Origin of the sequence: Streptomyces sp. S.PB5 (assembly GCF_030403745.1) — a bacterium.
Taxonomy (GTDB): Bacteria; Actinomycetota; Actinomycetes; order Streptomycetales; family Streptomycetaceae; genus Streptomyces.
The window spans coordinates 1-227724 of record NZ_JAQMWP010000011.1; the positions used below are offsets into that span (position 1 = coordinate 1).

The window sequence follows — 227724 nt, forward strand, 5'->3', positions numbered from 1 at the left end:
TCGCGGAACTCCGCGTTGTAGATGCGTTTCCTGGATCCCACGACCCTCAACTATCCCTCCGGTCACGGTCTCCACGCTACGAGGGGAGGCTCAGCAGAAGAGCTTGTCTGGCTGGTTGCTCGCTTCCTGGATGAACTCCCGCCACTGGGCAATGCCCTCAGCGGTGGTCGTGGAGCCCCGATGGTCTCTGATCCACGCCTCGTCGATCCCGGCCTCTTTGTTGGGGTATGTCTGGAGCCAGGCCTTCAGCTGGATCTGGCTGATCGCGGCGGCGTCACCGGTGTGGGGTGATTCGATCAGGTGAGTCATGGACCTCTGCCTCTCTTCGGACGGGACCAGGAGTGGGCCCTTCGAGCATCCAGCAGCCGTGAAAGATCGATTGGAGGGGGGAGCTGACAACCTAGGCTCGTCGGTTGTTGTCAGCGAACGTCTTCCGATCAGAGCTTCCAGTCGCGCCGGGTTGCCAGCCAGCGCATAGTGACCTCGCCGCACCACGTCTGGTGCTGGCGAATGTGGGGCGACCAGTCCGCCGGGGGCTGTGCGCCGGAGACGATGAAGAAGCCCGCGAGGGCGGCCAGAGCCGCGTCGAGCTGCTCGCCGTCGACTCCGTGGGCGGTGGGGTGCTCTGCGAAGAGAGTGGTGGCGTCGTGGCCGTCGGCGTGTGCGGTGGCCAGGAGTAGTACGAGGTCAAACCAACTCGCGGCGAGGCAGGGCCAGTTCCAGTCACAGATCCAGGCAGCGCCTCCCGTGTCGATCAGGACGTTGTCCTGACGTAGGTCATGGTGGAGGACTGCATTGCCGGCTACGGCCTGTCGCCAGTGGGATTCCAGTTCGGCCAGGGCGTCGAGCCTGTCGGTCGGCACCCATTCCGGCAGGATGCTCGGGCTGGTGGCGCCGCCGGCGAGGTTACGCCAGTCCGCGAAGTCAGTGCCGTCACCAATTGCCTTGAGCCCGACCTTCTGGAGTGCCGCCGAGGGGGCGGAGAGCACCTCGGCCTTGATCGTGCAGGCGTCGAGGGTCGAGGCAAGCTCGTCGGGCTTCCAGGGAGCGGCGGGCATGCGTCCGCCATCGACCGCGTCGAAGCCAAGGACGATCCATCCGTCTTCCGTCTCCTCGGTCCACCGCAGGCGGGGGGCCGGAACCTGGATCGGCAGGGCCTGGTTGATCAATGCCTCGCGCTGGTAGCAGTCGGCGATCACCGCGTTGTCGTTGGCGTTGACCGCCTTGACGAACTCGGGCTCGCCAGCTCCACGGAGCACGGCGGCGAAGCCGCTGGTGAACCCGCTTCCGGCGCTCGGCCCTGCGTCCACCACACCACCCAGGCGTCGCGAGATAAGCCTGCGGATGTGCTGCGGAAGATCGTCCCAGCGTGGGCGCACGGCCGTGGCGCTGTACTGAAGGCGCGGGGTGATGATGTTCGGCATTCGGCCAGGGTGAGGGAAGTACGTGGGTCTGCGCGACGGATTTCTGACGCGCATCTGGCAAGGTCCACCCGGTGGTGGCTGGTGCGCGTCGCCCAAGTCCTGGCTCCGCATTCTGAGGTGCCGGGTCAGGAGACTGCCTGGAGAGGTAGGGTCGGCGCGGCCTGAGGAAGAAGCATCGGCCCTGCGAGGTCGGCGGGTGCGTCCAGGCCGTCCAGGAGCACGATGATCCGGTCGATGTTGGTGAGGCGCCGCTGCCCGGACTCCAGCATCGACAGGAAGGGCTGGCTCAGCCTCGTCATGAGGGCCATGTCCTCCTGACGGAGGTGGCCGCGTTCTCGTACCAGTTGGCAGAGCCTGCCGAAGTTCCGCTGAAGTAGGGCGTCTTTAACGTCTTGGTGGGTCCAAACCTCGGCGGGGACAGAGGGGTGCGCTGGCAGAGCCGCTGTCCTGCTGCGGTTGCAGCCGGAACAGACGGTGTCGCTGTTGTACCGGCTCAGGCGGCACCGGCATGTCGTGCACCGGCGATGACCCCACGTTGTTGCAGTTACCTCGGTGGTTCGCGGCCCCGACACTGTGATCGTCTCCCTTGCCGAGTGTTCAACTTTGGCTCCGGCCAGTGCACTGCCGGTGTGGGTCCCATCACATCTGCGATCGGTGTCGCGGAGTATCACTGGTGCTTGGTGAAGGTGCTCATCATCGGGCGACGTGACTTTTCAACATCCGCTTACACATGGGTTCGCTCGGGGCAGACTTAGAGTCCCGATCATGGCGAGTAGTGGGCAGGCGGTAGGCGTGGCGAAGAGGCGTGCGGGGTGGCGTCCGGACCAGCTTCGCGCCATGCGCGAAGCACATGGCCTGACGCTTGAGGGTGCCGGTGAGCGGCTACGTGAAGTGGCGCGCGCTGCCGGGCTCACGGTGCCGGCGGCGAATTTTCAGACGCTGTGGCAGCACGAGCAGGGCGAGGTCTACCCAGGCCCTCACTACCGCCGGGCCTACTGCCTTCTCTACCGGTCCACCGAGCCCGAGTTGGGGTTCCGGAAGGCGCTGCCGGGTGAGCAGACGCAGCTGAAGCTCACGCCGGCAGAGGTGGAGCCACTCGGTGACCATGTCCTGGCCGTCGAGCGCGCGGTGCTGCAGATCGCTCCGGGGGACGGCGCCAACAGCAACGGTCAGGAAGTTCAGCAGCGGATCATTGATGCGTGGAAGCGTCGTCACACTGGCGGCGACCCGAATCGGCCCACGCTTTTGATGGTGGGGGGATTCGCCGGAAGCGGGAAGTCGGAGTTCTCGCGGTTCATTTCACGGCTCACCGGGTGGCCGGTCCTCGACAAAGACCCCATCACCCGTCCGCTCGTTGAGCGTCTGCTGGTCGAGATGGGAAGCGACCCGAATGACCGCCACTCCGCGGTGTATCGGGAGAAGGTGCGGCCCCTGGAGTACCAGTGCTTGCTGGAGACCGCCTACGCCAACGTCGACTGTTCGATCAGCACGGTGCTCACCGCGCCGTTTGTCGCTGAAGTGAGCGACGAACGGTGGATGCGCCGGCTGATGAACCGCTGCGAGGCGCGGGGCGTGACCGTGGCGGTCATCTGGATCCAGTGCGACCTGGAGACCATGCACGAGTACATCAGCTTCCGCTCAGCAGCCCGCGACAGCTGGAAATTGCAGAACTGGGACGAATACGCCTCGACAGTGGATCCGAAACTACGGCCAGCAGTACCGCACTTGGTGGTCGACAATCGCCTCGGCGCGGCAATATCCCTGACCGATCAGGTTCGGCAAATCTTCGGGACGGTGTTCGCATGAACCAGGGAATCCTGCTGTACGGTCCACCCGCGTCCGGGAAGGACACGATCACCGCGGCACTGCGCGAACTCAACCACGCCTATGGCGCATTCGAGCGTTTGAAGATCGGTAGTGGCCGTACCCGTGGCTATCGGATGGGCTCCGTCGATCAGCTCACCGAGCTTGAGGAGCGCGGGGACGTCGTCTACCGCAATGACAGGTACGGCAACATCTACCTCGTGGATCGTCCGGGCCTTGCCCTGGCTATGCAGGACGGGTCCATTCCCATCCTGCATCTCGGGCAGGTTGCGGGCCTTGAGGCGGTGGTGGACGGATTCCCTGCCTCGTGGACCAGTGTGTTGCTGTGGTGTTCGCGGGAGAGCACCGAGGTCCGTTCCAAAGGGCGTGGTGACAGCGACACTGAGGCCCGTCTGGCCGCCTGGGACGCTACGGTCAAGGACATCGAGGCCAGGCTGGGGTTCACTTGGGACCTGCGGCTCGACACCGACTCCGTTTCCCCCGCAGAGGCGGCGCAAGAGATTGATCTTCTGATTCGCCGAGGCATTTGACCGCGGGCGAACTACGGGAGCCCCTACGGTTCCTCGCGCTCCCCACACGCGTGGTCGGCGTGCAGGAGCGAGAGTGCCTCGGCGATGGTGAGCTCGCGCTCTCGCGCCTCCGACCACCGGCTGAGGACTTGGCTGGCTGCGCGCATCAGGTCATCCGGCAGCCCGGCCTCCCGCAACAGGGCTGCTGCATCGTCGAGTTCCGGGCCCCAGCGCCAGGCGCGGGATGCTGTCTTGGGAATGTAGGCGGTCTCCGTCAGGTAGCTGCCGCCCCGTTTCCCGGCGATCTCGAGGAGTTCGTCGGCAACGCCGCTGGCATCGGCGACGCCGTAAGCGAGCGCCGCCAGGACGCGGGAGGCCTTCTGGTAGCTCGAGTACGCCAGCTTCAGAGCGGAGGCCGTTCCCACCTCGGCGCCCAACACTTTGGTCCTCACGTCAGTCCCGCTGAACAGTTCCGTTGCTTGCGCGCAACCGTGGGGGTCTCCGGACAGATACAACGTGGGCTGCTTGCCGCTCACCGGCGGGGAGCCGACCACCGCACCGTCGACGACAACAGCGCCGGGAAGCAGTTCTGCGATGGTCCTGACACGGCGTGGCGTGATCGCATTCGCTTCGATGTACATCTGGCCGTCGAACCCGCAGGCAGCCACCTGCTGTGCGACATCCACCGCGGCAGCAGGCGGGCACAGGGACAGCAGCACATCGGCGCGCTCCACCAGCTGCCCGAGGTTCTGTACGCCTTCGAGGCCGGCGTTCTCGGCCCGGGCCCGGGACCCGTTGCTGCGACCGTCCGTGCACCACAGCACCCGCACGTTGTGCCTGCGTAGTTGGGTACCAAAGGCGGCGCCCATGCTGCCGGGGTGCAGGAGCCCAACCGTGATCACTGGCGATCCCATCACGATGTCCTCAGCGTGCCGTGGTGAGCAGGAGCTCGATTGCTTGGCGTACATCATCGGTGACGTGATCCGGCGCTTTGTCTCCTCCGGGCCAGGGCCTGCTTCCGCTGATCCAGATGGTGCGCAGTCCTGCCGCTTCGCCGCCACGGATATCGGTATCCACACCGTCGCCCACCATCCAGCCGCCGAGCGTGAGATCGGCTCCGCAAGCGGCAGCTGCCTTCTCGAAGATCGCGATCCCCGGCTTCCGTTCGCCTACTTCCTCAGAGGTGCACACCGCATCAACGTGGTCAGCGATCCCCGACATGGTCGCTTTGGCAGTCTGGATCTCGGTCCCGCCGTTCGTGGCAACGACGACCTTCCAGCCGACGCGTCGGAGCATGGACAGGCTCTCGAGCACATGAGCGGGGCAGGTGACCGAGCGAGCCATGTACGCGGAATAGTCGTGCCAGAGCTTCTGGGGGGCGGGCTCAAGGTCATGTTCTGAGCGGATCGTCTTGAAGGTGTCGGGGCAAGCGCGCTCGCGCAGCAGCTGGAGCAGGCGGTCCTGAGCATGCTCATCCAGGGCGTACTGCGCGCAGAAGGTGGTGATCCAATCCGTCAAGGGACCTTGCCGATCAAGGAGTGTGTTGTCGAGATCGAAGATGACCAGCCGCTGCATGGAAGCAGACCCTACGGGACCCATGGGAAGTCGAGACAGGCAAGCGTGCCGCACGGTCTCCGGAGTATCGGCCCTTGTTCACCAAGCCTCGCCCAGCGAGGGCAGCCCGTCAGCCAGGAAATGGTGAGGACACAGCCAGTCTCAGCGCGTGCGCACCCTGCCGAGCCACTCGGGGCGACACGCTCGACACGGCTACTGGGCGTGTCCTGATTGGTGGAGCATACGGCCGATGCGTCAGGCTTTGATGCCATGACGCTCTTCTATGTGGTGCAGCATGCGGAGAAGGTGCAGCAGCCCGGTGATCAACGGCTCACCGCGCTCGGCCGATCTCAGGCTGCTCGGACTGCTCAATGGCTCAGCTCGCTTGGTCTGCGTGCGGTAGTGAGCAGCCCCTTGCGGCGCGCTCGGGAAACAGCGGAAGCAGTTGTCGCTGAGACTGGGCTCGAACTCCAGGTAGATCCCCGACTGCGGGAACGAGCGAATTGGGAGGAGGGCCAGTCCTTCGAGGAGTTCATGGCCGACTGGGCCAAGTCCGTGCGGGACCGCGACTACGTGCCGCGGAACGGCGTCTCCTCACGCGAGGCTGGCGGCCAGTTCCGTGCGTTTCTCCTCGACTACGCCTCCAAGCCGGGGCCGATCGCGGTGACCACGCATGGTGGCGTCACTGTGGACCTGCTGCGGACGCTGCTCGGCGATGAGGCAGTGACGTCAGAGTTGCTGGACGAGGGAGTTCCCTCCTGCGCGGTCACCACGTTGGAGGACCTGGAGGTCATCGACATCGCGTCGACGAAGCATCTGGAATAGGGACGCTCGCTGGGCACGGGATGCGGCTCGGGAAGTCGCTCAGGCACCCAGGTCTGCCGCCTCCCGTGCCGGCTGCCTGACTTTGCGCTACGCCCAGCCCCGTTCCCCAGGACAGCTGGTGGTGCGCTTGGGAAGTTTGAGGATGGCCGTCGTTTCGCTCAGCGCCGCAGCTTGGCGCCTTCACCGCCCGGCCACGTAGCCAGGAGCACAAGCACTGCTCGGCAATCCTCGAGGAGAACATAGCGGTCGCGATCTACCCAGGCGACGGAATGACGCACAGATGCGCACGGACGACGATCCGACCAGCGAAGCCCTGTCGACTCGAAGGGTCGCCACCGACGACAGGCCCCGCACGACGGCAGTTCGCAGCGCGGCCAGCCAGCGGACCTCTGCCACCAAGCACCGCTTCCTGGAGCGATGTTTACGCCGTGACAGCAGCAGGCACGGGCGGGGCATGGACATATCACAGCGGTGATGTGCTCAATCTTCGCCCGTGGGTCACGCTTGGCATCCGATCGGTGACAGCTCATAGGTATCCCGTCGTCGTGACAAGGGTGGGCTCATGCAGACAGCAGTCGGGGCGATCCAGCGGCTTGTAGCGAAGTGGACCGCGACCATCGAGGCACACCGCCATCTCAACAAAGAACCGATTCCTCCTCTCTCGCTGGAGTGGTCCTGTGAGCCCGCCTGGGAGCCTTGGACCGCGGCGCGACAGATTGAGACTGTTCCTTTTGCGCGCAGGCCAATCCGCGACGTAGCTCAGGGCCCTATCTCGACGACCAGTTACCCGCTGACATGAGTAGGGCCATGAATGTACTCGGAGTATCTGCATACTTCCACGACAGCGCCGCCTGCCTGATCCGCGATGGCGAAATCGTCGCAGCTGCCCAGGAGGAGGCCTTCACACGGCGCAAGCACGACCAGTCTTTCCCTGCACAAGCTGCGCAGTGGTGCCTGCAGTCCGCCGGCATCGATTGGTCAGATATCGACTGGTTCGCCTACTACGAGTTGCCGTTGCTCAAGATGCGCAGGGTATTGGCATCAGCAGCAGCAACCGGACAGCAGGATCTGATTCGCGGAACGGACCTCTGGGCACAACTCAACGTCAGCAGCAGGCGCGATGTCGGGGCGATGTTCCCTCCAGGCCGGCGCTCTGGACGTGTGCTCGCGGTGGAACATCATCTGTCTCATGCAGCCTCTGCGTTCTTCCCGAGCCCTTTCGATGAGGCCGCGGTCGTGACCATTGATGGCGTCGGTGAGTACACGACGACATCGGTGAGTCTTGGACGGGATCACACGCTCACGCCCCTGCGACGGCAGGCGTTTCCTCACTCCCTGGGTCTGTTCTACTCAGCTTTCACTCACTATTGCGGTTTTCGCGTGAACAGCGGCGAGTACAAGCTGATGGGCCTCGCCCCATACGGCACGCCGCGCTACAGCGCACTGATCGAAGACCGCATCATCCGGATAGGCCAGGATGGCGCATTCCGGCTGAATATGGACTACTTCGACTTCTTGAGCCCTTCCTCCCAGCGGTTGTCAGCGAATCGGCTTGAAGACCTGCTGGGCCGTCCCCGCCGCTCTGAAGAGACCGATCTCGACGAGTTCTATGCCGATGTTGCAGCGTCGGCGCAGGCCACCTTCGAGAAGGCGGTCGTTCGAATCACTCGCTACGCGCGATCTACGACAGGAGCAAAGAACCTGTGCCTGGCTGGCGGTGGTGCGCTCAACTGCGTTGCGAACGGCAAGATTCAGGCCGAGAGCGGCTTTGAAGGGATCTGGGTTCAGCCAGCGGCAAGCGATGCAGGCGGATCTCTCGGCGCTGCTTCGTACGTTTGGCACCAGCGGCTGGCGAACCGACGTCGCCCCGCGGGGAAGGACGCCATGCAAGGTTCGCTCCTCGGCCCGTCATTCGACAACGGGACCATCCGCAGCTACCTCGACAGCATTGGTGCCGAGTACAGCCAGGTCGATGAAGATGATCTGGTCCGCACTGCAGCCGAGCTGCTTGCCGAGGGGAAGATCATCGCTTGGTTCCAGGGAAGGCAGGAGTTTGGCCCGCGGGCGCTCGGTAGTCGTTCCATCCTCGGAGATCCGAGATCGCCGAATCTGCAGCGGCATCTCAATCTGGCAGTGAAGAACCGGGAATCGTTCCGGCCGTTCGCACCCGCAGTACCTGTTGAGGATGCGAAGGACTACTTCGACACTCCGGCCGACTCGCCGTACATGCTGTTCGTAGCACCCGTCAGGAAGGACCTTCGGTTGCCGGTGTCCAGCGCAGGCGAGAATGTCAGGCCCGAGGAGCGTGTTGGACAGATTCGCAGCACTCTGCCGGCCATCACTCATGTTGACCATTCGGCGCGCCTTCAGACAGTCGACCGCGCCACCCATCCATTGTTTTGGGACCTGCTTCGCGCCTTCGGAGACATAACAGGAACCCCAGTGCTAGTGAACACATCGTTCAACGTTAGGGGCGAACCCATAGTTTGCACCCCCGAAGATGCCATGAAGACGTTTCTACGCACAGAGATTGACTATCTGTGCATGGGAAACAACATTCTGGATCGCCAGAAGCAGTCGGCCGTCAACATCACCATCTCCCCTGTCTCGGACCTGGACTGAGTGACGCAGCATGAGGCCTCTCGACATGTACTATCAGGCGCTCTCACTCATAGCACCCCGCACACCCATGGTGCGCTCAAGGGCCCTGAATAACGCACTGCACGGGATTCCTTACACGCGTCTCAGAAAGCCGCGTCTGGGAATGTTCCAGCCGGACTCCATACTTGGCTGGTCGCACGTTGAGGGAGCTGAGGCGATCCACCCCTCCTTCGAGTTTCGCGCACGATACAAAATCGACGGGGCCGGCAGGCGTGAAACTGGCTACCGCGGTGAATCGGCAGATCTTGCGGTCCTGGGCTGCTCTTGGACTTTCGGGCACGGGGTCAACGACAATGACACTTTCGCCGCTCGAATGTTCAGACAACGGGGTATACCTGTTCACAATTACGCATGCATGGGCTATGGGCCCACTCAAGCCTATCTCCAGCTACTCCATCGAGTGGACCTGATGCGGGTCCTGGCGAACGATGGCGTCGTTGCATACTTTTGGGTCCCGGACCAACTCATGCGAGCTTGGCGCCGATCGGAGTGGATCGCCCTGAATTCATGGGTAAACCCACACGGGCCCAGCCACCCTGTGTTTGATCTAGACGGTCAAGGGCTCCGCCATGTTGGACTCGTTGGGCAAGAAGGAGCCAGAGTCGACCCGCCACTTCTGCCGGGGGTTGTCGAGCGGACAGAGTGGCAAGTAACCGTCCTCCTCATTAGGGCAATGCATGAACTAGTCACAGCGACTGGGCGCCATTTCATAGTGGTGGTACCACCTCTTCCTGACCGGAAGTACGACCGGGCCACTGGACAGAAGCTGGCCGCACTGTTGGCGGCGAGCAGAGTTCCCTGCATAGATATGAGCCGCGAGGGAAATCCCAGGCGTAGCGACAGCAATACAATGTTCTACCGGTTCGACGAGCACCCAACTGCTACTTGGCATGCGATTGTCGCCGATTCCCTGGCGAAGGTAATCCTCAAAGACCCCGCTGTACGAGAGAGCTGAGGCAAGGACCCATGATGAACTCATCGACTGTCATCAATCTTGAGCCGGCACGTCGCCTGGTGGACCGGCACTTGGCCCACGAGGCTCCGTTCGAAGTCGCCATCGACTCTCTGAACCTCACCATCTTCCCTGGAGTGTTCTGCCCTGCGTACACCAAGACCAGCGCGTTCCTCGCGAAGCACGTTCGGGTTGCCCCGGGTGAGACTGTCCTCGATGTCTTCAGCGGATCCGGCTACCAGGGGTTGCTGACCGCGGGAGCCGCCGCCAAGGTGGTTTGCGTCGACACTTCCCCCGAGGCGGTCCGCTGCGTGATGGCCAACGCCGAGAGCCAGCAGGTGTCTGACAGGGTTACTGCCCTGGTGGGCGACCTCTTTGACCCGGTGACCGAGCGGTATGACGTCGTCATCGCGAACCCCCCACTTCTACCTGGCGTTCCGGCCAACGCAATTGAAGCCGCGATCTTTGACCCCGATCTCATTCACTCCAAGCGGTTCCTTGAGCAGGTCGGTGACCACCTGACTGCCCAAGGACGGGCCTACCTGATCGCCACCGATGCTCACAAGGACATGGGGATCCTCGACGTCATCGCCTACAGCGAGGCGTGCGGTCTCAACGCATCGGCCATCGCCCACCTGCCGCTTCCGTACGAGACCTACACCGTCTATCGGATCAACTCGCCGAGGTCTCACTGATGGCGCGCATCGTTGCCACAGCCGAGAACTTCGCCTTCGGTCCCGCCGGCAAGCTCGTCACCGTTGCGGAGAGGCTTTCACAGCAGGGCCACCAGCTCACATTCGTCGGGTATGGCACAGCCTTCCAACTTGCCAGGCGTTCGAGCTTTTGGGAGGACGTCGTGGAGCGAGATACCGACGGGGAGAACTTCAGCCGGTACTGCGAAGGTTCTCTTCGTGACTACGACCTCTTACTCTCGTGCGTAGATCGCTCGAGCGCCATAGAAGGCAAGAGACTGGACGTGCCCGTCGTCTGGCTCGATCCCCTCTCCTGGTGGTGGGATGAGCTGCCGGACTGGGTCTCCGATCTCGACCTGCGGATCACGCAGCGGAGCATTGGTTCAGAGCCGGCAGGCTACGCGTCTCAACAGCGCAGCAACCACGTCGTTGTGGGGCCAATCGTCGAGTCGATTCCTCGCCTGGAAACCGCGCCGAGCACCACTGATCTGCTCGTCAACTTTGGCGGCGGAGAAGCAGCAGGCTGGTACGAGTTGGGCAAGGACAGCAACTATCCCCTCGTCGTAGTTGAAGCCCTGCATTCACACGTCGATATGACGAGATTCAGCTCGGTCACCATCGCTGGTGGCGAACGGTTTGTGTCCGAATGTAGGCGACGGTGGCCTGACGGCCCGTACTCATTCGAGTGTCTAGGGCATCAGGAGTTCCTGGAACGACTTTCATCTTCCTGCGCCTTCCTCACCGTGCCAGGGCTTGAAGCTCCCTTGGAGGCATGGTCTGCCGACATCCCCACGCTCTTTCTGCCCCCTTCCAATAGCAGTCAGTACGTCCAACTCGACGAGTACCGAAGGCTGGGGATTGCTGCCGCGAGCATCCACCTGCGGGATCACCTTCCTGGGATGGACCTGATGCGACTCCCGCTACGGGATCGCACAGCACGCTTCCTGGAGCAGCTGAGTCGTTTTGAAGGCGACTCGGACCTCCGGCAGTCGTGGGGCAAGCAACTCCAGGCATTGCTGAACGACACAACAATATGGCCTCAGTTGGTAAGGGATGGCCACGCATTCATCGACATGCTCGGCCGGACTGGACTTCATGACTGCGTCGCGGCCATCGAAGCTCTACTACGCCGGAAGGGGGCCTGAGCCATGCGTGTATTCCTAGCAGGCATCATCCAGGGTGCTCGTACGGATGACGGGATACATCACCAGGGGTACCGCAAGGAGATCCGTGATGCTGTATCGGCTGCCTACCCAGAGGCCCAGTTCGTCGATCCTCACGAGGAGAACCTCGGCCGACTGGAGTGGTCGCGAGATCTCCAACGAGAGATGTTCCTCCGCTACGTGAGGGAGGCAGGACGCTGCGATGTTCTCGTCGCCTGGCTCCCCGAGCCCAGCATGGGGACATCGGTCGAGATGTACGAGGCCTATCGCATGGGGGTACCGGTAATCACGATCAGCCCCATGGCGGGAACATGGGCAGTCTTCTCGCTCGCCACTCGGACCCTTCCGGATCTCGAGGCGTTCTCGACATTTGTTCGCAGTTCTGAATTCGCTGGGTTGATTCTCTCTCCCGAAGCAATTGAAAGCTCAGAGGCGGGTGGCGCGCATGAATGAAATCATTAACGACCGAGCGGACTGGCAGTGGAATGTCAACTCCTGGTCGAAGCAGGACAGCCCCGCTGCTGCGATCAATCACTTCCTGGCGCGTCAACACACACGAGCAACTGAACACTCTGACCGCCCCTTCGCATGGCTGTGCTACGGGCAGCGGGGTGATGCGACCGCGGTGGCCGCCTACCGTGCATGCCGTGACTCGATGGGGGACGACGGGCTGTTCGAAGCAGTACTCAAAGCTCACGGCCGCCGAAGGGCAGACCTTGAGGAAGCCGCGGTGCATCTGGAGTGGCAGGCGCACAACCACCCCCTCTCCCTGACGACAGCCTGGGAGGCCTGGCAGGCCGGCACTGGGGACGCCGTCGAGGCCATGTTCCACATACTGCATGGCCAGAGCCACAATGGGAGTGCATGTCAGCTATACCGGGCGTGCTTCGACGAGAACCTTGCTGCGTTCTTCGAAGCGGTCCACTTCCACGTGGCGCAGCTCGAGGTGGGTGGACACGACCATCCCTATCTCCACGGAGCGACACCGGACGCTTCGGTCCTGCGCGATCAGGTACCGACAGCCTTGGACAATCACACGAGTCAAGGGGGCCGTTGAGTGCGGAACTCACCGCGGGTAGATGTCATCGTCCCGTACGGGCACTCACCGAACCAGCCCGAGCGGCAGGCGAATCTCCAACAGGTCCTTGAGAGCCTGCAGAACGACCTTGAATACGAGAACTTCCGTGTAATCCTGGCCGAGTTGGGGCCCAGGGAGACTCAACGAGCTCTGGCTCGCAGCCTTGGGGCCGACTACGTCTTCACTAACTCGGATGAGGAGTTCTCCCCAGGCCGGGCGATGAATGCGGGCTTCCTCAGCCGGCAGCAGCCAGCTGATCTGGTGTACTTCCACCAGGCTGACTTCCTCGTTGCCCGGGACGTGCTTGACCGTGCGGTGCAGGTGAAGCTGCGGCTGGAGTGTCCGTTCGTCTACCCCTACTGGGGAGAAGTGCATCTCTCTCGGATTGTGAGTGAGGCGGTGCGCCGCGCCGTGGTGCAGCCAGGACAACTCTTCGACGTCCTTCAGCGGTGCGTCGCAGATCGACGCGCCGCTGAAGGATCTGAACAGGCGGCTTCTGACGCGTACGACGAGGTCACCCTCAGCAATGACGAGTTGGAATCCCTCGTCGCCGTACTCCCGGCTGGGCTCCGACGAGAGATCACCGAGGCCGACCAACTCCGGTTGTGGGGGGCGGATGACCGCTCGTACGCGCCCTACCGCTGGCGCCCAGAAGAGACTCTCGCCGCCCGGCTCTGTCGGATCAGCGGGGGGCCGCGTGCCAGTGCCGCCTATCTCTGCTCCGATGCCGCGTTCCGCCAAGCCGGCGGGGTGCCGGAACTTCCTGGATGGGGATACGAGGATCTCATCTTCTGGCACACGGTCCAGGCCTTCCACCCCTATTCGGGCGATCGAAGGGGAATCTCATTCAAAGAGAGTGCCGTCACGATAGATTACCCGCTTATTCATCTATGGCACCCCGTCAGTGGACGCCCCGACTATTACGCCGCAACAGCGAAAAACGAGCGAATATTCCACGAGTTCCGCTCCCTCGCCGCTCACGAACAACGCGCCGGCGTGAGAGCGTTGCCGCCTCGCGACTAGAAGCCGAGTGCACGCCAAGCAACGGAGCCGGGGATGGGCATGGAGAACGTACTAGGAATAGACCTGAACACCCTCACACCTATCGGCCGATCCGCTTACCTCGGGTTGCTGACACCCACAGGACGTCAGGTCAAGATAGTCCTCGTCAAAGGCGCAGAAGTGCTGCCTCTTCAAGAAGCAGCTACGCTCCGCCGAAAGCTCGTTGAGGAATTAACTGTCACGGCTGGCTTGCCAGTTCCATTTGCCGACGAGATCGCCTCCGTGCCGTGCACATTCGAAGGCTCTGACGCATGGGCCTTCGTAAACTCGTACGTTCCCGGGGCGGACCTCACCAGGATCGCCAGAAGCCTCGCACCTGGCCAGGACTCTGGACTCGCGGACGAGATCGGACAGGCCGTGGGAGTATCCCTCGCAGCCGTACATAGCGCGTCCCAGCCTCTGGCAGGAGCTCTGCGACACAAGGAAGACGCGGAAGTCGTTGATCAAGATATGACCTGGCGAGAGGTCACGCTCACCAGGCAAGAGGGCGTAGCGCGCCGAGTACATGAGGCTAGCAAGATCACGGCGCTGGATGACCGGCAGTTGCGACGGGCTCATTCACTGGCCGCCGCGTTCACTGGCCGCTTCAGAACCACACTCCACCCCACCGCCGGCCCGGCAATGGCCTGTCTGATCCACAAGGATCTTCACGGTGGAAACATCATTCTTGATACCAGCGCACCGCCTGACACCTGGATAGCTTCATTCATCGATGACCAGCTATCTGTCGGCGACAGCGGATACGACATCGCCAGTATTCACACCTGGGCGTTCGAAGTTATGGATAGGCCATCCTTCATGGCCTTCAGTCATGGGCTCGAACGCGGATACAAGAGCCTCATTCCAGACTGCACTCTACGGAGTTGCGACCTCCTTCTCTATCTCGCCGACCGCTCCCTCGGACGGCTGGCCTACTATGCGCGATCCGCTCCAAAGTGGATCGAACCATACGGGTCAGAGCGACTGATCCGGCATCTCGACCTTCTCGACTGCATCGCCAGCACGGCGGGCTCCCCCGACAGCATCATCGACCCCTTCGCAACGGTTAGGAGACTGGCTACATGAATGAGATCGCCCTCGACGCGGCCATTAAGGCATCCACTCGTACACCCATAACTCAAGCCCAGGTGGAGCAGTTCCAAGAGGAGGGATACTGCGTGCTGCCCGCCATCGTGCCTGAATCGTTGATGAATCTGCTCAGCGAGGAATGCGGGCAAGCCATTGTCAACGTACATGACGAAATGGACGCCAAAGGCGTGGACGTCCTGGGTGGTAGCCGGCGAGGGTTGCAGTACACGCCCGGTGGCTGCCGGAACACGCAGCCACGGCTCCGCGAGTTCCTGTTCGGTGATCTACTTCAGGGGATCTGCGCGCAACTACTCGGACCCGAGACCTATCTGATATGGGAGCAATTCTCTGTGAAGATGGGCGCAAAAGGCTCCGGCGAGAAGCGTGCTCGCTTCGAGAACGATGGGAGTCCTCAGTCGCTCGGCTATTTTTCCTGGCACCAGGATTCGGGCTACGTTCCCGTGGACCATGCCCCGTACCTCTCCTGCTGGGTCGCGCTGGATGACATCACATCCGAGAACGGACCCCTTCGGGTCATCCCCTTCACAGACCTCGGCATCCGCACACGAGTCACACACACCGCAGACCCCCTGAACGGCGACTTGGTGGGGTACTTCGGAGCCCACCAGGGTGTAGCAATCGAGATCCCAAAGGGCACCGTGATCTGCTTCAGCAGCACCCTGTTCCACTCGAGCTCGACGAACGGCACCAGCTCGCCCAGGCGCGCCTACCTGGCCCAATACTCTTCAACTACCAGTGCAGCCAGTGGGAACGTTCTCTGGCGGGATGCCGAACGTGTCCCCTCCGGGCCCGACGTCCCCGCGGAAGAAGGAACCGCATGAATCAGTCGCCTGCAGAGTCCGTGGACGAGGGATCGCTCGATGCTGCCGTGATCAGCAAGGTATGGCCTTACTTCCACGATGTTCAGCTCGCCGGCACCCGGAGACTCAAGGGACGCAGCCACCGGGTCTACGAGTGCACCGACGCACGTGGAGGCGCTGTTGTGGTGCGTCTCTCCGCTCCACACCGTGCACGCTTCGGCATCGAGGCTTCTCTCGTTCAGCGATGCCGCGATGCCGGCGTCCCTGTCCCTGCGATCAGATACGTCGGCAACCAGGAGTCAGCGTACGGCCCCGTCTCCATCATGGTGCAGGACAAGGTGGCGGGCGAGACACTCCGAGAGCATGCGACGCGCGTCGGGCCAGAGAGAGCCCGCGATGTGGTGCGACAAGCAGGCGAGATTTTGGCCGAGATCCACCAGGTGAACACCACGGAGTTCGGTTCCGTGGATGCCAACCTTCATGGAACCGACAGCAAGTTCGGCGACTGGTTTATTGACCGCCTGGAGGCAAAACTCAACGAGGCCAGACGTATTGAGCCGACCTCTGGCCGACTCCTGGACAGGGCAATGGCTCTAATGCGCATCCATCGGGCCATGCTCGATGACTGTTCACCCAAGCTGCTGCATGGCGATTACAGTCCTGACAACCTCATTGTGGAGGATGGATGCATTGCCGCCGTGATTGACTGGGAGGCAGCCAAGAGTGGCCCACCCGAAATGGATATCGGCTGGTGGGATTGCTTCTTTGAGTCTCCTCTGACTCAGGCAAGCGAGCTGATCTCTGGTTACGAGCGGCGGATCAAGTTCGAACCCGAGCGACTGCTGACGCTGAGGCATCTCGCCGTACTCCGGATCATGATTGGTCACTTCTCCTGGACGCTGTCGGTAGGAGATCCAGAAGGGATCAAGCACGCTGCCGAACGCATCGAGCTAGAAGTTGACACAGCAGACTCCTGGGCCCACGCATGACCTGCTGTCAGACTTCGCCGCCCTCTGTCCGATAGGCAGAAGATACAGCGAAGATTGGTGGATACGACCACGTGCGCGTCTGCGCCAGTTCGGCAGACGCGCACGTCAGTAGCATCAAAGACCAAGCGTAGGCAGGAATTCCGCCCTCACCGCGCCGTCCTCAAGCTCGTCTCGGATTCACACGACCCTCTGATAGTCGCTGCTTGCGGCGCGAGTTACCAGCTTCAGGTCGACAAGGAGCCGACGCAAGGCCGCATAGTCAGAGTGAACTTGGCCCAGCAAGTCGTTCACTTCGGACTCCGGCAGTTGCCTATCGGGGGGCAAGAGCCGAACAAGGAGCTGCGCAACACGCCACCGGAAGTCGGGATTCTCCGGAAGCTTTACGAGCCTCCCGTGTTTGAAGAACCTCTCGAGATCAGGGTCCTCCGAAAGCAAGCCGGTCATTGGCAAGACTGCGTCGACTGCATCAGCAGCCGCGCTGAGTACGGAAAGATCCGCTGACAGAGTGTGCCCTTCAATCGACACCAGTCCGACTTCCTTGAGTCGCACTGCGTCCTTCACCATCGACTTCGGATCCCGGCCGACTGCAGCCGCGACTGCGCCCAAGGAACAGTCGTCACCTCTGCTCTGCCGCTCGGCTACATTCGCGAGCAGAGTCAGCCGGCTGGATACAGAGAGAGCGCCAAGCAACTCTGCCGCGCTGCTGAGTTCAGACATGCGAACTTCCTAGGGGTCGGTCCGCCTGGCGTCAAGACGGTTTCTAGCGACCCCATCGACCCATGGCGACAGGTCGCAGCGCCCGCAGGTCCGCCGGGTCAGACAGTGGAGTGGTCGTCGTCGCCGCATCACGCCAGGGAAACCGTCGACGCTCGCATGCACGAACCGACAGCGGTCCCCCGTCGTCTGACACACAAGCGTATGGGCAAGTTCCACTAGAGGGACATCACGCCAGTGATATGGCCCGACCTCGACAGCACGTTCTGGTGGTCGAACGCGAGGCCCCACCGGGACCTAAGCGGGCAGAAGTTGGGGCGGTGCATGCTGCACACAACGGACCTCGGCCAAGTTGCGAAGCATGGGGCCGGTGAGCTCGACGGGCACATCGAGGCCGTCGAGGAGCATGACCACCTTGTCGATGTTGGTCAGCTTGCGATCGCCGGACTCAAGCATTGACAGGAATGACTGACTCAGCCCAGTCAGCGTGGCCATGTCATCCTGACGGAGGTTGCTGATCTCCCGCACGAGGGTGCACAAGGCGCCGAATTCCAGGGTGACGAGCGCCTCCCGAACGCGTGCGTCCGCCCATACTTCCGGTCGTACGCACGGGGACACTAACCCCGCCGGAGTTCGAAGGCATCCACTACAGCGATCTTCTGGGTTGTAGCGGCTGAGACGACACTTGCACTGCGAGCATCGACGGTCGTGTTTAGCAGTCACGACTCCCCTAGTGTTGCGCTCTCTCCGCACGATCATCCCCTCGTCACTGTCAACCGGCGGCCCATGCGTTGAGGCCTGCAGCCTCGTTCCGGTCTCGGACCCGCACCTGAGGCCAGCCCTCTTCGCGATCGACACTCTGTATGCGTACGGTTACCCTCGACAGAGGGGACATGGGGGGCCCTTCAAATGACCCGCGCTCTGTCCCCACTGTCCGCTCGCGAACTGCAACCCACATGCAAGACTCGTCAGGAAGGCAGGCCCGACGGCTTCGTGGAGGGCACGACATGATCGACGACCGTCCCCGCTGGGCGCAACGCATGGAGTCCGAGCGCGCTGCTCGCGGTTGGAGCCCTCTCGACGCCGCCCGCGCCATGCGTGCCCATTCATCCCACGAGCTGCCTGATGAACGGACGCTCACCCGGTCGTGGCGCCGCTGGGAATCCGGCGCGGTCGAGCCCCGGGACCACAGAGCTCTGATCGCGACGGTTTTCGGCACGACCACCCACGCGTTCTTCCCCGTGGAACACCGCCGGGACGGAAACGCCGAGGTGCAGGACGTTTCAGGTATGGACACCGTCGAGATCGTGGCCCGGCTGCGGGCTTCAGATGTCGATGAGGCCACCTTGGACGCATTGCGCATCACAGTCGACAGACTCTGCACGGAGTACGCCTACATGCCAGGCGACCAACTTCTGGTCGAGGGCAGGGCATGGCTCAATCGCGTCGTCACCATGCAGCATCAGCGACTCACGCTCGGGCAGCACCGTGACATTCTCGCCCTCGCGGGAATGCTGACCTTGCTCGTCGGCTGCGTGGAGTACGACAGTGGCGGCCCGACACGCACTCATGCGGAGGCCACCCGGCAGGCTGCACTGTCGATTGGGCGCGAGGTCGGGCACGCGGGCATTCAGGGGTGGGCGCATGAGATGCGAGCATGGTTCGCGCTCACGACCGGCGATATGCGCGGCGTCATCTCCGCAGCCGACGCCGGCCTCTCTGTTGCCCCCAAGGAGTCCGTAGCTGTCCAGTTGCTCGCTCAGAGGGCCAAGGCATGGGCCAGGCTCGGAGACAGACGCCAGACGGAGGTGGCGCTCGACGCTGGCCGCACTCTGCTTGAATCCATGCCTTATCCAGAGAACGTACAGAACCATTTCGTAGTCGATCCGGGCAAGTGGGACTTCTACTCCATGGACTGCTATCGCAAGGTCGGTGACAACCAGATTTCTGAGACCTTGGCTCGCGAAGTCCTTCGAGCGGGGGTGGACTATGACGGGCGGGAGCGTTCCCCGATGCGCAACGCCGAAGCCCGGATCACCCTGGGCGTCGTTGCAGCCCGGGAGGGAGATCTCGCAGCCGCCATCTCGTACGGCGAGCAGGCATTGCGGGGCGACCGGAAGTCGCTGCCCTCGCTGAGTATGGTCGCCGGTGACCTGGACGCAGTCCTCACCCAGCGATACGACGGTGATCCTCAGGCGCGGGAGTTCGTTCAGCACATGCGCGCTCTGGGCTCGCGCTGACACTGCTTGAGCATGTACCGGACGACGAGCCCCTCTGCGTCTCGGCGGCGGATCCGCTAGAAGTCGTGCAGCACGAAGTCCGTCACGGACCGATAACCGATCCGCCGATAAAGGCCGTTGCTCGTGAGGTTGGACAAGTCCGCGAACAACAGCACTTCGGCCGGGCACGCCACCAGCGCCGCTCGCCTCGCCACCACGGTCGCGGCACCCGCGTACCCGCGGCCGCGAAAGGGGGCTGGAGTGATGACGGGAGCCACTCTGATCTGGCCAGCCACCATCGGTGTCACGCCTGCCATGGAGACAGGAGTGCCCTCTGTGGTCTCCCAGAAAACCTCATTGTGCCTGTGACCAGTCGACATGCATTCCCCGGTGGCGGCCAGTTCGGCTCCCCGCCGTGGCCACTTCGATTGGGTCTCGCAAGATTTTCGTGACGAGGTGACAGTCCGTCACGGCGGTGCCATTGTCCGTACTGTGTGCGGACATGCTCGGGATGCTGCTCCCGCACCTGGAGAAGGTGCTGGTGGAGCAAGTGGTCGTGGAGAGCGGGGTGTTGCGCATCACGGCGCGTACCCGGGATGAGGTCCTCTTGCCGTGTCCGGACTGCGGAACCGAGTCGCGCCGGGTGCACAGCCGGTACCAGCGGCGCCTCGCGGACGCGGCGGTCGGTGGCAGACCGGTGGTGATCGTGCTGAGCGTGCGGCGGCTGTTCTGCGGCACTCCGGACTGCTCGCGCTGTACGTTCGCTGAGCAGGTCGAGGGGCTGACCATCCGGTACGGCCGCTACACCCCGCTGCTGCTGGAGATGCTGCGAGCGGTGGGCCTGGCGCTGGCCGGCAGTGCTGGAGCCCGGCTGTTGGCCGTGCTCAACGTCATGGTCAGCCGGGTGACGCTGCTGTCCATCGTGCTCGCGCTGCCGGAGCCGGTGGTGGAGTGTCCGCGGATCCTGGGAGTCGACGAGTTCGCCCTCAAGCGGTCCCGCCGTTACGGCACGGTGCTGGTCGATGTCGAGACCCACCGGGTCATCGACATCCTTGCCGACTACTCGGGCGATACGTTCGCCGACTGGCTCGCGACCCACCCAGGAGCCCAGGTGATCTGCCGGGACCGGGCCAACTCCTTCAGCGATGGGGCCCGACGGGGTGCTCCGCAGGCTCAACAATGCGCTGACCGCTTCCACTTGTGGCAGAACCTGGGCACTGCGGTCGAGCGGGCCACTGGCCGACTCCGCTACACCTGGCTGCCGCCGGAGCGCGAGCCTTCTGCCACCGCGGAGGTTTTGCCAGACAAGGACGAGGGCCCGCTCACCCAGCGCAACCGGCAACGCCATGCCGCCGTGCATGCCCTGATGGAACGGGGCGTGGGCCTGACCGGGATCATGCGGGAGCTGCGACTGGACCCCAAGACCGTCCGCAGGTTCATGCGCGCGGCCACGGTCGAGGAGATCCTCACCCACGGGCCGTCGGGCCGCACTGGAATGCTCGACGCGCACGCCGACTACCTTGCCCGGCGCTGGGACGAGGGCTGCACCGGCGCCCACATCCTGCACGCCGAACTCACCGCCCAGGGCATCCACGTCAGCAAACGCACCGTCCGCCGCTTCGTTCACCGGATGCGCGAGCGCGGCGCGCCCACGCCCCGGTCGCTGGCGCCAAAGGCGCGAGAGGTCAGCGCACTGATCCTCACCCATCCCGACGCCTTGGCCGAGCCGGACCGGGCCCTGCTCAAGGAGTTCAGCGCCCGCTGCCCCGACCTCGCCACTATCCGCACGCTGGTCGAGGAGTTCGCCGAGATGCTCGTCAACCGCCGGGGCGACCAGAGCCTCGACGGCTGGCTCAACTCCGCCAGGACCAGCGGCGTTCCGGAGCTGCACGGATTCGCCAACAGCCTGGCCCGCGACCTCGACGCGGTCCGCGCCGGGCTGACCCTGCCCTGGAGTTCGGGTGTTGTCGAAGGACACGTCAACCGGATCAAGATGTTGAAACGCCAGATGTTCGGAAGGGCCGGACACCACCTCCTCCGCCACCGCATCCTGCTGGCTCACTGAAAACGCGGCGAACCAGATAGATTGCCGAAGGCTACGAAGGGAGACGCTCATGAACCCGCGGCTCCCACGCCTCCACGACAAACTGGTGAAGATCACCGCCAACCTGCATCGCAGCCGTTCCTTCGGCGAGGACAAGCACAAGTTCCGCCTCGGGCCGCCGCTTTCGGAGGAACGGGTGCAATCCTTCGAAGCTGATCTCGGAATCGCGCTTCCCAGCGCCTTCCGAGCATTCCTGACCCAACTGGGCGCCACCGGTGCGGCCCCGTTCTACGGTCTGCTACCGCTGGAGCAGTACGAACTGTTCACCATGGACCCGGAATCGGCGACGAACACTTCACGTGGCTTCACGCCGCTGGAACAGCGCCAGCACCACGGCGACCTCTTCCTCCACATCATCGAGGCAGGCTGCAGCGACCTGGTCCTGCTCGGCATCACGGGCCCGCTCCGCGGACGGATCCTCACCGGCAACTCCGACGGATTCTGGGGCCCAGAGCTCTCACCGGCCGCAGACTTCATCGCCTGGTACGAACTCTGGCTCGACGACATGGCAGCCGGACGGGACAACCGAGCCCTGGAACTCTCCGCGCCTCCCTCGCACACCCCGTGATCCAGCACGCTCGGTTACTACTTCACGAAAATCTTGCGAGACCCATCGTTGATGTCCGCGCAACCGTGCTCAGACATGAGCATGTCGGCCTGGGCGTGGCCCATCTTTTCAGTGCGCCCCGGCCACCGCGTCGTGTGCTCTGACTCTTTGCGGTCGTCCAGGACTCTCAGAAGTCATTGCGCGGGCCTGGGGAGATGGCGATACCCGGCTGAGCGAATGGGGGTCGCTTGCTTCCTGACTTGCCTGCGGCCGCAGTATCGGTCCAGTGAGTTCGAGGGGGACTTTCAAGCCGGCGAGAAGTTGGACGATTCTGTCTATGTTTGTGAGACGACGCGCGCCTGTTTCAAGCATTGACAGGAATGACTGACTCAAGCCAGTCAGCGTGACCATGTCATCCTGTCGTAGCCGCCCGAGGGTTCGCACCAACGTGCAGAGTCTCCCGAAGTCTCGCTCTGCGAGGGCTAACCGGACTTCTGGCACTTCCCAGACATGATCGGGTATGCGAAGGGTTGTCGGTGGCGCTGTCTGTTGTCCCCGGAGACAGGCGCTGCAGTAGTCCTCCTTGTTGTATCGGCTCAGTTGGCAGTCGCACTCGTTGCAGCGACGCGTGCGTACGGCAGTCACGGGTCCTCCCGCGGTGCGCAGTCCTGACACAGGCATCCACTCCTCGGTGCGGCTGGATTCGTGACGTACGCCGTAACGACCGCAGGAGGGCAGCCGCGTGACCGTCTCCCGCGTCGTGGCCGCCCGCTTCCTCACCAGCGCAGTCGGTAGTGCACCCAGGCTGCCTCCAATCAAAGCGAGTGACCCGGACAATCTGTCCGGGTCCGATTACGCATGCTGTGACGGTTCTTGATTGAGTGTCAGGAAAGAGCCCGATCTACCTCGGCTAGTACGGCTTCCCACGGGTACCGGCGGCCTGGCATCCCAGCCCGCGGCTCGGCGAGCGGCCACATCTCGTCCCCGTAGATCAGCCGAACACCCACGTCGTGCAGGGCTTTGATGTGCCCCTCCCACGCAGGGTGACGGGCGTGCGCGGCGTTCACTCGCGGCCATACGACAATCGGCAAATCGAGGGTCCCGATCGCCTCGTTCACCTGAGTCAACGCTTGGTTGTCCGAAATGCCCAAGGCGAGCTTGGCAACGGTATTGGCGCTCGCAGGGGCAACGGTGTAGCAGTCCACCGGAGGGTGCGGGCGGGAGTCCCCAGGTAGACGCGACTCGGTTCGTACGGGCAGGCCCGTCAGCTCCTCAATCTTGGCGGCCTCTCCGCTGGAGCGGAGCCACTCACCTGCTGTCGGCGTGAGCGTGACCGCGACGGTCCACCCGCGTTCGAGGGCGGGCACCACGAGTCCCGTCCGCAGCTCCTCGACTCCGCCGGCGCCCGAACCGACGACGCCCAGCACCTTGCCCTGCATCAACCTCATTGCACCGCCCTGCACCGTTGGGCCATGGCCAGCAGCTCGGACGAGTGTCTGCCGCCAGTGACCGGAGACTGCTTCCTCAGATCACGAAGAGTCTCCCGCACCCGCGGATTGTTCCGCACGAGCTGCGGCGACGTGCGCTCAGCCTCACGTAGCTCGTTGAACGCGTCGTCGACGCGTCCGCTGAGGCACAGGGCGCGGGCGTAGTCGATGCGGTGGGACACCGCGCGTTCCGGCGGCATGTGGTCGACGTCAATGCTCCCGTTGTCGATGACGTATGGGATGTTCTCCAGGTCCAGTTCGATGGAGACTCGGTGCAGTGCGACATTCGTCGGGCCGAAGCACGTCTGCCAGTAGTTCTCGTCGGAGCCGAGCCGATCAGCCAGCCCCGTTGCTCGCTCAAGCAAGGCGGTGGCCGTAGACCTGTCCTGGTGCCGCGCCGCGGCCACCGCCGCGCGCAGGTGGATCATCCCGAGCAGGCTCAGGGCGGCGGGATCGTTCTCATCGACCTGACGCGCAAGCCAGGCCGCCGCGGTGTCTCCCAATTCGAGGGCGTCTTCGTAACGGCCGTTGGCCAGGAGCGCATGCGTACCAGAGCGTGCGGCAGAGGCGAGCGACAGTGGATCTTCGGACTCATCGGCAGCCCGCATGGCACGTTCGGCCGCGAGCCACGACAGGTCCGACTCGCCGATCTTGGCGAGTGCAGTAGCTGCCAGATGGTGCGTACGCGCGGAGACCATGAGACCGCGCCGACGTTGATCGCCGTGGGGAAGGTCTTCGAGCTCCTGGGCGGTTCGGAGCAGACCGGGGAGCGCGGTGATGACGTCCCCGAGAACGCCTGCTTGATAGTGGCCCCAGCTGCGTTCCACGAGTATCTGGGCTTGCTCCGGTCTGGGAACTTGGCTCTGTGCCGTCGGCTCGAACAGCAGCTTCGAGAGTCGACGGGGGCTCATCAACGCATCACGGACAGCGGGCACGTCGTCCATGTGCTTCTGATCGTCCTCCATGAGGAGGGGCTGCCCCATAAGGTCACCGAGAGGGACGCGTAGCACGCGTGCGAGCTCGGCGAGCTTGTCGATCCTCGGAGCCTTCCGCACACCTCGTTCGATCTTCGACAGCCAGTCGGTGCTACGCCCGACGAGCCCTGCGAGCACAGGCTGTGTGTAGCCACGACGCTCGCGGTAGAACGCAATTCGCTCCCCTACGCTGAGGTGATCCCCGAGACCCCGCATGTGGGCTGCCTCCCCGACTCTAGGTCTGCAATTCACGGTAGCGGCCGACCAGATCCCGGGATCAGGCAGTGATTCGGGTAGGTGGTGCCAGCCTCAGCTTCCGCTCCCAGGGCCAGCGTGGGCCGGACACTCTGTCCGGCTACGAAAGGCTCGGTGGAAACGTGGCTGCACTGGATACCCGCGCGCCGCGACAATCCCCCGCGACCGCTATGCAGCTGCCGCGGATGGGAGAAGCCGGGAGCCGCCTCTCTAATCCCCTTGAACCGTCACGTCCTTAATGGACGCACACAGTTTGGGCACATCTTCAAGGCTGTCGAGGACGATGTCGGCACCGGCGGCAGCAAGCTCGTCTCCCGTGGTCTTGCCCGAGGTCACCCCGATCACCGAAGCACCACCCTCAAGACCGGTGCGAACGTCCTCAAGGGAGTCTCCGATGATCACGGTGTTGGCACGGGTGAAGACCGTCCCGTGTTTGACCTGCGCGCGCTTCTGCGCGATACGGACGAGCGCAGGCCGATGGTCGTCGTCGGAGGCAAACCCGCCGATTTCGGTATCGAGGTAGCCGTCGAGGTTGAAGGCCGCGAGCTTCAGCAGAGCGTTCGGCTTGAGGTTGCCAGTGACGGCTGTCGGCACCCAGTGCTCGTGCCCCTGCACGGCTTCGAGGGCCGCGACGGCTCCGGGCATGAGGACACCTTGCCCGCGGAGATCTTCTGTGTGGGCTGCCAGCCGCTTAGGCAGCAGCTCCATCATCCGTCCCAGTAGGTCTGGGACCAATGATTCCGGTACGCCGTTGTCCAAGAGCAGGGAGGAGATGGCGAGGGGCATGGTCACGCCGGTACCACGTGCTGGCAGCCGCTCGGCGGGGCGGCCTACCACTTCAGCGAACGTCTCGCGGTACACCTGCCGGTCAATATCCCCGACGTAGAGCAGGGTGCGGTCGATGTCCCAGAGGATGAGGGTCTGCCGTTCTGCCATGTCCTTCAGTTCCTTGCTCCCGTCTACTGGCAGCCTCGCTGTTCGCGGCGAGGCGACGAGTACGGAGACCCCACTGCCGCGCTGCTGAGCACGGCCTGGTGAGCCTCAACTGCCCCGGCATCAGACATCATCACCGAAGAGTTCGGCGGCGCCTGACCGCCACCTCACTGCGCAGGATCGGAGCCGATCGCGTACCGAGGTCTTGTCGTCAGCGCAGGGGCAGTACGGCGAGGGTGCGCCATCGGTAGGCACGATCTTCGCGCCGTAGTTCCACCAGATCGACCTGTCCGATCGGCAGTGTGACGGCGGGTAGATCGCGCAGCGGCCGGATCGCCTCCCGTACTTTGTGCGCGTCCAGAGTGCGGTTGCAGTAGGCAATGCCGATGTGCGGGCGCAGCACGGAGGTCGGCTTCTTCAGCGGCAGCCCGCACTGATCGCTCGTAAGCGACAGGTCACTGTGGAGGTTGATGAGTGGGGTCCACGGGGCGACGCTGTAGCGGATGGCTCCGCGAGAGGCAGCCATCGGGACTGCACTGATGGTGAAGGCATCGGGAAGGCGCGCTGCTGCTCGGGCGCGGAGCGTGTGAAGCTGGGCTTCGCTGACCTCGTTGGCTCGACCGATCCTCCCCAGGGTCAGGTGTAGCCCGTCCTCGTCGATGAGGTCGAAGTCGAGCGAAGCGAGCCGCTGCTGGCAGGACCGCATCTGCTCGGTAAGGGCGGCGGCATCGGCGAAGGTGAGCATCCAGTAGTAGGCGCGCGTGGATGCGTGCCAGCCTGGCCGGTCCCAGTGGTTTTTCATCTGATCGACGGTGGCGAAGGCCGCCCAGTCGTGCGCGGTGATGATGTGGGGGTCATCAGTGCTGGGCGGAGGGGCGGTGGGAAACGCGGTAGGGCTGGCGGTCAAGAGCACTGGCGGCGCCTCTCGCTCGCGGCTGTCCGTCTGGGCGTGTCATCTTGGCAGATTCGGCCACGGCGCGGGTCAGCGGGGAGGAGCGCCACACGCGCAGGGCTTCCGTGTAGTTGCGTACGGCCGGCAGGTCGCGCCACTGGGTGGCGCGGTCAGCGAGTTCTCCGGCGCGCTGCACCACGGACCGGATCGGTGGCCCACCGCCGGCGTCGAGTACCTGCCGCCCGAGAACCATGGCGTGCTCAACGTCAGGCCGCGCCCCGGTCAGCAGGGCGGTGGCGACATCGAGACTGACCAAGGCTTGGCTCCAGGCGGAGTCGGACTGCGCTACGAGCCCGTCGATCTGCTCGGCGTATGCGATGACTTTGGGGGTGTCAGCGAGCGCAACGTGGGCGGTGGCGGCGTTGGCCAGGGTCCGGGCCAAGCTGTAGGGGGCGAAGGAGATGCACGAAGTGAGCCCCTCGGGCAGCGCATGCTGCCCGCTGAGCTCCTCTGCCTGGGCGAGGGCGCGCTCGGCGCCGGTGGCGTCCCCAAGCTTTCCCAGGGCACGGGCGCTTCCGTTGGCCAGGAGGCGAATTGCTTGGGGATTACGAGGATCGATATCTATGCCCGCCCTGGCCCAGGTGAGGGCATCGGCGAAGCGCCCAGCGTAGTAGGCGCTCAATGATCGAGTGCCCAGAGCCCACATCATCAGATCTTGGTCGTCGATCTCGGCCGCGAGCGCGTGGGCCTCCGTGCAGTATGCCTCCGCTAAGACCTCGCGGCCGGCGTTGACGGCCATGTAGCCAAGAAGTCCGGAGGCCTGCGCGGCCAGCCGGAATAAGGCTTCACGCTGCCTGGGTGGCTGCTGCTCCTCCAACAACGGCTGTACATAGGTGCGTAGTTCGGTGGTGACCGACACGAGCTGGTGTGGGCCTTCTTGTTCATAGCGGTCCACGATGTCCGTGATCTGCTGCTCCAGTAGGCGCAGCGTCGCCGGATCCGTATGGGACGAGGTGAGGGTGTTCAGACGCTTGGCGATCTCGAGCGGGCTCTCCCACTCAGCTGCGACGACTGGAGCGTGTTGAACCCCGGGGCGCGGGAAGGGAGCGAGCTCTGGTGGGACATCGAGTCCGGTAAGGAACTCGACGATCTTGTCGATGTTGGTGAGGCGCCGACGGCCCGCTTCGAGCATGGAGAGGAATGCTTGGCTGAGCCCGGTGAGCTGAGCGACGTCATCTTGGCGGAGTGATCCACGCTGACGGATCAGGCGCGTCGCTTCACCGAAGTTCCAGGTAGATAAAGCCCGTTGAACATCAGCGTTCCGCCACACGTGTTCGGGCACGGAGGGAGCGGGTGGGGTCAGACTGTGCGAGCGATGGCAAGCCGAGCAGAGGATTCCCGAGTTGTACTGGCTCAGTTGGCAGCCGCACCGTTCGCAGCGTCGCGGCGACTGCGCAAGCACTTCTGCCTCCCCGATTGAACGCGGACCTGCTGGCTCAACTGCCCCGGCTGAACCCGCAATCACTCCAGTGATATCACCTGAGAAATGTGCGCACCGCGCGTTTTCCCACCACTCTGGGGTCTCCAGCAGTGCGTAGCACCGACAAACCATCCGGGAACGGATCTTTCCGGCCCAGCACGCGACGCTCGCGCTGTGGACTCAGCTATCCCTGATCTCGGCGACCGGAGTCCAAGGTGCTTTCGGCCTTACACGTACGGATGGATCAGCCCTTGACGCGGATGCCCCAGCGGCATCTGGTGGTGCAGCAATCGTGCCGCGGCAGGCGCCACCACTTGGAGGCCCGTTGTGGTCGTTAGCTTCTCTGCCGTCGTGCTCCTGGGTGTGATCGTTTTCCTCCTCATGAAGAAGGCGGGCCTGAACGTCGCGCACGGCATCGTGTGCATCCTGTTCGGCTTCTTCCTGGCCAGCAGCTCTGCGGCACCGAGCATCAAAGAGGGCGTGCAGGGCGCGGTCGAGCTGATCGCAAAGATCGACTTCTAAGCCGACCGTCGGGGCATGGGCGAGGTTGTTGGCTCCCCTCCCTTCACCCCCATGCCCTGGCGGTCTTTCCACCACCGGACGTGCCCCGAGGACTTTCGATGATGCCGATACCCGATGTGCCTGCGCGCCTGGCGGTGAGCCTGGCCACCGCTGCGCCGCCGCTGGGGGCCCAACGCCTCTCGCCGCCCGCGCCGGAGGGCAAGAGCGCAGTTCAAGCACGAGGGGAAGCCTCGCCCGTCGGGACTCAGCAGCTCGCCCCATCTGAGGCGCACGCGAGGCAGGAGGGCCATGGGTAGGCACAGACCTGCCCTCGACCGGCATCCGGCCCGGGACGACGCCGCCCTTCGTAGGGTGATCGAGGATGCTGCGATGGGTCGCTGGGAAGGTGCTCGAGAGCTCCTTGCCTCGACGGGGGCCGACTGGGACAGGCGGATCTTCCGTCTGCAGGTCCTCGCCCGCATCGGAGTACGACTGACGTTCGCTGACACATGGGCGCAGGCGGAGCCACGCTCTCCGCACGCCCTGGCGCTGCTGGCCAACGTGCAGGCACTGAGGTCGATGGCTGCCGGCCGGGGACGGGGCGTCAGCGAGGCGATGCGACAGGCGTGGGATACCTGCGATGCCGCCGCTGACGCCTTGCCGAATGATCCATCCCCTTACGTTGTCATGCTCGCGTTGACGCGCTTCCATTCGCCTCCACGCGACCGCGAATGGCGCGCGACGGTAAATCAGCTGTGGCAGCAGGCAATTGAATGCGATCCCTGGAACCGGGAAGCGCACCACGAACTACTCACCTACCTTTTCCCCTCCTGGCATGGCACAGGCGGAGAGGTATTCCACTGGGCACAGGAGCGGTGTGCCCACACCCCGCGAGGGCTGCCGCTGCACGTGCTGCCGCTGGTGGCCCTTGCCGAAACCCACCGCCTGCGCATGGAAGTGGACGGAGACCGTTACGGACTGACCGTTCACCCGTGGACGGACAATCCCTCGACCAACCAGGCGTGGACGAACTGGTGGGACTGCCGGGCCCCCAAGCGGCCTCACGCCGCCTTCCACGAGGACGCCAACTACCTAGCGCACGCCATGTCCTTCGCAGGCCGGCACCTGGAGGCCGCAGATGTCTTCGACGCCATCGGCCCGTACGCCACCGATGTGCCGTGGGGCTACTGCGGCGACGCCACGACCTTGTTCCGCCGCCATCGCGGCTGGGCGATGAAACTCGCCGAGCCGTGAGCACAAGGTCCTGCCGCTGAGTTCAAACCCCTGACACAGCCCAATGAGCTGGACGCATTCACAACGGAGGAAGTACCCCCATGCCCCTAGACACTCCGAGCACCACACAGTCGGAAGAGGAGCGCCTCGCTGAACTGGGCATTACCCAGACACTCGACCGCAGCATGAGCGGCAGGCAGAACTTCGCGGTCAGCTTCACGATCATCAGCATCCTCAGCGGCTGCTTGACCATGTACGCGTACGGCATGAACACCGGCGGCCCCGCGCTGATCATGTGGGGCTGGGTACTCGTCGGCCTGATGACCCTGCTCGTCGGCCTGGCCATGGCGGAGGTCTGCTCCTCCTACCCCACGTCGGCTGGCCTCTACTTCTGGGCCCACAAGCTGGCCCCACGACAGTCCGCGCCTGCGTGGGCCTGGTTTACCGGATGGTTTAACACCTTGGGTCAGGTGGCGGTCACCGCGGGGATCGATTTCGGTGCCGCTTCGTTCCTGAACGCCTACATGGACTTGCAGTTCGGCTACGCGGCCACTCCCGGGCACACGATCGTTCTGTTCGGCGTCATCCTCGTCCTGCACGCTCTCGTGAACACGTTCCGCGTCCGGATCGTGGGCTTCTTCAACACGGTCAGTGTCTGGTGGCACCTGATCGGCGTGGTGGTGATCGTCGGCGCGCTCCTCCTGGTCCCCGATCACCACCAGTCCCCGCAGTTCGTCTTCACCGAGTTCGTCAACAACACGGGCTGGGGCTCGGCGATCTACGTCAGCTTGATCGGCCTGCTGATGGCCCAGTACACCTTCACCGGATACGACGCCTCCGCCCACATGACCGAGGAAACCAAGAACGCCTCCGTCGAGGGACCCCGCGGGATCATCCGGTCCATCCTGGTCTCCTGGGCCGCCGGGTTCGTACTCCTCTTCGGACTGACCTTCGCCATCCAGTCCTACAGCGGCTCCCTCGACTCCAAGACCGGAGTCCCGCCTGCGCAGATCTTCCTGGATGCCCTCGGCGAGAGCACCGGCAAGATGATGCTGCTCATCGTCATCGGAGCCCAACTCTTCTGCGGCATGGCCAGCGTGACCGCCAACTCGCGCATGATCTACGCCTTCTCCCGTGACGGGGCCCTGCCCTTCTCCAAGACGTGGCACAAGCTGCACCCGGGAACCCGCACGCCGACCAATGCGGTCTGGCTTGCCGCCGGCGGTGCCTTCGTCCTCGGCCTTCCCTACCTGGTCAACTCGACCGCGTACGCGGCCGTCACGTCGATCGCGACGATCGGTCTGTACATCGCGTACGTCATCCCGACGCTGCTGCGGCTGCGTCAAGGCGACTCCTTCCGGCGCGGCCCGTGGCATCTCGGCCGCTGGTCCACCCCGATCGGCGTGATCGCCGTGACCTGGGTTGCCGTGATCACCGTGCTCTTCATGCTGCCCCAGGCGTCCCCAGTGACCTTGGAGACCTTCAACTACGCACCCGTCGCCGTCGGCGTAGTGGTGATCTTCGCTGGGGGATGGTGGCTCGCCTCCGCCCGTCACTGGTTCCTCAACCCCCAACACCCGAAGCACGCCGCACAGACCAGCCCCGTCCCGCAGAACGCAGCACGGTGACAGGCCGGGGACGGGACGCAGTCCATTCAGCCCGATAGCTACCCAGTGGGCTCGCTGCCTGCCGCCGCCATGCCAGCGAGAAGGCAGCGAGCCCACGAACCTTCAAGCACCTGCCTCCTCCGCCGCCAGTTCTTGATCTGCAAAGGCACGCCTTCGCCGTGCCCCCGTTCACCGCCTAGTACAGAAAGGGAAATCCGTGAGCCGCATGGACGACGACGCCTGGATGGACGAACTCACGGCAGACGTCCTCGCCGAGCGGTATGGAATCTCGGTCGATTCAGTGGAGTGGACGTCGGCAGACAGCGAGTCCGTGAATCGACGTGTCCTGACCGCTGATGGCCGGCGGCTGCGGGTCGCGGAGTACGCCACATCGGTCGACGTGAACCTGGCGCGGGCGGCATGGGACATGTCGGAGTTCTGCAGGGCCGCCGATCTTCCCGTGCCACGGGTCTGGCCCGACCGTGACGGTGACCTCGTCGCCGTATCGGAGGGCAGCGCGTGGGCTGTGGCCGACGATGTTCTGGGCCGCGCGGACACGAGATCCATGACCATGGCGCGCGCCGAGAGCATGGGCACCGTGCTGGGGCGGATGCACCGGGTCTTGGCTGCGTACCCCTTTCCCGAGTTAACGGTGCGCCCAGACTGGCGCACCATGTCCCCTGATGAAGGGGTGGCCGAGTGCGCGGTCGCGTTGGAGACGATCCGGCAGCGGGACCCTCGCGACCTGGCGCAGGTCCGTGGCCGGCTGCTCGGCCGTCAGCTGGACCTCGTCGCACATACTGATCGACTTCGGGCCGGGCTGCCTGCGGAGTTGACGGACCAGGCGGTGCACGGGGACTTCGCCTGCGCTCACGTGTTCATGGTTGCCGACTCAGTTACCGGCGTCCTCAACTTCCGTAGCGTAAAAGGATCTCCCGTGTGGGAGTTGGGTCGCGCCGCCTTCGATCCCTTCACCGTGGCTCACAGAAACGGCTGGCAGCAGTTCGCAGTACGGATGATCGAGGCGTACCGGTCACAGAATCCCACCCTCCCGCATACCGAAGCCTGTGCTCGAGTCGCATTGCTGGACATGCTCTACGGCTTCCACAGTGCTACCCCAAGCGACGACGAGCCGTCTGAGCAATCGCACGTCGGCCTTGAGCAGTACTGGGGAGATCGGCAGGTGGCGATACGGCGTCTGCTCGCCAGCCTCGACGAGATCGAGGCTGCCCTGACGGATGTCAATCAGGGCCGGTGATCCATGTCCACCACGACGATGCTCAGTCCCTTCGCCTCCAGCTGCAGCGAGGCGGCAAGCGGTGCTGCTGATCCTGTTCACGTTGATCAATTCAGGACGAACGGCCGGGGGCGTTGTCAGTGGCTCATGACATTCTTCACCACCACCCCGCGACTCTGGGTGCGGATGAGATCACTCAGGGTTCGTGACGTTGCCGCGAAGAGAGGCGCCCCCGCAGTGAAGACCTTGCCCGCCATGTTCCACAGCCTGCTCTCCACAGTGACCGACACCCACGAGGTCATCGCCGAGCGCCCCCGTTCCGACTCGCTCCGCACCTCGGTCTGGGAGCTCGAAGCCCCCGACGGCACAAGGTGGTACGCCAAGCAGAACGCGGGCCCCAAACTGCACCGTCGCGAGGTCGACGCCTACACAAAGTGGACTGCCGCCCTCGGGCCGGACCGGACTCCGACGCTGGTCGCCTCTGATGCGGAGACCCGGACGGTGCTGGTCACTGCCGTACCCGGCCAGAGCTTGGACAAGCTGCGGCTGCCGGCCGAGCAGGAGCGGGAGGCGTATCGACAGGCTGGCGCGCTGCTGGCCCGGCTGCACGCTGCCGACCCCCGGCCCAGTTCCTCCACCGAGGCGGGGTCCGAGTGGGAAGCCGACTTGGAGAAGCTGCTGGCAGCCGCCGAGGCTTACCTCACCATCGACGACCTGAAGTTCCTTGGCGCTCTCGCTTCGAAGGCCCCGTCCTGTCTGAATGCCGTGGTGGCGCACGGGGACTACAGGCCCAGGAACTGGATGTGGGACGACCGCGAGCAGTACCTCCGCGTCATCGACTTCGAGCGGACCCAGCACGAGCCCGCCGTACGCAGGGACTTGAGCCGCCTCTACTACCGGGACCTCTACCAGCGGCCTGACCTCGCTGCCGCTTTCGCCAGCGGCTACGCCCACCCTCTCACTCCCGAAGAACAGCAGGCACGCATCGCGTACGGCGTGCTGGACGCGCTGGACTCCGTACGGTTCGGCACCCAGCACCACGACCTGGAGCTCGTCGACGAAGCCCACGCCATGATCATGAATCTTCGCGCCGAGCACACCCGAAGCACGGTCGGGCGGTGACGCCCATGCGCCGGGAGAATCCGCGGCTCGCCAGCGACCCCGCATTCCAAGAGACCCACTTCATCACGATCGACTTCGAGGGCACGACGCCGAAGGGGGCCTCCCCGGAGCCGATCGAGGTCGCAGCCCTGGGAATTCAGCACGCGCCAGGCCAGGGGCCGGTACGCAGCGGGTTCGAGTTCCAGTCGCTGATCCGCCCGCCCCTCCATGCGCCCGTCACCGCGCTCGACACGAAGCAGACCGGCATCACGGCTAGCGACGTCGCCGAGGCCCCCGGCGCCGCCACCGTGCTGCACACCCTGGACGTGGCTCTGCCGGCCCGCCCCAAGATGCTGGTGGCACATCATGCTCCGGTCGAGGCCGGGTTCATCTACCGCTACCGCGACCACTGCCCGCGCCTGGCGGACACGCGATTGATCTGCACCCGACTTCTGGCTCGTCGCGTGTGGCCCGGCCTGCCCTCCTACAGCCTCGACGCGCTGCTGGCGCACTGCGGGATCCCCCAGCCTGCACACCGGCATCGGGCGATGGACGACGTCACCGTCACCGCCGCCCTGTTCCGGGCGCTGCTCACCGACGCCACCCGCCACCACACCCTCCACACCCTCCACACCCTCCACACCCTCGGTGATCTCGTCCGCGCGGCCGGCATCACGCCCCGCACCGCCCGCCCCACACAGCTCGAACTGCTTTGACACACCGTGTTGTTAAGGAGAGGCCTGTGCCCGACCGCCCCGACAACCGCTCACCCCTTGCCCTATCCACCGCCCCACCGGCACAGCGGCACAACCACGACGGCGAGACGGTGCCGTTCATGGTCACCGAATGCCAGCAGTGGCCATGGCATCCCGCTCCCGTCCCATCCGCCCTGCCGATCCGCCAGGTGTGGGGGTGGCTGTTCGTACCGGACGGCCGCTGTGCAGTCCTGCTCGACACCACCTACTGGCTACCGCTGCTGCCCGGCGGGAAGATCGAACAGGCCGACGGCGGCGATCCGACCCGTTGCCTGATCCGCGAGACTCGGGAAGAGGCCCAGGCTGCCCTGGCCGACCCCTGCTACCTGGGCTACGTATACGACGCCGAGGGCACAGTGTTCGGCGGCGGCGGACCTTACGCGCGGGTCCGCTATGCCGCCCGCGTCACGCACATCGCAGCCGCTGCCCCGGATCCGGCCGGGCGGAGCCTGCTGAGGCTGCTCGCCCCGCCGCGACAGGCGGTCGAGCTGTTCGGCTGGGGTGAGCAGGCCCATCTCCAGGCGGAGGCCGCCGAACGTATCGCCTGCGACCGGTGGGGGCTGCGTCTCACACCGGGCGCCAAGGTCGAGGAGATCCCGAGGCAGGGGATGGCTTGGTGAACACACTGGGGGGAGCAAGCGAATCCAGTACCAGCACGGCCAAGGACGAGGGGCCGGAGCCGGTTGTCTCCGAGTCCGAGAAGCTGCTGTTCGGCGGTCCGCTGCGCTATGACCAGGGCTGGTCACGGCATGAAGACGCCCGGCTGAACATCACCTTCACCGGCATGGTCAGGCAGCTGCCGGCGCAGCTGGTGACCGTGGTCCGGTTGGCCTGGGCGGCCGACCGCAGTGCGACCTGGCAGTTGATCGGTGCCGAGCTGGGCCAGGGCCTGACCCGTATCGTCACCCTGCTCGCGGTCAACGCGGCCCTGGCACATGTGATGGCCGATGGCTCCCTACAGGAGCAGGCGCAGGCGGCCGCTCCGGCGCTCGTGGTCGTTGCAGTGGCCATGATGGTGGCGTCGCTGTGCCGGTCGCGCTCGATCTATGCGACGGGCCGGCTCGAGCCGAAGGTCGAGCGGAAGGCGACCGAGACCTACCTGGAGCGGGCCTGCCAGGTCGAACTCGCGGCGATCGAGGACGACGACTTCCACCGGCTGCTGGACTCCGCGCAGCACGGAGCGATGGCCGCCCGGTTCTCCGTCCGCATGGGCACCCAGGTCATCAACGCGCTCCTCGGGTTCATCGCCGCGATCGGTGTACTGACCGTGCTCCACTGGGCGTTGATGCCCATGCTCGTGCTGATGGCGCTGCCCAGTGGCTGGTCGGCTCTGGCGACGGCCCGGCGCCGGTACCGGTTGTGGCAGACGTGGGTCCAGCACTCGAGGGCGTGCTCGAAGATCTCATCGATGATCATTGATCCGAAGACGGCACCGGAGATCCGGGTGCACCAGGTTGGCCCGTTCTTGCTGGAGCACTATCGCGGCATGTCGGAGGCCGCCGAGGCGGAGAAGGAGCGGGTGGCTCGCCAGGAGGGGCGCACCGTGTTGATTGCCTCGGCATGGACCGGTCTGGCCACCGCCGCCACCTACAGTGCCCTGTTCGCCCTGCTGTGGTTCGGGTTCATGGACCTTGCGGTAGCGGGCACCGCCATCATCGGCATCCGCACCGGGGCATCCAGCCTGACCACGCTGGTCAACCAGCTCAACTCCCTGAACAGCGAGATCCTTTACGTCGCCGACCTGCAGCGGCTGATCGCCGAGGCGGACCAGCGGGCCATCCCGTCCGGCGGCGTGGACCTGCCGGAGCAGGTGGATGAGATCCGCTTCGAGCAGGTGTCGTTCGCCTACCCCGGGCAGGACGGCGAGGCCTTGAAGGACGTGTCGCTGTCCATCCCCACCGGGAAGATCGTGGCACTCGTCGGCGTCAACGGCGCCGGCAAGTCGACGCTGGTCAAGCTGCTGGCCGGGCTGTATCAGCCGAGTCGTGGCCGGATCCTGTGGAATGACGTGGACGCTGCACGGGCCTCGCGGGAGCAACTGGCCTCGCGGATCGCGATGGTGGCGCAGGACTTCACCCGATGGGTGTTCACCGCCCGGGTGAACGTGGCGATCGGCCGTCCCGAACTGCCCATGGACGATGCCGGGCTGAGGCCAGCCATCGACCACGCCGGCGCCCAGGAGGTCATCGCGAAGCTGCCCCGGGGGCTCGACACTCTGCTCGGCCGAGGCTTTCGCGGTGGCGTGGAACTGTCCGGCGGACAGTGGCAGCGCCTCGGGATCGCTCGGGCAGCCCACCGGGCCGGCGAAGTCTTGATCGTGGATGAGCCCACCGCGGCCCTGGACGCCCGGGCCGAGTTGGAGGTATTCGACCGGATTCGGGCGCTCGCCGATGCTGGGCAGACCATCGTGCTGATCACCCACCGGCTGGCCTCGGTACGGCACGCCGACCTCGTGCACGTCCTCGACGACGGCCGCCTCGTCGAGTCCGGCAGCCCAGACGAGCTCCTCGCCCAGGACGGTTCCCTGTATGCCGAGCTCTACAACCTGCAGGCCAGCCAGTTCACCACCGAACCAAATGGCAGCGCATACGGGATCCCGGCACAGAACGGGCATGCAGCAAAGCGGAGTTCGGCGCAGGATGGTGCACGGTGACGGCGACCGGGTCCGCCGGGAGTTTATGGCGGCACGCGGACTTCCGGTGGTACTGGGCGGGCCAGAGCGGCAACGTGATCGGCAGCGGTGTCACCTCGATCGGCACGTCGGTCCTCGCCGTGGTGGTCCTGCACGCCACCACAATGCACGTCGCGTTGATCGCATTCGCCGGGAAGCTGCCGCAGCTGCTGCTGTCCCTGCATGCCGGGGTGCTGGCCGACCGCTACCGCAAGAAGCCGATCATCATCAGCTGCAACGCGCTGTGCGCCGCGACCCTGGCGAGCATCCCGATCGCCCAGTGGCTCGCCAGCGTCACTCTGGGCCAGCTGTTTCTGGTCGCCTTCCTCGTCTCGGCGTTCAACGTGATCGGCAGCAACGCCGCGATCAGCTACCTGCCCAGCCTGCTGTCCGGCGAGCAGCTCAAGGAGGGCAACTCCAAGCTCGGGGCGTCCAACTCGCTCGCTGACCTGGCTGGCAACAACCTCGGCGGCCTCCTGGTCACCGCGCTCGGCGCGGCCCGCGCGATCGCCCTGGACGCCCTCTCCTATCTGCTCTCCGCCTGGTGCCTACTGCGCGTCCGCCACCGCGAGCCCGCCCCCGAGCCGCGCCGCGCCGGCGTAAGCCACTGGGCGGAGATCAGGGAGGGCCTCGACTACACCCTCACCCAGCCGGTCGTGCGCGCCATCGTGCTGGCCAACTCCGCCACCTCGTTCGTCCTCGCCGCCAGCTCGGCGCTCTGGTCGCTGTATCTGCTGCGGAACCTCGCCTGGAGTCCGACCGCCCTCGGCCTCGTCATGGGCGCCGGCGGCGTGGGCGGGTTTATAGGCGCCCTCGTCTGGCGGCCGCTCGAACGGCGCTGGGGTCCGGGACGGGTCATGCTCACCGCTCTCGCCCTCAACCCGCTCGCCCAGCTGCCACTCGTCCTGGCCGGACCGGGTCTCGCCGGGCAGCTCGCGATCGGAACGGGCATGGCCCTCCAGACCTGCGCCGCGGTTGCCCACGGCGGTCTGCAGCGCAGCGTCCGCCAGGAACTGTGCCCCGCCCACCTGCAGGGCCGCGCCCAGTCCACGGGCGCGTTCCTTGCCTTCGGCCTGCGGCCCTTCGCAGCACTCCTAGCCGGCGGGCTCGGCACCTGGATCGGGCTGCGCCCGACCCTGACGGTGATCACGTGCGCGCTGCTCGTGCCGTTCGGGGTGCTGTGGCAGTCCCCGGTTCGTGCCCTGCGCTCCATCCCGCTGCAGGCCCCTGCTAGCGCGGAGTCCAGGAGCCTGTCATGAGCAGTGCATCAGGCGTGCAGCGCACCGTCCGCAGACACACCGTCAAGCCCAACTGGGCCGGTGCACACCGGACATCGCCGTACCTGGAGGCGGGCTGGAGTGGGCGGATCACGCCGAGGAAATCCAGAGAACTCACTTCGTCGGCATCGATCCGCTCGGTGCCCGCCGCGTCATCGAGATCGACAACATAACCGGCCGGGCCGACGGCCAGATCGCCGAACTGTGGGAGGTCGAGCTCAAGACGCTTCTCCACGACCCGTCCCCTGTGCGGTATGTGGCGCTCAACGAACTCGAGGCACGGGCCCTCGTCTCCCAGACGTACGGAATCGATGTGACGGCGTCGTGCGATCTGAGCCGGGTTGATCGCCAGCGCCGTTGGAACTGGAGCTGTCCGAAGCGCGAGTTTCCCACAGGGTGGTCTCGTCGAACCCGGCGCGCAGCAGCTGGCCGGCTTCACCTCCGCGGCCTTACGTTCCACGGGATGATCTCGACATGGAGTAGGTGGCCGAGTACGGGGAGATGGGTGTCGTAGGTGGTTGCGTTGTTTCCGGGGGCCATGGTGCCCGCCGCGCGAGTCGATACGCATCCGGTCATGGGAGCGGACGGCGTTCTGCAGATCTACCTCACCCGGTACATCGCCGACATGCCGGATGACATAGCCCCGGAGCCGGAGACCCTGGACCTGCATTTGATGGCGATCGACCCGCCGGTGTGGGCCGAGCACCGGGAGAAGATGCACCCGCGGTACGGGGTTGAGCGGAACGCCGTCCACGGACGTTCGCCCGGGTCCGAGGAGAACGACGTGGGCCGGGCGAATGTCATCGTCACCGCGGCCAAGGACAAGCCGCCGCTGCTGGTGCTCGACGAGACGATGCACCGGTTCCCCCATGTGTCGGCGATCGGAGTGATCACGAGGCGGGTGGAGGGCAGGGCTAGCTGTCTGGTGGGGCTGCGGACGCGGTTCTCTCACTACATGCTCCCCGGGGCGACCAAGCCCTGTGACGCCAAGGGCTATGTCGTCACCATGACGGCGGCCAGCACGAAGGCTGGTCCGTTGTTGCTGTATCCGTCGGCACTGCTGGGGTGGGCGCGCTGGTGGACGCGGAATGCCACCGTTTTGTCCGACCGGGAGAGGTACATGGAGGAACTGCCTCCGCCTCCCCTGTCTTTGGACATCACAGAGGCGTGGCGAACCTTCCGTATCGATCTGTCCGAACCTGAGCTCACCCGGTGGCCGGCCCCGCCGCCTCCGCCCATGCTGTATGGCGCGCCCGACCATTAGCTTCCGGACGGGATTGGAGCGGTCAACCGGATTCCGAGGCGCTCCAGACGGACGACGTGCTGTGGCCCCAGCGAGACAACGCGGACCTCGTACGGGACGCGAGTGCTTGGTGTCGATACCCGACAACGGGCACAGGGGGTTATGGGCAACTCTGTCCGCTACCGAGACGCCGGTTGCGAGGATCAAGTACGCGGCGTGCGAGCGGTTGAACGCGATGGTCATGCGTGTGTCCACGTCGTAGCCGACGACTCGATGGCCCACCTCGGCTGCGCGTCCGGCGCGCGGCAGTCCCACGTAGCCTGGGCCGGCGACACAAACTCCATGACGACTCCGATCTGGGTAAGGAGCGGCTGTGCCCCTGGTTTCTGTGGTGATGCCGGTACACAACTCGGCAGCCACGCTCCGGCCCGCGGTCCGGTCGGTCCTGGCGCAGACCCACACCGATCTCGAACTGCTGATCACCGACGATGCGTCCTCGGACGACTCGATGGATCTGCTGCGGGACTTCGCCCGCCAAGATGAACGTGTCCTGGTGAAGGCGGCGCCGGAGCAGTGCGGCGCAGGCCGCGCCCGCAACCTCGCCATGGAGCGGGCCAGGGGGAGCTACGTTGCCTTTCTCGACTCCGATGACCTGTGGCTGCCCGCGAAGTTGGAGCGGCAGCTCGACTTCGCGAAGGCGGGCGATGCGCCGCTGACGTACACGTCCTACTTCAAGATGGATGCCGACTACGCCGGTGAGGCCGTCGACTTCGTGCCCAATGGGCGGGTGGTGCAGGCGCGGTCGCGTGTGGACTATTCGGCGATGCTGCGCCGGGACTACATCGGCGCTCTGACGGCCATGTACGACCGTGCGGTGCTCGGCACGCGGCTCATGCCGGAAATGCCGAAGCGTCAGGACTACGGCCTGTGGTTGAGCATCCTGCGGGATGGCATCGATGCCCGGGGATTGACCGAGCCGCTGGCGGTGTACAGGGCCAACCGGGCAGGGTCGCTGTCGTCCAACAAACTCGGCCTCATCCCCTACAACTGGGCGTTGTATCGCGAACACGAGCATCTGTCGGTCCCTCGGTCGACGCGGGCACTGGCCGGAGCCGTATGGCAGTCGCTGTGCAACTCGCGGATCTAGAGCGCCCAGCGCGGTCGGGTCGCGTGTCCCCGCCTAGCGGCAGAGCGTGACATCTGTGGTGATGTTGTTCGCCCGGGTCGGGGGTGGTGTGAGGGCCCATTGCGGGTGCGTGGGCTGGTTGTTAGCCTCACTTCGATCTTCACTTGTTGTAGGCGTGCCGCTACGAATCGGGGGTTGGTTATGGGGCGACCGTGGGAAGCGGATCCGAGCGCCGGTTTTGTTCGCCGACTGGGCAAGTCTCCAGCCGAGTTGGGGCTGACGAGTGAGTCGGAGACGTGCCCGGACATCTGGGAGCTGTCCAACGGCGATCTCGCGGTAATAGGCCGGGACGTGACCGAGAAGGTCTCTGATCGGCTGCCCGAGGGAGTCTCGATAGGCCCTGATGAGCGTCTTGTGATCATTCCGCGGAGTCTGGCTGCCGCAGCGAAGACGGACATGCCCGATGCCTGATGTAACGGGGTCTGCTGTTCCGGACTTTGAGGCGCCAGGTATCTGCACGGTTATCGATGCGGCCCCAGAGGTACGTGGTGAGTTCCTCCCGGTCGAGGAGTACCTTGCGGCGTTCCGCGAGGACTATGCCCGCCCGGAGGTGAAGACGTTCGACAAGCTGGAGTGCGGGCAGGTTTTCAAGGAGCCTGGGTCCGCATCGTGGGGCGCATTTTCCCGGGGCGATTGGCCTGAGGCTGTACGCCTTCTACAGGATGCGGTGCCGGCGATGGGGCAGCAGTTCACGAAAGCGGAGGAGCGTGGCCTGACGCTGCGCCGGGTCCGGTATGTGGAGGTTCCGCCGTCGGACTACCTTGTGTGGGAGATGGCCGTGTTGCGTGAACGGGTGCGCTTGGGCGAGCAGGTTCGGGTCTTTGTCAGCCAGGGCCGACCCGGCTTTTCAGCACCCCCCCCCCGCTGGTTTTCCGAGCTTGTCATCATCGGGACCGTTCGCCTGTATGAGCTGCGGTACAAGCCAGATGGTGTGATCGCTGGGGCTTTTCGCTTCAGTGCACCCGAGTTGATCGATGCGTGCCGGGCGGACTTCGACCGGCTGTACGGGGCGGCGGAGGACCTCCCGTCATTCCATGATCGGGTGACCGGTCCGCTGTTGCGTGATCGCTGCGCGGGGGCGTCGGCATGACGTCTCCTCCAGCAGATAGTTCCCCGAGTACCGTGCAAGTTCCGCGTCTTCGTCCTCGCCCGTGGTATCGGTCGCGGGCCGCGACGCTGGCGTTGGCCGTGGTGGCTATCGTCGGCGCAATGGGGCTGGTCGTCGTATCACCGCTTGCCCTACCTGCCTTGGACGGTGGTGGGGAGGACTGGGAGCGGATCGGCAACATCGCGCAGGCCTACGGCGCTGTTTCGGCGCTGCTGAGTGGGTTGGCGGTCGTCGGTGTCGCCGCCTCGCTCGTCCTGCAGGCTCGTGAAGCGAAGGCTGCCAGGGCGCAGAATGGGCGTGCTCTGCACATGGAGCTCATGAAGCTGGCCATGGAGAACCCCGAGTATCTCGACTGCTGGGGTGGCCCCGATTCGTCGCGGACGGTACTGCTTCGACGGCAGCATTTGTACGTCAACCTGGTGTTGTCGCACTGGGAGGTTTCGTACGAGCTGGGGAACATCACGGATCACTGGGTCGCGGCGACGGCGGACGAGCTGTTCGCTGGGGAGGTCGGCCGCTCGTTTTGGGCCCGGGCACGCGCGAGCCGTATAGCGACGGCGAAGACTCGGCGGTCGCGTCATCTTCAGCAGATCATCGACTCACGCTACGAGCACGCGCTGCTCACTCCGCCGCGTACGGCTCCGGCTTTGCCTGATCTCGGGGTTTCTGGCGTCACGCCGCCGCGTGTGGGTGATTCGGAGAGCTCTGCCCGCACGGACACCTGACAGGCGCGGGCCCGGTCTGGAGGAGCCAGCATGCTCTGCCCCGGCCTCACAGGGGGGCGGGGGCAGAGCATGGTCCAAGCAGCAGCCAGCTTGCATTGAATAGGACGTGCTTCACGCTACGGCAGTCAAGGAGACGCTCTGGGGTACGGAGCTTCCACGGTCGTCGTGCAGGCCAGGCGGCTGGCCAAGGCGTGTCTTCGGCCACGGGCCGCGGATTCGAGTCCGGGCCCGCCCGGTGAGGCGCAGGTAGCGTAGGCCCGGCCACGTTCGTGCCGCTGTGCCCCGCACAGAACTCCCCGCTTCCCCAGGGAGCGGCTGAGCTTCGCGCACCTAGGGTCGGCTTCATGAGCACGTACCTGGAGCCCCGCCGCGTTCGGATTGCTGCCCGCCCCGAGGAGTCCGCGGTCATCGAGATCGACGGCCACGATGTCGCCTCGGCCATAGAGGCGTACCGGATCACCCAGACCGTCGACGAGGGCCCCGAGGTCACCCTGTACGTACAACAGGGCTGGAAGGGCGTGGAGTTCGACGGCCTGGCCGAGGTGGTCGTGGAGCCGGCGGATTTTCGGCATGTGGTGATCGGCTTCCTTGATGCGGTGGACTGGCAGAAGCTCGACGAGGCCGTTCTCGACCGGGACGATCTGGACGGGCGTCCCGGTGAGCTGACCCGCGGGACACTGGCGCAGCTGAGGGAATGGGCTGCGGGTGCTTGATCAGTCCGGGCTCGTCCGCTTCGCGGAGCGCCATCTGATGCCGGACAAGGTGCAGGTCAGCCGGGGCAGCGGCGAGGACATCCTTGACCCGGGAACGGGTGACCTTGTGCCGGCCCCGCCGGTGGTCGTGTACGAAGGCAAGGCCGGTCTGTACGCGCACCAGGAGCGGATCCGCAGCAAGGGTTCAGGGCAGGACGGCGCGTACGTCCAGGAGGTGCGTGCCGGGTACCGGATGCTGCTGCCTCTTGGCGCTCCGGAGGTGTGGGAGAACGACACCGTGTTGATCGTTGAGGCCCGTGACGAGCAGGCCCTTGGCCGTACGTACCGGGTGTCGGCGCTGGGTGAAGTGTCGTCGTTCCCCGTGCTGCGCACGGTGTGGCTGGAGGAGCACAACCGGAAGCCTGTGGCGCGGTGAGCGGCGGCACGTTTCAGAGTCCAGCCCAGTTGGCGGCAGCGTTGAACCGTGGCGGCAAGGAAGCGGTGTCCGCGGCTGAGATCGCCATGCGGCATGGGGCGAAGGCGCTGGTGGTGCAGGTGCAGCGCAATGCGTCCGGTCGGCCGGGCCCGCGGGTGATCACCGGCAAGTACCGGGCGTCGTGGCAGTCCGATGTGCACAGGGCAGGTCCTGTGATCATTGCTGAAGTCGGCACAAGTGCCCCGCAGGGCAGGCGGCTGGAGTTCGGGTTCGTCGGCGTCGACAGCCTCGGCCGCCACTACAACCAGCCGCCGTTCCCCCACCTGGGGCCGGCCGTCAACGCCTTCGGCCCGCTCCTTGTCCGGGAGATGCACGGCGCGGTGTCGAGGACGCTGTGAGCGACATGGCCAACAGTCTCGAGGACGCTCTGGCTGGCGTGCTCGCAGACCACGAGCGGGGACTACTCGCCCGCGCGGTCGTGGTCGCGGAGGTCCTCGACGAAGACGGCGAGCGGAGCCTGTCGATCTTGACCACACCCGGGGTGATGGAGTGGGATGCGCTCGGCCTGTGCCGGTACGGGGTGCTCAGCGTCGAGGGGCCCGCGGCCGCGTACTTCGCTGGGGGTGACCTGTGATCTCTAGGGCCGCGGTCACCGAGGCGGTGCGGGTGATGTTGACTGCGGCGACGGGAAAGCCGTGTGGTCGTGGCCGTCTGCCGCTCGTTGGCGGAAACCCGGCGCCGCTGCCGTACACAGTGCTGTACGCACAAGGGGGTCCTGTCGATGGTGCTCCGCTCGCGGACAGGTCGGAGGACGGGCGGCTCGTTTACCAGGTGACGGTCGTCGCGGCGCGTGCAGATCAGTGTGAGTGGCTCTCGGATCGTGTCCGTGAGGCGTTCTTGGGGCGTACCGCCGAAGGTGAGTGGCAGCACTCCGTGCAGATTCCGGACGTGGACGTGTGGGCGCGAGAGCTGCTGGTCGACGAGGGCACCGACCCGTCCGAGGCGAACGATGGGGTGGTCACGGCGGTCCAGCGATACGAGTTGTCCGTGACGGCCTACTGAGCATCGCCGCTGTCGTTGCAGTGCTCTATCACTGCAGGAGATGGCGTATCTCTATGCGAGACGAATAGTGTTGATCATGTTTTCGTGCCCAGGGGGGAGCATGTCAGTTCAGCGCGCGGTTGGCCCGGAGCCATCCCAAGGACCGGACGAGGAACGCGCCGCGTTCAAGCGCGCGGCCTGGAAGCAGGGTTGTTGCGGAGTCGTCCTTATCGCCATCGCCGTCTGGCTGGTGATCAAGGCCCTTCCCGAGTGGAGCACGCCCGACGGCGAGTACTCCCTGTGGGCGGCAGGGCCCCTCCTCGCGCTGCCTCTTGCGTCGCTCGGCTGGGGGTTCCTGCGTGACCTCGTGATCGTTGCCGAAGCACGGCGGGTTCATGCAACTCGGAAGGTCGCCCCAACGATCACACCGCTCGTGCTACGGACATGGCGCGACGCGGAATTCTTGGCCGTCCACCACATGCAGCAGATCGGCTATTCGGACGCCCGGGATACGGGTGGCGGAAGCGATGGCGGGATCGACGCGAAGGCCACGGGCGCCGTCGCGCAGGTCAAGATGAAGAGCAGGCCTGTGGGGCGTCCGGACGTGCAGCGCCTCGTGGGCGCAGCAGGTCGTGGCGAACCGCAAGACCTCCTCTTCTACAGTCTGCAGGGGTACACGAGCCAAGCCTTGGAGTACGCGAACAGCCAGGGGGTGATGCTCTTCCAGTTCGACGAGACGGGCGCGATCTGGGCTGTCAACTCGGCCGCCCGCAAAGGGAAACGGCCATCGAGTTGACCCCTGCACCGATCAAGTTGTCGTCCACTGCCTATCGGCGATGGCCATCCGCCGGTCTCTGGCTGTCCGCTTCCTTGCGCCTCGGAGCAGCGACGCCGAGGACAGTATGGTGATCCATATGCAGTCGCCACAGCTCGCTGGTTCCAGCTGAGCTGAATTCTGCGCCCTCACCGCGGAGGCCCCTCGCGGACGCCCACCCGATACCGGGATGGGCCGGTTCCCCGACACGTCGTCGAGGGACGGGGCCACCCCAACTCGCGTGATCTGGCTGCCGTCCCGGAATCGGACAGCAGACCTTGCAGGTAAAGAAGTTCTCCCGGCGCGGAGTGACCCGCGTCCTGTGGCTCAAGACCGTCGCCGACACCGGACATGTCCCTACCCGCGCCGAGCTCACGGCCGGCACCGATCTGACGGATGCGATCGCGGCGATCGACGGCTGGACGCTGTCGAACCAGGCCATCGAAACACCTGACCTCGGCTCGACGTTCGAGTCGAAGATCCCTGGCACCGACCAGGCCGACGACTCCTCCCTCGGCTTCTACGAGGACAAGGTGTCCGACGAGATCGAGCAACTGCTGAAGAAGGACGACACCGGCTGGGTCGTCTTCCTCCGCAAGGGCGACGTCGCCGGCTCCCGCTCGATGGACGTGTTCCCGGTCCGTATCGGTTCGCGGTCGCCGAACTATTCGACGGACAACGAGGCCGCCAAGTTCACCGTGAACTTCTCGATCACGGAGAAGCCGACCCAGGACGCTGCTGTCCCGGCCGCCACGGCGACGAAGGTCGAGAAGTGATGCCGGTGGCCACCGAACCCAAGACCGCGCCTGCCCCGCCGGCCACGGCTGTTGCACGAGATGCGCACTGGGCGGCCAAGCTGGCCCGGCTGCGTGCCCGACAGCTGCCCGAGTACAGGCTGGTGATCTGTGACGACCAGGACGCCAAGCAGCACCTGGACGAGACGCTGCGGGATCTTGCCCGTTGCCGTATGGCGGATGCGGACAACGGCCGCGAGTACAGCGATGCGACGGCGAAGGCCGAGGCTGAGGTCGAGACCGCACAGGAGATGTTCGACTGCGTCGCGGTGGAGTTGACGTTCAGGGCGCTGCCGCGGCCGATCCTGGACGGGCTGATCAAAAGGTTCCCTCCGACCGAGGCGCAGGCTGAGGACGGGGACGCGTGGAATCCGGAGACGTTCCCCGCGGCTCTGATCGCTGCCGCGCACATTGAGCGGGACGACGAGCACAACGCCGTGGAGGGGATGAGCGAGGAGGATGCGCAGGATCTCCTCGACTCGTGGCCGGTTGCCGAGTCGAACGCACTGTTCGCGGCGGCGTGGCGGGCCCAGCAGATCGTGCGCACCAGCACCGTGGAGCTGGGAAAAGGCTGATCACGGACGTACAGCTCCGTACTGAGCTGGAGCTGTGCGACCGCTGGGGCATTCCGCACTCGCAGTTCCTTGGTGCGGGTGATGGCCGCTGGACGGAGCTGGACCGTGCGAAGGCGCTGGCGTTCGTGGCGTATCAGCGGACGGTGTGCGATCAGTGCGGGACCCGGGCCGAGGAGTGGGACGAGCAGCAGGGTGGTGACCGGTTCGCGTACGTCACGACGAGCGTGCGCTGCACCGGCTGTGAGCTGATCGCGCACGAGCAGGACCAGGTGCCCGACGGCCCGGACGGGTACGGGGTGCGGATCGGCCTGGTGCCCCGCGACGTGCCGTAGCGGGTGGTTGAGGGTGATGGGGGGGCTAGGAGGCAGGGGCGCGGGGAGGTAGGGGCACCGGCAGGTGTCGTCGTACACGCTCAGCGTTCAGGCGCGAGCGGACTTCTCCCATCTCCTGTCGGAGATCCGGCAGGCCTCCCGCGCCATGCGCGGCCTTGGCCGCGACACCGCCACCCTCAACCGGCACCTCACTCAGATCGGGACCGGCGCCCGCGGATCGTCTACCGGTCTGCGCGCGCTGACCCGTGACTCCGATCGTGCCCGCGCCGGGCTGCGCCGCGTTGGCGCGGACGGGCACGCATCGATGCGGCAGCTCCGCCACGGGCTGCTCGGCGCCCGCCAGGAAGCCCACCACCTTCGCAGTCTTCTGGTCGGCGGTGGCATCGTCGCCGGGCTCGCGGAGATCGCGAAGGAAGGCAACGAGTACCAGCGGGCCATCAACAAGTGGGGCGCGGTCACAGGCGCGTCCGGCCTGGAGATGGTGCAGGCCGCGGCGAAGGCCCGCGAGCTCGGCGCCGACCTCAAGATCCCCGGCACGTCTGCGGCGAAGGCCGCGGACTCGATGCTGGAGCTGGCCAAGGCCGGCCAGACCTCCACGTCGTCCATCGCGAACGCGCGGGCTGCGATGCAGCTCGCCGCGGCCGACAACCTTTCGGCCGCGGACGCCGCCCGGTATCTGGGCGACGTCATGGACCAGTTCGGGCTCAGCTCGAACAACGCCGGTCGTGCCGCAGACGTGCTCGCGGCGTCGGCGAACGCCGCCTCGGGCGGGCTGCAGGACATCTACTACGCGATGTCCTACACCGGGCCGGTCGCCGCCCAGCTCGGCATCTCGATTGAGGACACGTCGGCGGCGGTGGCGATGCTGGCCCGCTCCGGCATCCTCGGCTCCAAAGCAGGAACGTCCCTGCGCGGGATGCTCACCAACCTGTCCCGTCCGACCGCCCGGATGAAGCGGGGTCTGGCGGAGCTGGGCATCGAGGCGTGGGACGCGCAGGGCAATTTCAAGGGCCTGCGCACGGTCATCGAGGGCTTCGAGCAGGCCCAGCACCGCATGTCCCAGAAGGACTTCCTGGGATCTCTCGCTGACGTGGTCGGCAAGCCTGCGCTCGCGGGTGCGTCGGCTCTGGCACATCAGGGTGTCGAGTCTTTCGACCAGATGCACACGGCGATCGCCCGTACCGGCGCGGCCGGGGAGATCGCCGCTTCGCAGACCAAGGGCCTTGCGGGTGCGGTCACCCAGCTCAAGACCCAAGCCTCGAACACGGGGCAGGTCTTGTACACGGCGGCTGCGCCCGGGCTGGAGAAGGTCACGCGGCTGATGACCTCCGGGATGGCTGCGGCCACGCCCGGCATGGCGGCAGCCATCGACTACGTGCACGACCTGTACACGTTGGCCCGCCCGTCCGTGTCCAAGGCCGTCTCGGCGGGCTTTGACGAGGTCGGTGATTCGCTCGGCGGCTTGGGCGGGCCACTGAAGGACCTCGCCTTCGATACCGCGGCCGCGGGGTTCAACGTCCTCATCAACGGCGGCCGCGCCCTCATCGACATCCTGCGCAACGTCGGCTCCGCCGTCTCGCCCGTCGTTGACGCCATCGGCGACGTCGCGGAAGAGGCTGATGCGGGCGGTACCGCACTCGACATCATCGTCACCGCACTGAACCTGGTCTCCGCCGCCGCGGGCACCGTATCGGGCGCGTTGGTCCCGATCGGGCATGTTGTGGCCGGTCTGGTGCGCGGGTTCGGGGCGCTGCCGGGGCCTGTGCAGACGGCGATCATCGCGATGCTCATGGCACGTCGTGTCGCTCCCATGATGTCGCGGCTCGGGCAGACGGTGTCCGGGCCGGTCGTGGGCGCGTACCGGTCCCTCGGTGACCAGATGCGTCTCCAGCAGCACCTTGCGGCTGCGGAAGGGCAGTCGATTGGTCGGATCGGTCAGGCCCTCGCGGTGGTGCAGACCCGCATTCCGGTGGTGGGGCAGATGGCGTCCGCGTTCCGCAACGCGAACGGGCCGATCACCGGAGTAGCGCGTGCGATCGGTACCGGAGTCGGTGGCGCGGCCCGCGGCCTGATGGGCGCCCTTGGCGGCCCGTGGGGTGTGGCCTTGGCGGCTGCTGGTGTCGGCCTGTCGATGCTCGCCTCCCACCAGCAGAAGGCCGCCCAGGCGGCGGCTGAGCACCAGTCGCGGATCAGCAGTCTCACCCAGGCGCTGCGCGAGTCGAACGGTGCCGTGACGGAGAGCGTCCGTACCGCAGCAGCCCAGCAGTTGATGGACACCAAGGTCCTCGACGGCAAAGAGCGCCTGATCGACGTCATGAAGAACGCCGGCGTGCCCATCAAGCAGCTCACCGACGCCTACCTCAGCCAGGACGACGGGCTCGGGAAGCTCCAGAAACGTATGGAGGACGTTGCCGCGATCAACCTGGAGCCGGTGCGTGGCGGCGGCGTCATGTACAACGACGTGGGCCAGAAGGCTCACGACGCCGCGGAGGCCCTCGGCTCCGTGAAGGGCGAGATGTCCCAGGCGGTGCAGGATGCCCGCGATCTCGCCGGCGTGAACGGTGCCGCAGGCCGCTCCGCAGCCGATGCGGTGGGGCCGTTCGGCAAGTTCTCCGACGCGATGCGCCGCCTGTCGGACACGACGGCAGACGCCGACTCCCGTGCCCGCGCCCTGCATGACGCTCTGAACATCCTGGCCGGCGGCTCGGTGAACCTGTCCGCGGCCGAAGCACGGTTGAACCGATCGGTGTCCGATGCGGCCGAAGCGTTGAAGGGCGGCGTCGATAACGCCCAGGGATACGGAAAGTCCCTGCTGAACATGGATGGCTCGCTGTCCACGGTCACCCGCAACGGGCAGAAGCTGTACGACCTGCTGCAGGGCCTGTCGACGAACTCCGCGGACGCCGCGCTCGCCGCCTACCAGTACGCGGAGGCGAGCGGGAAGTCCGTTCCCGAGGCGCTGCAGGCCGCGCAGAAGCAGATGGAGACGGCCCGGGATTCGGCGATCTCCACGGCCGAGGGCTTCGGCCTGTCCGCCGAGCAGGCGGCGAAGCTCGCCGACAATGCCGGTCTGGTCCCCTCGCAGGTGTCGATCCTGCTGCAGACGGCCGGCATGGATGAGGCGATGGCTGAACTCATCGCGGTTCAGCAGGCGTTGAAGGCTCAGCCGGACAAGAAGACCATCACGATCTCCACTCTGTCGAACGATGCTCGCGAGGATCTGGAGAAGCTCGGCTTCAAGATCAAGGACTTGAAGGACCGCCGTGTGGAGGTCACTGCCCCGACTGATCTGGCGCGCACGGATCTGGATGCGCTGATCTCGAAGATCGCTCAGACTCCGGGCGGTAAGCACGTCAACGTCACTGCTTCGACGCAGGCGACGATCGACAGCCTGGAGGCGGTCAAGCAGAAGATCGCCGGGGTACCTGGCGGCAAGACCGTGACGGTCAGCGCGCCCACTAGCGAGGCTCGGCAGCAGCTCGAAGCTCTGGGCATCAAGGTCGCCGACATTCCGGGCAGCAAGAACGTCACCGTCACGGTGCCTACCAGCGGGCCCGTCTCGGCGGCGGGGAGTATTCAGAGCGCGATCAACGGGATCACGGGCCGGACCATCGGCGTCGGCGTGTCCCTCAGAGCCACGAGCTGGGATCGGGACGGCAACGGTGTCCCGGACGCGATCCAGGCCCCACAGGCGCGCGGGTCGGTGATCGACTACTACGCGAACGGTGGCGTCCGCGAGAACCACATCGCGCAAATCGCACCGGCCGGATCATGGCGTGTGTGGGGTGAGCCCGAGACGCACGGCGAGGGCTATGTGCCTCTTCGCAGGTCGAAGCGGCCCCGGTCGAGGGCGATCACCGAGGAGATCGTGCGGCGGCTGGGCGGTGACCCGTCCGGCATCGAGTGGTACGCGGATGGCGGTCTGTCGAACTGGTCGTACCAGCCACTCGGCGGCTCCGGGTTCTCCGTGTCCGACGTCGTCTCCAAGTCGCAGCGCAAGGGCAAGGGCGGCAAGGAGCACTTCGACCTCGGCATGTTCGAACGAAACCTGCGTAAGTCCGTCCGCACCGCCTCGGCCTGGCGCAACGACTTGGCGACCGTGTCGCGGCGGGCTGGCACCGATGTCGCCAAGGCATTGGAGGAGATGGGCGAAGACGGTGTCGCGCTCACCCGCAAGATGGCCCGCGGCTCCAACAAGTACGTGAAGTCGATGGCCGCGCAGCTCACCAAGCTCGCCGGCACCGCGAAGGCCACACTGGCCGACTACACAGGCCAGTTGAAGAACGCGGTCAAGGACTCCACGACGTTCCAGAACAACCTCGCCAAGCTGGCCTCCAGCGGGTACGGGGCTTTGGCCACGCGGCTGGCGGAGCAGGGCGATGAGAACGCTGAGGTGCTCGCCGCCCAGGCCGTGCGCGACAAGAAGAAGGCGAAGCAGGCCAACAGCGCGGCCCAGGCAGCGGGCAAAACCCTCGACTCGGATCAGCTCGGCGACTTCGTGAAGCTCATCGGCGCCCTGGCCAAGGGGCGCGGCATCCACGCGGTGGCCGAGAAGGCGGGGCTCGACGAGGACCGGATCATCGAGATCGCCAACCGCGGCAAGGGCCAGATCAAGGCCACGGGCAGCAAGGCAGACCGGTTCCTCGCCGACCTCGTGAAGGCGAATGCCGGGAAGGCGTACGCGAACGGCGGCATCTGGGAGCCGGGGGTGTACTCCTCGAGGAACGGGCTGATCAAGTTCGCCGAGCCGGAGACTCGCGCCGAGTCGTACATCCCGCACGCGGTCGCGAAACGCGGTCGGGCAACCGCGGTGCTGTCCGAGACCGCGGACCGTTTCGGATACGGGCTCGCCCCCAAGCGTCTGGTGGATGCCGGGGCGGGTCGGTCGCAGGTCGTGGTGGTGCATCAGGCGCCAGCGATCGGCCAGCAGACGATCCACGTCACCCGCGCCGGGGCGACCGCGAACGATATCGCCTCCGCTGTGTCGTATCAGATGCGCCGGGCCCGCCGCGGAGGTGTTCTGCGATGAGCACGGAACTCAATGACTTTCAGCTGGAGTTCGCCGGAATCCGTCTCGGGCACGGCACCAGCATCCCCATCGCCCGGATCGAAGGGCTGGCCCGCCCCGGTGTGCGTGGGGAAGTCGTCGAGCGACCGGCCGCGGATGGCGTGTGGCTGAGCCCGGACTGGTACGAGGCCCGCACCCTGCGCATCGACTGCGGCGTGAAGATGCCCGGCGATCCGGCTGCGGCGGCCCGCATCGTGGCCCAGATCGAGGAAGCCGCGGACGATCCTCGGGTGCGCACGGTCGGCGGGGCCGTGACGTCGCTGCGGATCAAGTGGCCTGGCGCACCGGTCCGTGTCCTGTACGGGCGGCTCCGGAAGGCCGAGGCGTCGTGGGAGGAGGCGGTCTTCGGGTGGGTGCCGCTCGACGTCGAGTTCACTGCACCTGACGCGCGCTACTACGCGGACGTCGAGCAGAGCATGGAGCTGAGGTTGGGGTGGCTGTCCGGTGGCGGCTTCACCGCCCCGGTGCAGGCGCCCATCCATGTGAGTGACGGCAGCCTGTCCGGTCAGAACCGGCCGGGCTGGGTCACCAACGGCGGGAACGTCGACGCCTACCCGGTGCTCACCATCTACGGTCCGTGCGCGAACCCGGTGATCACGCATGTGGAGACCGGCCGGCAGATCAACCTCGGCATCACCATCCCCGCCGGCGAGCACGTCACGGTCGACACCCGCCCCGGCCAGCGGACCGTGACCCGGAAGAACGGCGGCACCTTCGCCACCACGTCCCCGCTGGGCGACTTCCGCCTGCCCCCAGGACGTTCGGAAATCCGCTGGACCGCTTCCGACCCGACCGCATCCGCCCGCCTGAAGGTGACGTGGCGTGACGCGTTCAAGACCCTGGTTGACCCGAAGGAGACCCCCGTCCGATGACGCTTGCCCAGGCCCCGCTGCTCGTGAACGGTGCCACCCACTCAGCCCAGACCTTCCGGCAGATGATCAAGGATCTGTCGCATGGTTCCGAAGGAGTCACCGAAGCCACGGACCTGAAGGTGACACCTCTGCCGGTGCCCGGCGGCGGTGTACAGGTCGCTGACGGGTCCGCTGTGATCCGAGGCAAGGCATCAACATGGCAGGGTTCGTATACGGCATACAACATCGGCGCCGCGACCGTCCCGATCGCTCCCACCGGTGCGACGCCGCGATCCGATCTGATCGTGCTGCGGGTGCAGGACCCCGAGTTCGAGGGCGGACTGGATCCGGCGACGGATGCGATCAACTTCTTCGACGTCATCCCCAACGTGTCCTCCACCATGTCGTCGGCGCCCAAAGGTGTTACGGGAGTGGCGTTGGCACGCGTCGACCTGCCGGCGAGCACCGGCACGGTGACGGCCGGGATGATCCGCGACGTGCGGCGGGTGGCGAACCCTCGCCGTGAGCGCACCCTGTACACGGCGTATCCGTCGAAGTTGACGAAGGCGTGGAAGGACGACGACAAGTGGCACGACTGGCCGCCTGAGGCGCGCTGGCAGATACCGGTGCCCGACTGGGCCACGAAGCTGATCCTCACGATCACGCTCGCCGGTCTGCGGATGGACTTCGATTCGCTGTACGGCAGGCTGCAGCCGGTGTTCGGCACGATCGAGGGCCAGGACACGATCGTTGACGACAACCAGGGCAAGGTGGTGCGCCGCTCGACTGCTGTGGTCGCCGACACCATCACGCTGCCGGCCTCGTACCGGGGCACGACGCAGACGCTGTACATGCAGGCGAAGATGTCGAAGGACTGGAAGGGCGACCTCGGCGTCGACGGCGGTACGTCGATCATCGCGGACATCGAGTTCACCGAAGGCCCGGTGTGACCTGCTGTGGCGTACCGATACCTGATCCAGCACGCCCTCACCGGGCAGTGGCTGTCACACGATCTCCCGTTGAAGAACGTCGAGTTCGGACCCGAACTGAACGGGCCCGGAGAGCTGCGCGGCACACTGTCGCCCCGGCTCGCATCATCGTTGCCCGAGCTCACCCAGAACCCGGGCAACACCCTGCTGTACGTGGAGCGAGACGGGCTACTGCGGTGGGGCGGGCTCATCTGGCAGGCCGAACCCGAGGGCAACAAGCTGCCCGTGGAGGCCGCGGGTTGGACCTCGTACCTGCACAAGCGCCACGACCTGGACGGTGAGCTCGGCGGCCGCGGCCCGTACGTGAACACCGACCCGTGCCGGGTGATGCGGGACATCGTGTCGTACGCGCAGTCCATCCCCGACGGCAACCTCGGCATCACCGTGGACGCCACCACGTCGAAGGCGACGGTGGGCACCCCCGCGGAACCGTGGCACTCGCACTGGTGGGAAACCCCGGTCCTCGGCGACCTCCTCGATGATCTGGTGAAGGCCCCGGACTCCCCCGACTACACCTGCACCACCTGGTGGGATACGAACCAGCAGCCTGTGCTCCGCATCCGGATCGGCTATCCCCGCCTCGGCGCACGCCGTACGGACATCGCGTTCTCCACCGACACCAACATCACCGAATCCACTCCCGTCACGTACAGCGCCGACGAGTACGCGCAGGTCGTCATCGCCACCGGAGCCGGCGAAGGCCGAGCCCAGCAGCGCGCCATCGACGCCGTACGCAACAAGAGGCTCCGCCTGGAGCACGTTCTCGAGCTTCCCGACGTACGGGCCCGTGACGTTCTCGCACAGCGGGCGCGCGCCGAGCGGGCGTGGCGACAGAACCTCGGCCACGTCGAAGAGATCACCGTCCGCAATCATCCGGCCGCACCGATCGGGTCGTGGCAGATCGGCGACGACGTCCACGTCCTCGTCCGCGATGAGTGGGGCACGTGGTCCGGCTGGTGCCGCATCACCGGCTACACCATCCGCCCCGACACCGACGCCGGTGAGACCGCCACCCTCCGACTCGAACCGTCCGGCGCCCACCAGTACGCCACCGCCGCCTGAACAAGGACCCATCTCTTGCCCACCGACATAGGCACTCGTCTCGCCCGCCTGGAGAAGCTGCTCCGCACCGCGATCCGCGCCCCGAAGCTGGCGAACGCCAGCTTGGAGAACGGCTCCGTCGACGTGTACGACGAGAGCGGCTCCCTGCGCGCGGTCATCGGCCAGCAGCCAGACGGGACCAGCGGCGTCATCGCGGTGAACGGCCCTCGTCCACCTGCCCCATCCGTACCGGAAGTGGAACCGGTGCTCGGAGGGCTCAGAGTCACCTGGGACGGCGCCTTTACTGATGCCGAGGCGGCGCCCTTGGATCTGTCGCGCGTGCAGGTGCATGTGCTGATGTCGGCGAGCATGCAGGCGGATCCGCGGTGGCCGACCGCGACGATCGAGGCCGCCTCTGGCGCGTCGGTCACCATCTCGGTGAACCACTACGGGCCGCTGTGGGTGCGGCTGGTCGCGGTGAACACCTCCGGCATCCCCAGCGTCGCCTCGGATGCCGTGCGCACGTCGGCCCGGCGCGCGGTGTCGGGGGATCTCGGTCAGCAGGTCATTCAGCAGGGTCACATCGCGGTCGGCGCCATCGCGACCCCGCACCTGGCCGTCGGCTCCGTCACCCCCGACCACATTGCGGTCGGCCAGGGCACGAACTTGGTGCCGGATCCCGGGTTCGAGGGCGCGGCCACGGCGAACACTGTCGCAGCAGGCGGCACGGCGTGGTCGTTCGCTCCCGGTAACCGGACCGGTGTCGGAATCCGACTCGACTGCACCGCCTCCACGGAGACGTACTGGACACTGCCGTTGGCGACGGTTCCGGTGCTGGCCGCCTCTCAACTGTTCCTCGGCATCGATGTGCTGGTGTCCGACGATCTTGCCGCGAAGGCCGTGAAGATCCTCGCCCGCTGGGAGAACAGCACCGGCGAGATCCTCGGCTACGGAGTCGCCGAAGCCACCAGCTACGTGCCCGGGGTGTGGCAGCGCATCACCGGTCAGGTGGCCGCGCCGCAGGGCACGACCCGCGCAGTGCTGTGCCTGGAGGCATCCGCCGCGACCGCGGGGTGGGTGGTGTTCGACAACGCCCAGGCCCACACAATCTTCGGGGATGTCACCGGCGGAGCCCGGGCTGAACTCGGGCCGCAGGGACTGAGGCTGTACGACGAGGACGGGGAAGAGGTCGTTTCGCTCGTCTCCGGGCAGGCCAACTACCTGACCCTGCGGGACGGCACCACCAGGGTCGCGGCGATCGGCTCGACCGGAGATGCCTCATTCCAGGACCTGAACGTCGCGGGGAAGATCACTATCGGCGGCGACGACCTCACCGACCTGTATGACGGGCCGCGCGGCATCGTCGCCATGGACTGGATGGCCACCGGCGTGAAGACCACCACCGGTACCGAAATGGGCTACGTCGAGTTGGCCTTCGACGCCGAAGAGGGCCGCATGTACCGCGTGGTCTACAACGGCACCGCGGAATGCTCCCAGACCGGCGGCTCCCTGGTGCTTCGGCTACGCAGCGGCTACGCCTCCGCACCGTTGATCAGTTCCACGCAACTGCAAGAGGCCCGCCATCCGCTCACGTCGACGCGCCGCGAAGCACGGCTGGAGTTGATCGGTCCGTGCGCACCGAATGATCTGATCCGGCCCGGGCGGAATCGGCTGCTGCTCACGTTCACCAGCGACAGCGGCGCTCCCGCAGGCCAGCAGGTCACCCTCACAGGCGCGAAGGGCCGCATGGGGCACTTGAGTGTGGAGGACATCGGCGAGCAGGCACCGGACACCGGCGTCTACAACACCGGCGGCGCCGTCGTCCCTGACCCTCCGGTGAAGGTGAAGCGGGAGTACAACGCGTCCTGGTCGGGGAGTTACGCGAACCGGTCCGGATACAACTCGTACTACGGCAACCGCATGGTGGCCGGCTACTTCTCGGCGAACAACGGCACCCAGGCCGCGCTCGTGGGGTTCGGCGGGAGCCTCGCCAAGGATCTCGCCGGCGCGAAGCTCGTCAAGGTCGAGGTGTATCTGTACGCCAACCACTGGTACTACGCCTCCGGTGGCACCGCCGTCCTCAAGGTCCACGGCCACGCTTCGCGTCCGAGCAAGTTCTCGGCGGACCAGACCGGCTCGAAGACCGTCACCAAGTGGGCGCGCGCCAGCGGTCAGTGGGTGGACATCACCTCGATCTTCGATTCGTCGAAGTTCCGGGGCATTGCGATCGACCCGAACACCACCAACAAGACCTCGTACGGCATGTTCGACGGCATCGGCCAAGGCCATCCGCCGCGACTGCGCGTCACCTACATCAAGTAACCCAAGGAGCACAGCTACTCGTGGCCGCACTGTACGGAGACCTCGTCATCAACGGCACCTTCACCGACGGCACCACCGGCTGGTGGTCCGGCGACCCGGCCATGGTCACCCTGGCCGCGCCCGGCGACGGCCTGGAGGCCACCGCCACCACCGATGCCGCCAATCTCTGGGATGCCCCCTTCGGGCAGGACAACATCACCCTGCGGTCCGGCTGTACGTACACGCTCAGTTTCACCGCCCGCGCCAGCCAGTCCGGAACCACCCTCCGGGCCCAGGTTGGGCTCGGCACAGACCCGTGGACTGCTGCCCTGGACAAGACGGTGACGCTGCCAGCGGTCGACACCCATGTCGTGTTCTCCTTCACCTCGAGAATCGACACCACGGCCGGGCAGGTGAGTTTCCAATTCGGCCAGGGCACAGCGGTCACCGTGCACCTCAGCGACGTGCGGCTCACCTCCTCCACGGCCCGTGAGGGCTTCTACGTTGATCCGGACTCCAACGCCGCGAAGTGGGTGGCCGCCAACCCGAACGATCCGCGGGCCGCGAAGATCACCCAGGCCCTGGTGCGACGTCCCGCCGCGAAGTGGTTCGGCGACTGGAACAAGGATGTCCATGGCGATGTCGACGCATATGTGACTGCGGCCGCCGCTGTGGGGCGGCTGCCCATCCTGACGGCGTACAACATGTTCAACCGGGACAACGGTGGCCACTCCAGCGGCGGCGCCAAGTCTCCGGAGGAGTACCGGGCTTGGGTTGACGGCTTCGTTGCCGGCATCGGCGACCGGCCTGCTCTCGTGATCGTGGAACCTGACTCGCTCAGCCAGATCGGCAGCCTCCCAACGGAGGCGATGCGCGCCGAGCGCACGCAGCTGGTCGCCTACGCGGCGGACGCCCTGGCCTCGCGCCCACTGGTGCGCTCCTATCTCGATGGCGGTAACGCCACTTGGATCCGGGCCGACGAGATGGCGGCCCGGCTCACCGCAGCAGGGGTAGCCCGTACGGCAGGCTTCGCAATCGGGGTGGCGAACTACGACTCCACGGACGTCTCGTGCACGTACGGGCACCAGGTTGCCCAGGAGCTGGCATCACGCGGCGCTCCGGGCGTCCGCTTCGTCATCGACACCTCACGCAACGGCAACGGCGCCATGGACGAGAACGGACAGCACGTCGACTACTGCAACCCGGCAGGCCGCCGCCTCGGCGTCCCCTCCTCGATCGGCGTCGGCGGCGCCGAATACCTGCTGTGGATCAAAATCCCCGGCGACTCCGACGGCATGTGCGGCGTGGCCCTCGACGTTCCTGCCGGCACGTTCTCCCCTTTCCTCGCCGAGTGCCTCATCGACAGCCAGTAGAACCCAGTAAGAGGGCGGCTCCGTGTCAATTCCTGCTATAGGCACGCCCGTGTCCACCGAGCTCTGCGATGCATTTGTGGGCGGGTTCATCCCATCCAGTCATTGCTCAGGAGATGGCGGCCAGCGCGGAAATCCGCGCGAATCCTAGTAACCCACTGCTCCAGTTCGGCAACGCATTCCTGCCGGTCACGGTCGGTGGTGTCGAGGATGTGGGTCTGCCACCGCGGGTCGTTGGCCGTCCACGACGTCCACCGATGCCAAGCCATATTGGGTGCGCCCTTGTCGATGATGACCTCGGGGCGGTGCTCGGGATCTTGTGCGTGCCCCCGATGCCAGGCGGCCCAGTTGATGTACGCATCGATGGCGGCTTCCGACCAGCGTCCCGGATCACGGTCGTCCAGGCGCCTACGTCGTTCAGCATCGGCCACGTCGACCAGGCACATCGCGATCCCGTCCAGCAAGGGCGCGGACGGCGAGGCCAGGATCTCGCCGAGTGGAGTCTGGGCAGTCAGCAAGAGGTCAATGCCGTCTGCCTGGTACTCGAGCGCGCGCTGAATCCACTCCTCGGTGATGTGGTTTCGCCAGTACCGGGGCGGGTTCTGGGGGACGCCGCTCTCGTCCATCTCGTGGACAGCGAGCCGGTCAAACCGTTCCCCGGCGGGGAAGGCGAGCGTGGACTTGCCCGAGCAGCTCGATCCCGTGAGTATCAGCAGCATCCAGACAAGCTGGCAGGAAGACGGCGCGCGCTGCCACCGGATTTCTTCGCTGGCGATCACGTCGGCGTAAGAACCGCAGGCCTTCTTGGGCCCCGTAGGATCGAAACAGGGCACGGGGTCGCAAGGAGTGATTGCGGTGTCCGTGCCGCCGAGCGCCGAGCCCACATTGTGGGAGCTGCACCGTGCTGTCTCGCAGCTGCGCGAGGATCTCCGCGGCGACCTCGCCCAGCTCGCCGGGCGCCTCGATCAGGTCGTCACGCAGGACGTATACCGGGCTGATCAGCGGACGGTTGATCAGCGCATCAGCCAAGTCGAGGCTGGGCTCTCCGGGCTGCGCGGTGAGCACGACCAGAGTCTGGAGCGGGCCGAGCAGCAGCGCCGGGAGGACCAGACGCAGGCTGCGGCGACGAGGCGTCTGGTGATCTCTTCTTTCGTGGCCCCGCTGCTCCTCATGGCGTTGCAGCTGTGGATCGTCTCGCGCGGGGCATCGCCGTAGGCCGAGGGCGGGCAGGTTCATCATCAAGTTCGGGCGCGGGGAGATTTCGAGCGCCGAGTTGGCAACACCTCTTACTCCTGACCGGCTGGTGGCGGCACTGCACGCTGAAGGCGTGCGGGTCGTCGAGCGTTCTGGCTGGCGGTCCCACAATCGAAACCACAAGGGTCCTTGGGGGCCTGTCCGTGGCGTGATGATCCACCACACGGTGACGTCCGGCACGAGCAACACCGTCAGCATCTGCGAGCGCGGCTACTCGGGGCTGCCGGGCCCGCTCTGTCATGGCGTGATCGCGAAGGACGGCACGGTTCATCTGGTCGGGAACGGCCGCGCCAACCATGCCGGCCGTGGTGACGGGGACGTGCTCCGTGCGGTCACCGCGGAGCGTTCTCTTCCTTCGCCGAACCAGGCCGACACCGACGGCAACACTTCGTTCTACGGCTTCGAGTGCGAGAACCTCGGCGACGGCCATGACCCCTGGCCCGCAGCCCAGTTGCAGGCAATCGAGCGAGTCTCGGCCGCACTGTGCCGCGCGCATGGCTGGGGCTCGGCGAGCGTAATCGGGCACAAGGAATGGCAGCCCGGGAAGGTCGACCCCAAGGGCTTCACCATGGGCTGGCTCCGCGGTCGGGTCGCCGCGCGCCTGAAGTCGAAGCCTTCCGACGGCAGTTCAGGTACGGGATCGAAGGATGGCGGAGCAGCAATGTACGCCGTCAAGAGCGGCGACACGCTCTCCAGCGTCGGGCGGCAGCTCGGTGTCAGCTGGGAGCACCTTGCCCAGGTCAACAAGATCACGGCCCCGTACGTCATCAAGGCTGGGCAGAAGCTCACGATCCCCGGGAAGCCCGCCGGCGGGACGTACACGCCGCCTCAGTTTCCGAACGGTCTTACTCCGGGCCGCTCGTCACCGTCTGCGAAGGGCCTTCAGCAGGCACTGAAGGACACCGGCTGGCTCGACCGCTCGGTGCCGCTCTCCGACAACTACGGGCCGCAGACCCAGAAGGCCGTGGCCAGCTTCAACCACAAGCACAACCTCTTCACCACCGGCCGCCCCAACGATCCTTCGATCGGCCGCCGCGGCTGGGACCTCCTGCACCGACTCGCCTACGGGAACTGATCACCTTGATCGACTTCATTCACGCCCACAGCACCCGCCTCTACGCCATCGCCGCCGCGGCACTGTCTCTGATCGCCTACTACGTTCAGGATCTGCCGACCGGACTGATCCTCGCCCTGGTCGCCGCAGTCCTTGGCACGGGTGAAGCCATCCAACGCGTCGAAGATCGCAAGACCCATCGAGCTCTGCTGCTCGATCCTCCGTATACCAACAAGGATTGAATCCTGAGCAGTTCGAGTCTTCGTGACAGTCCGGGGAGATAACAGTCCCGGAGCCCCTCCTCTCACGATTGCTGGATGTGCCGGAACGTGCCCTACGATCCCCCTCATGGCCCAGAAGGTAGTCACAACATATGTCGACGATTTGACTGGCGAGGAATCGTCGGACATCGCCACGCACAGCATCCTCATCGACGGGGCTGGGGTCGAGATCGACCTCACGGATGAGAACTACGAAAAGCTCCTGGAGATCTTGAACCCCTATCTCCAAGCTGGCGGTGCTCGAAGGATTCGCGGCGCAGCGAGGGCAAAGGGGAAGGCCAAGGCATCGCCTGGCGCCGGAGCCGACTCGTCGGCGATCCGGGCTTGGGCGAAGGAGAACAACATCGAGGTAAACGACCGCGGTCGCGTGTCGGCCGCCGTCCGCGAGGCTTACGACAAGGCTCGCTGATACTTGCCGAATAGTTGGTGACCCCCGCTGTTGCGGGGGTCACCGTGCATTCCACCGTCATTGCACAGCCGCACGCTCAGTTCGGCAAGCAACGTCCGGCGGCGGCGCTGGGGGCATGGCTTACATGCGCGTGATCATGCATGACCGGGCAGCCCTAACCCGGAGTGGATCACGGGAGTGATATCACCGGCGAAATGGTGCGGCCTCTCCCGGGCTGCCAAATTGAGGTCCCGCCATCGGCTGACCGCACTCGGCCGGTCACGGAGCCCGTGCGGCCTGACTCCAAGGGAGGCCGCGGCCACTCCGAGGAGGTCTCATGACGCTGCGCCTCACCCCCCGCAAGCTGCCCTACGCGTTCAAGGTCGCTGCCGACGCTCAGGCCGTGGGGCCAGCGCGTCGCCTCGTACGCGAAATAGTGGAGAGCCTGGACCTGGGGAAGCAGGCCCCGTCACTGGACGACCTTGAGCTGCTCACTGCCGAACTGATCACCAACGCTGTGGTGCACACGAGGGCGCCGTGCGTGGTGTGCATACGGTGGACGGGCCGACGGATTCGTGTCGAGGTAACGGACACCGACACACGAGACGTGGAGGCCACGGTCCCGCCGCCGGGCGACGAACACGGGCGCGGCCTGTTCCTCGTGGACGTCCTCGCGGCGGCTTGGGGCAGCCACCGGGAGCCGGCAGGCAAGACGACCTGGTTCGAGTTGGCTGCGGATTCGGAAGATCCTTTGCCATCCGGTGCCGCACTTCCGTCCGCTGGTTGCCACGACCGGCAGATGACCAGAGGTGCGGTGAAGGTCAGAACGCACGGCGGCCCATGAGCACGTGAGTGCTTGCCCAGCGTCGCTCCCTCGCGTGCGGGATTGGCCACTATAGCGGCTATTCTGCTATGCCCAGGCTGTGGATAGAAGATAGGAGGCCGTCATGGCGAAGCCGCTCATCGTGGGCCGCAAGGAGTTCGCGAAGATCTATAACGTTGCGCCGACGGCGGTCAGCGACCGGTGGATCCCGGACGGGATCGTCTCCTATGAGGATGCCGTGATCGTCTCGGGTAAGCCGTACTGGCCCGGCGGTCTGGCGGTGGACTTCGCGCTGCCGCCGGGCAGTCGCGGCCGGCAGTTGGACGAGTCGCTCCTTGCCCAGTTGGAGGAGGAGCAGCAGGCGACGGTCCGCCCGATGAAGAAGGGCGAGCTGCCGCCGCTGGTGGGGCTGCAGGAGTACGCGACACTGTTCGGCATCAGCCAGCATCAGGCAGCGAACGCCCGCAACCGTGGCAACGGAATGCTGCCGGCGGAGGACTACCTTCTGGGCGGCTCCCCTGTGTGGCTGTTGTCGACCGTCCTTGAGGGCGCGGAGCACACGATGGCGCAGAGCCGTGGTGGCGTATGGCAGCTGCAGGAGGATGTCGCTGCCGCTTTGCGGGAGGGCCGCTATGACGGGCCCGGGTCGGCGATCGCCGCGCGGGGCAAAGCCGCAGCGGGGTCGTAGCGTCATCGCGTCCGCCGGATTCGCTGTCTTGGAGCGGTTCGGCGGAGTTGCCCACCCCTCGATTCATAGTAGAATTAACCTTACCCACTAAGGGTGCATGCACGAGCCGTGGCGACCGCATGCAAAATAGGCTGCGATACATCGAACGAGGAGGGGCAAGTGACCGTGCAGCTAGAACTGCCCATCGCGGCCATACAGCAACCCGAGAATCCAGGCGGCAAGCTGACGATCCAGGAACGGTTCGAGGCATTCGACCAGCTCAACCCCTGGATCCTCAAGCACCTGGAGAGCCTCACCGCCGACTGCATCGAGCGCGGACTCACGCGCATCGGCATCGGGATGCTGTTCGAGGTCCTGCGCTGGCAGTACGGACTCGCCACCCGCGGCGAGCCCTGGAAGCTCAACAACGACTTCCGGAGCCGCTACGTGAGGCGCCTCATCGACCTGCACCCCGAGTGGTCCCCCCTGTTCGAGATCAGGAAGATCCACACGGCCTAGAAATAGGCCAGTGTCTAACCTCCTGTAAGTCCCTTGGAGATGTTTCTGTGTCCAGCACGACCGTCCCGCGCCTGCGCACCCGCAAGCCCACCGGCGTCATTCCCTGGCCGATCGTTCTGATCGAGGGCGAAGAGAAGAGCGGCAAGAGCCATCAGGCTGCGGCATTCACCGGCTCCGAGCAGACCGGCCAGGCGTACTGGCTGGAGCTCGGCGAAGACACGGCCGATGAGTACGCGAACGTGCCGGGTGCGGACTACCTGCTCATCGAGCACAACGGCAGCTACCGCGACATCCTCGGCCAGATCGAGGCCGTGCACGCCGAGGCTCGGCGCGCTGCCGCGGCGAAGGAGAAGCCTGTCGTCCTGGTGATCGACTCGGTGTCGATGCTGTGGCGGATGCTCGTGAACTGGACCAACGAGCGCGCCCACCGCACACCGAAGAACGAGGCGAAGCTGCGCCAGGACCCGGATGCCGAGATCAGGCCCTCCATGAACCTGTGGAACGACGCGTCCGAACGGTGGCAGCGGGTCATGTATCTCGTGCGCACCATGCCGGGCATCGTGATCCTGCTCGCCCGCGGCAAGGAAGTGGCCGCCGTGGACGGCAACGGCGATCCGATCCCGAAGACGAAGGACTGGCGGGTGGAGGGGCACAAGTCCCTCGCCTATGACGCGACGGTGTGGGTGCGGCTGCAGCGCGACAGCGATCCGCAGGTCATCGGCGCCCGGTCGCTGAAGTTCGAGGTGCCGCGCAGCGGCAAGCCCAAGACGCTGCCGGGCTTCTCCATCGAGAGGCTGGTGTTCGGTCTGATGGGCTGCTCGATCCACAACCAGCCCAAGGTCGCCCCGGAGCTGACCGGTGATCTGGCGCAGCAGTGGATGCCGAAGGTCCACAAGGCGGCCGAGCAGGGCGTTGACGGCTTGAAGAAGTTGTGGCGTCAGGTCGAATCGGACGAGGACCTCACCCGCAACGAGGTCCTCGTGGTGCGCGCCGCCATCGAGCGGACGGCCGCCGAGGTCAAGAACCCGAAGAAGTTCAGCGACCCCACGAGTGATGACGCGGCGCGGCTGCGGGCGGCTGCGGCTGAGCAGCAGGACCAGGCCGCCGAGGCACCGGGCGACTTCGAGGAGTTGCCGCCCGACGAGTTCGCCGCCGCCTGACCTTCGCACCCTGCCGGGGCCCGCTGTGCCGGGTCGGGCCCCGGCGTGCCCTCTTGGAGAATCGCTGTGACCGCCACCACCTTCAGTGCGCCTGCTTCTCTGTCGATCTGGGATGCCGCGCACTCCGCTGATGCCCGCCGACCCCGTTCTGTGCAGACACAGTTGGGGGCGTCGGACACGATCTGCTCACGTCGCGCCGGATACATCCTGGCCGGCGCGGAGCGCACGAACTCCGGGGACAAGCGGGCCGCGATCCTCGGCACGTACATCCACCAGGGGCTGCTCGAAGATGCCCGCCGCGAGTACGGGTGGCTCATCGAGCGCACCGTCGCGGACGGGACCCTGCGCGGGCACATCGACGTCGTACAGCTCGATGCCGCCACGGCAGCGCGGCTACCCAAGCGGCATCGTCCTGCCGAGCCTGCCGCGCACCTGACGGTGGAGGACGTGAAGACGAAGTCGAGCCGTGTCTGGGACCGGGTCGTGAGGTTCGGGCCGACAGCAGCAGAGATGCGGCAAGTCCTCCTGTACGCGGACCTGTTGCGCACGGTCGGGTTCGCGGACATCCCTGGTCAGCGGTACCTGCACAGGCTCGGCCCGATCGACGTGCAGCGCATCCGGTTCCGCTTCGTATGCCGGGATACGGGCGAGGAGCACATCGAGGAGTTCGTCTTCGATGAGTGGCTGGCTGCTCAGGCTCGTTGGTGGGTGGACCGTGTCGTGGAGGCGGACTCTCCGGAGGAGCTGCGGCGCGACCATGACGGTCCGGGCCTGTCGGTGATCTGCGACAACTGCCCGTTTGTTCATTCCTGCTGGCCGGGTGTGCCGCCGGGGCGGCCCGCGCAGACGATTCTCGTCCACGACGACGAGGACCGCGCGAAGGCGCTCGCCGACTACGTGCGCGCTCATGAGCGATTCCGGGAGGCCAAGCGGGTCAAGGAGATGGCTCGGGCGATGCTCGACGACTCCCCGGAGGGCAACTACGGGGACAACCACCTGGGGTGGGGCGGCGGCAACGACAAGGAGGAGTCGGATGTCGCTGCGATGGTCGAGCTGTTCGAGGACGCCGACTTGGTCGTGCCGATGGTCCCGGACGAGAAGGCCATGATCCAGATTCTGCGCCGGGCCGGCATGGTCGTGCCCCGGCGTAGGGCGGCCGGTCAGAAGACTGCCCGCACCATCAAGGTCAGCCGGGCCCGCAAGACCTCCTGACGGCCTCTGTGGCGGCCCCGCACGGACGGTGTGGGGTTCGCCTTCTCTTTTGATCTTTCGAAGTCCTACTGCCGCCTTGGAGGCATGTTCCGTGTCGATTCTGCGCCGCCACCTCAGCACCGGGTTCACCGTGCTGCCGACGGCCACCCTTGAGGATTCCCGTCTTTCGTTTCGGGCCCGGGGCGTGCTGGCGTTCCTGATCTCGAAGCCGGATGCGTGGAGGGTGCGTGCCGAGTCGATCGCGAGCGCGGGCAAGGAGGGTAAGGAGGCGATCAAGACGGCGCTGCGCGAGCTGAAGGACTTCGGCTACTACCGGGTGGTGACCGAGCGGCTGGCGGACGGGACGCTGAGCCGGATCACCGAGGTGTACGACACGGCGCAGGAGTGGGCGGCCGAGGAGTACCGCAAGTTGGAGGCGCGGCGGGTGGCGCGCAGGCTCAAGAAGCAGCTCGATCAGGGCAATGCGCCCGCCGACAAGGAGTTGCCCGAGGGCGGACGAGGCAGTGATGGGGAGGAGGCCGGTGGCACCGAAGGCGGGTTTTCGGGCGCCGGTTTTCCGGACGCCGGTTCACCGGACGCCGGATCTTCGGGCGTTCTAGTTAGTAACCAGAGCCAATATCCAGAGAAGAACCCCCCTACCCCCACAGCTGACGCTGCAGGGGAGCCGGGTGACGCTCCGCTCGACGAGACAGAGGAGGGTTCGTGCCCTACGCATCCGGATAAGCCGGGCCGTTCGTGCCGGGGCTGTGGCACGAGTCCGAGGCAGAAGCGGGCGTCGCGGCAACGGGCAGAGAAGGAGCGGTTCAAGGCCCGTGAGCGGGAGGCGAATGAGCGGGTGTTGGCGCAGGTGCGGCGTAAGCCGGGGGTGGAGGGGTTGTCGGAGGTGGCGCGGCAGCAGCTTGCTGCCATGCGGAGCAGCAGGCGGGAGGCGGCGGCTGGTGGCGGGGAGGTAGAGTCACCGCGAGAAATAGGCTGATGTATAAATGTTCAGCGGCTCACGCTCGGACGATTTGCCACCCCTGCAACACATAGTAGAATTAATCATATGAGCAGGAAGGGCCAGCTCACTTTGGGAGGCACACATGAAGTACGGCTCCATCTGCCGCGGGATCGCTTACATGCCCGACGACCAACTCCTTGACGCTTTCACCAGGGCAAGGATGTTCCAGGTGGCTTGCCGAGGCGACGAGGTCCGCGTGATCGCCTATCACGGACAGAGCTCCGTTGAGGCTCAGTGCCGGCCGGGAGGCAAGGGGTGGGAGGCGTTGGCGCTCACGCAGCACCCCAAAGGCGATCTGCCGTTGACAGGGGTGCTCTTCATGGACATCCCGCAGAGCGCATGGAGCACGCTTGACCTGGCGGTCAGTGTGCTGCGGAGCCGGTTTGGCGACCACTTCACCAAGCGCGTGGCACTGAAGGTCAAGTAATTGCAGCGGGTTGTGCACTGGAAGAAATAGGCCAGTGCACAACCGGCGTGGAGGATAGAGAGACATGCTTGATGTGACTGCCGAGGTGGCCGCGATCCGCGCCGACTACGGACCGGACGAGCACCGCGCACTCGCCGTGTACAGCGACGTGCACGCCGCTCTCGAAGCGGCCGGACTGCACCCGTACGTAGAGACCCGCGGCGGCCTGGCCGTCTGCGCCTTCGCCGACGACGGCACGCTGTTCGTGGTCGCCTGCGAAGACGCCCTGCCGTTCAACCGCTGGACCCCCGGATCGCTCGCGGGCTGGCACCTGAGCCACGTGCCCGAGGACGGGCCGTCGCCTGCCTGGCGGTGCGTGGTCTACGACAGCCTGCCCCCTCATCCGTGCCAGTACGAAGTAGGGGACCTGGGCCTGGGGCCTCTCGTCGCGGCCGCGATGGCTCACCTCGCCGCCTGCCCGCACCTCCGCGACCCGGCCGGGGCAAGGGCGTGAACCTGAACGAGGACGACATGCAGATGGCGGTGCGTGACTTCTTCTCGCCCGCGTTGCTGCTGGAGTTCATCGACCTGCCGGATCTTCGCGCCCGCATTCGGTGGGGCGAGAAGCAGTTCGATGAGGGGCGGCACGACCGCAGCGTCCGGCGGCTCGAAGGAGAACCGGATGCCGGATGCCTGACGCGCTGGTCGGCCATGCCCAGCGGGTGCGGGTTTCGCTACGACGTCGACGCCCGTGGAGGTGCGCGGTTCGGATTCGTGTACTGGCATGACGTACATCGGACGGTGAACTCCCGTCTGACGCCCGTCCGTTACGGGTTCCTGCGCGCGGCGGTCGAGGCCGTAGCGGCGCACGATGCCACGTACATTCCGGGCCCGGTTCCCTTTCGTACGCCCGAGTTGTGGACGTCCCTGTTCTACCGCCCGTGGGCGCGCCGGGCCAGTGGCCTGGAGCTGAAGGCGTCGGCCGCCCTGGATGCCATCTGCCCGCCCGCCAAGGCGCAGCCCGCCTTGTTCTGAATCCACGCGACAACGAGAAAGCCCTTCCCCGTGATCACCTCCACCACTTCCGCAGCCTGGACTGCCGCCGCGCCGTGCGCCGGCCTCGACGGGTACGTGCCCAGCGAGGAGTTGGTCCGCAGACACCCCAGTGATGTCATGAAGACCTGCGCACCGCTCATGGAGGACTGCGCGGAGCTGTGCCCGTTCGTGCTGGAGTGCTACGAGCGGGTGCGGCCGGAGGCGAGCCGGTTCGACGGGGTGTGCGCGGCGCGTACGTGGGTCAACGGTCGGCCGGTCGCTGTGGCCGAGGGTGCGCCCGCCCTGTCGAAGCTCGCCTCGCAGGCGGGTACGTGCGGGACGAGCAGCGGGGTGAAGGCGCACCAGCGGCTCGGGGAGCCGCTGTGCGGGCTGTGCCGGGTGACGTCACAGCGGTCGGAGGTACGGCGCGCGGGCGCGGCGAGCATCCGCAAGCGGGCTTCTCGTACCGGCCGCGAGGCGCGGGCGGCAGCGTAGAGGCACATACAACGAGGCACCTTCCGGGGCTCTGACCTGGGAAAACGCAATTGACACCCCTTCTTGGCATAGTAGAATTAACCTCGGTTGGGAAGGGGAAATACGCCCAACTCCCCCTTGGAATACGAGAAAAGGACGCACCCCTGATGCGCACGATGACGCCGGACCCGCTCGCAGTTCTGCAGGTCGCCACCCTGCACAACATCACCGAGGAGCAGGCCGCAACCGCCATCACCTGGGCCGCACACATGACCGTGCACGCCTGGGAGGCATACGCGGACACGCTGGGCCTGGTGAAGAAGGACGGCGCCGCAATGGAGGCATGGTTCGGCACGCTCGGCCCGGACCAGCGCAGCTCCGTACTCGAGGACGCGGTCACCGCAGTGGTCGGCGCCGACCGTGTGCTCGCCGAGATCTACAGCAAGCAGGACGGCCATCAGCCTGCCCGCGCACGAGTCATGCGCACCAACCGGCCCCGCGTTCACATCCACTGACGCTCCGCGACTTCGGCCCGCCTCGTACCGGGGCGGGCCGCGCCATGCCGCCATCCCCAACTCAACGGAAGGAGCCGCCTCATGGGCGCTCTCGACTTCTACACCATCGCCACCGGCACCGACGTGCAGACGGCCTTCACTGCCGCTCGCGAGCAGGCCAGATGGGAGTACGGGAACTCCAGCTTCACCGGCACCATCGCCGAGAAGCACGAGGTGACGCTGCTCGACGAACCGAAGCGCAGCGAGCAGGACGCCGTGGGGCGCGCGAAGGAGCTGCTCGACGGCGACGATCCGCGGGTCAGCGGCAAGTACGGGCCCGCCGGCGCACTGCCGATCACGGCGGCAGACGGCTCAGGCGCCTGGTTGTTCTTCGGCGTGGCCGCCCACTGATGCCCGCCGCGGGGCTGCGCCGCAGCACAGCCCGGCCAGCGCCACCTATCCAGACCCCGAAAGACGATGACCACCGTGCTCGACAAGCACCTGCCGCTTGATGCGGCCGCCGAGATCATCAGCAGCCTCGGCCTGAACAGCACCCAGACCCGCCGGGCCAATCGCACGATGCAGCGCATCGTCTACCGCGCCTGGACCCGACGCGGCCGGGCCGAACAGGCCGTGACATTCGAGGAGTTCGCCGATGAGGTTCCCGCCTGCCACTGGCCGTTGATGTTCGAAGTGTGCGGGCTGGTCCTGCTCGGCCGCGACACGGATGCCTGCGTGCTGATCACCGCAGCCCGACGTCGACAGGCAGCACGCGAATCCCGGGCGAGCGACAGCACCACTGATCGACGCCCATCCGACGAGAAAGAACTCCTGTGATTCTCAGCCCTCGCGAGATCGCCCGTGTCGGGCTTCGCGACCGGTACCCCGAAGACGACTTCCCCAACCGGCAGATAGCCCTGCGCGTCCGGCGTGCTCTGAAGCGCCGAGACCGCCAGCGCACGCGGACCGACATCGCTGCCTTCTTCGCGCGCTCACCTGTCGCCGACGAGGCCGACCACTCATGACCCGCCACCCCCTGCCGATCGGCACGCGGGTCTCGCACATCAACCAGCAATGGGCCCGCAGTCTTCCCGACGGCACCGCCACGGTCATCGACCGCAAGGGCCCCTGGCCGGACGGCTCGTGGGAGTACCAAGTGCGCGCGGCCTCCGACCTCTCGCGCCAGCCCAGCCCCGAAAATCCCGAATCCCGCACCACGTGGTGGCCGTCCTGGGCCACCACACCGTCACTCACGAAAGAGAAGCCCGTGAACAACACCACCAGCAACAGCGAGAGCAAGGACGGCGAGGAGGAGATCGTCTCGCTCCACCGCCTCCTCGCCCGGGCCATCGCTGCTGTGGACAACAACGTGAAGGAGGCGTTCGTCGTCTTCGGCCTGCCCAGCCTGTGGTCTCTGACCAGCCCGGAAGTGCGACGGCAGGTACTTCTCCTCGCCGCCTGGGAAGCCCGCTCCGCCACAGCGGCCGAGCTCGAATCCCCGACGTCCGCAGGCCAGTACGCGTGGGCGTTCACCCAGTACGCGTCTTCGTGGGCCGAGCAGCACTCGGACGGTGACGCGCAAGGGTTCTGCGCCGGGCCGCACGCGGCACGCCATGCCGCGTCGTCCCTCGCCTTCGACCGCGACGACCTCCTGGTGTCCCTGGAGACGGCGCTGCTCCTGTGCTCCCGCGCGGACACGCCGGAGGAGTCGTGAAGGTCGGCGGCTACGTGTGGCTGCGCGGCCACGGCGACAAGCCGTTGCGCGACACGCACGGTGAGGCGATCGCGTTCCACGTCACTGCGGCCAAAGCCCTAGCTGACCACGGCACTTGGTATCAGCTGCGCACCGCTCACCGCGCGGCGCAGGACATCTTCGGCGGCTGGCACACCGGCCTGGCCCTCATCCCCATCCCCCTGTCCGAACTCGCGGAAGGACCCCGACAGTGACCATCGAGATCATCCATACACGCAGCGACGGAACCCTCATCGAGGGCAGCGCGAAGGGTGATGGCGTCTACGAAATCGTCCGCCGCCACGGCTTCCGCTACATGCCCTCCATCGGTCAGCTCGGCATCCGGCAGTCCCGCGACCGTGCCGCGAAGACCTGGTACATCAACGCGGCCGCGGCCGCCCTGCGCGAGGCCGGCTTCGAGGTCAACGTGCAGATCGACGAGAGCAACCGGCGTAGCTTCGCCGAAGCCGAGGCCGACCGCGTCGAGCGCGCCGAGGGGCGGGCCGAGCGATACAGCGGCTACGCCGACAATGCCGCCGGCCGCTCCGAGTCCGCGTACCAGCACGGCCATCGGTTCGCCGACGGCATCCCCATGGGTCAGCCGATTCTGATCGGGCACCATTCCGAGCGCCGAGCGCGGCGTGACGCCGAGCGCATCGACCACGCGATGCGGACCAGCATCAGCGAACAAGGCAAGGCTTCGTACTGGTCCGGACGTCAGAGGGCGGCTGAAGGGTACGAGCAGTTCCGTAAGGCGCCCCGGCGGACTCTGCGCCGTATCGAAAGGCTCCAGGCCGATCTGCGGCGCGTTGAGAAGTGGCAGCGCGGGGAGTCGGCCGGGGGCTCTGGCCGGGACATCAGCAATCCCGACACCGTGCAGGAGCTCGCGATCCGGCACGAGGAGCTCACCGAGGAGATCACCTACTGGGAGGCGGTCATCGCCGAGGCCGAGAAGAACGGCTTCAAGGTGTGGTCCAAGGCCGACTTCAAGAAGGGTGACTTCGTCCGCCGGGGCAAGACCTGGTTCGAAGTCCTGCGCGTGAACGCGAAGTCGGTGACCATCCCGCACATCCACAACGGCATCGGCGGGGGTGTCGTACGCGCCTCGGACAACAAGCTCGACGGCTGGACGTGGCTGCTCACCTACGACGAGGTGTTCGGACGCCGTAGCGCCGAGGAGATGGAAGCCGCGCTCGCCGCCTCCACTACCGAGTAACCCCCCTCCTGGCCTGGTCTTTCGCAGTTGACCCCACCCCAAACCATAGTAGAATAGTTAGTAACGAGGAGGTGCTGGACAGGGCTTCACCAGCACCCCCTTCACCATGCCCACAGCCGTCCGCTCACCGCAATCACCGGATACGGAACGGCACTTACAAAGAAGGCACTCCATGCCCTACGACACTCAGCTCGTCGCTCCAGATCTGCTCACACTCACCCAGCGGACTGCCGCCGCACTCGGGCCGGAATGGGCCGTGACCGGGCTGCTCGGCACGGCGATCGTGACCCACCCCCTCGGCCTGCGCTGCAGCCTCCAGTCCCGTGACGGCCTGCTCAGCGTCAGCGCCTTCGTCTCCCAGGACAGCGAGCCGCACCAGCCCGCCAAGCCGTTCACCGCGACCACTGCGATGGAGAACGCGAACGGCGGGAAGGTCGCCGAGCTGATCCACAGCCGCGTCCTGCCGCACTTCGGGCGCAGCGATGCCCTGGCGGCATTGCGGCTGTTGAGCCTGCCGTTGCGTGATGCCCGGCTGCCCGCTGTCGCGGAAGGAACAGCCGCCCGCTCAGAGCTCGTACTGGAGGGCGGGGACAGCGCCAACCCGGCCCTCCGCATCTATGTCCGCTCGCCGCGTCCCGGCGCCGTGAGCGTGAACGTCCGGATGAACTGGCTCACCGCCGAGCAGGCAATCCGATGCGGGCGCACTGCGCTGACCAGGCCCGCGTCCCACCTCGAAGGCGAAGCCGATCCCTTCCCGCCCGAGGTACGGGCAGTCCTCGACGCCCTCCCCGAAATCAACGGTGCACCGCCGCGGGACGGATTCACGAACCTCTACCCGGCACACGGGCCGCTCGAGATCCTCCACGATGCGAACGCCGCCGAGCCGAGCACGCCGTTCGCGCTGCGCACCAGCGACACCTCGATCGCCGCCGCGTACGCCGTCCTGCGCACCTACACCACCGCATGATCCGGCCGGAGGACACCGCGACCGTGATCAGCAAGACACCCCTGACGGGCACCATCGACGCAGCCGCAGGCGATGAGCTCGGCGCCTATCTTTCCGGGCTGGGGCCCACGCTCCGCAACGTCACCTCCGCCGCCCTCGCTGTCGCCCGCATCGACGAACTCGGCTGGGCGCCGCTCGGAGGATATCCGGGCAGCGACGTGCTGTGGCCCGTCGCCTGCCTGATGTGCGGCACGCCCGTCCTGCGCTTCTACAGCCATCTGCGCCGTGCGCGCCCCGCGATGCGCCATCGCGGCTGCGTCCCGCAGGACCAGCACGCGTATCTGCTCACGGCGCTGTCCGCGTCCATGGCTGATACCTGCCCATGCCGGCGGGGACACGCCACGACCGTGGACGAGGTGGCGCAGGCCTGCGAGAGCCTGCAGCGCGCCGTGCGCCAGGACGACCACGGCCAGGTCGTCGCCCACGTGAGGGCTCTCACCGCCCCCTGCCCGGCCACGGCGGCCCGCGCCAACGCCATCCGCGCCCTAAAGCGCGCATCGAAGTAACCGCTACAGAACAGGAGTTGCCTCACATGAGTGAGTACGAGCGCGGTGATCGCGTCGCCGTCCTCTACCTGTCGAAGGCGAACGGAACGTGCCTGGCCTACAACCGCACCGTCATCGACGTCGAACCGCATGCTGAGCACGGCCAGCGCGTCTGGGTGAACATGCCGCACGACGCCGCGGTCGGCAGTCCGCACGACTTCTTCGCCGACGACGGCGAGGGCATCTGGCCCATGGAGGACGAGCCGGTCGAAGACCAGCTGCCCGTGCGGCTGGCCGCGAACCTCGACTGGTACATCGCGGCTGCCGCACCCGACTCCAGCCGCCTGACGTGGCCGTCGGGCCGGGGGCACCTGCCGGTGCGGGTTCCGTTCACCGACAAGGCCCGCGCCCTGCACGCCCGCATGGCCTGCCACTACCTCCACCAACTGCGCGCCGTCGACCCGTGCGCTTTCGAGACCTGGGTGGCCCAGCACAAGGCCACGCCGGTGCCCCAGTGAACGTGCCGTCCGAACACCGGCACCAGCCAGAACAGCGCGACCAGCAAGGAGAAAGAACGCACATGCGGGGCCTATGGAAGGTGACGTACACGCACCCGGAGCACACCCGGACGACGTGGAACTACCTGATTCCCGTGTGGGACGCCCGGACCGAGAACTCGGCACGGGAGCGCGCCCAGGCGAAGCACAATGCGAACGCGGCCCACTTCGGGGCTCGGATGCGGTCGGACGACACCTCAGAACTTGAGGTGCTGAACGTGATGTTCAAGCCCGCGGTGCTCTCGCGTGAGCGGGCGGCGGCCTGGATCGCGCTGCAGCAGAACGGGGCGATCACCGAGCGGGGGTGGCCGCTGTCGTACGAGCGCGGGGAGCGCCGTCATGACGAGGCATGGCGCACCGAAGTTGGGGAGCTGCACGAGAGTCTGCGTGAACGCGTCCACGGGTTCGGTGAGTCGGTCGCCGAGATCCTGCAGGTGCCGGAGGCGGCAGCGTCGGCCGCCTGGGCCGTCGAGGCACACACCGACCGCTTCGGGCGGGTGTGGTGGGACAGGGTCCGGGCGGAGATCCATAAGGCGGGCCTGTCCTGGTTGTGGCAGACCCCGTACGGCATGACCTGGATCGATCAGGCCTAACCCCCCTCCTGAGCTGGGCTTTCGTAGTTGACCCCACCCCTTACCGTAGTAGAATTAACTATCGAAGGGTGAGGGAAAGCCCGGACTCCCCGCTCAAAGCACCCTCAGCGCCGCGGCCCGCCCCACCCGGGGCGGGTCGCCTTATGCCCAACTCCACCCACGGAAGGCGGCTCCGCCGTGACCCAGCAACTCGATCTGTTCGCAGAGATCACCGCCGACCCCGAGCCGATACCCGCCACCTTCACCGCGGCGCCGAAGCTGGCACCGCCGGCCGCACCTTCCACTCCGCACGCCCGGCGGGCGCCTCGCCCGTACCCTGTGCGCGATCCGCACCGGCGCGCGTTGGAGATCGGCGAAGCGGTGGCCGAGCGGTGGCACAACCGGCACGGCGGCTCGGCTATCGAGGTGCCGATCGGCGTCGTTGCAGCCCTCGCGCTCATCCGCGAGAGGGACCCGAACGGCCCGGACCTCAAGACGCAGATCCTCGCCCAGGACGGCCCGCAGCTGATCGAGATGCTGCGAGAGATCTGGTCGATGCACTGGATGCACCGCCCTGACCTGATCGAACGTGCGCGGGTCCTCCATGAGTGGCTGAACAACGAGGTCGACGAGTACCGGATGCAGGCGGTGCGAGCCGTTGCCGAAACGGCCCTGAAGCGCGGCTTGTTCGACCTGACCGCGCACGAGGACCCGTTTCTGCGCTCGGCGACGGACGTCTTGTCGCCCGTGATGATGTGCCTGCGCTCCCACGGTGCCCGGCAGGGGCTCGGCGAGTATCACACCCCGGCACCGGTGGCCGACGCCATGGCCGACATGCTTGCCGCGGGGCAGGTCATGGACATCAGCCTCGCGATCAACGCGCCGCACGGCGGCGAGCACATCCACGATCCGTGCGCCGGCAGCGGAGGGCTGCTGCGCTCGGCCGCCCAGCACCTTCGCGAGCACGGGCACGACCCTGCGGACTTCCAGTGGTCGATGGTCGACATCGACCCGATCGCCGCCGCGTGCTGCGCGGTGAACGCGATGATCTGGAGGCTCGGCCCGCGGGTGACCGTGGCGTGCGCGGACACGCTGGCCAACCCGAATGCCGTCGCGGATGCGATGAAGGAGGCGCGCGCCGTCTTCGAGCACCGCGACGAGGTGGTGAGCAAGGCTCGGATCATCGCCGCCCTGCGCCAGGCCGAGCATCTGATGGAGCAGGCCCTCTCGCCTGCGGCGTAACCCCCATCCGACCTGCACAGACGCAGTTGACCCACCCCCTATGAATAGTAGAATTAACTTAAGAGTTGAGGGGGTCACCTCACCGACTACACGCCAGAAAGGCCGCCATGCCCGACACCGTTCACGCCCTGCTCGTCGCCACCGATGGCACGATCACCGACCTGCACCTGAACGCCACCGAGGCCGCCCAGCTCGCGCAGATCCGACAGGCGCTCGGCGACTACGCCGAGGCCCTGCGCTACGTACGCCGACCGGACGGCTCGCACACCGTCGCCCTCGCCGCAGAAACCCGCGACGGTCAGCCCCCGAACCTGTACGCGGCCATCGCCTTGTACTTCCATCTCGACGAGAGCCTGATCGCCGACATTCAAGGCCCCGTGATCTTCGCGGGCTTCAACCGGCAAGGCGCACTGACCAGCCTGACCGAGGACGCCGTGCACACCATCCGCACCGCCTCCGTCATCCCCACCGCCCGCTGAATCCCGGCACGGCAGTCCTCAACTCCCTTTACCTGAACACTTCTTGGAGCAGGAGCACTCTCTTGAGCAGCACAACCATCGCCGAGCCCGATGCCGCAGACCTCACCAAAGCGGAGTCGGCGGACTCCGAGGCACCGGAGCCGGCCGTGCTCAGCGAGGCCGACCTCTACCTGATGGGCAAGCCCATCGCCGAGGCCCTCGCCGACGGGTGGCACGAGGACCATGAGGACCACCCGGCAGGCTTCGCGGACAGGTCGATCCGCCTCGTCCACCCCGACGGCCGGTCCATCGGCATCCGTCACCTGTGGCAGGGCCGGGCCGTGCAGACCTTCGCCGTCGGCGGCCCCGCCCCCGAGCAGACGGCAGGCTCCGACGGTGCGGCCAGTGAGAACACCCGGCTGCCCAAGGGGGTGCGGTACAGCACCGGGGTCCGCTTCACCACGGCCTCGCCGCTGGAGGAGATCCTCACCGCGATCCGCACAGTGCTGCTGCCCGCCTTCGACGGGACTCGGCTGCGCCTGCGCGCCGACGGCATGCCGATCCCTCCCGCCGTCCAGCCTCCGGCCGAGGGCGCCGCCGACTCCACGGACGCGCCCGCCGCGAAGGCGAAGGCCAAGCCGAAGGGCACGGCACGCCGCTCTACTTCGGCCAAGCGCACGACCAGGCGCCGCACTCCGGCAGCTGCCTGAGCCCGACCCCGCACCACTCCAGGCGGGCGCACTTGATCTCGCGCCCGCCCCATCACTTGAAGGACCGCCACCATGAGCACCACCACCGACGTACGCCCGGAAGCCGTCGAGGGATTCGCCGGCCGCTTCGTCTGGGTCGATCCCCACGACCTTGTTGTCGACCCGTACAACCACCGCAAGGACCGCGCCGACACGGACGGCGAGGACACCACCCAGCCCGACCCTGAACTCCAGGCCAGCGTCGATGAACTCGGTGTCCTCACCCCGCTCGTGCTGCGCCCGCAGGAAGGCGAGAACGAAGGGAAACTCGGGATCATCTTCGGCCAGCGCCGCAACAACGCCGCCCTGGCTGCCGCGAAGAAGACCCGGGCGAAGAAGAAGCCCTACCGGCTCGTTCCCGCGATCGTCCGAGACGACCTTGCAGGGGTCGATGACGCGGCACTGACGGTGTCGTTCATCGAGAACAAGCACCGCCGCCAGGCCACCGTCCGCGACGACATCGAAGCCGCCCGGCAGCTCTCCCTCATGAACATCCCCAAGGCCCGCAAGATGCGCAACGCGCGCGCCATAGGCTTCAAGCCCGCCGAGATCGGGGCTGCCAGCAAGGCCGCCCAACTCTCCGACACGTCGCTGGCCGAGGCGATCGAGGAAGACTTCAACCTCATCGAACTGGCCGAGTTCCAGGAAGTCGAGAGCGTCCACGACGCCCTGTGGACCCTGACGCGGGCCAAGGTGCGTGACCAGCGGGAGAACAACACCAAGCGCGGCCACTGGAAGCACGCCCTGGCCGGCCTGCGCGCCGAGAAGGAACTCACCGACAAGTGCGCCCAGCAGGCCGCCGAGCTGACCGCCGCGGAGGTCACGGTCGTCGACTGGCGCTGGAGCTGGTCCGCTACCAGCACGAGGCCGCTCACCGACCTCCTCACCGATGACGGCGCCCCGCAGACCTCGCAGACCCACCACGCCTGCCCCGGTCACGCGGCGTGCGTCTCCCCGAACGACGCCGAGGTCATCTGGCTGTGCACCGCCTGGCACCGCCACGGCCACCCGCTCACCGCCGAGGCCGCCCAGAAGGACACCGCCCAGGCAGGCCCGGACAAGGAAGCGGCCACAGCGGAGCGGCGTCTGGTCATCGCGAACAACAAGGCGTGGAGGCAGGCCCGCGAAGTCCGCGCGGACTTCATCAAGGACCTGTGCCAGCAGCCCGAGGCGAGCCCGCGCGTGTGGCCGCTGATCCTCTCGATGATCACCGGCACCAGCTACGCGTACGAGAACTACGTCGGCCGCAAGAGGACCGACCTGACCGCACGCTTCCTCGGCGTCGAGGACCCCAACGAGGGCAACAGTCAGTGGACTCGGGTGGGCGACCCGTTCGGTGCCGTCATCGCACGCACCAGCCCGGCACGCTCCTGGAGGGTCCTGCTCGCCCATGTCGCTGGCGCCTACGAGGTGGAGCGCATGTACGACGCCGCCTGGCGCAACCGCATCAACGAGGAGACCGTCGCGTGGCTGACGTTCCTGCAAGCGGAGGGCTACGCGCTGAGCACCGTCGAAGCGGAGACCTTGGCCAAGGGCCTGGCCCAGCAGGAGGAAGAGAAGGCGGGCGCTCGGGGAGACGACGAGCCGGAGCAGAACGAGGGCACCGAGGACCTTGAGGACAGCCAGGAGCACGAGCCGGTTGCGGCCGCAGCCTGACCTCCTCCGGCGGGAGGCCCGCTCCCCTTCGGGCCTCCCGCCTGCCTCCAATCCACCGCTTCGAAGGAACCGCTCAATGCGCACTGCTCGCTCCGCGCTCGACTACGCCCGCATCCTTGCTGCACTGCTGGGACCCGACTGGACAGCAGACAGCTGCGGGCACAGCGACCTCGCCCTCCTCAACAGCCCTGCCATGTCACTGGAAGTCGCCACCGCGCCGCCCGTACGCGCGTCCGGCGCCGTCAAGGTCTCCCTGTCTCATACGCACGCCTTCGTCTGGCCACGCCGCAGCGACCACCGCCACGACGTGACCGGCACGATCAAAGATCCGCAGGCCGTCGCCGACGCCATCCTCACCACGGGCCTGCCCGCGTGGACCAGGCTCCTCGCCGACCTCAGCGTGCGCACCGACCGTACGCGCAACGCACTCAAGGCGTTCATGACCATGGCCGAGCAACTGGCCGGCCCCGAAGCGCAGGTGGCCTACGGGTCCGTGCCCGGCGTCGCAGATCTGCGCTGGCCCGGCGGCAGGTCCACCATCCGCGCCGACGACGAAGGCGGCATCCGCATCGCCCACCTCGACCTGTCCGACCTGACGGCCAGCACCTTCGTGAACGTGCTCCGCACCGTGACCGGCACCGAAGTCCTCGTCCCCTCTGCCAACTCCACCGCTTCCTGATCGGCGCAAGACACCCATGAAGATCAACCGCCGCAAGGCCACCTGGTACCCGAAAGTCTCCAAGCACCTGTCGCAGGCCGTCACGACCAGCGGCGCCTGGACCGTACGTGCCGAAGGGGACGATCTGATCCCCACCGAGTTCGCCCAGCGCAACCCGCACATCGTCGCCCCCCTGCCCGACGAGCAGGATTACGTACGCTTCCTGCGTCTGCACACCGTCCACGACGGCCGCGAACTGATCACCGAGATGACGCCCGGCTACGCCGAGGACCTCGGATACGTGCTCATCGACAAGGGTGCGCGGACCAGGGTGGCCAACTATGAACAGCAGGACGGCTTCACCACCGACCGAGAGTCATGGGAGGCGGCGGTCGCCTCGCACAAGAGGGCACAGACCGCTGCCGTCGACCGGGCAGTGGAACTGATCCAGATGGTGTGGCCCGCACTGCAGGTCCGCTACGGCAAGATCCTCAGCTTCGACAGCGAGGTGCTCGGCCACTGGTACATCGTGGTCGACGACCAGGGGACGACCGCGAGGGTCGAAGCCGCACGGGTGCCGGGCCGCGCGTGGGGCACGTTCGTCGAGGCGGCTATGGACCGCAACTGGTTTCAGAAGGGGCGCTTCCACGGCGCCGAGGACTGGGCACGGGCCAGGCCGGGGCACTACGAGGCGAAGTCGCTGGGGGCCCAGTACAGCGACCGCCTTCATGTCGGCGCTGACGGGCAGGCCGTCGAGCTCGTTCTGTACAGCAGCGAGGTCCGCAAGGTCGCCCGAGGGCTCGCTCTGATGCTCGCCATCATCGAGCGGTACGCGCGTAGTACAGAGACCTGAGGGAAGCTGCACCCACCCCCTGTGACCTGCACAAACAGACTTGACCCTCTCCTCATCAATAGTAGAATTAACTCTACGAGGAGAGGGGAGCAGCACCCTGACCCCAGCAACACCACGCCCAACAACGGCGCCTACGACCACCCACCCTGCACATGCACCACCAAGGACACTTCGTGCAACCCGTCACCTGGCTCAGGCCTGAATTCCAAGGCCGCGAAGATGAGTTGATAACGCTCTCCGCCGCAGCCAACCTCGTCGGCATTTCCCGCTCCGCTGTCAGCAACTGGGCCAAACGACACGAGAACTTCCCTCCCCTCGCCCTCCTGACCGGCCCACCAACCAAGCAGATCAAGTGGGTTGTGCGTGAAGAGTTCCTCGACTTCGCCCGCACCCAACTCAGCAAGCCGCGCGGCGGCCGCAGGACCCCCACGGTCCAGCGACCCACCATCACCCTCCGCGCGAACGAAGTCAGCCACTACACACAGCAAGTCAAGCGCCTCGCCGACCTCATCGCCCGATACAAGCAGGCCCTGGCCGGTACCGAAGCGCGCCTTCGCACCGCCCGACAACGGCTCAAAAAGGCAGAGGCACAACTGAACGCCGAACTCGCCGCAGCAAAACAGCACTCCACCGACCACTCACAGAAATAGCCCGGCCATATCCGCAGGCAGCTAAGAGAGGAGCCGTCATCACCACCACGCCCCAGCCGCTGCCCCTGCTCGACCCCCCTGCCCACCACCGCAACCTCCATGCCGTACTCCGCGAACTCCTCCCCGAGATACGCGACTTGTACCTGGCCGACCAGGTTCCCTGGGTGATCGGTTACAGCGGCGGCAAGGACTCCACCCTCACCACAGCCCTCGTGTGGATGGCCCTCGCCGGCCTCACTCCCAAGCAGCGCACCACCGTGCACGTCATCTCGACCGACACCCTGGTCGAGAACCCCGTCATCGCCGGCTGGGTGCAACGCTCCTTGACCTCCATGCGCACCGCCGCGGCCGAACAGGCCCTGCCCATCGAAGTCCACCGCCTCACCCCGAAAGTCGCCGACACCTTCTGGGTCAACCTGATCGGCAACGGCTACGCCGCACCCAGGCCCCGGTTCAGGTGGTGCACGGAGCGGCCCAAGATCCGGCCCTCCAACGACTTCATCCACTCCGTCGTCGACGAGCACGGTCAAGCAATCCTAGTTCTGGGCACCCGCAAACCCGAGAGCACCGCCCGCGCGCTGACCATGGCCAAGCACGAGAAGGGCCGCGTACGCGATCGACTCAGCCCCAACGGCTCACTGCCCAACTCCCTCGTCTACACGCCGATTGAAGACCTGAGCACCGACGAGGTGTGGACGCTGCTCATGCAGTACCCCAACCCGTGGGGGCACTCCCACAAAGAGCTGCTTGCCCTGTACCGCGGCGCGTCCGAGGACAACGAATGCCCCCTCGTCGTCGACACCACCACCCCGTCCTGCGGCACCAGCCGCTTCGGCTGCTGGACCTGCACCATGGTCCAGCAGGACAAGAGCATGCAGGCCATGATCCTCAATGAGGCCGAATACGACTGGATGCAGCCCCTGCTCGACCTGCGCAACGCCCTCGACGTCCAGGACGACAGGCACCTGCGCGACTTCCGCCGCATGAACGGCAGCCTCCTCATCCACCGCGATCGTCTCGTCCACGGCCCCTACACCCAGCAGGCACGCGAGGACTGGCTTCGCAGGCTCCTCCGTGCCCAAACCTGGGTCCGCGCCAACGGCCCAGACCACGTCCGGGACTTGACGCTCATCACCGTCGATGAGCTGCACGAGATACGCCGCATCTGGGTCTTCACGAAGCACGAGGTCGAGGACACCCTCCCCTCCATCTACCAGGACGCGACCGGTGAGCCATTCCCCGGCAAGCAGTTCGACGACATGGTCACCATCAACCGCGACATGATCGGCGTCCTCCGCGACGTCTGCGGCGACGATGAGCAGCAGTTTCTGACCCTGCGCGCCCTGCTTGCCACCGAACGCACCTACCGCACGGCGGGCCGCCGCGCAGGCCTCTTCGACGCGCTCACCAAAGTCCTCGGCCACCACTTCGACAACGAGGACGAAGCCCTCAACTACGCCCTGTGGCAGCGCGAGATGAACGGCCAGGACCCCGACCAGCGCGCCCTCTTCTGATCTTCACCATCCATCACCTGCCCGCCCAGCAGCCCACACCGAAACGAACCTTCGTGAACACCACCGTGCCGAACGGCTTCATCGTCACCGTCGAACAGACCCCGACCATCCCCGCCACCGCCCTGAAGGAAGGCGACACCTTCGCCCTCGTCGGCAACGACAGCCCGCTGACCATCCGCGCGAAGCAGCGTCACCTACAGCCTCTGTGGCTCCTCGACCTCGAAGGCCACGACTCGCCGATCACCCTTCGCGACGACGAGCCGATACGCCCACTGCGCATGCTGCGCGCCTTCGACCTCGCCTGCCAGCTCTGCACCCGCACCCGCCGACACGTGCTCGACCTCCCCGTCCACGGCATCCCGCAGACCTGGGTCTGCGACCAGCACTAGCCGTACCGGACCCCCCGTCAGCCTGCCAAGCCTGCACGTCTCAAGGACCCACGACCATGCCCACCAGCGACCGCACCATACGCGTCGGCACCATCGACGTCACCGTTCGCACCAGCAACAGAACCACGCTGACCGTCGCCGTCACCCGCAGCGGCAACATCATCGTCCGAGGCCCGCACTCCACCACCGACACCGAGGCCACCGCCCTCGTCACACGACGCCGTTCATGGATCTACCGCCAACTCGCGCACCTCGCCGAGACCGCACCCGACAACCCCCTCAAGGAACTGGTCGCCGGCGCGGGATTCGATGTTCTCGGACGACCGCACCGCCTGCGAATCGTCCCCGACGACACCCAGGGTGAGCCGCTCATCCAGCAGTCGAGCACTCCATCCGGCAGTTGGCTCCACCTACGACGCAGCACAATGCTCAAGATGGACGAAGCACGTCAAAGCATCATCTATCTGTACGCCAAAACTGGTCGCGAATGGCTGAAAAACGATCAGCCGCAAACCGTCACATACAGATCGAATTGCCGCCTACCGGTCACCTTCTCCACCCGCATGCGCTCCAACTGGACCCTCAACCACCCAACCCGCGGACTCACCCTGCACTGGGCCACAGCACAACTCCCGCCCACACTCCTCCGCGAACTCATCCACCGCGCCCTGAACCTCCACACCATCGCCCCCAGCCGCGACCTCAACAACGCCCTCCGCACCCTCTGGCTCGGTCGACTCTCCACCCCCACCAGCACCGTCGACCCGCGAATCCACCTCAACCCGGCACCCACAGACCGCTGCCCAGATTGCTCCGCCCCACCGGGCACCCTGCACGCCGACCGATGCGACATCGCACGCTGCGCCATCACCGGCTTCCAACGCGCCCACTGCCACCCCGGCAACACCTGCAACACCGTCTGGACCGGCGAACTCCCCGGCGAGCCCGAATGCACCGAGTACGGCTACTACTGCCGCCCCACCCCAGACGGCTACGAGCCCTGCAACGCCGACGACCCCGACGCCATGCACGACTTCAACCGGCTCTACCGCGAATGCCGCTGGAACCCCTCAACCCAGCGCATGACCCTGCCCTGACCACCCCCACGACAAGGACGAACTCTCCCCATGACAGCAACGCCCGCGCGCACAACGGCAATGCGACCAGGCCTGTCGGACGACATGCTCGCGGTATGGCGGGTCACCTACTACGAGGCAGCCGAGGACGGCATCGGACGCAAGCCGAAGGGCCGCTGCTGGATAACCGAGGCCGAAGCCCACCCACTGACCTCGAACCGCACGGTCGGCCATCAGGTGTGGCTCTTCATCAACCAACAGCGCCCGGACATACCCGAGATAGACATGGCCAGCGGACACGTCCAGCTCCAGGGCTACGCCGCCGGCGAGCCCGCCCCCAACGGAAGGCTGCCCCGCGTACACGGAGTCCACTGCACCGAATGCGGCTCAGACCAGGTGACGTTCACAGCGCGAGCGTGGGCGAACTGCCGGACCTGCGGCAAAGGCCAGGCACAAGGCGATGCGATGCTGTGCTCCGAGCACTGCGAGGGCTGCAGCGCGAAGGCGCTGAACGCATGACCGACGCGATCAGCACGGCCGTCATTACGGAGATGTTCCCTCCACCGCCCGACGGCCGCACGTCAGAAGAACTGCGGGCCGAGGCCGAGTCCCTGGTCCCCACCGACACCGACGAGTTCGACGAGACGTACTCCACCCCCTACGGCGTCCACAACTCCGAAGGCCCATGGCCCAGGTGGCTGGCCGTTGCGCTCACCGTCCGCGGCCTCACCAAGAACGCGACGGTCACCGTCGAATACGGCGAGCTCGTCATCCGACACACAGACGGCTCCTCCTCCACCCTGCGCGCCCTCGGCACCGACCCGATACTCCCGGACGCCGACCCGATGGGCTGCCGCTACTGTGGCCTGTCCCGCAAGCACGGCAACCAGTCCTCCGCATGGGGACAGCACGCGTACACCGCGCCGACACAATTCCAGATCAAGGCGCGAATGCTGGAGCGCCGCAGGAAGAGGGCAGGAAAGTGAACGACCAGGACACCGTCACCAACGAGTCCGTGGCCTCGTCACTCCGCCCGCCGGCGCCGCGCCCATGTGGCAGCTGCCCGTACCGGCGCGACGTGCCCTCCGGAATCTGGGCGCACGAAGAGTACGAGAAGCTGCGGCGCTACGACGCCCCTACCGCCCACCAGCCCACCGCACTGTTCCAATGCCACCAGACCGACGCCGCCAGCGACACCCGACGCATCTGCGCTGGCTGGGCAGGGTGCCACGACGGCGCACACCTCTTCTCACTGCGCATCGCTGTCCTCGACGGTCGCATCGAACCGTCAACCCACCAGGCCGTGGTCGAGTACATATCCCCCGTCCCGCTCTTCGCCTCCGGCAACGAAGCCGCCGACCACGGCCAAGCCGACATTGAACAGCCCACCGACGAAGCCGAGCGACTGATCAACAAGATCTCGCGGACGCGAACGGAACTGCTAGGTCGGACGGCGTTGGAGCCCGAGCACCGCTGAGAGCTACCCGGCGACATGGCGGCGTCTGGACCGGATCGCACCAAGATCGCTGAATGCAGGAGCGCACGGCCAAGCACACGGTCGCTGTAGGCAGGCACAGCAGACCGCGAACCCTGAGCCGTTGTCACAGGAATCGGGATGGGGCCCGACCTGGAGCGACGATGCTTCGTACCTCGTGATGAGCCTTGCGCGGGGGCCAGGGCGGCCACCGGGGGACAAGCGGGGGACAGAAGGAATCAGACGGCCGGGGAACGGTAGGGCAAGACAAGGTAAGAACAGGTACCCCCTTCGGGCTTCGCCCCACGGTTCCCGAACATGCTCTGACCTGGGGAAACGGGAACCTTGCCGGGTGGAGGCCAGTATCCGCTAGGCTAGACGCCGGATCTTCCCGATCCCCCCGCCCTCGTAGCTCAGGGGATAGAGCGCGGCTCTCCTAAAGCGGGTGTCGCAGGTTCGAATCCTGCCGATGACGCCGCCCTGCTCGCCGACCGGGAAGCCATGCCCGAGGACCTGCGGGTTGCGGCGTTGAACCCTCCAGGACAGGGACTCCACCCGTTTGCCTGCGGCCTGAGCTCGCAACTGGTACTCGTCCCGGATGGAGCGCGCAGCCTCCTCGGCCCGTGCCTTGTCCCTGAACGCCCGGGAGTTGGCCAGCTTGACGTATCTCCGCTCGGCCTTACTGGTGCGCTTCTCCATACCGGCGAGAAGGTCTGCCACCTCATCGGCAACCGAGTAACTGAGCAGGCCAGACCCGATCGCTGTGGTCGCAGCCAGCAGCCCGAACGCCAGCCCCGAGGCGGTGCCCTCGCGCCGCAGCCGGGACGGGTGACTCAGGTGATTCCCCCCAGCGCGGCATCCCTCCGCGAGCGCGCGGCACGATCCTTCGCCGTCGACCCGCAGAAGATCAGCGTGACCCAGTCGTCGGCCAGCGGTGAGCGATCCCTGAGCACCGCGGCGCAGTCCGAGACGACGCGGACCGTCACGTCCCGGCGGATGACAGCGGGGCCGGGGCGCGAGAAGCACCGGAGTTACCGCGGCTTCACCGCCGTCTACTCCGCCCGGACCGGCCAGCTCCTCGAAGCGTGCTGGGGCGCGATGTGCCGCCCCTGACCGAAGGCCGTCGGCAACTCGCCTTCCGCCAGGACCGCCACGGGCCTTCCCGGTCAACGCCTGTTCCAGACCACCGCACTTCGCGTCGCTTCCCAGGGAGCACATCCGTATGCAGCACCTGAACCCTCGAATACGACTGGTCCGCTGGGCCCGCCTGGCGGCAGCCGCCTGCGCCATGACCCTCTTGACCACGACCGCGGCTACCGCGGCCACCGACCGGGCGGACACCTCACGACGGACCAGCACCGCGAGGTTCGTCAGCGCTTCGTCCGTCCCCAAGTCCGAACTCCAGAAGCTGAACCGCCCCGTTCGGCTTGCCACCTACCAGCGCCGACACGGTGTACACGTACCGATCGACCGCACGCTCCGACGCGCACCCGCCGACGACCCGACCGACCTGCGCCAGCAGTGCGCGAACCACGCGGCAGCCGCGAAGACCCAGACCGGCTGGATCAAGAGCCGCTTCGAGAGCTGCCAGAAGAAACCGTACGACCTGGTCCTTCGCGACAAGAACGGCACCGAGGCCATCGGCCGTCTCTGGTTCGACATGTGGACCCTGGGCTTCGCCTACGACGGCAGCCGCCGGGTCGACTACATCGCCAGCGTCGAGAACATCCGCGTGCAGACCGTCGGCACCGAGGACGCCACCAAGTGGAGCGCGGGCCAGTTCTTTCGGCACAGCGTCAACGCCAGCTCCAGCGACCCCAACCCGCAGGTGACCGCCCCGAACACGGTCTCGCGGGACGAACTCCTCGGCGTCTGGGATACGAACCCCACCTGGACGCTCACGTACACCTCCCCCGACCTGGGCGCCCAGTACAACAACGGCAACCAGCAGAAGGTCGCGGCGACGGTCTTCCTCGACCTCACCGTCTCCTCGCCCACGGTCTCCCCGTACAAGGAGGTCGACGCCTACCACTCCGCCGTCCGCTTCGACTACGCCGGCCCCGTGGCAGGCAAGTTCCTGGGTACCGTCTTCACCGGGGCCCGCGTGCAGCTGGTGATGAGCCGCAAGGACTCCGCCGTCAAGGAGAGTGCCCTGCACATCTACGACGCCCTGAAGCGCCCGGAGCGCACCTTCCCGTCCTTCCAGGGCAAGACCGTCCCCGGCGGGAAGGACCCCCTTCACCGGCTGATCGACAAGGACAAACAGCAGGCGAACCGCACCAAGTCCATCAAGGAGTGTAAGAAGGTGTGGGGCGACTACTCGGGCAGCGGCCTGGAGTGCGACGAGTACCCCTTCGCCAGCACGAAGGACGGGTCGAACAAGGGTGACAACCGCTACTCCGTCCGCCTGATCAGCGGCACGGACAACCGCAACGGCGGCAACCGGCTCGACGAGATGTACACCACCAACCGTGTCCTGGACGGCGACGCCTTCTACGTGAAGATCACCGATTGACGGACGATCCGGCAGATCTGATCGGATCTGCCGGATCCGGCAGAGAGGCATCCCATGGCGCTCCTCGCCGAATTCAGCGTCACCGCAAGCCCCGACCGCCGACTCGTCGAGGTCTACGACGCCGACGCCTACCTCGGTGACGAGGAGGCCATGGACGCCGCGGAGGTACAGGTGGTGGCGGGCAACGGCTACCACCTGTACCTCCTCAGTCTCCAGCCCGACATCGACGTACGGATCACCGCCCGCGTCTGGGACACGCCCCCCAAGCCGCCCGCTGACGCCGAGGGCCACGTCCCGGTCAGCATCGAGTCCGCGACCGGCACTCTGGTCTTCGGCCAGCTGCCCCTGGGCCCGGCCGGCGAGATGCCCCTGCCCCGCCCGGGCGTGTACGAGGGATACGCGTGGTGGGCCGGGCGCGCAGCGGCCTCCGCCTACTACGACGAAACCCTCGGTGAGATCGCCGACGACTGGTCCCCCGAACAGATCCGGGAAGCCTGGAGCCGGTGCCCGGCCGACGAACGCTACGTCCTCGATCTGTCCTTCGTACGGGAACCCGCCCCGGACGAGGAGGACGACGAGGACGACTGACAGACCGCGTTCGAACACGACAGCGCCCCGGGCAGAGTGCGAGTCAGATCCCGGGGCGCCGTTCCACAAAGGAAACGGTCGTGTTCCTCAGTACCCTCCGGCAATGGTGTCTCCGCCGGCACCAACCACGGGCCCCGAGCTCTCCCCCGCTCATCGGCGCCGGTGGCTGGTGACTGCGCCCGGGCGACAGCCGACAGCCCCGGGCCGCCCCACGGCTGTACCAGGGCCTCGGGTCCGGGCCGCAGGGTCTCGGCAGTCGCCTCGGCACGGACCGGCTCGCGGCATACGGCCGACCACGGGGAGATCGCGGGGCCGGAACACGGGCGACTCTGTGTGAAGGCCTGGCCACGATTGCCCGGGCAGGGGGTGCGTCGGGGAGAATGCCCGAACGATGACGTCGACGCCTTCCGGACCGGCACGGACCGAGTACGCGCCCTTCGCCCACCTCACCGTGCCCAACGCCGCTCTCTACCGCCAGGTGATGGGTACCTTCCTGACCGCCAAGGAACGCTTCGCGGTCCATCTGCGGCCCGAGGACGTGCACGCGGCACTGCCGCCGGAGCACCGGCCCGCAGACCTGGACGCGGTGGTCAAGGCGCTGGACAGTCTCGTCGACTGGGGCAATCTGCGGGCGGATCCGGACACCTCCCGGGTCACGGCGGTCGAGGACTTCTACCGCAAACGCTTCATCTACCAGCTCACGCAGGCCGGCGAGGCCGCCGAGCAGGCGTTGTCCGTCTACGACGAGGCACTGGGACGGCGCGGCGCGCTGCAAGCGGTGGCTCTGCACGACATCGTCACCCAGCTGCGGGCCTTGTTGATCATCACCGCCGAGCAGGAGGAAGGCAGGGCGGACGCGGCAAAGGCACACCTGGCGCTGTCCACGCTGACGAGCCGGTTCGAGGCGCTGGCGGAGAACGCGCGGGCGTTCATGGGCTCCCTGCAGCGCACCATCGACCTGCACGATGTGGACGTCGAGCTCTTCCTCGCCTACAAGGACCGGCTGATCCAGTACCTGGAGCGCTTCATCCAGGACCTGATCACCCTGGGTGGACGGATCGCCCTGCTCATCGGCGAGTTGGAGGACCAGGGCCGGGTCGGTGTGCTGCTCAGGCTGGCGGCGTCCCGGGAGGCGGCCGACGGCGCCCCGGACGAGGCCGAGAGCGCCGAGGCTCGGGCGTACGAGCGGTGGGTTGCCCGGTGGTCGGGGCTCGCCGCCTGGTTCGTGTCCGCGGACGGCCGCGACTCGCAGGCCCGCCTGCTGCGTGGCCGCGCCCTTGGGGCGATCCCGCAACTCCTGGCAGTCGTACGACAGTTGAACGAGCGACGGGCCGGACGCTCGGATCGCTCGGCGGACTTCCGCACCCTGGCCCGCTGGTTCGCCGAGGCCCCCGACGACGCGGCGCGGCACCGGCTGTGGCGCGTCGCGTTCGGGCTGTATCCGGCACGGCACCTCACCGTCGACGCCGATACCCTCGACCGGCGCACGGCCCGCCCGGTGGCGGCCGCCACCCCGTGGGCCGAGGCCGAGCCGCTGCGCATCAGCCCGCAGCTGCGCCGCACCGGCAGCTACGAGCGGCGCGGAAAGGCCCGCAGGGTGCAGGACCGGTCCGAGCAGCGCCGACGCCTGGCCGAGATCGCCACGAAGCAGGCGGAGGAGATCACGACCGCCCGTGCCCGCCTCGCGACGGACGGCACCACGCGGCTGTCCGCGCTCGGCGAGCTCGACCCGCTCGCCTTCGGCCTCTTCCTGCAGTTGCTCGGTGACGCCCTGGCCACCTGGCGGCCCGGCATGACGACCACTGTGGCGACCAGTAACGACGGCACGATGGAGATCCGGCTCACCGCCCTGGCGGACGGCACGACGGCCGAGATCCGCACCCCCGGCGGCACCTTCCGCGGCCCCGACCACACGGTCGAGATCACCGACCTCACCCGGACCGGGTGGATACGCGTGGCCGACAGTCCTACGGCGGAGGAAGGATGACCACACCCCTGGGCGAGGTGCTGGACGACCGGCGCGCCGCCGAGTTCCACAAGGCCGCCCGCGCCCTGCTGAAGGAGCCGCTGTTGCTCGCGCACGGCCCGTACGCCGACGAGTTCCGTCTGGTGCGGCAGCACGCTGCCGAACTGCGCGAGTGGTTCGACCGCAACACCGGCTGGCCGCTCAGGGTGGACGCGGAGTCCGCCCGGCTGGGCAGGGCCCCCGGCTCCCTGGCCGACCCCACCCATCCTGCACGCGAGGCCTCCCGCGCCCGCGCGCCCTTCACCCGCCGCCGCTATGTGCTGCTGTGCCTGGCGCTGGCCGCGCTGGAGCGGGGCGAGGCACAGATCGCGCTCGGCCGGCTCGCCGAGCAGGTGGTCCTGGACGCCGCCGATCCTCAACTGGCCGCCGCGGGAATCGAGTTCACACTGGAGCGGCGCGACGAGCGGCTCGATCTGGCGGCGGCGGTACGACTGCTCATGCGGTACGGGGTGCTGCGGCGGGTGGCCGGGGACGAGGACGCCTATGTCAGCGGGGCGGGCGATGTGCTCTACGACGTCCAGCGCCGTGTCCTGGCCGGGTTGCTCGCCACCCGCCGCGGCCCTTCGATGATCGCCGCCGACTGTTTCGAGGACCGATTGGCCGAGCTGACCGCTGAGAGCGCCCTGGACAGCGATGAACTGCGGTTCCGTGCCATCCGTCAGCGTCTGACCCGGCGTCTGCTGGACGACCCGGTGCTGTACTACGCCGAGTTGACCGACGAGGAGCTCGCCTACCTGACCCGCCAGCGCGCCTTCATCGCCGCACGCATCACCGAACTGACCGGCCTGGTCGCGGAGGTGCGGGCCGAGGGCATCGCCATGGTCGATCCTCTGGACGATCTGACCGATGTGCGGATGCCCGAACAGGGCACCCACGGGCACGTCACCCTGCTGCTGGCCGAGCACCTCGCGGCCGTGGACGGCACAGTGAGCCGCGGCGAGCTGGAGCGCCAAGTGCGGGAACTCACCGCCGAGCACGGTGGGTTCTGGTCCAAGAGCGCCAAACAGCCGGGGGCAGAAGGGGAATTGGTCGAGCAGGCGTTGGCCAAGCTGACCGCGCTCGGCCTGGTCACCGCCGTACCCGGCGGCGTCATACCGCTGCCGGCGCTGGCCCGGTACGCGGTCGGCGAGACCGTCGTGAGGGAACCGGGAGCCCGAACCCCCCACACCTCTCCTCAGCGAAAGGCCTGACCGCCGTGACCTCCCTGCCCACCCCCGCGCCCGGCCGGTGGCGGCCGCTGCGCATCGGCCTGGTCGACCTCTTCTACTACGACGTCGAGGAGTTCTGGTTCCGCGACGGCCGCCTGCTGCTGCGCGGCAACAACGGCACCGGCAAGTCCAAGGTCCTCGCGCTGACCCTGCCCTTCCTCCTGGACGGCGACCTGTCCGCGCGGCGCGTGGAGCCCGACGCCGACCCGGGCAAGCGCATGGAGTGGAACCTGCTGCTGGGCGGTCAGCATCCGCATTCCGAGCGGCTCGGCTACACCTGGATCGAGTTCGGCCGCCGCGACGAGGCCACAGGACAGGTCCGCTTCCTGACCCTCGCCTGCGGGCTGAAGGCGGTGGCCGGGCGGGGCATCGCCCGCCACTGGTACGCCGTCACCGACCAGCGGATCGGCCCGGAGCTCAGCCTGCTCGACGCCACCGGCACCGCGCTGTCGCGGGACCGGCTCGCGGAGGCGCTCGCAGGGCACGGCATGGTGTACGACACGGCCACGGCGTACCGCAGAGCGGTGGACGAGGCGCTGTTCGGGCTGGGTGAGCGACGGTACGCGGCCCTGGTGGACCTGCTCATCCAGCTGCGCCAGCCACAGCTGTCCAAGCGGCCCAACGAGACGGCGCTGTCGCGGGCACTGACCGAGGCACTGCCGCCCATGGACCAGGCGGTGATCGCCGACGTCGCCGAGGCGTTCCGCTCCCTGGACGAGGAGAAGGAGGAGCTGCGGGCGGCCACCGAGGCCGAGCGGGCCTCCTCCGCCTTCCTCGATCACTACCGCCGTTACTCCCGCGTCGCCGCCCGCCGCCGCGCCCGGCTCCCCCGCCACGAACACGCCCGCTACGAACAACTGGGCCGTGACCTCGCCCAAGCCCAGGCAGAGCGGTCCCAGGCCGAGGAGGACCGGGAGCGGGCCGCCGGGCGGATGGCAGAGCTGGAGGGGACCACCACACGGTTGAAAGCGCAGGACGCCGCCCTGCGCGAGGGCCCCGAGATGCGCAGCGCCCGCGAGCTGGAGCAGGCGGCGGCCGACGCCCGCCGCACCGCCGGCGACCTGAGCCGCGCCGAAACGGACCGGGAGCAGGCCGCCCAGGCGCACACCCGCGCCCTGGGCCGCCTAGAAACCGCCGACAGGCGGCTGACGGCGGCGGAGCAGCAGGTGGCGGACATACTTGCCCACGCGCGGGAGACGGCCTCGACCGCCCGGCTCGACGGTGAGCTGCGCACCGAGGGTGTGCCGGAGGCCGAACTGCGCCGTGCCGCCGAGGAGTCGGTGGCCCGCAGGCGGCGCACCCTCGACCACGTGGAGGAGCTGGCGGCGCGTGCCGAGCAGGCCGCAGCCGAGCGCCGCGCCGCCGCCCGCCGCCTGGACGAGGCGCAGACCGAGGCCGGGCACACCGCCGAGCGGCAGGCCCAGGCGGAGGCCGCCGCGGCCGAGGCGGGCCGGGAACTGGTCGTTGCCGTACGCGAACACCTCGACGTCTGCGAGGAGTTGTCGCCCCAGGACCCGGCGGGGCTGCTGGACGGCCTGCAGGACTGGGTCATGCACCTCCAGGGCCCCTCCCCCGCGCGCGTGCACGCCGCCGACGCCCATCGCGCCCGGGCCGCATACCTGGCCGACCTGACGGCCGCCCTCGGTCAGCGGTTGACCGAACTGGACGCCCGCCGCGCCGAGACCGAGCGGGAGTTGGCCGGCCTGGAGGCGGGCGGCCAGCGCGGCCCCGCGGCGCCCCACACCCGTACGCCCGATGTACGCGAGCAGAGGGCCGGAGCTCCCCTGTGGCGTCTGGTCGACTTCCACGATCACGTCCCGGCCGGTGAACGCGCGGGCCTGGAGGCGGCGTTGGAGGCCTCCGGCCTGCTGGACGCCTGGGTCTGCCCGGACGGGACCGTCCTCCACTCGGACGGGCACGACGTGCTGTTGTCACCGGGTGCCCCGCTCCCCGGAAGCACGCTCGCCGAGATGCTGCGCCCGGCCTTGGACCACGGTGACGCTCGCGCCGTGGCAGTGGACGAGCAGACGGTCGCCCACCTCCTGGCCTCCGTGGGTCTCGGTACCGGTCAGGCCTCCGACGGATCCGGCACTGTGTCTTCCCGGGGTACAACCCCCGGACCCCCGGCAGTAGAGCAGGTCGGCGGGGATGACCAGCACGAACATCGCTCGACAGTCCTGAGTGACACCTGGGTGGCGGCGGACGGCCGCTTCCGCGTCGGAGCCCTGACCGGCAGCTGGTCGAAGGAGGCCGCCGCATACGTGGGCGAGGGCGCCCGCGAGGAGGCACGCCGGGCCCGGATCACCGTACTGCGACACGAACTCGACTCCCTGACAGGCGACATGGCCCGCCTGGAGACCGAACGGTCCGGTGTGGCCCGGCGCCGCCGCACGCTGGATGCCGAACTGGCAGCCGTCCCCGACGACGACGCCCTGCGCCAGGCGCATGCGCTGGCCGCAGCCGCCACGGACGCCGGCCAGCGGGCCCGTGCTCGCCAGGACGAACGCTCCGCCGAACTGGCCGCGGCGGCCCGGCAGGAAGCCGAGGCCGGCACCGAACTGACCGACACCGCCGCCGCCGTGAACCTGCCCGCCGACCGGCCTGGGATGGCCTCCGTCCGCCAGGCGCTGGCCGATTACACCGCCGTCCTGGCCGCGCTGTGGCCCGCCCTGCGCGAACGCGCCGGCGCCGGGCGAGCTGTCGCCGACGAGCGCGCGGAAGCCGAGCGGGCCGGCGCTCAGGTCGCCGAACTGGCCCTGCGCGCCGAGGAATCAGCCCGCCTCGCGGCCGCCTCCGAGGAGCGCCACACCACCTTGCGCGCCACCGTCGGCATCGCCGTGGCGGAGCTGGAACGCCGCCTGGCCGCCACCGCGGAGGCCCTGGCCGGGTGCGACCGCGACCAGCGCCTCGCGCGCGAGGAACACGGGTCCTGCGACCGGCGCGCCAGCCGCGCGGAGGGCCGCATCGAGCAATTGGAGAAGGACGTACACGAGGCCGCCGCCTCCCGCGCCGGGGCGATCGCCGCGCTCCAGCGGTTCGCGGCCACTGGCCTCCTGGCCGTAGCCCTGCCCGAGGCGGCCGTGCCCCCGCTGGACGCAGGCCCGTGGGCGGCCACCCCGGCCGTCGCCCTCGCCCGCGCCGTCGAGGCGGAGCTCACCTCGGCGGACGACTCCGACGGCGCCTGGGAGCGCGTGCAGAAACGGCTGAGTGAGGAGTACAAGAAACTCCAGGACGCCCTCTCCCGCGGCGGCCACACCGCCACCGCCCGCATGGTCGAGGACGGCATGGTCGTCGACATCGTCTACCAGGGCCGCCGGAGCACCGTCCCCGAACTGGCCCAGGCCCTCGCGACGGAAGTGGCCGAACTGGCACGCATCCTGTCCGCGCACGAACGCGAGATCCTCGAAACCCACCTGCTCACCGAGGTGGCGGGCACCCTGCAGGAGCTGATCTCAGCGGCCGAGCGACAGGTGCGGGCGATGAACGCCGAGCTCCAGGAGCGGCCCACCTCCACCGGTATGAAGCTGCGCCTGGTGTGGCGCCCCTCGCGCAAGGCACCGACGGGTCTGGCCCAGGCCCGCGAACGCCTGCGCCAGTCCGCCGACGCCTGGGCGCCCGAGGACCGGGCGGCGGTCGGCGAGTTCCTGCAGGCCGAGATCGCCCGCCGACAGTCCGACGACGCGGCGGGCAGCTGGCTGGAGGTACTCACCGCCGCGCTCGACTACCGGGCCTGGCACGAGTTCGGCATCGAACGCCACCAGCACGGCACCTGGGTTCCGGCCACCGGACCCGCCTCGGGCGGCGAACGCGTACTGGCCGTGTCCGTGCCGCTGTTCGCCGCCGCCTCCTCCCACTACGCCACGGCCGCCCCCTACGCCCCCCGCCTGGTCACCCTGGACGAGGCGTTCGCGGGCGTGGACGACGACTCGCGCGCCAAGTGCCTGGGCCTGCTGCACGCCTTCGACCTGGACGTGGTGATGACCAGCGAACGCGAATGGGCCTGCTACCCCGAGGTCCCCGGCATCGCCATCGCCCAGCTCTCCCGCGTCGACGAGATCGCCGCAGTGCTGGTGACCCGCTGGGACTGGGACGGCACCGAGCGCGTACGGGGAGCCGAACCGGACCACCAGTTGGCGGTGCTCCCCGCCCAGCCGGAGCCCCCGGCCGCTACGGTCGGTACGGCTGCAGCCGTACCCGGCGACATCACCGACGGCGACCAGGACCCGCTGTGGGCATGAGCACGCCCGGGATCTCTGGAGAACCCGGCCCGTACGTCGACCGCGACCGCCTCGGCCGGCTGCTCGGCGACCCCGGCCTCACCTGGCTGGTCGAGCGCGTACGCCGCCGCCTGGAGCGAGAAGAGCCTCTCACCGGCCCGGTCACCCTGACCGCTCCCACCAGCGCCGAACGCGCCGCCGCCGAACGTCTGCTGGGCCGCACCCCACGCGCCGGACGCTCGCTGACCGTGCGCCTCGACGCGGTGGACACCCTGCTGCGCCGCTCCGGCATCAGTCCCGAGGGTCTCGCCATCGCCGTCACCTCTCTCACCGGCCCCGTCACCCGGCTGACCGACGTACGCGAACAGGAGGCGAACGCCTGGCAGGACGCGTACACCCCACTCAGCACGCTCCAGCCCGAACTGGCCGACTGGGCCGCCCGGTTGCGCACGGACGGCCTCGTACGCCGCCTCGCCCGCACCCCGCCCGCGGCGAAGTCCCTGCTCACCGACGCCACGACGGCCCTGCGGGCCCTGCCCGCCCACCCCGCCGTCTCCCTGCCCGCCTTCGCCGCCGGCGCACTGTCGGACGCCCACGCCCTTGACGACGGCACCCCGCTCGCCACCCTCGTCCTGTCCGGTGTCCGTGCCCTGACCGGCTTCCCGGACGGCAGCGGAACCGAATGGCGCCGCGAGGCCTGGGCCTCGGCCGGCCTCCTCAGGGACGCCCTCTCCTCCACCGTCCTCACCCTGGGCCTGCGCGGCACGCCCGCCCTCGACTGGACGGGCGACGCGGGCGAACCTGCCGTCCTGACGCTGCGCCAGCTCACCCGCACCCCGCCGAGGATGGCACCCGCCACGGTGTACGTGTGCGAGAACCCGACCGTCCTGGCCACCGCGGCCGACACCCACGGCCCCGCCTGCGCGCCCCTGATCTGCCTCCAGGGCCAGCCCTCTGCGGCCGCCCTCACCCTGCTGCGCCACCTGCACGCCCACGGGTGCACGCTCCGCTACCACGGTGACTTCGACTGGGGCGGCCTGCGTATCGCCACCGCCCTGCTGCACCGCGTCCCCTGGCACCCCTGGCACTACACCGCCGCCGACTACCGCACCGCGGCCGCCGCCACGCCCCTGGCCCCACCCCTGACCGGCACACCCACCACCGCCGTATGGGACCCGAACCTGTCCCCGGCCCTCGCCGAACTCGGCGTACGCATCGAGGAAGAGACAGTCCTCGACAGCCTTCTGACCGACCTCGCGCCCTGAAGCCGTCGTGCAGACCGAGCGTGGGCATCAGTGGGCATCACACGTCTACAGCCCGGCCGTTCCGGTCGGCACGCACCGCCTCCACCAACTGCCGGGCCCGCTCCGCGCCGCCCCTCACCGCCTTCCGCAACGACTGATGTCGGCCTGGGAGTGGTGGGCGGCGGCCTCATCACCCGTGTGCCGGCGCAGCCGCCGCCTTCAGGCGGACAGCCGGCCCGAGCCCACCTCCGTTCGGCTTCGGCCGCTCAGTCCCAGGGCGAGGGCTCGTCAGCCACGTGCGGGCAGTCCCCGCGGTGCACCATCCACGTGTCGTGATCATCCGGATCGACACCGGCCCAGGACAGCGCCGCCGTCTCCACCGGAAGCAGCACATCGGCGACGGGACCGCCACACACCGTCCCGCAGCCGCGCACGAGCTCCTTCGATGCGGTGAACGCGATATCCGTCGCGATCAGTTCGGCGTCATGCCCGGGCGGAATACGCGCTTCGGCCAGCAGCCGCCGCTCCACCGTGTCCCGCAGGAGCAGCACCCGGTGCTCCTCCTCCAGTGCGCTGCGCTCGCGCCGGGACCGCATCCGCGTCGCGCGCACCGCCGCCTCGACGAAGAGGGCGGTCAGCCAGTCCAGCAGCGAATCGCGCCCGGTCCGGGCGCCGACGCCCGCGCCATCCTTCGGCTCGACCTCGGTCCCTGCACCGGGCCGATGCGCCAACGGCTCGACCGAGAGCAACAACGCCAGCGGCGGCCAACCAGCCACGAGCACCGGCCGCCAGGTCAACTCCGGTGCCGCCGCGATGTTGGCCGCGAGGGACACGACGGTTCCGAGCAGAAACGCCAACCGCACCACATTTCGCGACCGCCGGTCGTCACCGCCCGGCGGCTTCAGCACCCCATCGACCGACAACGGCCACAAGGCCGCACTCATCGCATCCGCACAGGCCGCGAGCCGAACAACGGGCCTCACCGACCGCCCCCCGCGCCGTAGGCCAGAAGCCCCCCTCAACTACAAGCCGCGGTGCAGGACGGCGCGAAGAGGATCCTCGTCGTGCACAGTGACCCGGCCGCGTTCGTGAACGTGGCCGAGCAGGTGGAGCCGGTCGCGAAGAAGGTGGCTCCCTCGATCGAGGTCGACCGGCTGCCGGTCAAGTACCAGACCACCGACCACACCTCCGTGATCAGCAAGGTGAAGGCCGCCCAGACCCAGGCGGTGGTCCTGATCCTCACCTCCCCCGAGGCCGCCAAGTCGACGCTCTCGCCGACCAAGGACGCCACTGAAGGACTCAAGGCCGTACAGCTGGCGAAGGCGCCCTCCGACGACGACCCCGCGGTGAAGGAGTTCCGGACCGCGATGGCCGAGTACGAGCCCGGTCAGACCGCCGGATTCCTCGCCCTGTGGGGCTGGAGCAACGCAAAGGTGCTCGCCGAGATCACGAAGACCGTCAAGGGGCCTGTCACGTCCCAGGCCCTCTACACGCCCCCGGCACGCGACTGAGAGCCCACCCCGGTCCCGGGGACCGCAGCAACACAGGGGCCACACCCTTGTCACCGGCGCCCGGGGCCTCGGACCGGACGTCCGCATCCGACGACGTCCTTGCCCCGTCCCTCACTCCCACCTAACCTGACTTTGTGCCGATAATAAACAAAGTCCCAACGCACAACGCCGTGCCGGGCAACGCCCTCGGCCGCCTCCGCACCGTCCTCACCGTCTTCTTCGCCCTCGACGGCTTCATCTTCGCCGGCTGGGTCGTCCGCATCCCCGCCATCAAGCACCAGACCGGCGCCTCCGCCAGCACCCTCGGTCTCGCCCTGCTCGGCGTCTCCGCCGGAGCGGTCGTCACGATGATGCTCACCGGCCACCTCTGCCGCCGCTACGGAAACCACCGGGTCACCGTCGTCTGCGCGGTACTCCTGTCCCTCAGCGTCGCCCTCCCGCCGCTGACCCACTCGGCGCCGGCCCTCGGACTGGTGCTGCTGGTGTTCGGTGCCGCGTACGGCGGGATCAACGTCGCGTTCAACAGCGCAGCGGTCGATCTGGTACGGACCCTGCAGCGCCCCATCATGCCCAGCTTCCACGCCGCCTTCAGCCTGGGCGGCATGGTCGGTGCCGGGCTCGGCGGACTGGTGGCCGGGCACGTGTCGCCGACCTGGCATCTGTTCGGTCTCACCGTCATCGGGCTGCTGGTGACGGCCGTCGCCGGACGGCAGCTGCTGCGCATCGAACCGCCGGTGCCGCCGGTGCCACCGGAGCGGACGGAGCCGAAGACAGGAACCCCGCGGCGACCGGACCGCCGGACACGCGGCCTCGTGGTCGTCTTCGGGCTCATCGCCCTGTGCACGGCGTACGGCGAGGGCGCGATGGCCGACTGGGGCGCCCTCCACCTGCAGGAGGACCTCGGGGCCTCGCCCGGAGCCGCCGCCGTCGGGTACTCCTGTTTCGCCCTCACGATGACCGTGGGCCGCCTGACCGGCACGACCCTCCTGGAGCGCCTCGGCCGCACCCGCACCGTGGTGGCCGGCGGCACCACCGCGGCGGCCGGGATGCTGCTCGGCTCTCTGGCCCCGTCACTCTGGGCCGCACTCCTCGGCTTCGGTATCGCGGGGCTCGGCCTCGCCAACCTCTTCCCCGTGGCCGTCGAACGCGCGGGCACTCTCGCCGGCCCGACCGGCGTCGCCACCGCCTCCACCCTCGGCTACGGCGGCATGCTCCTCGGACCGCCCGCGATCGGCTTCATGGCCGACTGGTTCTCCCTGTCCACCGCTCTGACCAGCGTGGCCGTACTCGCGGCGACAGCGGCGGCGATCGGCTTCGGTACACGCCGGGTCTCGGTGAGCCCCGCCCCTCAGCGGGGCCGCAGCTGAGTCACCCGCCACAGCCGGCGCGGCAGTTCGCCCTCCTCGAAGGCGTGCACGTTCAGCCGCTCCCAGCCTTCGGCCAGCGCGTCGACGAGTTGCCGGTCGAAGAAGTGCACCGCGAAACCGCCGTGCTCGAAGATGTCGTCGCCACGGCCGATGCCCGCGCCGTAGTGGGCGTCGCCCTGGTGACGGACGGTGTAGACGAAGGCCCCGCCCGTACGCAGCACGCGCCGCACCTCGCCCACCAGCGCCCGGATCTCGTCCGTGGACAGCGCCATGCACAGCAGCATGTGCGCGAAGACACCGTCCACGGAGGCGTCCGGGAGCGGCAGCGGCCGTCGTACGTCATGGACCGTCGTCGTCACCGAGACCCCCGACTCGGCTGCCCTGGAGCGGAGTTGGGCGAGTCCTTGTGCACTGAAGTCGGTGGCGTGCACGGTGAAACCCGTGCGGGCCAGGTACAGGGAGTCCCGGCCGTGGCCCGCCCCCAGTTCCAGTACGTCCCTTGCGCCGACGTCACGGAAGACACTGGCGGCGTGCACCGCGGGGGCGGAGGGCTCGTCGCCGTACATGCCCGGATGGTCGGTGTACGTCTGCTCCCAGTGGCGCTGCTGATCCCGGTCGTTCATGGTCGCACCCTAGGTCTCGCGCGACGTCGAGGCATCCTTCACCGACATCCCGGAAGAGGTGTCGGTCATGGTGCCGGAACCGGGATGAGCGCCCTCGCCCAAGCCCGCTCTCGGAGCGTCAGGCGTCGAGTGCGGCGATCAGGGCCTTGGTCACGTCCTCCGTCGTGGCCGTGCCGCCGACGTCGCGGGTGAGGACACCGGCGGCGGTCGTCGCCTCGATCTCCTTGTTCAGGCGGGCCGCCTGCTCGGGCAGGCCGAAGTGCTCCAGCATCAGGGCCGCGCTGCCGGCCGCGCCGATGGGGTCGGCCAGGCCCTGGCCCGCGATGTGCGGGGCGGAGCCGTGGCCCGGTTCGAACATGCTGGGGAAGCGGCGCTCGGGGTTGAGGTTGGCGCTGGCGGCCAGCGCCAGGCCCGTCCGACAACGGCCAGCGGTGAACATGCCACTCCGTCAAGCCGTCACCCCGTCACCCCGTCACCCCGTCACCCCGTCACCCCGTCACGCAGCCGCAGGATCGCGGCCCGTCGCCCCGTCACTTGAACCCCGCTCCATGCGGCAGACTCACCCCCATGGAGACTGCCGAGTTCATCCGCGCCCTCGACCAGGAGGGCCGTCTGCTCGCCGCGGCCGCCGAAGAGGCCGGTCCCGACGCCAAGGTGCCGACCTGCCCGGAGTGGCAGGTTCGGGATCTGCTGCGGCACACGGGTGCGGTGCATCGCTGGGCGGCGGGGTTCGTCGCCGACCGGGAGCCGTCGTCCCGGCCTCTCGGGGAGCTGCCCGACCTCGACGGTGCCGAACTCGTGGCCTGGTACAGGGACGCTCACGAGCGCCTCGTGGACACCCTCACCGACGCCGATCCGGACGTGCGGTGCTGGCACTTCCTGCCGGCGCCCTCACCGCTGGCGTTCTGGGCGCGCAGGCAGGCGCACGAGACCGCGGTGCATCGTTTCGACGCGGAGTGCGCGCGGGGCGGTACGCCGGACGAGATCGACCGTCACTTCGCGGTGGACGGCATCGACGAGTTGCTGTTCGGGTTCCACGCCCGCGCCAAGAGCAGGGCCCGCAGTGACGCGCCCCTCGGCCTGCGAGTCCGCGCGACGGATGTGGACGGCGCGGTGTGGACCGTACGACTGACTCAGGAGCCACCGGCCGCGGAACGTGGTGATGACGGGGACGTGGACTGCGAAGTGGCCGGGCCCGCCGCGCGCGTCTACCTGTCGATGTGGAACCGGCTGCCGTTCCCGAGCCTCACGGGAGACACCGCCGTCGCCGAACTCTGGCGAGACAAGTCCGGAGTCATCTGACCCCCGGCCCCCACCCTCCCCTCAGCCCGACCCCAACGTCCGTGTCAGCACCGCACGCTGCACCGGCAGCACCTCGCCGTGCAGCGTGCGCCCCTTCGCCGTGAGCGACACCCGTACGCCCCGCCGGTCCTCCGGGCACATCCCCCGCTCGACGAGTCCGTCCTTCTCCAGCCGGGCGATCAGCCGCGACAGCGCGCTCTGGCTCAGATGGACCCGTTCGGAGATCTCCTGGACGCGGTAGGAGCAGCCCTCGCCGGTCGCGCGCCGGGGGTCGGCGAGTACGTCCAGCACCTCGAAGTCGCTCGCGCACAGCCCGTGTCGGTGGAGCGCGCGGTCGAGTTCGCACTGGGTTCGCGCATGCAGCGCCAGGATGTCGTGCCACTGCTCCACGAGTGCCTGCTCGGGCTTCTTCGCCACCATGCGCGGCACCGTAGCAGAGATGCCAATTTATTGCATCGGAATTAAATGCGCTTGCATTCGATGCATGCGCATGTAGTGTCTTCGGACATGACCTCTCCGCTCAACACCTCCACGCCCGAAGGGCGCTGGACTCCCCGACTGTGGGGCACACTCCTGGTGCTCTGCGCCGCGATGTTCCTGGACGCGCTCGATGTGTCGATGGTCGGTGTCGCGCTGCCGTCCATCGGTGCCGACCTCGGTCTGTCCACCTCGACCCTGCAATGGATCGTCAGCGGCTACATCCTCGGGTACGGCGGCCTCCTCCTGCTCGGCGGTCGCGCCGCGGACCTGCTGGGCCGGCGCCAGGTCTTCCTCGTCGCTCTCGGAGTCTTCGCGGTCGCCTCGCTCCTCGGCGGCCTCGTGGACTCCGGACCGCTGCTGATCGCCAGCCGGTTCATCAAGGGCCTGAGTGCCGCGTTCACCGCTCCCGCCGGACTGTCCATCATCACCACGACCTTCGCCGAGGGCCCTCTTCGCAACCGCGCGTTGTCGATCTACACCACCTGCGGTGCCACCGGCTACTCGATGGGCCTGGTCTTCTCCGGCCTGCTCACGGAGGCCAGCTGGCGGTACACGATGCTGCTGCCCGCGCCCGTCGCCCTCATCGCCCTCCTCTTCGGCATCAAGCTGCTGCCGCGCACCGAGCGTGAGCAGAACACCGGCGGCTACGACATCCCGGGCGCCGTCCTCGGCACCGCCTCGATGCTGCTGCTGGTGTTCACCGTCGTCGAGGCGCCGGAAACCGGCTGGGGCTCCGCCCGTACGCTCCTGTCCTTCCTCGCCGTCATCGCCCTGCTCACCGCCTTCGTGGCCGTCGAGCGACGCAGCCCCAGCCCGCTGATCCGGCTCGGCGTCCTGCGCTCCGGGCCGCAAGTGCGGGCCCAGCTGGGCGCGTTGACCTTCCTCGGCAGCTACATCGGCTTCCAGTTCCTGGTCACCCTCTACATGCAGCAGCTGCTCGGCTGGTCGGCGCTGCACACCGCGCTGGCCTTCCTGCCGGCGGGCGCGCTGGTGGCGCTGTCCGCGACCAAGGTGGGCACGGTCATCGACCGGTTCGGCACCCCGCGGCTCATCGTGGCCGGCTTCGCGCTGATGGTCGTCGGCTATCTGCTGTTCCTGCGCATCGACCTCGACCCGGTCTACGCGGCGGTGATCCTGCCGACCATGCTGCTGGTCGGCGCCGCCTTCGCGCTGACCTTCCCGTCCCTCAACGTCCAGGCCACCAACGGCGTCGACGAACACGAGCAGGGCATGGTCTCGGGTCTGCTCAACACCTCGGTCCAGGTGGGCGGCGCGCTCTTCCTGGCCGTGGTCACCGCGGTGCTCACCGCGAACGCCCCCGCGCAGAACGCCTCCCCGCAAGACGTCCTCGACAGCTATCTGCCCGGCCTGACGGTCGTCACCGGCATCGCGGTCGCGGGCCTGCTGATCTCCCTGACCGGTTTGCGGGTCCGGCCCCGGCGGAAGTCGGTCGTGGTCGCCAGGTCCACATCCCAGGAGGAGGCGGAGCGCGTCACCGTACGCGACTGACCGGGGGCGCCTCCCCCACCGTGCGCCCGGCGGAGCCCGCTTGCTCCGCCGGGCGCACCGCTGTGACACTCGCTGTATGACCGGGTACGGGGGACGGCGGGATCAGGCCGCGCGGGACGCGGTGACCGTCGAGATCGGATACGCGCTGTTCAGTGCCGCGTTCGCGGCGGCGGTCGTCTTCGGGGCGCTCGCCGGACCGGCGCTGCTGTTCGACCTGCCGCCGACGGTGGAGAAGGTGCTGATCCGGGTCGGCCTCGGGATCGCGCCGGTGCTCTTCATGGCCCGGGTCATCAGCGTGCTGCTCCGCTTCCGGCACGAGGATGCAGCGCCTCAGCCCAGCCAGCCCGGCCGCACCAGCCCCGACTCGTAGGCCAGCACCACGAGTTGGGCCCGGTCCCGGGCCCCCAGCTTCACCATGGTGCGGCTGACGTGGGTCTTCGCGGTGAGCGGGCTGACCACCAGCCGCCGGGCGATCTCCTCGTTGGACAGGCCGATCCCGACGAGCGCCATCACCTCCCGCTCCCGCTCGGTGAGCCGCGCCAGCTCGTCGGCCGCGGCGGGTTCCTTGGAACGCGCCGCGAACTCGGCGATCAGCCGGCGTGTCACCCCTGGCGAGAGCAGCGCGTCGCCCTCGACCACCGCCCGCACCGCGCGCAGGAGTTCCTCCGGCTCGGTGTCCTTGACGAGGAACCCGGCGGCGCCCGACCGGATGGCCTCGAAGACGTACTCGTCGAGCTCGAAGGTGGTGAGCATGACCACCTTGACCTCGGTCAGCGCCTCCTCCTCGGTGATGCGACGGGTCGCGGCGAGCCCGTCGAGAACGGGCATGCGGATGTCCATCAGGACGACGTCCGGCCGCAGTTCACGCACCATCCGCAGCGCCTCGGCACCGTCGGCGGCCTCCCCCGACACCTCGATGTCCGGCTGCGCGTCGAGCAGCGCCTTGAAGCCGGCCCGTACCAGTGACTGGTCGTCGGCGAGCAGTACGCGGATCACCGTTCCTCCTTGACCTTGAGAGGCAGTACGGCGAGCACCCGGAACCCCCCGTCGGGCCGCGGCCCGGCCTCGATCGTGCCACCCAGCGCCGCGGCCCGCTCCCGCATTCCGGCCAGCCCGTTCCCGCTGCCGCCCGCGTCGGTACCGGTCGCCGGCCCGTCGTCGTCGATACGCAGCCGTAGCGTCGTACCGTCCCCGTCATCGAGGAGCACGCGCGCGTGCCGCGATACCGAGTGCCGTACGACATTGGTGAGCGCCTCCTGGACGATACGGAACGCGGCGAGATCCGTACCGGGTGCGAGCTGCGGGACCGTGCCCTCGACGGCCACCGTCAGTCCCGCGCCCGCCGCCTGCTCCACCAGCTCCGGCAGCCGGCCGAGCCCGGGCGCCGGGGCCCGCGGGGCGTCTCCGGGGGTGCGCAGGGTGTCGAGGACCTGGCGGACCTCGCCGAGCGCCTCCTTGCTGGCGGCCTTGATGGTGGTGAGCGCCGTGCGGGCCTGTTCGGGGTCGCTGTCGAGGAGTGCGAGGCCGACACCGGCCTGGACGTTGATGACGGAGATGCTGTGCGCGAGGACGTCGTGCAGCTCACGGGCGATCCGCAGCCGCTCCTCGTCGGCGCGCCGCCGCGCCGCCTGCGCCTGCTCGGCCCGTTCCCGCACCCACTGCTCGCGGCGGGTCCGGGCCAGCTCCGCGAGCGCCACGATCGCCACGCCCCAGGCGGCGACCACGCCCTCCGAACCCCAGGAGGCCGCGTCGTCCCCGGACGGCGGCAGCCACCGGTAGAGCCAGTGCGCCACCAGCACATGCCCGGTCCACAGCAGGCCGAGCGCCGTCCAGGCGGCCACGCGGTACCCCGCGACGATGGCGCTGAAGCAACCCAGGGCGAAGGTCACGAAGACCGGCCCGTACGGGTATCCGGCGCCCAGGTAGAGCATCGTGGCAGCCGCCGTGCCGAACACGACGAGCACCGGGTACCTGTGCCGCCACAGCAGCAGCCCGGCCGCCACGACGAGCAGCACGCGCGCGAAGGTGTCGAGCGGGGCCCGGTCGTCCATCTGTTGGTCGGCGGCGAACCGGGATCCGCCCAGCACGAAGACCGTGATCAGCAGGGTGGACGGCCAGGGCCACCGGGGAGCGCGCTCCTCGGTGGCCCAGTGGTTCCACCACGGCGGCCCGTGCCGCCACCACTGGGGCGGGCCGCCTCCCGATACGCGCTGCTCGTCCATGTCGGCCACGCTAGACGCCGGCCGCGGCGCGGGGCGTCAGCCGGGCGAGGTGAGCGCGCGTACTCCCCGCGAAGTAGGGCGGTGCGCTGCACATGGTGCCCTCACCGGCCCGGCGTACGGGTGTCGTCCGGCGGCTCGCGGCCGTCCTTGTGCGCGCTTCGGCCGGAACGCCTCGCGGCCATGCGGGAAGGCCTACACAGGCCTACACGGGCTCCGCTTCGGCTCCCCGCGGCGGATCCACCAGGCCCACGCCCCGGCCCAGTTGGCCCACCGCGTGCCGGAAGAACGTCTCGCGGTCCTCGACCACCCGATTGAACTGCCCGAACAGCTCGAAGCCGACCAGGCCGAAGAGCTGGGCCCAGGCGGTGACCAGGGCCAGTGCCGTCGCCGGCGGGAGATCGGGCGCGAGGTCGGCGGCGATCCGCTCGGCCTCGGATCGCAGTCCGGCGGGGAGCGGCAGTTCGACCGTGCCGGAGCCCTGGTGGGCGTCGCGCACGATGCCGAGGAGGAGCAGGCCGACGCGGGAGGCGGCCGGGACCGTGGTGTCGGGCGCGACATAGCCGGGGACCGGGGAGCCGTAGATCAGCGCGTACTCGTGGGGATGGGCGAGCGCCCAGGCCCGTACCGCCTCGCACACCGCGATCCAGCGCTCCGCGGGCCCGGTGCCGCCGGCCTTGGTGTGCGCCGCCTCCGCGCTCTCCCCGAGGGAGTTGTACGCGTCGATGATGAGGTCGGTGAGCAGGTCGTCACGGCTGGGGAAGTACCGGTACAGGGCGGAGGAGACCATGCCGAGCTCTCGCGCCACGGCCCGCAGGGAAAGCTTCGCGGCACCGTCCGCGGCGAGCTGTCTGCGCGCCGCGTCCTTGATGGCCGCGGTGATCTCGATGCGGGCGCGGGCGCGGGCTCCTTGTGCCGTGCTGCCGTCTGCGGGACTCATACGGGCCAGTGTCCCATGAAAACAGAGCAGTGCACACAAATGAGATCGGTGAACTGAAAAGAGAGCACCTGCTCTTGCCCTGGATCACCCATCCAGGGCAGACTGAAGACCCAGCGAGAGCACCGCTCACAAAACAGAGCGGGGTTCACCAAATCTTGGAGAGGTCCCATGTCCACACACGTGCAGAAGCCCGGCTGGTTCACCGTCAATGTCTTCAACCGCCTGGTCGCCTGGCTGACCCGCCGCGGCCTCAGCGTATGGGGGTCCAGGGTGCTGGCGGTCCGCGGCCGCAAGAGCGGTGAGTGGCGGACCACCCCGGTGAACCTCCTGACCGTCGACGGCCGGCAGTATCTGGTCGCGCCGCGCGGCCATGTCCAGTGGACGCACAACATGCGCGCGGCGGGCGGCGGCGAACTGCGCCTCGGCAAGAACGTGGACGTGTTCACCGCGACCGAGGTCGCCGACGACGACAAGGTCCCGCTGCTGCGCGCCTACCTCAAGCGCTGGAAGGCCGAGGTGGGCGTCTTCTTCAAGGGAGTCGGTCCGGACTCCCCCGACGCCGACCTGCGCCGCATCGCCCCGGACCACCCGGTCTTCCTGGTCACGATCAAGAACTGACCACACCCGCTCAAGAACCTCAGGAACCGGCCTCACCACCGGCGGGACGCCGGTCCAGCGCGGCCAGGGCGCGCTGGGCCATGGGACGGCCGCGGACCATCTCACCCAGCGACGTCGAACCGCGTGTGATGTCCGTGAACGCCTTCCAGGCGGGCCGGAACCCGGTCAGCGCCGCATGGAACAGCCCCGGCCGCCGCTCGAACGCCGTCAGCAGCCGCTTGCCGACGCTCATCTCCACGCCGAGCCCCGCCTTGATGGCGAACGCGTAGTTCAGGGCCTGTCGCCGGGCGTCCACGGCGTCATGGGCCTCGGCGATCCGCACCGCCCACTCCCCCGCGAGCCTCCCCGAACGCAGCGCGAACGAGATGCCCTCCCGGGTCCAGGGCTCCAGCAGCCCCGCCGCGTCCCCGCACACCAGCACCCGCCCCCGCGACAGCGGCGAGTCGTCGGCCCGGCAGCGGGTCAAGTGCCCGGAGGAGATGCTCGGTTCGAAACCGGCGAGTCCGAGCCGCGCGATGAAGTCCTCCAAGTACCGCTTGGTGGCCGCCCCTTCACCGCGCGCCGAGATCACCCCGACCGTCAGCGTGTCCCCCTTGGGGAAGACCCAGCCGTAACTGCCGGGCATCGGCCCCCAGTCGATGAGCACCCGTCCCTGCCAGTCCTCGGCGACGGTCTCCGGCACCGGGATCTCCGCTTCCAGGCCGAGATCCACCTGGTCGAGCTTCACCCCGACATGTGCTCCTATCCGGCTGGCGCTGCCGTCCGCGCCGACGACGGCCCGCGCGAGCAGCGTCTCGCCGCCCTGGAGCACCACCGCCACGCTCCGCCGGTCCGGCACCGCCGACCCGTGCTGCTCGACGCGCTGCACGGTGACGCCCGTACGCAGCTCGGCGCCCGCCTTCTGGGCGTGCTCGACCAGCTGCTGGTCGAACTCGGGCCGGTTGATCAGCCCGAACAGCATCTGCTTGGAGCGCCTGGTACGCGTGAACCGGCCGTTGTGCGAGAACGTCACCGCGTGCACCCGGTCCCGGAAGGGCAGCTCGAAGCCGGGTGGCAGGGAGTCCCGCGAGGGGCCGATGATGCCGCCGCCGCAGGTCTTGTAGCGGGGCAGTTCCGCCTTCTCCAGCAACAGCACACGCCGTCCCGCGACCGCCGCCGCGTACGCGGCCGAGGCGCCCGCAGGTCCTGCGCCCACCACGACGACGTCCCAGACCTGCCGCGCGTCGTCCGCCGAAGAGTTCTCGCTGGTCACGATGGTCTACTGCTCCGATCAAGCCGCTTGCCGCTGCTGCCTCCCGCATCCTACGGCCGCGATCGCCGCAGGCCACTGTGGGAGGATCTCCGTACCCACACGTACAACGTCGCACCTACAAGGAGCGTGCCCATGTCGTCGAATCCGGTCGCCGAGACCGTCGCCTCACTGATGCCCAGGGCGAAGGCGGAGCTCACCGAACTGGTGGCCTTCAAGTCGGTGGCGGACTTCGACCAGTTCCCCAGGAGCGAGAGCGAGGGCGCGGCCCGCTGGGTCGCCGACGCGCTCACCGCCGAGGGCTTCCAGGACGTGGCCCTGCTCGACACCCCGGACGGCACGCAGTCGGTGTACGGCTACCTGCCCGGCCCGGCGGGCGCGAAGACGGTCCTGCTCTACGCCCACTACGACGTGCAGCCCCCGCTCGACGAGGCCGGCTGGACGACCCCGCCCTTCGAGCTGACCGAACGCGACGGCCGCTGGTACGGGCGCGGTGCCGCCGACTGCAAGGGCGGCGTGATCATGCATCTGCTCGCCCTGCGCGCGCTGAAGGCGAACGGCGGCGTGCCGGTGCACGTGAAGGTGATCGCCGAGGGCTCGGAGGAGATGGGCACGGGCGGTCTGGAGCGGTACGCCGAGGAGCATCCGGAGCTCCTGGAGGCCGACTCCATCGTCATCGGCGACTCCGGCAACTTCCGCGTCGGTCTGCCGACGGTCACCACGACCCTGCGCGGCATGACCATGGTCCGCGTACAGGTCGACACCCTCCAGGGCAACCTGCACTCCGGCCAGTTCGGCGGCGCGGCCCCGGACGCGCTGGCCGCGCTGATCCGCGTACTGGACTCGCTGCGCGCGGAGGACGGCTCGACGACGGTGGACGGGCTCGCCCCCGGGGCCTCGTGGGAGGGCCTGCAGTACGACGAGGAGCAGTTCCGTACGGACGCCAAGGTCCTGGACGGCGTCGGGCTGATCGGCTCCGGCACGGTCGCCGACCGTATCTGGGCGCGCCCCGCCGTCACGGTCCTCGGCATCGACTGCCCGCCGGTCGTCGGCGCCACCCCGTCGGTCCAGGCGGGCGCCCGCGCCCTCATCAGCCTCCGCGTCCCGCCGGGTGTCGACGCCGCCGAGGCGACCAAGCTCCTCCAGGCCCATCTGGAGGCCCACACGCCGTGGGGCGCCCAGGTCCGCACCGAACAGGTCGGCCAGGGCCAGCCCTTCAGCGCGGACACCACCAGCCCGGCGTACACGGCGATGGCCGACGCGATGGCGGTCGCCTACCCGGGCCAGGAGATGCAGTACGCCGGTCAGGGCGGCTCCATCCCGCTCTGCAACACCCTCGCCTCCCTCTACCCGCAGGCGGAGATCCTCCTCATCGGCCTCAGCGAGCCGGAGGCCCAGATCCACGCGGTCGACGAGAGTGTGTCGCCGGAGGAGCTGGAGCGTCTGTCGGTGGCGGAGGCGCTGTTCCTGCGCAACTACGCCGGGGCCTGAACGGAGTCGGCGCGTGACGGACGGCCCCATGCCCTCCTCCACGCGCCGCACCGCCCACTCCGACATCGCGAGGTCGCTGTCGCTGCTCGGCGACCATGAAATCGCCGGCCTGCTGGCGGCAGGGACACCGCTCGGCACCGGCATCGGCGGGCGTGCGGCGCTGGTCGAGGTGGCCGGCAGACAGGTCTTCGTGAAGCGGGTGCCGCTCACCGACCTCGAACGACGGCCGGAGAACGTCCGGTCCACGGCGAACCTCTTCGACGCACCGCCGTACCTCCACTACGGCATCGGTGCCGTCCCCAGTCCGGGCTTCGGCGCCTGGCGGGAGCTCGCCGTGCACGAGTTGACCACCGACTGGGTGCTCACGGACGCGTTCGCGGGCTTCCCGCTGATGCACCACTGGCGGATCCTGCCCGACCCCGGGAACCTGCTCCCGCCCCAACTCGCGGACGTGGAAGGCGCGGTCGCCTACTGGGGCGGTGATCCGGGGCTGCGCCGGCACATCGAGGCCCTGCGGACGGCCACCGCGAGCATCGCGTTGTTCCTGGAGTACATCCCGTACACCGTCCACGACTGGCTGCGCGCCCAACTGGCCGCGGACCGCGCGGAGTACGCCTGCCGCCTGGTGGAACAGGGCCTGGAGGACGTCACCTCCTTCCTCCACGGGCACGAACTCCTGCACATGGACGCCCACTTCGGGAACATCCTCACCGACGGCCACCGGCTCTACCTCTCCGACCACGGCCTCTCCCTCACCCCGCGTTTCCGACTGGCCCCGCCCGAACGCGAGTTCTTCGACCGCCATCGCCCCTACGACCGGGCGTACACCTCCCTGTACCTGGTCCTGTGGCTCGTCACCGAGTTGTACGGGCATCGCGGCGATCAACGCTCCGCCTTCCTCCGTGCGTGTGCCGACGGCGTCCGGCCGGAAGGCATCCCGGAGGCCGCCGCCGGCGTCATCGCACGGCACGCCCGGACGGCGGCCGTGATGGACGGGTTCAGCAGGAGGTTCCAGGAGGAGAGCAGGCTCACGGCCCCGCCGTACGACTCCTGGGGTCAGGGCGCCGGAATGCCCGCCTCCAGATAGAGCGCCGCCCCGCGTTCCCGCGCCCGCAGCGCCCACCGCAGCCGCTCGTAGCGCACCGGCGGCAACAGATCGGCGGCCTCCGCCTCGGTGACGAAGCGCCAGGCGCGCAGCTCGGGCCCCGGCAACAGCACCTGCCGGGCCTCCGCGGAGTCGAGACGGCCGCCGTCGAAGAGCAGCCGCAGACCGCCGTATCCGGGAGGGCGGGGCTGTTCCCAGTCGACGACGAGCAGTCGCGGTACGCCGGTCAGCCGGATCCCCGTCTCCTCGGCGACCTCGCGCATGCCGGCCCGCGCGGGCGCCTCGCCGGGTTCGACGACACCGCCGGGGAACTCCCAGCCGGCCTTGTAGGTGGGGTCGACGAGCAGCACCCGGTCCTGTTCGTCGAAGAGGAGGACGCCCGCGGCGAGGGTCTCGGCGGTCGGCTCGGGCGTCTGCACGATGTCGCAGACGGGCACGGACCCGGAGCCGACCGCCTCGGCGATACGGACGGCCGTCTCGTACGGGGTGAGGGTGCTGGTGTCGACGAGGTGGGCATCGGCGGTCAGCCAGGAGGCGAGGGCGGCGCGGTACGGCTCGATGTGGTCGTACGACCACTGCCGTACCCGCATCTCGCCGTCCGGCAGGTCGGACGGGATCTCCCGCCCGGCTATTCGCTCCCGCAGGATCGTTTCGGCCGGGGCGAGGAGGATGTGCCGGACCTGGATCCGGCGGGCGGCGAGACCGCCGAAGATCTCGTCGCGGTACTCCTGGCGCAGCAGGGTCATGGGGACCACGAGGGTCCCACCGAGCTCGGCGAGCACGGCGGCCGCCGTGTCGATCACGAGCCGGCGCCAGATCGGCAGGTCCTGGAAGTCGTTGACCTCGGCGAGGTGCTTGGGCGGGAGCAGGTGCGTGAGCCCGCCGCCGATGACCTCGGGGTCGAAGAGCGTGCTGTTCGGGATCAGTTCGATCAGTTCTCGTGCGGTGGTGGACTTCCCCGCACCGAACGCACCGTTGATCCAGACGATCACGGTTCCCCCTCTTCTGTTGGCCCCCTGAGGCTTGCCCGCTTCACCCCGCCACGGAAACCAGCCCCAGCTGAGGACCCACATACGACGGCGCCGGCGCCCCCTGACACGAGGGGCACCGGCGCCGTGCTCCGAACGCCGTCAGCCGTTCTGCCCGAGGGCGTTCTCGTCGACGGCCAGGCTGTCGCCGGCAATCGTGTGGTCCAGGGTGCTGAGGGTCTTGTCGACGTCGAGGTCGGTGAGGTTGTCGCCGGCCGCATGCGACGGGGTGACCGCGGCGACGACGAAACCGGTGGCCAGGGAGGCGATGGCTGCCATGGTGCGCTTCTTCATGCCCGGTTCAACTGCCCAGCCCCGCTGAGGTCACGCGGTGTCCCGCAATCGTTCCGGGCCTCCCAGGACCGCCGTCCGCCACAGGAACGTTCCTGCCGGAAGCCGTCAGACCGTGGCCTCGTCCGGCCTCTTCGCCAGCGCCGCCGCGGCCGCGCCCACCAGGCCCGCGTCCGTGCCCATCTGGGCCGGCACCACCGCCAGGCGCTGCACGAAGGACAGGGTGGCGTAGTCGGTCAGGGCCTTGCGCAGGGGTGTGAACAAGACCTCGCCCGCCTTGCCGACGCCGCCGCCGATCACCGCGATGTCGATCTCGACGAGCGTCGCGGTGGCGGCGATCCCGGCGGCGAGGGCCTGGGCCGCCCGCTCGAAGGAGGCCACGGCGATCGGATCGCCGGCGCGGGCCGCGGCGGCCACCGCGGCGGCCGAGGTGTCGCCATCGGGGCCGGGCTGCCAGCCGTTCTCCAGCGCCCGCCGGGCGATGTTCGGGCCGCTCGCGATGCGCTCCACGCAGCCGCGCGAACCGCACGCGCACGCGTCGCCGTCGATGTCCACGCTGATGTGGCCGATGTGGCCCGCGTTGCCCGTCGGACCGGGGTGCAGACGGCCGCCCAGGACCAGGCCGCCGCCCACGCCCGTCGAGACCACCATGCACAGCGCGTTGTCGTGGCCGCGGGCCGCGCCCTGCCAGTGTTCGGCCGCGGTGATCGCCACACCGTCGCCGATCAGCTCGACGGGCAGCCCGCCGGTCGCCTCACGGACCCGGCGGACGAGTGGATAGTCGCGCCAGCCCGGCACGTTGACCGGGCTGACGGTGCCCGCGGAGGCGTCCACGGGGCCCGCGCTGCCGATACCGAGGGCCGAGGCGCGTCCCCACAGCGGCGAGGCGGTGAGCTCGCCGAGCACCTCCTCGACGGCCCCCATCACGGTCTCACCGCCCTCTTGGGCGGGCGTGGCGCACTGGGCTCGCACCAGGATCCGGCCGCGGTCGTCGACCAGCGCACCGGCGATCTTGGTGCCGCCGATGTCTAGCGCTGCCACGAGGTCGGTGTGCATCAGTGTCTGGTCTCCCGGTCAACCATGAGCAGATTGGGCCGATCCCGGGGTGGGGGCACGGAACCGGTGATTGCGGTGGACAGTCTCCCCCGCATCTGACAACGTTGTCCAGGCTCTATGCTCGACGCCACATCCTCATACAAAATCATGAACGCCGCACCTTTCTCGGACAACAGGACAGGACGCCGTATCGTGCCCGACACCACCCGCCGCGCTGACCGCCTCTCCGCCACGCGTTACGGCAACCGTCCGACGATGAAGGACGTGGCCGCGCGCGCCGGTGTGGGCCTCAAGACGGTCTCCCGCGTGGTGAACGGGGAGCCGGGTGTGACACCGGAGACCGAGCGCCGGGTCCAGGAGGCCATCGACGCGCTCGGCTTCCGCCGCAACGACAGCGCCCGGGTCCTGCGCAAGGGCAGCACCGCCAGTATCGGGCTGGTCCTGGAGGACCTCGCGGACCCGTTCTACGGCCCGCTGAGCCGCTCGGTCGAGGAAGTCGCCCGCGCCCACGGGGCCCTGCTGATCAACGGCTCCAGCGCGGAGGACCCGGACCGCGAGCAGGAGTTGGTGCTGGCCCTGTGCGCACGGCGTGTGGACGGCCTGGTGGTGATCCCGGCCGGTGACGACCACCGCTATCTGGAGCCCGAGTTGAAGGCGGGCGTGGCCACCGTGTTCGTGGACCGGCCGGCCGGGCAGATCGACGCCGACGTCGTCCTCTCCGACAACTTCGGCGGCGCCCGCGACGGTGTCGCCCACCTCATCGCTCACGGCCACCGCCGGATCGGCTTCATCGGCGACATGCCCCGCATCCACACCGCCGCCGAGCGACTGCGCGGCTACCGGGCGGCCATGGAGGACGCGGGCATTCCGGTCGAGGACTCCTGGATGTCCCTCGGGGTCACCGACCCCGAGCGGGTGCGCCGGGCGGCCGAGGCCATGCTGACCGGTCCGGCGCCGGTCACCGCGGTCTTCGCGGGCAACAACCGCGTGACGGTCACCGTGATCCGGGTCCTCGCCGAACAGACCCGCCAGGTCGCCCTGGTCGGCTTCGACGACATCGAGCTCGCCGATCTGCTCCAGCCGGGCGTCACGGTCGTCGCCCAGGACGCGGCGGCCCTCGGCCGTACCGCGGCGGAACGTCTCTTCCGCCAGCTCGACGGCACGTTGATCACCCCGGAGCGCATCGAGCTGCCGACCCGGTTGATCACCCGGGGTTCGGGCGAGCTGCCGCCGGCGGACTGAGCGTGAGCGACCGCACGCTCACGGCCCTGGGGCTGGCCGAGGCGCCGCGCGACCATCCGCTGCTCTACCCGGGCGTGTGGCCGGCGGAGTCCGGACTCCTCGACGGCGACCGCCTGTTGCCCCTCGACCGACTGGTCCACGAGGACCGTGTCCCCGTCCTCGCGGTCGGCTCCAACGCCAGCCCCGCCCAACTGCGCCACAAGATGGCCGAGTCGGGGATCGCGTCCCCGATCCCGATCGTGCGGACCCGGGTCACGGGCATCGACATCGGCGTCTCCGCACATGTCAGCCGCCTGGGATACGTCTCCGCCTCACCGTTCGAAGCGCCGGACACCGTACGGGAGTTGTTCCTCACCTGGCTCGACGCCGAGCAGCTGGCGGTGATCGACGCGAGCGAAGGCGTGCCACTGCCGGACGGCAACTACCGGCGCGCCTGGCTGCCCGCCCCCGAGGTCCGGATCGAGCTCACGGACGGCACCCGACTCCCGGGCGCTCATGTGTACGTCAACCGCCACGGCGTCCTGCACGACGGCACCGGCGCCCCGCGCACCCACCCCGGCCAGCGGGCGCTGCTCACCGAACTCCTCGTGGGTTCCGCCCGGTTGAGGGAGCTGTTCGGCGTCACGCCCGAGGAGTTCTGTGCGCGGGCACGGGCCGACCACCGGTTGTGCGAACAGGGCACGCGGCTGTTCAAGGAGGAGAAACTGGTGACGGCCTCCGGTCTGGAGCGCCATGTGCGGGGTCAGCAGACCGGCAGTCCGGGCACCGGCTCGTCGTTGTCGCCGCCCTTGACGTAGACGACGCTGACGAAGACGTTCGTGTTGCCGCTGTCGTCGTCCGTCTTCGCCCACCAGACGTTGGTCCACTCGCCGGACGTCTCGCGGCGGCCCAGGTTCTGCTGGCAGTAGAAGTAGTTGGTGCCCGCCTTGAGGATGCCGACCTTGGTGCCGTCGGCGGTGTAGGAGTCGGCGGTCTTCCAGACCACGCAGTCGTACGTGCCGCGGCCGGTGGCGGAACAGGACGGGGCCGGGGTCGTCCCGTCACCGCTCGGTGTGGCGCCGGTGCCGCCGCCCCCTGAGGTCTTCGTCGGGGCGGGCGCTGCGGTGGCCCGGCCGCTCGCCGTGCTCTCGGGCGTGCGGTCCGGCGACGCGGACGCCGACGGGGTCTTCTCGTCCCCCCGCTCGGTGGGCGCGGAGTCGTCCGTGGGGGCCACGTCGCCCCGGCCGCCCACCGTGGACGTGGCCCCGGACCGGGTGGCGGACGGGGTCGGTCCGCCCGCCTCCGCGTCTCCGGTGCCGTTCAGCAGGGCGACGGTGACACCGGCCGAGGCCAGGACGACGGTGACGGCAGCGGCGGCGAGGAGTGCGCGGCCTCTTCGGCGGGGAAGGCGGGCGGTGTCCACGGAGGCGGTGGCGGCCGGGTCCTTCGGGGCGGGGTCGGCGGCCCCGAAACCGGCCGGGGGCGGTCCCCCGTGGACCGGGGCGCCGAAACCCTGTGCGGCGGGGGCGACTTGACCCGGGGTGCCCTGAGCAGGGGGTCCGAAGCCCTGGCCGGTCGCCTGCCCCTGAGGGGGCATTCCGAACCCCTGAGCCGTCGCCGAGCCCGGAGCGGGGTTTCCCGCCCCCTGAGCCGTCGCCGAGCCCCGCTCCGGGCCGCCGACGCCATCCGGCCCGGGCGCCTGCCCCGCCGGCCCGAACCCCGGCGGCACCGACGGCACCACGCGCTCGGTCTCCACGGGCGCCGTCCCCGCCGTACCCCGCAAGGTCGTCGTCTGTGAGTCCGTACCGCGCGCGTCCGCGACCGTCTGCAGGAGTTCCCGCGCCTCCTCCGCCTCCGGACGTCCCTCGGGCCGCTTGTCCATCAGCCGCTGGAGGACGGGCCCCAGTGGCCCCGCGTTGGCGGACTCCGGAAGCGGCTCGGTGACGATGGCGGTCAGGGTGGAGAAGGTGGACGTGCGGCGGAAGGGCGAGGTGCCCTCGACCGCGGCGTACAGCGTGGCGCCCAGGGCCCAGACGTCGGAGGCCGGGCCGGGGTCGGCGCCCTGGGCGCGCTCGGGGGCCAGGTAGTCGAGGGAGCCGACGAGTTCGCCGCTGCGGGTGAGGTGGGTGGCGGAGCCGTCGCCCGGGTCCTCCATCGTGGCGATGCCGAAGTCGGTGAGGACGACCCGGCCCGAGCGGTCGAGGAGGATGTTGCCGGGCTTCACGTCCCGGTGCAGGACGCCGGCGCGGTGGGCGGCTGCGAGGGCGTCCATGACCTTGGCGCCGATACCGGCCGCCTCGCGCGGGTCGAGGGTGCCGCGCTCGCGCAGGACGTCGTCGAGGGAGGGGCCGTCCACCAGCTCCATGACGATCAGGGGGCGGCCGTCGACCTCGGTCACGTCGTGCACGGCGACCACGCCGGGATGGCGGACCCGGGCCGCCGCACGGGCCTCGCGCTGCATCCGCAGCCGCAGGCCGGCGAGTTCGGGGCCGTCGGCGTCGTTGTAGGTGCGCAGCTCCTTGACGGCGACCTCACGCCCGAGGACGTCGTCGACGGCCCGCCACACCACGCCCATGCCGCCGCGGCCGAGCTGCCCCACGACGCGATAGCGCCCGGCCAGCACCCGGCCGGTCTCGCCCGTCCGTCCGTTCTCCCCCGAAGACACCGCAGCCCCGTTCCTGTCACCCGTCCATGTGTGCGGAACAGAGTAATCCGTCCCGCGGGGACCTCAGGGTGCCGCCCGTCACTCGTAGACGGTCGCAGCGCTCAGCGCACGGGCCAGGAAGGTCCAGTCGCCGCCGGCAGGGAGCTCCTTGCCGAAGTTCCGGTACCAACCCGGCGCGGAGTCGATCCATGCCGAGAGCGCCTCCAGGAAGGTGTCGAGCGTGCGGTTCTCCCACTCGTCACCCCGCTGGAGGTACTCCTCGTGCAGTGCGCGGACGAAGGCGGCCAGGTCCTCGCGGGTCGGTATCTCGTCGTGCGCTCCAAGGGTCATGGCCGCAATCTAGCGAGTCCCTACTTCCCCGAGATCGTCAGGTCGCCCCGCCTCGGCGTCGCGAAGCCCTCCAGGTCCGCCCTGGTCAGGCCGGTGGCCCGGGCGACCTCGGCGCTGTCGAGGGCGCCGCAGTCCAGGCCGCGCAGGAGGTAGCCGCTGAGGGCCTTGGCGGTGGCGGGCTCGTCCATGACGTCGCCGCCGGTGTGGCCGGCGTAGCGGGCGAGGCGGGCGGCGGCCTGTTCGAAGCCTTCGCGGTAGAAGGCGAAGACGGCGGCGTAGCGGGTGGGGATGTGGCCGGGGTGCATGTCCCAGCCCTGGTAGTAGGCGCGGGACAGGGCGCGACGGGTGAGGCCGTAGTGCAGGCGCCAGGCGTCGTGGACCTTGGCCGTCGGGCCGACCGGCAGGACGTTCGTCGAACCGTCCGACACCCGGACCCCCGTGCCCGCGGCCGCGACCTGCATGATCGCCTTGGCGTGGTCGGCGGCCGGGTGGTCGCTGGCCTGGTAGGCGGCAGAGACGCCGAGGCAGGCGCTGTAGTCGAAGGTGCCGTAGTGCAGTCCGGTGGCACGGCCCTCGGCGGCCTGGATCATCCGGGCCACGGTCGCGGTGCCGTCGGTGGCGAGGATGGACTGGCTGGTCTCGATCTGGATCTCGAAGCCGATCCGGCCGGGCTCCAGGCCGCGCGCCTTCTCGAACTCCTCCAGCAGCCGCACCATGGCGGTGACCTGCTCGGCGTACGTCACCTTGGGCAGCGTCAGGACGAGTCCCTCGGGCAGGCCGCCGGTCTCCATCAGGCCGGTGAGGAAGATGTCGAGGGTGCGGATGCCGCGGTCGCGTACCGCCGTCTCCATGCACTTCATGCGGATGCCCATGTACGGGGCCGCCGTGCCGTTCTCGTACGCCTCGGCGATCAGACGGGCGGCACGGGCCGCGTCCTGGTCCTCCTCCTTGCCCTGGTAGCCGTCCTCGAAGTCCACGCGCAGGTCCTCGACGGGCTCCCGCTCGAGCTTGGCCCGGACGCGGGAGTACACCGGCTCGGCGAGGTCGTCGGACAGACCGAGGACCGCGGCGAAGGACGCGGCGTCCGGGGCGTGTTCGTCGAGGGCGGCGAGGGCCTGGTCGCCCCAGGAGCGGAGGGTGTCGGCGGCGAAGGCGTCGCCGGGTACGTAGACGGTGTGGACGGGCTGGCGGGTGCCGGGGTCACCGGGGTAGCGGCGCTCCAGCTCGGCGTCGACCGGGGCGAGGGAGGCGCTGATCTCCTCGCTGACGGCGCCCGCGAGGCTCGTCGTCACCTGCTCCTGCTGGCCCTGACCCATGCCACATCCTCCCATTTTCCGCTCTACGGAATCAACAATCCGTAGAATGAAGTTATCCGCGACCTTCCCCCTGGTCAACACCCGTCCACTGCCTGAGCACGGAGTTCACCCGGGATACAGGTACGCACCCTTTCGCACGCCGGTTCGACCCCTCATCCTGTCCCGTCGGGAGGGGATTTGATGCCGCACACCATGAGGATGACCCGTCGCGCGGGGCTGAGAACCGCCGTGGCCGCAGGCCTCGCCCTGCCCCTGCTGGCCACGATGCCGACCTCGGCCGCCGGTCCGGGCAACCTCCGGCTCTCCGTCATGACGTTCAATCTGCGCTTCGCGAGCGACTCCCAGCCCAACAGCTGGCCCACCCGCCGTCCGGTGATGCGCAGGCTCCTGCGCCGCGAGGCCCCCACGATCCTGGGCACCCAGGAGGGCCTCTACCAGCAGCTCCGCGACATCCACAGCGACCTCGGACCGCTCTACGCCTGGATCGGCACCGGCCGCGAGGGCGGCAGCCGCGACGAGTCCATGGCGATCTTCTACGACACCCGGCGCCTCGCCCCCGTCGAGCACGACACCTACTGGCTCTCCGACACCCCCAGGGTCATCGGCTCGAACAGCTGGGGCGGGATGTTCCCGAGGATCGTCACCTGGGTCCGCTTCCGCGACCTGAACGCCGGCGGGCGGGAGGTGCACGTCCTCAACACCCACCTCGACCATGCCAGTCAGTACGCCCGCGAGCGCGGAGCGCAGTTCATAGCGCGGAAGGTCGCGGACCTCGGCCGCTCCGCGCCGGTCGTGGTGACCGGCGACTTCAACGCCGCGGCCCACCGCAACCGCGCCTACGACACACTGCTCGCCGCAGGCCTCGAGGACACCTGGGACACCGCGGCCGAGCGCAGCGCGCTGTACGCCACCTTCCACGGCTACCGGCCGCTCACGCCGGGCGGCGACCGCATCGACTGGATACTCGCCTCCTCCGGCACCGCCGTCCACCGCGCCGGGATCAACACCTTCGCGGTCGAGGGGCAGTTCCCCAGCGACCATCTGCCCGTACAGGCCTCGCTGACCCTGCCGTGAGCAAAGGCCCCCGCGGCCGCTCGGAAAGCGGTCGCGGGGGCCTTGTCACGCCTCGGTGCGATCAGCCCTTGCGGGCGTTGATCTCCTCGGTGAGCTGCGGGACGACGTCGAAGAGGTCGCCGACCACGCCGTAGTCGACCAGGTCGAAGATCGGGGCCTCGGCGTCCTTGTTGACCGCCACGATCGTCTTCGAGGTCTGCATGCCCGCGCGGTGCTGGATCGCGCCGGAGATGCCGTTGGCGATGTACAGCTGCGGCGAGACGGACTTGCCGGTCTGGCCGACCTGGTTGGTGTGCGGGTACCAGCCGGCGTCCACCGCGGCACGCGAGGCACCCACGGCCGCGCCGAGGGAGTCGGCGAGGGCCTCGATGAGCGGGAAGTTCTCCGCGCCGTTGACGCCACGGCCGCCGGAGACGACGATCGCGGCCTCGGTCAGCTCCGGACGCCCGGTCGACTCGCGCGCGGTGCGCGCGGTCACCTTGGTGCCGGTGGCCAGCGCGCCGAAGGTCACGGACAGGGCCTCGACGGTGCCGGCGGCCGGGGCGGCCTCCACAGCAGCGCTGTTGGGCTTGACCGTGATGACCGGGGTGCCCTTGCTGACACGGGACTTGGTGGTGAAGGACGCGGCGAACACCGACTGGGTGGCCACCGGGCCCTCGTCACCGGCCTCCAGGTCGACGGCGTCGGTGATGATGCCGGAGCCGATGCGCAGCGCCAGACGCGCGGCGATCTCCTTGCCCTCCGCGGAGGACGGCACCAGGACGGCGGCCGGGGAGACGGCCTCGTAGGCGGCCTGCAGGGCGTCGACCTTCGGCACGACCAGGTAGTCGGCGTACTCGGCGGCCTCGTGGGTGAGGACCTTGACGGCGCCGTGCTCGGCGAGCGCGGCGGCGGTGTCCGCGGCGCCGTTGCCCAGCGCGACGGCGACCGGCTCGCCGATGCGGCGGGCCAGCGTCAGCAGCTCCAGGGTGGGCTTGCGGACGGCACCGTCCACGTGGTCGACGTAGACGAGAACTTCAGCCATGGGAATGCTCTCCTGCGGATTGCGAAGTCTTGAGGGGCGGAAGGGGAGTGAGCCTCGGCGGGCCAGTGACCCTTAGATGAACTTCTGGCTCGCGAGGAACTCGGCGAGCTGCTTGCCGCCCTCGCCCTCGTCCTTGACGATCGTGCCCGCGGTGCGCGCGGGGCGCTCGGCGGCCGTGTCGACCTTGGTCCAGGCGCCGTCCAGACCCACTTCCTCGGCCTCGATGTCGAGGTCGGAGAGGTCCCAGGACTCCACCGGCTTCTTCTTGGCGGCCATGATGCCCTTGAAGGACGGGTAACGCGCCTCGCCCGACTGGTCGGTGACGGACACGACGGCCGGGAGGGACGCCTCCAGCTGCTCGCTCGCGGCATCCCCGTCGCGGCGGCCCCTGACCGTGCCGTCCTCGACCGAGACCTCGGAGAGCAGGGTGACCTGCGGGACGCCCAGGCGCTCGGCGACCAGCGCGGGCACGATGCCGGCGGTGCCGTCGGTGGAGGCCATGCCGGAGATCACCAGGTCGAACCCGGCCTTCTCGATCGCCTTCGCCAGCACCAGGGAGGTGCCGATGGCGTCGGTGCCGTGCAGGTCGTCGTCCTCGACGTGGATCGCCTTGTCGGCGCCCATCGACAGCGCCTTGCGCAGGGCGTCCTTGGCGTCCTCCGGGCCGACGGTGAGGACGGTGACCTCGACGTCGTCGTCGGAGTTCTCCGAGATCTGCAGCGCCTGCTCGACCGCGTACTCGTCCAGCTCCGAGAGCAGACCGTCCACGTCGTCCCGGTCGACGGTCAGGTCATCGGCGAAGTGCCGGTCGCCAGTGGCGTCGGGCACGTACTTCACGGTGACAACGATCCTCAAGCTCACGCCGGCTCTCCTACTGCTCCGTCGACTTATCTCTACTGCCTGCTTGCAGGCAGCATAGGCGCCCCAAGCGGCCGATCCCGATCGGGGCGGCCCGCGCTCCGAACGAAATATTACTCGTCAGTACACCCAGTTCGTTCCCGCTAAGCAAGCGCTTTGAACTGTGACCTTTGCAACGCAGCGTAATCGGAACTCGACGGCTTCGCAGAAGCGGCGGGAGAGGGCGGGAGGCGCCGTCAGTCGCGCAGAGCGCTGAACTGCCCCTGGTGATAGAGGAGCGGACGGCCGGGGCCGGCGGGGTCGCCGAGGAGCACCTCGGCCAGGACGATGCGATGGTCCCCTGCGGGCACGCGCGCGACGACCCGGCACACCAGCCAGGCCAGGACGTCGTCGAGGACGGGGACCCCTTCGGGGCCTTCATACCAGGCGGTGGGCGCGCCGAAGCGGTCGGCGCCGCTGCGGGCGAAAGTGGCGGCCAGCTCCCGCTGGTGCTCGCCGAGTATGTGGACGCCGACGTGCTCGGCCTCGGATATCGCGGGCCAGCTGGAGGCGCCGACGCCGATACCGAAGGAGAGCAGCGGCGGCTCGGCGGAGACCGAGGTGAGGGAGGTCGCGGTGAAGCCGACCGGGCCCCGCTCACCATCGGCGGTGATCACGGCGACGCCCGCCGCGTGCCGCCGGAAGACGGAGCGGAGGAGGTCGGGAGAGGCGAGCTGAGGGGTACGGAGTTCCGGCGTTGCCGTCATGGACGTGTCCTTCTGCGAGGGCGGGCGTGCTGGTCCGTGGCTGCTCAGCAACCCGGACAGCGCGCGCTCGCGTTGCGGACGAGGTCGACGTGGACCCGCCCGAACAGAAGGAGTTCGGAAGGCATACGGTCAGGCTGACGATAGGTGGCGGGCGCAGTCAAGTACGTTCCGGCATATGGGAGATGGCTCACCGTGCGCCCACCGAGGTCAAACCGCCTCCCCCAGTGCCGCGATGACATCCGCCTTGCGCGGCTGTCCGGTGGCCCGCCGCACGACACGGCCGTCGGCGTCCAGTACGAGCACGGTCGGCGTCTTGAGGATGTCGAGTGCACGGACGAGGTCCAGATGGGCCTCGGCGTCGATCTCGATGTGCGCGACGCCCGGCACCATGCCGGCCACCTCGCCCAGGATCCGCTTGGTGGCCCGGCAGGGCGCGCAGAAGGCGCTGGAGAACTGGACCAGCGTGGCCCGCTCCCCCAACTCCCCGCCCAGCTCGGCCGTGCCGAGCCGCTTGCCGTCGTCCCGCCCGCGCACCCGTACTCTCCCGCTCCGCCGCTTGTGCAGCACTCCGTAGGCGCTCGCCGCGGCGAGCACCACCACACACACCATGAGTCCGGCCATCACCCAGCTCCAGCGTTCACGAGACTGCAAAGATTCCCGGCTCCACGAAACGTTCCCCTTGCGGAATGCTTGATTCATGGACATCGACGTGAGGGGACCGCGCTTCGGAGCAGCGGTGACGACCCTAGTACTGGCGGTCGTGCTGATCACCGGCAGCGTGTGGCTCCTGGCCTGGCAGACCCTGGCGTTCGCCCTGGGCGCGGCCGGCGGGGTGGGGCGCTCGCCGTACGGCTGGCTGTACCGCAAGGCCGTACGGCCCCGGCTCGGGCCGCCGACCGAGTTCGAGGCGCCGGAACCGCCGCGGTTCGCACAGACAGTGGGGCTCGTCTTCGCGGGCCTGGGACTGGTCGGGTTCGGACTCGGACCGGAGTGGCTGGGTCTCACCGCGACCGGCGCCGCGCTCGCGGCCGCGTTCCTGAACGCCACGTTCGGGTACTGCCTGGGGTGCGAGATGTACCTGCTCGTACGGCGGGTGGCGGTACGAGCAGAGTAACGCTTTCGTAAAAGACCGAGGTGGATCAAGCTGCCGACGTGACAAGTATCTCGCCGTTCACAGGCACCAGGACTGGCCCCCCGTCCGTTCTTGGGGCACGATCTGCGAGATGCCGTAAACCTACGGCGCCGTAACTTTCCCGCTGGGAGCCACCTTTCCCAGGCAGAGAAGGAAGGGTCCACCCCGTCCATGGCAGAGCTTGTCTACCGTCCCGTCGTCGGTCTCGCCCTCACGTTGTTCAAGGCGTGGGACCTCAAGATCGACTGCCAGGGTTCGGAGAACATCCCGCGCTCGGGCGGCGCCGTGCTGGTCAGCAACCACATCAGCTACCTGGACTTCATCTTCGACGGGCTGGCGGCGCTCCCGCAGAAACGACTCGTTCGCTTCATGGCGAAGGAGTCCGTGTTCCGGCACAAGATCTCCGGTCCGCTGATGCGGGGCATGAAGCACATCCCCGTGGACCGCAAGCAGGGTGAGGCGGCCTACCAGCACGCGCTGCGCTCCCTGCGCTCCGGCGAGATCGTCGGCGTCTTCCCCGAGGCCACGATCTCCCAGTCCTTCACCCTGAAGTCCTTCAAGTCCGGTGCCGCGCGCATGGCCCAGGAGGCCGGCGTCCCGCTGATCCCGATGGCGCTCTGGGGCACCCAGCGCCTGTGGACCAAGGGTCACCCGCGCAACTTCAAGCGCAGCCACACCCCGATCACCATCCGGGTCGGCGAGCCGATCGAGGCCCCCAAGGACAAGTACGCGGGCGCGATCACCCGTCAACTCCGCGAGAGTGTCCAGCAGATGCTGGAGGCCGCGCAGCGGGCGTACCCGGTCCGTCCGAAGGACGCCGACGACACCTGGTGGATGCCGGCGCATCTGGGCGGCACGGCACCGACCCCGGAGGAAGTCCGCGCGGCCGAGACCCGCTGAGGCCGCGAACCTGAACTCCCGCCCTGAACTCCCGTCCGCCGGACGGGAGTTCACCCCTTCCTGCCATCTGGACGCTCGGCCCGCCCCTGGCTACCTTCGCCGTACCGGGCGACGCCCGGGAAGGGGGGACCGAGCTGCGTGCTTGCCGAGGTCGCGGCCGGCGTGCTCGTCGAGGCCATCGCCGGTACGGTTCGGTGGCTGCGGCGGGAGTCGGTGGGGAGTGACGGTGCCGAACAGGCGCTGATCCGCTGGTTCGACACGTATGAGTTGACGCCGGTACGGGACGCTCCCGGGCTGCCGGACGGTGTGTCCGGAGAATCCGTGGCGGAGTTCTTCCGCTGCGACGACAGCCAGGCGGTGCTGCACGAGCTGCTCGCGGCGCGCTTGACGGACGCGCCGGAGGCCGTGGTCGGGCAGCTGCGGGAGGCGTACCTGGCCTGTGCGCGGGCCGCCCTGCCACCCGTCTTCGCCGCCGCCGGGCTCGGGGATCCCGATGCGGTGGCGTCGGGGCTCGCGGAGGAGTTCTTCGACCACTGCGATCTGGAGATCGCCACAATCGTGGGCCGACTCGCCGCGGCGGACCCGGTGTTGGTGGACCGGGTCCGGCGGGATGCGTTCTCGGCTCGTATCACCGCGGTGCTCGGTGCGATCGAGCGGCATACGCGGGCGTTGTCGCTGCGGGACGCCGAGTGCCTTGCCGCGGACCAGGCGTTCGTCGGGGCGTATCGGCGGCAGGCCGTGTTCGCGCACGGGTCGTTGGAGCCGCCGGATTTCGAGCGGCGGAGGCGGGTGCCGATCGAGGCGTTGCATGTGAGTCCGAGGATCCAGACGTACGACGACCACGACTCGCCCCCGCTCGACCTCGCCGACCTGGACCGCCTGTTGGACCGCACCGTGCTGCTGGGCGATCCGGGGTGCGGCAAGTCCACCACCTGTCAGGTCCTCATGCACAGACGGGCCTGCGACCCGAGCTCTCCGCTGCCCTTCCTCGTCGTACTGCGCGACTTCGCCGCAGGCGACGGGGAGCGGAGCTCGGTCGTCGACCACATCGAGCACCGCCTCAGGACCCACTACCAGTGCCCCGCACCGCCGGGCGCCGTGGACCGGCTGTTGCTGAGCGGAGCCGCCTCGGTCGTCTTCGACGGGCTGGACGAACTGCTGGACGCCACCCGGCGGCGGGAGGTGACCGAGGTCGTCGAGCTCTTCAGCGCCAAGTACCCACTGGCACAGGTGCTGGTCAGCTCCCGGGTCGTGGGCTACGACGAGGCCCGCCTCGACGACCGCTTCTTCGAGTGCTACCGGCTCGGATCGTTCGACCCGGAGCAGACCGAGGAGTACGTCACGAAGTGGTTCGCGCAGGAGGAAGGAACCTCCGAGGAAGCGGGACGCAGCGCGCAGGACTTCCTGGCGGGGAGCGCGGACCTCACCGATCTGCGTGGCAACCCCTTGATGCTGGCCCTGATGTGCATCCTCTACCGCGGCACGGGCTTCATCCCGCGCAGTCGTCCGGAGGTCTACGAGCAGTGTGCCGCGCTGCTGTTCCACAAGTGGGACGTCCGGCGCCGGATTCATGTCGAACTGACGATGTCACGGCTGGTCGAGCCCGCGCTACGCCATGTCGCCCTCTGGCTCCTGACCGAGGAGGGCGAGAGCCCTTCGGTGACGGAACGCGAACTCGTGGACAGGGTCGCGGAGTTCCTGGACGGCCGCGGCTATGAGGCGCGTGCGGAGGCCGAGACGGCGGCACGCCAGTTCGTGGGCTTCTGCCGCGGACGCGCCTGGGTGTTCAGCGAGATGGGCACCACCGCACGCGGGGAGAGCCTGTACACCTTCACGCACCGCACGTTCCTGGAGTACTTCGCCGCCGCTCAGCTCGCCGGCCTCAGCGACACCCCGGAAGCATTGGCCCGCCGTCTCGCGTCCCGCGTGGCCCGGCAGCAGTGGGACGTCGTCGGCCAGCTGGCCGTGCAGATGAAGGACCGCGCGACGGTCGACGGGGCGGAACGCGTCTTCACCGCCCTGCTCGACGAACGGCGCCGCCGGTCGACCGCAGGCCGCGGAAACGTACTCGCGTTTCTGGCCCGCTGCCTGAGCTGCGTGGATCCGCCTCCTCGCATCGTGCGCCGGCTGACGAGGGAGGCGGTGGAGCACCTGCTGCCGGGGGACCCCATGGACGCGGAGTTCAGTGGCCCCGTCATGGCCCTGCTCACCAGCTCCTGGTACAGCCGCGAGCTGGTCGCGGACGAGCTGGCTGCGGCGATCGCCGACGCCGTGACGTCGGGGGACGGACACCGACGGCGAACCGGACTGCTCCTGGCCGCGTACGCCGCCCACGGCGTCAGCTCGATCCACGCTCAGGACCTGTTCGACCACTGGTGGGGCTTCGCCCGCGGGAGGATCACCGAGTACGCGGCAGAGTTCCGCGCCGCGGCACGCGACGGTGTCGGTCTCCTGGACGTCGGTCTCAATCACGGACTGGCCCGGCTGAGCGACTACCTCCACAACGGCGACCTGACTCTGAGCTCGCTGTTCGACAGATGGCCCATGGGCATCTTCAGCGCGGATCACGTGTGGTCGCCGTACGCCTTCCGCTGCCTCTACGTGTTCCTGGGGAACGAGCGGGACTCACGTCCGCTGTGGGAGTCCACCCCACGTGACTGCTCCACTGTCGGTGCCTGGGTGCGGGAACACGCCCAGCCGCCATGGGCGGACCGTCCCCACGACGTGTCGCGCCCTCTGGACGGCATGCTCCGATCCCTGAGTTCGGCGTCCCGGGAACCTGTGGCCCCCGACGCCCTGGACGCCGACGGCTACCTGGGCGCCGCAGTGCTGCTCCTGACCTCCCTGGAGGCCTGCAGCGAACCCCCGGCCACCGAGCGCCTCGTGGCCGTGCTCGGCCCGCTCTCCGACCTCGGCCCCTACATCGCGGCCAGGCACACCGGCGACGACGTCCCCCTCCCCGGCCTCCCCGTCCCCGACGGCTACGGCGACCTCCTGAGCGCCTGGGCCCGCCGCGACGTCGACTTCGTACGCCGTCCCTGACCCCTCAGCCCGCCGACACCGCCGCCCCTACCTCGATCCGCGCCCCCGGGCTGAACTTCTCCAACAGCTCGGCCAGTTCGGCAGCGGCCGCCTCCACCTCGGCGACCGCCATCGGCGCGAGGCTCTCCAGCAGGAAGATCCCGGAGACGGTCTCCTCCGTGAGCCGGGTCCGCGGCCCCTGGCGCCAGTTCCAGCGGCGGCACGTCACGCCACGGTCGTCGCGCCACACCACCTCCCCGGCGTCAGGGTGTTCGACGACCTCCTCCCCGCCCGCGACGGTCACGAAGTCCTCCTCGCCGGTTGCCCGGACCAGGCGCATGCCGCCCTCGATGCGGTCGATGTCCTCGCCGCCCACGGGGATCAGATGGGCGACGCTGATCGCGTTGTAGAGGTCGACGAGGAGGTTGATCCGGGGCAGCCCGCCCTCCGCGAGGGCCCGCTTCGCCAGCGCCTCCGCCGAGTTGCGTGTCCGTGACGGCTTCGAGCCGAACGCCGTGTACACCGAGCGCCAGGCCGCCATGTGCGGGTCCTCGTGCGGGGCCCGGCCGTCCAGACGGGCGGCGAGACGGTGGGCCGCGTCGTCGAGGAGTGCCGAACTCGCCTCGGTGCTGGGCCCGTTGACCAGGTCGTGCGCTTCGATCGCGACGTGGGTGAAGCCGGGCGCGAGGGTGCGGACCTCGTCGGACACGGTCAGGGAGAGGGTCATCGGCTGCCTCAGAGTGCGGTCGGGAGCGTCTTCCACAGGTGCGGCCGGTCGGGAGCGGCCTTGAGGACGCTCAGAACGGCCGGATGCGGTTCAGCGTACAGCACTGGATAGTCCACCTCATTGGACTCCGGATCGCACACGAAAGCCAGCCGTTCGCCGTCGAGGGAGAACTGGGCATCCACACCCGGCTTGTTGCCCCGAGGATCCTGCCGATGCCAGGCCCCGTTGAACCGGACGGCGACCAGACCGTGCACCACGTCGAACTTCTGGTAGCACAGCGCCGTCGGGATGTCCTCGGCCCGCAACAGCGCGGCCAGGGCGTGGGCCTTGGCGTAGCAGATGCCGGTGCCCTGCTCCAGGACGTCGGAGGCGCGCCAGGTGACTCGAGGGTCGCCCGCGTCCTGCGAGTGAGGGATGGTGTCGCGTACGAACTCGAAGGCCAGTCGCGCATACCCATACGAGTCCTCGGCCTGCCGGGCGAGGCGGGCCGCGGTCTCCCGCACGCGCGGGTGATGGTGGTCGATGGCCTCGTCCGCGGCCAAGTAGGCGGACAGATCAGCGGTGTTCTGGATCAGCTCCATGACCGCAGAGCATAGGAATGCGATCACCCGAACGTCAATCGTTTTACGGGTGATCGCATAGCTATGCAGTGGATGGATGTGCGCTAGTGCGCCATCTCCTCCTTCAGCGCCGCGACGAACGCGTCCACGTCCTCCTCGGTCGTGTCGAACGCGCACATCCAGCGGACATCGCCCGCGGCCTCGTCCCAGAAGTAGAAACGGAACCGCTTCTGCAGCCGCAGACTCACCTCGTGCGGCAGCCGCGCGAAGACCGCGTTGGCCTGCACCGGGTAGAGGATCTCCACACCGTGGACCGCCCGGACGCCCTCGGCCAGCCGCTGGGCCATCTCGTTGGAGTGGCGGGCGTTGCGCAGCCACAGATCCTTCGCCAGCAGCGCCTCCAGCTGCACCGACACGAAGCGCATCTTCGAGGCGAGCTGCATCGACAGCTTGCGCAGGTGCTTCATATGGCTGACGGCGTCCTGGTTGATCACCACGACGGCCTCACCGAAGAGCGCGCCGTTCTTCGTCCCGCCCAGCGACAGGATGTCGACGCCGACCGCGTTGGTGAACGTCCGCATCGGGACGTTCAGCGACGCCGCCGCGTTGGATATCCGGGAGCCGTCCAGGTGCACCTTCATACCGCGCGCGTGGGCGTGGTCGCAGATCGCCCGGATCTCGTCCGGCGTGTAGAGGGTGCCGAGCTCGGTGCTCTGGGTGATGGAGACGACCTGCGGCATCGCCCGGTGCTCGTCCTCCCAGCCCCAGGCCTGGCGGTCGATCAGCTCGGGCGTGAGCTTGCCGTCGGGCGTGGGGACGGTGAGCAGCTTCAGGCCGCCCATGCGCTCCGGCGCCCCGCCCTCGTCGACGTTGACGTGCGCGCTCTCGGCGCAGATCACCGCGCCCCAGCGGTCGGTGACCGCCTGGAGGGCGACGACATTGGCACCGGTGCCGTTGAAGACCGGGAACGCCTCCGCCGTGGGGCCGAAGTGGCTGCGGATGATCGACTGGAGGTTGTCGGTGTAGTCGTCCTCGCCGTAGGCGACCTGGTGCCCGCCGTTGGCCAGGGCCAGGGCGGCGAGCACCTCCGGGTGGGCGCCGGCGTAGTTGTCGCTGGCGAAGCCGCGGCTGTCCGGGTCGTGACGGCGACGGGCGTCGGTCTTCGCAGGGTTCACGGCTTCTCGGTGAGCCACAGACGGTTTCCGTTCACTTCTCCGGCGGGCTTGTCCCAGACGTCGACGATGGCACCGGCGAGGTCCTTGACGTCCGTGAAGCCCGCGAACTTCGCGTTGGGTCGTTCGGCGCGCATCGCGTCGTGCACCAACGCCTTCACCACCAGGATGGTCGCCGCGGAGGTGAGCTCCTCACCGGCCCCCGCCTTGCGGAAGAAGTCGGCCATGGCGAGGGTCCACGCCTCGGCGGCGGCCTTCGCGGCGGCGTAGGCGGCGTTGCCCGCGGTGGGCTTGGTCGCGCCGGCCGCGCTGATCAGGACGTAGCGGCCGCGGTCGCTGCGCTGGAGGGCCTCGGAGAAGGCGAGGGAGGTGTGCTGCACGGTGCGGATGAGCAGCAGCTCCAGGAAGTCCCAGTCGTCGAGGCTGGTCTTGATGAAGGTCTCGCTGCCACGCCAGCCGCCGACGAGGTGGACCACGCCGTCGACCCGGCCGAAGTCCTTCTCGATGCCGGCCGCCCAGTCCCGGGTGGACTCCAGGTCGAGCAGGTCGACGGGCTCCCCGGTGACGGTGGCCCCGCCGGCCGCGTCCCGGGCGTGGGACACGGCCTCCGCGAGCCGCTCGGGGTCGTTGTCCGCGCCGACGACGGTGGCACCCGCCTCGGCCAGTCGCCGCAGTGTCGCGCGGCCCGCGGGTCCGCCCGCGCCGGCCACCGCGATCACCGCACCGCTGAGAGCTCCGTTCCCCGCCATGTTCTTCGCCTCCTGAGCTTGCCGTGCAGTGTTCTCGGTACCGCGGTCGTTCACGCGGCGACCTGCTCGGCGCTCTCCGCACGGATGCCCTTGGTGCTGGCGATCACGTTCTTGAGCTTCTTGGAGAGGGCCTCATAGAACATGCTCAGCGGAAACTCGTCCGGAAGCACGTCATCGACGAGCTTTCGCGGCGGCTGGGTCAGGTCGAGGGCGTCGGGACCCTTGGCCCACTTGGAGCCCGGGTGCGGGGCGAGGTAGGCGGAGACCAGCTCGTACCCGGCGAACCAGTGGACGAGCTTCGGGCGGTCGATGCCGTCGCGGTAGAGCTGCTCGATGTCGGCGCAGAGCTGGTTGGTGACCTGCGGGGCGCGCTGCCAGTCGATGTGCAGCTTGTTGTCGGTCCAGCGGACGACGTCGTGCTTGTGGAGGTAGGCGAAGAGCAGCTGGCCGCCGAGACCGTCGTAGTTGCGGACCCGCTCGCCGGTGACCGGGAAGCGGAACATCCGGTCGAAGAGGACCGCGAACTGCACGTCACGGGCCTGCGCGACGCCTTCCGTCTCCAGCTTCACGGCCTCCTTGAAGGCGGTGAGGTCGCAGCGCAGCTCCTCCAGGCCGTACATCCAGAACGGCTGGCGCTGCTTGATCATGAACGGGTCGAAGGGCAGGTCGCCGTGGCTGTGGGTGCGGTCGTGGACCATGTCCCACAGGACGAAGGCCTCCTCGCAGCGCGTCTGGTCGTGGACCATCGCGGCGATGTCCTCGGGGAGCTCGAGGCCGAGGATGTCGACGGCGGCGTCGGTGACCCGGCGGAAGCGGGCGGCCTCGCGGTCGCAGAAGATGCCGCCCCAGGAGAAGCGTTCCGGTGCCTCGCGCACGGCGATGGTCTCCGGGAAGAGCACGGCGGAGTTGGTGTCGTAGCCGGCCGTGAAGTCCTCGAACTTGATGCCGCAGAACAGCGGGTTGTCGTAGCGGGTGCGCTCCAGCTCGGCCAGCCAGTCGGGCCAGACCATGCGCAGCACGACCGCTTCGAGGTTGCGGTCGGGGTTGCCGTTCTGCGTGTACATCGGGAAGACGACCAGGTGCTGCAGACCGTCGGCGCGGCCCGCGGCGGGCTGGAAGGCCAGCAGGGAGTCCAGGAAGTCGGGCACCTCGAAACCGCCGTCGGCCCACCGCTGCAGGTCCTTGACCAGGGCCTCGTGGTAGGCGCAGTCGTGCGGGAGCAGCGGGGAGAGCTCCTCGACGGCGCCGACGACCTGCCGTACGACGGCCTCGGCATCGGCGCGCCCGGGGGCGCCCTCGGCCGTGAAGTCGATCGATCCGTCCTTGGACTGCCAGGGCCGGATCCGCTCCACGGCATCCTTGAGCACGGGCCATGCCGGGTGCTCCACCACCCTGGTCATGGGAGGAGCCTGCTCCCCCGTCGCCGCCTGCACAAGAATTTCCGTCATGTCCCATCCTCCACGGGAGAACCTCGCGTCAGGACACCGTATGCATGGCAGGTTTCTTCAAGCAAGAGGAGTCTCCGGAAATTATCCTGCGCAGCCACATGGTCACAGAAATTTTTCCTGCCGAACGCCATGTCGGCGGATTCAATGGGTATACGTAACCCCCTTGGGGTCGAGGGGCGGTCAATGCCCGCAGGACTCGCCCACGCCTGTGTACGCGCGGGTTCATCACCGCCCCGGGCCACTAGGCTGCGGAGGCTGAGCCGCCGTCGACGGAAGCGAGTTGAACCTTGAACTTCCTTACCATCGGTCATCGCGGGGTCATGGGTCTCGAACCCGAGAACACCCTCCGCTCCTTCGTCGCCGCCCAGGAGGCCGGCCTCGACGTCATCGAACTCGACCTGCACCTGAGCAAGGACGGCGCGCTCGTCGTCATGCACGACACGGACGTGGACCGCACGACCGACGGGACCGGCCCGATCGCCGAGAAGACCCTTGAGGAACTGCGCGCCCTGGACGCGGGCCGCGGCGAGCGGGTCCCCGTCTTCGAGGAGGTCCTGGAGGCCGTACGGACACCGCTCCAGGCCGAGATCAAGGACATCGCGGCGGCCCGGGCCCTGGCCGAGGTCATGCTCAAGCGGGATCTGGTCGGCCGGGTCGAGGTCTCCTCGTTCCACGACGAGGCGGTCGCCGAGATCACCCGCCTGGTGCCGGGCGTACGGACCGCACTGATCGCCAGCCGGTACGGCACCGACGTCGTGGACCGGGCCGTCGAGGCGGGCGCCGCGACCGTCTGCCTCAACATCCGCCGGATCACCCTGGAGGTCGTCGAACACGCCCGCAAGGCGGACCTCAGGATCATCGGCTGGGTGGTCAACACCCAGGACCAGCTGCGTCTCGTACGGGCCCTGCAGCTGGACGGTGCGACCACCGACTACCCGGAGATCAAGCGCACCGCCCGCTTCACCGCATAGCCCCCTGCATGAACGTCACACCAACGGCTTGACCAGCAGCTCGAACTGCAGGTCGTCGCGCTGCGGGATGCCGAAGCGCTCGTCGCCGTACGGGAACGGGGTCATCCGGCCCGTACGGCGGTAGCCGCGCCGCTCGTACCAGGCGATGAGGTCGTCGCGTACGGAGATCACCGTCATCTGCATCTCCGTGGCACCCCACTCCTCGCGGACCCTGCGCTCGGCCTCGGCGATGATCACCTTGCCGAGGCCGACGCCCTGGAGCTGCGGGCTGACCGCGAACATCCCGAAGTAGGCGTGGACGCCGCGGTGTTCGAGCTGGCAGCAGGCCACGATCCCGCCGTCGCGCTCGACGGTGAGCAGCCGGCTGTCGGGCGACTTGATGACCTGGAGGACCCCGTCGGGGTCGGTCCGCTGCCCCTGGAGGATGTCCGCCTCGGTGGTCCACCCCGCCCGGCTGGAGTCCCCTCGGTACGCCGACTCGATCAGCGCGACCAGGGCATCCACATCGGCGTCGGTCGCGTCGCGGAAAGTGAGTCCAGCGGTCATCGGGCGTATCTCCGCTCTCGGGCACGGCACGGGCACCGACGAGCGTAACGCTCCCACTAGGCTCCGCCGCATGGTGCACGTACTGAGTGGCCGAACCCTCCTCCACCCCACCGACCCCGAGCGCTCCCGGGCCTTCTACGGAGAGCAGCTCGGCCTCGCCGTCTACCGCGAGTTCGGCACGGGTCCCGACCGCGGCACCGTCTACTTCCTCGGCGGCGGCTTCCTGGAGGTCTCGGGGCGGTCGCAGACACCGCCGTCCCCGGCGGTGCGGTTGTGGATGCAGGTCGAGGACGTGGCGGCCGCGCACGAGGAGCTGCTGGCGAAGGGCGTCGCGATCGTGCGGCCGCCGGTGAAGGAGCCCTGGGGGCTGATCGAGATGTGGATCGCCGACCCGGACGGGATGCCGATCGTGCTGGTGGAGGTGCCGGCGGACCATCCGATCCGGTACCGGCCCGGGATCTAGGGGCGGTGTTCCCAGCCTCGGTCGGTGCGGGTCAGTTCGTGGAAGCCGGTCGAGGTCAGCAGGGCGATCGCCTTGGTGTCGCCCGCCTGCTCGTAGGCGACGACGCGGTCGACGCCGGACAGCCGGAGCCATTCGGCGGCCTGGGCGAGGAGCCGGCGTCGCAGGTCCTCGGACCCGGCGTGCAGGTTGCCGATGTCGGCGAGACCCGCGGCGCGTGTGTGGCGTTCGGGGCGGGCCAGGGCGGTGTCCACCTCGATGAAGCCGAGGGCGCGGCCGCCGTCGCGGGCCGTGAAGCGGGTGCCGCACTCCCCCAGGGTGCGTTCGACGGTGACGCCCGGGCAGGGCTCGGGCGGTGGGAGGTCGGCGACGCGGGCGATCAGGACGACCTCCGTGTCGCCCAGGTGCCGGAAGCCCGCCCGTGCGTAGGCGGCGCGGATGTGCGGCCAGTTGCGGGGCAGGCCGTACACGACCGGGGCGGGCAGCGAGCCGTCGGCATACCGGACGCGGACGTTCCAGCGGGCCAGCCGGGCGAGGCAGGCGGCGAGCAGGAGGTCGGCGGCCTCCTCCGGGTCGGACCGGAAGGACGCCCGGGGATGGCAGACCAGCCAGTTGATCTCGCCCGCGTCCCGGTAGCTCTCGCCGACCTCCGGGTCCGCGCGGTAGCGCAGCAGATGGGCGGCCGCGACGACGTACCCGTGCTGCTCGGCGACGAGTGTCACGCGCTCGCACACCCAGGGGTCGGTGAGGAACTCCTCGGGCCGGCGTTCCAGCGCGCTCAGGACGGTGTTGGTGGAGACGGAGACGCCGGGGATCACGGCGGCGACATGCGCGTTGATCAGTTCGGTGAGCTGGTCGCGGTCGTCGCGGCGGAACGGGCGCACCTCTGGAGCGGACATACGGGGCCTCCGGGCCGTGGTGGTGAACGGGAGGGCCGCCATGAGGTGCGGTACGCGGACGAGGGTACGCGCGGTCGGGGGCCCGGGGCCAGAGTGCGACGCCGGATGGCAGCGGCGGCCGAGCGGGGCTAGCGTGCGAAAAGGGGACGCTCGCGTCGGCAGAAAGGCCGTGACGCCATGAAACTCGACAAGCCGGTGGTCGGCGGCCCCTGCTGGGCCGAGGTGGGAACCCCGGATCCGGAGGCGGCGAAGTCCTTCTACGGCGAGCTCTTCGGCTGGCGCGCGGAGACCGACTCCCGGGAGGAGATGGGCGGGTACACGATCGCGTACGTCGGTCATCTCCCGGTCGCCGGGCTTGTGCCGTTGGGTGAGGAGGGGCAGCCCGTCGTGTGGTTCGTGACCTTCGCCGTGGCGGATCTCGACGCCACGGTGGAGAAGGTCGAGTCGGCCGGTGGGAGCGTGGTGTTCGAGCCCGGGGACGTTCCCGGCATGGGGCGCTTCGCCTCGGTCGCCGATCCGCAGGGCGCCGGTTTCCATCTGTGGCAGGCGAAGGGCTTCGAGGGGGCGGGGCTGCTCAACGAGCCCGGTGCGCTCGGGTGGGTGGAGCTGATGAGCCGGCAGCCCGAGCGGGCGGTGGACTTCTACACCACGGTGTTCGGCTGGAGCGTCAACGCCTCCGAGCACTACACGCAGTGGGGTCTCGACGGCGCCGACTTCGGCGGCATGGTGCGGATGGACGACAAGTTCCCGCCCGAGGTGCCGCCGCACTGGCTGCCGTACTTCGCGGTGGCGGACGTGGACGCGAGCGCGGCAACGGCGACGGAGGCGGGCGGCACGGTCCTGATGGAGCCCACGACCGTGCCCGACGGTCTGCGGATCGCGGTCCTGCGGGATCCCCAAGGGGCTATGTTCGGGGTGTACTCGGCAGGCGCGGAACACTGATCCACGGCCGCCGGGAAACGCGCTTGCGTTGAAGTGCGCTCCACCTCCTAGCGTCGTGCGCACGAACTGCCCGAAGGGGGAACTGAATCGTGCGTTACACACTGTTCGGCAGGACCGGTCTGCGCGTGAGCGAGCTGAGCCTCGGCGCGATGGTCATGGGCGAGGAGTCGGGCGTCGGCTCGGACAAGGAGACGAGCGCCAAGCTGCTGGACGCCTACGCCGACGCGGGCGGCAACTTCGTCGACACGGCCGACATCTACTCGGGCGGCAACTCCGAGCGGATTCTCGGCGAGTCGCTGGAGGGCCGGCGCGAGGAGTTCGTGCTGGCCAGCAAGTACACGTGCGGGACCCGCAAGGGGGACCTGAACGCGGCCGGCAACCACCGCAAGAATCTGGTGCAGTCGGTGGAGGCGAGCCTGGAGCGGCTGCGCACCGACCGCCTCGACGTCCTGTGGGTGCACGCCCGGGACAACTTCACCCCGGTCGACGAGGTGATGCGGGCACTGGACGACCTCGTACGGACCGGCAAGGTGCTGTACATCGGTGTCTCGGACTGGCCCGCGTGGGAGATCGCACAGGCCAACACCCTGGCCGAACTGCGGGGTTGGACCGCGTTCGCCGGTTCGCAGCTGCGCTACAACCTGCTGGAGCGCACTCCGGAACGTGAACTGCTGCCGCAGGCGCGGGCGTTCGGCCAGGCGGTGTTCGCCTGGGCTCCGCTGTCGGCCGGACGGCTGACCGGCAAGTACCGGCGGGGTGAGACGGGCCGGCTCGACGCCTGGGGCAGCAAGCCGACCGCCCAGGAGGAAGAGGTCATCACCGCGGTCCTGGAGATCGCCGAACAGGGCGGCTGGAGCCCGGCCCAGGTGGCGCTGGCCTGGCTGCTCCAGCGCCCCGGCAACATCGTCCCGATCGTCGCCGCCATCAAGGAGCACCAGCTCGCCGACAACCTGGGCAGCGTCGGCGTGCGCCTCGACGCGGACGCGGTCGCGCGCCTGGACGAGGCGAGCGCGGTGGACCTGGGCTTCCCGCACGACTTCGTCCGGGAGCCGGCCGTCGTCAAGACGATCTACGGCGACCGCTGGGCCGACATCGACGACCGCCGCTCGGGCTACCGCCGCACGGCGACCGACGTCCTCTAGTCCACGCATGGTCCGCCGGTCCACGCATGGTCCGTTAGTCCACGAAGTAGCTGTCGTGCCGGACGCGGAACTCCTTGAGTGCGTCGCCGCCGCGTCCGGTCATCTCCGCGACCTGCTCGAAGTACTCCTCACGCGGGGCGCCCGGGGAGAAGAGCAGGAGCATGGACGTGGGTTCGTCGGAGACGTTCTTGAAGGCGTGCAGCCCGCCGACCGGCACGTACAGGAAGTCGCCCGCGAGGCCCGTGACCCACTTCTCCCCGTTGTAGAGCTCCAGTTCGCCCGAGAGGACGTAGAAGGACTCCGACATCGCCTTGTGGAAGTGGGTGCTGGGCCCGCCGGACCGGGGCGCCATCTCCACCTTGTACAGGCCGAATTCACCTCCGGTCGACTCATGGGTGGCGAGGTAGTGGGTCGAGCCACCGGGCGAGGAGAGGTCCGCGGGGGTGCCGGCGGGGCGGAAGACGGCGTTCACCTCGCCCTTGTCGCCGTGGTAGCGGGGCTCCGGGTACGACATGATGCGCTCCTTCTGACAGATCGACACCGGAAAGGGTGGCTCGCGCCCCCGCGCGGCGGCATCATGCCTCCGGATGATCTTGACGAGCCGGGGACGAGGACCGCGGACCTGGACCTGACGGCGCGCTAGCGTCCGGGAACCATCTGCGTCAGCTGGTGGATGCCGTGGCGGCTGCGCACCTCGGCGACGGCCTGCTGGTCGGGCGGCCCGCCCCCTTCCAGGATCCCGGCGATCTCCATGATGTAGTGCTCGTGGCCGGCCGGGGCGGCGAGGAACAGCATGCGGGCGGGGGCCGTACCGGGGTTGGCGAAGCCGTGGGGGCAGCCTGCGGGGACGTACATCAGGCTGCCGGGCCCGCCGCGGGCAACCTTCTGTCCGGACTCCGACTGCCAGCTCTGCCAGTTCCCGGAGGTCCGGACCGTGGGTTCGAAGGCGAGGAGGTCGAGTTCGCCGTCGAGGACGTAGAACAACTCCTCGGCCTCGTCGTGGAAATGGGCCCCGACGTCGAACCCCGGCCCCACGACGGCCTCGAACACCGACCAGCGGGCCGAGTGTTCGGCCCCGACCTTGAGCGTCATGCCGGAGGCGCCCATGAGGCGGCCCGAGCCCGGCGGCAACACCAGTCCATCGGTCATGGCGGCCATGGTGACCCGGAAGCCCCGGTTCGGGAAGCGGTCGTCAGACGAGCGGCGTCACCGTCACCGAGTCGACGACCGGGACGCCCCGTTGGAGGGTCACGGGGACGGAGAGGCGCCAGAAGTTACTGGACTCCCCGATCGCTCCCGGGCGAACTCCAGGAACCCCTTGACCTCGGGGCACAGGATGCAGGTGTCGGGACCGGCGATCCGGGTGTCCGGGTGGAGGCCCTCGATCAGCCGGTACACGTCCCGCCAGGCGGTGAAGCAGCGCTCGGGGTCGGTGTGCCAGGAGGTGCCGTCGTAGCTCCACTCCCCGTCGCCGAACATGTTGCCCTCGGGTTCGCTGAACGGCACGTGGACGACATGGGACTTCGACTCGCCCGTCGTCAGGACCTGTTCGACCTGCTTGCGGATGCTCGCGACGAAACCGGAGGTAGACGTCCCGGCCGCCGGCGCCGGGGTGCTGGATGCCGTCCTGAGCCTTGGTGACGACCGTGCGGACGTACATGCCCTCGACGACGGCACGGCCGGGCACACCGTCGCCGTAGAGGCCGTAGAGCGTGCCGGCGGCGCCGCCGTGGAAGGGTCCCGGCTCGGCGCCGAGATCGACGATGAGCGTTTCGGCTGCCACGGCGACCCTCTTCCGCCCGGCATTTCGCATGCCCGTCGGCGAATCGCACCGAACCCAGGGAGTGCGCCGGGATCACGTCAACGGCGTGTCCGGCCCCGAGACTTCCAAAAGTGCTGCTCAGGCGCGGAACGCCCCCAGGCGCCCCTCCAGCTGCCCCAGCAACTCCCCGAGCAGCGAGGCGAGTTCACCCTGCTTCTCGCCGTCCAGCACGGACAGTACGGCGGTCTCGTACGCGAGCTGCTCGGGCAGGATCCCGTCGACGAGCTCGCGGCCCCGCTCGGTGAGGCGGAGGTGGGCGACCCGGCGGTCGCGGGTGTCGACGCGGCGCTCGACCAGGCCGCGCTCGGTGAGCTGCTTGAGGCGCTTGGTGACGGCCGCGCCGGAGGAGAAGGTCTCGCGGGCCAGCTCGCCGGGGGTCAGTTCATGCCCGGTGCGGCGCAGCGCGCCGAGCAGGTCGAACTCGGGGCGGCTGAGGCCCGCCCGGCGCAGCGGGGCGTCCTCGGCCTGCTGGAGGAGGGCGGCGGAGCGGTTGATGCGGCCGATGATCTCCATGGGGCCGGTGTCGAGGCCCGGGTGGACGTCCTGCCACTGCCGGACGACCGCCGCGACGGTGTCCGTCCGGTCCGACCGATCCGATCGATCCGTCCGATTCGTCCGAGCGGTGCTTTCCCTGCTGGCCCGAGCCGTCATGGCCGTACATCCTCCGTCGTCGCACCGGTCCGCCGTCGTGTCGTCGCGGCGAGCGTACGGTGTCCCGTCTGCTCGGCGAGCACGACCCGCTCCCGGGGCAGGGCGCGCTGCCACCACTCACCCGACGCGGCGTCCACGGTCGCACGCAGTTCGACGAGGGCGGCGGCCAGGGTGCGGCGGGCGGTGTCCAGGGCGGCGGGGGCGGGGTGCGGTTCGGCCAGGAGGCGGGCGGTGCGTTCGCGGGCGCGGTCGACGGCGGTCAGGGCGAGCTCGATACGGTCCCCGGCGCGCCGGTTGGTGACGGCGATCGCGGCGACGAAGCCGACGAGGGCGCCCACGACGGTGTCCACGACCCGTTCGGTGATCAGCCGGCCCGGCTCCTGGAAGCCGGTGAACTCCGTGATGAGCAGCGCCATCGGAGTCACACAGACGCTGCCGAGCCAGTAGTTGCGGCTGATCAGCGCCTCGGCCCCGAAGTTGAAGGCGAGGCAGACCAGGACGAGGGCGGCCGGGCCGAGGTGGGCGAGCGGGACGACGGCGGCGAAGAGGAGGACACCGGCGAGGTTGCCGACGACGCGCTGGACGCCGCGGCTCCAGGTGAGGGTGAGGTTGGCCTGGTAGAGGGAGGCGGCGGTGACCAGGGCCCAGTAGGGGCGGCCGACTCCGAGGGCCAGGGAGGCGTATCCGGCGAGGGCACAGCCCAGGGCGGTGCGTGCGGCGAGCGGGGTCAGGGGGCCGAGGCGGTGCCACAGCGGGGCGGTCGTGGGGCCGAGTTCGGCGTCGATGCCGAGCGGGTCGTCCCTGTCCTCGGTGCGCGGGACCGGTCCGTTGCCGCGCAGGTCGCGCGCCCAGGTGCGCAGACGGTGCGGATCGGTGTCGGCGGGGGCGGCGAGGGCGACCTCGGCGCGTACGACGAGGCGGTCGAGGGCGCGGCGGGGCTCGGTGCGGGCTCCGGCGGAGAGCAGGGTCTGCCGGGCGGCCTGGACCGCGGCGGCCGCGGCTGCCCTGGCGCGGGGGTCGCCGGGGTTCTCCGCGTACCCGGCGGTGGCGCGCAGGGCGTGGGCGGTGGCCCGGCGCTCCGGGCCGTGCGGGCGGATCAGACCGGGTGCCATGCCGATCAGCCAGGCCCAGGCGCCCGCGGCGGCGGCCAGCGCCAGATGGCCGGGGACCTGGGCGAGGGTCTGCGGGGAGAAGAGGGCGGCGGAGGTGATGAAGGTGAAGATCACGTTGCCGGGCGGCCCGATACGGGTCGCGTCACACAGCGCCTTCTGCGCCGCGGCCAGGAGGGCGCCGACGGTGACCAGGGCGACGGCACTGCTCGTGAGGGAGGCGGCGACCAGGGCGACGGCGAGGCCGGCGACCATGCCGAGCACGACCCTGGCCAGGGTGCGGGCCCGGGCGGCGTAGGGGCGGTGGTGGGCGTAGAGGGCGCACAGGGAGCCGGCCATCGTGTACATCGCGAGGTCGAGGCGGCCCAGCGCCAGCAGGGTCAGGTTGGGTGGCGCGACCGCGACGACGACGCTCAGGGCGGGCTTGAACCAGATGTCCGAGGGCCGGCCGAGGCGCAGGACGCCGGCCAGCGGGAGTCGTGGGGTCGCGCTGCTCATGGTCATGAGATTAGCATGTGTTTTACCCGTAAAAGATATTCCGGGGCTCTCCGGTGACCTGCTGTGCTCCGTCGAATGCTCCCCGTGTACACCCTTGCGCCCGCGTGCGCGCCACGGTGGCAGGGCATCGCATCCCTGACCGACCGTCGAGCGGGGAGGTGCGTGTGCACGGACCGGCTTCGCCCGGCTGGCTGCTGGTGGCACTGTGCGCGGCGACCGGGGCCTACTGTCTGCTGCGGATGCGCAGCGATGTCGAGGAGCAGCGCCGCGCGGCGGGCGGCGAGGCCCTCATGGGCTTCGGGATGGCCGCGATGGCCGTACCGGCCGCGGTGTTCACGCCTCCGTCGTGGGCCTGGTCGGCCTATGCGGTCGTGTTCGGCGCGGCCGCCGTCCGGGCCCTGTGGGCGGCACGGACGAGCGCCCACCATCTGCACCATCTCGTGGGGGCCTCGGCCATGGTCTACATGGCGGCCGTGATGGCCGTCTCCCCCGGGCATCACACGGGTTCCGGGGTCCCCGCGGTGACGGGGGTGCTGCTGCTCTACTTCATGGGGTACGTGCTGCTCTCCGGGGTCCGGCTGGTGCCCGCCACGGCCGGGCGCGGAGCCGTCGGCTGGGGCGACCGGCCGGAACTGGCGCGGGCGTGCCGACTGTCGATGGGGATGGCGATGGTCGCGATGCTGGCGACGCTCTGAACTCGTCCGTGTCCTGCGTCACTTTGCCGCGGCGGCCCGTACCCCTGGACGGCACGGCGCTCATAGGGTGCTCCCATGATGGTCCCCGCGGCACTGTTGCTGCTCGGCGCCCTGACCGCCGTCGTCGCCCCTCGGCTGCTCGCCCGGGCGGACTGGGTGGACCGTGAACCGGTGGTCGCGCTGTGGATGTGGCAGTGCGCCGTGGCGGCCGTACTCCTGTGCTGCGCCCTGTCGATGACGCTCAGCGCGGCGGCCGCCTGGCAGGCGGTACGGGGCCATGTCTTCGCCCCGGCACCGAGCGGGGTCGCGGAGGCGTACGCCCCGGGCACGGGCGGCACCTGGGCGGCCACGACCGCGGTGACGCTGGCGCTGGCCGGCGTGTGGAGCGCGGCGATGCTGGTCCGTGAGGTCGTACGGGCGCGGGCGCGCCGTCGGCGGCGCAGGGCCGAACTCCTCGTACGGGCCCCGCTGTTGCCCGGCGAGGAGCGTGGCGCGGGCCGTCTGACGGTGCTGGAGGGCGAGCGGCCGGACGCCTGGTGGCTGCCCGGGGCCGCGCCCCAACTGGTCATCACCACCGCCGCGTTGCGCCGTCTGAAGGGCCGGCAGCTGGATGCCCTGCTGGCCCACGAGGAGGGGCACGCGAAGGCCCGGCACGACTGGCTGCTGCACTGCTCCGCCGCGCTCGCGGGCGGGTTCCCGCAGGTCCCGGTGTTCGCCGCGTTCCGCGCCGAGATGCACCGGCTCGTCGAACTCGCCGCCGACGACATGGCGTCGCGCCGCTTCGGGCGGCTGACGACCGCGCTCGCGCTGGTGGAACTCAACGAGGACCGCGGTGTGTTCGGTCCCTGTCCGGCCCCGCACGGCCATGTCCCGCCCCGTGTGCACCGGCTGCTCACTCCCCCGGACCGGCTCACGGCGGCACGCCGGCTGCGGCTGACGGCCATGGCGGCGCTGGTGCCGGTGGTTCCGGTCCTGGTGGCATTCGTGCCGGGGTTGCGGGCACTGGGATAGCAAGCCGGGTCGCAATCCGGCACCCGTCCCACCGATCGTCCCACCGATCGCCCTACGACAGGAATTCGCCTCTTGCCCCATCGGTCGGAGAGGATCGCGGTATGCACTCGCCGCCCATCGACGCCCCGCCCCGCCCGCCGGTCCACCGCACCCTGGCCCGATCGGCCGGTGTCCTGGCCCTGTGCTCGGTCCTGCTGCTGACACTGGTCGCGGTCCGGTGGAGCCCGCTGGTGAGCCTCGACGACGACATCGCGAGCACCACCCACCGCTGGGCGGTCGACGAGGACGGGGTGACCCACGCGTTCCGGATCCTCACGGACTGGGTCTGGGACCCGTGGACCATGCGGCTGCTGTGCGCGGTGGTCGTGGTGTGGCTGGTGTGGCGGCACTCGGCCTGGTGGACGGCCGCATGGCTGGCGGTCACCTGCGCGCTGGGGACGGTGATCCAGCAGTTCCTCAAGACCGCCGTCGACCGCCCCCGCCCGGTCTGGCCCGACCCCGTCGACTCGGCGCACTTCGCGGCCTTCCCCTCCGGCCACGCCATGACCGCCACGGTGGTCTGCGGCCTCCTCCTCTGGCTCCTCCACCACCACGGCGCCGCCCGCCCCGTCTTCCACGCGGCTGTGGCCGTCTCCGTCGTCTCCGTCCTCGGCGTCGGCCTCACCCGCATCTGGCTCGGCGTCCACTGGGTCTCGGACGTCGTGGGCGGCTGGCTGCTGGGCGCGCTGGTGGTGGCCGTCGCGGTGCTCGTGCACACGCGGATCTTCCCGTCGTCTGGAACGCCGGCTCGTAGGATCACCGCATGATCGCTGTGCTGTTCGACTTCTCCGGGACCCTCTTCCGTATCGAGTCCACCGAGTCCTGGCTGCGCGGAGCGCTCGCCGAGGCCGGGATCGAGCTCCCCGACACCGAGATCGCCGGGACGGCGAAGGCGCTGGAGGCGGCGGGGGCGCTGCCCGGCGGGGCGAGTCCGGTCCGGCTGCCGGAGGAACTGGCCGGGGTGTGGGAGATACGGGACGAGAGCGCCGAGCTGCACCGGGCGGCGTACACGGGGCTCTCGCGACAGGTGCCCCTGCCCGACCCGGGCCTGCACGACCTGCTCTACGACCGGCACAAGTCCCCGGCGGCCTGGCAGCCCTACCCCGACGCCGCCGAGGTGCTCGGCACGCTGCGCGAGCGCGGGATCGGGGTGGGGATCGTCAGCAACATCGGGTGGGACCTGCGGCCGGTGTTCCGGGAGCACGGGCTCGACCAGTACGTCGGCGCGTACGTCCTGTCGTACGAGCACGGTGTCCAGAAGCCGGATCCGCGGCTGTTCGCGGTGGCCTGCGAGGGGCTCGGGGCCGATCCGCGCCGGACGCTGATGGTCGGTGACGACCGGCGGGCGGACGGTGGTGCGGTCGCGCTCGGCTGCGGGGTGCACTTCGTGGAACATCTGCCGGCGGCGGAGCGGCCGGACGGACTGCTTCCGGTGCTGGATCTGCTGGACGGGTCCCGGGCGGGCAGCGCCGGTAAGTAGCCTGAGGCCACCACTGGGGCGGAAAGACCGCCCACCCTGGACGATCCCCCGCGTCGCCCAGGGCAGACGGCAGCCCCGACCAGCCGTTTCTTCGGCCGGACCGGACGCGCTGAGTATAGTTGGCTGATAGCCAGTCAACGCAGGAGTTACAGCATGTCCCCGCGCAGCGCCTCGGTCAACGAAGAATTGCGGCGGCGTTCCCGGGAGCGGCTTCTGCAGGCGGCCGTCGAGCTGGTCTCCGAGCGCGGGTACGAGTCCACGACCCTCGGCGACATCGCGGATCGGGCGGGCTCGGCGCGCGGACTGGTGTCGTACTACTTCCCCGGCAAGCGCCAGCTCGTGCAGTCCGCCGTGCACCGGCTGATGAACCGCACGCTGGAGGAGGCGCTGGAGCGCGAGCCGCACACCGAGGACGGCCGGGAGCGGATGGCGCGGGCCATAGACGCGATCCTGGGCCTGGCCCGGGAGCGGCCGGTGCTGATGCGCCAGCACATGGCGGGGCTGCTGCAGGCCGAGGGGTTCCTGCCGTGCCCGGAGCAGCGGCGCCTGGCCGAGCTGCTGCGTGACACCATGGGGCGCTACGGCTCGAAGGACGTCGACGCCGACTACCCGATGCTGCGCGCCCTGCTGATGGGCTCGGTCTACGCCGCCCTGGTGCCCGGCGTCCCGATGCCGATCCCGGTGCTGCGCACCGAACTGTTCGCGCGCTACCGGCTGGAGTGGGAACTGGGCGTCCCGCCGGACGCCGAGGAGGCGTCCGACGGGACGTGCGACACGGATCTGTCGCGGTTCTTCGCGACCGGGACCGTGCCGGAGGATCAGCCGAAGTAGTCCGGCTGCGTCTGGACGTTGAGCTCGTGCAGCCAGACCCACTTCGCCGGGTCCGTGCGCCGGTCCTTGATCTTCAGGACGTCGAAGCCCTTGGCCATGTCGTTCGAGTAGATGTAACCGTTGTAGTAGTACGCCGACCAGGAACCGCCGACCCTGAGCGTGTCGGTGGTCAGCGGGCCGCGCTCGAAGTAGGCGATCTCCTTGGGGTTCGAGGAGTTGGTGAAGTCCCAGACGGAGACGCCGCCCTGGTACCAGGCCTGGACCATGATGTCCTTGCCCTTGACCGGGATCAGCGAGCCGTTGTGGGCCACGCAGTTCTCGGTGTCGGCCTGGTGGCGCGGAATCTTGAAGTAGCTGCGGAAGACGAGCTTGCGGTTGTCGCCCTTGCCGACGATGTCGTAGATGCCGTCGGCGCCGCGGTTCGGGCCGATCGCCTCGTTGCAGGTGGCGCCACCGCCGCCGCCCAGCTCATCGGTGAAGATGACCTTGTTGGCCTTCTGGTTGAAGGTCGCCGAGTGCCAGAACGCGAAGTTGACGTTGTCCTGGACCTGGTCGATGACCTTCGGGTGCTCCGGGTCCTTGATGGAAAACAGGATGCCGTCGCCCATGCAGGCGCCGGCGGCCAGGTCCTTCGAGGGCAGCACCGTGATGTCGTGGCAGCCGGTGGTCTTGGAGACACCCGGGTTGGTGGGCGCACCGGGGTTGCCGCCGCCGTCCGGCCCCTCACCGGGGAACAGCACCGGGAAGCCCACGACCGCCGCCTTCTCGGGCGCGTTGCGCGGCACCTTGATGACGGAGATGCCGTCGTGCGGCGGCTGGCAGTCGGGGTACGTGGCGTTCGGCGAGTACGAGGAGACGTAGATGTAGACGTTCTTGCGCTGCGGCACCAGCGTGTGGGTGTGCGAACCGCAGGCCGTCTCCACGGCGGCGACGTACTTCGGGTTCGCCTTGTCGCTGATGTCGAAGACCTTCATGCCCTCCCAGGAGGACTTCTCGGTCGCCGGCTGCGTGGTGCTGTTGCAACTGTTGTCGGTGCGCGAGGAGTCCGTCGACAGGAAGAGCAGGTTGCCCGAGACGGAGATGTCGTTCTGCGAGCCCGGGCAGAGCACCTGCGCGACCGTCTTCGGCGCCTTCGGGTTGCTGATGTCGAAGATGCGGAAGCCGTCGTAGTTGCCGGCGAAGGCGTACTTGCCCTGGAAGGCCAGGTCCGAATTGGTGCCTGGCAGCACGTCCTTGGGGATGTTCGTGACGTGCTCGATGTTGTCGGAGTGGACGATCTCGTCCTGGCCGGGTATCTCGCCGTCGGCCATCGCGGCCCCGACCTCGGCCTCGGCGCTCTTCGAAACCTCCTTGTCAGCGACCGGAGCGTCCCCGGGGTCGGGGGTCGCGGCCGCCGGTCCTGCCGTCAGCAGCGCGGCCAGGAGTCCGGCCGCAGCCGTGGCAACTCCCAGGCGTCTGTGCCGCGTTCGGGGATTCCTCAACAGGATCACTGCTTCCTCCCTAGTTCCGTTCACCTCGGAACGGTGCACGCACCACCGAAGTATGGTCTTGACCATGCTCATATCAACAGGGGGCAACAAGATCGCAATGAAGTTTTTTGCTCAGTAGGCGACAGAAGCGTGCTAGGACAGTCACGGCACCCACAAGGCGCCCCTCATCCCCCACAGGGGAATCCCCAGCCACAGGAGGTCGTTGTGCTCTTTCGCCGTGCATCCCTCGCCGCGGTGACGCTCACCGCCGTCGCGGTGCTGGGACTTGGGGCGTGCGACTCCGGCTCGGACGCGAAACCGGCCGCGAGCGGACCGTCGGTGATCGTGCCCGGCGCCCCCGGCGAGGCGAACCGGACGCTCTCCGCCGAGGAGGCCGCGGACCAGCGCTCGGAGGACGACTCCCCCAACTCGGCGGACGTGTCGTATGCACAGTTGATGATCCAGCACCATCAGCAGGCCCTGGAGATGACCGAACTCGTCCCGGACCGGGCCCGGTCCACGCAGGTGAAGAAGCTCGCCGACCGGATCGCGGCGGCGCAGGGGCCTGAAATCACCGCGATGCAGAGCTGGTTGAAGTCCTACGGCAAGGCCGAGAAGCCCGCGGGCGGCGGACACGACCACGCCTCGATGCCCGGGATGGCCACCGAGGCGCAGATGGAGAAGTTGCGGGCGGTGAAGGGCGAGGAGTTCGACCGGCTCTTCCTCACCCTGATGATCACCCATCACGAGGGGGCGATCACCATGGCCACGGATGTGAAGGGGCAGGGCAACAACATCCGCGTCGAGGAGATGGCCGACGACGTGGTAGCTCAGCAGACGAGCGAGATCTCACGCATGCGGGACATGCTGTGACGGCACCGGCCTCCGCAGGCCGGCCTGCCCCGACGGCCTTGCTCAGCGGCGAGCGTGACGCGGCGTCAGGAAACCCGCGTCACGCGCCTGTGCGATCATCCTGAGCGACTTGCGGCGGCTGTGCCCGGTCGCGCACATCACCGCGAGCACCGGGTCGACGCCGTCCTCCTGAGCCGCGCGGTACTCCTGGGCGACGAGCCAGCGCCCCTCGGCACCGCGCGGCCAGGCGGGCCGGGCGCGCCGGGGTCCGGCGGGCTCCCCCTCGCCCTCCTCCTCGTCCGGCAGCGGCCCGAAGCCGCACGCCTCGAAGAGCGGGCCCTCGATCCAGTCGGCGAGCGCCGCGAGGTCGTCCAGACAGAGCGCGGGCTGGGACCGCACGTCCTCGATCGAGACATGCCCGTCGGCCACCACCGCGAGCGCGTCGACCCGGGCCCCGTCGGTGAACGCCAGCCGGACGTGGCACCACGAGGTCGCGCCGTCGTCCTCCTGCACTTCCCACGCGGGCCACACGGACACCGCACCGTCCGTCGGGCAACGATCGGAAAGATTAAGAAACGATGCTTCTAGCACACACGCAACGTAACCGCATGATCACTTTCCATACCAACGGACACGCATCCCCGGTCGTGTACAGCACCCTGTCAGCGCAGCAGCGACGGTGCGATGCTGGAGACATCAGCGATCTCCTCTGATCCCCTCGGGTAAGGAGCACCGCCGTGCTTCGTGTCGCCGTCGTCGGCTCCGGGCCGAGCGGGTGCTACACCGCCCAGAGCCTCGTCCAGCTGGACCCCACGGCCCGCGTCGATGTCCTGGACCGGCTGCCGTGCCCGTACGGTCTGGTGCGCTACGGGGTGGCGCCGGACCACGAGAAGATCAAGTCCCTGCAGAACAACCTGCGCACGGTGCTGGAGCACGAGCGGGTGCGCTTCCTCGGCGGCGTCCGGGTCGGCGCGGGCGGAGTGCCGGCCGCGCGGCTGCTGGGGCTCTACCACGCGGTCGTGTACTGCGTGGGCGCCGCCACGGACCGCCATCTGGGCGTGCCCGGTGAGGACCTCCCCGGGAGCTGGTCGGCGACCGAGTTCGTGTCCTGGTACAGCGCCCACCCCGACGCCGTCGACGACGGTTTCGTACGGGGTGCCCGCTCGGCCGTGGTCATCGGCGTGGGGAACGTCGCCGTCGACGTGGCCCGGATGCTGGCCCGGGGCGCCGCGGAACTCAGCCCCACCGACATGCCCCAGGCGGCGCTCAGCGCACTGGCCGCGAGCCAGGTGGCCGAGGTCCACATGGTGGGCCGGCGGGGCCCGTCCCAGGCCCGCTTCACCACGAAGGAACTGCGCGAGCTGGGCGGCCTGCCGGATGTCGAAGTGACGGTGGATCCGGAGGAGTTGGCGCTCGACCCGGCGTACCTCGATCCTTCCGGGCTGCCCGCGCCGCAGCGCCGCAACGTGGAGGTGCTGCGGAGCTGGGCCACGGCTCCCCGGCGGTCCGCCGCACGCCGGATCCGGCTGCGGTTCTTCCTTCGCCCCGTCGAACTGCTCGCCGAGGCGGGGCGGGTGGGCGCGGTGCGTTTCGAGCGGACGGTGCCGGACGGGCTCGGCGGGGTGGCGGGGACGGGGCGGTACGAGGACATCCCGGCCGAGCTGGTGCTGCGTTCGGTGGGCTATCGCGGGGTGCCGCTGGAGGGCCTGCCGTTCGACCCGGCGACCGCTACGGTGCCGCATCTGGCGGGGCGCGTGCTGCGCGAGGGGGCCGTCGCGCCGGGTGAGTACGTGGCGGGCTGGATCAAGCGGGGCCCGACGGGTGTCATCGGCACGAACCGGCCGTGCGCGAAGGAGACGGCGACGTCGTTGACCGAGGACGCCGGGATGCTCGTACGCAAACAGCTGCCCGGCGATCCGCTGGCGGTGCTGCGCGCGGAGGGGGTCCGGCCGGTGGAGTGGGCGGGCTGGTGCGCGATCGAGCGTGCGGAGGCGGCGCTCGGCGCGTCACTGGGCAGGGGTGTCGTGAAGCTCCCGGACTGGGAGTCGCTCATGAGCGCCGCGCACGGCGGCGACTAGGAAACCGAGCGGCAACGCTCCAGAAATCAACAATCTGTTCAAGGGACCTACGGTCTCGCTCATGACGACTACCGCACCCGTGCATCCCGTGGACGAAGTCCCACCGGTACGACAACTGGCCGCTTTCGGCCTCCAACACGTCCTCGCGATGTACGCCGGCGCCGTGGCCGTGCCCCTCATCGTCGGCAGCGCCATGAAACTGTCGCCCGCCGACCTGGCGTACCTGATCACCGCCGACCTCCTGGTGTGCGGCATAGCGACGCTCATCCAGTGCATCGGCTTCTGGCGCTTCGGTGTGCGACTGCCGATCATGCAGGGCTGTACGTTCGCCGCCGTGTCGCCCATGGTGCTGATCGGCACGACCGGCGGCGGGCTGCCGGCCATCTACGGTTCGGTGATCGTCGCGGGGCTCGCGATCGTGCTCCTGGCGCCCGTGTTCGGAAGGCTTCTGCGCTTCTTCCCGCCCCTCGTCACCGGCACCGTGATCCTGATCATCGGCCTCTCCCTGCTGCCGGTCGCGGGCAACTGGGCGGCGGGCGGGGTCGGTTCACCGGAGTTCGGCGAACCGAAGAACCTCGCGCTCGCCGGCTTCGTACTGCTCGTCGTGCTGGGTGTGCAGCGCTTCGCTCCGGGCTTCCTGAGCCGGATCGCGGTGCTGACCGGCATCGTGGTGGGGCTCGCGGTGGCGGTGCCGTTCGGATTCACGGACTTCGACGGGATCGGGGACGCGGACTGGCTCGGGATCAGCACCCCGTTCCACTTCGGCGCGCCGACCTTCGAGTTCTCCGCGATCGTCTCGATGCTGGTCGTGGCGCTGGTGACGATGACCGAGACGACCGGTGACCTGATCGCGGTCGGGGAGATGACGGACCGCAAGGTCGAGCCGCGCTCGCTCGCGGACGGTCTGCGCGCCGACGGGCTGTCGACCGTGCTCGGCGGGGTCTTCAACACCTTCCCGTACACGGCGTACGCGCAGAACGTCGGCCTCGTCGGGATGACCAGGGTGCGCAGCCGCTGGGTCGTGGCCACGGCGGGCGGCATTCTCGTGCTGCTCGGGCTGCTGCCCAAGCTGGGCGCGATCGTGGCCGCCATTCCGGCGCCGGTGCTCGGCGGTGCGGGGCTGGTGATGTTCGGGACGGTCGCGGCGAGCGGTCTGAGGACCCTCGCGCAGGTCGACTTCAAGGGCAACAACAACCTGACGGTGGTGGCCGTCTCGGTGGCGATGGGCATGCTGCCGGTCGGGGTGCCGACGATCTACGAGAAGTTCCCGGACTGGTTCCAGACGGTGATGAACAGCGGCATCAGCGCGGGCTGTCTGACCGCGATCGTGCTGAACCTGCTCTTCAACCACCTGCCCGCGAAGGCCGGTTCAGCCGAGGCCGGACCCGAGGCGGGCGGCCTGGCGGGCGGCGGCGTCGAGGAGGGCGTCGACAAGTCCCGGGAAGAGGCCGTCTAGGTCGTCCCGGCGCAGGCCGTTCATCTTGGCGGTGCCCCGGTAGACCTGCTGGATCACCCCGGCCTCGCGCAGCACCCGGAAGTGGTGGGTGGTCGTCGACTTGGTGACCGGCAGGTCGAAGTGCGAACAGGAGAGCTCGTCGCTGGCGGCGGCGAGCTCTCGCGCGATCTGCAGACGCATCGGGTCCGACAGCGCGTGCAGGACGCTTTCCAGCCGGATCTCCTCGCGCGACGGGTGCGGGAGGTCGCGGGTACTGACGGCGGGGGAGGTCACGGCCGCTCCACTTCGTCGGGGGAATCCATCGGGGGATGCCCGGTGCGCTCCGGGAGACCTCATTGTACGAGACCTATCGTAGTTTGACACTCGCCGTACTACGATGCCTATCGTACGAGTCGACCACCGGTCCCGTGACGAATGGAGCCCGCCGTGAGCGCCGCACTCTTCGAGCCCTTCACCTTGCGTGAACTGACGATCCCCAACCGGGTGTGGATGCCGCCGATGTGCCAGTACTCCGCGGCGCACGAGGGCCCGCTGACCGGCGCCCCCGCCGACTGGCACTTCGCTCACTACGCGGCCCGCGCGGCCGGTGGCACGGGTCTGGTCATCGTCGAGGCGACCGGCGTCAGCCCCGAGGGCCGCATCTCCCCCTACGACCTCGGCATCTGGAACGACACCCAGGTCGAGGCGTTCCGGCGGATCACACGCTTCCTGGTCTCGCAGGGCACGGTGCCGGGCATCCAGCTCGCCCACGCCGGCCGCAAGGCGTCGACCGACCAGCCCTGGAAGGGCGGCAGGCCGCTCGCCGCGGACGCGCTCGGATGGCAGCCGCTGGGTCCGAGCCCGATCGCCTTCGACGCCGACCACCCGGTGCCGACGGAGCTCACGGTCAATCAGATCCGGGAGATCGTCGGCCAGTTCACCGACGCGGCCCGCCGCGCCCTCGCCGCCGGTTTCGAAGTCGCCGAGATCCACGGGGCACACGGCTACCTGATCAGCAACTTCCTCTCCCCGCACAGCAACCGGCGCACCGACGAGTACGGCGGCTCGTACGAGAACCGCACCCGTTTCGCCCTGGAGGTCGTGGACGCCGTACGGGCGGTGTGGCCCGACGACAAGCCGCTGTTCTTCCGGATCTCGGCCACCGACTGGCTGGACGAGGGCGGCTGGACGGCCGACGACACGGTCCGTTTCGCCGCCGACCTCCAGGCCCACGGCATCGACCTCCTGGACGTCTCCACCGGCGGCAACGCCTCCGGCGTCCGCATCCCCACCGGCCCCGGCTACCAGGTGCCCTTCGCCGCCCGGGTGAAGGCCGAAACCGCCCTGCCGGTGGCGGCGGTCGGCATGATCACCGAGCCCGAGCAGGCCGAGAAGATCCTGGTCAACGGCGAGGCCGACGCCGTGCTCCTGGGCCGTGAGCTGCTCCGCGACCCGTCGTGGGCCCGGCATGCGGCGCGTGAGCTGGGCGGGGACGTGCATGTGCCCGCCCAGTACCACCGGTCAGTCTGAGACACGCCGTGCGACCGCCCGCACCGCGCGTTCCACCGTCTGCTCCAGCTGGGGCACGGCTCGCTGGCTCAGCACCGCCAGCGTGATCGCCGCGGCGACGCCGGTCCAGGCGACCGGGCCCAGCGGGGTGCAGCCGAAGAGGTGGCTGGCGCCCGGTGTCTGGACCAGGACGACGAGGGCGGCGGCGGAGCCGAGCGCGGTGACGCGGACCAGAGGGCTGTCCCGGCGGTCGGCGAGGGTCTGGGCGAGCTGGGTGCCGACCACCCCGCACAGGGCCATCGTCGTGGAGCGGCGGGCCGTGCCCGGGGTGAAGCGGCCGATCAGCCAGGCCGTGGTCGCGCCCAGGGAGGTGGTCAGGGCGCGGTGGCGGATCTTTCGGATCAGCGGCGCTCCGAGGGGGGCGATGCCTTCACCCGCGGTCTCCTCCTCCGTGCCGTCCTCCTGCTGAGGCGTCACCGCCACCGCCATCGCCGGGAACAGGTCGGTGAAGAGGTTCACCAGGAGCATCTGGCGGGTGGACAGGGGCGCCGAGCCCGACAGGAGGGTGCCGAGGATGCCGAAGCCGACCTCGCCGGCGTTGCCGCCGATGAGGATGGCGATGGCGTCGGCGACGCTCCTCCACAGGGCGCGGCCCTCGCGGACCGCCTCGATCAGGACCGTCAGATCGTCGTCGGTGAGGACGAGGTCGGCGGCGTTGCGGGCGGCCGCCGAGCCGCGGGCGTTGATGCCCACGCCGATGTCGGCGGCGCGGATGGCCGCGGCGTCGTTGGCGCCGTCGCCGACCATCCCGACGACCCGGCCGGCATCCCGCAGTGCCTCGACGACCTGGAGTTTCTGCTCGGGCGCGACGCGGGCGACGACTCCGGCGTCGCGGAGCATCCGGGAGCGCACGGACCGGTCGGCGGCGGCGAGTTCGTCGCCGGTGACCACGCCCATGTCCTCGGGCCAGCCCAGTTCGGCGGCGATGGCGCGCGCGGTCTGCGGATGGTCGCCGGTCAGCACGACGGGGCGTACGCCCGCCTCGCGCAGCCCTCGGACAAGGGCCTGCGAGGTGTCGCGCGGGGCGTCCGCGAGCCCCAGCAGACCGGCGAACTCCAGTCCTTTCAGGGGCTGTTCGAGGATGTCCTGCGAGGTCTTGGGCAGCGGGCGGCGGGCGACCGCGAGGACGCGCAGTCCGTCCCGGGCGAGGGACTGGGCGGTGCCGGACGCGTCGGGCGGGAGGCCCTCGCAGGCGGGGAGCACGGTCTCGGGGGCGCCCTTGACCACGAGGTGCGGGGTGCCGTCGGCGGCCCGGCCGACGGCGGCGGCGTAGCCGCGGGCGGCCTCGAAGGGCAGCGCCTCGGTCTGGGTCCACTCGGGGTCGGGACCCGCGGCCCTCAACACGGCCTCGTCGGTGGCGTGTTGCGGCCGTTCCCCGTCGCCGTTGAGGTGGGGGCACGCCCGCGCGGCGGCCCGCAGGGTGGCCGCGGCCTGCTGGTCGTGCGGTGCGCACACCGTGCCGTCGGCGGCGGTAACCCGCACCAGGCGCAGCCGATTCTCGGTGAGGGTGCCGGTCTTGTCGAAGCAGATGGTGTCCATGCGGCCCAGCGCCTCCAGGGTGCGCGGGGCACGGACGAGAACGCCGCGCCGGCTCAGCCTGCGGGCCGCGGCGAGCTGCGCGACGGTCGCCACCAGCGGCAGCCCCTCGGGGACGGCGGCCACGGCCACCGCCACTCCGCCGCTGACCGCCTGCCGGATCGGTGTGCCGCGCAGCAGGGACAGTCCGGTCACGACGGCACCGCCCGCGAGGGTCAACGGCAGTGCCTTGCGGGTGAGTTCCTGGAGCCGGGCCTGCACTCCGGCCGCCGGTGGCGTACGGGCGGCGAGGGCCACCGCCCTGGCCGCCTCGGTGCGGTCACCGGTGTCCACGACGACGGCCCGGGCCCGCCCGGCGACGACGGTCGTGCCCTCGAAGACCATGCAGCGCCGGTCCGCGACGGGGGCGCGCGGGGTCGCGGCGGTGCCCTTGCCGACGGGCAGAGACTCCCCCGTCAGCGCGGACTCGTCCACCTCAAGACCGTCCTCCCACAGCAGCCGGGCGTCGGCCGGTACGACGTCGTCCGTCTGCAGTTCGATCACCTCGCCGGGGACCAGCTTGGCGGCGTCCACGATGCGCGGTTCGTCCGGCCGGTCCTCGGCCGTGACGCGTGCCTTCTGCTTCTGCTCGGCGAGCAGACCCGCGAGCGCCCGTTCCGCCCGCAGCCGTTGGAAGCCGCCGACCAGTGCGTTGAGGTCGAGGGCACCGACGACGAGCAGGGCGTCCATGACCGAGCCGAGGATCGCCGAGGCGGCCGAGCCGACCGCGAGGACCGGGGTGAGGGGGTCGTCGAGTTCGCCGCGCACGGCCCGTGCGAGCTGGAGCGTCCAGCGCAGCGGGGCGAGGACGGGCTGCCCGCCGACGATGTGCACCGCCCTGCCGACCTGGGCGGTCGTCTGCTCGACCACGCCGGGTTCCGGTCCCGGTTCGGCGGCGAGGCGCTCCGCGACGTCCCCGGCTTTCAGCTCGTGCCAGGCGACGCGCGGCCGGGGGTGCGGGGCGGGCGCGGCGACGACCCGGACCGCCGCGTCGACGCCGGTCAGCAGGGCGGCCGCGGCGCTCACGTCGACCGGTGCGTGGCGCAGGCCGGGCCAGGGACTGCCGCCCGACCGGCGGGACTCGCCCACGGCGACGAGCAGTCCCGACAGGGCGGCGCCGGACCGGGCCAGGGTCTGGGAGCGGCGGCCGACGGCGCGGGCCCGCGGCACGGCGGTGAGGAGCCGCCACACGTCGGGCAGTCCGTGCAGCGCGAGCACGTCCGCGCCCCAGACGACCGCGGCGTCGCCGTCCGTGACGGCGACCGCGACATCGCCCGCGAGCAGCCCGGACAGTTCGTCCGGGTCGCCGGGCGCCTGCGGTCGTACGACGGTGACCACCACGCCCCCGTCGTCGCGCAGTTCACGGACGACGTCGGCCAACGGCCGGTCCGCGGGCACCAGTCGGTCGGCGAGGCCGGTGAACTCGGCGAGCGCCGGATCATCGGCCGTGACGACCCGCAGTCCGGCCCGCCGTGCCGCGTCCAGCACGGACTCGGCCCAGGGATCCGCTCGCCCGCCCGGGGCACGCAGCGCGCCGGGGTGCAGGACGATCGTGTCGGCCATCTCCAGCTGCCGCAGCCGCTCGGGGTCGCGGACCAGGACGCCGGTCAGGGACAGGGCCGTGGCGAAGGTCGTGTGAAAGGCCCCGGGGCCGTAGCGCGCGGCCTTCGGGGAACCGGCGAGCACCGCTTCCGCCGCCTCGGCACCGTCGTGCTTGACGAGCAGAGCCGCGGCGGCGCCCAGGACGCTGCCGGCGGAGGCGTGGTCGGCGTACTCCTGGGCCGGGGTGGTCCGCAGGGGCGGGCGCGGGCAGTGGTCCGGGGCGACGCTGGTCCCGCCGGGTACGCACACCCGGTCGTGCACCGCGTCGAAGGCGGCGGTACGGGCCACCGTCTCCGCCAGCTGGCAGGCGCGCAGCACTCCGTCGAGCACCAGGGAGGTCGGGGTGCGGCCCGCTCCGTGGGCGACCGCGTTGGCGACGGCCAGCACCAGGTCCCGGCGGGAGCGGCCGAGGCGGGCGCGCAGCCAGGCCCGGGTGCGCGGGTTCTCGCGCACGAGCGTGACGGCCGCGGTGACGGCCCGCGGTGTGGGCGGCAGCCGGAGCGCGTATCCGACGAGGGCTGTGGCGATGCCCGCGCCGTCGGCCGCGAGCGCCTCGGCGGCGGCGCGTATCCCGGCCGGGTCGGCCGGGTGCGGGAACTCCTCCACCGGGTCGTCCGTCCGTACGAGCCCGTGCCGTCCGGCGAGTTCGGTCGCCTTGTCGAGGACGTGGTCGCTCAGCGCGTCCTCGGCCGCGGCCACGACGAGCCGCCGCAGTCCGCCGTCCCAGTACGCCAGGGCGACGTCGGGCCGCTCGGCCAGTGCCGCCGCGACCCGGCGCGCCGCGTGTCCGGTACCGCCCTCCCCGTCCGGCGCGGCGAACCGCAGCGGAAGGTGGGCCCGCCTGCCGGACCGCCAGGGTCGCGGACCGCCGGGCAGCGCCCCACGGGCGGCCCGGCCCAGGCGTACGGCGGTGTCGGCGCCGCGTACCCCGGCGCGGGCCGTTCCGGCGGCGGCACCCGCGGCGATGCCCACGGCGGGGGCGACGCCGCGCGCGAGCAGCCGGGGTCCGGTGGCCGCGAGCCGGATCGCCGCGGCGGACGGCTGTGTCAGCAGGTGCAGAACCATCGCGCGCGCCTCAGCCGACGGAGCCGGCCGTGCCGCTCTTCGTGGTCGGACTCCCTTGCGCCGCCGCGGACTTGCTCCGGCCGGAGGCCGTCTGCCGGGTGCCGGTGCGCTTGCTGGCTCCGGTCCCCTTCCCGGCGGCCGCTTCGGTCGGCTGCACGGTCTCCTTGGTCTCCCCGGTGCCGGTGGCGTCGTGGTGCTCCTCGGGCCGCGGCTGGGTCAGCCAGGCGACCGCGGCGCCGGTGAGGGCGATCGGCCACTCCACGACACCGACGACGCCCAGCACGCCGGCGCCGGTGTACACCACCATGCGGCGACCGCGCGGGGACACCGCTCCCACCCTGTCCAGCGCCCCTTCGGCCGCCCTGCTGACCATCCCGGCTCCGGGCACCCTGCGCAGCCCGGAGGCCACGCTCCGGAGGGGCTCCGGGAGGGTCGTCGACGACGACTGCCGAGTCATCACTCGCCTCGATTCCTGTGCGATCCGTTCACGGACCAGCCGGGTTCCCCGCAAGGGTCGACGTCATCCCCGGGAAGTACGAGATCGAGGACTTCTCCTTCCGGAGGGTTGGGACCGATGCCTCCGTGGGCACGATGTGCCGAAAGGCCCTGGCGACGAGGCTGGTCGCACCAGGCATGAGGAGGGCGTCATGATCCGACAGACCCGCATCCGCGTCACCCGCCGGCCCGCCACGCCTCGCGACGACACGATCGACCGCAGGACGCCCTCGGGACGGGTGCTGCCCTACTGAGCCCGGCGAAGGGCGGCCGGAGGGAGACCTCCGGCCGCCCTCGGCATGTCAACCGGCCGTGCAGGCCGTCCTGTTGAGCGTGAAGGCGCCCGGCGCCGCGCTGTTCCCGGCGTGGGTGGCCTGGTAGCCGATGCTGACGCTCGCGTTGGGGGCGAGGGTCGCGTTGTACGAGGTGTTCGTGGCCGTCACCGTGCCGGAGCTCGGCGTGTAGGTGGCGTTCCAGCCGCTGGTGATGGTCTGGCCGCCGGGCAGGGTGAAGCCGAGCTGCCAGCCGTTGAGCGTGGTCGTGCCGGTGTTGGTGATCGTCACGGAGGCGGTCAGGCCGCTGCTCCAGGCGTTGGAGGTCACGGTCACCTTGCAGGGACCGGCCGGGGGTTGGGGCGCGGTGCCGCCGCCGTCGAGGCCGAAGAACGTGAGCACGCGGGCGCCCATCCCCGAGGCGTACACGTTGTGGCCGACGCCTTGAAGGCTGATCGCCTCCACCTGGGCCCGGTCACCGGTGCCGCCGTAGCGGGTGCGGGTCCAGCCGGACTGGGGCGAGTCGGTGGCGGCCGGGGTCTGGCTCACCCCCTGCACGTTCGTCCACTGCTTGATCTCCTCGCCGAAGTTGGGATAGCGCAGCGTGTCGTCCGCGGTGCCGTGCCACAGCTGCATCCGCGGGCGAGGGCCCGTGTAGCCGGGGTAGGCAGCGCGGGCGATGTCGCCCCATTGCTGCGCGGTGCGGGTGATCGTGCCCTGTGCGCAGGCGCTGTTCCACTCGGAGCCGTCGCTGGTGGCGAAGCAGCCGAACGGCACGCCGGCGAAGGCGGCGCCGGCGGCGAAGACGTCCGGGTAGTCGCCGAGCAGGACGTTGGTCATCATCGCGCCGGAGGAGATGCCGGTGGCGAAGACGCGGCTGGTGTCGGCGCTGTAGCGGCCGACCGTCCAGTCGACCATCGACTTGATGCCGACCGGGTCGCTGCCGCCGCCGCGCTTGAGGGCCTGTGGCGAGGAGACGTCGAAGCACTTGCTGGAGCGGGTGACGGACGGGTACACGACGATGAAGCCGTACTTGTCGGCGAGCGAGGCGTACTCGGTGCCGGAGTACATCGCCGGGCCGGAGCCGGTGCAGTAGTGGACGGCCACCAGGATCGCCGGATGCGCGGTGACGGTCTGGGGGACGTACAGGTACATCCGCAGGTTGCTGGGGTTCGTGCCGAAGTTGGTGACCTCGGTGAGGGTCGCGGTCGGGGCGGCCTCCTCGGCGGCGGAGGCCGGCGGCGCGGCAAGGAGTGCGGCGGCGAGCAACGCGACCAGTGTCGCGTGGAGTGCGGCGAGGAGCGCGCGCAGCGGTCTCCTCGCGAGGGTGCCGACGGTGGCGGACACGGTGGGGTCCCTTCGTGATGGCGGCTCGTGGGGGCATCGCTGAGGGGAGCACCAGGCATGGTGGCATGCACATGGCCGCCATGGAAGCGCTCCCACTGACGTCGTCACATATCGGGGAGTTTTGCGTGAGGCGTTGACTAGAAAGCGCTTGCCTCCTACGTTCCGTTCAGAGATGTGACCTGCCCTTGCGAGAAGCACCTCAGGTGGCAGCAGATCAAGCACATCTCGTTCTGAATGGCGTCCAGAATTCAGATACATGATCGACTCGACGGACAGAAGGAATCGGGACATGACTTCTGCAGCTCGGACGCGCGCCCGCACGCGCGCACTGACCGGCGCGACGGCCGCTCTCGGCTCAGCGCTTGGCATGATCATGACCACGGGGGCCACTCCGGCCGCCGCGGCCACCTGGCCGACGCCCACCAGCAGCCGGCCGGTGTCCGCCACCATCCCCGTCTCCGGCACGGTCGACGGCGGGATGAAGCGGTACTACGGCAGCGGGGACCTGGCCGGCGACGGCCAGGAGGAGGGCCAGGACCCGATCTTCAAGCTCGCGGCCGGCGCGACCCTGAAGAACGTCATCATCGGCGCGCCCGGCGCCGACGGCATCCACTGCGAGGGCAACTGCACCCTGCAGAACGTCTGGTGGGAGGACGTCGGCGAGGACGCCGCGACCTTCCGCGGCGGCTCCACGTACACCGTGACCGGAGGTGGCGCGAAGAAGGCGGCCGACAAGGTCTTCCAGCACAACGGCCCCGGCACGCTGAACATCTCCAACTTCGCAGTCGCCGAGTTCAAGACCCTGTACCGCTCCTGCGGCGACTGCTCCACGCAGTACACGCGCAAGGTGAACCTCAGCAACATCGAGGTCACCGGCACCGGGTCGACGGCGCGCCTGGTCGGCATCAACGTCAACCGCGGTGACGTGGCGACACTGCGGGGCATCACGATCCTGGGCGACTCCGGCCGCAAGGTCATCCCCTGCCAGAAGTACAACAACAACACCGCGGTCGGTACGGGCCCGGACGGCACCAACTGCCTGTACTCGGCCTCGGACATCACCTACCGGTAACCCGGCAGGCACTCCCCCCACGATGAAGGCGGCCGTACGAAGCATCCCCGCACCGCGCTTCGCACGGCCGCCGCATCATGCGCCCAGCTCCCGCCGGTAGTTCGCGTACGCGGCACGGAGGGCCTCCCCCGGCCAGTCGTCGGGCAGGAGCCCTTCGGGCAGGACCGGATCGGCGAGCAGGTGCCGCACGACCGCCGCGAACACGGTGAAGAGGTCGGCGGGGTGCTCCGCGCGTGCCGCGCGGGCGAGCAGGGCCCGGCCCGTGGCGGCCCAGACGTCGAGCGGCCAGAGGGCCGCGGCCAGCTCGGCCGCGGGACGGCCGGGGCGGGCGGTGCAGCGCTCGGCCACCTGCTCGAGGTCGTCCGGCAGCGGGCGGAGCAGGTTGGCGGGGCGCAGCCAGACGCCCTCGCGGAGTTCGGCCAGGCGCAGGGCGGTCAGCCGGGTGCGCAGGTCGGCCCGTTCGGCGGGGCCGCGGCCGGTCGCCGTGATCACGAGCATCTCCCAGTCGCCCTCCCACGCGCGCGTGCGGGGATGCACGGCGTCGTCCTGGCGCCGCTGGCGCTCCAGGAGACGGTCACTGAGGCGGTAGACGGTGTCCGCGCGCCGCAGATCGCCGGCCGCCACCATCCGGCTGAGCGCGGCCCGCGCGGTGGAGCCGCCGACACCGAAGGGCTCCACGCGGCGTACCAGTTCCTTCACCGGCAGCTCGGGGGGATGCACCCCCAGCAGCAGGCTCAGGACGACCGAGCGTGCGGAGAGCGGGCGCAGTTCCAGCTCGTCGGGCCGCGCCGTGATGTTCGTCCGCATGGTCACGTACTGTATGCCGTATTGCAGGATTGCTGCGATCGCAGCGATAGTGCAACACTCACTTCATGGACTCCACGCGCGCGACACATGACGTCACCAACCAGGCCCCGCCCCTGGCCCCGTACGACGCGGCCGAGGACGCGGCCCTGCTGGAGGGACTGCGCCGCGAGGGCGCCGGCTGGGCCGAGCCGGACGTACGGCGGCTCGGACGGCTGGCCGGGAGCGCGGAGGCCCAGGAGTGGGCCGAGCTCGCCAACCGCCATGAGCCGGAACTGCGCACGCACGACCGGTACGGGCACCGCGTCGACGAGGTCGATTTCCATCCGAGCTGGCACCACCTGATGCGCGTCGCGGTGGCCGAGGGACAGGCCGGTGCGCCCTGGGCCGACGGGCGGCCGGGCGCGCATGTCGCGCGGACCGCGGGCGGCCTGGCGTGGGGGCACACCGACGCCGGGCACGGCTGTCCGACCTCGATGACGTACGCCGCCGTCCCGGCCCTCAGGCACCAGCCGGAACTCGCCAAGCTCTACGAACCCCTGCTGACCTCACGGGAGTACGAGCCGGGGCTGCGGGTGCCCGCCGAGAAGCGGGGTCTGCTCGCGGGCATGGGGATGACCGAGAAGCAGGGCGGCTCCGACGTCCGGACGAACAGCACGACGGCCACGCCGACGGCCGAGCCGGGTGTGTACACGCTGCGCGGGCACAAGTGGTTCACGTCCGCGCCGATGTGCGACGTGTTCCTGGTGCTGGCGCAGGCCCCTCAGGGGCTGTCGTGCTTCCTGGTACCGCGCGTCCTGCCCGACGGCACCCGCAACACGTTCCGCATCCAGCGGCTGAAGGACAAACTCGGCAACCGGTCGAACGCCTCCTCCGAGCCCGAGTTCGACGGGACCGTGGCCTGGCTGGTCGGCCCCGAGGGACGGGGCGTCAAGACGATCATCGAGATGGTCAACTGCACGCGCCTGGACTGCGTGATGATGTCGGCCACGCTGATGCGCAGGACACTTGTCGAGGCGGGACATCACACCCGGCACCGCAGCGCGTTCGGCGCCCGGCTGGTCGACCAGCCGCTGATGCGCAACGTGCTCGCCGATCTCGCCCTGGAGTCCGAGGCCGCGACCACGCTCACCCTGCGGCTGGCCGGGGCCGCCGACCGGGCGGTGCGCGGGGACGAGGGCGAGCAGGCCTTCCGGCGCATCGCGACGGCCGTCGGCAAGTACTGGGTGACCAAGCGGGGCCCCGCCTTCACCGCGGAGGCCCTGGAGTGCCTGGGCGGAAACGGGTACGTGGAGGACTCCGGTATGCCCCGCCACTACCGCGAGGCTCCCCTGCTGTCGATCTGGGAGGGCTCCGGGAACGTCAACGCCCTCGATGTGCTGCGGGCGTTGGTGAAGGAACCCGGCACCGCGGACGCGCTCTTCGGCGAACTCGCCCTGGCGCAGGGGGCGGACGCCCGTCTGGACGCGGCCGTGAGCCGGCTGCGGCAACTACTGGACTCCGCGTCCGAGACGGGCGCCCGGCGCCTGGTGGAACAGATGGCGCTCGCCCTCCAGGCCTCCCTGCTGGTCCGGCACGCCCCGCCCGCGGTCGCCGACGCCTTCTGCGCGACCCGGCTCGGCGGCGACTGGGGGCACTCCTTCGGCACGCTTCCCGACACGGCGGACCTCGGCGCGATCCTGCGCCGCGCGCTGCCCGAGGAGAACTGACCGGCAGGCGCCCGAGTGTTGGCCGACAGTCGTCCCCCGATTCCGCTTGGTTGTCAGTGCCGTGGTGCAGACTCACGATCAGTAGGCACTTCGCATGGGGGAGGACGTCGTGTTCACGGGGATCGACGAGGTCGACTGGGCTTCGCTGCGGCATGCGTACGGCAGCGCGGCGGACGTTCCCGGCCTGCTCAGGGGGCTGGCCTCCACGGACGCCGCCGAGCGGGAGATCGCGCTCGACGGGATGTACGGGGCCGTGCATCACCAGGGGGACGTGTACGACTCGACGCTCGCCTGCGTGCCCTTCCTCTTAGCGATCGCCGGACGGGAGGAAGTGCCGGACCGGGGCGGGATAGTGGAGCTTCTCGTCAGCATCGGCGGGGACGGCGAAGGGGGCGCGGACGACGGGGACGGTGAGGACGGTGAAGCGTCTGCGGGCGGGGCGTACGCCATGGCGCGGGCGGCCGTGCGGGCGGGCACCGAGACCTTCGTACGGCTGACCGGGGACTCGGATGCCGGGGTGCGCGGGGCGGCCGTAGGGGCCGTCGTGCGGTTTCTCGATGAACCGGAGCGGGTGCTGGGGCTGTTGCGGCAGCGGATCACGGTGGAGCGGGACGACCGGGTGCTGCTCGCCCTGACCGAGGGTCTGGGGTTCTTCGCCGGCCGGCACCCAGGGCACGCGGCGGAGGCCGTGGACCTGCTGGTCGCCCAGAGCGCGCCGCCGTACGGGCCCGGGCTGCGGCTCGCCGCGCTCGGTCAGCTGGCGGTCCGTGCCCCTGACCGGCTCCCCGCGGACCTCGTCCCCACCGCCGTCGGGCTGCTCCGGGACCGCTCGTCGCAACGGCCTTCGGTGCGGTGCGCACCCGACCGGCCGGACACGGACACACTGGTCGGCCGGCTGCGGCGGCTGCGCCCCTCGGACGAGGAGGGGTCCCAGTTGCTGCGCACGCTGCACACCGCGCTCGGCGGCCGGGTGGCGGACCGGATCGCCCTGCTGAGCGGCCAGTTGAGCAGTCCGGACCCGACCGACCGGTGCAACGCCGTGTGGATGTCGATGGGGCTGTTCGGCGAGTGGCGCGGCGACCACAGCGGACCCGTCGCGCTCATCGGGGCCCAACTGGGCGCCGAGGAGGACCGGTTGCGCGATGCCGCGACGTCCGTGCTGGAGGGCCTGTTCGACCTGGCCGCACCGGCGGCCGACGACCTGCACGCGCTGGTGACGTCCCGTCCCGACCTGTGGGTGCGGCACTGGGAACACGGCGCGCCGACGCTGGGCGGACCGCTCAAGGCCCTGGCCAGGAGCGGGGATCCGCGGGCGGTGCCGGTACTGGGCGAGGTGCTGGCGGGGTCGGGCGTGCCGTACGACCTGGGCCGGGTGATCCCCCACCTCGGGCGGTCCGCCGCTGTGCTCGCGCCGGCGCTGCGGGACCGACTGGCGGATGTGCCTCTCGACTCACCGGACGCCTACGACCGGGCGGCGCCGCTGCTGGTGGCGCTCAGCGAGTTCGACGGCGAGGAGAGCGTGCCCGTGGTGCTGCGGCTGCTGCTCGGGGTGCGGGAAGGGGCCCCGCCGAGGGACCTGCTCCTCGTGGAGACCGCGCTGCGGACACTCGAGGTGTTCGGGGCGGCGGCGCGGGCGGCGGCGCCGGTCGTGCGGGATCTACTGGAAGGCGAGACCTCGGTCGCGGCGGCGGCCGCGCTGTGGGCGGCGGAGGAGGATGCCGAGGCCGTACTGCCTCTCCTGATACGGGAGTTGCGGGACGACGGCTCCCGTCGGCGCAGGGCTGCGGCCGATGTACTGGCCCGGATGGGCCCGGCCGCCGGGCCCGCGGCGGACGAGCTGCGACGGCTGACCGGGGAGCCGGACCTGTGGCAGCGAGTACCGGCGGCATGCGCACTGTGGCGGATCACAGGAGACGCGGAGCTCTCCCTTCCGGTGCTGCGCGACGCGTGGTCGGTGAATCCGCACATCCGCAGGACCATCGTGGCGTGCGTCGCGGCCGTGGGCCCTGCGGGGGCGGCACTCCATGACCTGCTCCGGACGGAAACGGCTGCGCGACGACGGCATACGGCGGGCTCCGGGGCGCACGGGAGCCATGACGTCTACTCCGACGAGCGGTTGCTGCGGGAGTGCGGGGAGGTGTTGGCGGGCGAGTAGGGGCGGTGGGGTTCCGGGGTGGGGGTGCTGGGGGCGGGGGTGCTGGGGTGTCGGTGGGTGCACGAGCCTCGCTTCTCGCGCCCTCCGCCGCGCCGCTCGCCCCGGCGGGTCACCATCACCCCCGTCCACCGTCTCCTCCCGGTCGCCCGCGCCGTCTCGGCCCGCCCGGCTCACCCCGTCGTCCGGCCCCACATGGGACCGAACCGGGCCCACTCCGCGTCCCATCGGTCGATCCGGCGGCGTTCCAGACGGCCGCGCAGCATACGGCCGGCCGTGAAGGGGACGAAGGCGGCGCTCAGGCCCGTCAGGGCGCCGATGAGCGAGGCTCGGAGGGCGGCCTGGGACTCGGTGGCCGGGCGGGTCACCAGGCGGCCTTCCGGGTCGGTCCAGATGGTGACCGGGGTACCGGCGACGCTGCCGGGGTCGACCCGGACCTGGCCGGTGCGGAAGGTGCCGTCCGCCGACTGCCAGGTCACCTTCGCCCAGACCTGGTCGCCGCTCGTCGGCCCGGACTGGCCCGATCTGCCGGGTGCCTTTTCGGTGAGGTGAGCCTCGACCTGCCGCCACTCGGCGCGTTCACGGGCGAGGCTGTGTTCGACCGAGCCGGTCGCCGCCAGGCCCGCGGCCACTCCGGCGAGGACGGTGAGCAGCCAGGCCCCGAGCACGACCCATGCCTCCACCTTGTCGGCGCGGCGCTTGAGCGGATTGCGCCGCCAGCGCCACAGCCACACCTTCGGACCTCGTAACGACATCGAAGGCTTCCTCCTCATGAGCGTGCAGACATGCCGGACCGCCTTTCCATACGGGGGACGCCTCCTCGGTGCTCAGGCCCGTCTCCCGAGTCGACCGTCGCACGGGTCACACTCCGCCGGCCCGCTCTTCCCGAAAGCGGCCCGCGGATCCGCGCAAGCGGTTACCATCCCAGCCCTGACCTGCGACGCAACCGTTTCGACGGGAGACTGTCAGTGCCGGGGTGCAGACTGGCCGATGTCTGAGACAAAGACGTCACGGAGGTGATCGGCATGTCCGAGGTACTGCTCGCCGTGGGCACCCGCAAGGGCCTGTTCATCGGGCGCAGGCGGGGTGGGACCTGGGAGTTCGACGAGAGTCCGTACTTCAACGCGCAGGCCGTGTACTCGGTCGCGATCGACACCCGGGGCGAGCGGCCACGGCTGCTGGCCGGCGGCGACAGCGCCCACTGGGGACCGTCGGTGTTCCACTCCGACGATCTGGGCCGCACCTGGACCGAACCGGCGCAGCCCGCCGTCAAGTTCCCCAAGGACACCGGTGCCTCGCTGGAGCGCGTGTGGCAGCTGCATCCGGCGGCCGCGGAGCCGGACGTGGTGTACGCGGGCACGGAACCGGCCGCGCTGTACCGCTCCGAGGACCGTGGCGAGACCTTCGAGCTGGTCCGGCCGCTGTGGGAGCACCCCACGCGCTCGAAGTGGGTGCCCGGCGGCGGCGGAGAGGGCTTGCACACGGTCCTGACCGACCGGCGCGACCCGCGGGCCGTGACCGTCGCCGTGTCGACGGCCGGGGTCTTCAGGACCACCGACGGGGGCGCGAGCTGGGCCCCCTCCAACTCCGGTGTCTCCGCGGTGTTCCTGCCGGATCCCAACCCCGAGTTCGGCCAGTGCGTCCACAAGGTCACCCGCGACGCGGCAACCCCCGACCGCCTGTATCTGCAGAACCACTGGGGCGTCTACCGCAGCGACGACGCGGGCGCGCACTGGACGGACATCGGCGAAGGCCTGCCCTCCACGTTCGGTTTCGCAGCGGCCGCCCATCCGCACCGCGGTGACACGGCGTACGTCTTCCCCATCAACGCCGACGCGGACCGGGTCCCGGCCGACCACCGATGCCGGGTCTTCCGTACCGCGGACGCGGGCAAGAGCTGGGAGCCGCTGTCGGCGGGGCTGCCGCAGGAGGACCACTACGGCACGGTGTTGCGGGACGCGCTGTGCACCGACGACTCGGACCCGGCGGGCGTGTACTTCGGCAACCGCAACGGCGAGGTGTACGCGTCGGCCGACGACGGCGACAGCTGGCAGCAGCTGACGTCCCATCTGCCGGACGTGCTGTGCGTACGGGCCGCGGTGATCGGATGAGCCACGAGGGGGGACGGCCGTGGTGGCCGGGCTTTGGCCACCGGTTGATCACCGCTGTCCTTACGGCAGTAGGGTGACGCCGTGGCACCACGACCCTTGCATGAAATCGTCGAACCGGGCTGGGCGCAGGCCCTCGAACCCGTCGCCGTACGCATCGCCGAGATGGGTGACTTCCTGCGGACGGAGATCGCCGCGGGACGCACCTATCTCCCGGCCGGACCGAATGTGCTGCGGGCCTTCCAGCAGCCCTTCGACGACGTCCGCGTCCTGATCGTCGGACAGGATCCCTATCCGACGCCGGGACACGCGGTGGGGCTGAGTTTCTCGGTCGCGCCGGACGTGCGGCCGCTGCCCGGCAGCCTGATCAACATCTACCGGGAGCTCAACACCGATCTGGGTCTGCCCCAGCCGTCCAACGGCGACCTGACACCGTGGACCCAGCAGGGCGTGCTGCTGCTCAACAGGGCGCTCACCACCGCCCCGCGCAAGCCGGCCGCGCACCGCGGCAAGGGCTGGGAGGAGGTCACCGAGCAGGCGATACGCGCGCTCGCCGCGCGCGGCAAACCGCTGGTGTCCATCCTGTGGGGCCGAGACGCCCGCAACCTCCGCCCCCTGCTGGGCAATCTGCCGTCCGTGGAGTCCGCCCACCCGTCCCCGATGTCGGCCGACCGTGGCTTCTTCGGCTCCCGCCCGTTCAGCCGCGCCAACGACCTGCTGGTCAGGCAGGGAGGACAGCCGGTGGACTGGCGCCTGCCGTGACAGGGGCGGGGGACGGACCGGGTCCGGCCGGGGGTGCGGTAGCCGGGCGGACGGCGCAACCCCGGCCGCGCATCTCACGCGCGCGGCCCGGCGGCGAGCCTCCCGGCCCGGTCGAGCCGTCTGCCCCGGCCGCGTCCGCCCTGCGGCCCCGCAGCGGATCTCCCGACCCGGTCGGGGGCCCCGTCCCTCCAGCGAGCCCCGGCGGCGGGACCCCGGGCACGCTCCAGCTGTCCGCCTCCCCGGCGGGTGCGGTCGGCGAGCCCTCCGGCGCGGCGGGCAGCTCTGCGGGCTCCGCCGCAGACTCCGCCGACGAGCCTCCCGGCGGGGACCGACACCCGACCTCAACGGACACCGCCACGGGCCTCGCCAGCACGCCTCGCGGCACGGACCGACCCTCCGTCCCAGTCGCCACCCCCGCAGACCCCGACAGCCCGCCTCACAGCACGGACCAAACCCCCGTCCCAGCCACCTCCCCCACAGACCCCGACACCCCGCCTCACAGCACAGGCCGACCCGTTGCCCCCGCCATCTCCCCCACGGCCCTCCGGGTCCGTGACTCCGGCTTTCTCGCCGTCGACTCCGGTGGTTCCGGGCTTCGGGTCGTTGTCGGGACCGTTCAGCGCGGGGTGCTGGGGCAGCGGGTGTCGCGGGAGTCGGTGCGGACCGGGGTACGGGGGATCGATCCGGAGCATCTGATGCGGCAACTGGTGCCCATGGTCCGGGCGTTGACCGCCGCGACGGATGTGGGCGCGCTGCATACGGGCGTCGTCGGTGCCGCCGGTCTGTCGACCCTCGGCGATGCGCTGCGCGCCGAACTCCCGGGCGCCCTGGGGCGGGAGTTCGGGATCGGACAGGTCGCCCTGGTCGCCGATGCCGTCACCGCCTACGTCGGCGCCCTGGGACCGGTGCCCGGCGCCGTGATCGCGGCCGGGACGGGACTCATCGCGATCGGCACGGATCTGACCGGGTGGCGTCGTGCGGACGGCTGGGGGCATCTGCTCGGCGACTGCGGCAGCGGTGCCTGGATCGGGCGGGCGGGCCTGGAAGCAGCGCTGCGTGCCCATGACGGGCGGCCCGGTGGGTCGGCCGGACTGCTGGCGCGCGCCGAGGAGTTGTTCGGCGCGATGCCGGGGCTGCCGGGCCGGCTCTATCCGCGCCCCGACCGGCCCGCCGTCCTCGCCTCGTTCGCGCCGCAGGTCGCCGCCTGCGCCCCGGAGGACCCCCTCGCCGCGGGCATCCTGTACGAGGCCGCCCGGCACATGGCCGACTCGGCGGCCGCCGTGTGCCCCGCTGACGGCGCACCCCAAGTCGCACTCACCGGTGGCCTGTCCAGGATCGGCGCCCCTCTCCTGCTCCCCCTGGAGGAGGAGTTGGCGAAGCGGTTGCCCCATGCCCGCCAGGTGACGGCGGCCGGAGACCCGCTGCAGGGCGCGGTACGGATCGCGACAGACCTGGCTACAGGACAACTCACCCTGCCGAGTGATGCGTCGATGCTGTACCTGGTTACCAAAATGGGCGACTGATCCCGGCACGGCCGTCACGTCCGATCCGTACGTAACTCATCAGACAAAACCGGACGGATACCGCTCACCTGCACCCTCCCCGAACAGGGAAGCCCAGGAAACCAGTAACATGCGGCGCCATGAGCTCCCCCACTGGGCCCGCCGGCCTGCCAGTACGAATGCCGCGCCCCCGCCAGCCCGGACGGCACCGCCGTCCCGAGCCGCTGGCGGCTCCCGAGGGCGCGCCCGCGCTTGTCCTCGCGGTGCCGGGCACGCCCAGCGTCGCGACGCGCAGCCTCGCCGAGGAGGTCGTGAGCATCGCCCGCTCCGAGCTGCCCGGCCTGGACGCGCGGATCGGCTACCTGGACGGTGACGACGCGGAGTTCCCCACACTCCAGTCGGTGCTCGTCCACGCGGCCGAAGAGCGCACCGCCCGCTACGAGCAGGCCAAGGCCGCCGGTGTGGAGGTCAAGGAGCCCGAGGGCCCCGTCGCCGTCGTCGTGCCGCTGCTGGCCGGTCCGGACAGCGCGCTGCTGCGGGTCGTCCGCCAGGCCGTGATGGACAGCCGCGTCGCGGCCGACCTGACCGATGTCCTCGGCCCGCACCCGCTGCTCGCCGAGGCGCTGCACGTGCGGCTGTCGGAGGCGGGCCTGGCCCGTGCCGACCGCGCCCGGCTGTTCACCGTGGCGACCGCCGCGGACGGCATCATCCTCGCCTCGGTGGGCGGTGACGAGGCCGTACAGGCCGCCGGGATCACCGGCATGCTGCTCGCCGCGCGCCTCGCAGTGCCGGTGATGGCCGCCGCCCTGGACCAGGAGGGCTCGATCGCCTCCGTGGCCGAGCAGCTCCGCGGCTCCGGCTCGCAGAACCTGGCGCTGGCGCCGTACCTGATAGGGCCGGAGATCGACCCGGGCCTGATCGAGGAGGCGGCCAAGGAGGCGGGCTGCGCCGCGGCCGAGGCGCTCGGCCCGTACCCCGCGATCGGCAAGCTCGCCCTGGCCAAGTACACGACGGCACTGGGTATCGCCCCGCCGCAGCCCCAGGGCGCGCCGACCCGCTGACCCACGCAGCACCGCACCGCCGCAGCATCGCCGAGGGGCCCGCTCCCAGTACGGGAGACGGGCCCCTCGGCGTGGGGGGTGGTTGGGGCGGACACCCGGTGCCCCCTCGCCCCGACGCCTGTCACGACGCCTGGCGCACGGCCGACTCGCGCGCCTGCAGGACTCACGGCTCGCAGCCCGCTGCCCGCCTCACCTCACCGTCGACGACGCCTCGGCCGAACCGCACCCGGTCGACGCGGCCTCGCTCGACCGCACCCCGTCCACGCGGCCTCCGTCGCCCTGCACCACGCATCCCACAGCCCGCACCCCGCACCAAGACCCGCGGCCCCTCACCCGATGACCACGCACGAAGCCGCCGCCAGTTCGATCGCCCCGCTCCTGCTCGGCAGCCCCGTGCCCGGGTCGACCGCGAACCAGGTCACGTCACCGGAGCGCTCGTTGGCCACGTACAGGTAGCCCTCCGAGGCGGCGAGCGCGCGCGGCCAGTGCCCGCCGCAGGGGACCGTTCCGACCAGTCGCAGCCGCTCCCCGCCTTCTTCCACGGCGAAGGTCGACAGGACGTCCTCGCCACGTGTCGCGGTCCAGACGAACCGGCCGTCGGGCGAGACGACGATGCCCGAGGGGTAGGCGTCGCCGGACGGGGCGCCCGGCAGTACCTGGGCCTCCGCGAGGGGCTTCAGGAGGCCCTCGGTGGCGTCCCAGCGGCAGACGGTGACGGTCGGGGCTAGTTCGTTGACCACGTAGGCGAAGGTGCCGTCCGGGTGGAAGGCCAGGTGGCGCGGGCCCGAGCCGGGGCGCAGGGCGGACTCGTGATGCAGCACCGGGGTGCCGTCGGTCAGGGTGCAGACCCGGACCGAGTCCGTGCCGAGGTCGACGCTGACCGCCCATCGGCCGCTCGGGTCGGCCTGGACCTGGTGGGCGTGCGGTCCCTGCTGGCGCGGGGTGTGCGGGCCGGAGCCGGTGTGTGCGAGGACGGCGACGGCACCGGCGAGGGTGCCGTCGGGGCGGACCGGCACCGCGGTGACGCTGCCGGAGCCGTAGTTGGCGGTCAGGACGTGACCGTCGTAGAGGCCGAGGTGGGTGGGGCCGTCGCCGCCGACCCGTACCGGCGGGCCCGCCGCCTCGGGTTTGTCGGCGGTCACCCGGTACGCGGCCACCGCGCCGTCGGGGGTCTCGCTGACCGCGTAGAGCGTGTCCCCGTCGGGCGACAGCGCCAGGTACGACGGGTCGGGCAGGCCGTCCACGCTGCTCAGAACCGTCAGGGCGCCGCTGTCCGGGGCCACGGCCGCCGTGACGATTCCCGGGCCCCCGGCCGCCGTGAACGACCCGATGAAGGCCCTCCGCTGCAGTTCTGCCACCGCTGTCCCCTCTCGGTCCTGTGCCGTCCGGGGCGACCGTAACAGTGGAGGGCATCGGTCTAGACCAAATGGGGGTCATGTCGTCGACATTCATCGGCCCGCAACGGAAGCGGCCGTGTTCTCGCCCCGCGCCCGCGCCAGCGCCTCGGGGTGGTGGACGTACGCCGGGCGGTGTTCCAGCGTCTCGTAGGTGCGATGGAAGACGGGTGCGGCGCTGCCCGAGATCGGCGGGACGATCCAGGACCGGTCGGCGCCCACGCGGCGGCAGATGGCTCGTAAAAGTGGTTGCTCCGGTCGACCCCGGGGCGGTTCAGGCTCCGACCAGAGGCGAGCCGGTCGGTGTCCGCAGGGGAGCGGCCAGTTCGGCGAGGGCCCGTTCCAGACCGTGCAGATGGGCCAGGGCGGGTTCCTCGGCGGGCGGCTGGTCCGTTACGGGGACCGCTCCGCCGCCGGTGAGCGCCTCCACCGCGGCTTCCACGCGCCAGCAGGCGGCGGCCAGACGGGCGTCGTGCGAGGCCTCCGGGTCGGCGGCTACGGCAACCAGGCCGCGGATCTCGCGGGCGCAGTCGTCGAGGAGGGCGAGCACCCGGCGGGCGCGCCGCTTGCGGCCGAGCATCGGGTTCAGCGGGTGCATGAGCGGGGCGACCGAGAGCCGTACCCGGCCGAGCAGTTGCTCCAGTTCGGCCACGCGTGGGGCCGGGTCGGCGCCCTCGACACCGCGCAGTCGGGCGGCGGCCTCGGCGGTGCAGGCATGGACGCAGCGCAGGGCGCGCTGGATCCAGGCGTCGGTGGTGGTGTGGGTGGTGACCGGCAGTACGAACAGCACGGCGAGGACCGCGCCGAGCGCCCCGATACCGGTCTCGGCGAGGCGCAGCGCGAGCAGGCCGGGGGTGAGGACGCCCAGGAGGCCGTAGAGCAGTTCGGCCATGACCGTGACGCAGAGCATCATCCAGGTGTACGAGACCGCGGCCGTGTAGAAGATCCCGAAGACACAGGCCGCGATGATCACGGCCGAGGGGACGGCGGCGCCCTCCAGCGGGACGGCGACGAGCAGGCCGAGGCCGATGCCGGCCACGGTGCCGAGGACCCGGCGGAAGCCGCGGACGAGGGTCTCGCCGCGCGAGGTGGTGTTGACGAAGACCCACCAGGTGGCGCCGACGGCCCAGTACCAGCGCTCCAGGGAGATGAGCTGGCCCACGACGAGCGCGAAGGCCGCGCCGGTGGTCGCCTGGACCGCTTGGCGGGTGGTCACCCGGTCCAGTCCGGTGCCCGCGGGCGGGGCGGGCACGGGGGCCGGGGGCAGGCGGCGCTCGTAGCACCACAGGCCGAAGCGCACCGCGGCCGCGAGCAGCACGGACAGCAGGACGGCGGCGTACAGCTCGGGCAGGTGGTCCGTGGTCGCCTGGAGGAACTGCGCCACGAAGAAGTTCATGAACGCGAAGACGCCCAGGCTGTGCCCGCGCGGGCCCCAGCGGCGCGCGTACACGCCCGCGCCGATCACGGCGAGGAAGGTGAGGTCGCGGGCGACGGGGTGGTCGTGCAGTCCGGCCGCGGCGGCGAGCACGGGCAGTCCTACGACGGGCAGCAGCGCGGTGGTCACCGCCTGGCCGCGGACCGTGGCGTCCGTGACGGTGAACAGGGCGAGCAGCGCGGCGAGGCCGCCGGTCACGGCGCCGACGAGAGAGTGTCCGGCCAGGCCGCAGACGATCACCGCGAGTCCGATGCCGAGCACGGCCCGCGCGGCGAAGCGCAGCCGCATCCGCCCCGGGTCCGGCGCCAGGAACACCCTCTTCAGCACTGCTTCCGCCCCCTGCTCTCACGATGCGTCCGGTGTGCCGGCGCTTTTGCGCACGGCATGCAAAAGGCGCCGCGGGGTTCCGCAGCGCCATCGACGCCCCCATTGCACCATTGCCACCACAGCTGGCTCAACAGGCCTCGGATACGCTGAGCCATTGGCACAGTCAGGGCGATCCTGGAAGGTCCGCGCACGGACCAACGGACCACATACGAGGAAGGGCCGCGCACCATGGCCGTGGACGAGCTCGACACCCGCATCCTGCGTCTGCTGCTCGAACAGCCCCGTACGAGCGTGCGCGAGTACGCCCGCATCCTCGGTGTCGCCCGCGGCACGCTCCAGGCCCGCCTCGACCGGCTGGAGCGGGACGGCGTGATCACCGGCACCGGGCCCGCCCTCTCCCCCGCGGCCCTCGGCCACCCGGTGCTGGCCTTCGTGCACATCGAGGTCACCCAGGGGCGGCTCGACGACGTGGGCGACGCGCTGGCCTCGCTCCCGGAGATCGTCGAGGCCTTCTCGATCGCGGGCGGCGGCGATCTGCTGGCCCGGGTCGTGGCGCGGGACAACGCGCATCTGGAGGACGTCATCCAGAAGGTCATCAGCCTGCCGGGCGTGGTCCGCACCCGCACGGAGGTGGCGCTGCGCGAGCGGGTGCCGCACCGGTTGCTGCCGCTGGTCGAGTCGATCGGCCGGGCCACACGTACCTGACATCCTGGGCACCATGAGCAATCTCGGCACCCTCGCGGTCATCTTCGATCTCGACGGAACACTCGTGGACAGCGAGCCGAACTACTACGAGGCCGGCCGTCAGGTTCTCGCCGAGCACGGCGTCCCCGGCTTCACCTGGGCGGAGCACGAGCGGTACGTCGGCATCAGCACGCTGGAGACGGTCGGGATCTGGAAGCGGGAGTACGCCCTGACGGCCTCCGTCGAGGAGCTGTTCGCCGCCAAGAACCGCCGCTATCTGGAGCTGGCCCGCGCCGACACGTCCGCCTACCCCGAGATGCGCAAGTTCGTGGAGCTGCTGGCCGCCGAGGGCGTACCCATGGCCGTGGCCTCGGGTTCGTCTCCGGAGGCCATCGACGCGATCCTGGCCGGCACCGGCCTCGGCGCCTGGCTCCGCACCGTCGTCTCGGCCGACGAGGTCGAGCGCGGCAAGCCCGCGCCGGACGTCTTCCTGGAGGCGGCCCGCCGCCTCGGCGCGGACCCGGCCGACTGTGTGGTCCTGGAGGACGCGGCCCCCGGCGCCGCAGCCGCGCACGCGGCCGGGATGCGCTGCATCGCGATCCCGTACGTGGCCGCCCAGGCCGGCGCCCCCGAGTTCACCACGGCGGACCTGCTGCTGCGCGGTGGCCAGCAGGAGTTCACGGCCCGGGCGGCGTACGACTGGCTGGTGCACGGGCCGAGGGGCTCGAGGAGATCGACGCGGTGATCGACCCGACCGGGTCGCGGGACCGGATCCCGGCGGCGCCGGAGGGGTGCCCCGTCCCCCGCCCGGGGCACCCCCGTTCAACGACACCTGGGGAGCGTCCCGGGGCGGCCGGTGCCGTTCGGCCGGCCGGCCCCGGGACTTGGGGACGGTGACGAGTCCTACGGCCGTGCCTCGTGGCTCGGCTTCGGGGCCGGCTGGATGTTCTGGTTGAGGCGGAAGACGTTGTCCGGGTCGCGGTCGGCCTTGATACGGGCCAGACGGTCGTAGTTGCCGCGATAGCTGGCCCGGACGCGCTCCTGGCCCTCGTCCATCATCATGTTCACGTAGGCGCCGCCCGCCGAGTACGGGTGCAGGGCGTCGAAGTAGTCGACCGTCCAGCGTTTGATCAGCTCGGCGTTGGCGGGGTCGGGGTCGACTCCGGCGTACACGGAAGCCCAGTTGGCGTGGCGGTAGGCCCAAGGTGTCTCGTCCTGGCCGACGTCGTGGGCGGCGCCGTCGATCGGGTAGAGGTGCATGGTCGACTGCATGGTGGGGACCTCGGCGCCGAACTTGGCGTGGAGTTCGACGGCGTCGTCGGGGACGGTCTCGACGAAGTCGGCGCGCCAGTACCACTGGTGGCCGGGCGGGTAGAGCGCGTCGAACATCGACTGCATGTCCGGATGCTGCATCACCATGGGGGCGTGCAGCAGGGGCGCGGGCAGGGCGTCGAGCAGCGGGGCCATCTCGCGGGCGGCCGCCTCGGTGTCGGCGCCCGTGTAGCACCACACCACGCCCGCCGTCTTGCGGAGTTGGATCTCCTCGGGGAACGGCGGGGCGGGTGGCACGGTGCCGTGCAGGAAGAAGCCGTTGAGGTCTCGCGGGGCGTCCGGGAGGAAGTCCCGGTAGGCGGCGAGGACTTCGGCGCTGGCCTCGACCGGCCAGAAGGTCGGTCCGGCGACGACCGTGCTGATCTCGTGCAGCCGGAACACGAACGAGGTCACGACACCGAAGTTGCCGCCGCCGCCGCGGATCGCCCAGAACAGGTCGCTGTTCTCGTCGGCGCTCGCCCGTACCTTGCGCCCGTCGGCGAGGACGACGTCGGCCTCCAGCAGGTTGTCGATGGTGAGCCCGCACCTGCGGGTGAGATGGCCGAGGCCGCCGCCGGTGGTGATGCCGCCGACGCCGGTGGTGGAGATGATGCCGCTGGGCGTGGCGAGGCCGTGGGCGTTGGTGGCGCGGTCGACCTCGCCCCAGACACAGCCGCCGCCGACCCGGACCGTGCGGGCTTCCGGGTCGACGAGGACGTCCTTGAGAGGGGAGAGGTCGGCGACCACACCGTCGTCGACGGTGCCGAGCCCCGCACCGTGGTGGCCGCCGCCGCGGACGGCGAGGGGCAGACCGTGGGCGCGGGCGAATCCGATCACCCGGGCGACGGCGTCCGCGTCGGCACAGCGGGCGACCAGCGCGGGGCGGCGGTCGATCATCGCGTTGTAGACGGCACGGGCCTCCTGGTAGGAGGCGTCGTCGGGTCCGATCAACTCACCGCTGAATCCGGTGAGTTCCTTGGCCGCCGCCTGGGCGGGTGTACTGGACATACGAATCCCCCGTTTCGAGAAGTTCGATCGGTCCTGCACGTTCTATTCGCGTTGCGGGGGAATCGGTATCCGTGGCCGTCACCCAGGTCGGCGCCCCGGCATACCTACGTTTCGGCGCCCGGAAGCGGCCCTTCGGGTTCCCTCAGCAGACCGAGCCGGGTCGCGCGGTCGGCGGCGTGCCGTCGGGTGGGCGCGTCGAGCTTGTCGAGGATCGCGCGTACGTGGTTGTCGACCGTACGGACCGACACCACCAGCCGGGCCGCGATCTCGGCGTTGGTCAGGCCCTCCGCGAGCAGCCGCATGACCTGCGCCTGGCGCCGGGTGAGTCCGGCGGGGTTCTCGCGGGTCGCGGCGAGCGGACCGCGCGGGATGTGGCGTACGCCGATGCCGCGCAGCTCGGTGCGCAGGAGGTGCGCCCGGGGTTCGGCGCCGAGGGCGTCGAGGGCGGTGAGCGCGGTGAGTTTGTCGGCGGGGTCGGGGCTCTCGGCGAGGGCGCCGGCGTGTTCGTAGGGGCAGCCCGCCTCCTGCCAGCGGGCGGCGGCCGCGCGCCACCGGCCGCGGGCCTGGAGCGCGTACGGATGGTCCGAGTCGTCCAGGGAGACGGGGTGTCCGGCCTTGGTGAGCCAGTAGCCCAGTTCGGCGCGGTACGGGATGCCGGGCACGCGTTCGGCCTGGGCGTGGACGGGCCGCGCGGCGGCCACCACGGCGGCCGGGTCGCCGCGCAGCCAGGCCGCCTCCGCGAGCGCCGCCGCCACCGGGCCGGTGCGTTGCAGTTCCCTGGTCCGTACGGCGATCTCCCGTGCCTCGGTGAGGAGTTCGGCGGCGCCGGGGCGGCCGCAGCGGGTGCGGACCCGGGCGAGGACGGTGAGGGCGGGACAGCGTGCGGGCACGAAGTCGTGCATGCCGTACTCGGCGTGTTTCTCGGCCTCCTCCCAGTCGGCGGCGGCGAGTCGGCGCATGGCCAGTTCGACGTGGAGGTAGTTGAGGAAACCCAGGTGCTCGGCGCGGTCGGCGAGGTCCATGGCCGGCGGCAGGAAGAGGTCCGCCTCGGCGTACTGGAGGTGGTCGAGGAGGTTCCAGATGAGGTTGGCGTAGGAGCGGCAGGCGTGTTCGACCTCGCCCGCGGCGAGCGCGACGTCGAGGCTCTCCTCGACCTGGCGCCGTCCGCCGGGGTCTCCGGCACGCCAGCGGGCGGTGCCGACGTTGTTGAGGGCGTGGGAGAGGATCGCCGCGTCGTCCGCCTTGCGGGCCAGGGCGATCGCGCGTTCGCCGTGCTCGACGGCCTCGGTGTAGCGGTCGGAGAGCATGCGCAGCTGGGCGGTGTTGCTGACGGCGAGCGCCAACAGCCGGTCGTCGCCCGCGTGTTCCAGGACGGCGACGGCCTCGCGTGCGGCCTCCTGGGCCTGGTCGGCGTCCCCGGCCCACCAGTGGATACGGGAGAGCCAGCGCAGGTCGGCGCCGAGGGCGAGGGTGTCGCCGAGGGATCGGCGCAGGGCGACGGCGTCCCGTTGAGCGCTGACGGCGGCCGCCGAGTCGGCGATGGTGTAGCTCTCCACGGCGTAGCGTTCGAGCAGGTCGGCGAGTTCGGCCGGGCCGTAGCGGTGCCGTTCCCGCAGGACCAGCCTGAGCTGGGCGGCGGCCTCCCGGTGGGCGCCGGCGCTCGCGGCGTCCTTGGCGGCGTCGGGGCCGTAGCGGGCGACGGCGTCCAAGTCGCCTGCCTGGTCGGCGTGGTGGACGATCCGGGCGGCGTCCGAGCCGGGCCGGGCGACCAGTGCGGCGAGGACGTTGCGGTTGAGCTCGATCCGGCGGGCCGCGGGCAGTGAGTCGGCGACGGCCCGCCGGATCAACTCGTGCCGGAACGCCGCCCGTTCCGGGACCACGGCGAGCAGCCCGCGCTGCTCGGGTTCGGCGAGCGCGGCGACTCCATCGGTCAACAGGGCGTCGATCAGGGGTCGTTCGACGGCCGACGGGACGACGGCGAGCTGCTCCAGCGCGTCCACCGTGGCGGCGTCCAGTCCCCGCAGGCGGGCAAGGACGGCGTCCACGACGGTCGGGGGCACTCCCCCGGTGCCACCGGCGGCCACGATCTCGGCGACGAAGAACGGGTTGCCGGAGGTCACTTCGTACACCTGGGCCGGGTCGAGACGGCGGGACGCGCTGAGGGTGCGTACGGCGTCCAGGGAGAGCCGGGCGAGGGGCAGCCGGTGCACGCGGGGCGTACGGGAGACCTGGCCGAGGAGGTGACGCAGGGGGTGGCCGCGGTTCAACTCGTCGTCCCGGTAGGTGAGGACGAGGAGCGCGGGCAGCTGTTCCATGCGCCGCACCAGGAAGCGCAGGGCGTCCAGGGAGGCCTCGTCGGCCCAGTGGACGTCCTCCACGACGAGTACCGCGGGATGCGGAGTGCCGGCCAGCTCGCCGTGCAGGGCCTCGTAGACGCGGTGCCGGTCGCCGCCCTCCATGACGGCACGCGCGAGATCGGCGCCGACACTGCCGACGAGGTCGCGGAACGGGCCGAGCGGCCGCCGGGTGGCGAGGTCGTCGCACTGGCCGACGAGGACGCGGGCCTTGCCCGGGAGCCGGTCCGGCATCGCCTTGACCAGGCTCGACTTGCCGATCCCCGCCTCACCGAAGACGAGCGCCACCGATCCGGCACCCAGCGCCGCCTCCCGGGCGGCCGAGGCCAGTCGCGTCAGCTCGGGCTCACGTTCGAGGAGCCACCGGTCCACGGGCCAGATTGTGCCAGAGCGCTCCGCCGGGGGAGCCGTCGTGCGGGGTGCCGGGTCGGGTCGGCGGGTCGGCGCGGGTCCGTTGTGGCCGATCGCGCCCCGCGGCGGAGCCGCTGTCGATGCGGCCCCGCGCCCCCGGGTACGTCAGCCGGCCGTCGGTCTTCCAGTCACCGCGCGCATGGACTACTTCGAGCGGGCCCTGCTCAACCAGGTGCTCGGCTCCAAGCAGGGCAAGGCCGACGCGGAGAAGCGGCTCGTCACCTACTTCATCGGGCTGACACCCGGTCGACCTGGTCGCCCGCGACCCGGCGACCAGCTACCTGTCGTTCGGGCTGGACGCCAACGCCGCCCTCTTCGGCGATCCGCCGCCCACCCTCACCCCGGTGAGCGGAGCCGCCTACGAGCGGCGCCGGGGCTTGCCGCGCTTGGCGCCCTGGGCCTTCTTGGCGGCTGGCGGCTTGCGTCGCCCGCCGGACGCGTCGGGGCGCTTGGGCTGCTTGGCCTGGGTCTGAGCCGCCCTGGCCTTCTTCTTCGGCGTCTCCGTGGCCTGCGGCGCGGTGCGGCCCCGTGTGCTGTTGACCGTGCGCCCGCGGACGATGCCGATGAAGTCCTCGACCAGGTCCGTGGTCGACTCCTCCGGCCACGACAGGGCGACGGAGGACTCGGGGCCGTCCGTGACCGGGCGGTAGGTGAGGTCCCTGCGGTGGTACAGGCGGGCCAGCGACTGGGGGACGACGAGCACGCCGATGCCGGCCGCGACCAGTTCCACGGCGTCCTCCGTGGTCGCGGGGCGCTCGAAGGCGGGCTCCCCGGGAGGCCGGTCCCAGTCGAAGACGTCGTCGAGGGGGTGCAGCACGGTCTCGTCGGCGAGATCCTCCAGGGCCACCTCTTCGACCGCGGCGATGACGTGGTCCTTGGGGACGACCACGACCGTGGTCTCCGTGTAGAGGGGGATGGCGCTGAAGAACGTACGGTCGACCGGCAGCCGGACCAGACCGGCGTCCGCGGCGCCCTCCCGCAGTGCGTCGACCGCCTCCGTGCCCGAGAGCTGGAGGAGGGTCAGCGGGATGTCCGGCAGCCGCTCCTGCCAGATCCGCACCCACTTCGCGGGGGTCGCTCCCGGGACGTACGCGAGCCGGAACTGCGGGGATTCTTCCGAGCCTGTCACCTGGCCAGGTTACCCGCCGTGGTCGGCGGAGGTTCACCCAGTCGATACCCTTGAGGGCATGAAGCAGCACCAGAGCACCCAGACGATGAAGCCCGCGACCGCGGCGAAGAAGCTGGGTGTGTACCTCGAGGCCACCCCCGCCGAGTTCCGTGAGGGCGTCGTCTCGCGGACCGAGCTCAACGAGCTCCAGGCCGATCCGCCCCAGTGGCTCCAGGACCTCCGCGCCCACGGTCCGCACCCCCGTCCGGTGGTCGCGGCCAAGCTCGGTGTGTCCATCGCGGGTCTCGCGCGCGGCGGCGTCACCGAGCCGCTCACCACCGAGCAGATCGAGGCGCTGAAGCAGGAGCAGCCCGAGTGGCTGGCCAAGGAGCGCGCCACGCAGGCCGAGGTGCGCAAGGAGACGGTCCGGATCAAGAAGAAGAACGCGGAGAAGGCCGAGAAGGCGGGGCCCGCCGGCCGCGACTGACGTACGTCTGTCGGCCCCCGGCCCGCCTGGACGTCGTCCACCCCAGGTCGCCGTGTACGTGGCGCTGCTGCGGGACGGGTATCCGCCGTTCCGGCTGGACCAGGGCGGGAGCCCGCCCACGGGCCGGGAATCGACGTGCCGGGGCAGCAGGTTGCCCGCACGAGTGGAGCACATCCCCGCTTGCCGGGAAGGTCGTGGTCGTCACGGGTGCGGCCCGTGGTCAGGGCGCCGCGGAGGCCGCCGCCCTGGCCGGCCCGGGCGGGCGCCGAGGTGGTCGCGACCGACGTACGGCCGGAGCGACGGAGCTCACGGCCCACGGCGGCGTGAAGTCCGTCTCGGACGTGATGCGCCCGGACGGGCCGTAGCGAGAGGCGCCGCGTACCTGCGGTGAAAGACCCCGTGCGGACCGCCGGTCCCCCGCGCCGGCGGTCCGCACGGAGGTGGTCGGGGAGTGAACAGGCGTCCCCTCCGAGCCTGTTCTCCCCTGCCCGGGGGCGCCGGAGCGCCGATGTGCCGGATTACACGAGAACGTCGCTGTTGCTCTGTTGCATTCTGGAGTGGCAAGGGGTGACGCAGATATGGGTAGAACTGCGTACGCGGACGAGTGGAGCACGAACGTGGCACAGGGGCTGGGCGGAGCCTACGAGCGCATGCTGGCGGTGGCCGTCGCCGCACTCCACGAGCGTGACCCCGGGCAGTTGTGGCCGTTGGTGGCGGCCTCGCTGCCGGACCTCATCGGGGGCGAGGTCCTGATCTACAAGCTGGACGACTGGAGCGAGAGCGGGGGCACGGTCGGGCTGTCGCCGGGTGTGGCCCGGGAGTTCGATGTGCTCGGGGACGAGGCCATGGGGCTGTTGCGGGCCGGGTATCCGTTCGCACAGCACTACGGGGCGAGCCGGGACAGGGCGCCGGTGACGGCACGGCGGGCGGCGGGACGCCGGTGGTCCGCGAGCCGGACCGCGCGGCTGATCGACGACATCATGGACGTGGACCACGCGCTGGGGATACCGCTGCCGCAGTCGAAGGCCCCGATCACCGGCTGCCTCGTCTACCGGTCAGGACGCGACTTCAGCGACGACGAGGTGTTCGTCGCCGGGCGGCTCCAGCCGCTGCTGGCGGGGATCGAGCAGCAACGGCAGCTGCTGCAGCGGGTGTTCGTGCCGGGTTGCGACGACGTGGGGCTGACGCCGCGGGAGTCGACCGTGCTGATCCTGCTGGGCGACGCGCTGACGGCCGCCGCGATGGGGCGTCGGCTGGGGATTTCCGAGCGAACGGTGCACAAGCACGTCGCCAACATCTACCGCAAGCTCGGCACGCACGACCGGCTCGGGACGGTGCTGCGGGCCCAGCAGTTGGGGCTGGTTCCCGCACCGGCCTCCTCACGGGGGTGAGGGCATCCCGTTGCCCTTGAGGCGTTCCAGGTCGGAGGGACGGACCTGGATGGCGAGGACGGCGATGACCGCGGCGACGGCGGTGAAGACGGCCGCCACCACGAAGGCGGCCGAGACTCCGGCGGTGAGGACCTCGTCGCCCCAGTGGCCGGGAAGCTGCCCGGTGCGCTGGAACTGCAGCCGCTCCGCCGGGGTGGCCTGGGACTGGAAGAGCGGGAGCTGCTTGTCGAACTCGTCGGTGCTGGCCGTGCCGAACATCGTGACCAGGATGGACAGCCCCAACGAACCGCCCACCTGCTGGGTGGCGTTGAGGAGCCCGGAAGCCGCGCCGGTCTCCTGCACGGGCACGTCGGAGAGCGCCATGAGGGTGAGCGACACGAACTCCATGCCCATGCCCAGGCTGAAGACGAGGATCGGTCCGAGGACGCTGCCCGCGTAGGTGGAGTGGACGTCGGTCAGGGTCAGCCAGGCGAGTCCCGCGGCGGCGAGGATCGCGCCCACCACCATGAAGGGCTTGGGGCCGTACGTGGGCAGGAACTTCGAGGCCAGCCCGGCGCCGACCGCGATGACCGCGCTGACCGGCAGGAAGGCGAACCCGGTGGCCAGCGGGCTGAAGGCCAGCACGTTCTGCACGAAGAGCGTGAGGAAGAAGAACATGCCGAAGATCGCGGCGGCGAGGCACAGCATGATGCCGTAGGTGCCCGCGCGGTTGCGGTCGGCGAACATGTGCAGCGGTGTGATCGGCTGCCGGGAACGCCGTTCGACAAGGACGAACACCGCGAGGATGACGACGGCCGCGGCGAACGAGGCCAGGGTGAGCGCGTCCCGCCAGCCCTCCTGCGCGGCCCGGATGAAGCCGTACACCAGCAGCACCATGCCGACGGTGGAGGTCAGCGCGCCGGTGATGTCGAAGTGGCCCGGATGGCGTTCGGACTCCCTGATCCAGCGGGGGGTGGCGACGGCGATCAGCAGTCCGATCGGAACGTTGACGAAGAGCACCCAGCGCCAGTTCAGATACTCGACGAGGATGCCGCCGGCCAGCAGTCCGATCGCGCCGCCGCCCGCCGAGACCGCGGCGAACACCCCGAACGCCCGGTTGCGTTCCGGGCCTTCGCGGAACGTCGTGCTGATCAGGGCGAGGGAGGTCGGGGACGCGATGGCACCGCCGACGCCCTGGAGGGCACGGGCGGCGAGGAGTTGGGCCTCGTTCTGGGCGAGTCCGCCGAGCAGGGACGCCAGGACGAAGAGCAGCACGCCGCAGATGAAGACCCGGCGGCGGCCGAGGATGTCACCGGCGCGGCCGCCGAGCAGCAGCAGACCGCCGAAGGTGAGGGTGTACGCGTTGACCACCCAGGCCAGGCTGGTGGTGGAGAAGTCCAGGGAGCGCTGGATGTCGGGGAGGGCGATGTTCACGATGGTGATGTCGAGGACCACCATCAACTGGCAGGAGGCGATGACCAGCAGCGCCATGCCGTTTCCGCCACCGCCGGTGCTGTCGGTGGCGGCCTGAGTCGGGGAGGTCGGCTGCGGGCTGCTGTTCATGACGTATCGCACTCTCAGTGAACGGTGCCGTCCACTGTTCGACCGTACGCCTGCCTCAAGGCCCTTACCAGTCGATCAGCGGAGCGTCTCTCGTCCCACCGCGGCGGCGAGCGCCTCCTCGATCGTCGGGTGCTCGAAGGTGAAGCCCGAGGCCAGGAGTGCGCCCGGCAGCACGCGCTGGCTCATCAGGATGCCGTCCGCGAACTCGCCGAGGACGAGCCGCAGTGCGAAACCGGGGACGGTGAACACGGTCGGCCGGTGCAACGCCCTGCCGACGGCGGCGGTGACCTCGCGGTTGGTCGCGGGGTGCGGGGACGTCATGTTGACGGGGCCGGCGACGGATTCGGTGTCGAGGAGGTGGCGCAGGGCGCGGACCGTGTCGGTGAGGGAGATGTGGCTCCAGTACTGGTCGCCGCTGCCCAGGCGGCCGCCGAGGCCCGCGCGGGCGAGCGGCAGCAGCCGGCCCATGGCACCGCCGCGGGGCGAGACGACGATCCCGAAGCGCGTGTTCACGACCCGCGTCCCGGCCTCGCCGGCGGCCCGTGCGGCCGACTCCCACTCCTGGCAGACGCCGGCCAGGAAGTCCTGCCCGGGCGCACCGGACTCGTCGGTCGCGGTCGTCCCCGTCTCGCCGTAGTACCCGACGGCGGACCCGGAGACGAAGACCGTCGGCGGCTTCTCGCAGGCCGTGATCGCCGTGGCCAGGGCGGTCGTGCCGAGGACCCGGCTGTCGCGGATCCGCTTCTTGTACGCCGCCGTCCACCGCCGGTCCCCCACCCCGGCCCCGGCCAGCCCGACCACGGCGTCCGCCCCGTCGAGCACGGCAGGATCGAGCAGTCCGCCCTGGGGATCCCAGCGGGCCTCCTGGCTGCCGTCGTCCCGGGGCCGCGGCTCCCGGCGGACCAGGCGGGTCACCCGATGCCCGTCGCCCAGCAGCGACGCGGCCAGGGCACCGCCGATCAATCCCGAAGAACCGCTGATGACGACGTGCATGGGGGACCTCGATCCAAGAGGCGGGGGCCCACGGGCATGCGGGCGCAGGGCACACCCTTAAGGTGTTTTAGACTTCAATCATTGTACGTCGTGCTCCTGGACCGGGGCCCGCCGCACCCCGATCGCCGCCGCGAGCGCGCCCAGCACCGCGAGAACACCGGTCGCCAGCACCGCCGAGTGCACGCCGGCCATGAACGCGTCGTGGCTGCCCTGGACGACCGCGGCCTTCAGCTGGGCGGGCATCGAGTCGGCGACGGGCGCCACGCCCATGGCCACGGCGTCCTTGGCCTCGCCCAGCGCGTGTGCCGTCCCGGCGGGCACCCCGGCGTCGGTGAGTTCGCCGGTCAGGGTCGAGCCGACCCGGCTGCTGATGACCGAGACCAGGACCGAGGTGCCCAGCGCGCCGCCGATCTGCAGCGCGGTGGCCTGCAGACCGCCCGCCACACCGCCGTCCCGCACGGGGGCGTTGCCCACGATGGCCTCCGAGGAGGCGGCCATGACGATGCCGACACCGAGGCCCATCGCGATGAAGGGCGGCCACATGGTGGCGTACGACGAATCCGCGCTCCAGGTCAGCATGGTGAACATGGCGGCCGCCTGGAGCAGCATGCCCAGCGGCATGGTGAACCGGGCGCTGAACCGCTCGGTCAACGCCGCGCCCAGCGGGGACGCCACCACGGAGGCGAGGCTCAAGGGCAGTGTGCGGACGCCCGCTTCGACGGGTGAGAAGCCGCGCACGTTCTGCAGGTAGAGCATGACGAAGAAGATCGTGCCGAGCAGGACGAAGAAGTTGAGCGCGGTGATGACCGTGCCGACGGTGAGCGCCGGGTTGCGGAACAGTCGCATGGGCAGCAACGGGTGGGCGACACGGGTCTCGTACCAGCCGAAGACGACCAGGACGAGCACGCCCGCGCCGATGGCGCCGAGGGTTCCGGCCGAAGTCCAGCCCCATGTCTCGCCCTTGACGACGCCGAAGACGACGGCGAGCAGGCCCGCGGCGAGGAGTGCGACGCCTGCGATGTCGAACTTCTCGCCCGCGGCCGCGGTGTTCTTGCTCTGCGGCAGGACGAGCCCGCTGTAGACGAGGGCGATGACGCCGATGGGGGCGTTGATGTAGAAGACGGACTCCCAGTTGACGTGCTGGACGAGGAGACCGCCGACGATGGGGCCGAGCGCGGTGGACACCGAGGAGACCATGGCCCAGATGCCGACGGCCATGCCGAACTTCTTCGGCGGGAACACCGCGCGCAGGAGGCCGAGGGTGTTGGGCATCAACAGCGCGCCGAAGAAGCCCTGGAGCGCGCGGAACGCGATCACGCCCTCGATCGAACCGGCGAGCCCGATCGCGACGGACGCGACGGTGAACCCGGCGACTCCGATCAGGTAGAAGGTGCGGCGGCCCAGCCGGTCACCGAGCTTGCCGCCGAGGATCAGGGCGGCCGCGAGGGCCAACAGGTAGGAGTTCGTGACCCATTGGAGGTCGGCGGTGGACGCGTTCAGGTCGCGGCCGATCTCCGGGTTGGCGATCGAGACGACCGAACCGTCGAGGCCGACCATGAACAGGCCGAACGCGACGGCTATGAGGGTCAGCCAGGGGTTGGAGCGGGGGCCGCGGCGGGCCTCGTCGGCGAACGGAGGTGCGCCGACGGAGGTGGCGGTGGAAGAGGGCATGGGAAGCCAGGTCCTGGTTCTGAGGAAGACGGAGGGAGAAAGGAGAGGGTGGGGCAGGCACGGACGCCGCCCCGGGCATCAGCCCTGGGCGGCGCGGAGGTGACGGGACAGAGACTCCAAGGCCCCCGTCGCCGCACCGAGCGCGGCGAGCTCCCCCTCCGTCAACGCCTGCAGCGCGGACACGAGATGGTGGCTCATGAGCTGCTCGACCCGGGCGAGGCGCTCCCGGGCCGTGTCCGTCAGGCAGAGGTGGGCGACCCGCTTGTCGGTCGCGTCCTGGCGCCGCTCCAGCTCGCCCTGCTGAGTCAGCTGCGAGACCAGCGCGCTGACGTTGTTCGGCTTCATCATCAGGGCCTCGGCGGCCTCACGGACCGTGACGCCCTCATGTGCCTGCACATGCCACAGCAGGGCCAGTTGGGCCTCGGGCGGCTTGGGGTGCAGGAAGTCCCGGCTGATACGGCGGTCCATGGCCCGGTGCAGCGCGGGAAGGCACAGCAGGAGATCGGCGGCTACGCGGTCGATCTGCTGGGCGGCGGCGCTGGACGGGGGCACGGAGCGATTATGAGTATGACCAGATACCTATGTCAAGGTACCTATCTCCTCGCAGGGCGTTGTCAGTGCCTCCGTCTAGGGTTCTCGCCATGGACAAAGCACTGGTGAGCGCGGCTCTTTCCGGCTCCAAGGAGGCACGTGACGCCCTGATCGAGCAGGGCGCCTCGGTGGTCGCCGCGGTGCTGGAGGTGCTCTGCGACGCGAGCTCGCCGGTCGACTGGACCGTGCCGGCGGACGTGCTGTGCAAGATCGGCGAGCCCGCTCTGCTCCCGCTGGCCGAGGCGGTCGCGTCGGCGGCGTCGCCCGAGGCGGCGCGGCGGGCCGGATGGGCACTGGGACGCCTGAAGGTGGCGGATCAGGCGGCCTACGTGCCGCTCCTGCGGCACCCGCACGCGGCGGTCCGCAGCAACGCCCTCTACGCCTTCCAGTCCCGGGGCGAGGCCGCGGCCGGATTCGTCGACCGGCTCGTTCCCGCACTGGGCGATCCGGAGTCCGAGGTCCGGCAGCGGGCGGTCTGGGCGTTCAAGGGGATCGGCACCGGCGCCGTCCCCGCGCTGCGACGCCTGCGGCAGGAGCCCTCGACCGCACCGCGGATACGCTCCGGCGCGCTGGAGGCACTGGCGGAGATCGGCGGGCCGGGCGCGCTGAGCGGCCGGGATCTGGCCGTGTGGCGCCGGCTGACCAGGATCAAGCTGCTGAGCGAGACACCCGAGGACGTGCATCTGTGCGGTTACTGGTACGCGGTCCGGAGTGACGACCAGGCAGCGGTGCTGGAGGCGTTCGGGCTGGGCGACCCGGAGCCGGTGACCCTGCGGACGGGCACCTCGGCGTGGAACAGCGACACCCACAGCTGGGACGGGAAGAACCCGCACCAGCGCTGCGCCCGCGTCTACGTCAGTCCGGTGCTGGACGGCTGGACGCTCGTGTTCGGCGACTCGTCCGAGGACAGCCATCTGATCGAGGAGGCGGACGACCAGGAGGAGGCCCTGCCGGTGGTCGTGCGGCGGCGGTGCGCCGAGCTGAGCCGCCGGTTCGGTGCCGCGCACTGGTTCGGGATGAGCTGCGGGGACGACTGGACGGCCTGGTGCCTGGCCGAGGGCGGTGAAGTGGTGCGCCACTACGACGCGTTCGACGCCGCGGAGAAGGGCTACGAGGGCCCCGGGCATCCGGCCGAGGCCGGTTACCTCCTGCCGCACGAGGACGGCTTCCCCGAAGGAGCCTTCGCCGGTGTGAGCCCTACGGACCACGAGGCGTTCGCCGCCCGCTACCAGCAGGTGAAGGAGGAACTCGCGATACCCGACACCTGCTGTGCCACGCACGTCGCCGCCCGCGTCTCCGTCGACCCCGGAGCGCTCGGGACGCAGGGGGCGCTCGGGACGAGAACCCGGGTGACCGGCACCGGGGTCCTCGCCCTCACCGCGTGCGGCCGCCGGCACGGCCACCCCGCCGGAGCGCTCACGGTCTGACCGGCTCTAGCCGATCACGAAGAGCAGATCGCCGCCCTCCACCTGCTGGATGCGGTTGATGGCGAGCCGGGACACCTTCCCCGCCTTGGGTGCGGTGATCGCGGCCTCCATCTTCATCGCCTCGATCGTGGCGACCGTCCCGCCGGCCGCGACCTCGTCGCCCTCGGCGACCGCGAGGGTCACGACCCCGGCGAACGGGGCGGCGACATGGCCGGGGTTGGAGCGGTCGGCCTTCTCGGTGACCGGCACATCGGAGGCGGCGGCGACATCGCGGACCTGAATGGGCCTCAGCTGGCCGTTCAGCGTGGACATCACGGTGCGCATACCGCGCTCGTCGGCCTCACCGACGGCCTCCAGACCCAGCAGGAGCCGGACGCCGGGTTCGAGGTCGACGGCGTACTCCTTGCCCGGGCGCAGCCCGTAGAAGAAGTCCTTGCTGTCCAGGACGCTGGTGTCGCCGAAGGACTGGCGGTGTGTCTCGAAGTCGCGGGTCGGGCCGGGGAAGAGGAGCCGGTTGAGGGTGGCGCGGCGGTCCTTCTCCAGGCCGTCGCGGTCCTCGGCCGTCAGCTCGGGGGCGGGCTTGGCGGCGGCGCGGCCCTCGAGTGCCTTGCTGCGGAAGGGCTCCGGCCAGCCGCCGGGCGGGGTGCCCAGCTCGCCGCGGAGGAAGCCGATGACGGAGTCGGGGATGTCGAACCTGTCGGGCGTCGCCTCGAAGTCCTGCGGGGAGACCCCGGCGCCGACAAGGTGCAGGGCGAGGTCGCCGACCACCTTCGAGGACGGGGTGACCTTCACCAGGTGGCCGAGGATCCGGTCGGCGGCGGCGTACATCTCCTCGATGTCCTCGAACCGGTCGCCGAGGCCGAGGGCGACGGCCTGGGTGCGCAGGTTGGAGAGCTGGCCGCCGGGGATCTCGTGGTCGTAGACGCGCCCGGTCGGGGAGGCGAGACCGGCTTCGAAGGGGGCGTAGATGCGGCGGACGCTCTCCCAGTACGGCTCCAGGTCGCCGACGGCCCTGAGGTCGAGGCCGGTCGGGCGGGCGGAGTGGTCGGTGGCGGCGACGATCGCCGAGAGCGAGGGCTGCGAGGTGGTGCCCGCCATGGAGGCCACGGCCCCGTCCACGGCGTCGGCGCCGGCCTGGATCGCGGCCAGGTAGGTGGCGAGCTGACCGCCCGCCGTGTCGTGGGTGTGGATATGGACCGGGAGGTCGAACTCCCGGCGCAGGGCGGAGACGAGGGTCGCCGCGGCGGGCGCGCGGAGCAGTCCGGCCATGTCCTTGACGGCCAGGACGTGGGCGCCCGCCTCGACGATCTGCTCGGCGAGCCGCAGGTAGTAGTCGAGGGTGTAGAGCCGCTCGTCCGGGTTCGACAGGTCGGAGGTGTAGCAGAGGGCGACCTCGGCGATCGCGGTGCCCGTCTCGCGTACGGCCTCGATCGCGGGGCGCATCTGGCCGACGTCGTTGAGGGCGTCGAAGATGCGGAAGATGTCGATGCCGGTGGCGGCGGCCTCCTGGACGAAGGCGTCGGTCACCTCGGTCGGGTAGGGGGTGTAGCCGACGGTGTTGCGGCCGCGCAGCAGCATCTGGAGGCAGATGTTGGGGACGGCCTCGCGCAGGGCGGCGAGCCGCTCCCACGGGTCCTCGGCGAGGAAGCGCAGGGCGACGTCGTAGGTCGCGCCGCCCCAGCACTCCAGGGAGAGCAGCTCGGGCAGGGTGCGGGCGACGACCGGGGCGACGGCGAGGAGGTCCTTGGTGCGGACACGGGTGGCGAGCAGCGACTGGTGGGCGTCGCGGAAGGTGGTGTCGGTGACGCCGATGGTCGGTGACTCGCGCAGTCGGCGGGCGAAGCCCTCGGGGCCGAGCTCGGTGAGCTGCTGCTTCGAACCGGCGGGCGGTACCTCGACGGTGTGCGGCGGGAGCTTGGTCGTGGGGTCGATCAGCTCGGGGCGCTCGCCGTGCGGCTTGTTGACCGTGATGTCGGCGAGGTAGGTGAGCAGCTTGGTGCCGCGGTCGGCGGAGGTGCGGGAGGTCAGCAGGTGGGGCCGCTGCTCGATGAAGGAGGTGGTGACACGGCCCGCCTGGAAGTCCGGGTCGTCCAGCACCGCTTGCAGGAAGGGGATGTTGGTGGCGACACCGCGGATGCGGAACTCGGCGACGGCACGCCGGGCCCGCCTGACCGCGGTGCCGAAGTCCCGGCCCCGGCAGGTGAGCTTCACCAGCATCGAGTCGAAGTGCGCGCTGATCTCCGTACCGGCGTGGGTGGTTCCGCCGTCGAGGCGGATGCCGGAGCCGCCGGGTGAGCGGTAGGCGCTGATGCGGCCGGTGTCGGGGCGGAAGCCGTTGGCGGGGTCCTCGGTGGTGATACGGCACTGGAGGGCGGCGCCGTGCAGGGTCACCGTCTCCTGGGACAGCCCGAGGTCGGCGAGGGTCTCGCCGGCCGCGATGCGGAGCTGGGACTGGACGAGGTCGACGTCGGTGACCTCCTCGGTGACCGTGTGCTCGACCTGGATGCGCGGGTTCATCTCGATGAAGACGTGGTTGCCGTCGGGGTCGAGGAGGAATTCCACCGTGCCGGCGTTGCGGTAGCCGATCTCGCGGGCGAACCGCACGGCGTCGGCGCAGATCCGGTCGCGCAGCTCCGGGTCGAGGTTGGGCGCGGGGGCCAGCTCGATGACCTTCTGGTGGCGGCGCTGCAAGGAACAGTCGCGCTCGAAGAGGTGGATGACATCGCCCTGGCCATCGGCGAGGATCTGCACCTCGATGTGGCGCGGGTCGACGACGGCCTTCTCCAGGAAGACGGTCGGGTCGCCGAAGGCCGATGCAGCCTCACGTGCAGCCGCCTCGATCGACTCCCGCAGCTGGGCCGGGTCCTCGACACGCCGCATACCGCGCCCGCCACCACCGGCGACGGCCTTCACGAACACCGGGAAGCCGATGTCCCCGGCGGCCCGCACCAGCTCGTCCACGTCGCTGGACGGCTCGGACGAGCCCAGCACCGGCACCCCGGCGGCCCGCGCGGCGGCCACGGCACGGGCCTTGTTGCCGGTCAGCTCCAGGATCTCCGCGCTCGGCCCGACGAAGGTGATGCCGGCTTCCTCGCAGGCGCGCGCCAGCTCGGGGTTCTCGGAGAGGAACCCGTAGCCCGGGTAGACGGCGTCGGCGCCCGCCTGGCGGGCCGCGCGGACGATCTCCTCGACGGAGAGATAGGCCCGCACCGGGTGGCCCGGTTCGCCGATCTCGTAGGCCTCGTCGGCCTTGAGCCGGTGCAGTGAGTTGCGGTCCTCGTGCGGGAAGACGGCGACCGTCCTCGCGCCCAGCTCATAGCCGGCTCGGAACGCGCGAATCGCGATCTCACCTCGGTTGGCGACCAGTACCTTGCGGAGCATTCCCGATCCCTTCGGCCTGCCGGTGACGGACACCATGCTCTCGGCAATGTTCCTGTGACGCCATGAGAGGCGGGTCACGCCGAGACCGGCGTTTCGGGATGATCCGCGGTGGTACGGCGGTTGCACCCAGGACAGCGATCGCCGCCGCACGAAGGAGCGAGCATGACCGTCCAGGACGTCGACCAGGGCATCGACCGGGTGAGCTTCGTGCGGGAGTGGGAGGAGTGGCACCGGCAGAAGGAGGAGGTGCTCTCCGGCCCGCACGGGTTCCTGGCGATCACCGGCCTCCACTGGCTGGGCGCGGAGCCGGAGCGTTTCGAGGACGCCCCGGGAGCGTGGTCGAGCACCGCCGAAGGGGTGGTGGTCGAGCTGGCCGAGGGCGAGGAGCTGACCGTCGACGGCGAGCCGGTGCGCGGCCGCCACGACTTCGGGGTCATCGCGGAACGGGACAGCGTGTACGTGGGCTGGGCCGACGCGGTGATAGAGGTCGCCAAGCGCGGCGGCAACGACATCGTCCGCCCGCGCCACCCCGGCAACCCGCTCCGTACGTCCTTCACCCGCACCCCGGCCTACGACCCCGATCCGCGCTGGGTGGTCTCCGGCCGCTTCCTGCCCTTCGACGAGCCGCGCCCGGTGACGGTCGGGGCGGCGGTCGAGGGCCTTGAGCATGTGTACGACTCCCCCGGCCGGGTCGAGTTCGAGCTGGCCGGCGTGCGCCACCGGCTCACGGCGTTCAACGGCCGTGGCCCCGGCGGGCTGATGGTGCTGTTCACGGACAAGACCTCGGGTGTGACGACGTACGCGGCGAACCGTTCGCTGCAGATCGCCGCGCCCGACGCCGAGGGCCGGGTCACGCTCGACTTCAACCGCGCCGGGAACCTGCCCTGCGCCTACACGGACCTGGCCACCTGCCCGCTGCCGCCGGCGGAGAACCGGCTGCCGGTCGCGGTCGAGGCGGGCGAGCGGATTCCGCTGGAGCGGGGCGGCGCGGCCTGACGTGCCCGAGGGGGCGGGACACACCCGGCGGGCGGGCATCGCTCGCCCGCCGACCGACCGGGCCGGCCTCGGACTGTCGGCTCGGCTCCCCTTGGTCGCACCCCCTATGCCCCCGTCAGGAACTCCCCCAGCCCCGCCAGCAGCCGGTCCACGTCCTCGGCGTCGTTGTAGGGCGCGAGCCCGACGCGGAGGCCGCCGGTGTCGCCGAGGCCCAGGTGGCGGGAGGCCTCGATGGCGTAGAAGGCGCCGGAGGGTGCCTGGACGCCGCGTTCGGCGAGGAAGCCGTAGGCGTCGGTCGTGGAGTGGTGCTCGAAGGTCAGCAGGAGGGTGGGGGTGCGGTCGGCCGCCCGGGAGTGGACGGTGATGCCGGGGAGTGCGGCCAGGCCCTTGTCGAGCCGGGTGCGCAGGGTGTGCTCGTGCGCTTCGAGGGCCGTGAAGGCGGCCGCCAGGCGTTCGCGCCGGGTGCCGGTGGCCGCGTGGTCGAGTCCGGCCATGAAGTCGACCGCCGCCCTGGTGCCGCCGAGGAACTCGTAGGGCAGGGTGCCCAGTTCGAAGCGCTCGGGGACGGCGTCGGACGAGGGGACCAGCTTGTCGGGACGGAGGGTCTCCAGCAACTCCGGCCGTGCGGCGAGGACTCCGTGGTGCGGGCCGAGGAACTTGTACGGGGAGCAGACGAAGAAGTCCGCGCCGAGCCGCTCCAGGTCGACCAGGGTGTGGGCGGTGTAGTGGACGCCGTCGATGTACGCGAGGGCCCCCGCCTCGTGGGCGAGGCGTGAGATCTCGGCGATCGCGGGGCGGCTGCCGATCAGGTTGGAGGCGGCGGTGACGGCGACCACCCGCGTGCGCCCGGAGAGTACGGCCCGTATGTCGTCGACCGTCAACTCCCCCGTGGCGGGGTCGAATTCGGCCCAGCGCACAGTCGCGCCGGCTCGTGCGGCGGCCTGCACCCAGGGCCGGATGTTGGCGTCGTGGTCGAGCCGGGTGACGACGACCTCGTCGCCGGGCGACCAGGTGGCGGCGAGGGTGCGGGAGAAGTCGTAGGTGAGCTGGGTGGCGCTGCGGCCGAAGACGATCCCCCTCGGGTCCGCGCCCAGCAGGTCCGCCATCGCCCGGCGGGCCTCGGTGACGAGGGTCTCCGCGTTGCGCTCCCCCAGCGTCACACTGCCCCGGTTCGACAGCGGGCGGGCCAGCGCCTCGGCGATGGCGTCGATCACGGGCTGCGGTGTCTGGGTGCCGCCGGGGCCGTCGAAGTGCGCCGTTTTGGCGGTGAGAGCGGGGAACTGGGAGCGGAGGGCGGCGATGTCGTACGTCACGGAGGGCTCCTGTGCGGGTTCCGGGCGGGCCAGAGCCATGAGTCAACCTCATCCTCCGGCCCCCGGCGAGATCACCCCCGTCGCTCGCCTGTGTCGCCGGCGGAGAGAGAGTGTGTCTTTTCGGCCATCATCCTGACGTGGACCTGCCCAAACCGGCCCATGGGTGGCACTCTGCGCGCAGAACGGTCACCCCCTCCGACCCCCACCGCAGAAGGAGACCGCGTGATAGGCAGACTTCGTGCCGCCCTGGTGGGCGCAGCCGCACTGCTGACCGCCGGAGTTCTCACCACCCCGGCCGGCGCCGCCCCCGGCCCGGGGACCGTGCCGCTCGCCGCGCAGGAGCGTGCCCAGGCCTTCTGGACCTCGGAGCGGATGCGCCAGGCGACCCCGCTCGACGTCCTCTCCGTCGACCGCTCCGAGGTCGCGGCGACCGAGCCCCGCAAGGGCAAGAGGACGCTCGTCGCGCCCACTGCGCCCGCCTCGCCCGTCGGGGTGCTGGCGTTTCCCCAGCGCGGTGGTGAGTGGACGGGCGGTGGCGCCGTCGTCAAGACCGCCGGGCGGGTGTTCTTCACCTACCAGGGCCGTACCGCCTCCTGCTCCGGCAACGCCGTGACCAGCGCCAACAAGAGCACCGTGCTCACCGCCGGGCACTGTGTGAAGCTGGAGGGCGCCTGGCACACCAACTGGGTGTTCGTGCCCGGCTATCACGACGGGCAGACGCCGTACGGCACCTGGACCGCGTCCAAGACCCTGTCCACCCCGCAGTGGACGGCGAGCGAGGACATCAACTACGACGTCGGCGCGGCCGTGGTGGCGCCGCTGAACGGGCAGTCGCTGACCGATGTCGTCGGAGGGCAGGGGCTGGCCTTCAACACCGGCTACAACAAGGCGATGTACGCCTTCGGCTTCCCCGCCGCCGATCCGTACGACGGCGAGAAGTTCATCTACTGCAGCGGCACCACCTACCGGGACTTCCTGCTCTCCAGCGACCACGGTCTGACCTGCGACATGACCGGCGGCTCCAGCGGGGGCCCCTGGTTCACCCAGTTCGACGAGGCCACCGGGACGGGCCTGCAGTCCTCGGTGAACAGTTTCAAGTACAACTTCCTGCCCACCGCGATGTACGGGCCGTACTTCGGCGCGGACGCGCAGAACCTGTACCAGGCGGCTCAGGCGTCCTGAGCCTGGGTGATTCCTGACGGCACGGGTGCCGCCCCGACCGCCACGGCCAGTGGGTCGCGGGGCGTGCGGCCGAGGAGGTCCGCGAGGTCGGGGCCCGTGCCGTCCAGGAAGCCGTGCCGGATGCCGGTCGCGATCGAGGCGAGCATGGGCGGCTGGAACGGGAGCAGTTCCGGCGTCCCGAGGAGCCTGCGCCGGTATTCGGCCAGGCCGATCGTGCGGTGCGGGACGCCGAGCCGGCCGGCCACGTCCGCCGCGGTGACCGGGGCGCCGACCAGGTCGTACGTGCGGCCCTCGTGCCGTGCCGGATCCGCCGCGACGACCGCCGCGGCCTCGGCGAGATCAGCGCGGGCGACGGCGGCCAGGGCACCGGCGCCGAACGCTGACTCCAGAGCGGGTCCGTCGTCGGACCAGGTGAGGAGGGATCCGAAGAGTTCGGCGTAGAGGCCGTTGCGCAGGATCGTCCACGGCACGCCCGAGGCGCGGACCAGCCGTTCGGTCGCGCGGTGTGCGAGGGCGAAACCGAGGTGGTCGCCGGCGCCGGTCAGGCTCGTGTAGAGGACATGGCGTACGCCGTCCCGCGCGGCGGCGTCCAGGGCGGCCGTGTGCCGGGCCACGACCTGGTCGTCCTCGGCGTATCCGGCGGAGACCAGGACGAGGGTCGACACCCCGGAGAGGTCGATGCCGGCGCGGTCGTCGAAGTCGAGGTGCCGCATTCCCTCGCCCGGCGTCCGGCTGCCGCCCGTCGCGAGCGCCCCTCGGGCGTGCAACTCCGTGAGCACCGCCGAACCTAGATGTCCGTTGGCTCCGCTCACCAGGATCGTGTCCGTCACAGTCTTCCCCCGCTCCGCCCGTGCCACGGCCCGCGCCGTGTCGTGGTTCTCTTCGGTAACCAGGGTTGATCCTGGTTCGCCCGACCACCGGCCACAAGGAGGCAGTTCCATGTCACCCACGCACACCGGAGTAACCACCACCGCACCCGCCGACCTCGATCCCTGCGGGCGCGAGGAACATCCGGACTGCGGGATCCGTGATGTGCTCGACCGCATCGGGGACAAGTGGTCGGTGCTGGTGATCGTCGAACTCGCGGGCGGGCCACGCCGGTTCAGGGAGCTGCAGCGCGCGATCGACGGCATCTCGCAGCGCATGCTGACGCTCACCGTGCGCCGGCTGGAACGTGACGGGCTGGTCCTGCGGACCGTGTACGCGACCGTCCCGGCGCAGGTCGACTACCGGCTGACGGAGACCGGGGCCGGACTGACCCATCTGGTGAAGGCGCTCGCCGACTGGTCGCTCGCGCATCGGGGCGTCATCGCCGACGCCCGTCACCGCTACGACGAGGAGCACCCCGACCACGACATCCGGTGACGGGTCCTGGCCCGCGAACTCCCGCTCTACAGCTGCTGGATGGTCCCGCCGAGCTCAGAACGGAACTCCTTCAGCAGAGCCTCCGGTGCGCTCACCACCCAGCGGGTCCCGACCAGGTACTTCCCGCCGTAGATGGAGGCGGAGTCCAGCCAGGTGAGCTTGAACCGCTCCTCGGGGAACGTGGTGATGAGGTAGTCGCCCTTCGCCGTCTCGCACACCCCTTCCCGCAACTCGTCGGCGTCCGTACGGATCTTCACCTTGCAGCCGGTGAGTCCGGCGATGACCTCGACCTTCGCGGGAGCCACGACGCCGGCCGAAGGGGCTGCCGTCACCTGTGAGTTGCTGCTCACCTTGCTCGTCTCGTCGGAGCCTCCGCCGCATCCCGTGGTCAAGGTGAGCAGGGCCAGACCGCCCGCCTGCAGCAGGCGGGCGGTGAGCGGACCAAGGGTGCGCTGGGACACGTACCTCTCCGTTTCGGGACGTCGGCCGGACGTACGCAGAGAGGTACGGGTGAGGTGCCGGGGTCGTTCAGTTCAGCCCGGCCGAGGTCAGCCACTCCTTCGCCACGTCGCTCGCGTCCTCCTTGTCGTTGACCAGCTTCTTCATCAGCTCCAGCAGGTCCTCGGTGGTGAGCTTGGCGGAGACCCCGTTGAGGGCCGCCTTCGCCGTGTCGTTCACCGCGTCCTTGTAGACCAGCGGCGTGACGTTCTGCGAGGAGAAGAGGTTCTTCGGGTCCTCAAGGACGACCAGCTTGTCCTCGACGATCGCGGGGTCGGTGGTGTAGATGTTCGCGGCCTGGACCTTGTCGTCCTTGAGCAGCTTCAGCAGGGTGCTCTGCGCGCCCGCGTCGAGCGGCTGGAACTTGCCGAACTCCACGCCGTAGACCTTCTTCAGGCCCACGCCGCCCTGGGTGCGGGTCTTGAACTCCGAACCGGCGCCGATCGTCCAGTCCTTCGCCACGGCCTTCAGGTCGGCGAGGGTCTTGAGCTTGTACTCGGCGGCCTTCTCGGCGGTGACCGTCACCGAGTCCTTGTCCTCGGCCTCGGCGGAGTCGAGGATCTCCACCGAGGACGGCAGCTTCGCCTTGAGCTCGGCGTTGATGTCCTCGGTGCTGGCGGCGGTGCTGTTCTCGTCGACCGCGACCGAGAGCAGGGCGCCGTTGTACTCGGGGAAGACGCCGATCCCGCCCTTGACGACCTGGTCGTAGTAGACCTCGCGGGCACCGATGTCGAACTTGCGGGTGACCTTCAGGCCCTTGGCCTCCAGGGCCTGGGAGTAGATCTCCGCGAGCAGCTGGTTCTCGGGGAAGTTGGCGGAGCCGACGACGATCGACTTGCTGTCGCTGTCGGCGCTGCCGCCGGCCAGCGGGTTGTCGTCGCTGTCGCCGTCGCCACCGCAGGCGGTGAGGGAGAGGGTGCCTATGAGCGCGAACGCGGCGGCTCTGCAGATGCCTCGCATGGGTGGTTCCTTTCTCAATGCATCAATAACGAGGGCCGGAATGGCCCGGAGACTTCAGGACTTGGGCGCCGCGACCCGCAGGCCCGGCGAGACGACGACGCGCCGCAGCGCGGTGAAGACGACCTGCACGACGAGCGCCAGGGCGACGACGACCGTGGAGCCGCCGATGACGAGCTCGTAGTCGTTGCGGGAGAGCCCGTCGACGATGAACCGGCCGAGGCCGCCGAGACCGGGGTAGGCGGCGACGGTCGCGGTGGCGACGACCTGGATCGCGGCGACCCGGAGGCCCAGAAGGATCAGCGGCAGCGCCATCGGCACCTCGACCCGGGCCAGCACCTGCCACTCGGTCATCCCGACCCCGCGGGCGGCGTCCCTGGTGGCGGGATCCACCCCCCGGACGCCCTCGAAGGTGTTGATGAGGATCGGCGGGACCGCGAGGGCCACCAGCGCGACCAGCACCGGCGTGGTGCTCAGGCCCGCGAGGGTGACGACCAGCACCACCAGACCGAAGGTCGGCACGGCCCGCGCGAGGTTGGCCACGCTGGCCACGGCGAACGCCCCGCGCCCGGTGTGCCCGACGAGCAGTCCGAAGGACAGCCCGATCAGGGCGGCGAACAGCAGCGAGAGCCCGCTGTAGGTGAGGTGTTCCAGGAGGCGGGCCGGGATGCCCTCGTCGCCGTGCCACTGCCGGCCGCTGGTCAGCCAGTGCCAGACGAGCTCGGTCTGGTTCAGGAAGTCGTTCATGCCTTGCTCCGGGACCAGGGGGTGAGCAGCCGCTGCGCCAGCACCAGCAGGGCGTCGGTGGCGAGCGCGAGCAGCATGATCAGCGCGATCGCGGTGACGATCGGGGTGGGGAAGTCGAGCTGGAGGCCCCGGATGATGTAGTAGCCGAGCCCGCCCTGCCCGATGAGCTGTCCTACGGCTACGAGGCTGATGGAGGACACGGCGGCCACCCGTACGCCCGCGATGACGACGGGCACGGCGATCGGCAGGTCGACCTGGACGACCCGGCGCACCGGGCCGAAGCCCATCGCGGTGGCCGCGAGCCGGACCGGTTCGGGGACCGAGGCCAGTCCGTCGACGACGTTGGGCACGAGGACCGACAGCGTGTAGAGGGTCAGCGGGATCATCACGGTCTGCTCGGTCAGCCCCGTGTACCGCACGAAGATCATGAACAGGGCCAACGACGGTATGGAGTACAGAATGTTGGTCACCGTCAGCACCGGCGGATACAGCCACCTCCACTGCCGGCACGCGATCCCGAGGGGCACCGCGATGATCAGCCCGAACAGCACGGGCAGCAGACCGATCCGGAGGTGGACGCCGGTGTAGTCGGCCAGTTCACCGGCGTGCTCGGCTATCCAGTCCCAACGGACCAGTGGCTCACCGTCGTTCATCGTCCACCCCGCCGCTCAGTTCATGGGCGTCCACGACTCCGACGACGGCGCCGTCCGCGTCCACGGCCACCGCGAGCCGGGCGGGCGACAGGAGCGCCGAGTCGAGGGCGGCGCGCGCCGAGTCGTCGACGAGGCTGAAGGTGTGGCCGAGCTCCTGGAGCGGGGCGTCGGCGAGGGTGCCGCCGTCGGGGAGTCCGGCGACCGCGGCCCAGCCGAGGGGCCGTCTGGCGTCGTCGACGACCAGGATCCAGGGCTCGTCCGTCGCGCGGGCCTGCGCCACCGCGGTGGTCGCGGCCAGCACCGGACCGTCGCGCAGCGGGACTTCGGCCGCCTTGACGAAGGACAGCCGGCGGATGCCCCGGTCCTGGCCGACGAACCCGGCGACGAACTCGTCGACGGGATGGGAGAGGAGCCGTTCGGGGGTGTCGAACTGGGCGAGCTTGCCGCCGGTGCGGAACACCGCGATCTTGTCGCCGAGTCTGATCGCCTCGTCGATGTCGTGCGTGACGAACACGATCGTCTTGTGCAGCTCCTTCTGGAGCCGGATGAACTCCGCCTGGAGTTCGCCCCGCACGATCGGGTCCACGGCGCTGAACGGCTCGTCCATCAGCAGCACCGGCGGATCGGCGCCCAGCGCCCTGGCCACGCCGACGCGCTGCTGCTGCCCGCCGGAGAGCTGGTTCGGATAGCGCCCGGCGAACTCGCCCGGCAGGCCCACGAGTTCGAGCAGTTCGGCGGCGCGTGCCCGGGCCTTCTTCTTGCTCCAGCCGAGCAGCAGCGGCACGGTCGCGATGTTGTCGAGGATCGTCCGGTGCGGGAAGAGCCCCGCGTGCTGGATGACGTACCCGATGCCACGGCGCAGCTCGGGTGCGTTGACCTCGCGGATGTCCCTGCCGCGCAGGCTGACCGTCCCGGAGGTCGGCTCCACCATGCGGTTGATCATGCGCAGGGTCGTGGTCTTGCCGCAGCCGGACGGGCCGACCAGGACCGTGATACCGCCCTCGGCCAGCTCCAGGGACAGCTCGTCCACAGCCGTGGTGCCGTTCGGATACTTCTTGCTCACTGCATCGAATCTGATCAAGACTGCCCCTTGCCCGCCTGCATATGGTCATGCAGAGTCGCCGGTGACTGAATAGCGCGTCAATGGCCTTTTGTGAATGGCGCGTTACATTCGCATAAAACCAGCATTTCCCCAGCTCAGAGGCGCGGAGAGGCTCCCCATGGAACCGGTCTGGTTCACCTTCCTGAACGGCTCGGAGATCGCACAGCTCCAGCTCACCGACACCGAGATACTCGACGCCGTCGAGGCCGGGCTACGGGCCCAGGGCCTCGGCGAGACGGTGATCGAACCGCGCGTCCACCTGACGCCGGACCCCGCGTTCAACGGGCATTTCAACGTCCTGCGCGGCTATGTGGCCCCGCTGTCGCTGGCCGGCGTCAAGGTCGTGGGCGACTACGTGGACAACTACCGCCAGGGCCTGCCGTCCGAGATGGCCCTGCTCAATCTCTTCGACCCGCGCACCGGCATGCCGGTGGCCGTCCTCGACGCCACCGCCCTCACCGAGATGCGCACCGGCGCCCTCACCGCCCTGGGCGCCCGCCATCTCGCCCGCCCGGACGCCAAGATCCTCGGCCACATCGGCGCCCGCGCCACCTCGTACTGGAACGTCCGTCTCCTAGACCGGCTCTTCGACCTCACCGAGATCCGTGTCCACTCCCGCCGCCCGGAGAGCCGCAAGGCCTTCGCCGAGCGTCTGGAGCGGGACCTCGGCAAGCCGGTGACCGTGACCGACGACTGGCGGTCCTGTGTCGAGGGCGCGGACATCGTGGTCGAGGCGTCCCGGCTGGAGCGCCCGGAACCGCTGCTGAGGACCGAGTGGATCACCCCCGGCGCCCTGGTCGTGCCCTACGGCACGAACAGCGCCGTCGAACTCGATCTCACGGACATCATGGACAAGATCGTGGTCGACGACTGGGGCCAGGCCCACGCCGGTCCGTTCGGCGCCCTGCGCGCCCACGTCGACTCCGGCAGGCTCAACGCATCCAATCTGCATGGCGAGTTGGGCGAGATCGTCGCGGGCCTCAAGCCCGGCCGTCAGAGCCCGGACGAGACCAACCTGTTCTGGCACCGCGGCCTGTCCCTCTCCGACATCGCGCTGGGCGCGGCGATGCTGGCGAAGGCCGAAGAACGTGGCCTGGGCCAGAAGTTGAGGTTCGCGTGATCTCCGTCGACGGGCGGACCCTGTCGTACGACGATGTCGTCGCCGTCGCCCACCGCTTCGAGCAAGTCACCTTGTCCGACGGTGTGCCGGACCGCCTGGAGCGCGACCGTGCCGTCGTCGAGGACATCGTCGACCGCCGGGTGCCGACGTACGGGCTGACGACCGGCCTCGGCACCCGGTCCTCGTATGCGCTGCCCCGCGAGGAGCTGGAGGAGTTCAGCGTCCGTACCGTGCGGGGGCGGGCCAACGCGGTCGGTGAGCCGCTGCCGGTGCCGGTGGTGCGTGCCGCGCTGCTGGCCCGGGTGAACGGCATCGCGGGCGGTGGCAGCGGGGTACGGCCGGAGACCGTGCGGCTGCTGGTGGACATGCTCAACGCACGGGTGCACCCGGTGATCCCCGAGGTCGGGTCGATCGGGGCCTCCGACCTGTGTCAGATGGCCCACGTCGGTCTGGTGGTCATCGGTGAGGGCAGCGCGGAGTTCGGCGGCGAGGTGCTCGGCGGTGCGGGCGCGCTGCGGCGGGCGGGGCTCGCGCCGGTCCGGCTCGGCCCCAAGGAGGGGATCGTGCTGTGCGGTGCGAGTCCGCTGGCGGCCGGGCAGGGTGCGCTCGCGCTGCACGAGGCGGGGGCGCTGCTCTTGCTGGCGCAGGCGGTCACGGCGCTGACGTACGAGGGCTTCCGGGCCAACACCAGTCCGCTCGACGCCCGTGTGCTGGGGTTGCGTCCCGCACCGGGGCAGGCGCGGGCGGCCGGTGAGCTGCTCGCGCTGCTGGCGGGCGGTGTGCTGCCGGGAAACGGCCGACGGGTGCAGGACCCCGTCAGTCTGCGCTGCTCGGCCCAGGTCCACGGGGCCGCGTACGCGGCGCTGGACTTCGCCTCGGGCGCGCTGGACCCGGAGCTGAACGGCTGCGGCGACAACCCGGTCGTGCTGGCCGACACCGGCGAGATCCTCTCCTCCGGCAACTTCCACACCCCGGCGCTCGCCCTCGCCCTCGACACCCTCGCGCTGGCCCTCACCCAGACCGCGGCCCTCTCCGCCGAGCGCATGCGACGGCTCCTGGACCCGGCCGTCAGCGGACTGCCGGCGAACCTCTCCCCGTACGGCCCGGAGCGCTCGGGCTTCGCGCCGCTGACGAAGACGGCGCAGGCGCTGGTCGCCGAGATCCGCCTTCTGTCCACCCCGGTGTCCACCGATCCCCGGCACGGCGCGGACGCCGTGGAGGACGACTCGACGAACGCGTCGCTCGGGGCGCTGCGGCTGACCAGGCTGCTCGACCGGCTGCGTCTGCTGCTCGCCGTGGAGGCCGTGGTCGCCGCGCAGGCCGTCGACCTGGCAAAGCCGCCGAGGCTGGGGACGGGGCCGGAGTTCCTGCACGACGCGATCCGCAAGCGCGTTCCGCGTTTGACGGACGACCGGCCGTGCGGGGTGGACGTGGAGGTGGTGGCTCGCGAGATCATGAGGGCCGAAGACGTCCGCAGCACGTTGCGCGCCCGGGTGGGGGAAGTGTCATGACCAATGTCGACGTGCACCAGCATCTGTGGACCCCGTCGCTGGTTGCGGCCTTGCGGTCGCGGCGCGAGCCGCCGTGTCTGGACGGCTGGACCCTGTACCTGGACGGTGAACCGCCGTACGGTCTGCCGCCCGCCGACCACGACATCGCCCGGCGCGCGGAACTCGCCGCCGCGGACGGGCTCGGCCGGGCGCTGATCTCCCTGTCCTCCCCGATCGGCGTGGAGTGGCTGCCGTCGGCCGAGGCCCGGCCGCTCCTCGACGCCTACCACGAGGGGGCGGCCGAGCTACCCGAGCCGTTCGGCGCGTGGGCGGCGGCCTGTGTGCGCGACATCGACGCCAAGGCGACGGGCCAGGTCCTCGACCAGGGCTTCGTCGGCCTGCAGCTGCCGGCCGACGCCCTTGTGGACGCGGCCGGTTACGCGCGCTGCGCCCCGCTGCTGGAGTTGCTTCAGGAGCGGGACCTGCCGCTGTTCATCCACCCGGGATGCGCGCCCGGCGGTTCCGGCGGGCCGGGCTGGTGGCCCGCGATGGTGCCGTACGTCCAGCAGATGCACGCCGCCTGGTTCGCGTTCCGCGCCTTCGGGCGGCCCCGCCACCCCCGGCTGCGGGTGTGCTTCGCGCTGCTGGCCGGGCTGGCCCCGCTGCACGGGGAGCGGTTCGCGGCCCGCGGGGACGGTTCGGCGGCTGTGGACCCGGACGTCTTCGTCGAGACGTCCTCGTACGGTCCACGCTCCGTCGAGGCCGTGGTGCGCGCCCTGGGGGTGGATGCCGTGGTCCAGGGCACGGACCGGCCGTACGCGGAGCCGCCGCAGCATCCCGGGTACGGGCTGGGCGGGGCGGCGGCGTATGCGTTCCGGGTGGCGAATCCGCGGCGGCTCCTCGGCGGAGGGGATCGCTGAGCTGTCAATGTTGTGCACTTTATTGACGGCAGTCATCTGAGGGCCTAATTTCGCGGTGTCCTTCCCCCGGTCAAGGGAGACCGCGATGCCCCCGTCCCCCGTCGCATCACCCCCCACGACCGCCGAGCGGACCCGGCAGCTGCGCATCGTCGCGGCCTCCGGGCTGCTCGGCACGGCCGTGGAGTTCTACGACTTCCTCGTCTACGGCACGGTCGCCGCGCTCGTCTTCGGCGAACTCTTCTTCCCCGGCGCCGATCCGGCCGTCGGCACCATCGCCGCGTTCGGCACCTTCGCCGCCGGTTACGTCGCCCGTCCGCTCGGCGGCATCCTCTTCGGCCACTTCGGCGACCGGCTCGGCCGCAAGTCGATGCTGCTGCTCACCATGGGCCTGATGGGCGGCGCCAGCTTCCTCATCGGCCTGCTGCCCACGTACGACACCATCGGTGTGTGGGCCCCGGTCCTGCTGATCGCCCTCCGCGTCGTCCAGGGCATCGCCATCGGCGGTGAGTGGGGCGGCGCGACCCTGATGGTCGTCGAGCACGCCGGTGAGCGGCGCCGCGGCCTGTGGTCCAGCTTCACGCAGATGGGAGCCCCGCTCGGCTCCCTGATGTCCACCGCGGTCGTCGCGTACGTCGTCACCCTCCCCGAGGACGACTTCGCGGCCTGGGGCTGGCGGCTGCCGTTCCTGCTGAGCGTGGTCCTGCTCGGCGTCGGTCTGTTCGTGCGGCTCAAGGTGGTGGAGAGCCCGCTCTTCGCCGAGGTGAAGAAGGACCGCTCCGAGTCCCGGCTGCCGGTCCTCGACGTCCTGCGCAACCCGCGCCCCGTGCTGCTGGCCTGCGGTGTCGGGATCGGCGCGTTCACCGCGCAGTCCCTGCTGACCAGCTACATGATCGCCTACGCCACCGGCATCGGGTACGCCCGTCCGCAGGTGCTCGACGCCCTCACCGTCTCGGCCGCGGTCGCCCTGGTCGTCCTGCCCTGCGCCTCGGCGCTCTCCGACCGGATCGGCCGCCGTCCGGTCGTCCTCGCCGGGGCGCTCCTGTCCGCGGCGACCGCCTTCCCGGTCCTGACCCTGGTCGACTCCAAGTCGCCCGGGCTGCTGATCCTCGCCGTCGTCCTCGGCCACGGCATCGCCCAGTCCCTGATGTACGGGCCCCTCGGCGCCCTGTTCAGCGAGATGTTCGGCACCAAGGTCCGCTACACCGGCGCCTCCCTCGGCTACCAGGGCGCCACCCTCGTCGGCGCCGGGTTCTCCCCGATGATCGCCGGCAGCCTCGTGGCCGGCAGCGACAGCGGCACACCGGTCGCCCTGCTGCTGTGCGGGGGCTCCCTCATCACCGCGCTGACGGTGTGGTTCGTACGGGAGACCAGCCGCAGCTCCCTGTCCGGCACCGCCGACGAAGTTCCCCACAAGGAGGAAGTCACCGCATGAGGACCCGCGTCTTAGCGGCACTGCTGCTCGCCGCCACGGCCCTGCCCGCCCCGGCCGTGGCGGCGACCGGCACCGAACCCGTCCACGTCGAGGGTGAACTCCCCTCGGGGGCCACCTACTTGATGGACGTTCCCGCCGACTGGAACGGCACGGTCCTGCTGTTCAGCCACGGCTACTCGGCGGGCCCCGCCAACCCCGCCCAGAACGCCCCCGACGACGCCACGAAAACCCTTCTGCTGAAGAAGGGTTACGCGCTCGTCGGCTCCTCGTACGCCACCACCGGCTGGGCCGTCACCGACGCGGTCCCCGACCAGCTGAACACCCTGACCGCCTTCACCGACCGGTTCGGCGCGGCCGCTCGCACCATCGCCTGGGGACGCTCCTACGGCGGTCTGGTCACCACCGCGATCGCCGAGCGCTTCCCGGAGCGCATCGACGGTTCGGTCTCCCTGTGCGGACTCGTCCAGGGCGGCGTCGCCAACTGGAACAACACCCTCGACCCGGTCTTCGCCCTGAAGACCCTCCTCGCACCGGACACCGGCATCCCGCTGGTGAACCTGCCGGACCAGACGGCGGCGAGCGCCGCGGCACGCACCCTCACGGCGGCGGTCGACGCGGCACAGACGACCCCCGAGGGGCGGGCCCGTATCGCCCTGGCCGCCGCCCTGCACAACATCCCCGGCTGGAACCAGCCCACACAGCCCCGTCCCGCCCCCACCGACTGGGACGCCCAGCAGGCCAACCAGTACACCGCGCTCAAGGGCCTGCTGAACGCCGCCTTCAACCGCCGTCAGGAGGCCGAGACCCGCGCCGGCGGCAACATGGCGTGGAACAGCGGCGTCGACTACGCGCGCCTGCTCGGCACGTCGTCCGTCCGCAAGGAGGTCACCGAGCTGTACAAGAAGGCGGGCCTGTCCCTGAGGGCCGACCTCGCCGTCCTCAACGACGCCCCGCGCATCGACGCCGACCCGTCCGCCGTGGCGTGGATGAGCCGCACGAGCTCCTTCACCGGCGAGCTCACCAAGCCGCAGCTGTCCGTCCACACCATCGGCGACTCCCTGGTCCCGGTCCAGACGGAGAGCGCGCTCAAGCGGGCGGTCACCGCGGCCGGTTCGGGTGCGCTACTACGTCAGGCGTACGTCGACAACGCGGGCCACTGCACCTTCAGCCCCGCCGAACAGCTCTCCGCCCTGCACACGCTGGAGGACCGCCTCGACCACGGCAGGTGGCGGGGAACGGACGCGGAGTCGCTCAACTCCCGTGCGGTGGCCGCCGATTCCACGACCCCGGCCCGCTATGTCACCTACCGCCCCACTCCCTACCTCAGGCCGTACGACCTCGCCCACCCGGCCGACGGCGTCAGTCCCGGCGGAACAGGTCGTTGAGGTCGCTCTGGGAGATCTGGTGCTCGGCGTAGGAGAAGGTGCCGTGCCGCGCCAACTCCCGCGCCGCGTCCAGCAGATGGCCGTACATCGCACGGGCGATGCTCCCGCCGACCGTCACCCTGCGCACGCCGAGTCCGCGCAGTTCGTCCAGGGAGAGCGCGTTGCCCGTGAGGCCCATGACCACGTTGAGCGGGCCGTCGATTTCACGCACCAGGGTGCCGATGGTCCCGGCGTCGGCGGCGCCCGGGACGAACGCGCAGTCGGCGCCCGCCGCGAGGTAGGCGTTGGCCCGCCGTACGCACTCGTCGAGGGTGGCGCCGACGAGGAGTCCGTCGGTCCGGCCGACCAGGACGAACGGCTCACCGGCGGCGTCGACGGCGGCACGGGCGGCGCGGATGCGGTCCACGGCGAGGGACTCGTCGTGGAGCGGCCGGGCCCGGTCGCCGGTGAAGTCCTCGATGTTGCCGCCCGCCGCGCCGGCGGCGAGGGTCAGCGCCACGGTGTCCGCGACGGTCTCGGGCGCTTCGCCGAACCCGTCCTCCAGGTCGACGCTCAGCGGCACGGTGAGTTCGCCGGCGATCTCGCGGACCCGGCGCATCATCGTGTCGCGGTCGACACGGCCGTCCGCCGCCGTCTTGTTCTCGTCGTCGTGGAAGTCGTGGTCCCCGCGCCCCAGGGAGAACGCGATCCCGGCGCTCGTGGTGGCCACGGCGGGAAAGCCCACCGACTCAAGGACACGGGCGCTGCCCACGTCCCATGCGTTGGGCAGCAGGAAACAGCCCTCCCGGTGCAACTCGACGAAACGCTTGGCTCGTTCACGGCTCTCACTGGTCACGCACCCGAACGTACGGCCGCGGTGCCTCAAGTGAGAACCCCTGATCCGCTACTGCCCCCATAAGGAGCGGTTACAGTCGGCGAGATGGAGAACCTCCAGCGCCTGAGGGTGCTGCGGGCGGTCGCGCAGCACGGTTCGTTCACGGCGGCCGGCGCGGTGCTCGGCATGTCGCAGCCCGCGGTCTCGCAGCACGTCACCACGCTCGAACGCGAACTGGAGACCCGTCTCGTCGAACGCACGACCCTCGGCACCCGGCTCACCCCGGAGGGCGAGCTGGTCCTGCGGCACGCGATGCGGATCCTGGCCTCCTGCGACGACGTCCGGCGCGAGCTGGACGAGCTGCGCTCCGGCGATCTCGCACCCGTGCGGGTGGCCGCGTTCCCGACGGCCTGCGGTCAACTGCTGCCCCGCGCGGCCGCGTTGTGGCGCCGCCGGTATCCCTCGGTGCCCTTCGAGTTCACCGAGTGCGACGCGGACGAGGCGGTGGAGTCGGCCCGGCACGGCACGGCGGACCTGGCACTCACCTACGACTACGCCGCCCATCCCATCGACCTGCGCCACCTCGCCCCGCACCCGCTGCCGGACGACCCGCTGCTGCTGGCCCTTCCCGTGAGCCATCCACTGGCCACGGCACCCGTCGTGGAGATCGGCATGCTGGCCGACGAGGCATGGATCAGCGGCACCTCGTTCGGCTGCGCCGAGTCCCTGCGGGCCGTCTGCGGAGTCGCCGGGTTCACACCGGTGATCGCCCTGGACTCCAACCGCTACCCGACGACGCTGGCGATGGTCGCGGCGGGCCACGGCGTCGCCCTCGTCCCGTCCTCCGCGCTCCTCGATCCGCCGCCGGACGTCACGGTCCGCCCGCTGCGCCCGGTACCGGCGCCCCGCCGTCTGTGGGCGCTCACCCGGCACCGGCCCGCGACGGCGGTGTCCCACCTCCTGGACTGCCTCGTCGCGACGGCGACCCCGCACCGGCATCCCGCGCAGCGAAAGGCCGGCTGAACCCGGCCACGACGGAAGGAGAGCGCGCGCCGACGCCAAGGGTCGCGGAAACAAAGGGCCGTCGAGGCCGCCGCTACCCCCGGGCGGCCAGCGTCTCGCCCTCGCGGGCCACCGCGACGATCCGCTCCCGCACCAACTCCATGCAGCGCCGCATGTTCTTGTGCGCGGCGTCCGTGTCCGGCAGCCGGCACGCGAACTGCAGCCCTTCGTGGACCCGGGTGACCCACGCGCAGACCTGGTCGCCGTAGGACACCCGGATCAGCCCGTACGCCTTCAGCTCCTGCCAGCGTTCGGCGCCGGGGATGCCGCGTGAGTCGACGAAGGAGACGATCGAGTACAGGTCGGGGGAGGTCGGCCGGAAGTCGGCGCCCAGGAGGCGCAGGACGCGGGCGATGGGCATCCGGGAGAGCGTCCGGGTGTCGCGCAGGGCGCTGCGGACCAGGTCCAGGGTGTCATCGAAGTCCGTGGCCCGGCCCACCGGGATCTCGACGGGCGCGCCGCCGACGTACCAGCCGACCGAGTCGGCCCATCGGGACTTCACCCGGGTGTGGAACGGCACGACGGTCCGGTACACGTCGAGCCCGCTGATCTCGTGGGCGGCGAGCGCGACGGCCGCGACGACGCCGACCAGGCTGCCGCCGTAGGGACGGCAGTACGCCTCGAAGGCCGCCGCGCCGGCCGCGTCCACGAGCATCTCCTGGAGGAACCGCTGCTCGGGCAGCGGCCCTTCGGGGTCGAGGCCGAGGTCGACGGGGAAGTTCGGCAGTCTGCCGTCGCAGCGGGCGATGAACTCCCGCCAGCGGGAGACGACTTGATGGGTGTCGTCGATGCGGTCGGCGTCCGTGCGCTCGCTCGCGCAGAAGTCGACGTAGCTGGCGACGGGCCGGGGCGCCACGGCCCGCCCGTCGAGACCGGCCGCGTAGAGCTCGTGGATCTCGGCGACGATGCGGTGGATGGAGTACGCGTCCACGTTGCTGTGGTCGAACGCCATGTACACGCTCGCGCCGTCGTCCCGGACCACAGCGGCGAAGAGGAAGTTGGGCCAGGTGAGCGCGTCGGCGGCGACATCGAAACGGTCCTGCAGATAGCGGGTCAGCGTCACCGCGTCCCCGAACTCCCCCACGTCCTCGCGGTGCAGGGCGACGGCGTCCGCGCCGAGGGTGAAGCGCCGCATCTCCTCACCGGCCCACCGGAACCCGCTGCGCAGCGTCTCGTGCCGCAGCATCCATGCCTCCAACGCGCCCTGGAGCACGTCGAGTTCGACGCGGCCGGGAAGGTCGAAGGCGGTACCGAGCCAGGTCGGCACGAACAGGCCGTCCTCCCGCACCGTGCGGGCCGTGCGGATGTGGGACTCCTGGACGTACGCCGGTGGCCGCGCGTCGTCGGGCAGGTCCCGCGCCGCGTCCACGACCGCCGGATGCAGCGTCCACTCCACCAGCCTTCCGGGCCGGATCTCGCACCGCTGGAGGTCGCTCATGCGCACAGGGCTCTCCGATCATCGCTCACACGCGTGCAGTGATCAACGATCGGGCGCTCCGGAGGCAACGCGACCGGAAGATCCCCGTCCGGTACCCGGGCCGCTACGGGGATGGCGTCCACGGCCGACCGGCGGCGAGGATGCTCCCCCGCGCGGCGCTTCCCGCCGTACGGCGTCGGCGCACCGAGGACCGGAGGGCCTCCCGATGGGATCACACGCAGCACCGAACGGCCGTAAGCGCGCTCTGCTGGTGTCCATGGGGCTGGTGTTCCTCGCCGCCCTCCTCGGCATCCCCCGCGCCGACGGCGCACCGGACGCGCCGGGCGACGCCTGCGGCACCACGGGCACCGCGCTGCCCCGGGGTGACTGCGGTCCGTTCTGGCAGGTCCTCGCGGAGCACTTCAACGGCGACCGGGTGCCGCTCGGCGGCTTCAGCGACTGCGATCAGCATGTCGACACGTCCGCCGCGTACTGCGGCGGCCTGCGCGGGAAGTACCGCGACAACTGGTGGGCGTATCCGACCGGTTGGCGTGACACGGCCAACGACCGGGGCCGGAGCGTCGTGGGTGTCTACCACCCGGAGGACACCGTGAGCGTGGGGCCCGCGGCGAACGGCGACGGCAGGATGTTCATCCGTATGTGGCGGCCCGCCGACGGAGGTCCCGTGCACGCTGCGGCGGTGGTGCCGCGTGCCGTCATGCAGATGAAGTACGGCAAGTACAGCGCCCGTATCAAGGTGACCAAGGTCGCTCCCGGCTACAAGTCGGCCTGGCTGCACTACGGCGGGGGCTGCGAGATGGACCACCCCGAGGGCAACTGGTCGGGCGACCTCACCGCCTTCCACCACCCGTGCGGCGGGGGCGAGCAGGGCTGGTTCCCGGGCAGCGACGACTGGACCGAGTGGCACACCGTCTCGACGGAGTGGACGCCCGGCCATGTGCGGTTCTTCGTGGACGGCCGCCAGATCGGGCACGACACCCGCAAGGTGCCGGACCGGCCCCTGTCCTGGGTGCTCCAGAACGAGAGCTCCCTGGAAGGCCCGGGCGCCGCTCCGGGCAGCAGTGCCCAGCTCGACATCACCTGGGTCGCGGCATACGCGTACGACTGGAAGTAGTCCTCGCGGATGCCCGTCCTTGCTGACCGCCTTCACCTGAAGGAGGGCGTACAGGACGTGAAAGAGGGCGGCGGGCCGGGAGCCCGCCGCCCCTGCTCTCGGTGGATCGGGATCAGCGGATCAGTTCGTGCTCACGCCGCGAGCCGAAGCGGGACGAGGACGCGGACGGGGTGCGGCTGAGCTTCTCGCCCTCGACGTCCAGGTTCGGCAGCAGCTTGTCGAGCCACTTCGGCAGCCACCAGGCCTTGGTGCCCAGCAGGGCGAACAGGGCCGGGACGATGGCCATGCGGACCACGAAGGCGTCGAAGAGCACGGCGGAGGCGAGGGCGAAGCCCATCATCTGGATGAGGTCGTTGTCCTCCACGATGAAGCCGGAGAACACGCTGATCATGATGAGGGCCGCCGCCGTGACCACCCGGCCGCCGTAGCGGAAGCCGGTGACGACCGCCTCGCCGGGGGTGGCGCCGTGGACGTACGCCTCACGCATCCGGCTGACCAGGAACACCTCGTAGTCCATGGCCAGTCCGAAGACCACGCCGATCATGATGATGGGCATGGTGCTGATGACGGGGCCGGGCTGTTCGACGCCGAAGACGTTCGCGAGGTGGCCCTGCTGGAAGACCGCGACGACCGCGCCCAGGGCCGCGCCGACCGAGAGCAGGAAGCCCAGGGCCGCCTTGAACGGAACCAGCAGCGAGCGGAAGGCCACCATCAGGAGCAGGAAGGCGAGACCCACGACCAGGCCCAGGTAGGGCAGCAGGGCCTTGTCCAGGGTGTGGGAGAAGTCGATGAACAGGGCCGTCTGACCGGTGATCAGGATCTCGGCGCCGGTGTCGGCCTCCAGGCTGCCGGAGAGGTCGCGCAGCTCGCGCACCAGGTTCTCGGTGGCGGTCTCGCTCGGGCCGGTGGTCGGGACGACGTTGAAGATCGCGGTGTCACCGGCCTCGTTGGCGGCCGGCGCGGCCACGGACGCCACACCGTCCTGCTCGGCGAACTTCTCGCCGACGCTCTTGGCGACGCCGGCCGCCTTGTCGGCCTCGACGGTGACCATCAGCGGGCCGTTGAAGCCGTCGCCGAAGGAGTCCGACAGCATGTCGTAGGCCTTGCGCTGGGTGGTGTCCGGGGCCATCGTGCCCTCGCCCGGCAGGCCGAGCTCCAGGTCGGCCGCGGGCAGGGCCAGGGCACCGAGGCCGACGACGCCGACCAGCAGGACGGCGACCGGGTGGCGCAGGACGTAACCGGCCCAGCGGGCACCGAGGTTGGGCTTGGCCGCGGCCTGCTTGGCGGCGCGCTTGGCCGCCTTGCGCTGCTGACGGGCCGACAGCGGCTTGCCCCGGAAGGCGGCGCGGTCGCGGCGGCGCAGCACACGGACGGGGGCGAAACCGAGGAGGGCGGGGACCAGGGTGATGGCGATGAGGACGGCCACGGCGACGGTGCCTGCGGCGGCCAGGCCCATCTTGGTCAGCACGGGGATGTTCACGACGCTCAGACCGGCGAGCGCGACGATGACGGTGAGTCCGGCGAAGACCACGGCGGAACCGGCGGTGCCGACCGCGCGGCCGGCGGCCTCCTGGCGTTCGTGGCCCTCCAGCAGTTCGGAGCGGTAGCGGGAGACGATGAAGAGCGCGTAGTCGATGCCGACGGCGAGGCCGAGCATCATGGCGAGCGTCGAGGTGGTCGAGGACAGACCGAGGGTGCTGCCCAGCGCGGTGATGGCGCTGATGCCGGTACCGACGCCGATGAGGGCGGTCAGCAGCGGCATGCCCGCGGCGATCAGGGAGCCGAAGGTCACCAGCAGGACGAGCGCGGAGATCAGGATGCCGATCTGCTCGCCGGTGCCGCTCATCTCGGCGTCGACCTTGACGGCGTCGCCGCCGGCCTCCACGGTCAGGCCCGCGTCACGGCCGGACCCGAGCACCTTGTCCAGCGCGTCGTGCTGCTTGTCGGTGAGTTCGGTGGCCGTCACCTTGTAGGTGGCCACGGCGTAGGCGGTGGTGCCGTTCTTGCTCACCGCGTTGCTCGTGAACGGGTCGGTGACCTTGGAGACCTGCGGGTCCTTGCCGAGAGCGGCGACGAGGTCGGCGACGGCCGCCTTGTTCTCCGGCGAGGTGATCCGCTCGCCCGCGGGAGCGCGGACGACGACCCGGGCGCTGGCTCCTTCGGCGCCGGCGGCCGGGAACTTCTCCTCCAGCAGATCGAAGGCCTTCTGGGACTCGGTGCCCGGCATGGAGAAGGTGTCGGCGGGGGGTGCGGGGGCGGCGGAGGCTGCGAATCCTGTTCCGAAGAGGACGAGCAGCCACAGCAGCACTGTCAGGCCGCGCCGCCGAAATGCGAAGCGGCCCAGCCTGTGGAGGAACGTTGCCATGGTGGGGGACTCCCGTCGGGATCGAATGGCACCAGGACCCGGGGAGATTAACAAACCGCACGCGCGGTTTGTTGGCAGGGGGACGCTTCTCCGCCACTCGCCTCGGCAACCTCCCGAGACAGCGCAGAACCAGGCGCAACACCACCGGGCCGCCGGCAACCGGCACGTGGGAAGGCTCCCCCGGCGGACTCGAACCTGGGTCGAATCGTGATCGACTCCAGGTCGACCCGAACGGTCCCCTCCCCCTCAGACCGCGTTCGAGAACGGCGTGAACCACGCACCGAACGCCACCGGCTCACCGCCGGGCGCCGCACCGGGAGGAACCTCGTCGACCCCGTCCGTGGAGTCGTCGTAGAGCCACTCGTGGCCCATGTCCTCGTACACATGGGCGGCGAATGCGTCGAGGGCGGCCGAGACGTCGTCGTCCAGCAGCCCGTACGACTCCAGGCATGCGGTCGCCCGGCTCAGGAGGAATCTCAGGGCGAGTTCCTCGGCGACACAGCTGAGGCGCTCGAAGCCGCCGTCGGTGAAGCGGGTGGTCATGGCGACGACCGTCACCAGGAAGCGGCGGGCGAAGCGGGCGTCGTAGCGGAGCGCGTAACGGTCGGGAAGGCGCTCCAAGTGCCACAGGGGGCCTTCGCATTCCGCGACCACGGTGTCTTCCTGGGCCAGGACCTGTACGTCCTCGAACAGTTCGTCCACGAGGAGTTCGGCGGCGTGGACGAGGGCACCGGCGGCGAGTCTGGCGGCTTGCGGGGGTACGGCGGCGGCCTCACGGCCCGTGCCACCGGTCCCTCTGTCCCCGCCCCTGTCCCCGTCGCCGTCCTCGTCCTCGTCCTCGTCCTCGGACACTCCGAACTCGGCCGGGGAGAAGGAGCGCAGTTCGTCCGCCAGCTCCAGCATCCGGCTGCGCACCACCGCGGCCTGCGCCTCGGCGTGCCGCCCGTCATCCGTGCCCCCGGCCGTCGGACTCTCCGCGTGCCGGGCCTTCCGGGCGGCGGGGTCGTCGGGCGGGGCGTCCGGCCCCTCCGCCGCGTCGAGGCTCACCTTGGCCAGATCCTGATGCAGCTCGACTTCGCACCGCTCGATCGTCCAGTCGGCCAACAGCTCGGAACGTTCCAGCACTTCGTCGACCAGCATCCGCACCGAGTCCTCCGCGGACTCCAGCGCCGGAGCGGCGACGACGACCTTCAGATGGGCGCCGTCGGGGTGGACGGCCACGATCGTGTCCAGAAGATCGACTTTCACGCCGTCGGGCCCCTCGATCGCCCGGACGGTGTCGAACCCGTCCTCGATGAGCGCCACGGCTCCGGCGCGCTGGAGCGGGTCCATCTCCGGGGTGTCCTCCGGGATGCGGGTGTCCACGGTCACTACGTACGTCACATGTCAGAGCCTCGCAGGTGGACGGCGGTTCGCGCGTACGAATACGCGTGTCCGACGATCAGTGATCTCCCGGCGTGGGGACATCACGTCACCTGCGCCGACTCCTGAGCCCTGACGGGTGCGGCCGACCTGGCGGCCTGCTCGATCCTCGCGCAGTAGGCCGCGCGGGCCTGCTCGTCGATCGGCTGCTCGTGCTCGGGGCGCATGCCGGTCCGGCCGTCGAGGCCCTCGCGCAGGATGTCGGCGTGTCCGGCATGCCGGATGGTCTCGCCGAGGACATGGACCATGACGGCGAACAGGTTCGTGTCGGTGTGCGGCTCCGGCCACCACGGCACATGGCCGGGCGCGTCGAGGGGAAGCGCGTCGATCGTCGCGTCCGAGTGTTCCCAGGTGCGCCGGTAGAACCCGGTGATCTGGTCGCGGGTCTCGTCCTCGGACGCCCACAGGTCACCGCCGTCGTGGTCCTGCCATCGGGGCAGTGGTTCCGGGGAAGGGCGGTCGAAGACCTCGCCGAAGTACCTGGCCTCCACGGTGGCCACGTGTTTGACCAGGCCGAGGAGATTGGTCCCGGTCGCCGTCAGAGGTCGGCGGGCGTCGTATTCGGACAACCCGTCGAGTTTCCAGAGCAGCGCCCTGCGGTCCCGGCGCAGTCTCCCGTGCAGGTTGTCCTTGGCGAAGTCATCGATCATGCGGCATGACCCTGCCATGCCCGGCGCGTGGTCTCAAGATCAGGCGGATCTGGCCCCGTCCCCTTCGGCCGATGCCCGCCTACCCCCACCGGACGCGACCCGCCACACTGAGGCATTGGCCGCCTCGACCCGGCGGCGCCGGCCATGTTTGCGCCGCGTCCCGCTGCCGCCGTGCCCCTGCACCCGCTCACAGGGACGGCGGGGCACTGACTCGGCCTCGACCAGCGCACACCGCACGGAACCGGCCCATCGTCCTCGGGGAGACCTCGGTGATCAGCACTAGCCGTACCGCCATCAGACGTTCACGGGCGATCGCCTCGTCGCTGAGCCTGCTGGTCGTGACCGCGCTCGCGGTGTCCGACGCGGGCGCGGCAGGGGCGGCACCGTCCGCCGCCTCGGTGTCCGGCGCGGCCTCGGCCGTCGGGGCCCTCGGGATCGCCGGGACCAGCTGGACCGTGGACGAGCGCACCGGGAGACTGCGGGTCCTCGCCGACTCCACGGTCACGGACGCCGAGGCGGCACAACTGCGCCGGGCCGCCGGGCAGTTCGCAGGTGCTGCGGTCGTCGAGCGGGTCGAGGGCCGGCTGCGCACCCTCCTGTCCGGCGGCGACGCCGTCTACGCGTCCGGTTGGCGCTGCTCGGCCGGGGTCAATGTGCAGAGCGGCTCCACGTACTACTTCATCACCGCCGGCCATTGCACCGAGGGCGCGTCGACCTGGTACACGAGCTCCGCGCGGTCCACGACGATCGGCCCCACGGCCGCCACCAGCTTCCCCGGCAACGACTTCGGGCTCGTCCGGTACGCCAACTCGGCCGTACCGCACCCCGGGACCATCGGATCCGTCGAGATCACCGGGGCCACGACCGCGTACATCGGCCAGAGCGTCTGCCGCCGGGGATCGACCACGGGTGTGCGGTGCGGCCGGGTCACCGGGCTCAACGCGACCGTCAACTACGGGGGCGGAGAGGTCGTCTCGGGGTTGATCCAGACCAACATCTGCGCGGAGCCCGGCGACAGCGGCGGCCCGCTCCATGCCGGCGACAAGGTCATCGGCATCCTCTCCGGCGGTTCCGGGGACTGCACCGTGGGAGGCACCACGTACTACCAGCCGATACAGGAGGCGCTGAGCACCTACGGGGTGACCGTCTACTGACAGGGTCGCGCGCCCCTGCGCTCATCGGTTACGGAAATGCCTCCTTCGGCGTATTGAACAACCCGACCGCTAGGCACGTGACTTAGAACATGCACTACGGTCAACGCGTCGCGTGACAGAGAGCGACAACGTACGGAGGTTGCGCCAGAAAGGTACGAAGTCCGAAACAGACGTCGACGCGAGGTCACACGGCACACATGCTGGTCTCGGGTCCCGCTCCGGACATCGGCCTCTGGCAACGGGAGGTACCACGTGTTCAGGATGGTCGAGGCGGCTGGCTGCTCCGGCAGAAAGATTGCCTGCGAGACATGGGGGGATCCGGACGGGTACCCGGTCTTCCTGCTGCACGGAACTCCGGGCAGCCGGCTCGGGCCGAGGCCGCTGCCCTCCTTCCTGCACCGGCTCGGCATCCATCTGATCGCCTACGACCGCCCGGGCTACGGGGACTCCGGGCGCCTTGCCGGACGCACCGTCAAGGACGTGGTCGCGGACGTCGAGGCCGTCGCGACCGGGCTGGGTCTCGAAGGACGCTATTCCGTGGTGGGCCGCTCAGGAGGCGGCCCGCACGCCTTGGCCTGCGCCGCCCTGAATCCAAAGCGGGTCGCCAGCGCGGCCGCCCTGGTGAGCCTGGCGCCGTCGAACGCCGAGGGACTGGACTGGTACGCGGGGATGGCCGAGTCGAACGTACTCGCGTACAGCCGGGCGACCCTGGCGCTCCGGGGCGAGGATCCCGGGCATCTCACCGAGCTCAAGGAACTCACGGACAGCCTCGCCAGAAGCGCCGACGCCGTGAAGCAGCAGCCGGGGTCCCTGCTGAGCAATCTCGACCCCGAACTCCCGGCGGCGGACCGCGAGGTCGTCGAGGACGCGGGCATGCGCGGCCTGCTGCTGGAGAACTACCTCCAGGGCGTGGGCGAATCCTGGGAGGGCTGGCTGGACGACGTCCTCGCCCTGTGCAGTCCCTGGGGATTTGATCCGGCCACCATCAAGGACGTCCCCGTGCTGCTGTGGCACGGGGAGCACGACACCTTCTGTCCGGTGGGCCACTTCCGATGGCTCGCCGAACGCATCCCCTCCGCAACCGCCGTACTGCAGCCCAGCGCGGCCCACTTCGCCGCCCTGTCCGCCCTCCCCGAGATCCTGGCCTGGGTCCGGGACCGCGCACTCGGCCGGAGCTGAGGGCGCGCCGGCACCCCGAGACCTCAGATGGGGTGCGGATCGAGTTCCAGGCCCGAGCGGTTCCACTCCCGCAGTGCCATGGTGTACGGGTGGTCCGCCCCCAGCCGCCGGGTCATGGCCCCCAGAGTCTCCTGCCGTTTGGCGTCGGCGACGGCTTCCTCGCGCAGTTCGCCGAGCAGGACCGCCATGTTCGCGTTGCACACGAGTGTGGCCGGGTGGTCGGGCTTGAGGCTCTCCCGCAACCTGTCGTACGCGTCCTCGTAAAGGGCCCGGGCCGCGGCCCTGTTGCCCAGCGCCGCGTGCGCGTTGGCGACGTTGACCCGGCCCATGACCCCGAAGGGGTGGTCCTCGCCGAAGATGCCTTCGAAGGCAGCGGCGGCCTGTTCCGCACAGGTCTGCGACGCGGCGGGCTCACCGGACTCGTAGAGATAGACCGCGTAGTTCATCATGCAGGCGATGGTGTGCGGGTGCTGTTCACCGTAGCCTTCGGGGCGCCGGCAGCCGTCCAGCACCGCCCGGGCCAGATCCCTGGCCTCCTGGGGTCGTCCCTGCGCGGCGAGGTCTCCGGCGAGACTGAGCTCCAGAAGCAGCCGCTCCGGGGAGGAGTGCTCCTCCTCGTCGCCCATGGCGGCCAGGACCTTCCTGGTGAGTTCCTCCGCCTCCGCCGCCAGTCCGGCCCGGCGGAGTGAGACGGCCAGCGCCTTCGCCGCGTTGTGGGTGATCGGTGAGCTGTCGCCGTATCCGGGATCCTCCAGGCAGAGCTTGTAGGTGATGCGCAGCTGGCGGACCGCCTTGTCGTACTCCCCGCAGTCACACAGGTCGCGGCCGTGGTTGATGGCCGACTCGATGGTGTTGGTGTGATTCGGGCCGAAGATCGATTCCCGGGTCTCGAGTGTGCTCTGGTCGAGTTCGAGCGCCTCGTAGTACTGCCCCGACAGCCTCAGCGACACAGCCAGATTGCTGCTGGCCAACAGGCTGCGCTGGTGGTCGTCGCCGTAGAGCTCGATGAACTTGCGACGGGTCTCCCTGTCGTAGGCCAGCGCGTCCGTGAACCGGCCGAGGCCCCGCAGATCGGCCGCGATGCTGCCTGCGGTCATCAGGATGTGCAGATCGTCCTCGTCCTTCAGCGTTTCCAACTGCCGTCGCAGCACGTCCTGATCGATGGCGAGCGACTCGGTGTACCGCCCCTGGGCGCGCAGGATGTTCGCGATCTGGAACTCCATGTGCAGCGCCCAGCGCTCGTCGCGCCCGCCGTTCTCCGGCCTGCTCCACTCCGCCAGAACTCGACGGCTGAGCTCCAGCGCCTGCTTGAGCTCGCCCCGTCGGCGCAGCTGGCGGACGCGGTCGACGATGAGCTTGCGGATGCCGTTGGTGCGTGTCGACAGCGCCCACGGGGTACCGAGATGCGGCCAGATGATGCGGTAACGCTCCCAGGTGTGGTGGTCCTCGGGGTCGTCCTTCTCCGGACGGGCGGCGACCAGAGTGCGGTACACCGCCTCGGAGGTGGCGCGCTGCTCCTCCTCCGTCATCGAGGCACGTACCGACATCTGCACCAGTCGATGAACCTGCAGACTCTGTGAGCGGCGGTCCACCTTGGCCAGCGAGAACCGGTTGAGTTCCTGGAAGCCCCTGGAGATCATCTGTGTGCTGTCCAGCACGGTGGATCCGCCGCGCAACGCCCGTGCGATCTCGGTGCTCTGCAGCAGGTCGAAGGAGATCGGCTCCGGACTGAACCATGAGGCGAGTCGCAGGAGTTGGACGGCGGAAGGGTAGTTCTTGCTGAGCTGTGCGATGGCGACACGCCATGCCTGCGACACGTCCAGCAACTGGTCGTCCGGGCTGACGCCCTCGGTGTCCGCGGCCGGCTGGTTCTGCAGCTGTGCCACGTACTCCCGGGTCCCGATGCCGGACTCCTTGAGCGCCGCGGCCGCCTGCTCCACGGCCAGAGGCAGGTCTCCGAGCGCCTCCGCCACTTCGTCGGCCTCTTTCACACTGCACTCCGGCAGCCTGTTGCGCAGGTGGGTGATGCTCTCCCCGCGGTCGAACACGCCGACCTCGACGATCTCGGCATGCCGGTCCCAGCCCTCGGAGCGCTGACTGGTGACGATCACATGCCCGGATCCACCGCTGACGAGCAGATCGGTCAGGCTCTCGGGACCTTCGGCGTTGTCCAGGATCAGCAGCCAGCGGTGGTAGGGCAGCCCGCGCCTGAGCGCGTCCCGCACGGCGGCCGCGGTGTCCGTGGGGTTCTTCCGCTCCTGCACACCGATCTTCGGGGCCAGCCAGGCGTACTGCTCCACCGCCAGGTTGCGCTGATCGGCCTGGATGTGCCAGACCACGTCGTAGTCCCCGCGGAACCGGTGCGCGAACTCCTGGGCCAGCAGGGTCTTGCCCGCGCCTCCCATCCCTCGCAGCAGCACCGTGCCGCTGCCGCGCCGGAGCTGCTCGCGCAGGTCCTCCAGCATGGCCGCGCGTCCGGTGAACGCGGTGGTCCGCAGCGGCACCAGCCACACCGGGGGTTCGGCCCCGGGGTAGCGGGGGCCGTCGCCGTCCGTGGTCGCGGGATGCACACCGGACGGTGTCGCCGCGTCCAGGGCGCGCAGCAGCGCCTCCGTCGCCTGCGCCTCGTCGGCACCGCAGGCGACGAGATCCGCGGCCTGCCGTTCCGAGTACGGAGCGCTGACCCGGACGTCGTCGACCTTGACGGGGATGAGGCTGCGGCGGCTGCCCAGTGAGTCGATGGAGGCGATCTTCTCCCACACCGTCCGGGCCTGCTCGGAGCGCAGATAGGTGTGGGAGAGCACGGCGACCGTCTGGAAAGCGGAATCCACCCCTTGCTCGGTCTCGTCCTTGACCAGACGTCCGGCGTCGGTGCCGCTCGGCGCCAGGTGGACCCGGAATCCCGTGGTGCGCAGCACATGGGCGATCCAGTCCGCCCAGGTCCGGTCCTCCGGAACGAAACTGAGGTAGACGTCCGAGTTGCCGAGCGGCCGCTGACGCTTGTACCGCTCCAACTGGTGCTGCCGGACGCTCTCCTCGATGCGGGCCAACGAGGTCACCTCGCCGTCCGAGATGATTCCGGTGAGCCGCTCACAGGCGGCGAGCATCGACGAGTGACTGCCGGGTGCGTCGCGGAACGGCGCGAGCATCTCCTCGTAGGCATAGCTGGGGCGGTAGGGGATCTCCGCCTTGCCCCAGTAGTCCAGCGGGTCCCGGTCGGCGTGGTGCCGGCGCAGGGTCTCGGCGAACCTGGACCGCACCTGCTGCCGGGTGGCCTCCAGCCGGTCCGCCTCGCCGTTGGCGTCCTCCACCCGCGTCAGTACCGGAACGATGCGGATGTTGCGGTACCCGTAGATGCCGTCGATCTTGCTCGCCACGGCGTGGGCGCCGTCGATCCCCTGGCTGCTGGGGGTGAAGCAGACGACGAGGACGTGCGGGAGCATGACGGTGCAGATGTCGGAGACGTCGTTGAGACCCGTGCGGCTGTCGACCAGCACGTAGTCGTAGTGCTGGCAGAGCTCCTCACGTAACGCCTGCAGAAGGCGGGGACCGTGCCAGCCGTCCCAGAACGGCATCCAGTTGAACTGCGAGAAGGCCGCCAGATACTGACTGTTCTGGGCCCCGGCGGAGATGAAGTCCAGTCGTCCCCGGCCCGGGAACTGCCAGTTCACCGGGATGACGCAGTGATTGAAACGGGCCTGGTCGGCGACCCAGGCCGCTTCCTCCTCGCCGGGCTGTCCCTCGTCCGGCGGGATGGCCTGCTGCTTCTTCTGGTGCAGCCGTTCGGTCACCGCCTGGCTGAAGCTGCTGAAGAGGTTGAGGACGCCTGCCTTGGTGCGCAGTTGTTCCTGGTCCAGGAAGGGATGGAGAAACCTGTCCAGTCCGGGGGCGTCGAGATCCCAGTCGACGACGAGTACCCGCTGGCCCCCGGAGGCGAGGATCCAGGCGGAGTTCGCCAGCGCCATGGTCCGTCCGGTGCCGCCCTTGTACGAGTAGAAGGTGACGATGCGCCCGTTGCCCTCGCCGCTCATTCGCCGGTCTCCGAATCGTCGTCCTGGTTCGGCCAGGAGCGCCGTGCCGGGGTGTGCTCCTGGATGCCACCCACATACCGCATATACGACCCCTGCGCCAACTCGGCGAAAATCAGACCGAATGCGTCCGCCGTCTCGATGCCGCGGGCAGCCGCACGCTGGGCGTTGCGTCCCGCGTCGAGGTGCCGCGGCAGCGCGGACCTGAGCAGTGCGCGCAGTCGGGCCGCGTTCTGCCGGGTCTGTTCCTCCTGCACCGCGAGCACGGCGAGCATGGCGACCCAGGGCCGTCCGGCCTCGTCGATGTCCCGGACGCGCTCCGCGAGCCGGGGATCGGTGAGCGCCCAGGCGTCGATCGCCAGGACCCACGGTGCCGGTCCCGGGCCCGGGCTCACGAACTCTCCGTAGGCCTTCTCGAAGGGCACGGCCTCCGGGCTGAACCCCAGGTTCCGGGCGACTTCGGCCATCTGGGCGGCCACGGGGGCCTCGCCTCCCGACCGGTAGGGCCGCCAGTCGGCGGGCAGCGGTCCGTAGGCGTCCGCGTCACGGCCGGGGGGCAGCCGGTCGGCCTGCGGGGCCAGCACGGTGAGGCGCAGCACCGGCCGCGGCGGCGGCACCGCGAAGGCATCGGCCACCTCGGCGACCTCGCTCGGGTGCACCGGCGGCGCCGGAGAGGTGCGGGCCGCCGCCGCGATACGCCGGGCCAGCCGCCCCAGGATCCGCTGGTAGATCTGCCGGTCGTCGTCGACGTCCATCAACTGGTAGAGCCCGCCGTCCTCGTACCGCTCCTTCTCGTGCGCCGCCGCGGCGGGCTCCTCGTGCGGCTCGGGAGGACCGAGTTCGACCGGTACGTCCAGCACCGCCAGGGGCAGGGCCGCGGCGGCGCGGCGCGGTGTCCACAGCACGGGGACGACCGCTCCGGGGTAGGTGGCGCCCGCGCGTCGCCGGAAGGCGGTCCACTGCCGGCCGCAGACGGGATCGGTGAAGTACCGCGGCGAGTACAGCGGTACGAACACCTGGCAGGTGGCCAGGGCTCTCTGCGACTCGTGAGGCGTGGCACGGGAGCGTTCCACAAAGCCGGTCGTGGCCTCCGGGACTTCCATGGCGCGGGCAGTCTCGCGGGCCAGGTCGTCGAAGAACTCGAAGACGGGCCGGTCCGGGTCGGGCCCGAACATACGGCTGCCGGGTGTCCGGGCGTGGCTGAGGAAGAAGACCGGAGCTGTCACTGATCCTCCTGGAACACGTTCCTGAGGTTCTCGAACAGGGCGACGTCGCAGGGGTCGAGGCGCGCAGTCTCGGCGACCTCCACGATCGCCTGGGCGATGCCCCAGACAGCCTGCCGGTAGCGTGTTCTGCGCCCCTCCGCCATGAGACCGAACAAACCCTTCTGCTGGTATTCGGCACCCAGATCCATCCGTGTGTGCTGAAGGCGCCTGGCCACCGCCGGGACGTGGACCCGTTTCGGGGACACCCACCACACGGGGACGATCGGCGTGACCGTGTGGGGTCTGGATTTGCGGTGGTGCTGCTGACGGCGTTCGAAGGCGTCCCACTCCTTGCCGCACCACTCGCTGCGGAAGTAGCGGGGAGAATAGACCGGAACGAATACCTGGCAGGTCGCCAGCGCATGCTTGAGGTGTTTCTCCCATTCCGCGCCGAGCGGAATTCTTCGGTCCAGAAATGCCTGGGTGCCGGTGGCGTCGACGGTGGTGAGTTGCATGATCAGATCGAACAAGTGCTCATAGAACTCCACCAGATGCCGGTCCGGTCCGCCCGGGTCACTCCGTACGTACGGCACGTGTGCATAGCTGAGAAAGAAGTACGGCGCCTGACGGACCGAGTGCGACTCATGCGGTCCGCTCACTCTGCCCCCCCCCGTCGGCGCCGGTGCTCTCCGAACCATTGGAGCGCGAAATCGACGGCGGAGACCATAGGCGGGAAGCGGGCATTTACGGAGCCGTACCGGCCGCTCTCACCCTCGGTCCAGGAGGGGGCCGGCGCCGGCGCCGGACCGCATGGCTCCGGCGAACCGCACTCCCAGCGGGGTGAGACCGCCGCCGGCCAGCACGGCGTCCAGGGCGGTCACGGAGGCCGACCACCAGTGCCGGGTCCGCTCCGCAGCCTTCTCGCCGGTACGACGGCTCCACACGTCCGCGACCGCGAGATGGGCGTAGACACCTTGGAGGACGGCCTCCGCGGGCCGGGGATCGGGCCTCCAGGCGACTTCGTACAGCCTGTCGTGCGCCGGGTCGACCAGGCCGTACATGTCCAGCAGCGCTCCCAGTTTCGCGTGCTGGACTTCATGGATCAGCAGCAGCGCGAGGTCCTCCGCCGTGTCCGGGAGCGCGACGGCCACGGCTCCGAACGCATGCCGGGAGGTGTCGCTGACGTTCCGTCCGGTCACGGGCAGGAGCGGGGTGATCGCACGCAGTCCGACGGCGAGACCGTCCGCGTACCGCGGATGATCACGGCGGATGATGTGCCACGCGGCGGCGAACAGCTCCTGCCAGCGGCCGAATTCGTCCTCCGGCAACCGGGGCGCCGGCGGCCACGTATGACAGTCGCGGTACGGGTCGGTGTCCTCCACGGCGACCCGGATGCCGTCGGCCGTCAGATGCCGCGTCGGTTCGAACCCGGTCACGGCGTCCGGCGCGCGCAGTCGGCCGTCCTCGACGGTGAGTGTCAGTTCGCCCCGCTCCGCGACTCCGTCGTCCAGTACGGTCAGACGCCCCAGCGAGGGCAGGTGCACGGCGCCCGACCGCAGGGGGACGGTGAGCTGCAGCCGGCGCTTGGACCGGACGGCGGCGGCCAGCGCCATCTCCGCCACGCGCCCGGTGTCGAGTGGTCCCGCCCCCGTCGTGAGAGCCTCGCAGCACTGCACGGCCCAGGCACGGATGTAGGGCTGGGCGAGGACGGCGTCCAGCACGGACGCCTCCTCCTGCACCAGGCTGCGCCAGCCCTCGCCTGTCATGGCGCCCGCGTTGCGGAGGTACGCCAGGACGGATCGCCGCAGACTGGTCTGTGCCTCGGCGAGCCGGCCCACCGCATCGGCGTCGAAGCCTCCGGACGCCAGGGCCTCGAAGTCCCGCTCCGGCAGCCGGTGGTGACGCGGCGGGCTGTGCGCGTCGCGAATGTGCGTGATCAGCCGGAGCAGGCCCGCACAGTAGACGGACGGATTGTCGAACCCGCTGCCGGTGCGGTACCGGTGGCCGTACAGGCCGCCTCCGCACACCGTCACCACCGAGCAGCGACGGCATGTTCCGGGCAGGCCGCCGATGCCCGGTGCCCGGGCCAGGAACCCGGGATGGGCCGCGGCCGTGTCGAAGCTGTCCGTCCGCACATGGAATCCGGTCGCCGCGGCACCCGGGCCGACCGTCTTCAACCAGTCGGCCTGCTCGATCGCCCCGTTCGTCTCCACCACCGCCAGGTCGGGGCTGCCCAGTCCCAGGGCTTCCGTGAACCCCGTTCCCCCGGCTCCCGACGCCTCTATGGAATCGAACATTCTGACAGGGACCGGGCGGCCTTCGGCATTCCAGAGGTCGAAGACCGTCATCAGCCAGTTCGCGTAGTCGAGCGCGCCGCCGGGACCGGGCGGAGGGTGGTCCCAGGTCGCGTGGGGCAGGAGGAAGTCGATGCGAGGCGGGCGCAGTTCCACGAGGGCGCGGTACACCGCCTCCGGGTCGTTGTGCACATCCACGGTGCACAGCAGCCCTGCGAAGGCGGGCCGGTGCTCGGGTCTTCCGAGGAGCCGCACCGCGCGGACCACGTCGTCGTAGCTGCCGGAACCGTCCGCCCGCACGCGGTGCCGGTCGTTCGAGACCCGGTCGCCGTCCAGCGAGACACCGGTGACGATGCGCTCCTCCAGCAGCAGGGCGCACCATTCCTCGTCGAGGCGCAGGCCGTTCGTCTGCATACGCAGATCGAGGTCCGCCACCCCGCCGAGCGCCGATCTCAGTTCGCGCGCGATGAGGCGCAGTCGCTCACGTCCCACGAGCAACGGCTCACCGCCGTGCAGCACGACCCGCACCCGACGCAGACG

General features: G+C 69.7%; 218 protein-coding genes, 1 tRNA gene and 1 pseudogene (1 of these 220 only partly in view). 140 read left to right on the plus strand and 80 right to left on the minus strand.

Annotation, left to right across the window (positions count from 1 at the left end):
* Window positions 1-90 precede the first annotated feature (90 nt).
* From PH203_RS27720 to PH203_RS27730, 3 genes are all read right to left on the minus strand, one after another.
* The gene (locus PH203_RS27720; RefSeq protein ID WP_289923247.1) at window positions 91-309 is read right to left on the minus strand and encodes a hypothetical protein; all 219 of its coding nucleotides are present in this window, start codon (window positions 307-309) and stop codon (window positions 91-93) included.
* Window positions 310-437: 128 nt separating this feature from the next.
* The gene (locus PH203_RS27725; RefSeq protein ID WP_289923248.1) at window positions 438-1424 is read right to left on the minus strand and encodes a phosphotransferase; all 987 of its coding nucleotides are present in this window, start codon (window positions 1422-1424) and stop codon (window positions 438-440) included.
* 125 nt (window positions 1425-1549) lie between these two features.
* A complete protein-coding gene (locus PH203_RS27730; RefSeq protein ID WP_354671272.1) occupies window positions 1550-1768 on the minus strand; it encodes a helix-turn-helix transcriptional regulator in 219 nt (72 codons plus the stop codon).
* A gap of 421 nt (window positions 1769-2189) precedes the next feature.
* Here PH203_RS27730 and PH203_RS27735 point away from each other — a divergent pair, with 421 nt between their 5' ends.
* Window positions 2190-3230, plus strand: coding sequence for an AAA family ATPase (locus PH203_RS27735; RefSeq protein WP_289923250.1), 1041 nt, complete (start codon window positions 2190-2192; stop codon window positions 3228-3230).
* Complete coding sequence (locus PH203_RS27740) at window positions 3227-3778, plus strand: guanylate kinase (protein WP_289923251.1); 552 nt, start codon at window positions 3227-3229, stop codon at window positions 3776-3778. The genes PH203_RS27735 and PH203_RS27740 overlap by 4 nt, the downstream gene beginning before the upstream one ends.
* A 23-nt stretch (window positions 3779-3801) precedes the next feature.
* Here the strand turns inward: PH203_RS27740 and PH203_RS27745 are convergent, their stop codons facing one another.
* Window positions 3802-4728: a DUF1932 domain-containing protein gene (locus PH203_RS27745; RefSeq protein ID WP_354671266.1), complete on the minus strand. Its 927-nt coding sequence runs from the start codon at window positions 4726-4728 to the stop codon at window positions 3802-3804.
* Window positions 4682-5332 carry an HAD family hydrolase gene (locus PH203_RS27750; protein ID WP_289923252.1) on the minus strand — a complete coding sequence of 217 codons (651 nt, stop codon included), beginning with the start codon at window positions 5330-5332 and terminating at the stop codon, window positions 4682-4684. The genes PH203_RS27745 and PH203_RS27750 overlap by 47 nt, the downstream gene beginning before the upstream one ends.
* Before the next feature lie 249 nt (window positions 5333-5581).
* Here PH203_RS27750 and PH203_RS27755 point away from each other — a divergent pair, with 249 nt between their 5' ends.
* From PH203_RS27755 to PH203_RS27800, 10 genes are all read left to right on the plus strand, one after another.
* Window positions 5582-6136 (plus strand): histidine phosphatase family protein, encoded by a 555-nt coding sequence (locus PH203_RS27755; RefSeq protein ID WP_289923253.1) that lies wholly within the window; start codon window positions 5582-5584, stop codon window positions 6134-6136.
* 807 nt (window positions 6137-6943) lie between these two features.
* The gene (locus PH203_RS27760; protein ID WP_289923254.1) at window positions 6944-8758 is read left to right on the plus strand and encodes a carbamoyltransferase; all 1815 of its coding nucleotides are present in this window, start codon (window positions 6944-6946) and stop codon (window positions 8756-8758) included.
* Window positions 8759-9763: 1005 nt separating this feature from the next.
* Window positions 9764-10444: a methyltransferase gene (locus PH203_RS27765; RefSeq protein ID WP_289923255.1), complete on the plus strand. Its 681-nt coding sequence runs from the start codon at window positions 9764-9766 to the stop codon at window positions 10442-10444.
* Window positions 10444-11586 (plus strand): hypothetical protein, encoded by a 1143-nt coding sequence (locus PH203_RS27770; protein ID WP_289923256.1) that lies wholly within the window; start codon window positions 10444-10446, stop codon window positions 11584-11586. The genes PH203_RS27765 and PH203_RS27770 overlap by 1 nt, the downstream gene beginning before the upstream one ends.
* Window positions 11587-11589: 3 nt before the next feature.
* A complete protein-coding gene (locus PH203_RS27775; protein ID WP_289923257.1) occupies window positions 11590-12057 on the plus strand; it encodes a hypothetical protein in 468 nt (155 codons plus the stop codon).
* Window positions 12050-12661: a hypothetical protein gene (locus tag PH203_RS27780; protein WP_289923258.1), complete on the plus strand. Its 612-nt coding sequence runs from the start codon at window positions 12050-12052 to the stop codon at window positions 12659-12661. Before PH203_RS27775 ends, PH203_RS27780 begins: the two co-directional genes overlap by 8 nt.
* Window positions 12662-13705 carry a hypothetical protein gene (locus PH203_RS27785; protein WP_289923259.1) on the plus strand — a complete coding sequence of 348 codons (1044 nt, stop codon included), beginning with the start codon at window positions 12662-12664 and terminating at the stop codon, window positions 13703-13705. It abuts the gene before it with no gap.
* A 33-nt stretch (window positions 13706-13738) separates the two neighbouring features.
* Window positions 13739-14809 (plus strand): aminoglycoside phosphotransferase family protein, encoded by a 1071-nt coding sequence (locus tag PH203_RS27790; protein WP_289923260.1) that lies wholly within the window; start codon window positions 13739-13741, stop codon window positions 14807-14809.
* The gene (locus PH203_RS27795) at window positions 14806-15654 is read left to right on the plus strand and encodes a phytanoyl-CoA dioxygenase family protein (protein ID WP_289923261.1); all 849 of its coding nucleotides are present in this window, start codon (window positions 14806-14808) and stop codon (window positions 15652-15654) included. Before PH203_RS27790 ends, PH203_RS27795 begins: the two co-directional genes overlap by 4 nt.
* A complete protein-coding gene (locus PH203_RS27800) occupies window positions 15651-16622 on the plus strand; it encodes a phosphotransferase (RefSeq protein WP_289923262.1) in 972 nt (323 codons plus the stop codon). The genes PH203_RS27795 and PH203_RS27800 overlap by 4 nt, the downstream gene beginning before the upstream one ends.
* 177 nt (window positions 16623-16799) lie before the next feature.
* Here the strand turns inward: PH203_RS27800 and PH203_RS27805 are convergent, their stop codons facing one another.
* On the minus strand, window positions 16800-17339 hold the full coding sequence (locus PH203_RS27805; protein ID WP_289923263.1) for a DUF2087 domain-containing protein: 540 nt from the start codon (window positions 17337-17339) through the stop codon (window positions 16800-16802).
* 294 nt (window positions 17340-17633) lie between these two features.
* A complete protein-coding gene (locus PH203_RS27810; protein WP_289923264.1) occupies window positions 17634-17864 on the minus strand; it encodes a helix-turn-helix transcriptional regulator in 231 nt (76 codons plus the stop codon).
* Window positions 17865-18343: 479 nt separating this feature from the next.
* On the opposite strand from PH203_RS27810, the gene PH203_RS27815 reads away from it, so the two are divergent.
* Window positions 18344-19576: an XRE family transcriptional regulator gene (locus PH203_RS27815; RefSeq protein ID WP_289923265.1), complete on the plus strand. Its 1233-nt coding sequence runs from the start codon at window positions 18344-18346 to the stop codon at window positions 19574-19576.
* A gap of 56 nt (window positions 19577-19632) precedes the next feature.
* Here the strand turns inward: PH203_RS27815 and PH203_RS27820 are convergent.
* A pseudogene (locus PH203_RS27820) lies at window positions 19633-19902 on the minus strand (GNAT family N-acetyltransferase); the annotation flags it as partial.
* Window positions 19903-20057: 155 nt separating this feature from the next.
* On the opposite strand from PH203_RS27820, the gene PH203_RS27825 reads away from it, so the two are divergent.
* Entirely contained in the window at window positions 20058-21620 is a 1563-nt protein-coding gene (locus PH203_RS27825; protein ID WP_289923266.1) for an ISL3 family transposase, read from the plus strand.
* A gap of 49 nt (window positions 21621-21669) precedes the next feature.
* Window positions 21670-22227, plus strand: coding sequence for an SMI1/KNR4 family protein (locus PH203_RS27830; protein ID WP_289923267.1), 558 nt, complete (start codon window positions 21670-21672; stop codon window positions 22225-22227).
* Window positions 22228-23090: 863 nt separating this feature from the next.
* Here the strand turns inward: PH203_RS27830 and PH203_RS27835 are convergent.
* The 5 genes from PH203_RS27835 to PH203_RS27855 all read right to left on the minus strand — a co-directional run bounded on the left by PH203_RS27835 (window position 23091) and on the right by PH203_RS27855 (window position 28089).
* Window positions 23091-23645: a flavoprotein gene (locus PH203_RS27835; protein WP_289923268.1), complete on the minus strand. Its 555-nt coding sequence runs from the start codon at window positions 23643-23645 to the stop codon at window positions 23091-23093.
* Between the two features lie 5 nt (window positions 23646-23650).
* Window positions 23651-24883: a helix-turn-helix transcriptional regulator gene (locus PH203_RS27840; RefSeq protein WP_289923270.1), complete on the minus strand. Its 1233-nt coding sequence runs from the start codon at window positions 24881-24883 to the stop codon at window positions 23651-23653.
* A 249-nt stretch (window positions 24884-25132) separates the two neighbouring features.
* Complete coding sequence (locus PH203_RS27845; protein ID WP_289923271.1) at window positions 25133-25858, minus strand: HAD hydrolase-like protein; 726 nt, start codon at window positions 25856-25858, stop codon at window positions 25133-25135.
* A 208-nt stretch (window positions 25859-26066) separates the two neighbouring features.
* Window positions 26067-26768 (minus strand): 2'-5' RNA ligase family protein, encoded by a 702-nt coding sequence (locus tag PH203_RS27850; RefSeq protein ID WP_354671267.1) that lies wholly within the window; start codon window positions 26766-26768, stop codon window positions 26067-26069.
* Window positions 26713-28089 carry a helix-turn-helix transcriptional regulator gene (locus PH203_RS27855; RefSeq protein WP_289923273.1) on the minus strand — a complete coding sequence of 459 codons (1377 nt, stop codon included), beginning with the start codon at window positions 28087-28089 and terminating at the stop codon, window positions 26713-26715. Before PH203_RS27855 ends, PH203_RS27850 begins: the two co-directional genes overlap by 56 nt.
* 465 nt (window positions 28090-28554) lie before the next feature.
* Between PH203_RS27855 and PH203_RS27860 the strand changes: the two genes are divergently transcribed.
* The 9 genes from PH203_RS27860 (at window position 28555) to PH203_RS27900 (ending at window position 38591) form a co-directional block, all read left to right on the plus strand.
* Window positions 28555-28749: a hypothetical protein gene (locus tag PH203_RS27860; RefSeq protein ID WP_200688470.1), complete on the plus strand. Its 195-nt coding sequence runs from the start codon at window positions 28555-28557 to the stop codon at window positions 28747-28749.
* A 351-nt stretch (window positions 28750-29100) separates the two neighbouring features.
* Window positions 29101-29982 carry a hypothetical protein gene (locus PH203_RS27865; protein ID WP_289923274.1) on the plus strand — a complete coding sequence of 294 codons (882 nt, stop codon included), beginning with the start codon at window positions 29101-29103 and terminating at the stop codon, window positions 29980-29982.
* A gap of 80 nt (window positions 29983-30062) precedes the next feature.
* On the plus strand, window positions 30063-31589 hold the full coding sequence (locus PH203_RS27870) for an amino acid permease (RefSeq protein WP_289923275.1): 1527 nt from the start codon (window positions 30063-30065) through the stop codon (window positions 31587-31589).
* Window positions 31590-31794: 205 nt separating this feature from the next.
* Window positions 31795-32826, plus strand: a complete 1032-nt coding sequence (locus tag PH203_RS27875; protein ID WP_289923276.1) for a phosphotransferase — start codon at window positions 31795-31797, stop codon at window positions 32824-32826.
* A gap of 234 nt (window positions 32827-33060) precedes the next feature.
* Window positions 33061-33927, plus strand: a complete 867-nt coding sequence (locus tag PH203_RS27880; protein WP_289923277.1) for an aminoglycoside phosphotransferase family protein — start codon at window positions 33061-33063, stop codon at window positions 33925-33927.
* A 5-nt stretch (window positions 33928-33932) separates the two neighbouring features.
* Entirely contained in the window at window positions 33933-34622 is a 690-nt protein-coding gene (locus PH203_RS27885; protein ID WP_289923660.1) for a 3'-5' exonuclease, read from the plus strand.
* Between the two features lie 26 nt (window positions 34623-34648).
* A complete protein-coding gene (locus tag PH203_RS27890) occupies window positions 34649-35281 on the plus strand; it encodes a hypothetical protein (protein ID WP_289923278.1) in 633 nt (210 codons plus the stop codon).
* On the plus strand, window positions 35278-37314 hold the full coding sequence (locus PH203_RS27895) for an ABC transporter ATP-binding protein (RefSeq protein ID WP_289923662.1): 2037 nt from the start codon (window positions 35278-35280) through the stop codon (window positions 37312-37314). Before PH203_RS27890 ends, PH203_RS27895 begins: the two co-directional genes overlap by 4 nt.
* Window positions 37311-38591 (plus strand): MFS transporter, encoded by a 1281-nt coding sequence (locus PH203_RS27900; RefSeq protein WP_289923279.1) that lies wholly within the window; start codon window positions 37311-37313, stop codon window positions 38589-38591. The genes PH203_RS27895 and PH203_RS27900 overlap by 4 nt, the downstream gene beginning before the upstream one ends.
* Here the strand turns inward: PH203_RS27900 and PH203_RS49715 are convergent.
* Entirely contained in the window at window positions 38563-38844 is a 282-nt protein-coding gene (locus tag PH203_RS49715; protein ID WP_354671273.1) for a hypothetical protein, read from the minus strand. The two genes, PH203_RS27900 and PH203_RS49715, sit on opposite strands and share 29 nt — an antisense overlap.
* 339 nt (window positions 38845-39183) lie before the next feature.
* Here PH203_RS49715 and PH203_RS49720 point away from each other — a divergent pair, with 339 nt between their 5' ends.
* The 20 genes from PH203_RS49720 (at window position 39184) to PH203_RS28000 (ending at window position 59178) form a co-directional block, all read left to right on the plus strand.
* The gene (locus tag PH203_RS49720) at window positions 39184-39873 is read left to right on the plus strand and encodes a hypothetical protein (RefSeq protein ID WP_354671274.1); all 690 of its coding nucleotides are present in this window, start codon (window positions 39184-39186) and stop codon (window positions 39871-39873) included.
* A gap of 352 nt (window positions 39874-40225) precedes the next feature.
* Complete coding sequence (locus PH203_RS27910; protein ID WP_289923280.1) at window positions 40226-40999, plus strand: glycosyltransferase family 2 protein; 774 nt, start codon at window positions 40226-40228, stop codon at window positions 40997-40999.
* Between the two features lie 180 nt (window positions 41000-41179).
* The gene (locus PH203_RS27915; RefSeq protein WP_289923281.1) at window positions 41180-41449 is read left to right on the plus strand and encodes a hypothetical protein; all 270 of its coding nucleotides are present in this window, start codon (window positions 41180-41182) and stop codon (window positions 41447-41449) included.
* Entirely contained in the window at window positions 41442-42128 is a 687-nt protein-coding gene (locus PH203_RS27920; protein WP_289923282.1) for a DUF6879 family protein, read from the plus strand. Before PH203_RS27915 ends, PH203_RS27920 begins: the two co-directional genes overlap by 8 nt.
* A gap of 119 nt (window positions 42129-42247) precedes the next feature.
* Window positions 42248-42871 carry a DUF6082 family protein gene (locus PH203_RS27925; RefSeq protein WP_289923283.1) on the plus strand — a complete coding sequence of 208 codons (624 nt, stop codon included), beginning with the start codon at window positions 42248-42250 and terminating at the stop codon, window positions 42869-42871.
* A gap of 344 nt (window positions 42872-43215) precedes the next feature.
* Window positions 43216-43584, plus strand: a complete 369-nt coding sequence (locus PH203_RS27930) for a hypothetical protein (RefSeq protein WP_289923284.1) — start codon at window positions 43216-43218, stop codon at window positions 43582-43584.
* Window positions 43577-43999: a DUF6093 family protein gene (locus PH203_RS27935; protein ID WP_289923285.1), complete on the plus strand. Its 423-nt coding sequence runs from the start codon at window positions 43577-43579 to the stop codon at window positions 43997-43999. The genes PH203_RS27930 and PH203_RS27935 overlap by 8 nt, the downstream gene beginning before the upstream one ends.
* On the plus strand, window positions 43996-44397 hold the full coding sequence (locus tag PH203_RS27940; RefSeq protein ID WP_289923286.1) for an HK97 gp10 family phage protein: 402 nt from the start codon (window positions 43996-43998) through the stop codon (window positions 44395-44397). The genes PH203_RS27935 and PH203_RS27940 overlap by 4 nt, the downstream gene beginning before the upstream one ends.
* A 5-nt stretch (window positions 44398-44402) precedes the next feature.
* Window positions 44403-44633 (plus strand): hypothetical protein, encoded by a 231-nt coding sequence (locus tag PH203_RS27945; protein ID WP_289923287.1) that lies wholly within the window; start codon window positions 44403-44405, stop codon window positions 44631-44633.
* 299 nt (window positions 44634-44932) lie between these two features.
* A complete protein-coding gene (locus PH203_RS27950) occupies window positions 44933-45061 on the plus strand; it encodes a hypothetical protein (RefSeq protein ID WP_289923288.1) in 129 nt (42 codons plus the stop codon).
* Window positions 45062-45161: 100 nt separating this feature from the next.
* Window positions 45162-45836 carry a restriction endonuclease gene (locus PH203_RS27955; RefSeq protein WP_289923289.1) on the plus strand — a complete coding sequence of 225 codons (675 nt, stop codon included), beginning with the start codon at window positions 45162-45164 and terminating at the stop codon, window positions 45834-45836.
* 296 nt (window positions 45837-46132) lie between these two features.
* The gene (locus PH203_RS27960) at window positions 46133-46630 is read left to right on the plus strand and encodes a hypothetical protein (protein WP_289923290.1); all 498 of its coding nucleotides are present in this window, start codon (window positions 46133-46135) and stop codon (window positions 46628-46630) included.
* 5 nt (window positions 46631-46635) lie between these two features.
* On the plus strand, window positions 46636-47223 hold the full coding sequence (locus PH203_RS27965; protein ID WP_289923291.1) for a hypothetical protein: 588 nt from the start codon (window positions 46636-46638) through the stop codon (window positions 47221-47223).
* Between the two features lie 125 nt (window positions 47224-47348).
* On the plus strand, window positions 47349-47555 hold the full coding sequence (locus PH203_RS27970) for a hypothetical protein (protein WP_289923292.1): 207 nt from the start codon (window positions 47349-47351) through the stop codon (window positions 47553-47555).
* A gap of 64 nt (window positions 47556-47619) precedes the next feature.
* Complete coding sequence (locus PH203_RS27975; protein WP_289923293.1) at window positions 47620-52584, plus strand: phage tail tape measure protein; 4965 nt, start codon at window positions 47620-47622, stop codon at window positions 52582-52584.
* Window positions 52581-53495: a phage tail domain-containing protein gene (locus PH203_RS27980; RefSeq protein WP_289923294.1), complete on the plus strand. Its 915-nt coding sequence runs from the start codon at window positions 52581-52583 to the stop codon at window positions 53493-53495. The genes PH203_RS27975 and PH203_RS27980 overlap by 4 nt, the downstream gene beginning before the upstream one ends.
* Window positions 53492-54424 (plus strand): hypothetical protein, encoded by a 933-nt coding sequence (locus PH203_RS27985; protein ID WP_289923295.1) that lies wholly within the window; start codon window positions 53492-53494, stop codon window positions 54422-54424. The genes PH203_RS27980 and PH203_RS27985 overlap by 4 nt, the downstream gene beginning before the upstream one ends.
* 6 nt (window positions 54425-54430) lie before the next feature.
* Window positions 54431-55525, plus strand: coding sequence for a hypothetical protein (locus tag PH203_RS27990; protein WP_289923296.1), 1095 nt, complete (start codon window positions 54431-54433; stop codon window positions 55523-55525).
* 15 nt (window positions 55526-55540) lie between these two features.
* A complete protein-coding gene (locus PH203_RS27995) occupies window positions 55541-57826 on the plus strand; it encodes a hypothetical protein (protein WP_289923297.1) in 2286 nt (761 codons plus the stop codon).
* Window positions 57827-57846: 20 nt separating this feature from the next.
* Window positions 57847-59178 carry a glycoside hydrolase family 6 protein gene (locus PH203_RS28000; RefSeq protein ID WP_289923298.1) on the plus strand — a complete coding sequence of 444 codons (1332 nt, stop codon included), beginning with the start codon at window positions 57847-57849 and terminating at the stop codon, window positions 59176-59178.
* Between the two features lie 86 nt (window positions 59179-59264).
* Here the strand turns inward: PH203_RS28000 and PH203_RS28005 are convergent, their stop codons facing one another.
* On the minus strand, window positions 59265-59954 hold the full coding sequence (locus PH203_RS28005; protein ID WP_289923299.1) for a hypothetical protein: 690 nt from the start codon (window positions 59952-59954) through the stop codon (window positions 59265-59267).
* Between the two features lie 76 nt (window positions 59955-60030).
* On the opposite strand from PH203_RS28005, the gene PH203_RS28010 reads away from it, so the two are divergent.
* The 45 genes from PH203_RS28010 (at window position 60031) to PH203_RS28230 (ending at window position 98048) form a co-directional block, all read left to right on the plus strand.
* Entirely contained in the window at window positions 60031-60390 is a 360-nt protein-coding gene (locus tag PH203_RS28010; protein ID WP_289923300.1) for a hypothetical protein, read from the plus strand.
* Window positions 60391-60448: 58 nt separating this feature from the next.
* A complete protein-coding gene (locus tag PH203_RS28015) occupies window positions 60449-61504 on the plus strand; it encodes an N-acetylmuramoyl-L-alanine amidase (protein ID WP_289923301.1) in 1056 nt (351 codons plus the stop codon).
* Window positions 61505-61509: 5 nt separating this feature from the next.
* Window positions 61510-61725, plus strand: coding sequence for a hypothetical protein (locus PH203_RS28020; protein ID WP_289923302.1), 216 nt, complete (start codon window positions 61510-61512; stop codon window positions 61723-61725).
* Window positions 61726-61831: 106 nt separating this feature from the next.
* Entirely contained in the window at window positions 61832-62173 is a 342-nt protein-coding gene (locus PH203_RS28025; protein ID WP_289923303.1) for an Lsr2 family protein, read from the plus strand.
* 316 nt (window positions 62174-62489) lie between these two features.
* Complete coding sequence (locus tag PH203_RS28030; RefSeq protein WP_289923304.1) at window positions 62490-62996, plus strand: ATP-binding protein; 507 nt, start codon at window positions 62490-62492, stop codon at window positions 62994-62996.
* 103 nt (window positions 62997-63099) lie between these two features.
* Complete coding sequence (locus PH203_RS28035; RefSeq protein WP_289923305.1) at window positions 63100-63663, plus strand: hypothetical protein; 564 nt, start codon at window positions 63100-63102, stop codon at window positions 63661-63663.
* A gap of 159 nt (window positions 63664-63822) precedes the next feature.
* Complete coding sequence (locus PH203_RS28040; RefSeq protein WP_289923306.1) at window positions 63823-64161, plus strand: hypothetical protein; 339 nt, start codon at window positions 63823-63825, stop codon at window positions 64159-64161.
* Window positions 64162-64208: 47 nt separating this feature from the next.
* On the plus strand, window positions 64209-65321 hold the full coding sequence (locus PH203_RS28045) for an AAA family ATPase (RefSeq protein WP_289923307.1): 1113 nt from the start codon (window positions 64209-64211) through the stop codon (window positions 65319-65321).
* Window positions 65322-65387: 66 nt separating this feature from the next.
* The gene (locus PH203_RS28050; protein WP_289923308.1) at window positions 65388-66533 is read left to right on the plus strand and encodes a hypothetical protein; all 1146 of its coding nucleotides are present in this window, start codon (window positions 65388-65390) and stop codon (window positions 66531-66533) included.
* Window positions 66534-66624: 91 nt separating this feature from the next.
* A complete protein-coding gene (locus PH203_RS28055; protein WP_289923309.1) occupies window positions 66625-67509 on the plus strand; it encodes a hypothetical protein in 885 nt (294 codons plus the stop codon).
* A gap of 106 nt (window positions 67510-67615) precedes the next feature.
* Window positions 67616-67960 carry a hypothetical protein gene (locus tag PH203_RS28060; RefSeq protein WP_289923310.1) on the plus strand — a complete coding sequence of 115 codons (345 nt, stop codon included), beginning with the start codon at window positions 67616-67618 and terminating at the stop codon, window positions 67958-67960.
* Window positions 67961-68024: 64 nt separating this feature from the next.
* Window positions 68025-68453, plus strand: coding sequence for a hypothetical protein (locus tag PH203_RS28065; protein WP_289923311.1), 429 nt, complete (start codon window positions 68025-68027; stop codon window positions 68451-68453).
* The gene (locus tag PH203_RS28070; protein ID WP_289923312.1) at window positions 68450-68974 is read left to right on the plus strand and encodes a hypothetical protein; all 525 of its coding nucleotides are present in this window, start codon (window positions 68450-68452) and stop codon (window positions 68972-68974) included. Before PH203_RS28065 ends, PH203_RS28070 begins: the two co-directional genes overlap by 4 nt.
* A gap of 30 nt (window positions 68975-69004) precedes the next feature.
* Entirely contained in the window at window positions 69005-69469 is a 465-nt protein-coding gene (locus PH203_RS28075) for a hypothetical protein (protein WP_289923313.1), read from the plus strand.
* A 146-nt stretch (window positions 69470-69615) separates the two neighbouring features.
* Window positions 69616-69963 (plus strand): hypothetical protein, encoded by a 348-nt coding sequence (locus tag PH203_RS28080; RefSeq protein ID WP_289923314.1) that lies wholly within the window; start codon window positions 69616-69618, stop codon window positions 69961-69963.
* A gap of 81 nt (window positions 69964-70044) precedes the next feature.
* Window positions 70045-70353 (plus strand): hypothetical protein, encoded by a 309-nt coding sequence (locus tag PH203_RS28085; protein WP_289923315.1) that lies wholly within the window; start codon window positions 70045-70047, stop codon window positions 70351-70353.
* A 75-nt stretch (window positions 70354-70428) separates the two neighbouring features.
* On the plus strand, window positions 70429-70779 hold the full coding sequence (locus PH203_RS28090; protein WP_289923316.1) for a hypothetical protein: 351 nt from the start codon (window positions 70429-70431) through the stop codon (window positions 70777-70779).
* Between the two features lie 184 nt (window positions 70780-70963).
* The gene (locus PH203_RS28095; protein ID WP_289923317.1) at window positions 70964-71656 is read left to right on the plus strand and encodes a hypothetical protein; all 693 of its coding nucleotides are present in this window, start codon (window positions 70964-70966) and stop codon (window positions 71654-71656) included.
* On the plus strand, window positions 71653-71889 hold the full coding sequence (locus PH203_RS28100; RefSeq protein WP_289923318.1) for a hypothetical protein: 237 nt from the start codon (window positions 71653-71655) through the stop codon (window positions 71887-71889). The genes PH203_RS28095 and PH203_RS28100 overlap by 4 nt, the downstream gene beginning before the upstream one ends.
* Window positions 71886-72890 carry a DUF3560 domain-containing protein gene (locus tag PH203_RS28105; RefSeq protein ID WP_289923319.1) on the plus strand — a complete coding sequence of 335 codons (1005 nt, stop codon included), beginning with the start codon at window positions 71886-71888 and terminating at the stop codon, window positions 72888-72890. The genes PH203_RS28100 and PH203_RS28105 overlap by 4 nt, the downstream gene beginning before the upstream one ends.
* 172 nt (window positions 72891-73062) lie before the next feature.
* Entirely contained in the window at window positions 73063-73857 is a 795-nt protein-coding gene (locus PH203_RS28110; RefSeq protein ID WP_289923320.1) for a hypothetical protein, read from the plus strand.
* Entirely contained in the window at window positions 73854-74402 is a 549-nt protein-coding gene (locus PH203_RS28115; RefSeq protein WP_289923321.1) for a hypothetical protein, read from the plus strand. Before PH203_RS28110 ends, PH203_RS28115 begins: the two co-directional genes overlap by 4 nt.
* Window positions 74403-74428: 26 nt before the next feature.
* Window positions 74429-74899, plus strand: coding sequence for a hypothetical protein (locus tag PH203_RS28120; protein ID WP_289923322.1), 471 nt, complete (start codon window positions 74429-74431; stop codon window positions 74897-74899).
* Between the two features lie 62 nt (window positions 74900-74961).
* Window positions 74962-75531, plus strand: coding sequence for a hypothetical protein (locus PH203_RS28125; protein WP_289923323.1), 570 nt, complete (start codon window positions 74962-74964; stop codon window positions 75529-75531).
* A 177-nt stretch (window positions 75532-75708) separates the two neighbouring features.
* A complete protein-coding gene (locus PH203_RS28130) occupies window positions 75709-76752 on the plus strand; it encodes an N-6 DNA methylase (RefSeq protein WP_289923324.1) in 1044 nt (347 codons plus the stop codon).
* A 107-nt stretch (window positions 76753-76859) separates the two neighbouring features.
* Entirely contained in the window at window positions 76860-77231 is a 372-nt protein-coding gene (locus tag PH203_RS28135) for a hypothetical protein (protein ID WP_289923325.1), read from the plus strand.
* A 62-nt stretch (window positions 77232-77293) separates the two neighbouring features.
* A complete protein-coding gene (locus PH203_RS28140) occupies window positions 77294-77920 on the plus strand; it encodes a hypothetical protein (RefSeq protein ID WP_289923326.1) in 627 nt (208 codons plus the stop codon).
* Window positions 77921-77992: 72 nt separating this feature from the next.
* Window positions 77993-79615 carry a ParB N-terminal domain-containing protein gene (locus PH203_RS28145; protein ID WP_289923327.1) on the plus strand — a complete coding sequence of 541 codons (1623 nt, stop codon included), beginning with the start codon at window positions 77993-77995 and terminating at the stop codon, window positions 79613-79615.
* A gap of 76 nt (window positions 79616-79691) precedes the next feature.
* The gene (locus PH203_RS28150; protein ID WP_289923328.1) at window positions 79692-80294 is read left to right on the plus strand and encodes a hypothetical protein; all 603 of its coding nucleotides are present in this window, start codon (window positions 79692-79694) and stop codon (window positions 80292-80294) included.
* A 16-nt stretch (window positions 80295-80310) separates the two neighbouring features.
* Window positions 80311-81126 carry a hypothetical protein gene (locus PH203_RS28155; RefSeq protein ID WP_289923329.1) on the plus strand — a complete coding sequence of 272 codons (816 nt, stop codon included), beginning with the start codon at window positions 80311-80313 and terminating at the stop codon, window positions 81124-81126.
* Window positions 81127-81299: 173 nt separating this feature from the next.
* Window positions 81300-81776 (plus strand): hypothetical protein, encoded by a 477-nt coding sequence (locus tag PH203_RS28160; RefSeq protein ID WP_289923330.1) that lies wholly within the window; start codon window positions 81300-81302, stop codon window positions 81774-81776.
* A gap of 65 nt (window positions 81777-81841) precedes the next feature.
* The gene (dndC, locus tag PH203_RS28165; RefSeq protein ID WP_289923665.1) at window positions 81842-83290 is read left to right on the plus strand and encodes a DNA phosphorothioation system sulfurtransferase DndC; all 1449 of its coding nucleotides are present in this window, start codon (window positions 81842-81844) and stop codon (window positions 83288-83290) included.
* Between the two features lie 53 nt (window positions 83291-83343).
* Window positions 83344-83679 carry a hypothetical protein gene (locus PH203_RS28170; RefSeq protein ID WP_289923331.1) on the plus strand — a complete coding sequence of 112 codons (336 nt, stop codon included), beginning with the start codon at window positions 83344-83346 and terminating at the stop codon, window positions 83677-83679.
* Window positions 83680-83735: 56 nt separating this feature from the next.
* Entirely contained in the window at window positions 83736-84776 is a 1041-nt protein-coding gene (locus PH203_RS28175) for a YgjP-like metallopeptidase domain-containing protein (protein WP_289923332.1), read from the plus strand.
* A 30-nt stretch (window positions 84777-84806) separates the two neighbouring features.
* On the plus strand, window positions 84807-85274 hold the full coding sequence (locus PH203_RS28180; RefSeq protein WP_289923333.1) for a hypothetical protein: 468 nt from the start codon (window positions 84807-84809) through the stop codon (window positions 85272-85274).
* The gene (locus PH203_RS28185) at window positions 85271-85741 is read left to right on the plus strand and encodes a hypothetical protein (protein WP_289923334.1); all 471 of its coding nucleotides are present in this window, start codon (window positions 85271-85273) and stop codon (window positions 85739-85741) included. Before PH203_RS28180 ends, PH203_RS28185 begins: the two co-directional genes overlap by 4 nt.
* Complete coding sequence (locus tag PH203_RS28190; RefSeq protein ID WP_289923335.1) at window positions 85738-86232, plus strand: DUF6283 family protein; 495 nt, start codon at window positions 85738-85740, stop codon at window positions 86230-86232. Before PH203_RS28185 ends, PH203_RS28190 begins: the two co-directional genes overlap by 4 nt.
* A 404-nt stretch (window positions 86233-86636) precedes the next feature.
* Window positions 86637-86702: transfer RNA gene (locus PH203_RS28195), tRNA-Arg, on the plus strand.
* Window positions 86703-87066: 364 nt separating this feature from the next.
* On the plus strand, window positions 87067-87342 hold the full coding sequence (locus tag PH203_RS28200) for a hypothetical protein (RefSeq protein ID WP_289923336.1): 276 nt from the start codon (window positions 87067-87069) through the stop codon (window positions 87340-87342).
* A 109-nt stretch (window positions 87343-87451) separates the two neighbouring features.
* Window positions 87452-88744 carry a NucA/NucB deoxyribonuclease domain-containing protein gene (locus PH203_RS28205; RefSeq protein WP_289923337.1) on the plus strand — a complete coding sequence of 431 codons (1293 nt, stop codon included), beginning with the start codon at window positions 87452-87454 and terminating at the stop codon, window positions 88742-88744.
* A gap of 54 nt (window positions 88745-88798) precedes the next feature.
* Entirely contained in the window at window positions 88799-89332 is a 534-nt protein-coding gene (locus tag PH203_RS28210) for a hypothetical protein (protein ID WP_289923339.1), read from the plus strand.
* Window positions 89333-89723: 391 nt separating this feature from the next.
* The gene (locus PH203_RS28215; RefSeq protein ID WP_289923342.1) at window positions 89724-91319 is read left to right on the plus strand and encodes a TIGR02677 family protein; all 1596 of its coding nucleotides are present in this window, start codon (window positions 89724-89726) and stop codon (window positions 91317-91319) included.
* A complete protein-coding gene (locus tag PH203_RS28220; protein ID WP_289923344.1) occupies window positions 91316-92548 on the plus strand; it encodes a TIGR02678 family protein in 1233 nt (410 codons plus the stop codon). The genes PH203_RS28215 and PH203_RS28220 overlap by 4 nt, the downstream gene beginning before the upstream one ends.
* A gap of 5 nt (window positions 92549-92553) precedes the next feature.
* Window positions 92554-96804 (plus strand): TIGR02680 family protein, encoded by a 4251-nt coding sequence (locus PH203_RS28225; protein ID WP_289923346.1) that lies wholly within the window; start codon window positions 92554-92556, stop codon window positions 96802-96804.
* Complete coding sequence (locus tag PH203_RS28230; protein WP_289923347.1) at window positions 96801-98048, plus strand: TIGR02679 family protein; 1248 nt, start codon at window positions 96801-96803, stop codon at window positions 98046-98048. The genes PH203_RS28225 and PH203_RS28230 overlap by 4 nt, the downstream gene beginning before the upstream one ends.
* A gap of 245 nt (window positions 98049-98293) precedes the next feature.
* Here the strand turns inward: PH203_RS28230 and PH203_RS28235 are convergent, their stop codons facing one another.
* Complete coding sequence (locus PH203_RS28235) at window positions 98294-98971, minus strand: hypothetical protein (RefSeq protein WP_289923349.1); 678 nt, start codon at window positions 98969-98971, stop codon at window positions 98294-98296.
* Window positions 98972-99091: 120 nt separating this feature from the next.
* Between PH203_RS28235 and PH203_RS28240 the strand changes: the two genes are divergently transcribed.
* Together PH203_RS28240 and PH203_RS28245 are read left to right on the plus strand one after the other, a co-directional pair.
* The gene (locus PH203_RS28240) at window positions 99092-99538 is read left to right on the plus strand and encodes a hypothetical protein (RefSeq protein ID WP_289923350.1); all 447 of its coding nucleotides are present in this window, start codon (window positions 99092-99094) and stop codon (window positions 99536-99538) included.
* A 170-nt stretch (window positions 99539-99708) separates the two neighbouring features.
* Window positions 99709-100905 (plus strand): MFS transporter, encoded by a 1197-nt coding sequence (locus tag PH203_RS28245; RefSeq protein ID WP_289923351.1) that lies wholly within the window; start codon window positions 99709-99711, stop codon window positions 100903-100905.
* Here PH203_RS28245 and PH203_RS28250 read toward each other — a convergent pair.
* Together PH203_RS28250 and PH203_RS28255 are read right to left on the minus strand one after the other, a co-directional pair.
* On the minus strand, window positions 100887-101528 hold the full coding sequence (locus tag PH203_RS28250; protein WP_289923352.1) for a class I SAM-dependent methyltransferase: 642 nt from the start codon (window positions 101526-101528) through the stop codon (window positions 100887-100889). The genes PH203_RS28245 and PH203_RS28250 overlap by 19 nt on opposite strands.
* A gap of 118 nt (window positions 101529-101646) precedes the next feature.
* The gene (locus PH203_RS28255; protein WP_289923353.1) at window positions 101647-101967 is read right to left on the minus strand and encodes an isocitrate/isopropylmalate family dehydrogenase; all 321 of its coding nucleotides are present in this window, start codon (window positions 101965-101967) and stop codon (window positions 101647-101649) included.
* Between the two features lie 128 nt (window positions 101968-102095).
* Here PH203_RS28255 and PH203_RS28260 point away from each other — a divergent pair, with 128 nt between their 5' ends.
* Complete coding sequence (locus tag PH203_RS28260) at window positions 102096-102830, plus strand: maleylpyruvate isomerase family mycothiol-dependent enzyme (RefSeq protein ID WP_289923355.1); 735 nt, start codon at window positions 102096-102098, stop codon at window positions 102828-102830.
* A gap of 21 nt (window positions 102831-102851) precedes the next feature.
* Here the strand turns inward: PH203_RS28260 and PH203_RS28265 are convergent, their stop codons facing one another.
* Complete coding sequence (locus PH203_RS28265) at window positions 102852-103250, minus strand: MarR family transcriptional regulator (protein ID WP_289923356.1); 399 nt, start codon at window positions 103248-103250, stop codon at window positions 102852-102854.
* 87 nt (window positions 103251-103337) lie between these two features.
* Between PH203_RS28265 and PH203_RS28270 the strand changes: the two genes are divergently transcribed.
* Together PH203_RS28270 and PH203_RS28275 are read left to right on the plus strand one after the other, a co-directional pair.
* Window positions 103338-104819 carry an MFS transporter gene (locus PH203_RS28270; RefSeq protein WP_289923357.1) on the plus strand — a complete coding sequence of 494 codons (1482 nt, stop codon included), beginning with the start codon at window positions 103338-103340 and terminating at the stop codon, window positions 104817-104819.
* 76 nt (window positions 104820-104895) lie between these two features.
* A complete protein-coding gene (locus PH203_RS28275; RefSeq protein WP_289923358.1) occupies window positions 104896-105189 on the plus strand; it encodes a DUF6332 family protein in 294 nt (97 codons plus the stop codon).
* Here PH203_RS28275 and PH203_RS28280 read toward each other — a convergent pair.
* From PH203_RS28280 to PH203_RS28290, 3 genes are all read right to left on the minus strand, one after another.
* Window positions 105150-105815, minus strand: a complete 666-nt coding sequence (locus tag PH203_RS28280; RefSeq protein WP_289923360.1) for a response regulator transcription factor — start codon at window positions 105813-105815, stop codon at window positions 105150-105152. The genes PH203_RS28275 and PH203_RS28280 overlap by 40 nt on opposite strands.
* Complete coding sequence (locus tag PH203_RS28285) at window positions 105812-107041, minus strand: sensor histidine kinase (protein ID WP_289923361.1); 1230 nt, start codon at window positions 107039-107041, stop codon at window positions 105812-105814. Before PH203_RS28285 ends, PH203_RS28280 begins: the two co-directional genes overlap by 4 nt.
* Before the next feature lie 202 nt (window positions 107042-107243).
* Window positions 107244-107978, minus strand: a complete 735-nt coding sequence (locus PH203_RS28290) for a TetR/AcrR family transcriptional regulator (RefSeq protein WP_289923362.1) — start codon at window positions 107976-107978, stop codon at window positions 107244-107246.
* Between the two features lie 168 nt (window positions 107979-108146).
* Between PH203_RS28290 and PH203_RS28295 the strand changes: the two genes are divergently transcribed.
* Window positions 108147-108596: a nitroreductase family deazaflavin-dependent oxidoreductase gene (locus PH203_RS28295; protein WP_289923364.1), complete on the plus strand. Its 450-nt coding sequence runs from the start codon at window positions 108147-108149 to the stop codon at window positions 108594-108596.
* 19 nt (window positions 108597-108615) lie between these two features.
* Here the strand turns inward: PH203_RS28295 and PH203_RS28300 are convergent, their stop codons facing one another.
* Window positions 108616-109848, minus strand: coding sequence for a geranylgeranyl reductase family protein (locus tag PH203_RS28300; RefSeq protein WP_289923365.1), 1233 nt, complete (start codon window positions 109846-109848; stop codon window positions 108616-108618).
* A gap of 132 nt (window positions 109849-109980) precedes the next feature.
* Between PH203_RS28300 and PH203_RS28305 the strand changes: the two genes are divergently transcribed.
* Window positions 109981-111336, plus strand: coding sequence for a dipeptidase (locus tag PH203_RS28305; RefSeq protein ID WP_289923366.1), 1356 nt, complete (start codon window positions 109981-109983; stop codon window positions 111334-111336).
* Window positions 111337-111349: 13 nt separating this feature from the next.
* Window positions 111350-112423, plus strand: a complete 1074-nt coding sequence (locus PH203_RS28310; protein WP_354671268.1) for a protein kinase family protein — start codon at window positions 111350-111352, stop codon at window positions 112421-112423.
* Here PH203_RS28310 and PH203_RS28315 read toward each other — a convergent pair.
* The 3 genes from PH203_RS28315 to PH203_RS28325 form a co-directional block, all read right to left on the minus strand.
* Entirely contained in the window at window positions 112393-113433 is a 1041-nt protein-coding gene (locus PH203_RS28315) for an NUDIX domain-containing protein (RefSeq protein WP_289923367.1), read from the minus strand. The genes PH203_RS28310 and PH203_RS28315 overlap by 31 nt on opposite strands.
* Before the next feature lie 138 nt (window positions 113434-113571).
* Window positions 113572-113763, minus strand: a complete 192-nt coding sequence (locus PH203_RS28320; protein WP_289923368.1) for a hypothetical protein — start codon at window positions 113761-113763, stop codon at window positions 113572-113574.
* 105 nt (window positions 113764-113868) lie between these two features.
* A complete protein-coding gene (locus tag PH203_RS28325; RefSeq protein ID WP_289923369.1) occupies window positions 113869-114816 on the minus strand; it encodes an ROK family protein in 948 nt (315 codons plus the stop codon).
* A gap of 147 nt (window positions 114817-114963) precedes the next feature.
* Between PH203_RS28325 and PH203_RS28330 the strand changes: the two genes are divergently transcribed.
* Both PH203_RS28330 and PH203_RS28335 read left to right on the plus strand, forming a co-directional pair.
* Complete coding sequence (locus tag PH203_RS28330) at window positions 114964-116058, plus strand: LacI family DNA-binding transcriptional regulator (protein WP_289923370.1); 1095 nt, start codon at window positions 114964-114966, stop codon at window positions 116056-116058.
* A gap of 2 nt (window positions 116059-116060) precedes the next feature.
* A complete protein-coding gene (locus tag PH203_RS28335) occupies window positions 116061-116855 on the plus strand; it encodes a hypothetical protein (RefSeq protein WP_289923371.1) in 795 nt (264 codons plus the stop codon).
* On the opposite strand, the gene PH203_RS28340 is transcribed toward PH203_RS28335, so the two are convergent.
* The 3 genes from PH203_RS28340 to PH203_RS28350 all read right to left on the minus strand — a co-directional run bounded on the left by PH203_RS28340 (window position 116801) and on the right by PH203_RS28350 (window position 120348).
* Window positions 116801-118702, minus strand: coding sequence for a serine/threonine-protein kinase (locus PH203_RS28340; RefSeq protein ID WP_289923373.1), 1902 nt, complete (start codon window positions 118700-118702; stop codon window positions 116801-116803). The genes PH203_RS28335 and PH203_RS28340 overlap by 55 nt on opposite strands.
* Window positions 118703-118780: 78 nt before the next feature.
* The gene (locus PH203_RS28345) at window positions 118781-119032 is read right to left on the minus strand and encodes a hypothetical protein (RefSeq protein WP_289923374.1); all 252 of its coding nucleotides are present in this window, start codon (window positions 119030-119032) and stop codon (window positions 118781-118783) included.
* A gap of 20 nt (window positions 119033-119052) precedes the next feature.
* Window positions 119053-120348, minus strand: a complete 1296-nt coding sequence (locus PH203_RS28350) for an aldolase/citrate lyase family protein (RefSeq protein ID WP_289923376.1) — start codon at window positions 120346-120348, stop codon at window positions 119053-119055.
* A 180-nt stretch (window positions 120349-120528) separates the two neighbouring features.
* Here PH203_RS28350 and PH203_RS28355 point away from each other — a divergent pair, with 180 nt between their 5' ends.
* Window positions 120529-121422, plus strand: coding sequence for an endonuclease/exonuclease/phosphatase family protein (locus PH203_RS28355; protein WP_289923377.1), 894 nt, complete (start codon window positions 120529-120531; stop codon window positions 121420-121422).
* Window positions 121423-121483: 61 nt separating this feature from the next.
* Here PH203_RS28355 and PH203_RS28360 read toward each other — a convergent pair whose 3' ends face one another.
* The 4 genes from PH203_RS28360 to PH203_RS28375 all read right to left on the minus strand — a co-directional run bounded on the left by PH203_RS28360 (window position 121484) and on the right by PH203_RS28375 (window position 124671).
* On the minus strand, window positions 121484-122446 hold the full coding sequence (locus tag PH203_RS28360) for an electron transfer flavoprotein subunit alpha/FixB family protein (protein ID WP_289923378.1): 963 nt from the start codon (window positions 122444-122446) through the stop codon (window positions 121484-121486).
* Window positions 122447-122518: 72 nt separating this feature from the next.
* Complete coding sequence (locus PH203_RS28365; RefSeq protein ID WP_289923379.1) at window positions 122519-123307, minus strand: electron transfer flavoprotein subunit beta/FixA family protein; 789 nt, start codon at window positions 123305-123307, stop codon at window positions 122519-122521.
* Between the two features lie 233 nt (window positions 123308-123540).
* Window positions 123541-124050, minus strand: a complete 510-nt coding sequence (locus PH203_RS28370) for a flavin reductase family protein (RefSeq protein WP_289923380.1) — start codon at window positions 124048-124050, stop codon at window positions 123541-123543.
* Window positions 124051-124257: 207 nt separating this feature from the next.
* On the minus strand, window positions 124258-124671 hold the full coding sequence (locus tag PH203_RS28375; RefSeq protein ID WP_289923381.1) for a thioredoxin family protein: 414 nt from the start codon (window positions 124669-124671) through the stop codon (window positions 124258-124260).
* 76 nt (window positions 124672-124747) lie between these two features.
* Between PH203_RS28375 and PH203_RS28380 the strand changes: the two genes are divergently transcribed.
* The 3 genes from PH203_RS28380 to PH203_RS28390 all read left to right on the plus strand — a co-directional run bounded on the left by PH203_RS28380 (window position 124748) and on the right by PH203_RS28390 (window position 129124).
* Window positions 124748-125164 carry a DUF4395 domain-containing protein gene (locus PH203_RS28380; protein WP_289923382.1) on the plus strand — a complete coding sequence of 139 codons (417 nt, stop codon included), beginning with the start codon at window positions 124748-124750 and terminating at the stop codon, window positions 125162-125164.
* Between the two features lie 189 nt (window positions 125165-125353).
* Complete coding sequence (locus tag PH203_RS28385) at window positions 125354-126082, plus strand: lysophospholipid acyltransferase family protein (RefSeq protein ID WP_289923383.1); 729 nt, start codon at window positions 125354-125356, stop codon at window positions 126080-126082.
* Between the two features lie 138 nt (window positions 126083-126220).
* Complete coding sequence (locus tag PH203_RS28390; RefSeq protein WP_289923385.1) at window positions 126221-129124, plus strand: NACHT domain-containing protein; 2904 nt, start codon at window positions 126221-126223, stop codon at window positions 129122-129124.
* Window positions 129125-129128: 4 nt separating this feature from the next.
* Here PH203_RS28390 and PH203_RS28395 read toward each other — a convergent pair whose 3' ends face one another.
* The 5 genes from PH203_RS28395 to PH203_RS28415 all read right to left on the minus strand — a co-directional run bounded on the left by PH203_RS28395 (window position 129129) and on the right by PH203_RS28415 (window position 133759).
* The gene (locus PH203_RS28395) at window positions 129129-129830 is read right to left on the minus strand and encodes a phenylalanine--tRNA ligase beta subunit-related protein (protein ID WP_289923386.1); all 702 of its coding nucleotides are present in this window, start codon (window positions 129828-129830) and stop codon (window positions 129129-129131) included.
* 8 nt (window positions 129831-129838) lie between these two features.
* Window positions 129839-130411, minus strand: a complete 573-nt coding sequence (locus PH203_RS28400) for a transglutaminase domain-containing protein (RefSeq protein ID WP_289923387.1) — start codon at window positions 130409-130411, stop codon at window positions 129839-129841.
* Window positions 130412-130494: 83 nt separating this feature from the next.
* The gene (locus tag PH203_RS28405) at window positions 130495-131565 is read right to left on the minus strand and encodes a low specificity L-threonine aldolase (protein ID WP_289923388.1); all 1071 of its coding nucleotides are present in this window, start codon (window positions 131563-131565) and stop codon (window positions 130495-130497) included.
* On the minus strand, window positions 131562-132311 hold the full coding sequence (locus PH203_RS28410) for an SDR family NAD(P)-dependent oxidoreductase (RefSeq protein ID WP_289923389.1): 750 nt from the start codon (window positions 132309-132311) through the stop codon (window positions 131562-131564). The genes PH203_RS28405 and PH203_RS28410 overlap by 4 nt, the downstream gene beginning before the upstream one ends.
* Before the next feature lie 50 nt (window positions 132312-132361).
* Window positions 132362-133759 (minus strand): DUF6421 family protein, encoded by a 1398-nt coding sequence (locus PH203_RS28415; RefSeq protein ID WP_289923391.1) that lies wholly within the window; start codon window positions 133757-133759, stop codon window positions 132362-132364.
* Window positions 133760-134046: 287 nt separating this feature from the next.
* On the opposite strand from PH203_RS28415, the gene PH203_RS28420 reads away from it, so the two are divergent.
* Window positions 134047-134730 carry a glycerophosphodiester phosphodiesterase family protein gene (locus PH203_RS28420; RefSeq protein WP_289923393.1) on the plus strand — a complete coding sequence of 228 codons (684 nt, stop codon included), beginning with the start codon at window positions 134047-134049 and terminating at the stop codon, window positions 134728-134730.
* A 15-nt stretch (window positions 134731-134745) separates the two neighbouring features.
* Here PH203_RS28420 and PH203_RS28425 read toward each other — a convergent pair whose 3' ends face one another.
* Entirely contained in the window at window positions 134746-135276 is a 531-nt protein-coding gene (locus tag PH203_RS28425) for a GNAT family N-acetyltransferase (protein ID WP_289923394.1), read from the minus strand.
* 70 nt (window positions 135277-135346) lie between these two features.
* Between PH203_RS28425 and PH203_RS28430 the strand changes: the two genes are divergently transcribed.
* On the plus strand, window positions 135347-135739 hold the full coding sequence (locus tag PH203_RS28430; RefSeq protein ID WP_289923396.1) for a VOC family protein: 393 nt from the start codon (window positions 135347-135349) through the stop codon (window positions 135737-135739).
* On the opposite strand, the gene PH203_RS28435 is transcribed toward PH203_RS28430, so the two are convergent.
* On the minus strand, window positions 135736-136635 hold the full coding sequence (locus PH203_RS28435; RefSeq protein WP_289923399.1) for an N-acetyltransferase: 900 nt from the start codon (window positions 136633-136635) through the stop codon (window positions 135736-135738). The genes PH203_RS28430 and PH203_RS28435 overlap by 4 nt on opposite strands.
* Before the next feature lie 177 nt (window positions 136636-136812).
* Here PH203_RS28435 and PH203_RS28440 point away from each other — a divergent pair, with 177 nt between their 5' ends.
* Both PH203_RS28440 and PH203_RS28445 read left to right on the plus strand, forming a co-directional pair.
* Entirely contained in the window at window positions 136813-137577 is a 765-nt protein-coding gene (locus PH203_RS28440; protein WP_289923400.1) for a VOC family protein, read from the plus strand.
* 89 nt (window positions 137578-137666) lie between these two features.
* Entirely contained in the window at window positions 137667-138719 is a 1053-nt protein-coding gene (locus PH203_RS28445) for an aldo/keto reductase (protein ID WP_289923402.1), read from the plus strand.
* Between the two features lie 34 nt (window positions 138720-138753).
* On the opposite strand, the gene PH203_RS28450 is transcribed toward PH203_RS28445, so the two are convergent.
* From PH203_RS28450 to PH203_RS28470, 5 genes are all read right to left on the minus strand, one after another.
* A complete protein-coding gene (locus PH203_RS28450; RefSeq protein ID WP_289923404.1) occupies window positions 138754-139233 on the minus strand; it encodes a cupin domain-containing protein in 480 nt (159 codons plus the stop codon).
* 125 nt (window positions 139234-139358) lie between these two features.
* Window positions 139359-139877, minus strand: a complete 519-nt coding sequence (locus tag PH203_RS28455; protein ID WP_289923405.1) for a cupin domain-containing protein — start codon at window positions 139875-139877, stop codon at window positions 139359-139361.
* 90 nt (window positions 139878-139967) lie between these two features.
* The gene (locus tag PH203_RS28460) at window positions 139968-140396 is read right to left on the minus strand and encodes a hypothetical protein (protein WP_354671269.1); all 429 of its coding nucleotides are present in this window, start codon (window positions 140394-140396) and stop codon (window positions 139968-139970) included.
* A 223-nt stretch (window positions 140397-140619) separates the two neighbouring features.
* A complete protein-coding gene (locus PH203_RS28465) occupies window positions 140620-141192 on the minus strand; it encodes a MarR family transcriptional regulator (protein WP_289923406.1) in 573 nt (190 codons plus the stop codon).
* Window positions 141189-142799, minus strand: coding sequence for an FUSC family protein (locus tag PH203_RS28470; RefSeq protein WP_289923408.1), 1611 nt, complete (start codon window positions 142797-142799; stop codon window positions 141189-141191). The genes PH203_RS28465 and PH203_RS28470 overlap by 4 nt, the downstream gene beginning before the upstream one ends.
* A 164-nt stretch (window positions 142800-142963) precedes the next feature.
* Between PH203_RS28470 and PH203_RS28475 the strand changes: the two genes are divergently transcribed.
* From PH203_RS28475 to PH203_RS28495, 5 genes are all read left to right on the plus strand, one after another.
* Entirely contained in the window at window positions 142964-143494 is a 531-nt protein-coding gene (locus PH203_RS28475) for a DUF5134 domain-containing protein (protein ID WP_289923409.1), read from the plus strand.
* 75 nt (window positions 143495-143569) lie between these two features.
* Window positions 143570-144505: a M56 family metallopeptidase gene (locus tag PH203_RS28480; protein WP_289923410.1), complete on the plus strand. Its 936-nt coding sequence runs from the start codon at window positions 143570-143572 to the stop codon at window positions 144503-144505.
* A 101-nt stretch (window positions 144506-144606) separates the two neighbouring features.
* Window positions 144607-145311, plus strand: a complete 705-nt coding sequence (locus tag PH203_RS28485; protein WP_289923411.1) for a phosphatase PAP2 family protein — start codon at window positions 144607-144609, stop codon at window positions 145309-145311.
* Window positions 145308-146024, plus strand: a complete 717-nt coding sequence (locus tag PH203_RS28490) for an HAD-IA family hydrolase (protein ID WP_289923413.1) — start codon at window positions 145308-145310, stop codon at window positions 146022-146024. Before PH203_RS28485 ends, PH203_RS28490 begins: the two co-directional genes overlap by 4 nt.
* Window positions 146025-146177: 153 nt before the next feature.
* A complete protein-coding gene (locus tag PH203_RS28495) occupies window positions 146178-146855 on the plus strand; it encodes a TetR/AcrR family transcriptional regulator (RefSeq protein WP_289923414.1) in 678 nt (225 codons plus the stop codon).
* On the opposite strand, the gene PH203_RS28500 is transcribed toward PH203_RS28495, so the two are convergent.
* Complete coding sequence (locus PH203_RS28500) at window positions 146843-148345, minus strand: hypothetical protein (protein ID WP_289923415.1); 1503 nt, start codon at window positions 148343-148345, stop codon at window positions 146843-146845. The two genes, PH203_RS28495 and PH203_RS28500, sit on opposite strands and share 13 nt — an antisense overlap.
* A 204-nt stretch (window positions 148346-148549) precedes the next feature.
* Between PH203_RS28500 and PH203_RS28505 the strand changes: the two genes are divergently transcribed.
* Window positions 148550-149197 carry a DUF305 domain-containing protein gene (locus tag PH203_RS28505; protein WP_289923416.1) on the plus strand — a complete coding sequence of 216 codons (648 nt, stop codon included), beginning with the start codon at window positions 148550-148552 and terminating at the stop codon, window positions 149195-149197.
* A gap of 42 nt (window positions 149198-149239) precedes the next feature.
* On the opposite strand, the gene PH203_RS28510 is transcribed toward PH203_RS28505, so the two are convergent.
* On the minus strand, window positions 149240-149713 hold the full coding sequence (locus tag PH203_RS28510) for a DUF6214 family protein (RefSeq protein WP_289923417.1): 474 nt from the start codon (window positions 149711-149713) through the stop codon (window positions 149240-149242).
* Between the two features lie 200 nt (window positions 149714-149913).
* Between PH203_RS28510 and PH203_RS28515 the strand changes: the two genes are divergently transcribed.
* Both PH203_RS28515 and PH203_RS28520 read left to right on the plus strand, forming a co-directional pair.
* Window positions 149914-151254 carry an FAD-dependent oxidoreductase gene (locus PH203_RS28515; protein ID WP_289923418.1) on the plus strand — a complete coding sequence of 447 codons (1341 nt, stop codon included), beginning with the start codon at window positions 149914-149916 and terminating at the stop codon, window positions 151252-151254.
* Window positions 151255-151315: 61 nt separating this feature from the next.
* Window positions 151316-152710, plus strand: coding sequence for a nucleobase:cation symporter-2 family protein (locus PH203_RS28520; protein WP_289923419.1), 1395 nt, complete (start codon window positions 151316-151318; stop codon window positions 152708-152710).
* Here the strand turns inward: PH203_RS28520 and PH203_RS28525 are convergent.
* Window positions 152624-152983, minus strand: coding sequence for a helix-turn-helix transcriptional regulator (locus PH203_RS28525; RefSeq protein WP_289923420.1), 360 nt, complete (start codon window positions 152981-152983; stop codon window positions 152624-152626). The two genes, PH203_RS28520 and PH203_RS28525, sit on opposite strands and share 87 nt — an antisense overlap.
* A gap of 141 nt (window positions 152984-153124) precedes the next feature.
* On the opposite strand from PH203_RS28525, the gene PH203_RS28530 reads away from it, so the two are divergent.
* On the plus strand, window positions 153125-154219 hold the full coding sequence (locus PH203_RS28530; RefSeq protein ID WP_289923422.1) for an NADH:flavin oxidoreductase/NADH oxidase: 1095 nt from the start codon (window positions 153125-153127) through the stop codon (window positions 154217-154219).
* On the opposite strand, the gene PH203_RS28535 is transcribed toward PH203_RS28530, so the two are convergent.
* From PH203_RS28535 to PH203_RS28545, 3 genes are all read right to left on the minus strand, one after another.
* Window positions 154211-158500 carry a cation-translocating P-type ATPase gene (locus PH203_RS28535; protein WP_289923424.1) on the minus strand — a complete coding sequence of 1430 codons (4290 nt, stop codon included), beginning with the start codon at window positions 158498-158500 and terminating at the stop codon, window positions 154211-154213. The two genes, PH203_RS28530 and PH203_RS28535, sit on opposite strands and share 9 nt — an antisense overlap.
* 10 nt (window positions 158501-158510) lie before the next feature.
* Window positions 158511-158957 (minus strand): hypothetical protein, encoded by a 447-nt coding sequence (locus PH203_RS28540; RefSeq protein ID WP_289923425.1) that lies wholly within the window; start codon window positions 158955-158957, stop codon window positions 158511-158513.
* 340 nt (window positions 158958-159297) lie between these two features.
* Entirely contained in the window at window positions 159298-160614 is a 1317-nt protein-coding gene (locus PH203_RS28545; RefSeq protein ID WP_289923426.1) for a PHB depolymerase family esterase, read from the minus strand.
* Window positions 160615-160903: 289 nt separating this feature from the next.
* Here PH203_RS28545 and PH203_RS28550 point away from each other — a divergent pair, with 289 nt between their 5' ends.
* Window positions 160904-161686 (plus strand): pectate lyase, encoded by a 783-nt coding sequence (locus PH203_RS28550; protein WP_289923427.1) that lies wholly within the window; start codon window positions 160904-160906, stop codon window positions 161684-161686.
* A gap of 75 nt (window positions 161687-161761) precedes the next feature.
* On the opposite strand, the gene PH203_RS28555 is transcribed toward PH203_RS28550, so the two are convergent.
* Window positions 161762-162493 (minus strand): PaaX family transcriptional regulator C-terminal domain-containing protein, encoded by a 732-nt coding sequence (locus PH203_RS28555; RefSeq protein WP_289923428.1) that lies wholly within the window; start codon window positions 162491-162493, stop codon window positions 161762-161764.
* 65 nt (window positions 162494-162558) lie between these two features.
* On the opposite strand from PH203_RS28555, the gene PH203_RS28560 reads away from it, so the two are divergent.
* A complete protein-coding gene (locus PH203_RS28560) occupies window positions 162559-164199 on the plus strand; it encodes a DNA alkylation response protein (protein WP_289923429.1) in 1641 nt (546 codons plus the stop codon).
* A gap of 109 nt (window positions 164200-164308) precedes the next feature.
* Window positions 164309-166354: a HEAT repeat domain-containing protein gene (locus tag PH203_RS28565; RefSeq protein ID WP_289923667.1), complete on the plus strand. Its 2046-nt coding sequence runs from the start codon at window positions 164309-164311 to the stop codon at window positions 166352-166354.
* Window positions 166355-166524: 170 nt separating this feature from the next.
* Here PH203_RS28565 and PH203_RS28570 read toward each other — a convergent pair whose 3' ends face one another.
* Window positions 166525-167106 carry a hypothetical protein gene (locus tag PH203_RS28570; protein WP_289923431.1) on the minus strand — a complete coding sequence of 194 codons (582 nt, stop codon included), beginning with the start codon at window positions 167104-167106 and terminating at the stop codon, window positions 166525-166527.
* Window positions 167107-167376: 270 nt separating this feature from the next.
* Here PH203_RS28570 and PH203_RS28575 point away from each other — a divergent pair, with 270 nt between their 5' ends.
* The 4 genes from PH203_RS28575 (at window position 167377) to PH203_RS28590 (ending at window position 171784) form a co-directional block, all read left to right on the plus strand.
* Window positions 167377-168462 (plus strand): sialidase family protein, encoded by a 1086-nt coding sequence (locus PH203_RS28575; protein ID WP_289923433.1) that lies wholly within the window; start codon window positions 167377-167379, stop codon window positions 168460-168462.
* Window positions 168463-168543: 81 nt separating this feature from the next.
* Window positions 168544-169221 (plus strand): uracil-DNA glycosylase, encoded by a 678-nt coding sequence (locus tag PH203_RS28580; RefSeq protein ID WP_289923435.1) that lies wholly within the window; start codon window positions 168544-168546, stop codon window positions 169219-169221.
* Window positions 169222-169748: 527 nt separating this feature from the next.
* Window positions 169749-170744, plus strand: a complete 996-nt coding sequence (locus PH203_RS28585) for a BadF/BadG/BcrA/BcrD ATPase family protein (RefSeq protein WP_289923668.1) — start codon at window positions 169749-169751, stop codon at window positions 170742-170744.
* Between the two features lie 119 nt (window positions 170745-170863).
* Window positions 170864-171784 (plus strand): hypothetical protein, encoded by a 921-nt coding sequence (locus PH203_RS28590; RefSeq protein WP_289923436.1) that lies wholly within the window; start codon window positions 170864-170866, stop codon window positions 171782-171784.
* A gap of 329 nt (window positions 171785-172113) precedes the next feature.
* Here the strand turns inward: PH203_RS28590 and PH203_RS28595 are convergent, their stop codons facing one another.
* The 3 genes from PH203_RS28595 to PH203_RS28605 all read right to left on the minus strand — a co-directional run bounded on the left by PH203_RS28595 (window position 172114) and on the right by PH203_RS28605 (window position 174940).
* Window positions 172114-173142 carry a lactonase family protein gene (locus PH203_RS28595; protein WP_289923437.1) on the minus strand — a complete coding sequence of 343 codons (1029 nt, stop codon included), beginning with the start codon at window positions 173140-173142 and terminating at the stop codon, window positions 172114-172116.
* Between the two features lie 90 nt (window positions 173143-173232).
* Window positions 173233-173400: a nitric oxide synthase oxygenase gene (locus tag PH203_RS28600; protein WP_354671270.1), complete on the minus strand. Its 168-nt coding sequence runs from the start codon at window positions 173398-173400 to the stop codon at window positions 173233-173235.
* A 52-nt stretch (window positions 173401-173452) separates the two neighbouring features.
* Entirely contained in the window at window positions 173453-174940 is a 1488-nt protein-coding gene (locus PH203_RS28605) for an FUSC family protein (protein WP_289923438.1), read from the minus strand.
* Between the two features lie 228 nt (window positions 174941-175168).
* Here PH203_RS28605 and PH203_RS28610 point away from each other — a divergent pair, with 228 nt between their 5' ends.
* Window positions 175169-175645: an Lrp/AsnC family transcriptional regulator gene (locus PH203_RS28610; protein WP_289923440.1), complete on the plus strand. Its 477-nt coding sequence runs from the start codon at window positions 175169-175171 to the stop codon at window positions 175643-175645.
* Between the two features lie 13 nt (window positions 175646-175658).
* Window positions 175659-176369 (plus strand): HAD family phosphatase, encoded by a 711-nt coding sequence (locus PH203_RS28615; protein ID WP_289923441.1) that lies wholly within the window; start codon window positions 175659-175661, stop codon window positions 176367-176369.
* Window positions 176370-176527: 158 nt separating this feature from the next.
* Here PH203_RS28615 and PH203_RS28620 read toward each other — a convergent pair whose 3' ends face one another.
* The 3 genes from PH203_RS28620 to PH203_RS28630 form a co-directional block, all read right to left on the minus strand.
* Window positions 176528-177943 (minus strand): FAD-binding oxidoreductase, encoded by a 1416-nt coding sequence (locus tag PH203_RS28620; protein WP_289923442.1) that lies wholly within the window; start codon window positions 177941-177943, stop codon window positions 176528-176530.
* A gap of 104 nt (window positions 177944-178047) precedes the next feature.
* Complete coding sequence (locus PH203_RS28625) at window positions 178048-180669, minus strand: LuxR family transcriptional regulator (protein WP_289923443.1); 2622 nt, start codon at window positions 180667-180669, stop codon at window positions 178048-178050.
* Between the two features lie 397 nt (window positions 180670-181066).
* On the minus strand, window positions 181067-181837 hold the full coding sequence (locus PH203_RS28630; protein WP_289923445.1) for a LysR family substrate-binding domain-containing protein: 771 nt from the start codon (window positions 181835-181837) through the stop codon (window positions 181067-181069).
* 58 nt (window positions 181838-181895) lie between these two features.
* Between PH203_RS28630 and PH203_RS28635 the strand changes: the two genes are divergently transcribed.
* Window positions 181896-182303, plus strand: a complete 408-nt coding sequence (locus tag PH203_RS28635; RefSeq protein ID WP_289923447.1) for a DUF5997 family protein — start codon at window positions 181896-181898, stop codon at window positions 182301-182303.
* 578 nt (window positions 182304-182881) lie between these two features.
* Window positions 182882-183694: a LuxR C-terminal-related transcriptional regulator gene (locus PH203_RS28640; RefSeq protein ID WP_289923449.1), complete on the plus strand. Its 813-nt coding sequence runs from the start codon at window positions 182882-182884 to the stop codon at window positions 183692-183694.
* On the opposite strand, the gene PH203_RS28645 is transcribed toward PH203_RS28640, so the two are convergent.
* The 4 genes from PH203_RS28645 to PH203_RS28660 all read right to left on the minus strand — a co-directional run bounded on the left by PH203_RS28645 (window position 183683) and on the right by PH203_RS28660 (window position 188452).
* Complete coding sequence (locus tag PH203_RS28645) at window positions 183683-185236, minus strand: MFS transporter (protein WP_289923451.1); 1554 nt, start codon at window positions 185234-185236, stop codon at window positions 183683-183685. The genes PH203_RS28640 and PH203_RS28645 overlap by 12 nt on opposite strands.
* 75 nt (window positions 185237-185311) lie before the next feature.
* Complete coding sequence (locus PH203_RS28650) at window positions 185312-186229, minus strand: TIGR01777 family oxidoreductase (protein ID WP_289923453.1); 918 nt, start codon at window positions 186227-186229, stop codon at window positions 185312-185314.
* Between the two features lie 78 nt (window positions 186230-186307).
* On the minus strand, window positions 186308-187900 hold the full coding sequence (locus PH203_RS28655) for an MFS transporter (protein WP_289923456.1): 1593 nt from the start codon (window positions 187898-187900) through the stop codon (window positions 186308-186310).
* A gap of 78 nt (window positions 187901-187978) precedes the next feature.
* Window positions 187979-188452 (minus strand): MarR family winged helix-turn-helix transcriptional regulator, encoded by a 474-nt coding sequence (locus PH203_RS28660; protein WP_289923457.1) that lies wholly within the window; start codon window positions 188450-188452, stop codon window positions 187979-187981.
* 89 nt (window positions 188453-188541) lie between these two features.
* Between PH203_RS28660 and PH203_RS28665 the strand changes: the two genes are divergently transcribed.
* Window positions 188542-189918 (plus strand): HEAT repeat domain-containing protein, encoded by a 1377-nt coding sequence (locus PH203_RS28665; RefSeq protein ID WP_289923458.1) that lies wholly within the window; start codon window positions 188542-188544, stop codon window positions 189916-189918.
* Window positions 189919-189924: 6 nt separating this feature from the next.
* Here the strand turns inward: PH203_RS28665 and PH203_RS28670 are convergent, their stop codons facing one another.
* The gene (locus PH203_RS28670) at window positions 189925-193299 is read right to left on the minus strand and encodes a pyruvate carboxylase (RefSeq protein WP_289923460.1); all 3375 of its coding nucleotides are present in this window, start codon (window positions 193297-193299) and stop codon (window positions 189925-189927) included.
* Window positions 193300-193461: 162 nt separating this feature from the next.
* On the opposite strand from PH203_RS28670, the gene PH203_RS28675 reads away from it, so the two are divergent.
* Complete coding sequence (locus PH203_RS28675) at window positions 193462-194295, plus strand: DUF1684 domain-containing protein (protein WP_289923462.1); 834 nt, start codon at window positions 193462-193464, stop codon at window positions 194293-194295.
* 104 nt (window positions 194296-194399) lie between these two features.
* On the opposite strand, the gene PH203_RS28680 is transcribed toward PH203_RS28675, so the two are convergent.
* Window positions 194400-195608 carry a cysteine desulfurase-like protein gene (locus PH203_RS28680; protein WP_289923669.1) on the minus strand — a complete coding sequence of 403 codons (1209 nt, stop codon included), beginning with the start codon at window positions 195606-195608 and terminating at the stop codon, window positions 194400-194402.
* Window positions 195609-195830: 222 nt separating this feature from the next.
* Here PH203_RS28680 and PH203_RS28685 point away from each other — a divergent pair, with 222 nt between their 5' ends.
* Window positions 195831-196790: a peptidase gene (locus tag PH203_RS28685; protein WP_289923463.1), complete on the plus strand. Its 960-nt coding sequence runs from the start codon at window positions 195831-195833 to the stop codon at window positions 196788-196790.
* On the opposite strand, the gene PH203_RS28690 is transcribed toward PH203_RS28685, so the two are convergent.
* The gene (locus tag PH203_RS28690; RefSeq protein WP_289923465.1) at window positions 196778-197620 is read right to left on the minus strand and encodes an NAD(P)H-binding protein; all 843 of its coding nucleotides are present in this window, start codon (window positions 197618-197620) and stop codon (window positions 196778-196780) included. The genes PH203_RS28685 and PH203_RS28690 overlap by 13 nt on opposite strands.
* A 109-nt stretch (window positions 197621-197729) precedes the next feature.
* Here PH203_RS28690 and PH203_RS28695 point away from each other — a divergent pair, with 109 nt between their 5' ends.
* Window positions 197730-198155: a helix-turn-helix domain-containing protein gene (locus PH203_RS28695; RefSeq protein ID WP_289923467.1), complete on the plus strand. Its 426-nt coding sequence runs from the start codon at window positions 197730-197732 to the stop codon at window positions 198153-198155.
* A gap of 26 nt (window positions 198156-198181) precedes the next feature.
* Here PH203_RS28695 and PH203_RS28700 read toward each other — a convergent pair whose 3' ends face one another.
* The 5 genes from PH203_RS28700 to PH203_RS28720 form a co-directional block, all read right to left on the minus strand.
* The gene (locus PH203_RS28700; protein WP_289923469.1) at window positions 198182-198616 is read right to left on the minus strand and encodes a hypothetical protein; all 435 of its coding nucleotides are present in this window, start codon (window positions 198614-198616) and stop codon (window positions 198182-198184) included.
* A 67-nt stretch (window positions 198617-198683) separates the two neighbouring features.
* On the minus strand, window positions 198684-199613 hold the full coding sequence (locus PH203_RS28705) for an ABC transporter substrate-binding protein (RefSeq protein ID WP_289923471.1): 930 nt from the start codon (window positions 199611-199613) through the stop codon (window positions 198684-198686).
* A gap of 54 nt (window positions 199614-199667) precedes the next feature.
* Window positions 199668-200357, minus strand: coding sequence for an ABC transporter permease (locus PH203_RS28710; protein WP_289923473.1), 690 nt, complete (start codon window positions 200355-200357; stop codon window positions 199668-199670).
* The gene (locus PH203_RS28715; RefSeq protein WP_289923474.1) at window positions 200354-201010 is read right to left on the minus strand and encodes an ABC transporter permease subunit; all 657 of its coding nucleotides are present in this window, start codon (window positions 201008-201010) and stop codon (window positions 200354-200356) included. The genes PH203_RS28710 and PH203_RS28715 overlap by 4 nt, the downstream gene beginning before the upstream one ends.
* The gene (locus PH203_RS28720) at window positions 200997-202091 is read right to left on the minus strand and encodes an ATP-binding cassette domain-containing protein (RefSeq protein ID WP_289923476.1); all 1095 of its coding nucleotides are present in this window, start codon (window positions 202089-202091) and stop codon (window positions 200997-200999) included. Before PH203_RS28720 ends, PH203_RS28715 begins: the two co-directional genes overlap by 14 nt.
* A 139-nt stretch (window positions 202092-202230) precedes the next feature.
* On the opposite strand from PH203_RS28720, the gene PH203_RS28725 reads away from it, so the two are divergent.
* From PH203_RS28725 to PH203_RS28745, 5 genes are all read left to right on the plus strand, one after another.
* A complete protein-coding gene (locus PH203_RS28725) occupies window positions 202231-203232 on the plus strand; it encodes an ornithine cyclodeaminase family protein (protein WP_289923478.1) in 1002 nt (333 codons plus the stop codon).
* Window positions 203229-204743: an aromatic amino acid lyase gene (locus PH203_RS28730; RefSeq protein WP_289923479.1), complete on the plus strand. Its 1515-nt coding sequence runs from the start codon at window positions 203229-203231 to the stop codon at window positions 204741-204743. The genes PH203_RS28725 and PH203_RS28730 overlap by 4 nt, the downstream gene beginning before the upstream one ends.
* Window positions 204740-205642, plus strand: coding sequence for an amidohydrolase family protein (locus PH203_RS28735; RefSeq protein WP_289923480.1), 903 nt, complete (start codon window positions 204740-204742; stop codon window positions 205640-205642). The genes PH203_RS28730 and PH203_RS28735 overlap by 4 nt, the downstream gene beginning before the upstream one ends.
* Before the next feature lie 85 nt (window positions 205643-205727).
* Entirely contained in the window at window positions 205728-207074 is a 1347-nt protein-coding gene (locus PH203_RS28740) for an MFS transporter (RefSeq protein WP_289923481.1), read from the plus strand.
* Window positions 207071-208459 (plus strand): hypothetical protein, encoded by a 1389-nt coding sequence (locus PH203_RS28745; RefSeq protein ID WP_289923483.1) that lies wholly within the window; start codon window positions 207071-207073, stop codon window positions 208457-208459. Before PH203_RS28740 ends, PH203_RS28745 begins: the two co-directional genes overlap by 4 nt.
* On the opposite strand, the gene PH203_RS28750 is transcribed toward PH203_RS28745, so the two are convergent.
* The gene (locus PH203_RS28750) at window positions 208434-209294 is read right to left on the minus strand and encodes an isocitrate lyase/phosphoenolpyruvate mutase family protein (protein WP_289923486.1); all 861 of its coding nucleotides are present in this window, start codon (window positions 209292-209294) and stop codon (window positions 208434-208436) included. The genes PH203_RS28745 and PH203_RS28750 overlap by 26 nt on opposite strands.
* Before the next feature lie 84 nt (window positions 209295-209378).
* Between PH203_RS28750 and PH203_RS28755 the strand changes: the two genes are divergently transcribed.
* Window positions 209379-210296, plus strand: coding sequence for a LysR family transcriptional regulator (locus tag PH203_RS28755; protein ID WP_289923488.1), 918 nt, complete (start codon window positions 209379-209381; stop codon window positions 210294-210296).
* A 73-nt stretch (window positions 210297-210369) separates the two neighbouring features.
* On the opposite strand, the gene PH203_RS28760 is transcribed toward PH203_RS28755, so the two are convergent.
* Window positions 210370-211773 carry a condensation domain-containing protein gene (locus PH203_RS28760; RefSeq protein WP_289923489.1) on the minus strand — a complete coding sequence of 468 codons (1404 nt, stop codon included), beginning with the start codon at window positions 211771-211773 and terminating at the stop codon, window positions 210370-210372.
* A 205-nt stretch (window positions 211774-211978) separates the two neighbouring features.
* Here PH203_RS28760 and PH203_RS28765 point away from each other — a divergent pair, with 205 nt between their 5' ends.
* Window positions 211979-212887, plus strand: coding sequence for a glycoside hydrolase family 16 protein (locus tag PH203_RS28765; protein ID WP_289923490.1), 909 nt, complete (start codon window positions 211979-211981; stop codon window positions 212885-212887).
* A 112-nt stretch (window positions 212888-212999) separates the two neighbouring features.
* Here PH203_RS28765 and PH203_RS28770 read toward each other — a convergent pair whose 3' ends face one another.
* The 3 genes from PH203_RS28770 to PH203_RS28780 form a co-directional block, all read right to left on the minus strand.
* The gene (locus PH203_RS28770) at window positions 213000-215252 is read right to left on the minus strand and encodes an MMPL family transporter (RefSeq protein ID WP_289923491.1); all 2253 of its coding nucleotides are present in this window, start codon (window positions 215250-215252) and stop codon (window positions 213000-213002) included.
* A 246-nt stretch (window positions 215253-215498) separates the two neighbouring features.
* Window positions 215499-216635: a hypothetical protein gene (locus tag PH203_RS28775; RefSeq protein WP_289923492.1), complete on the minus strand. Its 1137-nt coding sequence runs from the start codon at window positions 216633-216635 to the stop codon at window positions 215499-215501.
* An 83-nt stretch (window positions 216636-216718) separates the two neighbouring features.
* Window positions 216719-217324 carry a DinB family protein gene (locus PH203_RS28780; protein WP_289923493.1) on the minus strand — a complete coding sequence of 202 codons (606 nt, stop codon included), beginning with the start codon at window positions 217322-217324 and terminating at the stop codon, window positions 216719-216721.
* Window positions 217325-217596: 272 nt separating this feature from the next.
* On the opposite strand from PH203_RS28780, the gene PH203_RS28785 reads away from it, so the two are divergent.
* The gene (locus PH203_RS28785; protein ID WP_289923670.1) at window positions 217597-218478 is read left to right on the plus strand and encodes a S1 family peptidase; all 882 of its coding nucleotides are present in this window, start codon (window positions 217597-217599) and stop codon (window positions 218476-218478) included.
* A gap of 261 nt (window positions 218479-218739) precedes the next feature.
* On the plus strand, window positions 218740-219657 hold the full coding sequence (locus PH203_RS28790) for an alpha/beta hydrolase (RefSeq protein ID WP_289923671.1): 918 nt from the start codon (window positions 218740-218742) through the stop codon (window positions 219655-219657).
* A gap of 23 nt (window positions 219658-219680) precedes the next feature.
* Here the strand turns inward: PH203_RS28790 and fxsT are convergent, their stop codons facing one another.
* The 4 genes from fxsT to PH203_RS28810 all read right to left on the minus strand — a co-directional run.
* Complete coding sequence (fxsT, locus tag PH203_RS28795; protein ID WP_289923494.1) at window positions 219681-223688, minus strand: FxSxx-COOH system tetratricopeptide repeat protein; 4008 nt, start codon at window positions 223686-223688, stop codon at window positions 219681-219683.
* Complete coding sequence (gene fsxC / locus PH203_RS28800) at window positions 223685-224911, minus strand: FxsC protein (protein WP_289923495.1); 1227 nt, start codon at window positions 224909-224911, stop codon at window positions 223685-223687. The genes fxsT and fsxC overlap by 4 nt, the downstream gene beginning before the upstream one ends.
* Window positions 224908-225588 carry a TIR-like protein FxsC gene (locus tag PH203_RS28805; RefSeq protein ID WP_289923496.1) on the minus strand — a complete coding sequence of 227 codons (681 nt, stop codon included), beginning with the start codon at window positions 225586-225588 and terminating at the stop codon, window positions 224908-224910. Before PH203_RS28805 ends, fsxC begins: the two co-directional genes overlap by 4 nt.
* A gap of 69 nt (window positions 225589-225657) precedes the next feature.
* A protein-coding gene (locus tag PH203_RS28810; RefSeq protein WP_289923497.1) for an FxsB family cyclophane-forming radical SAM/SPASM peptide maturase crosses the window boundary here: on the minus strand, window positions 225658-227724 show its 3' portion. 186 nt of this gene lie beyond the right edge of the window; 2067 of the gene's 2253 nt are visible here — the last part of the coding sequence; its start codon lies off the right edge, out of view — the gene reads right to left on this strand; it ends in the stop codon at window positions 225658-225660.

Excerpts from the sequence above, each read along its gene's own strand:
- PH203_RS28490 (WP_289923413.1), top strand. The coding sequence starts at position 145,308 with ATGATCGCTGTGCTGTTCGACTTCTCCGGGACCCTCTTCCGTATCGAG.
- PH203_RS27925 (WP_289923283.1), top strand. The coding sequence starts at position 42,248 with ATGGGGCTGGTCGTCGTATCACCGCTTGCCCTACCTGCCTTGGACGGT.
- PH203_RS28095 (WP_289923317.1), top strand. The coding sequence starts at position 70,964 with ATGACCCGCCACCCCCTGCCGATCGGCACGCGGGTCTCGCACATCAAC.
- PH203_RS27720 (WP_289923247.1), bottom strand. The coding sequence starts at position 309 with ATGACTCACCTGATCGAATCACCCCACACCGGTGACGCCGCCGCGATC.
- PH203_RS28150 (WP_289923328.1), top strand. The coding sequence starts at position 79,692 with ATGCGCACTGCTCGCTCCGCGCTCGACTACGCCCGCATCCTTGCTGCA.
- PH203_RS28430 (WP_289923396.1), top strand. The coding sequence starts at position 135,347 with ATGGTGCACGTACTGAGTGGCCGAACCCTCCTCCACCCCACCGACCCC.
- PH203_RS27805 (WP_289923263.1), bottom strand. The coding sequence starts at position 17,339 with ATGTCTGAACTCAGCAGCGCGGCAGAGTTGCTTGGCGCTCTCTCTGTA.
- PH203_RS27755 (WP_289923253.1), top strand. The coding sequence starts at position 5,582 with ATGACGCTCTTCTATGTGGTGCAGCATGCGGAGAAGGTGCAGCAGCCC.
- PH203_RS27795 (WP_289923261.1), top strand. The coding sequence starts at position 14,806 with ATGAATGAGATCGCCCTCGACGCGGCCATTAAGGCATCCACTCGTACA.
- PH203_RS28210 (WP_289923339.1), top strand. The coding sequence starts at position 88,799 with ATGGCGCTCCTCGCCGAATTCAGCGTCACCGCAAGCCCCGACCGCCGA.
- PH203_RS28535 (WP_289923424.1), bottom strand. The coding sequence starts at position 158,500 with ATGGTTCTGCACCTGCTGACACAGCCGTCCGCCGCGGCGATCCGGCTC.
- PH203_RS27830 (WP_289923267.1), top strand. The coding sequence starts at position 21,670 with ATGAACCCGCGGCTCCCACGCCTCCACGACAAACTGGTGAAGATCACC.
- PH203_RS28235 (WP_289923349.1), bottom strand. The coding sequence starts at position 98,971 with ATGAGTGCGGCCTTGTGGCCGTTGTCGGTCGATGGGGTGCTGAAGCCG.
- PH203_RS27870 (WP_289923275.1), top strand. The coding sequence starts at position 30,063 with ATGCCCCTAGACACTCCGAGCACCACACAGTCGGAAGAGGAGCGCCTC.
- PH203_RS28760 (WP_289923489.1), bottom strand. The coding sequence starts at position 211,773 with ATGAGCGACCTCCAGCGGTGCGAGATCCGGCCCGGAAGGCTGGTGGAG.
- PH203_RS27980 (WP_289923294.1), top strand. The coding sequence starts at position 52,581 with ATGAGCACGGAACTCAATGACTTTCAGCTGGAGTTCGCCGGAATCCGT.
- PH203_RS28675 (WP_289923462.1), top strand. The coding sequence starts at position 193,462 with ATGACCGTCCAGGACGTCGACCAGGGCATCGACCGGGTGAGCTTCGTG.
- PH203_RS27750 (WP_289923252.1), bottom strand. The coding sequence starts at position 5,332 with ATGCAGCGGCTGGTCATCTTCGATCTCGACAACACACTCCTTGATCGG.
- PH203_RS28215 (WP_289923342.1), top strand. The coding sequence starts at position 89,724 with ATGACGTCGACGCCTTCCGGACCGGCACGGACCGAGTACGCGCCCTTC.
- PH203_RS28345 (WP_289923374.1), bottom strand. The coding sequence starts at position 119,032 with ATGACCCTTGGAGCGCACGACGAGATACCGACCCGCGAGGACCTGGCC.
- PH203_RS28745 (WP_289923483.1), top strand. The coding sequence starts at position 207,071 with ATGAGGACCCGCGTCTTAGCGGCACTGCTGCTCGCCGCCACGGCCCTG.
- PH203_RS49720 (WP_354671274.1), top strand. The coding sequence starts at position 39,184 with ATGGGAGCGGACGGCGTTCTGCAGATCTACCTCACCCGGTACATCGCC.
- PH203_RS28125 (WP_289923323.1), top strand. The coding sequence starts at position 74,962 with ATGCGGGGCCTATGGAAGGTGACGTACACGCACCCGGAGCACACCCGG.
- PH203_RS28570 (WP_289923431.1), bottom strand. The coding sequence starts at position 167,106 with ATGTCGTTACGAGGTCCGAAGGTGTGGCTGTGGCGCTGGCGGCGCAAT.
- PH203_RS28590 (WP_289923436.1), top strand. The coding sequence starts at position 170,864 with ATGAGCTCCCCCACTGGGCCCGCCGGCCTGCCAGTACGAATGCCGCGC.
- PH203_RS28290 (WP_289923362.1), bottom strand. The coding sequence starts at position 107,978 with ATGAGTCCCGCAGACGGCAGCACGGCACAAGGAGCCCGCGCCCGCGCC.
- PH203_RS27765 (WP_289923255.1), top strand. The coding sequence starts at position 9,764 with ATGATGAACTCATCGACTGTCATCAATCTTGAGCCGGCACGTCGCCTG.
- PH203_RS28175 (WP_289923332.1), top strand. The coding sequence starts at position 83,736 with ATGCCCACCAGCGACCGCACCATACGCGTCGGCACCATCGACGTCACC.
- PH203_RS28375 (WP_289923381.1), bottom strand. The coding sequence starts at position 124,671 with ATGGCCGGACTCATGGTGTGTGTGGTGGTGCTCGCCGCGGCGAGCGCC.
- PH203_RS28185 (WP_289923334.1), top strand. The coding sequence starts at position 85,271 with ATGACCGACGCGATCAGCACGGCCGTCATTACGGAGATGTTCCCTCCA.
- PH203_RS28665 (WP_289923458.1), top strand. The coding sequence starts at position 188,542 with ATGGACAAAGCACTGGTGAGCGCGGCTCTTTCCGGCTCCAAGGAGGCA.
- PH203_RS28110 (WP_289923320.1), top strand. The coding sequence starts at position 73,063 with ATGCCCTACGACACTCAGCTCGTCGCTCCAGATCTGCTCACACTCACC.
- PH203_RS28220 (WP_289923344.1), top strand. The coding sequence starts at position 91,316 with ATGACCACACCCCTGGGCGAGGTGCTGGACGACCGGCGCGCCGCCGAG.
- PH203_RS27930 (WP_289923284.1), top strand. The coding sequence starts at position 43,216 with ATGAGCACGTACCTGGAGCCCCGCCGCGTTCGGATTGCTGCCCGCCCC.
- PH203_RS28645 (WP_289923451.1), bottom strand. The coding sequence starts at position 185,236 with ATGAACAGCAGCCCGCAGCCGACCTCCCCGACTCAGGCCGCCACCGAC.
- PH203_RS28780 (WP_289923493.1), bottom strand. The coding sequence starts at position 217,324 with ATGATCGATGACTTCGCCAAGGACAACCTGCACGGGAGACTGCGCCGG.
- PH203_RS28435 (WP_289923399.1), bottom strand. The coding sequence starts at position 136,635 with ATGTCCGCTCCAGAGGTGCGCCCGTTCCGCCGCGACGACCGCGACCAG.
- PH203_RS27945 (WP_289923287.1), top strand. The coding sequence starts at position 44,403 with ATGGCCAACAGTCTCGAGGACGCTCTGGCTGGCGTGCTCGCAGACCAC.
- PH203_RS28350 (WP_289923376.1), bottom strand. The coding sequence starts at position 120,348 with ATGGGTCAGGGCCAGCAGGAGCAGGTGACGACGAGCCTCGCGGGCGCC.
- PH203_RS28555 (WP_289923428.1), bottom strand. The coding sequence starts at position 162,493 with ATGCGGACGAACATCACGGCGCGGCCCGACGAGCTGGAACTGCGCCCG.
- PH203_RS28450 (WP_289923404.1), bottom strand. The coding sequence starts at position 139,233 with ATGTCGTACCCGGAGCCCCGCTACCACGGCGACAAGGGCGAGGTGAAC.
- PH203_RS27775 (WP_289923257.1), top strand. The coding sequence starts at position 11,590 with ATGCGTGTATTCCTAGCAGGCATCATCCAGGGTGCTCGTACGGATGAC.
- PH203_RS27760 (WP_289923254.1), top strand. The coding sequence starts at position 6,944 with ATGAATGTACTCGGAGTATCTGCATACTTCCACGACAGCGCCGCCTGC.
- PH203_RS28285 (WP_289923361.1), bottom strand. The coding sequence starts at position 107,041 with ATGGACGAGCAGCGCGTATCGGGAGGCGGCCCGCCCCAGTGGTGGCGG.
- PH203_RS28740 (WP_289923481.1), top strand. The coding sequence starts at position 205,728 with ATGCCCCCGTCCCCCGTCGCATCACCCCCCACGACCGCCGAGCGGACC.
- PH203_RS28025 (WP_289923303.1), top strand. The coding sequence starts at position 61,832 with ATGGCCCAGAAGGTAGTCACAACATATGTCGACGATTTGACTGGCGAG.
- PH203_RS28325 (WP_289923369.1), bottom strand. The coding sequence starts at position 114,816 with ATGCACACCGACCTCGTGGCAGCGCTAGACATCGGCGGCACCAAGATC.
- PH203_RS27790 (WP_289923260.1), top strand. The coding sequence starts at position 13,739 with ATGGGCATGGAGAACGTACTAGGAATAGACCTGAACACCCTCACACCT.
- PH203_RS27915 (WP_289923281.1), top strand. The coding sequence starts at position 41,180 with ATGGGGCGACCGTGGGAAGCGGATCCGAGCGCCGGTTTTGTTCGCCGA.
- PH203_RS28530 (WP_289923422.1), top strand. The coding sequence starts at position 153,125 with ATGGAGCCCGCCGTGAGCGCCGCACTCTTCGAGCCCTTCACCTTGCGT.
- PH203_RS28320 (WP_289923368.1), bottom strand. The coding sequence starts at position 113,763 with ATGAAGAAGCGCACCATGGCAGCCATCGCCTCCCTGGCCACCGGTTTC.
- PH203_RS28330 (WP_289923370.1), top strand. The coding sequence starts at position 114,964 with ATGAACGCCGCACCTTTCTCGGACAACAGGACAGGACGCCGTATCGTG.
- PH203_RS28060 (WP_289923310.1), top strand. The coding sequence starts at position 67,616 with ATGAAGTACGGCTCCATCTGCCGCGGGATCGCTTACATGCCCGACGAC.
- PH203_RS27835 (WP_289923268.1), bottom strand. The coding sequence starts at position 23,645 with ATGCAGGGCAAGGTGCTGGGCGTCGTCGGTTCGGGCGCCGGCGGAGTC.
- PH203_RS28355 (WP_289923377.1), top strand. The coding sequence starts at position 120,529 with ATGCCGCACACCATGAGGATGACCCGTCGCGCGGGGCTGAGAACCGCC.
- PH203_RS28270 (WP_289923357.1), top strand. The coding sequence starts at position 103,338 with ATGACCTCTCCGCTCAACACCTCCACGCCCGAAGGGCGCTGGACTCCC.
- PH203_RS27985 (WP_289923295.1), top strand. The coding sequence starts at position 53,492 with ATGACGCTTGCCCAGGCCCCGCTGCTCGTGAACGGTGCCACCCACTCA.
- PH203_RS27735 (WP_289923250.1), top strand. The coding sequence starts at position 2,190 with ATGGCGAGTAGTGGGCAGGCGGTAGGCGTGGCGAAGAGGCGTGCGGGG.
- PH203_RS28030 (WP_289923304.1), top strand. The coding sequence starts at position 62,490 with ATGACGCTGCGCCTCACCCCCCGCAAGCTGCCCTACGCGTTCAAGGTC.
- fxsT (WP_289923494.1), bottom strand. The coding sequence starts at position 223,688 with ATGAGCGGCGAGGGCAACGGGCGCATCGTCACCTTCTACTCGTACAAG.
- PH203_RS28670 (WP_289923460.1), bottom strand. The coding sequence starts at position 193,299 with ATGCTCCGCAAGGTACTGGTCGCCAACCGAGGTGAGATCGCGATTCGC.
- PH203_RS28035 (WP_289923305.1), top strand. The coding sequence starts at position 63,100 with ATGGCGAAGCCGCTCATCGTGGGCCGCAAGGAGTTCGCGAAGATCTAT.
- PH203_RS28305 (WP_289923366.1), top strand. The coding sequence starts at position 109,981 with ATGTCGTCGAATCCGGTCGCCGAGACCGTCGCCTCACTGATGCCCAGG.
- PH203_RS28455 (WP_289923405.1), bottom strand. The coding sequence starts at position 139,877 with ATGGCCGCCATGACCGATGGACTGGTGTTGCCGCCGGGCTCGGGCCGC.
- PH203_RS28400 (WP_289923387.1), bottom strand. The coding sequence starts at position 130,411 with ATGGAGCTGATCCAGAACACCGCTGATCTGTCCGCCTACTTGGCCGCG.
- PH203_RS28145 (WP_289923327.1), top strand. The coding sequence starts at position 77,993 with ATGAGCACCACCACCGACGTACGCCCGGAAGCCGTCGAGGGATTCGCC.
- PH203_RS28650 (WP_289923453.1), bottom strand. The coding sequence starts at position 186,229 with ATGCACGTCGTCATCAGCGGTTCTTCGGGATTGATCGGCGGTGCCCTG.
- PH203_RS27745 (WP_354671266.1), bottom strand. The coding sequence starts at position 4,728 with ATGATGTACGCCAAGCAATCGAGCTCCTGCTCACCACGGCACGCTGAG.
- PH203_RS28710 (WP_289923473.1), bottom strand. The coding sequence starts at position 200,357 with ATGAACGACTTCCTGAACCAGACCGAGCTCGTCTGGCACTGGCTGACC.
- PH203_RS28085 (WP_289923315.1), top strand. The coding sequence starts at position 70,045 with ATGGGCGCTCTCGACTTCTACACCATCGCCACCGGCACCGACGTGCAG.
- PH203_RS28560 (WP_289923429.1), top strand. The coding sequence starts at position 162,559 with ATGGACTCCACGCGCGCGACACATGACGTCACCAACCAGGCCCCGCCC.
- PH203_RS28260 (WP_289923355.1), top strand. The coding sequence starts at position 102,096 with ATGGAGACTGCCGAGTTCATCCGCGCCCTCGACCAGGAGGGCCGTCTG.
- PH203_RS28395 (WP_289923386.1), bottom strand. The coding sequence starts at position 129,830 with ATGACCCTCTCCCTGACCGTGTCCGACGAGGTCCGCACCCTCGCGCCC.
- PH203_RS28135 (WP_289923325.1), top strand. The coding sequence starts at position 76,860 with ATGCCCGACACCGTTCACGCCCTGCTCGTCGCCACCGATGGCACGATC.
- PH203_RS28250 (WP_289923352.1), bottom strand. The coding sequence starts at position 101,528 with ATGAACGACCGGGATCAGCAGCGCCACTGGGAGCAGACGTACACCGAC.
- PH203_RS27875 (WP_289923276.1), top strand. The coding sequence starts at position 31,795 with ATGGACGACGACGCCTGGATGGACGAACTCACGGCAGACGTCCTCGCC.
- PH203_RS28805 (WP_289923496.1), bottom strand. The coding sequence starts at position 225,588 with ATGGTTCGGAGAGCACCGGCGCCGACGGGGGGGGGCAGAGTGAGCGGA.
- PH203_RS27840 (WP_289923270.1), bottom strand. The coding sequence starts at position 24,883 with ATGCGGGGTCTCGGGGATCACCTCAGCGTAGGGGAGCGAATTGCGTTC.
- PH203_RS28655 (WP_289923456.1), bottom strand. The coding sequence starts at position 187,900 with ATGCCCTCTTCCACCGCCACCTCCGTCGGCGCACCTCCGTTCGCCGAC.
- PH203_RS28735 (WP_289923480.1), top strand. The coding sequence starts at position 204,740 with ATGACCAATGTCGACGTGCACCAGCATCTGTGGACCCCGTCGCTGGTT.
- PH203_RS28380 (WP_289923382.1), top strand. The coding sequence starts at position 124,748 with ATGGACATCGACGTGAGGGGACCGCGCTTCGGAGCAGCGGTGACGACC.
- PH203_RS28425 (WP_289923394.1), bottom strand. The coding sequence starts at position 135,276 with ATGACCGCTGGACTCACTTTCCGCGACGCGACCGACGCCGATGTGGAT.
- PH203_RS28385 (WP_289923383.1), top strand. The coding sequence starts at position 125,354 with ATGGCAGAGCTTGTCTACCGTCCCGTCGTCGGTCTCGCCCTCACGTTG.
- PH203_RS28370 (WP_289923380.1), bottom strand. The coding sequence starts at position 124,050 with ATGACGGCAACGCCGGAACTCCGTACCCCTCAGCTCGCCTCTCCCGAC.
- PH203_RS27815 (WP_289923265.1), top strand. The coding sequence starts at position 18,344 with ATGATCGACGACCGTCCCCGCTGGGCGCAACGCATGGAGTCCGAGCGC.
- PH203_RS28620 (WP_289923442.1), bottom strand. The coding sequence starts at position 177,943 with ATGTCCAGTACACCCGCCCAGGCGGCGGCCAAGGAACTCACCGGATTC.
- PH203_RS28265 (WP_289923356.1), bottom strand. The coding sequence starts at position 103,250 with ATGGTGGCGAAGAAGCCCGAGCAGGCACTCGTGGAGCAGTGGCACGAC.
- PH203_RS28115 (WP_289923321.1), top strand. The coding sequence starts at position 73,854 with ATGATCCGGCCGGAGGACACCGCGACCGTGATCAGCAAGACACCCCTG.
- PH203_RS28790 (WP_289923671.1), top strand. The coding sequence starts at position 218,740 with ATGGTCGAGGCGGCTGGCTGCTCCGGCAGAAAGATTGCCTGCGAGACA.
- PH203_RS28755 (WP_289923488.1), top strand. The coding sequence starts at position 209,379 with ATGGAGAACCTCCAGCGCCTGAGGGTGCTGCGGGCGGTCGCGCAGCAC.
- PH203_RS28255 (WP_289923353.1), bottom strand. The coding sequence starts at position 101,967 with ATGTTCACCGCTGGCCGTTGTCGGACGGGCCTGGCGCTGGCCGCCAGC.
- PH203_RS27740 (WP_289923251.1), top strand. The coding sequence starts at position 3,227 with ATGAACCAGGGAATCCTGCTGTACGGTCCACCCGCGTCCGGGAAGGAC.
- PH203_RS28705 (WP_289923471.1), bottom strand. The coding sequence starts at position 199,613 with ATGCGAGGCATCTGCAGAGCCGCCGCGTTCGCGCTCATAGGCACCCTC.
- PH203_RS28415 (WP_289923391.1), bottom strand. The coding sequence starts at position 133,759 with ATGACGGAAATTCTTGTGCAGGCGGCGACGGGGGAGCAGGCTCCTCCC.
- PH203_RS28540 (WP_289923425.1), bottom strand. The coding sequence starts at position 158,957 with ATGACTCGGCAGTCGTCGTCGACGACCCTCCCGGAGCCCCTCCGGAGC.
- PH203_RS28295 (WP_289923364.1), top strand. The coding sequence starts at position 108,147 with ATGTCCACACACGTGCAGAAGCCCGGCTGGTTCACCGTCAATGTCTTC.
- PH203_RS28360 (WP_289923378.1), bottom strand. The coding sequence starts at position 122,446 with ATGGCTGAAGTTCTCGTCTACGTCGACCACGTGGACGGTGCCGTCCGC.
- PH203_RS27920 (WP_289923282.1), top strand. The coding sequence starts at position 41,442 with ATGCCTGATGTAACGGGGTCTGCTGTTCCGGACTTTGAGGCGCCAGGT.
- PH203_RS28640 (WP_289923449.1), top strand. The coding sequence starts at position 182,882 with ATGGGTAGAACTGCGTACGCGGACGAGTGGAGCACGAACGTGGCACAG.
- PH203_RS28155 (WP_289923329.1), top strand. The coding sequence starts at position 80,311 with ATGAAGATCAACCGCCGCAAGGCCACCTGGTACCCGAAAGTCTCCAAG.
- PH203_RS28065 (WP_289923311.1), top strand. The coding sequence starts at position 68,025 with ATGCTTGATGTGACTGCCGAGGTGGCCGCGATCCGCGCCGACTACGGA.
- PH203_RS28770 (WP_289923491.1), bottom strand. The coding sequence starts at position 215,252 with ATGGCAACGTTCCTCCACAGGCTGGGCCGCTTCGCATTTCGGCGGCGC.
- PH203_RS27880 (WP_289923277.1), top strand. The coding sequence starts at position 33,061 with ATGTTCCACAGCCTGCTCTCCACAGTGACCGACACCCACGAGGTCATC.
- PH203_RS28695 (WP_289923467.1), top strand. The coding sequence starts at position 197,730 with ATGTCACCCACGCACACCGGAGTAACCACCACCGCACCCGCCGACCTC.
- PH203_RS28205 (WP_289923337.1), top strand. The coding sequence starts at position 87,452 with ATGCAGCACCTGAACCCTCGAATACGACTGGTCCGCTGGGCCCGCCTG.
- PH203_RS27885 (WP_289923660.1), top strand. The coding sequence starts at position 33,933 with ATGCGCCGGGAGAATCCGCGGCTCGCCAGCGACCCCGCATTCCAAGAG.
- PH203_RS28495 (WP_289923414.1), top strand. The coding sequence starts at position 146,178 with ATGTCCCCGCGCAGCGCCTCGGTCAACGAAGAATTGCGGCGGCGTTCC.
- PH203_RS28520 (WP_289923419.1), top strand. The coding sequence starts at position 151,316 with ATGACGACTACCGCACCCGTGCATCCCGTGGACGAAGTCCCACCGGTA.
- PH203_RS28765 (WP_289923490.1), top strand. The coding sequence starts at position 211,979 with ATGGGATCACACGCAGCACCGAACGGCCGTAAGCGCGCTCTGCTGGTG.
- PH203_RS27845 (WP_289923271.1), bottom strand. The coding sequence starts at position 25,858 with ATGGCAGAACGGCAGACCCTCATCCTCTGGGACATCGACCGCACCCTG.
- PH203_RS27800 (WP_289923262.1), top strand. The coding sequence starts at position 15,651 with ATGAATCAGTCGCCTGCAGAGTCCGTGGACGAGGGATCGCTCGATGCT.
- PH203_RS28410 (WP_289923389.1), bottom strand. The coding sequence starts at position 132,311 with ATGGCGGGGAACGGAGCTCTCAGCGGTGCGGTGATCGCGGTGGCCGGC.
- PH203_RS28465 (WP_289923406.1), bottom strand. The coding sequence starts at position 141,192 with ATGACGGCTCGGGCCAGCAGGGAAAGCACCGCTCGGACGAATCGGACG.
- PH203_RS28575 (WP_289923433.1), top strand. The coding sequence starts at position 167,377 with ATGTCCGAGGTACTGCTCGCCGTGGGCACCCGCAAGGGCCTGTTCATC.
- PH203_RS27725 (WP_289923248.1), bottom strand. The coding sequence starts at position 1,424 with ATGCCGAACATCATCACCCCGCGCCTTCAGTACAGCGCCACGGCCGTG.
- PH203_RS28615 (WP_289923441.1), top strand. The coding sequence starts at position 175,659 with ATGAGCAATCTCGGCACCCTCGCGGTCATCTTCGATCTCGACGGAACA.
- PH203_RS28725 (WP_289923478.1), top strand. The coding sequence starts at position 202,231 with ATGGAACCGGTCTGGTTCACCTTCCTGAACGGCTCGGAGATCGCACAG.
- PH203_RS28275 (WP_289923358.1), top strand. The coding sequence starts at position 104,896 with ATGACCGGGTACGGGGGACGGCGGGATCAGGCCGCGCGGGACGCGGTG.
- PH203_RS27770 (WP_289923256.1), top strand. The coding sequence starts at position 10,444 with ATGGCGCGCATCGTTGCCACAGCCGAGAACTTCGCCTTCGGTCCCGCC.
- PH203_RS27955 (WP_289923289.1), top strand. The coding sequence starts at position 45,162 with ATGTCAGTTCAGCGCGCGGTTGGCCCGGAGCCATCCCAAGGACCGGAC.
- PH203_RS28715 (WP_289923474.1), bottom strand. The coding sequence starts at position 201,010 with ATGAACGACGGTGAGCCACTGGTCCGTTGGGACTGGATAGCCGAGCAC.
- PH203_RS28440 (WP_289923400.1), top strand. The coding sequence starts at position 136,813 with ATGAAACTCGACAAGCCGGTGGTCGGCGGCCCCTGCTGGGCCGAGGTG.
- PH203_RS28635 (WP_289923447.1), top strand. The coding sequence starts at position 181,896 with ATGAAGCAGCACCAGAGCACCCAGACGATGAAGCCCGCGACCGCGGCG.
- PH203_RS28230 (WP_289923347.1), top strand. The coding sequence starts at position 96,801 with ATGAGCACGCCCGGGATCTCTGGAGAACCCGGCCCGTACGTCGACCGC.
- PH203_RS28480 (WP_289923410.1), top strand. The coding sequence starts at position 143,570 with ATGATGGTCCCCGCGGCACTGTTGCTGCTCGGCGCCCTGACCGCCGTC.
- PH203_RS28550 (WP_289923427.1), top strand. The coding sequence starts at position 160,904 with ATGACTTCTGCAGCTCGGACGCGCGCCCGCACGCGCGCACTGACCGGC.
- PH203_RS28080 (WP_289923314.1), top strand. The coding sequence starts at position 69,616 with ATGCGCACGATGACGCCGGACCCGCTCGCAGTTCTGCAGGTCGCCACC.
- PH203_RS28485 (WP_289923411.1), top strand. The coding sequence starts at position 144,607 with ATGCACTCGCCGCCCATCGACGCCCCGCCCCGCCCGCCGGTCCACCGC.
- PH203_RS28470 (WP_289923408.1), bottom strand. The coding sequence starts at position 142,799 with ATGAGCAGCGCGACCCCACGACTCCCGCTGGCCGGCGTCCTGCGCCTC.
- PH203_RS27780 (WP_289923258.1), top strand. The coding sequence starts at position 12,050 with ATGAATGAAATCATTAACGACCGAGCGGACTGGCAGTGGAATGTCAAC.
- PH203_RS27825 (WP_289923266.1), top strand. The coding sequence starts at position 20,058 with ATGCTCGGGATGCTGCTCCCGCACCTGGAGAAGGTGCTGGTGGAGCAA.
- PH203_RS28610 (WP_289923440.1), top strand. The coding sequence starts at position 175,169 with ATGGCCGTGGACGAGCTCGACACCCGCATCCTGCGTCTGCTGCTCGAA.
- PH203_RS28120 (WP_289923322.1), top strand. The coding sequence starts at position 74,429 with ATGAGTGAGTACGAGCGCGGTGATCGCGTCGCCGTCCTCTACCTGTCG.
- PH203_RS28180 (WP_289923333.1), top strand. The coding sequence starts at position 84,807 with ATGACAGCAACGCCCGCGCGCACAACGGCAATGCGACCAGGCCTGTCG.